We start from the raw sequence: 230,686 nt of genomic DNA, 5'->3' as shown, positions 1-230,686 counted from the left end.
CCATGTTCGGAAAAGGACCGTTTTGGGAACCAGCGATTCGCGCACAGGTTCCCCGGATGCGGGAACTCCGTTGAATTCGGATCCATTTCCGTTGGTTTCGGTGATGTCGCACGGGATTCGCCAGGTCTAATCGCGGTGATCCCGCACACACCCGGATGGAGGAGTGGTACGTGGACACGGCGGTCGCGACGTTGTCGCCGCAGGACAGCGCCCGACGGGTGCTGACGGTGTGCCTTGCCGCTCTGTCGCACGTGGACCACCCGGATGCCGAGATCGCGGCAGGTGTGCAGGAGATAGGTGCGTTGTGGGCGCGGTCAGGCGGCGCCGTGGACGACCTGCTGACCGTTCTGAACGCGATGGCGCGTGAGGTCGACGGCACCGGCACGCCGCGGTACGAAGCCTGCGGGCGGCTCGCGGTCGATCTGATGCGCGGATTCCGCCAGGACGCACCGGAGCCGGAGGAACTCGTGGGGCCCGCGGTGACGGTGGCCTTCCGGACCAAGGGGCCCGCTGACGTGGTGGCGGCTGCTTATCGGGGAGTACGGCGCTCCGGCATGACGTGCGTGGTGCAGGGCGATCGAGGCCACCTGCACCTGCCGTCGAGCAGTCAGGAAGAGGCGATGCGGGAGTGCCGGGACGTGGTCACCGGCTTGCCGGAGCACCAGATCCGGATGGCGGTCGTGCACGGCGCGGGATCGGACGACCTGGCGTGCGCGACACAGCTGCTCGGCATCGTCGGCGCGCTGGGGCTGCCGCCCGGTGTGTACCGCCGCGCCGACGTGCTGGTGGAACACGCGGTGGCCCGGTCGCCGGTGAGCTCCAGGGTGCTGCGGCGGCTGATCGCGCCCGTGATGGAGAGTCACTCGCTGCGGACGACCCTGGCCGCGCTCATCGCCGAGGGAGGGAACCGGTCCGGTGCGGCGGACCGGCTGATCATCCACCGCAGCACCATCGACTACCGGTTGACGCGCATCGAACAGCTGACCGGACAGTCTCCGCTCACGGTGAAGGGACTGCGCGTGCTCACGGCCGCGTACGCGCTGTGCGCCTGAGCGCATGCCCTCGCTCAGCACTCATCGGCGCCGTCAGACCCAGGCGCGGACCTGCTCGGGCCAGCGATCCGCAGGATCAGGGGCGTGCACGACCTCGTACATGGTGAGGGCGGCGGCCAGCGTCTGCAGTCCGTGGGCGATGTTCGGCGTGTGTCCGGTCAGCTGTTCGATGCGGCCCAGCCGGTAGTTCAGCGTGCTGCGGTGGATGTCCAGGGCGTTGGCCGCCTTGCTGCGGTTGCCGCCCGTGGCAGTGAGGGTTTCGAGCGTGGTGCGCAGCGACTGTTGGTGCACGACCGGGGCGATGAGCGAGAGCAGAGCCACCAGGGTCGACGTGTCCTGCATCAACGCGTACTCCACCACCACGTCCTCGACCCCGTACACGCCAGGTGGCTGGGCCAGGCTCGTGACGAGGTCGAGCACGACGCTCGCCTCGTGCCTGCCCTCCTCGACATCGGTGTTCGCCCGCCAGGCGACCGCGAGCCACACCGCGCCGGACAGGTGCTCGTGCAGCCGCAGTGCCAGATTCACGGCGTCCTGCTCGTCGTGGGCTGGGCCCAGCAAATAGCCGCCGCTGTCCAGGAGCAGGTGTACGAAGCCGGGCCGGCCGCACGCCCCCAGCGCGTCGTCGACACACCGGCCGAAGTCGCTGATGCCTGTGTGCCGGGAACGCGCGGCGATCACCGCGTAACCAGGTTCGGGCGGCACGTGCGCGCCCCACAGGAGGTTCGCGGCGGTCAGCTGCTGGTCTGCCGGGCGCGGCACGACGGGCGAGCAGCTGTGCCGGGCTCCGGTCAGCAGCTCCCGGATGACCGCTACGCCGGCACCGCGCAGGTTCGCGGCGAGCCGGGGTACGCCGCTGTCGTCGTCCGCACCGGTGATCACCGCCCTCACCGCTTCCCGGGTGAGGTCCTCGACCGCGAGCAGCAGCGGGGCGAGTGAACGGTGCGCTCGAGCCCAGTCCCGGCCGAGCTCGTGCGGCCCGGCGACGTCCGGAGCCGACACCGCGCCGGTCGCCCTGTACCGCTCCTGGGACGCCGACAGGACGGCGCGCAGTTCGTCCTGCCAGCCGGGCCAGGGGTGTGTCACCGCCGCCCTCGTCGTGCCTGCAGGACACCCGCGCCCACGGCGAGCGTCACGACCACCGCGAGGATGCCGCCGAGCCACGCCCACGTCTGCGGGCTCGTCGTTTTCGGGGCGGCCTGCTTCTGCGCGGCCGGTCCCGGCTTCGTCAGCGTGAACCGGAGCTGCCCGGTCAGCGGGGCCGGATCGCCGAGGCGGACCGCGTAGTCGACGACGTACTCGCCCTCGGGGCCGAGTGGCGACAGGACGGCCGTGACGACGTTGCCGTCGACGCCCAGCACACCGGAGCTCCACGGCGTGCCGTCGGGACCGGTGACGTTGACGACGTTGGCGCCACCATCACGGACCGGGCGGTCGAAGGTGAGTTTGACGGCCTCCGGTGCCCTGCTCACGCGTGCTCCCGCAGAGGGGGAGGAGGAGGTCAGCGCTCCGCCGGCCGAGGCGGGCGGAGAGAGGACGCACAGGCCGAACAGGGCGACCAGGACGATCGTGCCGAGCTTGTTCATCGCTGCTTCCTCCACCGGTTTCTGGCCAGCGCGAACGTGCCGAAACCGACCATGATCAGTACGGCGGCGCCGAGTGGCACCACCGCCAGCCAGGTCGGGGCCCGCGAGGCCGGGCCGGCCTGGCTGTGTCGGTGTCCTGCGCCCGACGGTTCGGCTAGCTCCACCACCGGCACGGGGTACCGCGGTTCGGTGTCGCCGGTCCGCTCCTCCGACCAGTCCGTCAGGCTGCCGTCGGCGTAGACCTGTTTCGTCGGGAACACGAGCTGGTCGACGTTCTCCGGCAACGGCGCGGCGGTGAAGGAGAAATCGTTGTAGTGCTCGTCACCGGGCGGGATCGCGGCACCGGCCAGCGCGGTCCAGATGATCGTGGTGACGGTGCCTCCCGCGACCCTGCCGATCTCGGCGCGCCACCCTGGGACCGGCCTGGTGCGCACCCTGGTGAGGTCGTAGTCAGGGGAGATCGTCACCTCGACGCGGACCGTGTTCTGTTCGCTCTCGTTGGGCACCCTGAGCACGATCGCGCCCTCACCGCCCTTCTCCGGCTGTTCGCCGTTGACGTGGGCGGTGACGTGCGCGGAGGCGACTCCGGTGCCGGCCAGCCCCGCCGCTGTCGCGACGAGCACCGCGAGACACCACCGCATCATCGGCCGACCGGCACCGTTGTCACCAGTCATGGGTTACTAGTTGTAGAGAGTGGTGGAGCGGAAGTTGCGGGAGTCGGGCGCAGTCCATCCGGTGCCCGCCCAATCGTTGAACCGGGTGTTGCCCTCGCACTTGCGGCCGGTGAAACTCGTGAACGACAGGTGGTGGCCGAAGCTGGCCGAGATGTTCGACCACTCGCGGGTCTGGCCGGGCTCGATGCCGGTGAGGCAGCGGTTCGTCCTGCTCTCGCGCAGGCTGCGGATCTGCTTGGTGTTGTTGGTGATCCGAATGCACGACTCGTTTGCCGGTGCGTTGCAGTTGGCCGCCTGGGCGGGTGCGCTCATGAGGGTGACTGTCGCGAGTGCCATCGTGCAGGCGGCTGCGAGTCCGAGCGTCCTCGTTCGAATCGAGTTCGACATCGATGTTTCCTTCATCTGGATTCGGTTGAAGGTCTCTATGTGATCGTGGCGGGTTTTTCTTCCCGGAAAACGGAAGTTAGAGCTTTTCGGAACAAGTTCCGCGACACCGGGACGGACCTAGAGCCGCAGCGCCGGTCTCCGCACCGCCGGCTGATCGGTCAACCTCAGCTCTTCCTCAAGTTCCTTTCGCTGAAAGGGGAAGACGCGGTATGAGAAGGGCATGCTGCTTCGAACAGGCATTGCTCTTCTGCTGAGCACGGCGTTGCTCAGCCCCGCCGCCCACGCCGATTCTCCTACCGCGCCAAGGGTTCCGGAGCAGACCGGATGGGGCGGAGCGGTGTCCAGTGTGGATCCGGACGCTTCCCAGGTGGGGATCGACGTGCTGCGGCGGGGCGGCAACGCTGTCGACGCCGCGGTGGCCACCGCGGCGGCGCTCGGCGTGACCGACCCGTTCTCCGCGGGAGTCGGCGGCGGAGGCTACTTCGTCTACTACGACGCACGAACAGGCCGGGTATCCACTCTGGACGGACGTGAGACCGCGCCGCACGCGGCGGACGAGAACCTGTTCGTGGAGAACGGCCGGCCGGTGCCGTTCGCCGAAGCCATGACCAGCGGCCTGGCGGTCGGTGTGCCCGGCACCCCCAGGACATGGCAGCAGGCGCTGCGCAAGTGGGGCACGATCGGTCTGCGCGAGGCGATGTCACCCGCGGAGACGCTGGCACGCCGCGGGTTCGTCGTCGACCAGACGTTCAACACGCAGATCGCCAACAACGCCACGCGGTTCGCCGACATCACCTCGACGCGTGACCTGTTCCTGCCCGGCGGCAAGCCTCCGGCGGTAGGCAGCGTCTTCCGCAATCCCGAGCTCGCCGACACCTACCGCGAGCTGGCGCGCACCGGGCTCGCGTCGCTGCACGGCGGCCCCATCGGACGCGATGTCGTGCGGACCGTGCAGCACCCGCCGGTCGCGCCCGGTGCGATCCGCAACGTGCGCCCCGGCCAGATGTCGCTGCTCGACCTGGCGCGCTACCGCGTCGAGGAGCCGGAACCCACCCACGTCAGCTACCGCGGCCTCGACGTGTACAGCATGGGACCGTCGTCGGGCGGAGGCACGACTGTCGGTGAGGCGCTGAACGTCCTCGAGTCGACGGATCTGGCGAAGGTGTCCGACGTCGAGCACCTGCACCGGTTCATCGAGTCCACGAAGCTGTCGTTCGCCGACCGCAACCGCTGGGTCGGTGACCCCAAGTTCTCGCAGGTTCCGACGAAGGAGCTGCTGTCGCAGCGTTTCGCGGACAGCCGCGCGTGCCTGATCAAGCCGGGCGCGGTGCTGCCCGCACCGCTGGCCGCGGGTGACCCGCGCGACCCGAAGCCGTGCGGCGCCGCGATCCAGGCCTCGCCGTCGCGCCAGGACGCGGAGAACACGACGCACCTCGTGGTCACCGACCGCTGGGGCAACGCGGTGAGCTACACCCTCACCATCGAGGCCGAGGGCGGCAGCGGCATCGTGGTGCCCGGTCGTGGCTTCCTGCTCAACAACGAGCTGACCGACTTCAACTTCGTCCCGGTCACGCCGGGCGTGCCGGACCCGAACCTGCCCGGCCCGGGCAAGCGGTCGCGCTCGTCGATGGCGCCGACCATCGTCCTCGACCGCGGTGAGCTGGCCTTCGTGGCCGGTTCCCCCGGTGGCGCGACGATCATCACCACGGTCACCCAGATCCTCACGCTGCACATCGACCGCAAGCTCTCCCTGCTCGACGCGATCAAGGCGCCGCGCGCGTCGCAGCGGAACGCGGCCGTGACACCGGCGGAGGCGGCGTTCATCGCCTCCGCGCAGGCGGCCGGGCTGAGCGGGATCGGCCACCAGTTCAGTCAGGTGGCCGACATCGGCGCGGCGACTGCGATCGAACGCCTCCCCGGCGGCGGCTGGCGCGCACTCGCCGAGCCGACCCGGCGGGGCGGCGGGGCGGCCCGCGTGGTTCGGACGGGCTGACCCGGCCGACTCATCCGTAGCACTGCGGCCCATCGGAACTCTTCCGGTGGGCCGCAGTGTCGTGAGTGGACATGGCCGCGAGATCAGCTGACGGGACGGACGCCGTCGTGAGCCGCAACCCGGTGAGCGGACGTCCGCGAGATCAGCCGGTTGAACGAAAAGGCCGAAGGGCGCTTCCCCGACCACCGCAGGTCCGGGGGCGCCCTTCGACGCGAGGGCCGCGAGGGCTCAGCCGACGGCGCAGGCACGCCCGTTGAGGCTGAAGGCACTGGGAGCGGGGTTGTTCCTGCCGTTCGTGGCGGTGAACCCGATCAGCAGCGACCCACCCGGCGGGATCGTGGGGTTGTAGCCGACGTTCCAGGCGTTCACCGAGCCACCGGACTGGTTGTACGACGCGTTCCACATTTCCTTGACGGTCTGACCCGAGCCGAACCACCAGTTCAGCCTCCAGCCGTTGACGGCGGCCGAGCCGGTGTTGGCGATGGTCACGTCGGTGCGGAAGCTGCCGTTCCACTGGTTCGTGACCCGGTAGGACACCCGGCAGCCGTAGGTGGGCGCGGGGGGAGCCGGGGGAGCAGGCGGCGGCGGTGCGGGGACGGCGGCCGGCGGCTGGGGCTTCGGTTTCGGCTTCACCGGCGTATTGGGTGCCGGCAGGGCCTCCGCCGCCGGTGGTGCAGGTGGCGGCGTCGTGGTCGGCTCGGTCGTCGTGGTCGTGGTCGCGGCGGCGCCGGGCACGGCGTGGCAGGGAGGTCCCCACAGGCCGAGGTTGCCGCTGGCCGCGTTCTGCTCGGCCTGCTTGAACGCCGGGTAGTCCGCGGAGTCCGTGCGCATCACGCCCGCGCCGACGGCGAGCAGCGCGTAGTCGGTGCCGTTCGGCAGCCACAGCGGCGACGCGTCCGGTGTGGACTTGGTGATGTGGACCTTCTTGCCGAGCAACGTCGTGCTCGCGAAGGTCGTGCCGGACTCCGCCCAGCACGCGCCCGGCTCGGCGAGTCCGGTGATGCGGAGCTGGGAGCCGTCGGTCAGCAGCACCGTCCTGCTGTCCTTCACCTCCTGCACCGTCACCTCGATCGCGCCCTCCGGCATCGGCGCGAGCGAGCTCGCCGCGGATCGCGGTACCGGCACCTGGTCAGAGCTGGTGCATCCGGCCGCGAGCGCCGAGACGGCCAGGGTGGCGATGGTGAGCTGAGGTCGCCTCATGCTCAGAAACTAGATGGCGCACCTTGTTACCAGCGCCGACTTCCGGAGTACCCGGAAAACTCTCGGAATCTTTCGGCCCGTTCACCGCACGCGCGTGGCGAGCGACGACGCCGCCAGTCCGAGCGCGATGAGTCCCGCGGCGGGGAACAGCACGGTCCACGGCGCGCGTTCGACGTACGGCATTCCCTCGGCGATCAGCAGGCCCCACTCCGGGTCCGGCGGCTGGGCGCCGAGCCCGAGGTATCCCAGCGTCGCCAACGCCAGCGCCACCGCGGGCAGCCGCACACAGGCGTTGCGCACGACCGCGGGCACGATCGCGGGGAGCACGTGTCTCGTGGTGAGGTGCCAGGGGGACGCGCCGAGCGCCCGGGACGCGGTGAGATAGGTGCTGGCGCGTTGTTCGGCCGCCAGCGACCGCGCGTGCCCGGCGAGGGGGGCCCAGCCGGTGACGACGACCGCCGCGACCGCGCCCGCCCACCCCGGCCCTGCCGCGGCCGCGACGACGAGTGCGACCACCACGGGTGGGAGTGCGTTCATGAGTGCGGAGACGGTGGACGTACGGTTCGCCGCCAGCCCGACCATCACGCCGATGACAGCGGTCGTCGCGGTCACCGCGAGCGCGAGCAGGGCGGTGTTCACGGCGCCGTGGCTCAACCTGGCCAGCATGTCGCGGCCCACCGCGTCGGTGCCCATCGGGTGCGTCAGTGACGGTGACAGCAGCCGGTGCGTCAGGTCGATCGCGAGCGGGTCGCGCAGCAGCCCGTACCCGATCACGATTCCGGCCGCCGCCGTCGCACAGATCCAGACCCACGTGCGTGCCGGCGGCCGGGGCGCGGGCGGTGCCGCTGTGAGTGCCGCGGCTGTGGCGGCACGACCGAGCAGCAGTCGGCGGGCAGGCCCGCCGATCCCGCTCGTGACCACCCCGACCGCGAGGATCGTCAGGACGCAGGCCTGCACGACGGGAACGTCCTGCGCGATGGCACCGTTGATCGCGAGCCGGCCGATGCCCGGCACCGCGAACGCCACCTCCACCGCGGCCGCACCGCCGAAGAGTCCCGCGAAGAGCAGGCCGAGCTGCTGGGCCACCACGGACGCGGCCCTGCGCAGCACCGCGAGACCGATCACGCGTCGGCGCAGGCCCGCCGCGGTCCACGCCCGCAGCCACTGCTCGCTCGCCGCGTCCCGGATGGCGTCGCGGGCCACCACGCCGAGCACGGCGCCCGCGGGAATGCCGAGCGCGACCGCGGGGAGCACCGCGTTGCCGAGGTCGTTCCACCCCGACGTGGGCAGCCACCCCAGCCGCACGGCGAACACCACGACGAACAGTGCGCCGAGGACGAACTCGGGCATGCCGGCGAGCACCGCGGCGACACCGTTGCCGCTGTCGTCGCGGCGGCCGTTCACCGTCCGCACGAGGGTGCGTGCCATGAGCAGCGCCATGACGGCGGCGGCGACCAGCACGGCGAACGCGGTGAGCGTGGCGGACACGCCGAGCGAGTCCGCCACCCGTGCGCCGACCGGTTCGCCGGAGACCCAGGACCGTCCGAAGTCGCCGTGCACCAAGCCTTCTAGCCACCGGCGCAGCAGGCCGGCGGGGCCCGCGTCGAGCCCGAGTTCCCGGCGGACGGAGGCCAGCGCCTCCACGTCGGCCTCGCGTTCGGCCGACCTGGCACGCAGCACGGTCAGCGCCGGGTCCCTGCCCGAGATCAGCGGCAACAGACCGATCACCGCGGCGACGGCGGTGACTACTACGGCGACGACGGACGAACGGCCGACTGCGGAAGTGAGGCGCCCGATCATCCTCGAGTCGTCGACCGGGTCACGAGGCGGCGTTCGTACGGGTCGTCGCTGATCTCGCGGACGGTACTGGCGTGCCCGATGAAGGCGCGCTCGTGCACCAGAGGCACCGCCGCGAAGGTCGCGAGCACCTCCCCCTGCGCGTCGAGCGTCGCCTGTTCACGGGTGGGGACGTCGGTCGCGGCGACCGCCTTGGCGATGGCCGCGTCGACGTCGGCCGAACACAGCTTCGACAGGTTGTTGTCGCCCGCGCAGCTGAAGTCGGACTCGAGGTACCCGGCGAGGTCACCGCTGTCGAGCGCGTAGGAGCGGGACATGATCACGGCGTCGAACCGTCCGGCGAGCACGTCGGCTTCCAGCTGGCTGTACTGCTTGACGACCTGCTCGACCTGAAACCCCTTGCTCCGCCAGGCTTCCGCGATGACGGACGCGACCTCGGGCAGTTCTGGCCGGTCGCTGATGGTCGCCAGCACGACCCATTCGCCGTTCCCCGCGCGGTCGGTGACCGGCAGTGCCGCAGGAGCCTTGGCCCACGGCGTCGCCGGGCCGAAAAGACCGCGGGCGGCGTCCGCGTGGGACTCGTAGACGCCGGTGGCGAGTGCGTTCTGGTCGACCGCGCTGCGGGCGATGTCGCGCAGCGCGGGGTCGGTGAACGTGCCCTTCGTGGTGTTCAGCGACAGCGACACGACCCTGGGCAGCGGTACTTCGATGTGCTGCAGGTTCTCGGCTGTGGACACCGGCAGCGTCGTCGCCACGTCGACCTCGCCCGCGCGCAGCGCCGCGGTGCGGGTCTGTCCGTCCGGGATGAACCGTACGTCCACTCCGGACAACAGGGGCGCGCCTGCCCAGTGCTCGGGGTAGGCGCCGAGCGTCGCGCTCTCCTCACCCTTGAGTTCCTGCAGTACGAACGGGCCGGTGCCGGCGTTGCGCGGGTTCGCGCCCGTGGCGGTGTAGGCCTCCGGAGCGAGCACGACGAGGTTCGGTGAGGACAGCCGCTGCGGCACGATCGGGTCCGGCTTGGCGGTCGTCACGGTGAGGTCCAGCTCGCCGCCGGCTTTCGCGACGATGTTCAGGCCCTTGATCGCTCGAGGTACCGGGCTGGCCTGTGCCGAGCGGTTCAGCGCGTCTGCCGCGGCCTGCGCGGTGAACGGGGTGCCGTTGTGGAAGCGGACCCCGGTGCGGAGGTGGAAGTTCCACTCCGTGTCCGACTGCCGCGTCCAGCTCTCCGCGAGCTGCGGTTCCGGCCGGCCGGAGCGGTCGAGCCCGACCAGCGACTCGGCGATGCCCAGCTTGGTGAGCAGCAGACCGTCGTTGCTCCACGGCGACATCGCCTGGGCGGGCGGGAACGGCAACGCCACGTGCAACCGTTGCGGCCCTTGGCTGGCCGCACCCGTGAAGCACCCTGCGGTCAGTCCGCACACCGCGAGCAGCGTGGTGGCGAGAAGCCCCCGTCGTGTTCTCATTACCGGCCTTTCGGTGTTTCGCTGATCGCGCCGGAGCGCGTGAGGACGGTGAGCACGCAGGCCCCCGCCAGGGGAAGAAGTGCGAGCACGATCCAGGCGATGCGCCCGTGTTCGAGCAGGGCGCCGCTGACGGTGCTGCCGACCAGCACGGCCACGCCACCAGCGGAAGCCAGCACACCGAAGTAGGTGCCGAGCCTGCGTTCGCCCGCGAGCGTCGGCACGAGCGCCTTCGCCTGTGGCACAGCGAGCATCTCGCCGAGGACGAGCAGCACGACGAAGGCGACGGCTCCGGTCGTGCCGGGCGGGCGCAGCGCGACCACGGCGAAGGCGAGTCCCATGAGGACGAACCCGCTGACGAGCGCACCGGACCTGCCGAGCAGCCTGCGGCCCAGGGCGGCCACGGGCAGCTGGCCGACGATCATGAGCGTGGAGGCGAGCGCGAACAGCAGCCCGAGCGTCCTCTCGTCCGCACCGACGCGGTTCAGCTCGGCCGGCAGCGCGAGGTAGAGCTGGTTGTAGGACACCAGGAACGCGGAGTAGCCGCCGGCGAAGACCAGGAAGACCTTGTTGCGCAGCACCTCGCGCCAGCCCTCCAGCACTGGTTCACCGCGGTGCTCGGCGGGCAGGCGGGGCAGCAGACACGCGTGCATGATGCCGATCGCGGTGAACAGCGCCGCGCCCACGAGGCAGGCGATGCGGAACTGACCGGCCAGCACCACGCCGAGCAACGGGCCGGTGACCGCGCCGATCTCGCCGGACACCGTGAGCAATGCGAACGTGTCGGCACGCCGGTCCGGCTCGGCCTCGCGGGCCAGGGACGCCTCCACGGCAGGGGAGAACAACGCCCCCGCCAAGCCGATGAGCACCACGCCGCCCAGTACTCCCGGCAGTGACGACGCGAACGCGAGCACGGCGAACCCGGCCACTCGCACCGCACAGCCGGCGAGGATGAGGGGCTTCGGCCCGAACCGGTCGGCGAGCGTGCCGCCGACGACGAACAGGCCCTGCTGACTGAACGTCCGCAGCCCCAGCACCAGCCCGACCACCCAGCCGGTGAGCCCCAGGTCACCGGCCAGGTGCCCGGCCAGGTAGGGCACGACGAGGTAGAAGCCGATGTTGAACAACAACTGACTGACGACGAGCAGGCGTGCCACCGGACTGAGCGAGCCCAGCCGCCTCAGCGCCTGCCCGCGCTCACGTACCGCCCCCACAACGCACTCCGCTCAGTTCTTCGACCGCCGAGCGGCAACGTTAGGTGGAAATGAACCTTAGCCGACCCTTGCCGGAAGAACGCGACTCGTTTTCCTCGTTCTTCGGATATTGCGCGGAGAGATGGAGCACATATTGCGAAATCGCTATTGTTGAATACGTGGATCGCTGTCGAACGCGGCGCCATGTTCGACAGGTGGTGTCGAACATGGCGAAACACCGCCGCCGCGGGCTGCTTCGCTTGACTGTGCGGAAGGGTGCGTGCGAGCTTTCACGTCAACACGGTCTGTGCTGCAGAGCACTCCGCAAAAGCTTGTGTCGAAGCGCTTCGATTTGCGCTCACCGTCTCTGTGGGAGAAAAGATGACAGGCGACGACACCGCGTTGTGGTTTCGCGCGCCCGCCTCGGTGTGGGAGGAGGCGCTGCCGCTCGGCACCGGCCGGCTGGGAGCGATGGCGTTCGGCGGCGTGCGGAGCGAGCTGCTGCAGCTCAACGACGACCGGTTGTGGTCGGGGTCGCCCGTGCCGCCCGCACCGGGAGATCCAGCCGTCATCGAGCAGGCCCGGCGGCTCACGCTGGCAGGTGACGCCGTGGGTGCCGAGGAACTGCTGAAGACCGTGCAGGGGCCTGACACCGCCCGCTACCTCCCGCTCGCAGATCTGCGCCTCGACCTGCGGGTCGGGGAGGACGCCGCGGCCGTGGAGGCCTACCGGCGCCGGCTCGACCTGCGCACCGGCGTGTACGCGGTCACCTACCGTGTTGGGGAAGTCGGCGTGCTGCGGGAGGCCGTGTGCCATCCCGGTCTGCACGTGCTGGCGTGGCGAGTGCAGACCGACCGCCCCGCTGAGATCGGTCTGGCGATGGCGCTCGACAACGCCCTGGGGGCCAGCGGGTTCGCCGACGGCCACGTGGTCGGGCTCTCGGGCACGGTGGAAATGGCCTACGCGGCCGCGGTTGCCGTGGAGCGGGACGGCCAGGACGCGGTGACCGTCTACGTGGCGACCGAGGCCGGCCACCGCGGCGCGGAAGTCGAACCGGAGCGCGATCCGGCCGAGTGCGTCCGGCTCGCCACCAGCCGCGTCGAACAGGCGCGGGAGCTCGGCTGGCACCGGCTGCGGGAGGAATCCGTCGCCGCGCACCGGAAACTGTTCGACCGCGTCCGTCTCGACCTCGGCTCCGCACCCGGCCTCCCGACCGACGAACGGATCGCGGCCCCTGATCCGGCCCTGGCCGCGCTGCTGTTCCAGTTCGGCCGCTACCTGCTGATCACCAGCTCGCGGCCCGGCACGTTGCCCGCGAACCTGCAGGGCGTGTGGAACCCGCACGTCGACCCGCCGTGGCGCGGCAACTACACCCTCAACATCAACCTGCAGATGAACTACTGGCCCGCCGAGGTGGCCGGGCTGCCGGAGTGCTCCGAACCGCTGCTGGACTTCGTCGAACAGCTTGCCGCGCAAGGCGAACACGTCGCACGGAACCTGTACGGGGCGCCGGGCTGGGTGGCTCACCACAACAGCGACCCGTGGTGCCTCGCCACCCCGGTCGGCGCCGGGACGGGCGACCCGGCGTGGTCGAACTGGCCGATGGCGGCGGCGTGGCTGAGCCTGCACCTCTGGGAGCACTTCGAGTTCGGCGGGGATCTCGACCGGTTGCGCGAGCGGACGTGGCCGGTGCTGCGGGGCGCCGCCGAGTTCTGCGCGGCCTGGCTCGTCGAGCACGACGGGGTGCTGACCACGGCGCCGTCGACGTCACCGGAGAACCACTACCTCGACAGCGCCGGGCGGCCCGTCGCGGTGGGCATCGGGTCCACAATGGACATCGCGCTCATGGTGGAGCTCTTCGGTTGTGTCGTGACGGCCGCCGAAGCGCTCGGACTCGGCGATGACGACGACGTGGTGGCGCGGGCGCGAGACCTGCTGCGCCGGTTGCCCGCGCCGCCGATCGGCAGCCGTGGCCAGCTGCTGGAGTGGGCGGCCGAGCTGCCGGACGCCGAGCCGGCGCACCGGCACGTGTCCCACCTCGTCGGCCTGTACCCAGGACGGCAGATCGACCCGCAACGCACGCCGCCACTCGCGGCGGCGGCCAGGCAGGCGCTGATCGACCGGGGTGACGCGGGCACGGGCTGGTCGCTGGCATGGAAAACGGCACTGTGGGCGCGGCTGGGTGACGGCGGCCGCGCCGAGGAGCTGCTGGCGATGTTCCTCGCCGACGTCACGGCGGACGGCGCGCACGGCGGCGGTGTGTACCGCAACCTCTTCTGCGCCCATCCGCCGTTCCAGATCGACGGCAACTTCGGCATCACGGCGGCGATCGCCGAGATGCTGTTGCAGAGCCACGCGGGCGAGCTGCGACTGCTCCCCGCGTTGCCTTCCTCGTGGCGGCGCGGCTCGGTGCTGGGCCTGCGTGCCCGTGGTGGTCTCACCGTCGACCTGACCTGGGACGACGGTGAGCTGACCGCGGCGGCGGTGCACGGCGAAGGCTCGCCGCGGACGGTCGCGGTGCGGTACCGCGACCGCCGGGTGCGACTCGAGATGCGGCCGGGAGTGCGGCACGTGTTCGACGGTGGACTGGCGGAGGTGTCCACCTGATCAGACGCGGGTGCAGCCGAACCCGTTGAGGCTGAACGCACGGGGGTCGGAGTTGGTGTTGTCGCTGGAAGCGGTGAACCCCATCAGCACCGAACCGCCCTGGGCGATCGTCTGGTTGTACGACACGGCGGTCGCGGAGACGTCCGCACCCGACTGCTGCATCGTCGCGTTCCACATCTCCGACACCTTCTGCCCGTTGGCGAACTTCCACCGCAACGTCCAGCCGCCGGTGATATCGGTGGTGCCGGTGTTGCGGATGGTCACGTCGGTGCGGAACCCGCCGGGCCACGTGTGCGTGACGCGGTACTCGACGGAACAACCGGTGACCGCCTTGGGGGCGGGCGGGACCGCGGTGCCGGTGCTGGCCGGCGGTGGCGGTGCGGCCGCCGGTGGCGGTGCGGCGGTGTTCGACTGCACGCAGGGCGGCCCCCACCGGCCGAGTTGCTTGGCCGCCGCGGACTGTTCCGCCTCCGTCAGCGCCCGGTCGTCGGCCGCGTCGCCGCGCACCATGCCGAGTTCGACGGCGAGCATCGCGTAGTCCGTGCCGTCCGCCAGCCGCAGGGATCCCTCCGGTGTCGGTTCCACCGGCTTTTCCAGCAGCATGGTCTTCGCGAAGGCGGTGGACGCCTCGGTCCAGCACGTGTCGGGCGCGGCGAGCCCTGCGACCTTGATCTCCGTGCCGTCCCAGAGCCTGACCGTCCGCACGTCGACGACGCTCTGGACGGTCGTGGCCCGGGTTGCCTTGGTGGGGGGCTCGATGATCGAGGGGACCCACGCCGGCGTGCTCGAAGGCGCGGGTGAGGCCTGCTCGCCCTCACCTCCACACGCGGTCGCCGCGCTGGTCAGGAGCACGGCGGCAACCAGAAACCATCTGACAGAGCTCGTCCTCAAGGGGACCGGTAGTCGTCTCATCGTTCCTCTGCAGCAAAGCGACGTCGGCGATCGAGCCAAGGGGAGTTCGGCCGAACGGCTGATCGGATTTCAGAGGCTACGATGCTTACGCCGAATGCGGAAGAAGTTCCGCGCAATCGGCATAGTGCGCTGGGCGGCGGTCGAATCGAATTCTGTCGAATGTCGGAGCTTGGTCAGCGGGTGGCGGTGCTGCCGTGGTCGATGAGCCGCAGCTGGAGCAGGCGCACCTCCGGCCCGAGCTCTCGCACCAGACGCGTCGTCGCCATCTCGACCGCGACCGCGCCCAGCCGCCTTGGTCAGCAGCAGCGTGACGATCTTCATGCATGGCCGTCGCCTGCCTGGTTCGGCTGCGGAATGAACCGCACGATGGCAGAAAGGCACGTTCGAGCCGGCTGGTGGCTCCAACGTGCCTTTCGGTCCAAGCGGGGCAGAGTGCGCCGTCAGTTGCTGTAGCACGTCCAGAACTGGTGCCAATTCGTGCCCCCGTTCGCTTGGAGCCCGTAAAACGCGCCAGGCTTGATCTCGCGCGCCCGGTACCCGTACTTCTTGAAGCACGCCGCGTCGGCGGCCGGTCGGGTCTCGTCCTGTGCGGCGCTCTGCGAGGGGAACCTGTCGCCGTGGTACCTGAGCGTGGTCTTGATCGAGAAGCTGGCGGCGCTCGCGGGCGACACCCCGAGAACGAGCCCGGCGCTCAGGGCGAGGGTGAGCGCGATTCCTGTCGTTCGCACGGTCCTGTGGAATTTTGCGCGCATGGCTGCCTCCGGTGGGTACGTCGTTGAATGTTTGACGACCATCGCCGGTGAGCCCTCCTTCCCGCAAGGAGTGCGCAACATCTTCGGGGTTTTTCGGAGGTGTTCCCAGGCGCCGGAAGACTTTCCTGATTGCTCGCAATGTGTCGTGGCCTGATCGGGTTCTTCCTATTCTGCGAACTGGGAATGTTCGGCTGCGAAAGGTGTGGAAAATGGATCGCAAAATCGCGTGGCTCGCGGGTGCGGTGACAGCGGTCGCGGTGTCGGCGGGCACGCTGGCGCTGACCGCGGGTCCGGCTGCCGCCGCGGGTTGCTCGGCGCCGGCAGGAAAGTCGTGCGTGGCCGTTCGTTACGAGGTGGCGCACGTCAAGAGCGTCCGAGTCAACGGGCGGTGCCTGATCGGCGGCTCGGGCCAGCATCCCGGTGTGATCATCGACCAGCTGGGCTGGCCTGATGTGCAGACCTACGGCGGCACCAGGTGTGAGGGTCACACCCACAACTCCGCCATCGTGCACCCGGGCAAGGAAGACCGCCACGGCTACCGCTGGATCACGATCTCCGATTACGAGAACTGAGTTCTGAGAAAGCCTGTCCGGTGTCGCGGTGAAGGACTCCTTCACCGCGACACGCTGTCACGGCGTGGGCCGAGGTCATGCTTCCCTCTGTGCTTCGCGGTCAGTCGGTGGTCCGATGTGGACGGTCTGATGCCGCGGTCAGGTCGGGATGCCGCCGCGGTTGATCGCGGGCACCTCGATGCCGAGCGACCGCAGCTGGTTGAACGGGTTCATGAACTCGCGCTGGCGGACGATGCGTCCGTTGTCGAAGTCGAACGAGTGCAGGAAGTGGTTGCGGTAGAAGCCTGGCGCGTAACCGGGGTAGTTGATCTCCCCCTCGCCGTCGCACTCGGCCCAGAACCGGTCGGGGTACTGCGTCTCGAAGATCTCGATGTTGAACCACTTCCAGTCGGGGAACATCCGCAACGACCACTCGCCGTGCGCCTTCAGCTTCTCGTGGCCCTGCGACACGATCGGCTCGGTGGTGTCGGCCGTGTAGAGCCCGGCGCTGCCGTCCTCGGTGAACAGCAGGTACCTGGAGAGCCTGTTCTCACCGAAGCGGCTGAGGTAGTCCTCGACCACCGCGCGATTGTGCTGCCTCTGCTCGACTCCGTCTGCGAACGTCATGCCCGGAACCGTCGCCGCACGAGGGCTTTCGCGTCAAGCAGGTGTCCAAGTGGGACGCTCGGCAGTTGGACACGCGCTTCCGGCGCGACAGGTGCGGTCTCTACGCTGGGGAGCATGCACGAGTACGTGGTGGTCGACGTCTTCACCGAAACCCCGCTGCGGGGCAACCCGGTCGCGGTCTTCCTGGACGCGGCCGACCTGCCCGCCGAGCGGATGCAGGAGATCGCGCGCGAGCTCAACCTCTCGGAGACGACGTTCGTCTCGCCTCCGCGCCACGACGGTGATGTGCGGGTCCGCATCTTCACGCCCGTCAACGAACTGCCGTTCGCCGGCCACCCCACCCTGGGCACCGCGATCGCACTGGGCGAGTCGGTGCCGGGCGACCTGCTGCGGATGGAAACGGACATGGGCACGATCCCGTTCCGGCTCTGCCGCGTCGGCGGCCGCGTCGTCTCGGCGCGGATGCGGCAGCCGAACCCGACGTGGGAACCGTACGAGCAGACGGACCACCTGCTTGCGGCACTGGGACTTGCTGAGTCGGCGCTGCCGGTCGAGGTCTACCGCAACGGGCCCAGGCACGTCTTCGTCGGGCTACCGGACATTCCCGCGCTGTCGCGGGTCGTGCCGGACCAGCGCGCACTGGCCGAGCACCTCGACGTCGCGGTCAACTGCTTCGCGGGCTCCGGTACGCAGTGGCGCACCAGGATGTTCTCGCCGGCCTACGGGGTGACCGAGGACGCGGCGACGGGGTCGGCCGCCGGCCCACTGGCCGTGCACCTCATCCGGCACGGTCTGCTGCAGTCCGGTGACGAGATCGAGATCCGGCAAGGTGTCGAGATGGGGCGGCCCTCCACGATGCACGCCGTCGCGCGCGGCTCGCGTGACGTGATCGACGTCGTCGAGGTCGCCGGATCGGCGGTCGTGGTGGCCAAGGGCGTCTTCTACGTGTGAGGCGGCCGCTTCGTGACGGAGCCCGCCAGGAGAGTAGCCCCTGGGCCTCCTGTCACGGCTGGAGCCGCTCGGCGGTCCAGCCCTGCTCGTTCCGGCGGTAGTACAGCCGCCGGTACAGCGCGTCCGGGCTGCTCTGCCAGAACTCCACTTCGGACACCACGAGCTCGTAAGCGACCCAGGTCGCCGGCCGGACCAGCGGAGTGTCGATCGCGGTGAGCAGCAGGGCCTCCTGGAGCAGTTCGTGCTCGTGTGTGAGAGGGCTGCTCTGCCTGGTCGCGATCGACATGGCGTTGGACGACATCGGGCGCGACGACCACAGTTCGTCGGCGACGGCGGCGTCCGCGAGTTCGGCGACGCCGCCGAGCGTCACCTGCTGGTTGGTCTCCCGCCAGTACAGCACGCCCGACCACCGGCCGGTCTCGTCGATCTCCCTGCCCTTGCGGCTGATGGAGTGGGTGGCGAAGAGCAGGCCGCGGTCGGTGATCCGGCTGACCTGCATCATGCGGCTGGACGGGATGCCGTCCGCCGCGACCGTGGCCAGTGCGGTCGCGCCGGGTTCGCGGACGCCGTGCGCGACAGCCTGGGCGAACCAGCTCCGCAGCAGCGCCACGGGATCGGCCGGCGGAAGGGTGAACTCGGCGCCGATGTCCGTGTACCGCGCGTTCACTGCCATGGTGCCGCTCCTCCGGGCCCGCTGACGAAGGCCTCCACGTCGAAGGTGAGCCGCGTCGACGCGGGACCACCGATGAGCTCCGCCGCCCGGTTGGGCGGCAGGGCCTGCCGTGCGGCGTCCTCGGACTCGAAGACCATCACCGCGCCCCACCGGGATCCGTTGGAGATCCAGAACTTCGCGACGAGGCCGGGCATCTCGGCCCAGGCCTGTACGCCTTCCCGCCGCAGGCAGTCTCGCAGCGACGCGACGTCGATCGTGCCGCTGTCCAGGTCCCACCACGCGATCACGGTCTTCACGACGCCTTCACCTTCGGTACCGGCAGCACGGACGTGAGCAGCCTGCCCAGGATGGCGGGGCCGTCGGAGGTCAGCACGGACTCGGGGTGGAACTGCACCGACGCGAACCCGTTGCCGCGCAACGCGTGCACCTCGCCGGTTGCCGGGTCGCGGCTGACCTCGACCGGGCCGGTGGCGTGGTGTGCCAGGTCGCGGCTGCTCTGCGCGGAGAAGGTGTTGTAGAAGCCGACCACCTCCGCGCGCCCGAACAACGAGATCGACCGCTGCACGCCCTGGTTCGGGACGTCGCGCTGGGTCAGCTCCAGCCCGAGCACCCGGCACAGCACCTGGTGGCTCAGGCAGACCGCGAGGAAGGGCTTCCCCTGCCGCAGCAACGACTGCGCGGCATCACGCAGGTGGGCGATCTTCGGGTCGGCGGTTTCGCGCGGGTCACCCGGTCCCGGCCCGAGCACGACGACGTCGTGCTCGGCGAGCGAGTACTCCTCGTCGAACCGGCGGACCGTGACCTTCAGTCCCAGCGAACGCAGCTGCTGCGCGATCATGGATGTGAAGGTGTCCTCGGCGTCGATCACCAGCGCACGCCTGCCCGTCAGCGCGTCGTCGACACCTGGGCCGTGCCCGGCGAACCAGTAGGCGCCGAGCCGGGTGTTGCGCCGCTGCAAAGCCGCCTGCACCTCGGGGTGTTCCTGCCAGCGCACCGGGCGTTCGGTCAGGGCACCGAGGAGTGCGGCGAGCTTGGCGCGGGTCTCCGCCACCTCCGACACCGGGTCGGAATGGCGCACCAGCGTCGCGCCGACACCGATCTCGACCTCGCCCGCCGGGGTGATCGTGGCCGTGCGGATCAGGATGGCGGAGTCCATCATCTGCCTGCCGGCGGTGTCGCGGCCGACCAGCGCCACGACACCACCGTAGTAACCGCGACCGGTCTGTTCGTGCCTGGCGATGACGCGGCAGGCGTTCTCCACGGGGCTGCCGGTCACGGTGGGGGCGAACAGGGTCTCGCGCAGCACGTCCCGCACGTCACCGCGGGTGCGCCCCTCGATGAAGTACTCGGTGTGTGCGAGCCTGGCCATCTCCTTGAGCCGGGGACCGACCACCCGCACGCCGTCGCAGAAGCGCGACATCATCTTCAGTTCCTCGTCGAGCACCATGTAGAGCTCGTCGGTCTCCTTGGCGTCGGAGAGGAAGTCGAGCACGCCGGACAGCGTCGGTCCGGCCGGCGGGTACCGGTACGTGCCGCTGATCGGGTTCATCGTCGCGAGGCCGTCGTCCAGGCTGACGTGGCGTTCCGGTGTGGCGCCCACGAACGTGCGGTCGCCGGTGTGCACCAGGAAGGTCCAGTAGGCACCGGACTCCTGCTCGCACAGCCGGCGGAAGAACGTGAAGGCCTGCTGCTGGTCGTAGTCCTCGATCTCGGTCAGGAACGATCGCCTGATCACGAAGTTCGCCCCCTGGCCGCTGCCGATCTCCTCGGCCACTACCTGCCGGACCACGTCGGCGTAAGTGCTGTCGTCGATGTCGAACCGGTTGCCGGTCAGCGTGATCGGCACGTCCGGCAGCCGTTCGAGCGCGTCGGACTTGCGCAGCAGCGTGTGGTCGCGGATCCGCATCACGAGCAGCGGGGCGCCGTCGTCCACGCACTCCAGACCGCGTTCGGAGACCTGGCGGTGGGGAACCAGTGCAAGTGTCCGCGGACCGGCCGGCCATGGGTCGCCGACCTCGATCTCGGCCAGCGTCGCGACCTCGGACACCTCGCCGGTGAGGACCTCCAGCAGCGCCGGGCCTGTCGTGTGCGGCCGGTGCAGGAGTGCGAACGGCTGCCCGGGGTCCGCGAGCACCCGGTCCAGGCTGTCGGTCATCGCAGCACCTCCTGTGTTGTCAGTACGACGGCGCAGCACGACGCCGCGTACCGCAGTGCCATCCGGTGCCGCTCGGCCGAGAAGTCGGCGACGGCGTCGGCGACCAGGAACGTCTCGATGTCGTTGGTGAACGCCTCGACGGCAGTCATCAGCACGCCGATGTGGGCGTAGATCCCGCAGATCACGAGCTGGTCCCGGCCGGCCGCGCGCATGCGTTCTTGCAGATCGGTGCGAAAGAACGCGCTGTAGCGCCACTTCGTGAGCAGCCAGTCGTCCGTCCGCGGCGTCAGCGGTTCGACCACCTCGCGGTCGGCCGGGTCGACGCGCATGCCGGGACCCCAGAAGTCCTTCAGCAGGCCGCGGTCGGCGACGGACATGGAGCCGGGCTGGGCGGTGTAGGCGATGGGGACACCCTCGTCGCGACACCGGCCGAGAACCGTCGTGACGTTGTCCGTGAGCTGCCGCGCCGTGTCCGCGGGGAAGGGACGCACGAAGTAGCGCTGCATGTCGTGGATCAGCAGCACCGCGCGGTCCGGGTCGATCTTCCACGACGCCACGGACGCGGGCAACTCGTCCTGGCGGGGAAGCGCGTACGAGGCGATGGCGGGAATTCCTGTCATGCGGCACCTTCCGAGTCGAGTTCGGGGTCGAGCCGATCCGCGAGAACCTGCCACGCGGCGGCGCTCTGCCGGGCGAGCTCGGCGAGGCCGGGACGGCAGTGGGCGGGTACGTCACGCGTGATCCCGGTCCAGGTGGTCTGCGCGCGCAGGTGGATGGACAGCAGCCGCAGCAGCGTTCTGCCGTTGTGGTTCAGCCGCATCGACGGGTCGTCGCGCAGCCACCCCAGCAGGTCGGCGAGACCTCCCTTCCGCCGTGGCAGCGCCGTCGCCACCGGGCGTGTGCCGCCGCGCAGTTCGGTGCGCACCGAGCGGGCCGTCTCCGGGGAGATGCCGACCGCCTTGGCGACCTGACGCAGTGACAGGTGCGGGTGCTCGGCCATCAGGGCACGTGCGTGCGTCCGCCGTTGGGCGCTGTTGGTCGGCCGGACCCGGCCGTCGCGTCCCACTCTGGCACCGGCGTCCCCGCCGACCCTGCCGCGTACGCCGGCGACGGTCCTGGCCGACAGCCCGGTGAGCGAGCCGATCATCCGGTCCGACCAATGTGGACACTGCAGCACCATGCGTTCGGCTGCTGAGGTTCGGTCCGTCTCGTTCGGGTTCTCCACGGTTGTGCCTCCGGCGCGATCGAACGTAGTTGAATGCTTGAAAATCGGCGCTCCGCGCGCAATCCGCGCGGTGAGGAGGATTTCCCGCGAGCGGATGAATCGGGGAGTGGCAGTCCGAATCGTTCGGGATTAGTTCAGCGCACGAGTGTCCAGGGTGGACATTGGGTCAAACTCGGAGCACATGCAGGGAAGGGGAATGGACATGAGGACCGACTTGAAGGCCGCTCAGGAAGTGGTCGAGCTGATCACCGGCGGGTGGCGCGCCCAATGTCTGTACACAGCGGTCAAACTGGACATTCCGACGCTGGTCGAGGCCGGTCACCGCACCGACGAGGAACTGGCCGAGGTGACCGGTTCCGAAATCGATGGTGTTCATCGGCTGATGCGTCTGCTGGTCGCGTTGCGCGTGTTCGAAGGTGACGGCGAAACGGGCTATCGCAACACAGCCGTGAGCGAGCTTCTCAAAGTCGCTCCGAATTCCCTGCGGGACATGTGCTTGCTGTACGGCGAGGAGTTCTACACGGCGTGGGCCTTCGCCAAGGAATCGATCACCACCGTCACCGCGGGTTTCGAGTTCGCCTTCGGCGAACCGCTGTACCAGCACCTGGGCAACAACCCCGGGCTGTCGGAGCGTTTCCAGCTCGCGATGAAGGCGGGCAACCTCTTCTTCGACCACGTGCCGGACGCCATCGACGTGGCCGGCAAGACCTTCGTCGACGTCGGTGCCGGACCCGGCCAGCTGACCGCCGCGATCCTCGGCGCCGTGCCGGACGCCCGCGCCAAGGTGATGGATCGTCCGCACGTCATCGAGGTCGCCAGGGAGAACCTCGCCGCGAGCGTCGGGCTCGACCGGGTCGAGCTGGTCGGCGGCGACATGGTCGACGAGGTCCCTTCGGGTGGTGACGTCTACTTCCTGTGCCGGGTGCTCGCGGGCTGGAGCGACGAGGCTGTGGTGCGCGTGTTCGAGAACTGCGGCAAGGCGATGGCGGGGCCGGACTCCCGGCTGGTGATCCTGGACCGCGTCGTGGACGACGAGAACCCGACGATGCTGCCCTCGTTGTGGGACCTGCACCTGCTCATGACCAACGGCGGCCGGCACCGCAGTCTCGCCGACTACGTGACGTTGCTGGACCGGGCCGGGTTCACGGTGGAACGCGTCGCCGAGCTCCCGGCCGAGACCACCGCGATCGTCGCGGCCCGCTAGGCGGCCCGGGATGTGCGGAATCGCCGGCTGGGTGGCGTTCGACGCCGACCTGCGCGGCAGAGACGACGTCGTGGGCGCGATGACCGCGTCCATGGACCGGCGGGGACCTGACGCTTCGGGTACGTGGGTGCGCACGCACGTGGCGCTGGGCCACCGGAGGTTGGCGATCATCGACCTCGAGGGCGGCGCCCAGCCGATGACGGTGACCACGCCCGCCGGTGAGGTCACCATCGTCTACAGCGGTGAGGCGTACAACTTCCAGGAGCTGCGTGAGGAGCTGCGGCGGCGCGGGCACCGCTTCCAGACCTCCAGCGACACCGAGGTCGTCCTGAACGGCTACCTGGAGTGGGGGGACGCGGTCGCCGAGCGGCTGAACGGCATGTTCGCGTTCGCCGTCTGGGACTCCCGCTCGGACCGGCTGGTGCTGATCCGCGACCGGCTCGGCGTCAAGCCGCTGTACTGCTACCCGACCCCCGACGGGATCGTGTTCGGTTCCGAGCCCAAGGCGATCCTCGCCAACCCCGCCGTGCGCGCGGTCGTCGACCTCGACGGCCTGCGTGAGCTCGTCGCGTTCACGATGACGCCGAAATGGGCGCTGTGGAAGGGAATGCGCGAGGTCGAACCGGGCACGGTGCTGAGCGTCGACCGGAAGGGCCTGCGTGAGCGCGTCTACTGGCGGCTCACCACCGCCGCGCACGAGGACGAGCTGGACACCACGGTGGGCACCATCCGGTCTCTGCTGACCGACACCGTCGCACGCCAGCTCGTCTCGGACGTGCCGCTCTGCGTCCTGCTGTCCGGTGGCCTGGACTCCAGCGCGGTCACCGGACTCGCGGCGGCACATCTGGCCGAGGCGGGGGAGAAGATCAGGACCTTCTCCGTGGACTTCGCCGGCCGCGAAGAGACCTTCCGCGCCGACGAGGCACGCACCACTCCGGACACGCCGTACATCCGCGACGTCGTGGCCGCCGTCGGCGCGCAGCACGAGTACGTCACGCTCGACGCCGCACCGTTGAGCGACCCGCTGCTGCGTCGTGAGGTGATCAGGGCGCGGGACATGCCGATCGGCTTCGGCGAGATGGACGCCTCGCTCCTGCTGCTGTTCCGGGCGATCCGGCGCGACTCGACGGTGGCGTTGTCCGGCGAGGCGGCCGACGAGGTCTTCGGTGGATACCGCTGGTTCCACGACCAGGAGGTCGTGGGCACCGCGAACTTCCCCTGGCTGGCGTACTCCAGTGCGATGAGCGGCGACCGGGCCGCGGTGATGGCCCCCGACGTGCGCGCACGGCTCGACATCGCCACCTACACGGCCGACCAGTACGCGACCGCGGTCGCCCAGGTCGAGCACCTGCCCGGCGACAGCGAGACCGAACGCCGGATGCGCACGATCTCGCACCTGCACCTGACCCGGTTCGTGCGGATGATGCTCGACCGCAAGGACCGGATCTCCATGGCGGCGGGACTCGAGGTCCGCGTGCCGTTCTGTGACCACCGCCTCGTCGAGTACGTCTACCGCACGCCGTGGGTGCAGAAGTCCTTCGACGGCAGGGAGAAGAGCCTGCTCCGGAGTGCGGTGCCGCACGTGCTGCCCCGGTCGGTCCGGCACCGGCTCAAGGCGTCCTATCCGTCCACTCAGGACCCCGCGTACAACGCCGAGCTGCACCGGCAGGCCCACGAGGTGCTGGCCGACCGGCAACACCCGGTCGCCGCGCTGATCGACCGCGACTGGTTGCGCACGGCGATCTCCCTGGACCCGGCGGCGACGCCTGCGTCCGTGCGCAGGGGCATCGACCGGGTGCTGGACCTCTACCACTGGTTCGAGCTCTACCGGCCGTCGGTCGAGCTGGACTGAGATGGGCCCGGTCTCCTGACCGCCGAACGCCGAGACCCCGCACCGAACCGGTGCGGGGTCTCGGATCATTCTGACGGCGTGGTGCGCACAGCGTCCGCCGCTCCTCGCACCGTGGGATGCCGGTAGAGCTCGCGCAACCGCAGCGCGGGCAGGCCCTCCGCCCGCATCGCCGCGCCGATCCGGACGGCGAGCAGGGAGTTGCCGCCCAGCTCGAAGAAGTCGTCGTCCATCCCGACCGGGACACCGATCACGGTGCTCCAGATGATCCTGAGCCGGTCGGCGAAGTGGTCGCCAGTCGGAATCGAGTCCACATCGGACGGTATGACCGCGGTGGGGCGGGGCAGTCGCTCCTGATCGATCTTCCCGTTCACGGTCAGCGGCAACTCGCTGAGCTCGGTGATCGTCGAAGGCACCATGTGCTCCGGCAGGACCCGCGCCGCTCGCTCCCGGACGTCCCTGGTGCCCGCGGGGCCGGTGAGCACCACGTAGCCGTCGATGCGGGCGCCGGCGGCGTCGCCGGGGTTCTCCCGGCGCACCACCACCGTCGCCGCGCTCACGCGCGGATCCTCCAGCAGCACCGATCGGATCTCGTCCAGCTCGATGCGGAAGCCGCGGATCTTGACCTGGTTGTCGATCCGGCCGAGGTGCTCCAGGTCGCCGTCCGGACGCAGCCGCCCGAGATCCCCGCTGCGGTACATGGTCGCGGGCGTGCAGGGATCCGGCACGAACCGCTCGGCGGTGAGGTCGGCGCGGTGGAAGTATCCCGCCGCGACACCGGCGCCGCCCACGCAGATCTCGCCGGCGACACCGGGCGGGACCAGCCGCCCCGCGCGATCGAGGACGTAGAGGTGCCACCCCGGCAGCGCGCGGCCGACCGACCGCGACCCGGCGAGCGCGTCCGCGCGGGTGACCGTCCGCGCCGTGACGTGGACGGTGGTCTCGGTGATGCCGAACATGTTCACCATCCGGCACCGCGACTCGGGATGCCGGTCGAACCAGCGCGGCAGCATCCTGGTGTCGAGCGGCTCACCGCCGAACACCACGAGCCGCACCGCGAGGCCGGTGTGGTCGACGCCGAGCAGCTGGGCGAACGCCGACGGCGTCTGGCTGAGCACCGTCACGCGTTCCGCCCGCAGCAGGTCGCGGAACCTGTCGGGTTCACGGGACACGGCGTACGGCACGACGACGAGCCGGCCGCCGGTCAGCAGACAGCCCCAGATCTCCCACACCGAGAAGTCGAACGCGCCGGAGTGGAACCACGTCCACACGTCGCCCCTGCCCAGCCCGTACTCGTCACGGGTGGCGTCGACCAGCGCGATGACGTTGCCGTGCGGCACGACGACGCCCTTGGGGCGGCCGGTCGAGCCGGAGGTGTAGATCAGGTAGGCGACCGTGCCCGCACTGACGACCGGTGAACCTCCCTGCGTCACAAGCGCCTCCGGTGCGACGACAGTGGCGTGGCCGAACGACGGCCGGTCGGTGACGACCAGGGCCAGGTCGCCGTCCTGCGCCGTGTATGCCAGCCGTTCCGCCGGATGAGCCGGGTCCATCGGCACGTAGGCCGCACCCGCCTTGAGGATGCCGAGCGCCGTCACCACGAACGACGTCGAACGGTCGAGGCACACTCCGACGCGGTCGCCGTCGCGCACGCCGTGGGTGCGAAGTCCCTGTGCGACAAGGGAGGAGCGCTCGTCCAGCTCACGATAGGTCAGCTCGGCCGACCCGTCGGTGATGGCGACGGCGTCCGGCACGCCTGCCGCGATCCGGCCGAACGCCTCGTGGATGGTGCTCGCGGTCGGTGCCGGCAGCGGCACCGACCGGCCGAGCCCGGCTACGTGCAGCAGTTCGACGTGGTCCATCAGCTCGACGTCGGCTACCTCGATGTCCGGGGTGCGCCGGACCTGGCGGTGCACGAGTCGCAGGTGCCGTGCGAACTGTTCGGCGATCTCGGGGGCGAAGTCGCCGGTCGAGTGGTCGAGCCGTAGCCGTGGCCCCCGTTCGTCGTGGAAGACCGACACGGTGAGCGGGAACGGTGGCGTGAGACAGGGCACGTACTCGCCGTCGAACCGCTCGCCGGTGAACAGCAGGCCCACCGCCGCGGGCTGATCCGTGGGTGCGGGCCTGACTTCGGCCAGCGTGCCTTCGAGGCTTGCGGTGAACGAACCGCGCACGGTGCCCACGACCGGCGCCGACTCGGGGTCGTACCGCCCCAGGGTCACCGCCAGCGCCACGAGCCAGCTGGTCTCGTCACCGGTCTCGTCGATCACGGCCAGGTGGGTCCCCAGGCCGCCGGAGCCGCTGCCGAGTCCCCACGCGGGTGGTGGTGCCGTGACGGGCGGCTCGCCGATGTCGTCGCGGGTGACGACGACGAGATCGGTCTGGCCGTCGTCGTAGCGCAGCAGCACTCGGCGTGATTCCGTTGCCGGGCGGGCGAGTTCGGCCGCCCGGCGCCGAGCGGCGACGGGGCCGGCCGAGGAGCCGGACACGTCCTCCATCCATGCACCTTCGAGCTCGGCGATCTTCGGTGATCGCCGGAGCAGGCCGTGGTGGAGCGTGCCGGACCGTGGTGTGCGGGACACGTTCGTTCCTCTCGCTTCTCAGCGGGCGCTGAAGCCGCCGTCGACGGTCAGCACCGATCCGGTGACCTGCCTCGCGTCGTCCGAGGCGAGGTAGACGACGGCGGCGGCCACGTCATCGGGCTCTATCAGCGCGTTCATCGGTTGCGCCTCGACGAAGGTCTTCTCGTGCTCGTGCACGGGGACCTCGAGTGCGCGGGCGATCTCGGCGAGCATCGCGCCCTCGAACTCCGGCACGTCGCGCACCGAGCCGGGGCACACGGCGTTGACCCGCACCTTCATCGGCGCGTAGTCCAACGCGGCGGCCTTGGTCAGCCCGACGATCCCGTGCTTCGCGGCGACGTAGCCCGCGAAGTGGCGGTAGCCGACCAGACCCGCGGTGGACGCGACGTTCACGATGCTGCCGTGGCGCCGCTCGCACATGCCCTCGGCGACCTCGCGCATCACCCGCCACGCCCCGGTGAGGTCCACGTCGATCATCAGCGACCACTCGTCCTCGCTGATGGCGTGGACGGGTTTGCCGGACGGCGCGGCGATGCCGGCGTTGTTCACCACCACGTCGATCTGCCCGAACCGGTCGACCGCCGCCGTGACGGCCCGCCGCACCGACTCCCCAGAGCGCACGTCGGCCTCCGCGACCAGCACGGCGGCCCCCTCGTGGCGGCACAACTTCGCGGTGTGGTCGAGCTGGCTGCGCGAGCCGAGCGCGTACGGCACGCCGTCGACGTCGGCGCACACGTCGGCCAGCACCAGGTCCGCGCCTTCCCTGGCGCACCGGGTCGCGATGGCCCTGCCCAGACCCCTGGCAGCGCCGGTGACGAGCACGACCTTTCCTGTCAACCTCATCGGACCCTCCTCACAGGACCGTGCTGGTGATCAACCGGAGCAGCGCCGGTGCCGCCTCGGTCAGGTACATGTGGCCGCCGGGCACCTCGACGTGCTCGAAGTCGGCCGAGGTGGCCTTGCTCCACCTGGCGGCGTCCTCATAGGACACCAGTTCGTCGTCCTCGCCGCGGATCACCGTGATCGGTGCGGGCAGCGGCAGATCGGTGCTGGGCACGTAGTTCTCGTGCATCTCCACGTCCGTGCGCAGCGTCGGCAGGATCATCTCCCGCATCTCCGGGTCGTCCAGCGCCTCGTGGGTGTAGCCGGCGAACTCGGAGACCCTGGCCAGGAAGTCCTCGTCGGACAGCCCGGTGGCGTGCTGCGCGCGCCCGGAGGCGGGTTCCGGCGAGCCGCTCGCGAACAGCCGCACCAGCGTGACGTCGGGGTCCGCGGCCAGCCGATGGGCGAGCTCGTAGGCCAGTACCGCGCCCAGGCTGTGCCCGAAGAGCGCGATCCGGCGCTCCTCGCCGAGCGCCTCGGGCAACCGCGCGTGCAGGTCGTCGACGGCGAGGTCGACGTCGCGGTGCGGGTCGAGGTCGATGAGGCGTTCCCGGCCGGGCAGCTGCAACGGCACGACGTGCAGGGCGTCGCCGGCGATCGCCTGCCAGGGCTGGAAGAACGAGGCGCCCGCGCCCGCATAGGGCAGGCACACCAGAGTGGTCATCGGTTGGTCCTCCTGCGGTAGCGCCACACGGAAAGCGCGGCGAACAGAATGATGAGAAGTGCACAGGCGCACACGGTGTAGGTGATCGGGTGCTGGGCCGCCCAGCCATGGGGCACCTGGTAGCCCGGCGGCGGAGGGTTGCCGAACAGAGCGCGCATCGAGTTCCCCAGGCCGCTGACGGGGCTCCAGTCGGCGACGGCCTGCAGCGGGCCGGGCAGCGTGGTGGTGACCACGAAGCCAGACGACACGAAGCTGGCCGGGAACAGCCAGAACAGCCCGAGGCTCGTCGCCACCTGGACGTTCGGCGTGACCAGCGCGACGAAGGCACCGATCCAGGACATGGCGAACGCGAACAGCAGGCACAGCGCGAACGCGCCGGCGATCTCCAGGGGCCCGGTGTGCGGCCGCCAGCCGACCGCGAGCCCGCACAACGCGGTCATGGCGAGGCTGGCCGACCTGTTGACGAGGTCCGAGGTCGTGCGGCCGGCGAGCACGGCGAGCCGGGGGATCGGCAGCGTCCTGAACCTGTCGACCATGCCGTCCTCCAGGTCCAGCGAGAGGCCGACGGCGGTGTAGGAGGCGGTGAAGATCGCGGCCTGGGTGAACAGGCCCGCCACCATGTACTCGCGGTAGGCCTGACCGCCGAGGCTGCCGCCGAACACGAACCCGATCAGGACCGTGAACACGATCGGATCGGTCAGGATCGCGACGACCATCGCCGGCCGGCGGCGCAGGTGCAACTGGTTGCGCCAGAAGATGCCGGCGCTGGCCGACAGCATGCCCGGCGGCGTGATGACGGTCATGCCGGCACCTCCCTGCGTGCGGTGAGGCGGAGGAAGACGTCGTCGAGCGTCGGCCGCTGCACGCCGACCTCCGCGATCGCCCGTCCATCCACACTGGACAGAAGAACGGCGAGCGCGGCAGGTCCGTCCACAGTGGTCGCGGAGATCCGGCGCAGACGTGCCTCGACCGTGGGCGTCGTGCCGGTGGTGGCGGCGACGACGGCGGCGGCCGTGTCGAGGCTGTAGCCGTCGGCGAGCCGGAGCACCAGCCGGGTGAGGCCGGAGGCCGACTTCAGCTCGTCGGTGGTGCCCTCCGCGACGACCCGCCCGTGGTCGACCACGGTGACCTGGTCGGCGAGGCGGTCGGCCTCCTCCAGGTACTGGGTGGTGAGCAGGACGGTGGTGCCCGCCGCGGTGAGGTCGGCGATGGACTCCCACACGTCGAGCCTGCTCTCCGGATCGAGCCCGGTGGTGGGTTCGTCCAGGATGACCACCGGCGGGCCGCCGATGAGCGCGGCCGCGAGGTCGAGCCTCCTGCGCGTGCCACCGGAGTAGGTGGACACCTGCTGGTTCGCCTTGGCCTCCAGCCGGAACCTGGCGAGCATCTCCTGCGCGGCCCGCCGGGCGGCCTTCCAGCGCATCCCGCGCAGCTTCGCGATGAGGTGCAGGTTCTCCAGTCCGGTCAGCAGGCCGTCGAGGGCGGCGTACTGGCCCGCGACGCCGACGCTGGCGCGGACCTCGTCGCCCTCGGTCGCGACGTCCCAGCCGTTCACGGTGGCGATGCCGGACGTGGGCGGGAGGAGCGTGGTGAGGATGCGCACGAGCGTCGTCTTGCCCGCGCCGTTGGGTCCGAGCAAGGCGCGCACCTCACCCGCACTGATGTCGAGATCGACACCGGCGAGTGCGTCCACTCCTCGTGGATATCTCTTTCTGAGTTCACGGGTGTGAACCACCGGTCCGTCCGATTTGCGCACGGTCCACCAATTTCTTTGCAGCGTTGAATAGCTCGCTCTCCGAAGATATCGGAAGCCGTTGTCGGACTATTCCGAAATCTGCGGAACGCGGGTGCCTCAGCTGGTCTTTTAGTGATCTGGGGCGACGCTAGCACTGCTTCCTGGGAAACCGCTGAGTGGCTTATGTGATGCGGATCTCGTGGCCGAAGTGGCTGAATTGAGGTCTATCGTTGAGGTGCGGGGAAAGAAGGTTGAGCAATGGTAAATGGAACTTTGCCATCTGTTTTGAATGGCTGTGTCGAACGTGATTCGACGAGTGCCGCCCTGATCTATATGTCCGATTTGGGGGACTATCGGATAAAAACTTATTCGGAGCTCGACTCGTCGGTGCGTGCCGTGGCGGCCTGGCTGCGGGAGCACTGTTCGCAGGGCGACCGGGTGTTGCTGCTGCACCCCGCCGGCCTCGAGTTCGGTGCAGCGTTCTTCGGCTCCTGCTACGCCGGCACGATCGCCGTGCCGGCGCCGGTGCCCGGCCGCTACCAGCACGAGCGCCGACGGCTCGCGGGCATCGCGAGGAGCGCGGGTGTCCGGGTGGTGCTGACGGACCTGGCGAGCCTGCCCCAGGTCGAGAAGTGGGTCGCAGAGGCCGGTCTGCCCGACGTCGTGTGCCGGGCCACCGACGGCGAGATGGGCGACCCGCGGGCGTGGCGCCTGCCGGAGATCTCGCCGGACGACACGGCGCTGCTGCAGTACACGTCCGGTTCGACCAGCGAGCCCAAGGGCGTGATGGTCAGCCACCGCAACCTGCTGTCCAATGTGGACGCCATCATGGCCACGACCGGCGCCGACGCCGGCTTCCGCTCCGGCGCCTGGATTCCACACCACCACGACATGGGACTGATCGGCCTGTTCCTGACCGGAGTGCTGCGCGGCAGGGGATTCGCGCACATGGCTCCGATGGCGTTCCTGCGCAGGCCTCACCACTGGCTGCGGATGATGCAGGAGCTCGACGTCAACATGACCGCCGCACCGGACTTCGGCTACGACCTGTGCACGCGCCGGGTCACCGACGAGCAGCTCGCCGGGTTGGACCTGTCCTGCCTGCGCGCCGCGGTCAACGGCTCCGAGCCGATTCGCTCGGCCGGTGTCGCGCGCTTCTGCGAACGGTTCGCGGCGGCCGGGTTCCGTGCGGAGTCGATGCTGCCGATGTACGGCCTGGCCGAGGCCACCCTGATGGTCTCCGGCACGTCCGGTCGCCCTCCGCTGCACCGGTCGTTCGACGTGGCGGCACTGGAGCGCGGCGAACTGGTCAGCGCGGACGCTGGGCGCGCGCTCGTCGGATGCGGAGGCCCGAACGAGGTCGACGTCGCGATCGTCGACCCGCTGACGCACGAAACCCTGCCGGAAGCCCGGATCGGCGAGATCTGGCTGCGTGGCGTCTCCGTGGCCGCCGGCTACTGGGGCGACGAGAAGGCCACCGCCGCGGCCTTCCGCGCCAGGACGTCCGACGGCGACGGCCCGTACCTGCGCACCGGAGACCTGGGCGGGATGCACGACGGCGACCTCTACGTGACCGGCCGCCTCAAGGACACGCTCGTGCTGCACGGCCGCAACCTCCACCCGCACGACATCGAGGACCTGGTGCGCGAACAGCATGAGGAACTGAACGGCCTGCACGGCGCGGTGTTCACGGTGCCCGGCGCGCATGACGAAGAGCAGGTCGTGGTGGTGCACGAGATCCGAACCACCTGGGGTGAGGAACGGCTCGCCGAGGTCGCCGCCGCGATGAAGCAGACGGTCAGCCGCGAGTTCGGGGTCGCGGTCGGCTCGGTCGTGCTCGTGCGGCCCTCGGCCGTGCGCCGCACCACCAGCGGCAAGGTCCAGCGCTCCGCGATGCGCGCGCTCTACCTGGCCGGCGAGCTGGAACCGGTGCTGCGCAGCGAGGACGTGCTGCTGACGGCCGCTCGTCAGGCGGTGACCCGATGATCGCCGCCGAGCTGGAGACGTTGCTCGCCAGGCACGAGCATGACGCGTGGTCGCCGGAGATCCTGGCGGCACACGACGACCACGACCGGTTCCCCACCGAGGCCGTCGCCGTGCTGGACGAGGCCGGCTTCGCGGAGAACTATCTGCTGGGCCCGGACAGCTCGTTCCCGGACATGACGACGTTGATCCGGACGGTGGCGCGCCGGGACCTGACGGTGGCGATCGCGCACGGCAAGACGTTCCTCGGCTCGGCGTCGGTGTGGGTGGCGGGTGCCCCAGCGCAGGTGGCCGCACACGCCGGCCGGGTGCGGGCGGGCGAGGTCGTCTGCTGGGGCCTGACCGAACGCGACCACGGCGCCGACCTGCTGGCGGGGGAGTTCGCCGCGACGCGCGTCGACGGTGGCTGGCGGCTCGACGGCGAGAAGTGGCTGATCAACAACGCGACCAGGGGCGGAACCGCGTGCGTGCTGGCGCGGACCAATCCGCACGGCGGGGGACGCGGGTTCAGCGTCTTCCTGGTCGACCGGCGACAGCTGTCCGACGAGGTGTGGCAGCCGTTGCCGAAGGTCCTGACCCACGGCATCCGCGGTGCGGACATCAGCGGGTTCGCTGCCCGCGGCGCCACCGTCGGAGATGACGCGGTCGTCGGAGAGGTGGGCGAGGGCGTCACGGTGGTGCTGAAAGCGTTGCAGCTCACCAGGATCGCGTGCAGTGGCCTGTCGCTCGGTGCCGCCGACCACGTGCTGCGCATCGCCCGTGACTTCGTCGCGGACCGGCGGCTCTACGGCAGGGCGCTCGCCGACGTGCCGCACGTGCGCCGCAATCTCGGCCGCGCCGCCGCCACCGCGCTCACCGCCGAGGCCGTCGCCCTGGTCGCGACCCGTTCGGTGCACGCGCTGCCCGGCGAGCTGAGCGTCGTCTCCGCCATCACCAAGGCCTTCGTGCCCACGCAGGTGCAGCACGTGCTGGGGTCGGTGGCGGAACTGCTCGGCGTGCGCGGGTTCCTCACCTCCCCGCCGGGCACGGGTTTCGCGAAGCTCGAACGGGACCACCGCATCTGCGCGATCTTCGACGGCAGCACCGCCGTCAACCGGGCCGCGTTGCTCACCCAGATGCCGAGGCTCGGCCGCCTGCTGCGCGCGGAACGCACCGACGCCGACGGCGTGCGCGCCGCGACCCGCCTGGACGCCGCACTGCCCGCGTTCGACCGTGACCGGCTCGTCCTCACCTCGCCGACCGGCTGCTCGCTCGTCCAGTCGCTGCACGGGGTCACGACGTGGGCCCCCGAGGTGGAGGCCGTACTGGACGGCCTGGCCGCCGACGCGGCAGCGTTCGTGCCCGCGATCGGTGGCCTGCCCAGCGAGGCGTTCGACCTCGCCGCGCGGTACGAGCGGGCCTACGCGATCGCCTGCTGCCTGCGGCTGTGGTCGGAGAACCAGCGAAACAGTCCGTTGTGGACGGACGGACTGTGGCTGCGGGCCTGCCTCGCGGTGCTGCTCGACCGGCCGGACGGCGAGGCGTTCGACGCCCTGGCCGAGGTGCTGCTGGACTGGAAGGCACCTGCCTTCTCGATCACGGAGGAGGCAGCGTGATCACGGACCGGCTGGCGCAGCTCGAAAAGCTCCTCGGCGACCTCCACGACCCCGCGAACCCGACCGGCGCCGCCGCCGTGCTGGCCGCCGACGAACGCGGGGAGATGCTCGCCGCCGGCGAGACCGCCCTGCACGACTACGGCCTCAACGCCGAGTTCGTCCCGACGGCTCTCGGCGGCCGGCTCGACGACCTGGAGCACCTCGTCGAGGTGATGCGCTCGGTCTACCGGCGCGATCCGGTGCTCGGCCTGGGATACGGCGTCAGCTCGCTGATCTCCGGCGTCCTGCTGTGGACCGCGGCATCGCCCGCTCAGGCCGAGGCGGCCGCGACCAGGCTGCTCGACGGCGAGCGGATCGCCGTCGCGGTGCACGAACTGGCCCACGGCAACGACATGACCGGCATGGAGCTGGCCGCGACGCTCGCCGCCGACGGCTGGCTGATCAACGGCCGCAAGGAGGTCGTCACCAACATCCAGCGCGCGCAGGCGGTCGTGGTGTTCGCGCGGACCGACGAGAAGCCGGGGCCGCGCAGCCACACGCTCCTGCTGGTCGAACGCGCGCCCGGTGATCAGACGACGGACCTGCCGCGGTACGCGACCTCCGGCATGCGCGGCCTGCAACTGGGCGGACTGCAGTTCGACGACACGCCCGCCGTCGCGCTCGGACCGGTCGGATCCGGGCTGGAACAGGCGTTGCGGGCGTTGCAGGTGACCCGCACGGTCCTGCCCGCGATGGCCACCGGTGTGCTCGACACCGGGCTGCGCCTCGCGATCACGCACCTCTCGCAACGGCGGCTCTACGGCGGCACGGCCATCGAGCTGCCGCATGTGCGGGCGGTGCTCGGCGGGGTGTTCGCCGACCTGCTCAGGGCCGAGGCGATCTCCGCCGTCGGCACCCGTGCGCTGCACGTCGTCCCCGGCTCCGCCGCCGTCTACTCGTCGGCGGTCAAGTTCGCCGTGTCCAAGCTGGTGCTGGACGCGATGGACCGGCTCTCCGAACTGCTCGGCGCGCACTTCTATCTGCGCGAGGGGCCGATGGCGTTGTTCCAGAAGCTGGTGCGGGACCTCGCACCCGTCGGTTTCGGGCACATCGCGCGGGCCGCGTGCCAGATGAGCCTGCTGCCGCAGCTGCCGTTGCTGGCCCGCCGGTCGTGGCGGACGCAGGCCGATCCCACCGCCCTGTTCCACGGTGATCTGCCCGAGCTGCGGTTCGACCGGCTCGCGCTGCACGCCGGCGGACAGGACCCGGTCGCCGCGTCGCTGGCGTCCGCTCTGCAGGACAACGGGCTGCCGCACGCTGTGCGGGCCGCGGCGCAGGCCGACCTGGCCGAGCTGACCGACCTGGCCGAGATCTGCGCGCGGCTGCCGATCGCCGAGCTCGGGGTGGACGCCCCCGCGCATCACTACGACCTCGTGCCGAGGTACGTCCGGCTGCTCGTGCGGATCAGCTGCCTGCAGCTGTGGCGGCACAGCGACGGCGGGTTCCTCGCCGACCCCGCGTGGCTGCACGAGCCCGTCGAGGACGTGTTGCTCGCCGAGCTGTTCTCCCGCCACCGCGACCACTGCTACTTCGGCCTGTCAGGCCGCTCACTCGTCTGAACTTCACCGAAGAGGAAAACCGTCATGCCGCAAGACGTCCGTACCTGGCTGACCGAGCGCGTCGCCACCTACCTCCGCCGCGACGCCGCCGGGATCGACACCGCCCAGCCGCTCACCGAGTACGGGCTCGACTCGCTCACCGCCCTCGCCGTGTCGACCGACATCGAGGACGAGTTCGGGCTCGAGCTGGACCCGGCGCTCACCTGGGACCACCCCAGCATCGACGCGCTGACCACCGCGCTGACCACGATGATCGAGGAGAAGGCGTCGTGACCACGCTGCCAGGGACATTGCCGCTCAGCGCGGCGCAGCTCGCCGTCTGGACCGCCCAGCAGCTCAACCCCGCCGACCCGCTGTTCACCTGCGGCGTCAGCTTCGACCTCGCCGGACCGGTGGACGCCGACCTGCTCGACGCCGCCGTCCGGCAGGCCGTGGCCGAGACCGACGCGGTGCGCGTGCGGTTCGTCGGTGACCAGGTTGACCAGGGTGATCCGGTGCGGCAGGTCGTCGACGACACGATTACGGGCGGATTGCTCGTCGTCGGCACGGCCGCGGCGGACGCGTGGATCGAGGCGCGCCAGGCCGAGGTGCTCCCGCTCGACGGAGAACTGTTCCAGCACGTGCTGCTGCGAATCTCGCCCGACCGGCACCGGTTCTACCTGCGCTACCACCACATCCTGCTCGACGCCTACGGCCAGGTGCTGCACTGCCGGCGCATCGCGGAGGTCTACACCGCGCTCGTGGCCGGGCAACGGCCGGCCGACTGCGAGTTCGGGTCACTCGCCGCCGCTCTGTCCGAAGAGGACACTTATCGCGCATCGGCCCGCCGCGAGCGGGATCGCGAGTACTGGACCGGCGAGTTCGCCGAGCTGCCGGAACCGGTCGTGTTCGGCGCCACCGGCACCGCGCTGGGGCTGAGCCTGCCGGCGTGGACCGCCGACGTGCACGACCTGACCGGACCGCGCTGGCCTTTGACCGTGATCGCGGCGATGGCCGCCTACACCCACCGCGTCACCGGAGCACAGGACTTCGTACTACGAGTCCTCATGGCCGGACGGCTCGGTCCGGTCGCCCTGGCGACGCCGTCGATGCTCGTCAACGAGGTGCCGCTGCGGCTGACCGTCACGCCCGCCACCACGTTCGCCGATCTCGTCACCCAGGTCGCCGCGCGCCTCGGCAGGGCAGCGCGGCACCAGCGCTTCCCCGCCGCCGATCTCCGCCGCGAACTGGGCGGCGAGGCGCTCGGCCCCGCGGTCAACGTGCTGTCCTTCGCCGCGGCCGGTCTACGGTTCGGCACGGTCGAGGCGACCGTGCACCAGCTGTCGTCCGGTCCGGTGCGCGACCTCTCGCTCAACGTGTTCGGTGATCCGCTGGCCGGCGACGGCCTCCAGGTGCTGCTGCGGGCCAACGCCGACCGGTTCACGCAGGAAAGCGTTGCGGCGCACGGTGAGCAGTACCTGAAGATGCTCGCCGCTGCCTCGCGATCCGAGACGCGGGTCGGCGCGGTCCACCTCGTCGACCCAGAGGACTTCGCTCACTGGAACGAGAACGCGCACGCGATCGAACCGCGCGGCCTGGTCGAGCTGCTGCGGGCGCAGGACCCGGACGCGGAGGCGGTGGCGTTCGGGGGAGAGCGGATCACCTACCGTGAGCTGGAGGCCCGCTCCAGCCGGATGGCGCATGCCCTGCGGCGCAGGGGGATCGGCGTCGAGTCACGGGTAGCGGTGCTGCTGCCCCGCTCGATCGACCTGATCGTCGCGCTGTGGGCGGTGCTCAAGGCCGGAGCGGCGTACGTGCCGGTCGACACCGGTTACCCGGCCGACCGGATCTCGTTCGTGCTCGCCGATTCCGGTGCCGCCTTCGTGATCAGCTCGGACAACGTCGTGGAGCTGGGCGAGGGCGAGCCCGACAGCGCCCCGGACGTCGTGGTGCGCGGCGGCAACGCCGCCTACCTGATCTACACCTCCGGCTCGACCGGCCGTCCCAAGGGGACGGTCATCACCCACCAGGGCATCGCGAACACGCTGTCGTGGATGCAGGACGAGTACGTCCTCACGCCCGCCGACCGGGTGGCGCACAAGACGCCCATCGGGTTCGACGTGTCGGTGTGGGAGGTCTTCTGGACCCTCACGCGCGGCGCCACGCTGGTGGTGGCCCGTCCCGATGGTCACCGCGACCCGGCCTACCTGGCGCGGCTGGTCCGCGAGGAGCAGGTCACGGTCATCTACTTCGTGCCGTCCATGCTCGGGCCGTTCCTCGACGAGTACACGCACACGCCGTCGTTGCGGATAGTCAGGTGCGGTGGCGAGGTGTTGCCTGCCGGTCTGGTGGCGAGGTTCGCCCGTGAGTGCGCCGCCCAGCTGCACAACTCCTACGGCCCCACCGAGTGCTCGGTCACCGCGGCGTCGTGGGCGTGCGAGCAGCAGGACGTCATCCCGATCGGTACGCCGACGCACAACACGCGGGCGTACGTGCTGGACTCGGCGTTGCGCCCGGCGCTGACCGGTGAGCTCTACCTCGCGGGACCGCAGCTGGCCCGCGGTTACCTGGACCGGCAGGCGCTGACCTCGCAACGGTTCGTCGCCGATCCGTACGGCCCGCCGGGAACCCGGATGTACCGCACCGGCGACATCGTCCGGCGCCGGCCGGACGGGCTGCTGGAGTTCGTCGGCCGCACCGACCACCAGGTGAAGGTCAACGGCCAGCGCGTCGAACTGGGCGAGATCGAGACCGTGCTGACCAACGCGCCCGGCGTCGAGCAGGCGGTGGTCGAGCTGCGTGGCCGGCGGCTCGTCGGCTACGTCACCGGTGCGCCGCGAACCGATCCACGGAAGTGGCTTTCCGAACGACTGCCCGCGTTCATGGTGCCGCAGGTCGTGTTGACCCTGGCGGCGATCCCGGTGACCCCGAACGGCAAGGTCGACCGCGCCGCGCTGCCCGAGCCCGTCGCGACCGGCCGCGTCCCCAAGTCGGACACGGTGACCGGCACCGAGGAAGTGCTGCGCGCGCTTGCCGCGGACCTGCTGCAACGGCACGACCTCGGCGTCGACGACGACCTGTTCGCGTTGGGCGCCGACAGCATCACCGCCATCCAGCTCGCCAGCCGCGCTCGCGGCCGGGGTCTCCAGGTGGGGGCGAACGACGTGTTCGACCAGCGGTCGGTGGCCAAGCTGGCCGCGATCGCCGAGGTCGTGACCGAGTCCGCGCCCACTGACGAGCCGGTCGGGGAGTTCCCAGCCACGCCGCTGATGCGGCGGCTGACCGCGCTGGGCGGCCCGGTCGACGGATACGCCCAGGCCGTGCCGCTGCGCACGCGTCCGGGCACGCGGTTCGAGGATTTCGTGGCCGCGCTGCAGGCCGTGCTCGACCACCACGACGCGCTTCGGTTGCGCGGCAACGAGATCCAGCCCACCGGGGCGGTACGCGCGCAGGACTGCGTCGTCCGTGCGGACAGCACCGACCTGAAGGCCCAGCTCGACCAGGCACAACGCGCGCTCTCGGTCGAGGGTGGCGTCGTCGTGCGGGCGGTTTTCGACGACGAGCAGAGCCGCCTTCTGCTGGTGCTGCACCACTTCGTGGTCGACGGCGTCTCGTGGCGGATCCTGCTGCCAGACCTGGCGGAGGCGCTCGCCGCCGCCCAGGAGAACCGTATCGCCGTGCTGTCCACGCGCACGACGTCGATGCGGCACTGGGCCCGGCACCTCGACACCCGGCCTGCTGACGGGAAGGTCGAGTTCTGGCAGGACATCCTCGCCGGAGATCGCCCGCTCGCCACCCGTGAGCTGGACCCGGCCGTCGACCTGCGTGGCACGGCCCGCACCGTCACGGCCAGCGTCTCCCGCGAGCTGACCGAGACCGTGCTGACGACGCTGCCCGCCGCCTACCGCGCCACGCCGGACGACGTGCTGCTCGCCGCGCTGGCCCAGGCCGTGCGCCGGCACCGGGGCGACGGACCCGTTGTGGTGCAACGGGAGTCGCACGGCCGTGACGGCTTCGACTTCGACCTGTCCTCGACCGTCGGCTGGTTCACCCGCACTCACCCGGTCCGGTTGGAGCAGGGCGGGCACCCGCTCAAGACCGCCAAGGAGGACCTGCGCCGGGTCGCCGTGGCCGGACGCCGATTCGACCTGGTCCGGCACCGGGTCACCGGGTCGGCGCGGATCGCGTTCAACTACCTCGGCCGGCTGGAACCGGCGGCGCTGGGCGGCTGGGAGTTCGACGGCGACGTGCGGTTGCTGACCGACCCCGAGCTGCCGTGCGCCTACAGCCTGGAGATCAACGCCCACGTCCGCGACGGTGTGCTGGTGGCGGAGTGGACGTTCCCCGGCGGCCTGCTCACCGAGGACTCCGTGCGTCACCTCGCCAACGAGTGGTGCGCGGCACTGGCCGAGCTCGCGCAGGACACCTCCGGTGGGCTCACACCGTCCGACGTCCCGCTGGTCCACATCGGACAGCAGGAGCTGGACCGGCTGCGCGGGATCGAGGACGTGCTGCCGCTCTCGCCGTTGCAGGAAGGCCTGCTGTTCCTGGCCCTGTACGAGGCGGAGGACCCGTACGTCGGCCAGCTCGTGCTGCGCTTCGACGGCGGCTTCGACCGCGCCCGGATGCGCGCCGCCGCGGGTGAGCTGCTGCGCAGGCACCCCAACCTGCGGGCCGGGTTCCGCAGCCGGTCCACCGGCGCGCCGGTGCAGGCGATTCCCGCCGCGGTCACCGTGCCGTGGGACGAGCGCGACGACCTCGACGCGTTCCTGCCGGCCGACCGGGCGCGGGGCTTCAGCGTCGTGCGGCCGCCGCTGCTGCGCTTCACCGCGATCGGCGACTACCTCGTGCTGACGCACCACCATCTTCTGCTCGACGGGTGGTCGTTGCCGTTGGTGGTGCGTGAACTCGTCACGCTCTACCACGGCGAGGAGCCGGCTCCCGTCGCGCCGTACCGGGACTACCTGGCCTGGCTCGCCGAGCAGGACAGGAACTCGTCGCTCGCCGCGTGGCGGTCCGCACTCGCCGGGCTCGCCGGTCCGACGAGGGTCGCGCCGCAGGACCGTGCGGTGACAGGACACGACCACGTCGAGGTCGTGCTGCCGCGGGACGTGACCGAGGCGCTGGTGCGGACCGGTGTCGAGCACGGCGTCACGCTGGGCACCATCGTGCAGAGCCTGTGGGCCGTGGCGTTGCGCGTGTGCACCGGCCGTGACGACGTCGTCTTCGGTTCGACGACGTCCGGCAGGCCGGGCGAGCTGCCCGGTGTCGAGTCGATGATCGGTCTGTTCGTCAACACGCTGCCGGTCAGGGTCCGCCTCGCCGCGGGCGACTCGTTCGCCGACGTGATGGCGCGGCTGCGGCACACCGAGGACGAGCTGCGGGCGCACCAGCACCTCGGGCTCGCCGACATCACCCGCGCGACCGGGCTGGACGCCCTGTTCGACACGGTCCTCGCGGTCGAGAACTACCCGATGGGCGACGAGTTCGGTGCCGGCGAGCTGGTACTGGCCGACGCCGAGCTGACCGAACGTTCCCACTACCCGGTCACGGTGTCGGTCTTCCCCGAGGCGGCACTGCGGGTCCGGCTCGCCTACCAGACCGGTGTGCTCGACAGGGACCGGGCCGAGTCGGTGGCGGAGCTGTTCGCCGAGCTGCTCACCACCGCGTCGACCGGGTTCGGTCATCCGCTCCCCGCACCGGAGGTGTTCACCGAGGAAACAGCCGAGATCGCGCCACGGACCTCTGCCGGACGGGCACCGCGCACGGAGGCCGAGGAGAAGCTCGGCCAGATCGCGGCCGACGTGCTGGGTGTGGACGAGATCTCGATCGACGACGAGTTCTTCGCGCTCGGCGGCACGTCGATCATGATGATCCGGCTGGTGCACCGGGTGCGCGACGAGTTCGGTCTCGAGTTGTCGCTGCGCGAGGTGTTCGCGGCACCTACCGTGGCCGGTCTCGCGGGCCTGCTCGGTGACGCCCGCCCCCGGCGTGCCGAGATCACCGGTGGCGACCGGCCGGAGCGGGTGCCGTTGTCCTTCGCTCAGGAGAGCATGTGGTTCCTGCAACAGCTGCAGGGAGCCTCCGGCACCTACAACATCCCAGGCGCGATCAGGCTCTCCGGCCCGCTCGACGTGGCCGCACTGGAGGCCGCGCTGGCTGACCTGATCGGTCGGCACGAGGCGCTGCGCACCGTCTACCCGCAGGACGAGCACGGTCCACACCAGGTCGTGCTGCCCGCTGACACCGAGTTGACGATGTCGGTGGTGTGCGATCCGGAGCCGGACCTCGCCGCCGCGGCGGCGTACACCTTCGACCTGGCCACCGAGCTGCCGGTGCGGGTCACCCTGTACGTGCTCGGCCCCGACGAGCACGTGCTGCTGGTCGTGATCCAGCACATCGCGGCCGATGGCGTGTCGTTGCGGCCGATCGCGGAGGACCTTTCCGCGGCTTACCGGGCGCGGGCGCGAGGCGAGAAACCGACGTGGGCGCCACTGGCGGTCCAGAACGCCGACTTCGCTGTGTGGCAGCGCGACGTCGTGGCGGCGGACCTGCCGCGTCAGGTCGAGTACTGGGCCCGGACGCTGGCCGGGCTGCCTCAGGAGGTCACCTTCCCCGCCGACCGGCCACGGCCACCGGCGGCCACCCACCGGGGCGCGCACCTCGACTTCCCCGTGCCGCCGGAGCTGTACCGGCGGTTGCTCGACCTCGCGGGCCGCACCCGCACGACGCCGTTCATGGTGCTGCAGGCCGCGCTGGCCACCCTGCTGACCAAGCTCGGCGCGGGGGAGGACATCCCGCTCGGCGGCGTGATCGCCGACCGGCCGGACTCGGCGCTGGACGACGTCGTCGGCGTGTTCATCAACACGCTGGTCTACCGGATCGACACCTCGGGCGACCCGTCCTTCGAGGACCTGCTCGGCCGGGTCCGCGAGACCGGGCTGGGTGCCTTCGCCCACCGTGAGGTCTCGTTCGAGCGGCTGGTGGAGGAGCTGCGTCCGGAGCGGTCCCGCGCGCGGCACCCGTTCTTCCAGGTGATGCTCGCCTGGCTGGACCTGACCGAGGTGCGGGTCGACCTGCCAGGGGTCGCCGTCACGGTGGACCCGGTGCACAAAGGCACGGCCAAGTTCGACGTGCACTTCGACTGCCAGCTCACGGAGGAGGGCGGTCTGCTGTGCACGCTGGAGTACGCCACCGACCTCTACGACCGCGCCACGGCGGAGAGCTTCGCGAGGCGGTTCACGAAGGTGCTGACCGCGGTCGCGGCCGACGCCACCCAGCCTCTGTCCGAAGTGGACGTTCTGGACGAGGCGGAGCGCGAGCTGGTGCTGCACCGGTGGAACGACACCCGGGCGCCGGCCGACCCACGCTGGATCGTCGAGCGGCTGGAGGCCCAGGACCCGGCGGCGCTCGCCGTCGTCTTCGAGGGTGAGCGGGTCACCTACGGCGAGTTCAACACGCGGGTGAACAGGCTCGCCAGGGCCCTGCGCGGGCGGGGTGTCGGACCGGAGTCGCGGGTGGCGGTCATGCTGCCGCGCTCGGTCGACCTGATCGTGGCGCTGTGGGCCGTGCTCAAGGCCGGTGCCGCCTACGTGCCCATCGACGCCGGGTACCCCGCCGACCGCATCGCCTATCTGCTGGCCGACTCCGGCGCGGCAGTGCTGGTGTCCGATGTGGACGCCGAGGGGTTCGAACGGGTCGGTGTGCACGCCGAGGACGAGTCGCCGGACAACCTGGACGTGGCGTTCAGCGGTGACAACGCCGCCTACGTCATCTACACCTCCGGATCGACCGGCAGGCCCAAAGGCACGGTCAACACCTGCGCGGGCCTGTCCAACCGGCTGTGGTGGATGTACCAGGCCTTCCCCCTCGCGCCGGGCGAGGCCGTGCTGCACAAGACACCTATCAGCTTCGACGTGTCGGTCTGGGAGGTCTTCTGGACGCTGGCCTTCGGCGGCACGCTGGTCGTCGCCCGCCCCGACGGCCACCGCGACCCCGGCTACCTCGCCGGCCTGATCGACGCCGCGGACATCACGACGGTGCACTTCGTGCCGTCCATGCTGGCCGCGTTCCTCACCGCGCCCGACCTGACGCGGGCGGGGCGGCTGCGGCGCATCGTGTGCAGCGGCGAGGAACTGCCCGCCACCGTGGTGCGCGAGTGTGCGCGGCTGCTCCCCGGCGTGCCGGTGTTCAACCTGTACGGGCCGACCGAAGCCGCGGTGGACGTCACGAGCTGGGCCGCGGAGCCGGACGCCGACGTGGTCCTGATCGGTGGCCCGGTCGCGAACACGTCCGTGCACGTGCTGGATCGCCGGCTGCGGCCCGTCGCGCCCGGTGTGCCCGGCGAGCTGTACCTCGGCGGGGTACAGCTCGCGCGCGGCTACCTCGAACGTCCAGCGCTGACCGCGCAACGGTTCGTCGCCAGCCCGTTCACGGCGGGGCAGCGGCTGTACCGGACCGGTGACGTGGTGCGCTGGACGGCTTCCGGCGAACTGGAGTACCTCGGCCGGGCGGACGACCAGGTGAAGCTGCGCGGGTTCCGGGTGGAACTGGGCGAGGTCGAGGCCGCCATGACCGCGCACCCGGCGGTCGCCCGTGCCGCCGCGGCGGTGCACGATCAGCGCCTCGTCGGCTATCTGCTCACCTCCGGGTCGGTCGACCACGACGACCTGCGCGAGCGGCTGGCCGTGCGGCTGCCCGAGTACATGGTCCCGGCGTGGTTCGTCGAGCTGGACGCCTGGCCGCTCACGCCGAACGGCAAGCTGGACCGCAAGGCGTTGCCGATGCCGGAGTTCACGGCCACCGAAGGCCGGGCACCGCGCACGCCGGACGAGGAGATCCTTTGTGGACTCTTCGCCGACGTCCTCGGCGTTGCCGGGGTGTCCATCGACGACGACTTCTTCGCGCTCGGCGGCCACTCGCTGCTCGTGGCGAGGCTGGCCGGTCGCATCAGGTCCGTCTTCGGCCGGGAGATCGAGCTGGCCGTCCTGTTCGAGGCCACCACGGTGGCGGCGCTCGCCCCGAAGCTCGCCTCCGCCTCCGTCCGGCGGGCCGGGGTCGTGCCGGTGGCACGCGGCGAGCGGGTGCCGGTGTCGCACTCGCAGGAACGCCTGTGGTTCCTGCACCGGATGGAAGGACCGTCCGCGACCTACAACCTGCCGGTCGCGGTGCGGTTGCGCGGAGAGCTTGACGTGGCGGCGCTGTCGGCCGCGCTGGCGGACGTCGGACAGCGGCACGAGGTGCTGCGCACCGTGTTCGCCGAGGACGCTCTCGGCCCGCACCAGGTGCTGCTGCCCGAGATGCCGGCGCTGCGGGTGGTGGCCGTGGACTCGGCCGTCGACGACCTGGTAACCGAGGTCGTGGCCGCGCCGTTCGACCTGGCCGCCGAGGCGCCGGTGCGTGCCGTGCTCTTCGTGGCCGGCGCCGGCGAACACGTGCTGCTGATCGTCCTGCACCACATCGCCGGTGACGGCGCGTCGATGGCCCCGCTCGCGGCGGACCTGACGGCCGCGTACACCGCGCGGACCCGTGGCGAGCGACCAGATTGGCGGCCGTTGCCGGTGCAGTACGCGGATTTCGCGGTGTGGCAACGGGAAACGCCCGACGTGTCGTTCTGGAGGGAGGCGCTCGCCGGGCTGCCGGAGGAGATGCCGCTGCCGTACGACCGGCCGCGCCCGGCCACCGCCTCGTACCGCGGCGACACCGTGCGGTTCGACATCGCCGCCGAAGTCCACAGTGGACTGATCGATCTCGCGCGCTCGCACCACGTCACCCCGTTCATGGCGGCGCACGCGGCGATCGCGGCGTTGCTGCACCGGCTCGGTGCCGGTGAGGACGTGGTCGTCGGCTCCCCGGTCACGGGCAGGCAGGACGAGGCGCTGCACGACCTCGTCGGGTTCTTCGTCAACAACGTCGTGCTGCGCACCGACCTGTCCGGCGACCCGGCGTTCACCGACGTGCTGGCACGGGTGCGGGCCGCGGACCTGGCGGCCTACGCGCACCAGGACGTGCCGTTCGAGCTCGTGGTCGAGACGGTGAACCCACGCCGCTCGACCGCGCGGCACCCGTTGTTCCAGGTCGACCTGAACTGGAACAACGCCGACCAGACCGTGACACTCGACCTGCCGGGCACGGCCGCGGAGCCGTTGCCGCTCAGGCTGCCCGCGGCGAAGTTCGACCTCTCGTTCTTCCTGTCCGAGCAGCCGTCCGGCGGTGTGCGCGGAGCGCTCGAGTTCGCGACCGACCTGTTCGACCGCGCGACCGCCGAGCGGATCGTCGCGGCGTTCCAGGAGGTGCTGGCCGCCGTCGTCGCCGCTCCGCAGCAGCCGATCAGCTCGCTGCGCGCCGGGGAACACCGGCTGCTTGCCGAATGGAACGACACCGCCCACGAACTGCCGTCCGGCACGCTGGTGTCGTTGTTCGAGGCGCAGGTCGCCCGCACGCCGCACGCGCCCGCCGTCGCCTTCGGCGCCACCACCCTGACCTACGCCGAGCTGGACGCCGCGGCCAACCGCCTGGCCCACCACCTCGCCGGTCTCGGTGCCGGACCCGAACGGTTCGTCGGCGTGCTGCTGCCGGTGTCCGAACAGGTCGTGGTCACGGTGCTGGCGGTGCTCAAGACCGGTGCCGCCTACCTCCCGCTCGACCCGGCGCAGCCGGCCGAGCGGCTCGCGTTCATGCTGCGCGACATCGCCCCGGTCGCCGTGGTGACGACGCGCGAGCTGGCCCAGCCGGGCTGTCCCGCCGTGCTGCCGGAAGACGCCGCGGGTGAGCCGAGCTCGCCGGTCGCCGAGGGGCCACGGGAGGACAACGCCGCGTACGCGATCTTCACGTCCGGCTCGACCGGCACGCCGAAGGCCGTGGTGGTGCAGCACCGTTCGGTGATCGCCTATCTGGCCTGGGTGCTCGACGAGTACGCCGGCCTGCGCGAGCACGCGTTGGTGCACTCGCCGATCTCGTTCGACCTCACCGTCACCGGCATCTACGGCCCGCTGCTCTCCGGCGGCCTGGTGGAGCTGGTGGGGTGGACGGCGAGCGGACCGCAGGGCACCGCCCGCAAACCCGCCTACGTCAAGGCGACGCCGAGCCATCTCGCGTTGCTGGCCGCCGTGCCACCGGAGTTCTCGCCGTCCCGCGAGCTGGTGCTCGGCGGTGAGTCGCTGCTCGGCGATGCGCTCGACGCGTGGCGCGCCCGCAACCCGGAGGCGACCGTGCTCAACGAGTACGGGCCGACCGAGACCACGGTCGGCTGCACCGTTTTCCGCATCGCACCGGGCGATCCGGTGCCGTCCGGCGTCATCACGATCGGCCGGCCCGCGTGGAACACCCAGGTGCACGTGCTGGACGCCCGGTTGCGGCCGGTGCCGATCGGCGTCGTGGGGGAGTTGTACGTCAGCGGCGCGCTGGTGGCGCGCGGCTACCAGGGGCGGCCGGGGCTCACCGCCGGGCGGTTCGTCGCCGACCCGTTCGGACCGGCGGGCTCGCGCATGTACCGCACGGGTGACCTGGCGAGGTGGACGCGGGACGGCCTGCTGGAGTTCGCGGGCCGCGTCGACGACCAGGTCAAGATCCGCGGCTTCCGGATCGAGCTGGGCGAGGTCGAGGCGGCGCTGTCCGCCGACACCCACGAGGCCGCCGCGGTGGTACGTGACGGCAGCCTGGTCGGCTACGTCGTGCTGCGGCCGGGGCAGACCGTGGACGAGGTGCGTGCGGCCGCCGAGCTGACGCTGCCGGAGTACTTGGTGCCCACCGCTTTCGTCGCGCTCGACGTGCTGCCGCGCACGCCGAACGGGAAGATCGACAGGACCGCGTTGCCGGCACCGGCCCACGTCGCCGCCGGTCCGGTGGCGGACGGACAGGTCGCCGCCGCGTTCGCCGACGTGCTGGGCGTGGCCGAGGTCGGGCCGCATGACGACTTCTTCGCGCTGGGCGGGCATTCGCTGCTCGCGGCACGGCTCGTGAACCGGCTGCGCGACGAGCTCGGGGTCGACGTGTCGATCAAGGACGTGTTCGAGCAGCCCACGGTGGCCGCGCTCAGCGAACTGGTGGGGGAGCCGGTGACGGTGGAAGTCGTGGTGTCGCAACGGGTGCGGCGCGCACCGTTGTCCGCCGCCCAACGCCGGATGTGGTTCCTGTACGAGCTGGAAGGCCCGTCGGCGACCTACACCATCCCGATCGCCCTGCGGCTGCGCGGTGAGCTGGACGTCGCCGCTCTGCGCGCCGCGTTCGGCGACGTCCTCGCCCGCCACGACGTCCTGCGCACGATCATCGATCCCGAAGGACCGGAGCAGGTCGTGCTCGACGACGTCGAGGTCCCGTTCGAGGTGGCCGACCGCCTCGACGGGCACGCCGAACGGCCGTTCGCGCTCGACGCGGAGATCCCGATCCGCGCGGTGCTGGCCGGCGGTGGTGACGAGCACATCCTGCTCGTCACCCTGCACCACATCGCGGGCGACGGCGGCTCGATGCTGCCATTGGCCCGCGACCTGCGGACCGCCTACGTGGCAAGGCGTTCGGGTCCGGCTCCACAGTGGACTGAGCTGCCCGCGCAGTACGCCGACTACGCCCTGCGCCACCAGGACGGGCAGGACGAGGCGCTGGCGCACTGGACCTCGGTGCTCGCCGGGGCACCGGAGGAGATCGAGCTGCCCACCGACCGGCCACGGCCACCCGCGCAGTCCTTCCGCGGCGACGCGGTGCCGTTCGAGCTGCCGGCGAGTACGCGTGCGGCGCTGCCCACGTTGTGCCGCTACGGCATCAGCGAGTTCATGGTGTTGCAGGCGGCGCTCGCGGTGCTGCTCGGCCGGCTCGGCGCGGGTGAGGACGTCGTGCTCGGTGCGCCGGTCGACGCCCGTCGCGAGACGGTGTTCGAGGACCTGGTGGGCCTGTTCACCAACACCGTGCCGCTGCGCACGGACCTGTCGGGCAACCCGTCGTTCGCCGAACTGCTGGTGCGGGTGCGGGGCGCGAACGTCGCCGCCTACACCTACGCGGACGTGCCGTTCGACCGGCTGGTGCAGGCGGTCAATCCGGTGCGTTCGGCGGCGCGGCACCCGCTGTTCCAGGTGATGCTGTCGATGGACCACGACAGCGGCGCGCCGGAACTGCCCGGCCTCACCACCGAGCTGCTGGAAGCCGGTGGCGGACAGGCGAAGTTCGACCTGCTCGTGGCGATGCGGCCAGGCGGAACCGGTTCGGTGCAGTTCGCGACCGACCTGTTCGACCGCGCCACCGTCGAGGCGCTCACCGCGCGGTTCCTGTTGCTGCTCGACGCGGCCGTCACCGATCCGCGCACGCGCATCGCGGACCTGCCGCTGCTCACCGCGGCCGAGCACGAGGACCTGGTGGTGACGCGCAACGCCACCGTGCGGGAACTCCCCGAAGCGCTGCTGCCCGAACTGTTCGAGGCGCAGGCCGACCGCACGCCCGACGCGATCGCGGTGCTCGACGACACGGTCGCGCTGACCTACGCCGAGCTGGACGCGCGAGCGAACCGGTTGGCGCGCAAGCTCGGCCGCGGCGACCTGGTCGCAGTGGTGCTGCCGCGGTCGGTGGACCTGATGGTGGCACTGCTTGCGGTGTTGAAGTCGGGAGCCGCGTACTTGCCGGTCGACGACTCGTACCCGTTGGCGCGCATCGACAAGATGACCGCCGGTGCGCACACGGTGATCACGCCCGCCACGTTCGAAGGCCTGGACGCGTACTCGCCGGAACGGCTTGGCGTGCGGGTGCACCCGAGGTCGGCGGCGTACGTGATCCACACGTCCGGTTCGACCGGGCAGCCGAAGGGGGTCGTGGTCGAGCACGGGTCGCTCGCCGCGTACCTGCACGAGGCGGTCCGGCTCTACCCGGCCGCGTCCGGCGAGGCGGTGATCCACTCCTCGGTCGCGTTCGACATGCCGGTGACCACGCTGTTCACGCCGCTCGTCACCGGTGGGCGGGTGCGGTTCGGCGCGCTCGACCGCGACACCGACCTGCTCAAGGTCACGCCCAGCCACCTGCGGCTCATGGACCTGCCGCGTGCTCGCAACCTGGTCATCGGCGGCGAGGCGCTCGACGGTGACGTGGTGCGGCGCTGGCGGGAACGCAACCCGGACGCGCTCGTGATCAACGAGTACGGCCCCACCGAGGCGACCGTGGGATGCGTCGTCTTCGAGGTCGGGGAGATCGACGGCCCGGTCCCGATCGGCACGCCCATCGGCAACGCGCGGGTCTACGTCCTCGATGCCTGGCTGCGGCCCGTGCCGGAAGGCGTGTGGGGCGAGCTCTACCTGGCCGGCGCCGGTATCGCGCGCGGTTACCGCGACCAGCCGGGGCTCACAGCGGAACGGTTCGTCGCGGACCCCTTCACGGAGTTGGATCATTTGGCAGGCACGCGGATGTACCGCGTCGGCGACCGGGCGCGCTGGGCGCACGGCCGGCTCGAGTACGCGGGCCGCGTCGACGACCAGGTGAAGATCCTCGGGTTCCGGGTGGAGCCGGGCGAGGCCGAAGCCGCACTGTCCGAAGTGGATGGTGTGAGGCAGGCGGCCGTGGTGGTGCGCGACGGACGGCTGGTCGCCTACGTCGTGCCCACCAGGTCACTGCGTCCCGGTGAGCTGCGCGCCGCGCTGGCGGCGGAACTGCCCGCGCACCTGGTGCCGTCGGCGTTCGTCGAGCTCGACGAGATTCCGTTGAACGCCAACGGGAAGCTCGACCGGTCCCACCTGCCGGAGCCGCGCCAGGCCTCGGGTCGCACCGAGGTCAGCGAGGCCGAACGGATCGTGTGCGAGATCTTCGCCGAGGTGCTCGACGTGGGGCACGTGGGCGTGGACGACGACTTCTTCGCGCTCGGCGGGCATTCGCTGCTGGCCGCGCAGGTCGTCAACCGAGTCCGCGCCCGCCTCGGCGGCGACATCGGCGTCACGAAGCTGTTCATCGCGCCGACCCCCGCCCTGCTGGCCGCGGCGACGGACGGCGAGGTGCGCGCGAAGCGGCCCGAACTGGGGTCGCTGCCCCGGCCGGACCGCATCCCGCTCGCCCCGGCCCAGCGCGGCCTGTGGCTGCTCAACCGGCTGGATCCGCACTCCGACAGGTACTCGATGCCTGTGGTGCTGCGGCTCTCCGGCGAGGTCGACCTCGGCGCGCTGAAGTGGGCGCTCGTCGACGTCGTGACGCGGCACGAGGTGCTGCGCACGCTGTTCCCCGAGGCCGACGGCGAGCCGTACCAGCTGGTCCGCCCGGTGGCGTTGGACGTCGAGACCGTGCGGATCGACGACATCACCGAGGCGGTCCGCGCCGAGGTCGCCCGCGGTTTCGACCTGACGCGGGAAACACCGTTGCGTGCGACGGTGTTCCGCAACGGTGACGAGCGCGTGCTCGTGCTGATGCTGCACCACATCGCTGGTGACGACTGGTCGTTCGGGCCACTCGCACGTGACCTCCGCACGGCCTACCAGGCGCGCACGGACGTGACGGCGCCCGCGCTGGCCCCGCTGCCCGTGCAGTACGCGGACTTCGCGCTGTGGCAGCGACAACTGCCCGGTGCCGAGGAGGGACTCGAGTTCTTCCGCCACACGCTCAACGACCTGCCCGCGCAGCACCTGCCGGCGGATCGTCCGTTGCGCAACGGCGTGGCTGCCCGCGTCCCGGTGACGCTGCCGCCGGTCACGGAGTTCGCGCGGGAGCACGGCTGCACGGAGTTCACCGTGCTGCACGCGGCGCTCGCGGTGCTGCTGCAGCGGCTCGGCGCCGGTGACGACGTCGTGATCGGCACTCCGGTGTCCGGCCGGCCGGACCAGCGGCTGGAGGAACTGGTCGGCTACTTCGTGAACACGGTCGCGCTGCGCACGGAACTCGCGGGCGACCCGTCGTTCCGCGACGTGCTGAACCGGGTGCGTACGGCCGACCTGGCCGCGTTCGCCCACGCCGACGTGCCGTTCGACGCGGTCGTCGCGGATCTCGCGCCCGGTGGCGAGCCCCTGTTCCGCGTCCTGCTGTCGGTGCTGCCGCCCGCTGTACCGCTCGACGAGCTCGGGATGGCCGTGCTGAGCACGGGCGGCACGGGGGCCGCGAAGTTCGACCTGACGGTGGACCTGGTCCCCGGTCCGGACGGCGTGACCGGCGCCGTCGAGTTCGACACAGGATTGTTCGACCAGGAGACGGCAGAAGGGCTCGCGGCGAGCTTCGCCGTGGTGCTGACCGCGGTGCTGGCCGCGCCGCAACGGCCAGTACGACTCGCCGACCTGGTGCCGCGGCCGGCCGCGGTGATCCCGGCTCCGGTGACCAGGACGCTGCCGGACCTGCTGCGGGCACAGGCGATCCGAACGCCGGACGAGATCGCGGTCGTGGCCGGCGAGACCCTCACCTTCGCCCAGCTGCACGAGCGCGCCACCCGGCTGGCCCGGGTGCTCGCCGGGCGGGGGATCGGCCGCGGCGACGTGGTCGCGGTGCCACTGCCCCGATCGGCGGCGGCCGTCGTGGCGATGTTCGGTGTGATGGCGGCGGGAGCCGCCTACCTGCCGGTCGACGCGACCGCGCCCGAGGCACGGGTGCGGCTGTTGCTGGACGACGCGACGTTCGTGCTGGACTCGCTGCTGGACGGTCCGCAGGCTGAGCCCGTGGCGCCGGGACCGGGCGATCTGGCCTACGTCCTGCACACCTCCGGCTCCACCGGCACTCCCAAGGGGGTCGCCGTCGAGCACCGGTCGATCGTGAACCTCTTCGAGGTGCACAACGCGGACCTGCTCCCGCGGGAGCGGTGCCGGGTCGCGCTGGTGGCGCCGCTGACGTTCGACGCGTTCTGGGACCCGATCCTGTGGATGCTCACCGGGCACGAACTCCACGTGGTCGGCGACGACGTGCGGCGCGACCCCGAGGCGTTGCTCTCCTACTTCGCCCGGCACGGCATCGACGCCGTCGACACCACTCCGTCGTACGCCCGGTTGCTGCTGGCGACCGGGCCCTTCACCCCCAGCCTGCTCGTGCTCGGTGGTGAGGCCGTCGATCCGGACCTGTGGCGCTTGTTGCGCGAACGGCAGATCAGTGCGATCAACACGTACGGGCCGACAGAGTCCACTGTGGAAGCTGTGACGGCCTGGCTGGCCGAGCACCCGAAGCCGGTGATCGGGCGGCCGATCGGCAACGTCGCCGCGTACGTGCTGGACCAGAACCTGAGGCCAATGCCGGACGGCGTCACCGGTGAGCTGTACCTCGCCGGCGCGGGACTTGCCCGTGGCTATCACCGGCGGCCACAGGAGACCTCGGCGCGGTTCGTGGCGGACCCGTTCGGTTCCGGCACCCGGATGTACCGCACCGGTGACCTGGCCCGCTGGCGCAACGGCGTCCTGGAGTACGTCGGCCGCACCGACGACCAGATCAAGGTCCGCGGCATGCGGGTCGAGCTCGGTGAGGTCGAGGCCGTGCTCACGGCCTGCGCGGGTGTGTCGGCGGCCGCCGTGGCGGTGCGAGACGAACTGCTGATCGGGTACGTGGTCGCGATCGACGCGGACGGCGTGCGCGACGAGGTCGCCACGATGCTGCCAGAACACATGGTGCCGCAACGGATCGTGGTTCTCGACGCACTGCCGTTGACGGCGAGCGGCAAGATCGACCGGTCGGCGCTGCCCGCTCCCGGTGCCGAGATCCGGCGTGGCGCGGAACCCCGCAACAACGCGGAAGCCGTGCTGTGCGCGGTGTTCGCCGAGGTGCTGCACCTGGGCTCGGCCGGCCGGGACGACGATTTCTTCGCACTCGGCGGGCATTCGATGCTGGTGCCCAAGCTCGTCAACGGCGTCCGGAGCAGGCTGGGCGTGGACCTGACAGTGCGGGACGTGTTCGAGGCGCGCACGCCCGCACGGCTCGCACCCCGGCTCACCGGGATCACCCGCCCCGCGCTGGTGGCGGGGGAACGACCCGCACGGCTGCCGATGTCGTACACCCAGGAGCGGTTCTGGTTCCTGCACCGGCTGGAAGGCCCGTCCGCGGCGTACAACATGCCGGTGGCACTGAGGTTGCGAGACCTGGACGTCCCGGCGATGCGCACGGCGCTGACCGATGTGGCCGACCGGCACGAGGTGCTCCGCACCGTGTTCCGCGACGACGAACAGATCGTGCTCGCCGCGGGCACCGCGCCCCGGCTGGACGAGGCGCCGTGGAACGACAGGGCACTCGCCTCCGCCGCGGCGTACACGTTCGACCTCGCCGCCGAGCCTCCCTTCCGCGCCTGGGTGTTCCACGACGGTGACGAGGTGGTGCTGCTTCTGCTGCTCCACCACATCGCCGGTGATGGCGAGTCGATGGTGCCGCTGGCCCGCGACCTCATGAGCGCATATCGCGCCCGGCTGGCGGGCGAGCGGCCCCGATGGGCGCCGCTTCCGGTGCAGTACGCGGACTTCGCGCTGTGGCAACGGCAGCTGCCGCACGACGAGCAGCACTGGGCGCGGGTGCTGGCCGACCTGCCGGAAGAGCTGAACCTGCCTGCCGACCGGCCGCGGTCCGCACTCGTCGCGGGCGCTGGGGTCGTGCCGCTGGAGATCAGCCAGGAGCTGCACACGCGGCTGGCCGCGATCAACGGTGACGTCACCACGTTCATGGTCGTGCTCGCGGGTCTCGCCGCGCTGCTGACCAGGATGGGAGCCGGCAGCGACCTGCCGATCGGCGTGCCGGTCCACGGGCGGTCCGACGCCGCGCTCGACGACCTGGTCGGATGCTTCCTCAACACGCTGGTGCTGCGGACGCGCACGGACGGCGACCCGACGTTCACCGAGCTGCTCGGCCGGGTGCGGAACACCGCGCTGGACGCCTACGAGCACCAGGACACGCCGTTCGAACGGCTCGTCGAGGTCCTCAACCCGCCACGTTCGGCCGGCAGGCACCCGCTGTTCCAGGTGATGCTGTCCTACCGGGTCGGTACCGGCGAGGCAGTCGGCGGTGAAGCCGTCGAGGTGAGCCTGCCGTCCGCCCGGTTCGACCTGTCCTTCGGTCTCACCGAGCGTCCGGGAGGCGGGCTGGCCGGTGAGATCCAGTATCCGGCAGGGCTCTTCGACCGCGAGACGGTCGCGCTGCTCGCCGAGCGCCTCGTCCGGCTGCTCGACCAGGCGGCCACCCGCCCGAACGCCGCGATCAGCGACCTCGACGTGCTGCTCCCAGGCGAGCTCGTGCGGAACGACACCGCGGCCGAACTGCCGGAAGCGACGTTGGCCGACCTGTTCGCCCGGGCCGTGGCGGAGACCCCGGACGCGCTCGCGGTGGTCACCGACTCCGATGAGCTGACCTATGCGGAGCTGAACCGCCGCGCGAACCGGTTGGCGCACCTGCTCATCGCGGAAGGCGCCGGACCGGAGCAGGTCGTCGCACTGGCCGTGCCGCGGTCGGCGGACCTGATCGTCGCGGCCCACGCGGTGATCAAGACCGGCGCCGCCTACACGCCGGTCGACCTCGACGCCCCTGCTGAACGCACCGAGGCGATGCTCGCCGACGCCGGAGCGTCCATTGTGATCACCCCGGACACCGTCGTGGCAGGCGAGGCTTTCCCGGACAACGATCCCGGCGTTCGGGTCCGCCCGGACAACGCGGCGTACGTGCTGTTCACCTCCGGCTCCACCGGCAGACCGAAGGGCGTGGTGGTGTCGCACGCGTCCGTGGTCAACCACCTGACGTGGCTGCAACGCACGTACCGGCTCGAACCGGGTGACCGGGTGCTGCACAAGTCGCCCGCGGTGTTCACGGTTTCGGTGTGGGAGCTGTTCTGGCCGCTGCAGGCAGGGGCGACCACCGTCGTCGCGGCACCGGGCGGGCACCGCGATCCGGCGTACCTCGTCGATCTGATGAAGCGACACGGCGTGAACACCGTCCACTTCGTCCCGTCGATGCTGGAAACCGTGCTGGCACTGGGCGAGCTTCCCGAGCTGAAGCGGATCTTCGTCGGTGGTGAGCCGCTCACCCGCGACCTGCACGACCGGATCGGCCTGCCGCACCACAACAAGTACGGCGCCACCGAGGTCACCTGCGACGTGACCGTCTGGGACAGCGGGCCTGGGGACCGGCCACTCGTGCCGATCGGTACCCCGATCGACAACACCGGCGTGCACGTGCTCGATGAGCGCTTGTGCCCGGTACCGCCCGGCGTGACGGGCGAGCTGTACGTGACCGGTGTACCGCTTGCGCGCGGGTATGCGGGTGACTCGGCGCTCACGGCGGAACGGTTCGTCGCCGACCCGTTCGGTTCGGGTACCCGGATGTACCGCACGGGCGACCTCGCCCGCTGGGACCGAGCAGGCCGGCTGCACTTCGTGGGCCGTACCGACCACCAGCTCAACCTGCGCGGCGTGCGGGTGGAGCCCGGGGAGATCGAGGCCGCGCTGGTCGCGGCACCCGATGTCGAGCAGGCGCTGGTCGTCCTGTGGGACGACCAGCTCGTCGGTTACGTCACCGGCACCGCCGATCCCGTGCGGCTACGGCACGATCTCGCCACCAGGCTGCCTGCCCATCTCGTGCCGTCCGCCGTCGTGGTGCTCACCGAGTTCCCGCGCACGACGAGTGGCAAGATCGACCGCACGGCCCTGACCGTTCCACAGTGGACTGCCGAAGGCCGCGCGCCGGCGAACGACACCGAACGGGCGTTGTGCGCGTTGGTGGCCCGGCTGCTGGGCCTGCCGGAGATCGGTCCGGAGGACGACTTCTTCGCACTGGGCGGGCATTCGCTCACCGCCGCTCGCCTGGTGGCCCGCATCCGGGACGAGCTCGGAGGCGCGCTCACCCTGCGCACGGTGTTCGAGTCGCCGACCGTGGCAGGCCTCGCGACCAGGCTGCACGACGCGCCGGACCCGTTGGCACCGCTGGTGAAACTGCGCGAAGGCGACCCGACGCTGTTCTGCGTGCACCCACTCGGCGGCCTGAGCTGGCCCTACACCCGCCTCGGCAGGCCCGGCGCGTTCGGCCTGCACGGGCTGCAGGCGGACGGGCTCGACGGCACCGGCCGGCTGCCCGGCAGCATCGCGGAGATGGCCGCCCGCTATGTCGAGCGGATTCGCACCGTGCAGCCCGACGGTCCGTACCGGCTCGTCGGCTGGTCGTTCGGTGGGCACGTGGCGCAGGAGATGGCGGTGCAGCTGAAGGAGTCCGGTGCGGAGGTCGTCCTGCTGGCCCTGCTCGACTGCTATCCCCGCGACCCGGCCGCGGCACCGAGCTCCGAGGCCGAGCTGCTCGACGGTGTGCGGGTGCCCGGCGAACTGGCCGATCCGCGCACGCTTCGAGCGGCCAAGGCGGTGTTCGTCAACAACGACGCCATCGCGGCCCGGCACGTGCCGCGGGTCTACGCGGGCGACGTCGTGTTCTGCCGGGCCACCCGCCTCGCCGACGGCGAAACGCCGCGCTCACCCGAGCTGTGGCGCCCCCACGTGACCGGGCACATCGACGTGCACCCGGTCGACGCCACCCATGACGGGCTGCTCGACGAGCAGGCCGCTACCGAGATCGGCGGGCTGCTCGCCCGCCTCACCGAGAGGACGAACCCGTGACCAACCCCTTCGACAACCCCGACGGCGTGTTCCTCGTGCTGGTGAACGACGAGGGCCAGCACTCGCTGTGGCCCGAGTTCGCCGGCGTGCCGGACGGCTGGCAGGTCGCGTTCGGCCCGGACAGCCGCACCGCGTGCCTGGAGCACGTCGAGCGCGAGTGGACCGACCTGCGCCCCAAGAGCCTGATCGAGGCGATGGGCGAATGATCACCGAGGAACAGCTGCTCGGTGCGGGCGACCTCGCTGTGCTCGACGGGGTCGCCCGCACCCTCGCAGCCCGCGGCGACCGGGTCGACGACCCGGCCTGGGTGGCGCGGGCACGCCGGGGGTGGCAGGACACCCCGGCCGCACTGCGCCGCGTGGTCAGCGACTTCCGCCGGCACTCCGGACCCGAGGGCAGACTCGTCCTCACCGGGCTGCCGGTCGGTGACGTGCCCGCGACCCCGATGGTGAAGGGATCCGTGCAGCACACGCCCACCGTCGGCGCCGCCGTGCTGGCCCTGGTCGCGCACGGCCTCGGTGACCCGGCCGCGTTCGCCGCCGAGAAGTCCGGTGCCCTGGTGCAGAACGTCGTTCCGGTGCCCGGTGAGGAACAGGTGCAGGGCAACACCGGATCGGTCGAGCTGACCTTCCACACGGAAAACGCTTTCCATCTGCATCGGCCGGACTACGTGCTGCTGTTGTGCCTGCGCGCGGACCACGACGGAGTGGCCGAACTGCGCACGTTCTGCGTCCGCGCCGCACTGGACGAGCTGAGTGCCGCCTCTCGTGCGGCGCTGGCGAAGCCGGACTTCGTCACCGTCGCCCCGCCGTCGTTCGGCGGCGACGGGGAAGGCGCGCTGCACGCCGTGCTGACCGGTGACCCCGCCGATCCGGACCTGTGCCTCGACGAGGCGGCCACCCGGCCGCTGAGCGACGAGGCCGCCGCGGCGCTGGCCGACCTGCGCACGGCGATCCGGCAGCGCTACACCGGCGTCCGGCTGCGTCCCGGCGACCTCGCCGTCGTCGACAACCGCGTGACGCTGCACGGGCGTTCGGAGTTCGTGCCCCGCTACGACGGCGCGGACCGCTGGCTGCAGCGGACCTTCGCCTTCGCGGACCTGCGCCGGTCGCGCGACCACCGGCCGGGTGACACCACCGTTCTGGAGAAGTGAAGAAGAGTGACCACGCGGCTGCTGCCGCGGCTTTCCGGTCGTGTTCGAACGGGCGAGCGGCCACCATTACCTGTGGGGCACGTCCGGCCGCCGGTACGTCGACCTGCTGTGCGGTGTCGGCGCGCTGCACTGCTGCCACAACCATCCCGAGACGGTCGCCGTGATCGACTACCTCACCACCGGTGCCGACCTGCGGCCCGACCAGTGGGCGCCCGGCGACCGCATCGGCGCGGTCGTGACCGACATCGTGGGAGGTCGGCCGAGAACCGTTCCGTGGCTTTCGACGCGATAAACGTGGCTCGCTACTGGAAAACCGTGGTCCGGCACAATTCGCGCGGTGATGAGGTTTGTCCGCAAGATACCAACGGCAAAACCGGGTCGTCCGAATAGTGCTGATTTCCTTCCGTGCGCGAGTGGCCTGTGTTGACTGTAGGTCAGAATCGGATTCGTGCGCGACGCACGCCTTCGTGTGCAGGTGCGCTGATCGGGTGCTGGACCTTTACCACTGGTTCGAGCTCTACCGGCCGTCGGTCGAGCTGGATTGGCCGCGTATCAGGGAAGGCTGGAAATGAATCGTAGGAACGTGTTGCCGGTTGGTGTGGCCGCGGCCGTTGTGGCGTCGGCGGGCATCGCTCTGCTGACCGCGAGTCCGGCTGCCGCCGCGACCTGCAACGCTCCGGCAGGGTCGTACTGCGTGGCTGTCGAGTACCGGACGTCGACGGTCAAGAGCATCCGCGTGAACGGGCGGTGTCTCATCGGTCCTTCCAACACGCACTCGACTGTCCACATCGGCCAGCACGACGCCGTGAGGATTCAGACCTATGGCGGAACCAAGTGTGAGGGCGGCACGCAAACCGTCGCGAACACCGCCGTCCACACCCGCGACGACTCGCGCTGGCGCCTGATTCGTGTCTACCAAGCGTAGGAACGTGTTGCCGGTTGGTGTGGCGGCGGCTGTCATGGCGTCGGCGGACATTGCTCTGTTGAGCGCGAGTTCGGCTGCCGCCGCGACCTGCAAGGCCCCGCAGGGGCCGGCCTGTGTGGCTGTCGACTACTGGACGTCGACGGTCAAGAGCATCCGCTGGGTGTTGGTCTTCTGACAGCCGGGCATTTTGCCGGCGTCGGTTTCCGCAGTTTCGAGGAGGGTCTGGGAATGAAGCGTAAGCATGTGTTGCCGTTTGGTGTGGCTGCGGCCGTTGTGGCGTCGGCGGGCATCGCTCTGCTGACCGCGAGTCCGGCTGCCGCCGCGACCTGCAAAGCTCCGGCAGGGTCGTCCTGTGTGGCCGTCAGCTACGGGACGTCGCTCAAGAGCATCCGCGTGAACGGGCGGTGTCTCATCGGTTCCGGCAAGCACTCGACCGTCTACATCCACCAGTTCGACCGCCCGAGGATCGAGACCTACGGCGGTGCCAGGTGTGAGGGCGGCACGCGGAACAACGCGTGGGTCAACGTGAGCCAGTACGACTCCGAGAACTACCGCTGGATCGTGGCCTACTGACGGCCGGGCACTTTGCCGGGCTTTGATTTCCGCAGGTTCGAGGAAAGGTTGAGAATGAATCTTAGGAACGTGTTGCCGGTTGGTGTGGCTGCGGCCGTTGTGGCGTCGGCGGGCATCGCTCTGCTGACCGCGAGTCCGGCTGCCGCCGCGACCTGCAAAGCTCCGGCAGGGTCGTACTGCGTGGGCGTCAACTACCAGACGTCGCACGTCAAGAGCATCCGTCTGGAGGGGCGGTGTCTCCTCGGTCCTTCCAACACGCACTCGACCGTCCACATCGTCGGGTTCGGCCGCCCGGACGTCCAGACCTATGGCGGCACCAAGTGTGAGAGCAACACGCACAACTCCGCGAGGGTCATCTGGCGCAGCGCCCCCGACTCCGGGGGCTACCGCTGGGTGAGCATCTACTGACGGCCGGGCACTTTGCCGGGCGTCGGTTTCCGCATGTTCGAGGGGAAGGGTTGAGATGAATCGTGTGAAGCTTTCGCTGGCGGCGGTCGCCGCGGTGATCGGGGTATCAGCCGGCACGCTCGTGCTGGCCGCGCTGCCGGCCGTGGCCGCGGGCTGCAAGGCTCAGCCGTTCTCGTCCTGTGTGGCCGTCAACTACCAGACGGCGAGCGTCAAGAGCATCCGCGTCAACGGGCGGTGTCTCATCGGTTCGTCCGGCAAGTACTCGGGCGTCACCATCGACAGCCAGGAGGTGCCGTTCGTGCAAACGTACGGCGGCACCAAGTGTGAGGGCAACACCGAGAAGAGGGTGCGGGTCAACATCGGCGGCGATGACGCCCAGCGCTACCGCTGGATCACGATCTCCTGACGAACCAGGTCGGCCGGATGGCCGCGGGGGTCTTTCGGAGCTGTTCCTTCATGGCGGCAGCCGTTCCTGGTGGTACGCGATGTGCGGCGATCGGATCGGCTCCTTCCTGTTGTGTTGCTGGGAAATTGCTGGGGAAAGTATCGATGTGAAAGGTGTGGGGGAATGGATAGCAAGATGGCGTGGCTGGCGAGTGCGGTCACGGCAGTCGTGGTGTCGGCGGGCGCTGTGCTGGTGACGGCGGGCCCGGCCGCCGCCGCCCCGCCGGCCTGCAAGGCGAATTCCTGGTACAAGGCCTGTGTGGCGGTCTGGTATGAGACGTCGCACGTCAAGAGCATCCGTGTGGATGGGCGGTGTCTGTACGGAGCCGGTTACCATCCGACGGTCATCGTCGACAACGTATCGGGCGTGTACCCGAAACTTCTGACCTACGGCGGCAGCAAGTGTGAAAGCAACACTCACAACTCTGCAGGGGTCCGCTGGGCCCAGAACGCGGACAAGGACCAATACCGCTGGGTGAACATCTCCTAGTAGTGCCCCTCATGGTGTGCGGCCCGGTAGAACCGGCTCAGACGCCGATCAGTTCCCGTCCACCGGGCATGGCGAGTTGGATGACGGAGTCCACACCGGACTTCAGCACCACGCGGGCGTCCTCCGCCGCGTTCAGCGTGCCGAGCAGGACGCGTGCCTTGCCGTGCAGCTTGCGGAGATCCCGCGCGTAGGCCTCGACGACCCGTGGCGCGCGCAGGAGGTCACGCAGCACGTCGCTCCTGCCCGTGTCGCTGGACGACTTCTCACGCAGCAGTCGCGCGAGCTCGAGACGTACGCCGGGCTTGGCCAGCTGGAAGGCGTGGGCGGCCAGCAGTGGCGGGACCACGAGCACGGGATCGCCATCGGAGTCCACAGTGGACTTCTGGTGGTCGGCGTGGAGCTGCCGCATCAGTCCGTAGACGGCGCCGAACCTGCGCCACTCCTCGACCGGGTGCTCGTCGACGAGGTGGGCCGCCATCGCCGCGTCTCGGGCGTATGCCGCTCCCGTTTCGCCGAGACAGCTGGCCAGCACGTTCTTGCGGCTGATCTCGGTGTAGTGGCGGGCGCGTTCGGCCAGCCTGGTCTCCAGCACCGAGGTCGTCGAGCGGCTGACCTCGTCGAACCACTCGAGCTTGCAGCTCGCGGATGCGCGGACCGGCTTCAGGTGGCGGATCGCGAGCATCGCACCGCACTGAGCGCCCAACGTGTCCGAGTCAGTCGACATCCACCACAGCGCGGACGCGGTGCAGAGCGCCAACGCTTTTTTCGTGCTCACCCCCAGCGCCGCGGCCACGATCGCCGGAAACACGCGCTCGGCCGCATCCGCCCTGACCTGAGGTGACTGGCGCTGCGTGGTGACCTTGGCCGCGATGTGGGGAAGATCCGTGATAATCGACCGGATGGCTGCTGTCAACGCTTCGTGCAGCGCGTGAGTCTGCTCGTCGACCAGCTGCGTTGCTGGAGTGACCACATGGCCACCCTGACACGCCCAGGTGAACGGCAGCCCTCAACTGCGCGAAATCCGGAAATGGTTCCCGCCCGCGCGCATTGTCCACCAGATGGAAGCCTGGTCGACTGGTCTGGGTACAGACCATCGCGAACTTCCCGTTCGCTCAAACGCGTGGTGGTGATGGACGAATGTCAGATCTGGCCCTGATGACCGACGTGTACGGCCGCAACATCGCGTTCCTCGACAGCGTCTTCCGATTGCGCGAGATGAGCAAGGGGTTCGCGAAGCAGTTCGACTGCGAGCCCGCGGAGCTGATGGGTGCTGACTTCACGCACCTGTTCGGGCCGAGTCACGAAATTGTGCTGCTCGGCCAGTGCTTTGCCTTGCAGGGCAAAGGCAAAGGGATGTTCTGCGAGCTCGTCGTCGTGCGTCGGCAGCGGACGCGCCAGGTGCTGAGGGTGGTCGTGCGCGCCGCTCGTGGCGGGCTCGTCGCGTCCGTGCATCCGTCCGCCCAGCCGTACGCGGGGTTCTTACTGACCGCGTCGAAGGCCCGCCTCCTCGAACAGGTCGCCGAGGGCCGGTCCGTCGACCAGATCGCCGCCGAGTTCGACGTGGGTCCGCGGTCCGTCGAGAATCGGATCGCCGCGATGCTGGAGCAGTTCGGCGTCACCACCCGGGTGTCGGCGGTGTCGAAGGCCTACTCGTGGGGTCTGCTCGACCCCAGCCTGTGGCCTCCACGCGTCGTGGCAGGGCAAGGCAGCCACTCGCTCTTGCTGTCCGCATAGGGCAGGCGAGCCGGTTCCGCGGTGAAATGTCGACAACCCCGTAGAACACGGAAAGCTGTGCGGCAGATTCGCATTGATCCCGCCACCCGGTGGTGTCTAGCCTTGGGTCGAGCCGCGTTGACAGAGTGGCGGAAATCGTTTCCTGAAGAAGGAAGGCGATTTCCGCGAGCATCGCGGCCACGTCCTGTACAGGACGTCCGGTGGCACGGTTCGTCACCATTCCCCGATGCTGAGGCGGACCGTGCCACTCTCTCCCGCTGAACGCCCGTCGCCCGGACTCGAACATCCGGACGGCGGGCGTTCGCCTTTCACCGTGGGATTTGCCGCCGAGTGAGGGATATCCCCGGCAATCGGGGCGGGGACCACCGCGCCGTCCCGAGGCGGTGCGTTCCTTGGTATCGATGTGCCACATCGGGGAAGTATGAACAGGAGGTCGCATCGTGTCAGCACCCGCGACCAGCGCACGGTCATCACAGTCGCCCTCGGCCGCAGGAGGGGCTCTGCTCACCGAGCAGTGCGGCCCGCACGTCCTGTTCCGCCGCCGCGACGAGACAACACGCGACGCCGCCATGCTTTCGACCATTCCGGCGGTGCCCGGCAGCGTGCTCTTCCTCGCTTCAGCCGGCGCCCACCGCCACCCTGCACTCTTCGACGCGATCAGGGACCGGATGACGACGCTGTGCTCGTCCGCCGAGGGCGCCACGCTGGAAGCCGCGTGGATCGGGGTGTCCGATCTGGGGCACGCGCAGGGCACCTGCGCCCCGTGGCTGAAAGGCGTCGCTGAGGACTGCGGCGTCGAGATCTTCGCTCCCGACGGCCAGCTGGTCGCCGGTCGAGGCATCGGTCTGTACGTCAACCGGCTCACCGGTGGCACCGGCTGGCGGCGCTTCGGCTCCGGTTTCAGCGGCGCCGTGGTGATGAGCTCCAGGTTCCCCATGCCGACGTGGGAGTACGAACTGCCGCACGTGCCCGTCGTGGCGCACGGCGCGGTGGCCGAATGCATTCCGGCGGGCCTGGCGGTCCGGCCGGAGGGAGACAGCCCGGTCGGCATCGGCGACCCGGCGTTCGGCGTGCCGCTGAACCCGCGCATCCCGAAGCTCGTCGTCGGCGCCGTGCCACCGGCCGCCGTGGTGGAGATCATCAAGCGACTCTCAGCGGAGGCACAGGCCGATCTCCTCGTGGTCCCCGCGGCGCTGCCGGTGACGGCACCGGAGTGGTCGCGCACCCTGTCCCGCATGCTCGGCCGCGCGGTCACCATCGCCACGGGCCTGCAGGTGCTGGGCAAGGACGGCTTCATCCGCGCCGTCGTGCCGGACGCCTCGGTGCCCGAACCGCTCACCCCGTTCGCAACCCTGCTGCGACAGACTCCCGGCGGCGAACCACCGCAGGTGATCGACGTCGCGCCCGCACCCGCCGGTTGGGAGCGTGACGGCGCGCACCGCTACCGACTGCTCTCCTCACCGGACGTGGTCGCGGAAGTCGTGCCCGGCGGCGTTCACGTGCTGGTGGAGGGCGAACAATCGGCCGTCGGCACCCGGTTCGACCCGAAGTGGTGGACGCTCGCGATCGGCGCCCACGGCCGCGAGATCACCGAACGGGAACTCGTCGCCGCCCAGCTGCTGATCGACCAGTTCGGCCCCGCGCAACGACATGCCTCACGCATCCGTCCACTGGGGAAGTTCGATCCCGCCGCGATCGCCCGGCTGGAGTCGCACGCGTGGTCGCTGCGCGGCGCGGAAACCGCCGCGCCGCCACCGCCTCTCACCCGAGGCACCGACTCCACATCGGAACGGGAGGCCGAGGCCGCGGCGGAAAGTGCTGTGAGGCCGGTGCCCGAGTTCCCTGTTGCAGAGCCGCCGTCGACGCAGGCGGAGACCGTGGCCTCGCCGACGCCGAGCCGTCTGTGGCTCTCGGTCGCTGAACCTGTCCGAGAGCCTGCTTCCGTGACCCGGCCCGAGACGGTCGTGGCTCTGCCGGCGGGCGAATCAGCGGTCGGCGAACCGGTCGCCGCCGTGGCCGCTCAGATCGTTCCCACTTCGATCGCCCCGGTGGCTCAGCCCGCTGCCGCTCCGGTTGACACGTTCCGGTCTCCCTCGGTGGGCGTCCCGATCGTCACCGTGTCGGGTCCCGCCGCGCCTCAGGCGTCGTCGGAACCAGACCGTCCACAAGAGACCGTTGTCGCTCCCGCCGAACTCCCGCAGGTTGCGTTCGCCGAACCCGAAGCGCCGGCCGCCGCTCGTCCGGTCCGTCGCGTCACCACCACGGAGTTCGCCGACCGCTCCAGCACGCCGGCGGAACAGGCGCGGTTGGCGGTGAGCGCCGGCGCTCACTACACCGAGGCACTGGCAGCGGTGAACGTCGGACTGTCGGCCTGGCCGATGCTGCGCCCGGAGGCCAAAGCCGACTACGTCGCGGTCTGCCTGTTGCTCGGCCGCGGCGCGGCGGGTGCGGTGGCGTTGAACGAGGCGCTGGCCGACGGGGCATCGGAGCCGTTCGACGGCTACCTGGCCTGCCTGACCTCCGGCCTGCGCCGCCTGCCGACACACCGGAAAGTCGTTCTGCGCCAAGAGAAACTCCACGGCGCACGGCCACACCCGGTGGGTGCCGTGCTGGTCGAGCCCGGCTTCCTCAGCGCGAGCGCCCAGCTCGACGTCACGACCCCCGAGGCCGACCTCGACGTGCTGATTTGGCCCGTCACCGCGCGCCGCACGTCCGAACTGTTCATGGGGCGGACGTTCGAGGAGACGGTGTTCCGCGGCGGCTGCCGGGTCAAGGTGCTGGGTCTGCGGGTCGACGAGTCCGAACAGGACGGTGACGTGCGGCGTCCGGAGCAGGCACTGCTGGTGCGCGAGCTGTTGCTCGGTGAGGACCCCGGCTCGGCGGAAGCGCTGGCGCGTGACGAGATGGCGTTGAACAAGCTCGAACTCGCCTGGCGGACTCGCCGGGCGACGGCGCCGCGCCTGGTGGACGACGAGGACCACAACGCGCGGCTGACCACGCCGATGCCGGAGGTGGCCTCATGAAGCGCGAGGCCTTGGTGGTGCTGGGCGCCGCGATCGTGCTCGCCGCCACACCACTGCCGGGCAACGCCCAGCCGGGGGTGCGGCGGCCGGGCCAGGAATGCCTCGGACCGCCACCCAGCAAGATCACCGACGTGCCGTGGGCGCAGCGGCAGATGGCGCCGCAACGGGTCTGGCCGCTCACCCGAGGCGCGGGAGTGGTCGTGGGCGTCGTGGACACCGGCGTCGACGCGGCCAGCCCACAGCTGGCCGGCCGCGTGCAAAAAGGGCTGGACGTGCGCAATCCCGGCGGGAACCCCGCCAACAACGACTGCTTCGGCCACGGCACGTTCGTCGCGGGCATCATCGCCGCGGCAGTCGCCACCGACACGTTGTTCGCCGGCATGGCGCCGGATGCGACGATCCTGCCCGTCCGCGTTGCCAACGAGGCGAAGGACGCGTCGGCCGCCTCGCTCGCGCAGGGCATCCGGGTGGCCGTGGACGGTGGTGTGCGGGTGCTCAACGTGTCGGCCAGCACGGGCGCCGCCACCCCCGAACTCACCGCAGCCGTCGCCTACGCGACCGAACGCGATGTGCTGATCGTGGCGGCGTCCGGGAACAACGAAAACGACGCCAGTCCCACGCCGTATCCCGCCACCGACAAGTCGGTGCTCGCGGTCGGGGCGGTGGACCAGCAAGGCAAACACGCGTCGTTCTCACTGACCGGCCCGCACCTCGGGCTGGCGGCTCCCGGTACGAACGTGTGCAGCATCGGTCCCGGCGGCCCCGGCCAGTGGGAGGCCAGCGGCACCAGCTACGCCGCGCCGTTCGTGACCGGTGCGGCCGCGCTCGTCCGCGCCTACCGCCCGAAGCTCACGGCCGCACAGGTGGCGCATCGCCTCCGCGCCACCGCCGACCGACCTCCGGCGAACCTGCCGTCCGCGGAGTACGGGTGGGGCACGGTGAACCCGCTGGCCGCGGTGACCGCGGTCCTGCCGGAGGAGGGCCCCGCCGGCGCCGTGGTGGCGCCTGTGCCCGCACCCGCGAGCTTCCCCGTGCCCGAGTGGCAGGACCGGGCGAGCACGCTGCTGGTCACGCTCGGACTCATCGGCGCCGCGGTGATCGTGGTGGCTGTGGGTTTCGCCGTGATGGTGCTACCGGCTGGGCGGCGCCGCCGTTGGGCACCCGCCCGTCGCCTGGAGACGAAGACCGACAGCTGAGTTCACCACAAAGGGCGCTTTTCTCCAGCTCGTGGAGGAAAGCGCCCTTTGCCGTGCACACCAGACCTCTGTCCCACGCCGCTCCGAACCGCACGCGGGGCGCTTTCGTACTGCATGACGGTACGAAAGCGCCCCGCGTGCGGTCGACTCACTGGTCGGCGACCGGCGTTTGGACGAGGTTGATCACCCGGCGCCGGTTGACGTACTGGGCCCGGCCCGGGATCAGCGTCTTCGGCTTGATGTTGCCGACGAACGTGCCTTCCTCCTTGGGACAGGAGAACATCACCACCGGTGTGCCCAGCTCCCACAACCGCCGCATCATCGGGTTCATCATCGTGCGGTTCGCGTTGGCCGTGCTCCTGGAAATGATCAGGTGCAGGCCGATGTCCGCGCCCTGTTGTAGCAACGGCATCAGCGGCGCCATCGGATCGTTGAACCCGCCGGACTCCAACAGCTCGAAGTCGTCCATCAGGATGAACAGCCGGCCACCGGTCCACCAGTCGCGCTGACGGAGCCTGCCCGGTGCGATGTCCGGTCCCGGCACCCTGCTCTGCATCAGCTCGGCGACCTCCCTGATCGAGGACTCCATGCCTTCCGTGCTGACGGTGTAGTTGACCTGGTTGTCCTGCGAGACCGCGTCGTGCAGTTCGCGGCGGAAGTCGACGAACATCACCCGTCCGTCGGCAGGGCCGTAGTGCTGTGCGATCGAACGCGCGATGTGCCGCAACAGGTTCGTCTTGCCCGTCTCGGCGTCACCGAAGATCATCAGGTGCGGGGTGGTGTCGAAGTCGTGCCACTGCGGCCCGAGCATGCCGTCCTCGATGCCGAGCGCCATCGTCAGGTCGAGCTGCGGCGCCTCCGCCGTGGGCGGCGGGAGTTCCGCGGCCGTCAGGTGGTTGGGCAGCAACCGCACCTTCGGTGCCCGCGGAGCCGACGGCAGGTCGAGGGCCTCCGCCAGTTCGGCGGTGGCCTCCGCGATGTCGTCGGTGGTGCTGGTGCCGTCGATGCGGGGCAGCGCGGTGAGGAAGTGCATCTTGCCGGTAGTGATGCCACGCCCGGCGATGGCCGGAACGGTCGCGGCCAGCCTGCTGTTGACCTCCGACTCGAGCGGGTCGCCCAGACGCAGCTCGAACCGGGTGCCCATCACGTCGCGCAGCCAGGTGCGCATGTCGGACCACCGGTTCGCGGCGACCACCAGGTGGATGCCGAACCCGAGACCCCGGGCCGCGAGCTCGGTGAAGCGAGGCTCCAGATCCTCGTAGTCCTGGCGGATGGTGAACCAGCCGTCGATGACCAGGAACACGTCACCGTAGGGATCGACGTCGACGAACTGGCCGCGCGCGCGGGCCCGGCGGTAGCTGGTCATCGAGTCGATGTTGTTCTGCGCGAACAGTTGTTCGCGCTGGGCCATCAGGTTGCACATCTCCATCACGGTCCGGGTGACCCGGTCGCGGTCGAGCCTGCCCGCGATGCTGCCGACGTGCGGAAGCCGGGTGAGCGGGCTGAGCGTGCCGCCGAAGTCCAGGCAGTAGAACTGGATCTCGGCCGCCGTGTGGCTGAGGGCGAGAGCGCTGATGATCGTGCGCAGCAACGTGCTCTTGCCGCTCTGCGGACCACCCGCGATGCCGATGTTGCCCTTGGCGCCCGCCAGTTGCGCGGTGAGCAGATCGCGCTTCTGCTGCGCGGGCAGGTCGACCAGGCCGACCGGTACGGACAGCGTCGAGGCGTCGTACTCGCCGACCGGACGGGGGCCGAGCTCCGGGTGGTCGACCAGCGGCGGCAGCAGCTGGTCGAGCGTCGGCGCCTGCTTGAGCGGCGGCAGCCACACCTGGTGCGCCACCGGGCCGATGCCGCGCAACCGCGAGATCAGCACCTCCAGCATCGTCTTGTTGTTCTGCTCGGTGTGTTCGGGTTCCTGCTCCGCCTCGGCGGGTGTCGTCTTCGGCGCGACGTACTCGGTGCCGAACGCGACGAGCTGCTGCTCCACCTCGGAGCGCCGCAGCCGCTTGCTGACCGGCGGACGGTACGGGCCGGAGCAGTACGCGCCCTTGAACCTGATCAGCGACGTCGTGTCCGGGCGCAGGTAACCGTTGCCGGGGTTGTTGGGCAGCTCGTAGGCGTCCGGCACACCGAGCACGCTGCGGCTCTCCATGGCCGAGAACGTCCGCAGACTGATCCGGTACGACAGGTGGCCCTCGATCTTGTGGATCCGGCCCTCGTCCAGCCGCTGGCTCGCGAGCAGCAGGTGCACGCCGAGGCTGCGACCCAGCCGGCCGATCATCGCGAACACGTCGACGAACTCGGGCTTGCTCGCCAGCATCTCGCTGAACTCGTCGACCACGATGAACAAGGCGGGCAATGGTTCCAGCGGCACGCCCTGGGTGCGGGCCGCCTCGTAGTCGCGTCGCGAGGAGTAGTTTCCGGCCGCCCGCAGCAGTTCCTGACGCCGGTTGAGCTCACCGGTCAGCGCGTCCTGCATGCGGTCGACCAGTTCCAGCTCGTCCGCCAGGTTCGTGATGACCGCGGAGGTGTGCGGCAGCTCGTCGAACCCGAGGAACGCCGCGCCGCCCTTGAAGTCGACCAGGACCAGGTTCAGCTCCTCCGACGAGTGCGTGGCCGCCAGGGACAGCACCAGCGTGCGCAGCAGTTCGCTCTTGCCGGAACCGGTGGCGCCGATGAGCAGACCGTGCGGTCCCATGCCGTCCTCGGCCGCCTCCTTGATGTCCAGCTCGATCGGTGTTCCCGACGACGTCATGCCGATCGGCACCCGCAACCGCTTGCGTGCGCCCGCACGGGTTTGCCGGTACGGCACCGGGTCGAACGACCGCAGGTCGCCGAGGCCCAGCAGGGAGGGCAGCTCGTAGTCGCTGGCCAGCGGCTCCTCGTTGTCCTGCACCTCGCCGATGCGGTGGCGCGCGATCAGCCTGGCGAGCGCGGCCGTCGCCTGCGGGCTCATCGAGTCCGGCCGGCACAGCGGGCTGGTCACCGGCTTGCCGAGCCGGTCGAACGACACCGTGCCGAGACTGGTGGCGCTGACCTCGACGTGCAGTGTGTGCGGCCGGGCCTGCCAGGCGAGCGTGCCGGCGACGTCGATCACGACGACGTTGCGGTACCCCTCCTCGGCGATGCGGTGGTCGGCCGGCAGGGAGGCGCCGTCGAGGACGATCACCACGAACGGCTCGCTCGCGGTGATCGGGCTGTCCGGCTCGAACGACGGCCGGCTGGTGAACTCACTGCCGCCGAGGAGCTGTTCGAGCTCGCTGATGCTGTCGGTGACCAGGCGACGGGTACCGGTGGCGTCCCGTGACGCGGCGTCCTGGTTGTGCGGCAACCACTTCACCCAGTCCCAGTGGTCCCGCGCCTCGTCGCTCACGCACATCGCGACCAGGGCGTCGCCCGGACCGTGCGCGGTGGCCAGCTGGCTGAGCATGGCGCGCACCAGTCCGCGCACCTCCTCGGGGCCGCCCTGGAACTGCAGCCGGGCGAACCCGCGCAGATACACGGCGGTCGGCGCGTTGTCCAAAGTGGAGTAGGCGCGAATGAACCGGCGAAGTGCGTGGGCGGACAGCGGTTCGAGGTCCTCCAGCGGCTTGCTCTCCGGCGGCAGCAGCTTCGTGCTGCTGCGCTGCTTGCCCAGTCCGATCCGGACCTCGCCGAAGTCCTCGTGCGAGGGACGGCGTTCCCACAGCCGGTAGCCCATCACCATGGACCACAGCGAGCCGGGATGCGGGTGGACCCACAGGGCGGCTTTGCGCTGCTGGACCAGTGCCCCGCGCATCTTCAGCCGCACCTGCCCGAGGTAGCGCACGTAGTCGCGCCGGTCACCGTGCAGCTTCTGCTTGTGCTCGACGCCGGACCGCATCATCTGCGCCAGCAGCATGCCGACCGCGGCGACGAGCATCAGTCCCGCGCCGACCCAGGCCAGCGGGCCGGAGCCGGGCCGGACGAACATCAGGACCATGGCCAGCGAGCTCAGTGCCATGGGCGCGTAGAGCAGGACCGAGCTGATCGCCCCACCTGTGTTCTCCGGCACAGCCGGTGGTGGTTGCAGCTCGATCTCGTCACTGGACGCCGTCGGCCCAGGCCGACGCGTCTTTCGGGTGAATGCCTCGGTGCCCACCGTGGACTCTCCTTGGTGAATGGTTTCCCTCGACGTGGCGTGGCGCGGGCCTGGTCCCGGCTGACCGGGAGGGGTGGGAACTAGGTTCCGCGCCAGGGTTTCGCTACTCGAGAGTTGTCGTTCGCCAGGAAGAATCCGGGGCACGATATGGAAGAACGCACGCAGTCTCGCACAAATGCACCGACCCGGCTACGGTTCGTTCTCGGCGATCACGCGGTGGACGTGGCCCTTCCGGGCGACGTGCAGCTGGTCGACCTGCTGCCGTCCGTGCTGGCCCAGTTCGGGAAGGAATGGGTCGAGCAGAGCGTCGATCACGAGGGCTGGGTCGCGCAACGGCTGGGCGAGTCTCCTCTGGACGAGGACTGTTCCGCCGAGGAGCTGAACCTCGTGGACGGTGAGACCGTCTACTTGAGACCGCGCGAGGACGCGCTGCCGCCGCTCGACTACGACGACCTCGTGGACGGGGTCGCCGAACGGGTGCGGGCCGATGCCGGTCAGTGGACACCGAACCGCACCAAGTGGATGCTGCGGGTCGCCGCGCTCGCCGGCCTGCTCGGCGGGCTCCTGGCGTTGCTGGCAGGCGCGAAGTCGCAGACGCTGTGGCTGCTGCCCGTGGTGACCGGGGTCGTGCTGATCGCCGTCGCCGGGGTGCTGGCCCGCGCCAAGAGCAAGATCGTCGACGGGACCGCGCTGGCCTGCGTCGGAGTGGTCTGGGCGGTCGCCGGCGGCTGGCTCGCCGCCGTGCAGATCGCCCCGGCGGGAGGCATCCCGGTCCGGCTCGTGACCGCGGCCGCCGTCGGGGTCGTCGCGGTCGTGCTCGCTCTCGTGGCGGTCGCAGACGCGGTGCTGGTCTTCACCACCGCCCTGACCGGTCTGATCACGCTGCTCGTGCCGCTCGTGATCTGGGTGGCGAGCGACCTGACGGCCGCGCAGTCGGCCGGTATCGGCATCACCGTGAACCTGATCGCAATCCTCTTCGCGCCCGGCGCCGCGTTCCGGCTCGGCGGCCTGAAACTGCCGATGCTGCCGACCGACGCACCGGAGGTGAAGGAGGACATCGATCCGGTGCCGCACAAGGTCGTGGTGGAACGCAGCACCGTCGTCCTGGGCTACCTCAAGGCGTTCTACCTCGGTTACGGGGCCACCCAGACCGCGCTGCTGCTCGTGCTCGTCCGGCCCGGTGAGATGTGGGCGATGATCACGGCGTCGGTGTGCGCGTTGCTGTTGCTGCTGCGCTCGCGGCACCTCACCGGTACGGTGCCCCGCTGGTCGGTGCTCGTGCCCGCCGGGCTGACGGCGGTGGCCCTGGCGGTGCGCCTCGGCATGCCTGAGGAACCGTTCATCCGCGCGGTGGCCGTGCTCGCACCGCTCGTGGCCGTCGGCCTCGGGCTGGGTGTGCTGAGCCACTACCTGCCGGGTAAGCGACTGCGCCCGTACTGGGGCCGCGCGGTCGACATCTTCGAGTACGCGACGGCGATCGCCGTCATCCCGCTGCTGTTGGCGGTGCTGGACGTGTACTCCTGGGTCCGGGGGCTGAGCGGCTGATGCAGTCACGCAGAGATCAGGTCCAGGCCTACTTCTTCGTGGTGGGCCGATTGGTCGCGGGCCTCGCGCAGGGCAAGCCCGACGTGCTGGAGCACCCGAACCGCAGGTTCAACAACGGCACCGTCTTCGGAGTGCTGCTCGCCTGCGTGATCATGGCGGTCTTCGGCATCATCGGGTTGTTCTCCCCGCGTGGCAACAACTCGTGGCGCACCGACGGCGCGATCGTGCTGACGAAGGAAACCGGTGCGCGGTACGTGTACCTGGGCGGCGAGCTCCGCCCGGTGCTGAACATGGCGTCGGCGATGCTGGCGGCCGGTCAGTCCGGGGCGATGACCACCGTCAGCCAGAACTCGCTGGCCGGTGTCGCGGTCGGCGCGCCGATCGGGATTCCCGGTGCGCCGGACGGCATTCCCACCGCGGACCGCGTCAACAAGGAGCAGTGGACGGTGTGCGCGCGGCCGCCGGACCGGCAGGCGGTGTCGAGCACGCCGACCGTGACGTTGCGGCTCGACCAGGAACCGGGACAGGTCCTGCCCGACGATCAGTCGTTCCTCGTGTCCACACCGGACGGTGTCGTGCAGGTGGTGTGGCGGGGCGTGCGGCACCGCGTGGCGGACGCGACCACGCTGGAGGCGCTGGGCTACAGCCAGGAACGCGTGTTGCCGGTGTCACCCGCTTGGTTGAACGTGATTCCCGCCGGCGTGGACCTGAAGGCGCCCGTGATCGACCGCGTGGGCACACCGGGACAGGCCGTCGGAGGCCGCCCGAGCCTGGTCGGTCAGGTGTTCGAGGTGCGCAACCCGGCGATCTCCTCCGATGAGTACTACGTCCTGCGCGCCGACGGGCTGATGCCGATCAGCCGGACGATCGCGGCGATGCTGCTGGCTTCCGCGGAGACGCGCAACGCCTACCCGAACACGCGGGTGGTGCCGATCATCACGGGCCCGGACGCGCTCGTGGGACTGAAACTGCTTTCCCCGGCGCAGAACGACCTCCCGCCGAGCCCTCCGGCAGCGGCCGACGTCGGCGTGGGAATGTCGGCGTGCGCAAGGTTCGATCCCGCCGTGGACGAGGGACGTGTGCCGCGGTTGGTGCTGGTGCCGATCGCGACGGACAAGGGAGCCGTCGCCCCTGCCGGAAAACACGTCGTGGGGTCCACCGCGGACCGTGTCGTGTTCCCGGCGGGAACCGGAGCGCTGGTGCGTTCGTTGTCGGCGCCCGGCGCGGTGCCGGGAACCGAGTTCCTCGTGACCGATCTCGGAGTGCGCTATCCGCTATCCGATGAATCTGTTTCCGCATCACTGAATCTTGGCGGAGTGCGGGCCGTCGCCGTGCCGTCGGCATTGCTGGCGTTGTTGCCGACGGGACCTGCTCTCGACCCGCAGCGTGCGGTCCTGAGCCAGGTCACTGAGCTCGCCAAAACCGGCTCATGAGGGATTTTCCCCCGGTTGACACCGGGCGGATCAATTCCGAAGAAGTCGGATGCGCTACGGGCATCTAATCGAGATCGAGCGTCACCGCGAACACAGGTGGCCATTCTCCAATCGGACAACAAGGAGACGTACAGATGAGCCAGACGCTTCTTACTCCCGAACAGGTACGCCAGGTCGCGAACCAGCACAAGCAGCAGGCCGAGCAGATCACCAGCGAGCAGACCAGGCTCCGCGGCAACATCTCGACGCTGACCTCCGTCAACACCGGCGCGATGATCAACAAGCTGATCACCGTCCACGAGGAGTGGGACTCCAAGACCAGGCAGATCGTCCAGAACCTCACCGAGATGGCCACCACGCTGGACAACGCCGCCAACAAGCTGCAGGCCCAGGACGAGGCCGGCTCGTTCTGACGCTTCGCGTCAGCTGACATTCCTCTTGCCACATAACGATTCTTCAGGAGTGAACCGTGACCGGAGCGATCACCTACGTCTACTCGGCACTTGCCGACGGCGTTCGCCAGATGCAGACCGTCAACCAGAACATCGAGCAGAACGTCTCCACGCTCGTCAAGCAGGTGCAGGGCCTGCGGGAGGCGTTCGACGGTCAGACGGCCAAGTCGTACGACGAGTCCGCCAACCGCATCTTCAAGACGCTGACTGAGAGCAACCAGGTGCTCAACGAGATGTCGGTCAGCCTGAACCGGAACTCGAACAACATGCAGTCCACCGACCAGGCGACGGCGGGCACGTTCAACAGCTGACGAGGTTCGCTGGTGGTGCCGGTCCGCGCCAGGGCCGGCACCACCAACCCCCGTACCGGGGGATCCCCACCGTTCAGAGGAAAGGGGCCACGACATGGCCAACGACGGCGGCACGCAGACCTTCATCGAACCGGAAGCCGCGCGGGCGATCATCGCTCGCATGGGCAAGCTGATGGATGATGTCAGCACTTTCCAGGAACTTCGCTCGCTGGAGGCGCTGGCGGGCAACTTCACCACGGCGGCTTGGCTGAAGGAACTGCTGCGGGAGCGCCAGGACTTGGTGGTGGCGCACGGAGACGAGCTGAAGTCGTTCATGCACGAACTTGAGCAGCTCCTGGTGCAGGCCACCGCGGCCCTGGAGCAGGCTGACAAGGACAACGCCGACAGCACGACGGGTTACTAGTGCCTGGCCGGAAGTCTTGTTCGAAACTCAGCGGCTCGTTGGGTCGAGTGCGGCTGCAAGTACCACCAAGCTCTGTTCGTAGCAGGGAAAGTGCCCGCTGATGTCGGGTTGGTGGTACTTGCAGACGCCATCAGGACGAGATGCCGTTCGCGAGGCGGTATCGGACGAACCTTTACCGACCTGTTCAGTGCCTCACGGCACATGACCGTCAGCGCCCTGACGCTGGCGGTCGCTCCTGTGTAGACGGTCGGTTGCTGGAACTCGACGTGGTGAGGGCGGTTCGGCGTGACAAATCCTGGAGGCACGAGCCCGACAGCCGACGGTATCCAGGGGCTCGGCGATTTCGCCGGCCGCGGCCTCGACGTCGCCAGCATCCAGTCGCTCGCCCAGTTCAGGACGGTGGCGGGAGACGCGCTGGGCGCCGGAGCCCCCAACTCGTTCCACGAACTGGCCAGGTACTTCCTGTTCTCGCAACAGCACCTGACCTATTTCCAGGACAACCTCGCCAACGAGTCGAAGCAGCTCGCAGAGGCGCTCAAGGGGTACACGGGCGACCAGTTCGCCAGCCTCTCCGACCTCGTCATCCAACAGAGTCGGGCCGTCACGACCGCGCTGTCCACGTACCAGCCCGCGATGGAGTCGGTGTCGAAGTCCCTCACCTTCTTCCAGACGAAGGTGGCCGAGATCGAGGCCCAGTTCGCCAACCGCGTCAAGGAGTACGGCACCCTGGTCCAGAAGCTGGCCGAGGCGCTGATCGTGCTTGACGTGACCTTCGACCGCGGTGAATATCTCAGCAAAGTGATCAAGCGCGACGAGCAGAACAACCTGTTGCCGGAGCTGCGCAGGGCACTGCTCGACCTGTCGGCGTCCTATCAGGGCAGTGGTGCGAGCCTCGCCCCGTTCCAGAGCAAGATGGTCTCGCTCGGTGCCGGCGCCGGCGCCGGCATCGGCGACCCAGGTTTCGGCGGTGGCCCTGGGACTGGCACGGGTACCGGCCCTGGGACTGGCACGGGTACTGGCCCTGGGACTGGCACGGGTACTGGCCCTGGGACTGGCACGGGTACTGGCCCTGGGACTGGCACGGGTACTGGCCCTGGGACTGGCACGGGTACTGGTACTGGGACAGGCACGGGGACTGGCACGGGTACTGGTACTGGGACAGGCACGGGGACTGGCACGGGTACTGGGACTGGCACGGGGACTGGTACTGGGACAGGCACGGGGACTGGCACGGGTACTGGGACTGGCACGGGTACTGGGACTGGGACTGGCACTGGCACGAATCCGGCGACGGAGCAGGCGAAGCAGCAGGCCAGACAGGTCGCGCGCGACGCGATCCAGAAGCTGATCGACATGGCTTCGGGCAACTCGCCGGAGGCAGAGGCTCGCCGTGAAGCGTTGCGGGAAGCCCAGCAGGCGATCGACAGTTCGATGGCCGGTGGGGTCGGCAGCACCTCCAGTTCGGGGCCGTCCGCTTCGGATCCGGTGCGGCAGCAGGCGTTGGAGGACGCGAGGCAGGCCGCCGCCAAGGCGATCAACGACATCACGAACCAGCCTGGAGCCAATGGCGCCCCCGACCCGGCGCGCGAACAGGCTTTGGCGGATGCGAGCCGGATCGCGAACGACGCGATCAACCAGCTGCAGAACCCTTCGGTCGGTGGCGGCACGGGTGACGGCACCGGAGCGGGCGGTGGAGCAGGCGCTGGTGCTGGAGCAGGCGCTGGTGCTGGAGCAGGTGGTGGTGCCGGTGCTGGTGCCGGTGCTGGTGCCGGCGGTGGCGCGGGCTCCGGTGGCCGCTCCGGCGATGGTGCGGCCGATCCGGCCAAGCAGAAGGCCATGGACGACGCCAGAAAGGCCGCGAGCGACGCCATTCAGAAGCTGTCCGACATGACGCCGGGCGACTCACCGGAGGCGCAGACCCGTCGTGACGCGCTCAAGGAAGCGCAGCAGGCGATCAATGACTCGCTCGGCGGTACCGGAGCCGGCGGTACCGGAGCCGGAGGTACTGGCGCCGGTACCGGAGCCGGAGGTGGCGGGAAGACGACGTCACCGACGGATCCCACGCGGCAGCGAGCGCTGGACGACGCACGGAAGGCTGCCGGCGAAGCGATCAACGCGCTCGCCAACCAGTCAGGTGCGGGAGGATCCTCCGACCCCTCGCGGCGGCAGGCTTTGGCGGATGCGAGCCGGACCGCGAACGACGCGATCAGCAAGTTGCAGAACCCCTCGGTCGGCGGAGGTGGTGGCGGGTCGTCTCCGACGACCTTGTCGGACGGACCCACCATGAGCGCCAGCGACGGTGGTGCCGGGACCAGCCTGATGTCGGACGGACCCGCGGGTGGTGGTTCGGGCGGTAACGATGCGGCGCGGCAGCAGGCGACGAATGCCGCGAAGGCGGCGGTCAGTGCACTGGACAATTTGGCCCGTGGTGGCTCCGGTGGCGGTGCCGGCGGTGGCGCCGGTGCTGGCAGCGGTGGTGGTCCGGGCGGTAATGATGCGGCGCGGCAGCAGGCGGTCAAGACCGCGAACGATGCGATCAACGCACTCGACGGTTTGGCCGGTGGTGGCTCCGGTGCCGGTGGTGGAGCTGGTTCCGGCAGCGGTGGTGGTCCCGGTGGTTCGGGCGGTAATGATGCGGCGCGGCAGCAGGCGGTGAATGCCGCGAAGGCGGCGGTCAGTGCACTGGACGGTTTGGCCGGCGGTGGCTCCGGCGGTGACTCCGGGGGAGGTGCCGGTGGTGGAGCTGGTTCCGGCAGCGGTGGTGGTCCCGGTGGTGGTTCGGGCGGTAATGATGCGGCGCGGCAGCAGGCGGTCAAGACCGCGAACGATGCGATCAACGCGCTCGACGGTTTGGCCGGCGGCGGCTCCGGTGGCGGAGCTGGTTCGGGTGGCGGTGCTGGAGCCGGTGCTGGAGCCGGTGGCGGTCCCGGTTCGGGTGGCGGGGCCGGTGGTGGTGGAGCTGGTTCCGGCAGTGGTGGTGGTGCCGGTGGTGGTTCGGGCGGTAATGATGCGGCGCGGCAGGCGGCTCTGAGGGCTGCGTCTGAGGCTGCCAATGCGCTGAATGGCATGTCCGGTGGTGGAGCTGGCTCCGGTGGTGGTGCTGGTTCTGGAGGCGGGGCCGGTGGTGGTAGTGGGGCTGGCGGCGCCGGTGGCGGTAGTGGAGCCGGTGGTGGTGCTGGATCTGGCAGTGGTGGTGGTGCCGGTGGTGGTTCGGGCGGTAATGATGCGGCGCGACAGGCGGCTCTGAGGGCTGCGTCCGAGGCTGCCAATGCGCTGAATGGCATGTCCGGTGGTGGAGCTGGCTCCGGTGGTGGTGCTGGTTCTGGAGGCGGTGCTGGTTCGGGCAGCGGGGCCGGTGGCGGTAGTGGGGCTGGCGGCGGCGCCGGTGGCGGTAGTGGAGCCGGTGGTGGCGCTGGCGGTGGAGCCGGTGGCGGCGCTGGCGGTGGAGCTGGCTCCGGTGGCGGCGCTGGATCTGGCAGTGGTGGTGCCGGTGGTGGTTCGGGCGGTAATGATGCGGCGCGGCAGGCGGCTCTGAGGGCTGCGTCCGAGGCCGCCAACGCGCTGAACGGCATGTCCGGTGGCGGAGCCGGCGGCACGGGCAGTGGCGGCACGGGTAGCGGCGGCACAGGCGCTGGCACCGGCGGCAGCCATGGCAGTGGAACCGGCGGCACGGGCAGCGGCGCAGGAGACGGCGGAGCAGCGGATCAGGCGCGGCAGCAGGCCGAGCAGACCGCTCTTGACGCGGTCGAGAAGATCCGCGGGATCGGCAGTTCCGATTCTCTCGGGACGTCGCTCGGCGGCACGTCGTCGTTGTCGAGCTTCCTGTCCGGAGACCCCACCGGTGGTGGTGGCGGCGGGTACGGCACCGGGGTCGGTGGCGGCGGTACGCCGAGGATCGGCGTCGACGGTGTCAGCAAGATCTCGGCCGCGGAAGCCCTCGCCAACGCACAGCAGAAGGGCTACCAGGTTCCCGGCCGCAGTGGCGTGGTCGGCGTTCCGACCACCATCTCCCGCGGTCCGGCGGGCATGGACATGGGCGCCGGAATGATGCCGCCTCCGATGGGCGGTGCCGGTGCAGGTGCCGGCGGTGGCGGGCAGGAGAACAAGGACCGGGAACGTGCGGTGTGGCTCACCAGTGATGGCAAGGACTGGGAAGAGGACGAGGACTGCGCGGGGCCATCGACACTGGGACGGAGCTGAGCAATGGCGATGCGGAACCTCGATCCCAAGATCGCGGACGAGATCAGAAACCTGAACTTCGACCAGGTGCAGGCACGGGTGGCGGCGGCGGATCCGCAGACCTTCTATCGCAAGGCAGCCGCGTTCGAGCAGGCGACGGAACGGCTCGAACTGTTCGGCGACGAGCTGCGCCGGCACCGGGCGGAACTCGAGTCGGCGTGGCAGAGCGGCGACCCCCGGCAGTACGACTGGGTGGATCGGATGCTGCGGTACATCGGCGAGTTGACCGCCAGTCTTCGCGAGCCCGGCTACCCGGTGGTGCTGCGTCGCATCGGTGACGCCGTCGCCCAGAGCCAGCAACGTCTGCGAGGGCTCGAGAACAACAGCGGCAGCGCCGCTCCGGACGGGAGCGCGAGCCTGGCCCGCGACGAGCACGCCCGGCAGATCCTCACTGATCTGTCCACTTCATACGTCCAATCCGGACACCTGCTCGGGGAGCTGCCCGAGCGCGGCGTGACCGGGCGCTACATCCACGTCCCGGTCACGCCGATGGAAGCGGTGGCCGGCCATCACGCGACGACATCGGCCTTGATGGTGCCGCTCGGCCGTGACCACGGCAGGGGCGCGGGCCCTAACGCGGTCATCGCGGCGTCGGGGTCGGCGTCGCCTGTCGACGGTGGCGTGCCGCAGTCCGGCGCCGCGGTGCCGTTCGGCAGGCTGTCGCACTTCGCCACGTCGCAGCCCGCGTCGGTCAGCGCCGACAAGCCTGCGAAGTTCAGCGGGTTCGCCGACATGGCGCTGCCGGCGGCGGACAACGCGGTGTGGGCTTTGGCGCCCGCCGCGCCGATGGCGGGCGACACCACGAAGAAGAAGACCGACGCAGGCCGGAGCGAGAAGACCACCCAGCGAAGCGAAGCCTCGCCGTCTGTCACGTCGTCCTCCAAGCTCCAGGTGACGACGCTCGTGACCGCGGCCGCAGCGCCCCCGGCGACAGTGTCCGCCGAGCCCGCGACGGCGGCCGCTCGGGCGGCAGCCGGCGCACCCCCGGTGACGGTCGCGGGACAACCCTCGACCGGAGTCGCCGCGTCCGCGCCGGCGACCGCGGCGTCGGCGACCGCGGCCGTCGCCGCCCATGCCGGGACGGCCGCGCCACCCGTGGCGGCGCCCAGCATCCCGGCGGCGCTTCAGTCCGCGGGGGTTTCCCCTGTCATCTCGGCCGTAGCGGCACCGACGCCCCCTGCCGCGCCTGCGGCGCAACTTACATTGGCGCCCAGGCCACCGATGCCCGGCGAGTTCCCCGCGATGTCCACCTCACTGGGCGGACCCGCGGCCCCGCTGGGCGACGTTCACAACGCAACCGGCCCGGCCGGCACGGCTGCCTCGACGGGCGCGGTTCCACCACCCGCGGCCATGGGGGCAGGCGCCACGGCCGGCGGGCCCGTGTCGCGTGTGGACAGCACGTGGCTGCGGGCCGAGCCGGGCACGTGGTCCGGGAACACCCAAGGCGCGGCCGCCCGGCCGGGTCTCGGGACAGGCGGCGGTGGCTGCGTGCCACCGGGCGTCATCGGTCATTCGGAGAACGGAAAGGGCGAAGCGCGATGACGGACTCGACACCGTTGACGGGCTGGGCTGCCGACTACCAGCAGCTCCACCAGAACTACATGGACCTGGCGCCTGGGTGGGCTCAGGTGCGAAGCGAACTCGACGAGCTCCTCCAGGAGATCGAGAGGGAAGCCGCGGCGCACTCCCGTCAGGCCCACGACGGAGAGGTCGAGACGCCATGACTGACTGGATCTCCCAGTACCGGACCCTCGAAGAAGCCAACGACGCCGCCATGGCCACGGTGGAGCGCGAGCGGCAGAAGATCTCCGAGCTGACCCGCCAGATGAACGAGAACACCACGACGGTGCGCTCCAAGGACCGTTCGTTCACCGTCGACTTCGACGGCCGCGGCGAGGTCATCGGAATCAACTTCCAGGGCAGCAAGTACCGCACCATGGCGCCGGCGGAGTTCAGCCACCTGCTCGTCCAGACGATCAAGAGTGGCCGGGCCCTGTGCACGCAGAAGCTGGCGGAGGCCATGGGGGACGAGCTCCTGCCGGGCGTGACCTTCACCGACCTCGCGAGCGGCAACCTGAGCGTCGAGGAGGTCTTCGAAAAGGTCGTCTCACCGTTCCTCGGCGAGGACTACAACGACGGCGTCCTCGGTCGCCCGGCCGCGAACGAGAAGGAAGGACAGCGCCATGGCTGACAAGACCTCCATCGACGTCGAGGGCACGCGCGAGGTGGTTCGGCGGATCCAGCAGCTCGGCATGAGCTTCGAACAGGCGGCGGCGACCATGAGGGACGCGGCGTGCAGGTACGACGGCTGCTGGGGCAGCGACGAGTTCGGCGAGGCGTTCGCCAAGGGTTACGGGCCGAACTCCAAGCAGACACTCGAAAACCTCGCCTCGTTCGCCAACAACATCGGCCTGGCGGGGGACGCCGTCGTGAAGGCCGTGGACGTCCTGGTCCAGACCGACCAATCCAACGCCGACCGGCTCTGACCAGCTCCGACGCGAGCTTCCTGAGGACGAACCTCCTTGACCACCGAACTGCCCGGCGCGCTGCAGACCTTGCTGAAGGTCACTGTCGGCATGCCCTGGCCAGAGGGGGACGAGGGCGACCTCAGGGAGCTCGCGTGGGAGTGGGAGGCGATGGCGAACGAGCTGGACTCGCTCTCGGCCGAGCTGACCGCCCGCGCGGGTGACCTCTCCGAGGTGATGGAGGGCGCCACGAGTGACGCCATCCAGCAGATGCTCTCCGTGACGTTCCGTGAGGGTGCCGTAGGGCTGGGGGAGCAGGCCAGGGCCTACACCGAGATGCTGGAGAACGCGGCCGCGGACATCCAGAAGACCAAGATCATGATCATCGGGATGCTGGGTGTACTGGCAGCGACGTCGGCGGTTCTGTTTTCGTCGTTGTTCGGTTCGGCCCTCGTCCCAGGATTGATCGCGGCCGCCCGCGTCGGCATCGGTGTCCTGCTGCGCACGCTCGTCGCCCAGCTGATGCGGTACGGCCTCGTGAACATCGCCCGCACCCTCGCCACGAGGATGGTGGGAGGAGCGGCGTTCGGCGTCGGGTTCATGGTGGGCCTCGACTCGGCCATCCAGGGCAGCCAGATCGCCGCGGGCAAACGTAACGGCTTCGACACGGAGTCGCTGAAGGGCGGCGCGATCGGTGGTGCGATCGGTGGCGCTCTCGGCGGCCTGGGCGAAGGCGCCGTGGGCATTTTCGCCAAGGTGGGCCGCGACCTCGGCCGCATGTTGCCCCGCTTCCTCCGCGGCGTGACCCCCCTCGCCAACACCATCATCCAGATCCCGCTCGCGGCGCTGAGCAACCCGCTCACCAACATCGCCACCGGCCAGAAGGCCGGCAGTCTGTCGGACGGAATCTTCGGCTCCCTCGAGGGAAACGGCGGCGGCCGCTCCGCCCGCATCCCCACCGTCAACCCGGCGGCGGTCAAGCCGCTCGGCGCCTTCGACTTCACCGTCCCCACCATCGACGCCGGCGGTATCACCACATCTCCGGTCGCCAACGACGGCACGCCGGTCGGCGCCGGCTTCACCTCGCCGAGCACCGCCACGTCCCCCGGCACCTCGATCCCGGTCGTCACCCAGAGCAACCCGGCCACCTCGGGTGGTACGACGACTGGCACGGCTGCTGGTACGACGACCGGTCCGGCTGCTGGTACGACCACCGGCACGGCCGCTGGTACGACGACCGGCACGGCGATTCCGGTCGCCACCCAGAGCAACCCGGTTACCTCGGGTGGCGCCACCACCGGCCCGGCCGCTGGCACGAACCGGACCGAGACCGCAGTCGGCCGCGATGTAGCCACCAGCACCCCCGGCACGGCGCGTGGCTCCGGCATGTCCACGAGCGGCCCCGGCGCACCCACGGGCGTCGACGCAAGCGGCCGACCGGTGACGACGGGTGGAGACCGCACCGGCACCACGACGGGCTCTGGGCCGACGACCACCGCTGGCAGTACGCCGCCGATCGCTGGTACGACTCCCAGTTCGGGTGCGACGCCTGCCGCTGGTACGACTCCGTCGACTGCTGGTACGGGGCCTGCCGCTGGTGCGACTCCGTCGACTGCTGGCACGACTCCTGCTTCGGGTGCGACTCCGTCGACCACTGGTACGACTCCGTCGACTGCTGGTACGGGGGCTGCTTCGGGTGCGACGCCGTCGACTGCTGGTACGGGGGCTGCCGCTGGTGCGACGCCGTCGACTGCTGGCACGACTCCTGCTTCGGGTGCGACGCCGTCGACTGCTGGTACGACTCCTGCTTCGGGTGCGACGCCGTCGACCGCTGGCACGACTCCTGCCGCTGGTACGACTCCTGCTTCGGGTGCGACGCCGTCGACTGCTGGTACGGGGGCTGCCGCTGGTGCGACTCCGTCGACTGCTGGCACGACTCCTGCTTCGGGTGCGACTCCGTCGACTGCTGGCACGACTCCTGCTTCGGGTGCGACTCCGTCGACTGCTGGCACGACTCCTGCTTCGGGTGCGACTCCGTCGACTGCTGGCACGACTCCTGCTTCGGGTGCGACTCCGTCGACTGCTGGCACGACTCCTGCTTCGGGTGCGACTCCGTCGACTGCTGGCACGACTCCTGCTTCGGGTGCGACGCCGTCGACTGCTGGCACGACTCCTGCTTCGGGTGCGACTCCGTCGACTGCTGGCACGACTCCTGCTTCGGGTGCGACGCCGTCGACCGCTGGCACGACTCCTGCCGCTGGTACGACTCCTGCCGCTGGTACGACTCCTGCTTCGGGTGCGACGCCGTCGACCGCTGGCACGACTCCTGCCGCTGGCACGACTCCTGCTTCGGGTGCGACGCCGTCGACTGCTGGTACGGGGGCTGCCGCTGGTGCGACTCCGTCGACTGCTGGTACGGGGGCTGCTTCGGGTGCGACGCCGTCGACCGCTGGCACGACTCCTGCCGCTGGTACGACTCCTGCCGCTGGTACGACTCCTGCTTCGGGTGCGACGCCGTCGACCGCTGGCACGACTCCTGCCGCTGGCACGACTCCTGCTTCGGGTGCGACGCCGTCGACTGCTGGTACGACTCCTGCCGCTGGTGCGACTCCTGCTTCGGGTGCGACTCCGTCGACTGCTGGTGCGACTCCTGCTTCGGGTGCGACTCCGTCGACTGCTGGTGCGACTCCTGCTTCGGGTGCGACTCCGTCGACTGCTGGTGCGACTCCTGCCGCTGGTGCGACTCCGTCGACTGCTGGCACGACTCCTGTCGCGAGCGCGACTCCCGGCTCGGGTGCGACGCCCGCCAGCAGTACGCCGTCCACGCCAGGTTCGACTCCTTCCACGTCCGGCACTACGTCCACTCCAGGCGCGACCACCCCGACCGGCTCCGTGACGGGAGACCGGACGGGTTCGGGCGCGGGAGACAGGCCGGGGACCGTCTCGCCGGGGTCCGTCGAGGCTCCGGTTGGCAGGCAGGCCGACGGCGAGGCACCGGCCGGCTCGGATGCGTCGCGGACCGTTCCGGAGGCGGAGCGTGGTGCGTCGACTTCGGCCGACGGGCCTGTGTCGCGTGGCTCGGACGATCCGCCGGTTCCGTCTGGTGGGGGCGACCGCCAACCGCTCAGCCCGCAGGAGGGTGTCGACCGGACGACAGCGGACGGTTCGGTGCGGGAAGATCGCCTCGGCACGCCCGATGCGGGGGATCGGACCGGCGCGCAGGCTCCGGAGCGTACGGCCGAGCAGTCACCCGCAGCACAGGATCGGCGGAGTGCCGGCACGGACGACGTCACGCCGATCGGTGGTGCGGTGGCCGGGGGCAAGCCGGACGCGCAGTTCGGTGGCGGCCGTCCGGACCCGCAGGACGCCAGTGCCCGGCCGGATCAGCGCGTGGGCGGTGCTCGTCCGGACGCGGCAGCAGCGGCTACGCGATCGGATGTGCCGGGAGCGGGCGCCCGGCAGGACACGCAGTCTGGTGGGCGACCGGAGCCACAGTCCGGTTCGGTACGGCCAGAAGCGACAGCAGCGACTACGCGATCCGATCTGCCGGGAGCGGGTAGTCGGCCGGAGACGCAGTCCGGTGGGGCGCGGCCGGAGACGCAGCCCGGCTCAGTGCGTCCGGATGCGGCAGCAGTCACCAAGGGACCGGATTCGCCGGGAGCGGGTAGTCGGCCGGAGACGCAGTCTGGTGGGGCGCGGCCGGAGGCGCAGCCTGGTTCAGTGCGTCCAGACGCGCCTGGGGCCCCCACACGGCCGGAGACGCCGGTGGCCGGTGTTCGTGCGGACGGTCCGGCAGCCGGCGCACGGCCCGAGACGCAGGCGGGCCCAGGCCAGCCCGCCAGTGGTACCCGCCGTACCGACGACGTGCGGACCGACAACACCACGAACTCGGGGCGTTCGCGCACCGAGCAGCAGCCGAACACGGGGTCGTCCGGACCGAGGGCCGATCGCACTGGTGCGACGCAACTGGACCAGCTGGTCACGGCATCCGCGGGCAAGCCCACCAAGCGATCCGGGCAGGACGCGGAACCCGCCGACCCCGCCGAACCACGCCGGCGGACCGAGCCGGACGAGGAAGCCACGCAGACGGCGAGCGGTGACCCCGTCGGCGAGGTGGTCACGCGTGCGGAGGAGCAGAGCACCGCGCCCAGGCAGGAGCCTGAGGATGAGATCACCGTGGTGCGCGACAGTGATCCCGCGGGCACGCCGGATCCGGAAGAGCTCGCCAGGCGGGCGCGTTCGGAACGTCCCGTCGTCGACGGCGACATCGACGGTGCGGCGGTGCGCAAGGCGATCATCGACCAGCTCGGGTTGAAGGACACCCGCGCCGACCGGTTGCTGCGCGAGGCGGTCGAGGCGCACTTCTCCAACGAGAACCTCAAGAGCCAGTTCCACCGCACTGTCGACGGTGGCCTGATCGTCGATCTCGGGGCGCGGACCCGGCAGGCGCCCCAGGTCAGGCTCGAGGTCGTCGGTGTCGGTACCGGGCGCGACGTCCAGTCGAAGGCGACGGACTTCTCGAGTACCCGCACGCGCACGCCGTCCGAGCAGTCGGTGGCCACCGAGCGGTCACCGATCGGCGCCGACCCGCGCAACGTGCGGGTGCCGACGCCGTTCGTCGCCGTGACGGTCAGGATCGCGGGCCTGTTCAACCAGCCGTCGTCATCCATGGCGGCGAAGCTCTCGCGCGGCCTGAAGACCGCGGTCACCGAGACGGCCGTGCCCGCCGAGCGGTCCGTGCACGACGTGACCTACAAGGTCACCGTGCGCAAGCCGCGGGAACTGCTGTGGCACAAGGGCAGGACCTCGACCGACGCGGTGTCGGTGGACGTGCCGCTGGTGTGGCCGCGGCGTGATGTGGCCGCGGCGCCCGTGGAACCGGTCCGGCCGGACCTGCGGCCGAAGGACATCGCACACGTCGAGATCACCGGTGTGCACAAGATCTACAACGAGGTCGAGCAGGCGCTCACCAAGGGCGGCAAGGGTTTCCCGATCGGCCACCCGGAGGCGCGCAGGTTCCGCGACTGGCTCGCCACCCTGCCGGACCGGGGTCCTGGGCTGCTCACCGGTGAACCGGTGCACGAGGCGTTCCGCCTGCCCGGCAAGCGCGAGCGGGTCGAGGTGTCGGTCGCTGTCGTGGACGCTCAGGCCGTCCGTCCGAAGGAGACGGTCGAGGGCAAGATCGTGCGGACGAACGACTCCAGCTACGAGGCGGCGGCCGGGCAGTCGGTCACGCACAAGTGGGGTGGCGGTGTCTTCGTCCAGGCCGGTGACATCACGGGTGCGCTCGGCGGCGGCGCCGGCCCGGTCGTGTACAGCTACAGCACCACAGGGGCGCAGAGCAAGACCACCGCCAAGGGAAAGCAGGAGGTCACCAGCACCTACACCGGACCGGTCGAGACCCAGCAGGTGCGGTTCTCGTACGTCGTCCAGGTCGGATCGGGCAAGGACGCGCGCCGCCTCAAGATCGACGCCGACGGGACGGTGTGGAGCAAGCCGGAGGGGGCGCAGGAGTCGGTTCGGACGGCCGGCACCGAACCTGAGACGTTCACTCGTGCCGCCACGCCGGACACCGTTGCGCTGGACCGCGCACTGCACCAGCTGGACGTGATCCACCTCCTCTCCGAGGAAACGGTCGCGGGCATCGTCGGCCCGGCACTGCACAAGCTGTGGGTCGACGGTGTGGTGCCGTCGAAGGACGTGGGCGCGTTCGAGCGGCGGCTGCGGCAGTTCGTGCAGGACCACGCCAGGGAACTGAGCCGCGGCGAGGACGTTCGTCTGCCCATCAGCTCGTGGGCGGCCGGCGCGCCCGAGATGTTCGTCAAGGCCCGGCCCGTCACCGGCGAAGCCCACTACGTCGGTCTGGTGCCCGGTGAGACGGCGAAGGCGATCACCTCGGCCTCACGCCAGGAAAGCGTCGACATCACCACCGGGTCGGACACGACCGGTGGCATCAACGGCTACTTCTACGACGGCCAGGGCAAGAACTACGTGGCCGGTGGCGGCTACATCTACGGCAAGGCCAGCACCAAGAACGTCGACGGCGTCACGCACGAGGTCGGCGTGGAGCAGAGGTTCGACGCCCAACGGCCGCTGCATCGCACTCGCTACCCCCTCGAGATCGAGGTCGCGTTCGGTGAGCGCTGGTCGGAGACCGGCGACAAGGTGCACACGTTCCGCGGCGAGGCCGACGTTCTCGTTCCCGAGCGCACGGTGTCCGTGACCGAGGCGGCGGCCGGGAACCGCCGCCAGGACGGTGAAGCCGATGTGGTCGTGGAGAAGGCGACGCCGCGCTGGGAGGACATCGACTCCACGGGCGGGTGGCGGGCGATGTCGATGGCGAACACGAACCGCCCGGCCTACCTGCCCGCGGGGTTCCAGCTCGACTCCCTCAAACCGGTGCCGGACCTCGTGCCCACGATCGCGCGAATGGTGGACGATGCCCCTGGAAACCCGGCGGCGGGCTGGGGCAGGCGGGTGCTGTTCGGCAACCGCCCCGCGAACGTCGACCAGCACAAGTCGAACAACCTGGCCGGGCCCAGCCTGACCGTGCCGGACGAACGCACCGCCGCCCGGGAGGCGCTCGAGGGCTTCGCCGGGCTTCCGGCGCGGGCCGGTCGGTTCGCGCGGACCGCGCTGTTCAAGGACAGCGTGGAGCTGCGGACCTACAACCGGCCCGGCCTGCTGGGCGACCGGGAACGCGTGGCGCGGGTCGACCTGTCCGCCGCCCTGACGAACCCCCGCATCATCTCCGTCGACGCCTCGCACCAGATCTCCACCGCCGAGGTGGTGCAGCACGGTCGCAGCGCCGACACCACGAAGACCCGCGGTGTCGACACCAGCCTCAACCTGATCGACGTGCCTCCGTCGGACCGCCCGGTCCCCAAGGGCGTGGTGAGCCTTTACGGTGCGCTGAGCCGGCTCAACAAGGAGGGCTCTGCCGAAGGGGCCGGGGCCAAGGAGACCTTGGTACACACGCGGACCGAGCGCGCCTACCTGGTCGCCTACGACGCGACGTACGACGTGCGCACCAGCGCGCGGCAGCGCTGGCACGACTTCCTCGGCGGTCAGCACGACGGTCGCAGCAACTCGGCGGCCAAGCGCGTGCACGTGCCCGAAGCGGCCACGGTGTGGGTGCCCGCCAGCGAGATCCACCAGATCGGCGCGCTGCGGGAGGGGGACCTCGCTCACCTGCTCCCCGAGGAGCTGGAGGCCTACCAGCGCACGACGAGCGAGCACGCGTCGGATGTCGACTTGGACGACACCTCCGACGCTCGTGCGGACGCCGGCACGGATCCTCACTCCGGAGACCGTGTGGACGAGACGGGCGTCCCCACCGAGGAGACCTCGGGTCGGGAGCCTGCCGACGCCGAACCCGCCGACTCCGCGCCTGCGGACTCCGAGATCACGGACTCCGGGGTCGCCGCGCCCGTCAACGTGGGTCGCGGCAGCGGCCGGGTGGAGCTGCACCGCCTGGAGGTGGGCAAGGAACTGCTCTTCCAGATCACGAGCAGGTTCGACGAGTGGTCCGTCGAACAGGGTGCCCACGCGGGTCCGCTCTCCGCGTTCGGGATCGCCCACGAGATGCTGACCTCCCGCCGGGGTGAGCTGGTTCTCCGCGGGGCGGGAGACTTCGGCCCCCTCAACGACCGGCTCATCAACGACGTGCTCGGGCCGACCCTGACCGGCGCGGAGTTCGGGCCCGCGCTGCGCAGCATGCTCAACGGTGGCCTGCCGGTCTTCCTGCCCGGCATCAACGTCTTCGGCCGCGTCGAGCAGCTCGTGGTGCTGCGCGCGGAACTGGGCCACGGTGAGTACCAGCGGCACACCTCCGCGGAGACCATCGAGGGCGAGACGGCGGCGTCCCGCACTTCCACCAAGTCCGCGGGCACCTCGTGGTACGCGGAATGGGGCGTCGGTGGTATGGCGTCCGCGGGCGTCAAGGGCTACCCCGCCGGCTCCTTGGGCGTCGCCGTCGGTGGCTTCGTGGACTTCTCGAACACGCGCACGGCGACGCACGAGCACAGCGAGACCGTGACCGCCAAGAGGTCCACCGACGCCGTCGAGTTCCTGCACGACCTGCGGGTCACGATGGACGTCTACAACTACTCGCGGGCAACCAAGTTCCGCCGCCTGTTCCCCGGCAGCACCTGGTACGAGTCGCCGTGGTCCACCGACTTCACGCTGCCCGCCGCGGTGCGCTCGGTCGTGCCGAAGGAGGAGACCGTCGCGGTCACCGGGCGCGAGGTGCCCGCGCAGCAGGAGGTCACCGGGTCGCTGCGGGAATGGCAGCAGGCACGAGAGCTGCCCGCGGGCGTGAAGGACCAGACCCCGCTGAACGTTCGTACGTTCGACGCACCCGCGTTGCACGGCGCGCTGGACTCCTTGGCGCGTGGTGACGGCCCGCGTCCGACCCTGCACCCCAGGGCGATCCACCAGCTGCACTCGGCCACCGGGTCACTGCCGCTGCAGGCGAACCTGCGCGACCTGCTGGCCGGCAAGCCGTACACCGTCGCGGTCACGGCGGACGCGGTGAAGCGTGTCGACATCACGGCTGACGTGGTGAAGCGGGAGCTGGTCGGCACGCTGAAAACCGAGCTCACCACCAAGGTCGAGGACACGGAGTCCACCAAGGCCAGCGCGTCCACCGCCGCCCAGACCGGCGTGCTGCCCTCAGCCGGTTTCAACGCGGTGCACGTCGAGAACGCCCAGCAGCGCCCCGGCCTCAACCTGGTCGAGAACTTCATGAAGGTCCTGGACTACAAGAGCTCGGACGAGCTCTCCGCCAAGACCACCAAGGAGGTCGGCTCGCCCGACGAAACCGGTGCCGGGCAGGCGGCACGGGGTGACGAGCGATATCTGGTGCGGCTGACTCCGGAGTGGACGGTCACCCCCGTCTTCCGCGGCTCGAAGGTGCCGGCGGCCTGGAGCGAGCCGGTCCGCACCGCACCGGATGGCCCGATCCTCATCGAGACCGACCGCAGTGGCCTCGAGCAGCTCGGCCTGGCCGACCCGGTCGACGCGGGTGCGCGGACTGACGCCGATGCCACGGCGGAGGCCACTCGGCGGTCGAAGTCGCTGGCCGAATTGCTGGGTGAGTCGTCCGAGCCCGGTTTGCCGGTGGGTGAGCGGGTTGACACCGGTGCGGAGTCTCAGGAGGGTGCCGGGCCGGTCGGGGAGCGGGAGACCGCCACCGATGGTGTGCGGGAGTCGTCCAGGCCGGGGTCGCCGGTCGCAGAGCGGGCTGACGCTGCTGCGGAGCATTTGGTGGGTGCCGAGCCGGTTCGGCCGCAGGAGACTGTCGCTGGTTTCCTGGGCGGGTCGTCCAGGCCGGGTTCGCCGGTTGTGGAGCGGGTTGATGCCGCGCCGGAGTCCCAGGAGAGCGTTGCGCCGGTTGGGGAGCGCGAGCCGGTCGCCGATGGTGTGAGGGAGTCGTCCAGGCCGGGTTCGCCGGTTGTCGAGCGGGCTGACGCCGCGCCGGAGCAGCAGGGGAACACCGAGCCGGTCAGGGAGCGGAAGTCGCTCGCCGACTTCCTGACCGAACCTCATCCGCTGAGCCCCAAGCGGCCGTACGAGACCGATGACGCCACGTCCTCCGTTTCCTCGGAGACGAAGTCCGCGCTGGAGACCATCGACGAGGGTGACGAGAGCGGCCTGACCCGTGCGGAACAGCAGGCGGCGCCGGTTCGTGGGACGGTGGCCGAGCTCGACCGCATGACGTGGACGGACCAGCGGCCGTTCGGCGTGGATCGAACCGGCGAGATTCGCCGGTTCGAGCCGGGCGAGGTACGGGTTCGCCCGTTGGTGCGGGACGGTCAGGAGATCGGCCTGACGTTCCTGTCCGGCCGGGAGGGCACGCGTTCGCTGCAGTGGGGCAGGGCGTCCGAGGCGTCACACCTGCGCGGTTACGTGCATCCGGAGACGTCTTCGGCGTTCCCGAGCCGTCGCGGTGCGGAACGGATCGACTCGCCGTGGCGGGCCGACTCCATGTACGTCGCCGTGCGCGGCGGGGAGCAGAACTTCGAGCTTCGGCTCAGGGACGGCACGCCGCTGAGGGTGGACGGGTCGACGTTCGCGCAGGTGCTGTCCGGACTGGACTCGTTCCACCGGATGTCGGGGGACAGGCGGGCCGCTTCCCTGGTCCTGCTGTCCGGCCGGACCGGTGCGGTGGACGCACCCGGTGGTGCCGCACGGGACTTCGAACGCGCGTTGCGTGCCGCCGAGATGGACCACCTGGTGGTGGCGCCGACGACGGACGTGCACCTGCGCAGCCCGTTGTTCAGCCGTGGCGGCGAGGTCGTGCTGGACCGTGGCGGCGAATGGCGCGCGTTCCCGACGCCGGACGTCATCGAGAACGCCGTGTTGCCCGCGATGACCGGTGCCGAGCGGGTGCCGACCACCTTCCGCACGGGCGACGTGCGGGCCACCGGGCTCCACCGCGCGGACGGCACTCAGGTCGGCGTGGCCTTCACCGTGGGCAGCGAGCTGCGCCATGACGTGGGCGCCGCGACGTCCATTCCCACCGGCACGACGCGCCGCTACGAGGCCGGATATCCGACGGAGGAAGGGATCCGCGAAGCCGAGAGGCAAGGCCAGGGCCGTTCCGAAACCGCGCCGTGGCCGGACAACTCCTCCTACGTCTTCGCGCACGGTGAGAGCGGCGCCGTGTACCTGGACCTCGTCGACGGCCGCACCGTCCAGGTCGACGGCGAGACCTTCGGCCGGGTGCTGCACGACCTGCGGGCGTTCCGGGACGGGACGGCGAACACCGAGTCCGTCACGCTGATCGCCTGCGACACCGGTGTCATCGCCGGGCCGGGTGGTGTGGCGCACGACCTGCAGCGCGCGCTCGACCAGTTCGGTCACCGCCAGCCCGTTGTCGCGCCGACACGCAAGGTGGGCGTGTGGCGCCACGGCGACGGCACCTCGGAGCCGTGGATCGCCGACGCCGGCACCTGGGAGAGGTTCGCCTCTGGCGGTGCGCGACAGCTCGCCGCACGCAACACGGACGGTGTCTGGACGACGTTCGCGCCGGCCGACGTGCGGTCGGTGCCGGTGCTGCGCGACGGCCAGGTGGCAGGAGTGTCGTTCCGGCCGGAGGTCGAGACCGAGGCGGCGGAGCGGGCGTTCGTCGTGGACGTCGAGTCGTCCCCGGACGGCTGGCTCACCGTGCGCACCACCGACGGCGCCGAACTGGCCCTCGACGGGCCGACCTTCGCGCGGGTGGTCGGTGAGTCCCAGGCGTTCCGCGCCGCGATGGGCGGCGCGGAGCAGGCACCGCTCGCACTGGTGACGTCGACGGCGGCGGAGGGGCCGAGCCAGGGCCGGGCCTTCCAGGACACCCTGGCCGGGGAGTTCGGCTTCCGCGAGACGGTGTACGAGATGCCGGTCGGGCGCTCCGAGGGCGATGGCGTTCCCGGCACGTCGGCGGAGGTCGGCAGCGGTCAGTCGGCTCATCGCGGCGACGTGGCGGGTGACACCGAAGTCGTGCGGGACGTGGCGTCGGTGGATGCCGGCCCGCGGCGTGACGGCGCTGTGGCCGATGACGCGGAGATCCAGCTGGACGGGGTGCGAACGGGCACCGACGCGGTGGACGGTGCCGTGTCCGGCCCCGGCACCTCGGCGCGGGTGGACGAGCGACCGTCCGGTGTGGATCCGAGCGGGCAGGTTCGCCAGTTCGAGCCCGGCGAGGTGCAGGCGCGTCCATTGCTGCGGGACGGCAAGGAGATCGGCCTGACCTTCCTGTCCGGCGAGGAAGGCGCGCGTTCCCTGAAGTGGGGACAGGCGCCCGAGCAAGCGCATCTGCGGAGCTACCTGCAACCGGAGGACTCGTGGTCGTTCCCCAGCCGCCGGGGCGCCGAACGCGTCGACTCGCCATGGGGGGCGAACTCGGCGTACGTCGCGGTGCGGGGCGGTGAGCAGTCCTTCGAGGTGCGGCTGGCGGACGGCACACAGTTGCGGGTGGACGGATCGGCGTTCGCACGGGTGCTGTCCGGGATGGACGCGTTCCAGCGGATGTCCCAGCAAAACGAGGCCGCTGTGCTGGTGCTGCTGTCCGGCCGGACCGGTGCCCTCGACGCGCCGGGCGGCGCGGCGGTGGATCTCGAACGCGGGCTGCGGGCCGCCGCGATGGACCACCTGGTGGTGGCGCCGACGACGGACGTACACCTGCGCACCCAGCGGTTCGGGCGTGGTGGCGAGCTGGTGCTGGACCGGGGTGGTTCGTGGCGTGCCTTCCCGTTGCCCGACGTGATCGAGAACCTGGAGCTGTCCGGGGTCCGCACCGACGGCACGCCGATCACGTTCCGCACAGCCGATGTGCGCACGCGCGCAGTCACCCGGACGGACGGCGTCACGATGGGGACCGCCTTCGTGGTCGGCCCCGAGCTGAACCCGATCCGCGGCGTCGAGCGGGAGCCCCACCTGGGCAGGACGTTCCTCTACGACGAAGGCTTCCCCGCGAGCGGGAACAGCAGGCCGGACGGGACAGCACCCGGTCGGTACGAAAGGGCGCCCTGGCCGGCGGACTCGGCTCATCTCTTCACACACGGCACCACTCGCTCCATGTACCTGGAGCTGACCGGTGGGCGCGTGGCCGAGGTGACCGGCGAGACCTTCGCCCGCGTGGTCAACGACCTGCGCCCGTTCCGTGAGATGTTGGCCGAGCGTGATCCGGGCGCCATTCTGCTGGTGGCCTGCGACACCGGTGCTGTGCTCGGAACGGGCGGGGCCGCGCACGACTTCCAGCAGGCGCTGGCCGGCTTCGGGCACCACCAGCCGGTGGTCGCTCCTACCCGCGCGGCGGTCGTCGAAGGCTCGAGCGGCGGCGGCTGGGAAACGAGAGTCCATGACGGCGGCGCGTGGGAGTGGTTCTCGGCGGTGCCCGCGCACTTGCTGGGCGAGTTCACCGGGCCTGATGGAAATGCCAGGTGGGACTCGTTCGCGCCCACCGCGGTGCGTTCGGCTCCGTTGTTGCGCGATGGCCAGGTGGTCGGCGTGTCGTTCCGGGCGGACGGTGCCGCGGCGGAGGGCTCGGCCTGGGTCGCCACAGGCGGCAGAGTCGCCGACGGAGGAGTGCCGGAGCGCGCGTTCGCCGTGGATGTCGAGTCGTCCCAGGACGGCTGGTACGTGGTGCACACCGCCCGCGGCGATGCCGTGGTCGTCGACGGTCCCGCGTTCGCGCGGGTGGTCGGCGAGTCCGAGGCGTTCCGCGGCGCGGACGAGGTTCCCCTCGCGCTGGTGACGTCGACGCCGCTGGACATGCCGGGCCAGGGTGGCGGATTCCACGAGGTGCTGGCCCGCGACTTCGGCTTCCGCGAAACGGTGTACGAACCGCGCGGCGCGGTCGAGATCGTCGAAGGCGTGGACGGCCGGCCGGTCCTGCAGACCGAGGACGGCTGGACCGGGCATCGCGCCGACTCCGGCCAGAGGGACGACTCTTCGCTGGGAATCCTGAGCGGCCTGACTACGCCAGAAGTGCTGCGGGCCGATCAACGGCCGCAAGGTGTCGACCTCGCCGGTGAGATCCGCCGGTTCGAGTTCGGCGAGGTGCAGGTTCGGCCGATGAGGCACGGCGGCCAGACGGTCGGTCTGACGTTCCTTGGTGGGGGCGAGCGGTCGGCTTCGCTGAGGTGGGGCGGTGCGCGTCCGAGTGAGCATCTGCGGACGTTCATGCATCCGGAGGGTTCGTCGTCGTTCCCGAGCCGTCAGGGTGCTGTGGAGATGGCGGGTCCGTGGCACAAGGACGCGATGTACGTCGCGGTCCGCGGCGAGGCCGACGCCTTCGAACTGCGGTTGACCGACGGCACGCCGCTGCGGGTGCACGGGTCGACGTTCGGGTGGCTGATGTCCGAGTTGGCGCCGTTCCGCCAGATGACCAACGACAACGCGAGTGGTTCGCTGGTGCTGCTCGCGGGCCGGTCGGGTGCGGGTGCGGCGGCGCGGGACTTCCAGCGGGTGCTGGCGGCCGAGGGCTGGGACCACCTGGTGGTGGCGCCGACGGCCGACGTGCACCTGCGGACGCCGTTGCTGAGCCGCGGTGGTCAGCTCGTCGTGGACCAGGGCGGGTCCTGGCGGGCGTTCCCGCTACCGGACGTGGTCGAGAATCGCGTCCTGCCCGCGCTCACGCTATGGGAGCAGCCGACCGAGTTCCGCACGAGTGAGGTGCGGGTCGCCCAGGTCACCGATCCGCAGGGCAGGCCGACTGCGGTGACGTTCTCGATCGGGAGGGAACTGCGCGACGACCAGGTGATGCTGAGCCTCCCTCAAGGCCCCACGCTGCTTCTGCCGGAGGGAGACCGAGGCGAGAAGGTCAAGCAGGACCTGAGCGAGGGCGGGGTCCCGCAGACGGCGCCGTGGCCGGAGCAGTCGGCGTACGTGACGCTGCACGGCGAGCCCAGCTCCACGTCCCTGAAGCTGACTGATGGCCGCGAGGTCCTGGTGAGTGGGGACGTGCTGGCCGAGGTGCTGCACGACCTCTGGGTGTTCCGGGACCTGATGTCCGCGCGCGAGCAGGAAGCATTGACGCTGCTGTCCTGTTTGACCGGTGCGGTGCGTGGCGCCGGTGGCGTCGCGGACGACTTCCAGCGGGCGCTGGCCGGGCTCGGCTATCACCAGCCGGTGGTGGCACCCACGAAGACGCTTAACCTGAACAGGTTCCGCCCAGGGGAGTGGAACACCTACATCGTCGACGGGGGCCGGTGGGAGCAGTTCTCGTCGGGCCCGGCGTCGGCACTGGGCAGGCTGTCCGACGACGTTCGGTGGGTGCCGTTCGCGCCGGCGGATGTGCGTTCGGCTGCGGTGTTGCGTGACGGCCGGGTGGTCGGTGTGTCGTTCCGGGACGACGGTGCGGCGGCGTCCGGTTCGGCTTGGGCCGCTACCGGCGGCCGGGTCGAAGACGGTGTGGTGCCGGAGCGGTCGTTCGTCGTGGACGTCGAGCCGGGCGCGGCGGGCGAGTTCGTGGTGCGCACGACTCGTGGTGACGCCGTGGTCGTCGACGGTCCGGTGCTCGCGCGGGTGGTGGGCGAGTCTGGGGCGTTCCGTGGTGCGGATCAGGCTCCGGTCGTGTTGGCGTTGTCGGCGCCGGTGGATGTGTCGGGGCAGGTCCGCGGGTTCCACGACACGCTGGTTCGTGACTTCGGTTTCAGTGAGCGGGTGTTCGAGCCGCGGGGTGCGGTGGAGGTCGTGGCGGGTGCGGACGGCACGCCGGTTCTGCGGGCCGTGGATGGCTGGACCGAGCACCGTGCGACCACCGACGCACCGGTTGACGGTGGGGTGCCGCAGGAGCCTGGTATGAGGGCTGGCGCCGAGGACACGGTTGCGTTGTCCCCGGATCGCACCGACGCGGACGCCGAGATCACGCTGGCGGACATCGAGGCCGGTCAGCGGCACCCGGACGAACCCGAGCAGGCTCCCTCTCCGCAGCGGGCACCGTGGGTGGACCGGCGGCCGATGGGCATCGATCCCGCCGGTGAGGTGCGCCGGTTCGAGCCCGGCGAGGTCCGGGTTCGGCGGATGTGGCGGCGGACCGACCCGTTGAAACTGGGGAACTATCCGGTCGGGTTGACGTTCCTCAGTGGCGGTGACCGCACCAATTCCATGAAGTGGGGTGCGGAGCCGAGGGACACGCACCTGCAGACGTTGGTGCACCCGGAGGGGGAGGGGGCGTCGTCGTTCCCCCGCAGTGAGGGTGCCGCTGAGAGGTTCGCGCCGTGGCGCAGGGACGCGATGTACGTCGCGGTGCGTGCTGAGGGCGGCACTTTCGAGCTTCGGCTGAAGGACGGCTCGCGGCTGGGGGTGGACGGCTCGACGTTCGGCCGGGTGATGTCCCAGCTGGAGCGGTTCCAGCACACGATGTTCCACAACGAGAGCGGCACTGTGGTGCTGCTGGCGGACCGGTCGGGCGCCGGCGCCGGGGCCCGGGACTTCCAGGTGGCGCTGGCGGGCCAGGGCTGGCACCAGCTCGTGGTGGCGCCGACGGCCGACGTGCATCTGCGGACGGACCGGCCGGGACGCGGTCAGATCGTCGTGGACCGCGGCGGTTCCTGGCAGGCGTTCCCGGAGGCCGAAGTGGTCACGAACCGGCAGATCGAGGCGGAGACGTCACGAGGGCGCTCGACCACGTTCCGCACGAGCGAGGTGCGGATCACCTCGATCAGCGGTCCGGACGGCAAGCCGCAGGTGGTGTCCTTCCAGATCGGGAATGATCAGCGCTACAACATGGAAGGGCTGTCGCGCCCGCACCTGGGCACGACGTGGTTGCTGCCGGAGGGCGTACGCGGCGGCGCCGTGGTCAAGCGCGGCTTGCGGGAGGGGCAGGAGGGGGCACCGCTCGCGCCGTGGCCGGAGCGGTCCGCGTACGTGAACATGCACGGCAGTCCCGAGACCGTGGCGGTGGAGCTGACCGATGGGCGCACGGTCTCGGTACGGGGTAAGGCATTCGCGGAGCTGTTGCTGGACATGCGGGCGTTCCAGGGCCTGATGGCCGCCCGTGAACAGGAAGCGTTGACCCTGCTGTCCTGTGCGGTCGCCGCGGAGCAGCGCAGCGGCGGATTCGCGCACGACTTCCAGCGGGCGCTTGCCCAGGCCGGGTATCGCCAGCCGGTGGTGGCGCCGACGAAGACGATCGCGACGCACACGTTCGTGCCAGGCACGTGGGGCACCTACGTGGTCGACGGCGGCCGGTGGGACCACCTCTCGTCGGGCGGGGCCGCCGTGCTGGGCAGGCTGGACGACGAGGCCCGCTGGGCGCCGTTCGAGCCGGGTGAGGTGCGGTCGGCGCCGATCATGCACGGCGACCGCCCGATCGGCGTGTCGTTCCGGCGGGACGGCGCCGGGGAGTCCGGGCCCGTTCCCGGTGGCATGCAGGCCAAGCGGTTCTCGGAGCGGACCTTCCACGTGTCGGCCGAGTCCGATGTGGACGGTCAGATCGTGGTGTACACGGCCGAGGGCAGGCCCGTGCGCATCGAGGGTGCGGCGTTCGCGCGGGTGGTGGTCGAGAGCGAGACGTTCCGCGACATGGGTCGCCTCCCGAGGGACGAGCCGCTGGCGCTGATCGTGTCGACCCCGCTGGACGGCCCGACCCACGGACGCGACTTCCACAACGCTCTTCGCCGCGAGTTCCGCGTCGACAACCCGGTCCACGAGCCGAGGGGCGCGGCCGGCCTGCGCGGCGGCGGCGGCGGCACGCCGGCCGTGTGGACCCAGGACGGCTGGACCGTCTACGACCACGGACACGATGTTCCCGTCCGCGTCGTGCTCCCGGCCTCCGTCGGCGCCGGGAGGACGGCGTTGCACGGTGTGGACCTGTCCGGTGAGGTGCGCCGGTTCGCGGCGGGCGACGTCGAGGTGCGGCGGATGTGGCGGCAGACCGGTCCGCTGGGGCTGGGACGCGATCCGGTCGGGTTGACGTTCCTCACCGGCGAGAGTCGTGACGCCTCCCTGAAATGGGGTGCCGAGCCCAGGAGCACGCACCTGCAGACGTTGGTGCACCCGATGCCGTCACCGTTCGCCCCCCACCGCGAGGGGCCCACGGAGACGGCCGCGCCGTGGCGCGAGAACGCGATGTACATCGCGGCGCGCGGCGAGAACAACTTCTTCGAGCTGTTGCTCAGGGACGGCTCGACAGTGCGGGTGGACGGCTCGACGTTCGGGCGGGCGGTGTCCCAGCTGGACAAGTTCCAGCAGGTCGCGAACCGCAACGAGGGCGGCACGGTGGTGCTGCTGTCGAACTGGTCCGGTGCCGGCGAGACGGCGCGGGACTTCCAGGAGGCGCTGGCCGCCGCCGGTCGGCGTGAGTCGGTGATGGCGCCGACGTCCTCGGTGCGGCTGCGAACGGACCCTGAAGGCCCCGGCCAGATCGTCGTGAGCAACGGTGGGTCGTGGCGGTCGTTCCCGGAGTCCCGGCAGCTGCAGGGTGTCGACGTCGCAGGTGAGGTGCGCCGGTTCGAGCCTGGCGAGGTCCGGGTTCGGCCGATGCGACATGGCGGCGGGACGGTCGGTCTGACGTTCCTTGGTGGGGGCGAGCGGTCGGCTTCGCTGGGTTGGGGCGGTGCGCGTCCGAGTGAGCATTTGCGGACGTTCATGCATCCGGAGGGTTCGTCGTCGTTCCCGAGCCGTCAGGGTGCTGTGGAGATGGCGGGTCCGTGGCGCAGGGACGCGATGTACGTCGCGGTCCGCGGCGAGGCCGACGCCTTCGAACTGCGGCTGGGCGACGGTTCGCAGGTGCGGGTGGACGGGTCGACGTTCGGCCGGGTCATGTCCGAGTTGGCGCCGTTCCGCGACATGACCAAGGACAACGGGAGCGGTTCGCTGGTGCTGCTCGCGGGCCGGTCCGGTGCGGGCGCGGGTGCGCGGGACTTCCAACAGGCGCTGGCGGCCGAGGGCTGGGACCACCTGGTGGTGGCGCCGACGGCCGACGTGCACCTCCGGACGCCGTTGCTGAGCCGCGGTGGTCAGCTCGTCGTGGACCAGGGCGGGTCCTGGCGGGCGTTCCCGCTACCGGACGTGGTCGAGGACCGCGTTCTGCCCGCGCTCACGACCAGGCGAGAGCCGACCGAGTTCCGCATTGGTGAGGTGCGGGTCGTCGAGGTCACCGATCGGCAGGGCAGGCCGGTGGGGTTGACCTTCTCGACCGGGGCGGAACAGCGCGCCGACATGTCGTACCTGCGTCGCCCGCAAGGCGCCACGTGGCTTCTGCCAGAAGGCGACCACGGCCAGCGGGCCGAGCAGGACATCGCCGCGGGCCGGGACGTGCCGCAGCCGGCGCCGTGGCCGCAGCGGTCGGCGTACGTGGTGCTGCACGGTTTCCCCGGCCACACGTTCCTGGAGCTGACCGATGGCCGCAAGGTCGCGGTGACTGGTGACGTGCTGGCCGAGGTGCTGCACAACGTCCACGCGTTCCGGGACCTGATGTCCGCGCGCGAGCAGGAAGCGTTGACCCTGCTGTCCTGCTCGACCGGTGCGGTGCGTGGCGCCGGTGGCGTCGCGGACGACTTCCAGCGGGCGTTGGCCGGGCTCGGCTATCACCAGCCGGTGGTGGCACCCACGAAGACGCTCAACCTGCACACGTTGAACATGACGATGTGGGAGACCTACATCGTCGACGGGGGCCGGTGGGAGCAGTTCTCGTCGGGTCCGGCGTCGGCACTGGGCAGGCTGTCCGACGACGTTCGGTGGGTGCCGTTTGCGCCGGCGGATGTGCGTTCGGCTGCGGTGTTGCGTGACGGCCGGGTGGTCGGTGTGTCGTTCCGGGATGACGGTGCGGCGGCGTCCGGTTCGGCCTGGGCCGCTACCAGCGGCCGGGTCGAAAACGGTGCGGTGCCGGAGCGGTCGTTCGTCGTGGACGTCGAGCCGGGCGCGGCGGGCGAGTTCGTGGTGCGCACCACCCGTGGTGACGCCGTGGTCGTCGACGGTCCGGTCCTCGCGCGGGTGGTCGGCGAGTCCGAGGCGTTCCGCGGTGCGGATCAGGCTCCGGTCGTGCTGGCGCTGTCGACGCCGGTGGACGTGTCGGGGCAGGTCCGCGGATTCCATGACACGTTGGTTCGTGACTTTGGCTTCCGCGAAACGGTGTTCGAGCCGCGGGGCGCGGTGGAGGTCGTGGCGGGTGCGGACGGCTCGCCGGTTCTGCGGGCCGCAGACGGCTGGACCGAGCACCGTGCGACCACCGACGCACCGGCCGACGGTGGGGTGCCGCAGGAGCCTGGTACGAGGACTGTCGACGCGGACGCCGTCGCGCCTTCGTTGTCACCGGATCGCACCGACGCCGACGCGGAGATCACGCTGGCTGACGCCGGCGCCGATGGGCGCAATGCGGCGGAGGATGGTGGCGGCGGGCGGCCGGTCGAGCGCACCGACGCCGACGCCGAGATCACGCAGTCGGACATCGAGGCCGGTCAGCGGCACCCGGACGAGCCCGAGCAGGCTCTCTCGCCGCAGCGGGCGCCGTGGGTGGACCGGCGGCCGATGGGTGTCGATCCCGCCGGTGAGGTGCGCCGGTTCGAGCCCGGTGAGGTCCGGGTCCAGCGGATGTGGCGCAGGACCGGTCCGCTGGGGCTGTCCACCGAGCCGGTCGGTCTGACGTTCCTCAGCGGTGGCGAGCGTTCCGCCTCGTTGAGGTGGGGTGCCGAGCGCCGGGGTGAGCACCTGCGGACCTTCGTGCAGCCGGAGGAAACCTCGGCCTTCCCGAGCAGCAAGGGCGCCCAGGAAGTGCCCGCGCGGTGGCGCAAGGACGCGATGTACGTCGCGGTGCGCGGGGGCGAGGACTCCTTCGAGGTGCGGCTGCGGGACGGCTCGCGGGTGAGCGTCGACGGCTCGACGTTCGGGCAGGTCGTGTCCGAGCTGACGCCGTTCCGCACGATGGCGGAGTCCAACGCGGGCGGCTCGGTGGTGCTCCTCGCGGGCCGGTCGGGTGCCGGTGGGGCGGCCGGGGACTTCCAGCGGGCGTTGACGGCGAACGGCTGGCACCAGCTGGTGGTGGCGCCGACGACGGACGTGCACCTGCGGACGGACTGGCCGGGACGCGGTGGCCAGCTCGTCGTCGACCGCGGTGGCTCCTGGCGGGCGTTCCCGCTGGCGGACGTGGTCGTGGGTCAGGAACTCGAGGCGCGCACGCACGGGCGGGGCTGGCCGACCAGGTTCCACACGAGCGAGGTGCGGGTCACCTCGATCAACGGTCCGGACGGCAGGCCACAGGTGGTGTCGTTCGTCGTCGGAAAGGAGCTGCGCCACGACGTGACGCAGCTGTCGCTCCCGCACCGGGGCACGACATCACTTCTCGCGGACAAGGCGGAGTACGGCGGGCAGGACCGTTCGCAGCCCGCGCCGTGGCCGGAGCGGTCCGCCTACGTGACCCTGCACGGAAACCCCGACAACGCGAGGATCGAGCTGACCGATGGCCGCACGGTCGAGGTGCGTGGTGACGCGCTGGCCGAGCTGCTGCAGGACCTGCGGGTGTTCCGCGACCTGATGTCCACGCGCGAGCAGGAAGCGCTGACGCTGCTGTCCTGTTCGACCGGTGCGGACCGGCACGGTGGCGGCGTCGCGTACGACCTGCAGCAGACCCTGGCCGGGTTCGGGTACCGGCAGCCGGTGGTGGCGCCGACGACGGACGTCCACGTCGGAACGCACCACACGGACGCGTGGGACACCGTTGTGGTCCAGGGCGGCCGATGGGAGCAGTTCTCGTCGGGACGGGCCTGGACGCTGGGCGAACTGCGCGCCGAGGCCCGGTGGATTCCGGTCGAGCCCGCCGAGGTGCGGTCGACGCCGATCATGCGGGGTGGCCGGCCGATCGGTGTGTCGTTCTGGCGGGACAGCGAGGGCGAGATCGGGCCTGTTCCCGATGGCGCACGGACCATGCCGTTGCCGGCCCGGACGTTCCTCGTGGCCGCGGAGTCCGATGTGGACGGCCGGGTCGTCCTGCACACCACCGGCGGTGCGACGGTGCACCTCGACGGTGCGGCGTTCGCGCGGGTCGTGGGCAACAGCGAGACGTTCCGCGGCTTGGGCATGGCGGGCTTCCGCGGGGCGGGACCGATCGCGTTGGCCGTTTCCAGCCCGCTGGACGGCCCGCGCTGGGGCAACGCCTTCCACCACGTCCTCAACCGCGAGTTCGGGGTGGAGAACCCGATTCACCAGCCCATGGGCCCGGCCGGCCTGCGCCGCGCCGAGAACGGCTCCCCGGCCGTGTGGACCCAGGACGGCTGGACCGTGCACGACCGCACCGCCGACGTCACCGAACTCGTCGTCCGTCCCACCGCCGGACTGGACACGGTCCCAGGTCGGATGCCCCGGTCCGGTGCGGAGCACGGGGAGTCGTCCGCGCCCTCGTCCTCGACGGGGCGGCTGCACGGTGTGGACGCGACCGGTGAGGTGCGCCGGTTCGAACCCGGTGACGTCCGGGTCGAGCCGATGCGGGCGCGGACCGGTCCGCGCGGCACGTCGGCGGAGCTGATCGGGTTCACGTTCCTCGGCGGTGGCGAGCGTTCCGCCTCGCTGCGGTGGGGTGCCGAGCTCAGCGGCGAGCACCTGCGGACCTTCGTGCAGCCGGAGGGTTCGTCGTCGTTCCCGAGCAGCAAGGGCGCCACCGAGGTCCCCGCGAACTGGCGCAGGGACGCGATGTACGTCGCGGTGCGCGGTGACGCGGACGCGTTCGAGCTGCGGCTGAGCGACGGCTCGCGGGTGCGGGTGGACGGGTCGACGTTCGCGGGGCTGATGTCCGAGATGCGGACCTTCCAGTGGGCGGCGGAGCGCAACGCCGGCGGGTCGCTGGTGCTGCTCGCCGGACGGTCGGGTGCCGGCCGTGCCGCCCCGGACTTCCAGCGGGCGCTGGCGGCGCAGAGCTGGCCGCACCTGGTCGTGGCGCCGGCCACCGACGTGCACCTGCGGACGGCCTGGTTCAAGCGTGCTGGTCAGATCGTCGTGGACCAGGGCGGTTCCTGGCGGACGTTCCCGGCCACCGACGTGATCGAGAACCGGACGCTGACGGCACGCACGTCCAGGGGGCAGCGCACCAACTTCGACACCGGCGAGGTGCGGGTCACCTCGATCGACGGCCCGGACGGCAGGCCGCAGGCGGTGTCCTTCGTGGCCGGCGACCAGCTGCGGCACGACCTGGCGATCTTCGCGCTTCCGCATCGGGGCACGACGACGTTGCTGCCGGAGGGAGAGGCCGGTCGGCGGCTCGAGCGCGAGATCCTTCAGGGGGCGGACTTCTCGCAGCCCGCCCCGTGGCCGGAGCGGTCCGCGTACGTGACCATGCACGGAAGCCGCGACAGGGTGAGGGTCGAGCTGACCGATGGCCGCACGGTCGAGGTGCGCGGGGCCGTGCTGGCGGAGCTGCTGCAGGACCTGCGGGTGTTCCGCGACCTGATGGCCGCGCGCGAGCACGAGGCGTTGACCCTGCTGTCCTGCTGGACCGGTGCGGACCGGCACGACGGCGGTGTGGCGTTCGACTTCCAGCAGGCGCTCGCCTACCTCGGGTATCGCCAGCCGGTGGTGGCACCGACGGCACCGGTCCGTTTCGGTTTCGACGCCTCCGAGACCGCGTGGGAATCCATCGTGTCCAGGGGTGGCCGCTGGGAGTCGTTCTCCTCCGGCTGGGAGTGGGCACCGAACCGCCTGGACGACGAGGCCGGGCGGATCCCGGCCGAGCCGGGTGGGTCGCGGTCGACGCCGGTCCTGAGCGGCGACCGCTCGATCGGTGTGTCGTACGCGGACCCGGTCGACCCGCCTGGGGACGCGGCCCGCCCGCACCGAGGCGGCGACCGTGACCTGACGCTGTCCTCCGCACGGGCGATCCGGGACGACACCGACCTGATGGAACCCGGACCGAGCCGGGCCCCGTCCCCCACTCCCAGGGAACCGGGGGAGTGGGTGGGCTCGTTGCCGGAGGGCATCGACCCGGACGGGCAGGTGCGCCAGTTCCAGCCCGATGACGTGCAGTTCAAGGAGATGACTCGCAGGGGCACGCCGGTCGGCCTGACGTTCCTGACCGGCGACGCACAGTCCGCCTCGTTGTCGTGGGCAGGCGCGCCCAGTGGCGAGCACCTGCGCACGTTCGTGCACCCGGAAGGTGACGGTCCGTCGGGGTTCCCGGGCGGCGACGGCGCCCGGCCGGCCACGGCCCGGTGGCGCGAGGACTCGATGTACATCGCGGTCGAGGGCAGCGCCGACGGCTTCGAACTGCGGCTGACCGACGGCTCGCCGGTGCGCGTGGACGGGTCGAACTTCGGGGTGCTGCTGGCCGGCCTGGAGAAGTTCCAGGACATGACGGTCTTCAACGAGAGCGGTTCGCTGGTGCTGCTCGCGGGCCGGACGGGGCTCGGCACCGCGGCAAGGGACCTCCAGTCGGCACTGGCGTACGAAGGCTGGGAACACCTGGTGGTGGCGCCGACCACCGACGTGCACCTGCGGACGGGGTCGTGGGCGCGCCACGGTGGCCAGCTCGTCCTGGACCGCGGCGGTGAGTGGCGGAAGTTCCCGGAGTCGCCCGTCGTCGACGGCGTGAGCCTGCCCGCGGTGACGGAGAACGGAAAGCAGACCCGGTTCCACACGAGCGAGCTGCGTTCGAGCGTGGTCCTCGGCCCGGACGGCGATCCGGTCGGGATGGCCTTCCTCGTCGGCGGCGACCTGCACGAGTACATGGACAAGCTGGCCCATCCCCACCGCGGGACGACGGTGAACCTGGCACGGGGCGAGAGCGCCCAGGTGCGAGTGGAACGGGAACTGCGTGACGGCACGGACAGCTCGCGGCCCGCGCCGTGGCCGGAGCGCTCCGCCTACGTCGTGGTCCACGGCGACGCCGAAAGGGTGACTCTCGAGCTCACCGACGGGCGCGTCGTCGCGGCGACCGGTGACGTGCTGGCGATGGCGCTGCAGGACCTGCACCCGTTCCGGGAGCTGATGGCCGGGCGTGACCCGGAGTCGCTGACCCTGCTGGCCTGTGAGACGGGCGCGGTCAGCGGACCGGGTGGGGTGGCCCGCGACTTCCAGCGGATGCTGGCCGACCTCGGATATCGCCAGCCGGTGGTCGCCCCGGCCATCAGCGTCGGCGCGCACCTGCATCGCGGGGACGGGACGTGGGAGAGCTACCAGTCAGGCCGCGGGCGGTGGGAGCAGTTCTCCTCGGGCTCGTCGCGAGTGCTGGGCAGGCTGCCGGAGGAGACCAGGTGGGTCTCGTTCGATCCGGCCGCCGTGCGGTCGGTGCCGCTGGTGACGGCGGGCCGCACCGTCGGCGTGTCGTTCTGGGAGGGCTCCGAGCCCGCCCCGAAGCCCGGCGAGCCCGGTCACGGCGCGGTGCCGGCGGCAGGGATGTCGCCAGGGACGTTCCACGTGTCCGCGCAGTCCGCTGTGGACGGTTCGCTGGTGGTGCGCACCGGCGACGGCACGACGTTGCACGTCGACGGCAGGACGTTCGCGCGGGTGGTGGGCAACACCGAGGTCTTCCGCGGTGAGACGAGCACTGGACCGGGGATGCCGATCGCACTGGTCGCGTCCACCCCGCTGACCGCGACGGGCCAGAGCCGTGGTTTCCACGAGACCCTGCTCCGGGAGTTCGGTGCCCAGGAATCGGTCTACGTGCCGAAGGGCACGGCCCGCCTGCTGTCCACAGAGGACGGCGCCCCGCTGGTGTGGGCCGAGAACGGGTGGAAGGTGTACGACCACGCTGCCGGCACGTCCGGCCGTGTGACCCGTGCGTCCGAGGTCGCGGCCTTGCCCGGGAGCGAGCAGGCCGGAGCAGGGCCTTCCCGTCCGGCCGACCGTGAGCTGGGGACGCTCTCGTCCGCCGTGGAGCGGGGCGAGTCGTCCTCGCCGAGGCTGTTCGAGCCCGGCGACGGCCGGATCGTCCACGACGAACTCGACCTGATGGACCCCGGCCCCGGCGGATCCCGCACGGGTGAGGTGCCGCGCGTCTCCCCGTCGGAACCGGTGGCGCGGACCGCGCAGGGCATCGACGTCGGCGGGCAGCCGCGCCGGTTCATGCCCGGCGACGTGCAGGTGCAGGAGCTGACGCTCGCCGGCCAGCCGATCGGCCTGACCTTCCTGTCCGGCGCTGAACGGTCGGACTCGCTGTCGTGGGCCGAAGGGCCCGCCAACCAGCACCTGCGGACGCTGGTGCATCCGGAGGGCACCGGACCCTCGACTTTCCCCGGCACCGAGGGCACCTGGCAGGCCACGTCGCCGTGGCGTGAGGACGCGATGTACCTCGCGGTGCGCGGCGGGCCGGACTCGTTCGAGCTGCGGCTGCGGGACAACGCGCCGGTGCACGTGGACGGATCGGTCTTCGGGCGTGTGGTCGCCGACCTGATCGCCTTCCGGACGATGGCCCTGAACAACATGAGCGGGACGCTGGTCCTGCTCGCGGGCCGGTCCGGGCTCGGCGGGGCGGCCGAGGGCTTCCAGCGGGCACTGGCGGACGTGGGCCTGCTGCACCTGGTGGTGGCGCCGACGGCGGACGTGCACCTGCGGACCGGGGCGGCCGGAACCGTCGGCGGTCAGGTCGTCCTGGATCGCGGCGGTGCCTGGCAGGCGTTCCCGAGGCCTGAGGTGGTCGCCGGTCTGAGGCTGACCGCGCGGACCCCCGGCGGAATGCAGGTGCCGTTCGGCACCAGGGACGTGCGCGTGAACATGATCAACGGCCATGACGGCACTCCGGTCGGCATGACCTTCCTGATCGGCAGGGAGCTGTTCACCAACCTGGTGCAGCTGTCGGGCAGTCACCGCGGCACGACCGTGACCTTGGCGCCGGGGGAGGACCTCCGGGCTCGGGTGGCCAGGGAGGAGCGCGATGGCGTGGCCGGAGCGCCGGCGCCCTGGCCGGAGCGCTCCACCTACGTCGTGGCGCACGGCGCGCCGACGTTCGCGACGATCAACCTCACCAACGGACGCACCGTCCTGGTGAGCGGTGACGTCCTGGCCGCGGTGCTGCACGACCTGCGGGCGTTCCACGGGCTGATGACAGGCCGTGGAGCGGAAGTGCTGGCCCTGTTCTCCTGTGAGACCGGGGCGGCGCGGGGGCCGGGCGCCTTCGCCGACGACTTCCAGCGGACGCTGGCCGGCTTCGGGCACCGGCAGCCGGTGGTCGCCCCGACCACCGCCAGCGGTGTCCACCGGATGCGGCCGAGTCAGGCCTGGGAAAGCTACCTGCGCAACGACGGCAGGTGGGAGCAGTTCTCCTCGGGCCGGGCGCTGGCGCTGGGCAGGGTGCCGGACGACCCCAGGCGGGTCTCCTTCGACCCGGCCGCCGTGCGGTCGGCGCCGCTGGTGCTGGCGGGCCGCGTGAGCGGCGTGTCGTTCTGGGAGAACGGTGTCCAGCCCGCGGTACGGCCGGGCGAACCCGGCTCCGGTCCGGTGCGCGGCACGGTGCTGCCACCGGGCACCTTCCACGTGGTCGCCCAGTCCGATGTGGATGGTCAGATCGTGGTGCGCGCCAACGACGGCAGGACGGTGCACCTCGACGGCCGGACCTTCGCGCGGGTGGTCGGCAACAGCCAGGTCTTCCGCACCGAATCGGGCACCGGGCCGCGCCTGCGGATCGCCCTGGTCACCTCGGCCCCGCTGGACGCGCCGTCCCAGGGCGGCGGCTTCCGCGAGACCCTGATCCGGGAGTTCCGCGTTCCCGTACCGGTCCACGAGTCCAGGGGCGCGGCCCGCCTGCTGACCGGCGCCGACGGCACCCCGGTCGTGTGGACCCAGGGCGGCTGGACCTCGTACTCCCAGACCCCCGATGCGCACGGACGCGTCGTGCTTCCGGTCGAGGGTGCCGGCGCTCGCCGGTCCGACGGAGACCTGACGCTGTCGTCCTCCGGGACGGTCCGCGACGACGTCGACGTGAGCTCGTCGTCCGCCGGGACGGTCCGCGACGACGTCGACCTCATGGACCCCGGAGCCGGTCGTTCCGGCACAGGTGCGGCCCTGCCCGCACCGCAACGGGCGCCGTGGACGAACCAGCAGCCGCACGGCGTGGGCCCGGACGGGCAGGTGCGCCGCTTCCGTTCCGATGACGTACAGGTCGCGCAGATGTGGCGCCGGCTCACGCCGATCGGCCTGACGTTCCTGACCGGCGGCGAGCGATCCGCTTCGCTGTCGTGGGGAAGTGCGCCCCGCGGCGAGCACCTGAGCACGTTCGTGCACCCGGAGGGCGACGGTCCGTCAGGGTTCCCGGGCAGCGACGGCGCCCAGCCGTCCGTGGCTGCGTGGCGCGAGGACTCCATGTACGTCGCGGTGCGCGGCGGGGACGACTCCTTCGAGCTGCGGTTGACCGACGGCTCGCCGGTGCGCGTGGACGGGACGAACTTCGGCCGGATGCTGGCCGGCCTGACCAGGTTCCAGGAGCTGGCTTTCGGCAACGAGGGCGGTTCGCTGGTGTTGCTCGCCGGCCGGTCGGGGACGGACGGCGCGGCCGGGGACTTCCAGCGGGCGCTGGCGGCCGAGGGCTGGCACCACCTGGTGGTGGCGCCGACAGCGGACGTGCACTTGCAGACGGGGTCGTTCTGGCGCAGCGGCGGCCAGATCGTCCTGGATCGCGGTGGTGAGTGGCGGACGTTCCCGACACCCGACGTGATCGACGGCGTGACCGTGGCCGCCTGGACCTTCGACGGAGCGCCGGCGCACTTCCACACGAGCCAGGTGCGTGCGAGCGTGATCACCGGCCCGGGCGACGCCCCGATCGGGATGTCCCTCGTCATCGGCACCGACCTGCACCATCACCTGGAGAACATGTCCCATCCCCACCGCGGTACGACGCTGCCGGTGGCGGAGGGGCAGAGCACCCGGTCACTGGTGCAACAGGAGCTGCGCGGCGGCACGGACAGCTCGCGGCCCGCGCCCTGGCCGGAGCGCTCCGCCTACGTCGTGGCTCACGGCAACTCCGACGTGGTGTCTCTCGAGCTCACCGACGGGCGCACCATCGCGGCGACCGGTGCGCACCTGGCCACGGTGCTGCACGACCTGCGGCCGTTCCGGGAGCTGATGGCGGGGCGTGACCCCGAGGCGCTGACCCTCCTGGCCTGCGCGACAGGTGAGGTCAGGCAAGCAGGTGGGGTGGCCCACGACTTCCAGCGGGCACTGGCCGGGTTCGGGCATCGCCAGCCGGTGGTCGCCCCGACCAACAACATCGGCGTCCACGCGCACCGCGGTGACGGGACGTGGGAGAGCTACCTGCGTGGCGGCGGGCAGTGGGAGTACTTCTCGTCTGGTGCGGCACGCGCGTTGGGCAGGCTGCCCGCGGACACCCGGTGGGTCTCGTTCGATCCGGCCGCCGTGCGGTCGGTGCCGCTGGTGCGGGCGGGCCGCACGGTCGGCGTGTCGTTCTGGGAGGGCGGCGACCAGCCCGCGGCGAAGTGGGGCGAGCCGGGACACGGCTCGGTGCAGAGCATGCGCTTGCCGCAGCGGACGTTCTACGTGACGGCGCCGTCCGATGTGGACGGTCTGCTGGTGGTGCGTACCGGCGACGGCAGGCAGCTGCACGTCGACGGCAGGATGTTCGCGCGGGTGGTCGGCAGCACCGAGCTGTTCCGCGGTGAGACGGGCGCCGGGCCGCGGATGCCGATCGCGCTGGTCACCTCCACCCCGCTGGACGGGCCGAGCCAGGGCCGTGGTTTCCACGAGACCCTGCGCGGGGAGTTCGGCGTCCACGAGATCGTGCACGAGTCCAGGGGCCTGGCCCGGCTGCTGACCGCCCAGGACGGTGCCCCGCTGGTCTGGACCCAGGACGGGTGGACGGTTCACGACCACGCGGCCGGTGTGCGCGACCGCGTCATCAATCCCCTCGAGGACGCGGCCAGGGCCAGAGCCGCACAGGCCACGGCCGCGCAGGGCGGGGCTGGACCGGCTCGTTCGGCCGACCGCGACCTGACGCTGTCCTCCGTCGCGCCGGAGCGGGTGACGTGGTCCTCGGCCAGGCCGGTCCGGGGCGTGACCGATCTGATGGACCCCGGAACCGGCGGCTCGCGCACGGACGGGGCCCCGTCGGCCCTCTCGCCGGAGCAGGCGCCGTGGACGAACCAGCGGCTGCACGGTGTGGGCCCGGACGGGCAGGTGCGCCGCTTCCAGCTCGATGACGTCGAGGTCCGGTCGATGCGGCACGCCGGTGAGCCGGTCGGCCTGACGTTCCTGTCCGGTGCCGAGCGGTCCGCTTCGCTGTCGTGGGGCAGCACGGTCACGTCCGAGCACCTGCACACGCTGGTGCACCCGGAGGGTGACGGTCCGTCGGCGTTCCCCGGCGGCGAGGGCGCCCGGCCGAGCAGCGCACCGTGGCGCGAGGACTCGATGTACGTCGCGGTGCGTGGCGGGGAGAGCTCCTTCGAACTGCGGTTGACCGACGGCTCGCCGGTGGATGTGGACGGGGCGACCTTCGGCCGGATGGTGGCCGAGCTCGACCGGTTCCACGAGATGACCTTCTTCAACGAGAGCGGTTCGGTCGTGCTGCTCGCGGGCCGGTCCGGAGCCGGTGAGGCGGCGCGGGACTTCCAGCGGGCGCTGGCGGACGCGGGCTTGGACCACCTGGTGGTGGCGCCCACGTCGGACGTGCACCTGCCGCCGGTGTGGTCGCCGATCGGTGGCCGGATCGTGCTGGACCGGGGCGGTTCCTGGCGGGCGTTCCCGATGCCGGACGTGATCGGCGACATCGAACTGACGGGGCGTGCGGACATCGGGCTACCGGTGTCGTTCCGCACGAGCGAGGTGCGTTCGACCGTCGTCCTCGGCTCGGAGGGCACTCCGATCGGGACGACCTTCCTGGTCGGCGCCGCCCTGCACGACTACCTGGTGACGATGTCGTACCCGGACGGTGGAAGGACGTCCTCCGTGCCCCATGGCGCTGACGTGCGCGCGTGGGCGCGGCAGGAGGTGAGCGAGGGCCGGGACAGCACGCGGCCGACGCCGTGGCCCGAGCGTGCCGGGTACGTCATCACCCACGGCAGCCACCGCAACGTCGGCGTGGAGCTCGTCGACGGGCGCAGCATCACTGTTACGGGTGACGTACTGGCCAGGGTGCTGCAGGACCTGCGGCCGTTCCGGGACATGATGACCGCGTACGACCCGGAGGCGCTGACCCTGCTGGCGTGCAAGACGGGAACGTATCGGCGAGCGGGCGGTGTCGCCCACGACTTCCAGCAGGCGCTGAGCGAGTTCGGCTACCGCCAGCCGGTGGTCGCGCCGACCGACAAGGCCGGTGCGCACGCCTACCGCGGCAACGAGACGTGGGAGAGCTACGTTCGCGGCGACGGGCGCTGGGAGCACTTCTCGTCGGGACCGGCCAGGGCGCTGGGCAGGCCGGCCGGGGACGCCCGGTGGGTCTCGTTCGATCCGGCAGCTGTGCGGTCGGCGCCGCTGGTGACGGCAGGCCGCACGATCGGTGTGTCGTTCGGCGAGGGCACGGCACGACTGGACGGTCCGGATCCCGGCTCCGTGCCGGGTGCGCGACTGCCGGAGCGGACGTTCTACGTGACGGCGCCGTCCGATGTGGATGGTCTGCTGGTGGTGCGCACCGGCGACGGCAGGCAGCTGCACGTCGACGGCACGACGTTCGCGCGGGTGGTCGGCAGCACCGAGCTGTTCCGCGGTGAGACGGGCGCCGGGCCGCGGATGCCGGTCGCGCTGGTCGCGTCGACCCCGCTGGAGGGGACGACCCCCGGTCGTGGTTTCCGCGAGACCCTGGCCCGCGAGTTCGGCTTCGCCGAGCCGGTCTGGGAGACCAGCGGCGCGGCCCGGCTGGAGTTCGCCGCCGACGGCACCCCGGTCGTGCGAGCCCAGGACGGCTGGAACGTCCACGACCACTCGGCTCCCGGAGCCGAGCGCGCCGGGCACTCCGGCGAGGACACCGGCCACGCCGGGCGGGGCGACGGTGCGGCGACGTCCGGACCCGACCTGGTGCTCCCGTCCGCGGTGGAGTCCGGGTCCGGGCGGCTGCACGGGGCGAACCCGGACGGTGGGGTGCGGCGGTTCGAGGCCGGCGACGTGCGGGCGTATCACCTGTGGCGCAACAACAAGCCCGTCGGCCTGACGTTCCTGAGCGGCGACGAGTGGGCCAGCTCCGTGCGGTGGGCCAACGAGCCGCGTGCCCAGCACCTGCGGACTTTCGTGAACCCGGAGGCGTTCCCGAGCAGCAAGGGTGCTGAGCGGACCGTGTCGCCGTGGCGCAAGGACGCGATGTACGTCGCGGTGCGCGGTGCCGAGGACTCCTTCGAGCTCAGGCTGAAGGACGGCTCGCGCGTCAACGTGGACGGCTCGACCTTCGGGCGGGTGCTGTCCGGCCTGGACAAATTCCGGTGGATGACGAACGTCAACGAGAGCGGTTCGCTGGTGCTGCTCGCGGACCGGTCGGGTGCCGGCGCGGCCGCCCGTGACCTCCAGCAGGCGCTGGCCGCGGCCGGGCGCGACCACCTGGTGGTGGCGCCGACGGCGGACGTGCACCTGCGCACGGCCTGGTTCCAGCGCGGTGGCCAGATCGTCATGGACCGCGGCGGCGCGTGGCGGACGTTCCCCGAGCCGGCCGTGGTCGAGAACCTGGAGCTGCGGGCGGACACGGTGACCGGCTGGGAGACCAGTTTCCGCACGGGTCAGGTGCGCGCGACCGTCCTCACCGGACCCGGCGGTGCCCCGCTGGGCGTGACCTTCCTGGTCGGGCCCGAGCTGCACAGCTACACGGAATGGATGGCGACGCCGCACCGGGGGACGACGCTTCCCTTCGCACGCGACGAGCAGATGGCCACGGACGGCGTGCGGCAGCTGGCTGACGGACGGGACGGTGCGGTGCCCGCGCCGTGGCCCGATCGCTCGCTCTACGTCGTCGGCCACGGCAGTCCCTCCGACGTGACCCTGGAGCTCACCGACGGGCGGACCGTGCGGGTGCGCGGCGACGTCCTGGGCAAGGTGCTGGACGACCTGCGGCCGTTCCGGGACGCGATGGCCGCGAACGACCCGGAGACGCTGGCGCTGTTCGCCTGCGAGGTGGGCGCCATGCGCGGTGGCGGCGGTGCCGCCTACGACCTGCAGCGCGCGCTGGCCGAGGCCGGGTACCGCCAGCCGGTGGTCGCGCCGACCACCGAGGCCGGCGTCCACGTGCGTCCCGGGGACGAGACCTGGGAGAGTCACGTCAACGACGGCGGCCGGTGGGAGCAGTTCTCGTCGGGCCCGGCGCGGGTGCTCGGCCGCGTGCCCGGCGAGTCCACGTGGACCGCGTTCGACCCGGCCGCCGTGCGGTCGGCGCCGATCATGCACGGTGACCGCACGGTCGGCGCGTCGTTCTGGCCGGACGGCACCGGGCGCATCGACGCCGGGCGCATCGACGCCGGGCAGCCCGTGGTGGCGGGCCTGCGGTTGCCGGAGCGCACGTTCTTCGTGTCGGTCCAGTCCGATGTGGACGGCTCACTCGTCGTGCACACCAACGACGGCCGGACGCTGCACGTGGACGGCCCGGCGTTCGCACGGGTGGTCGGCAACGTCGAGGCCTTCGCCGGCCTCGCGCGCATGGGTCGTGCGGCACCGATCGTGCTCGCCGCGTCGACCCCGCTTGCCGGGCCGACCCAGGGCGCGAGCTTCCAGCACGCCCTCAGCCGCGAGTTCGGTGACGCCGAGGCGGTTTTCGAGCCCAGGGGCGCGGTGCGCGTGGCCGGTGGCGACGGTGTCTCGATCGTGTCGGCCCAGGACGGCTGGACGGTGCACGACCGCTCGGCCGACGTCACCGAACGCGTCGTCCGCCCGGCCGCCGGGACGGATCGTGGTGGCGACCGGTTCGTGACGCTGTCAGGGCGCCCGCACGGTGTGGACCCGGCCGGTGAGGTGCGCCGGTTCGAACCGCCCGCCGGCGCGTCCGACATGTCCGCGCGGCTGGCCGCCTGGTTGGACGCGGCGGACCGCAAGGCGGAGACCCGGAACGCTGCCGAGCAGACCGAGGCACCCGTGCCGGTACCCGATGAGCAAGCGCCCGTCGGCCAAGCCCCCGTTGATCGGGTGCCGATGGCCGATCGCGGTGCCGCGCTGAAGTCCGGCCGTTCCTGGGTGCAGCGCGTCTTCGACCGCGAGACGGTCCTGGCGGGCCTGGACGCGGCATCCGGCGAGGCTCGCACGTTCCGCCGCCGCGACGTCATGGCGCACGCACTGACGTCCGAGGGCCGCACCGTCGGCGTGACGTTCCGCGGCGGAACGGATCCGGTCGCGGTGCCGGTCACGGCGGCGCAGGGCGGTGTGTTCCACGTCGACGTCGACGCGGGTGCGCACCGGTTCGGGCTGACGTTGAAGGACGGCTCTCAGGTCACCGTCGACGGCGGGGTGCTGGCCGAGGTGGTCGCGAAGGCCAAGCCGTTCCGGTCGGCGAGCACGCCGGCCGCAGTGGCGCTGGCGGGGTCGAGTGCGGGCGTGCTCGGTCATGCCGGTGGTGCGGCGCACGACTTCCAGCGCGGGCTGGCGACGTTCGGCCGCGACACGGCCGTGGTGGCGGAGGAAGGCCTGGGCCGCTGGCGCGGGTTCGGCGGTGCGGTGGCGGGAACCGACGGCACCGGCCGGGTTCGCCTGTTCAACGCGACCGACGTGCCGGTCGAGCCGGTGCGCGACGGCGACACCGTGGTGGGTGTGTCGTTCCGCGGCCCGGCGGACGAGTCGATGCGGGCGCCCGGTGCGGACTCGGCCGTGGTGGCGGTGGACAACCAGTTCGACCGGTTCCAGCTCACCCTGGCCGACGGCACTCGGGTCGCGCTGGGCGGTTCGGCGTTCGCGGACGTGCTCACCTCGACCCCGCTGTTCGGCCAGGCACGGGAAGGACGCGCGGGCGAGATCGCGCTGCTGGCGTCGCGGGCGGGTTCCACCGGTTGGCGCGGTGGGGCGGCGCACGACTTCCAGGCGGCGCTGAGCGACCGGCTCGGTGCGGAGACCAAGGTGGTGGCACCCGCCAACGACCTGACGCCGCAGGCGGACGGTGACGGTCTGGCCACCATCGCCGAGGACGCCGACGAGATCACGGCCTTCGCGCAGGACCCCGGCTGGCGGATGTTCCCGGCGGTCCCGCTGGACCGCCCGATCCAGGCGTTCCACTTCGAGCGCAGTGAGTACATCGACGTGGGCGCCTCGGACGTGCACGCCGTACCGCTGGTCAAGGACGGACGGGTCATCGGGGTCACGTTCAGCGTGGACGGTGACGGCCTGGACACCGCGCTGTCGTGGGCGGCGGCCGACGGCAAGGACACGACCTCCGTGCTGCCGGAAGGTGTCGGCGCCGACACGATGGCGCGCGCGCTCGACGGGCAGTCAGGTCCCGCGCCGTGGCCGGAGAACACGTTCTTCGTCATCGGGCACAGTTTCGCGTCGGGTGACTCGTCCGGATTCCGCCTCCATGACCGAGAAGGTGCCGCGCTGTCGCTGTACGGGCAGTCGTTCGCCGATCTCGTGCGGCGGCTGGAGCCGTTCCAGCAACGGATGAGCGGCCCGGACCGCCCGGAGGCGATCGCGCTCATCGTCTGCACCGTCGGTGACGACTGGCCCGGCGGTGCGGCCCACGACTTCCAACAGGCGCTGTCGACCACGTTCGCGGTCGACATGCCGGTGCTCGCGCCGACCGCGCCCGTCTACATCGGACTGCGCGACGGGCGCGCGGCCACCGCGGTGGACCACAGGGGCACCTGGCTCACCTTCTCCGCCGGCTACGGGCAGGTGCTCGGCGCCGATGGCACGGGCAGCCTGACGGCGTTCGCCCCCGAGGACGTCCGTTCGCAGGTCGTGCGCGACGGGGACCGCCCGATCGGACTGTCCTTCGCGGACGGTCGTGGTCCGGTCGACGCGGCGCGCTGGCCGGCCGGTGCGATCGGCCTGGACGTGGCGGCGTCGGGTGACCGCTTCTCGGTCACCCTGACCGACGGCAGGACGGTCACGGTCGACGGGCGCGCGCTGGCCAAGATGGTCATGGTCTCCCCGGCGTTCCGCGAGATCGCCGCTGTCCGGCGACCGGCGGCCTTCGTGGTGTCCTCGGGTTCCGAGCACGCCCTCGGCGCGTTCCAGCGTGCCGTGGCCCGCACCTTCGGCCTCGACGTGCCCGCGGTGGTCCAGCGCGACGGTGAATGGACCGCGCACGCCCAACCGGCACAGTTCGCCGGAACCGACGCGGACGGCAGGGTGGAGCTCTTCACCTGGCCCGACGTGGTGCACCGCCGCGGCACGGCCGGGGTGTCGTTCACCGGCGACCCGGTGCCCGGCGGTGCGCCGGACGAGTTCAGCGTCGCGGTCTCCGGCACCCGCGAACGGTTCGACGTGCGGCTGAAGGACGGACGGCAGGTCGCCGTGTCCGGCCGCGTGCTGGCCGAGATCGTGTCCGGCACGGGCCCGTTGACCGGCGAGCGCATCACCCTGCTCGGCTCGGCCGCCGGAGAGATCGACGCGCCCGGCGGCGCCGCGCACGACTTCCAGCGCGCCCTGGCGAAGCGGTTCGAGGTGTGGCAGCCGGTGTCGGCCGTCGCCGAGGACGGCACGCTGCGCACGTTCCAGACGCTCGACACGCTGTCCAGGCCGCTGTCGGGCGTCGAACTCAGGCACGGGGACGGTGGCCGCCGTCCCATCACGTTCCAGCCGGGCACGATCTCGACGGCCCCGCTGCGGCACGGTGACCAGGTCGTCGGCGTCACGTTCCGCACCGGCGACGAACGCCTCGACACCCAGGCGTGGGCCACCGCGGGCGGTGGCGCCGGCACCACCCATCTGCTCGGCGCGGACGAGTTCGACCTCGCCGAGGCGACCGAGTCCCGGACCGCACAGACGCCGTGGCCCGCCCGCACCTTCCACGTCGACGCCGTGGAGTTCAGCGGCGCCGACCTGCTGGTCGAGACCGGGAACGGCCGCAAGGTCGTGGTCGACGCTGCCACGCTGGCCGAGATCGTCGCCCGCTCGGAGCCGTTCCAGCAGGCCTACGGCGGCGCACCTGAGGCGATCACGCTGCTCGTGCCCAACGCCGGCGCGCCCGGCGGTGCCGCGGAAGCCTTCCACCGCGTGCTGCACGAACAGTTCGGCCGCACCGAGCCTGTCTACGCGCCGACCAACGACCTGGAGCTGCTGGCGGCGTCGGGACAGACATCGGCGGGCACCGTCCTGCACGACGCGGGGGAGTGGCGTCGCGTCGTGGCCGAGCCGGAGCACGCGGAAGCTCCCGCGCCCGAGGCCACGACGGCCGACCGCGGTGCCGAGCTGAAGTCCGGCCGTTCCCTGGTGAAACGGCTCTTCGGTCTCGGGACGGTGCTGACGGGTGTGGACGCGGTGTCCGGTGAGACCCGGTCGTTCCGTCGCGGTGACGTCGCCGGGCACGCGCTGACGTCCGAGGGGCGCACTGTCGGCGTGACGTTCCGCGGCGGCACGGATCGGGTCGCGGTGCCGGTCACGGCGGCGCAGGGCGGTGTGTTCCACGTCGATGCGGACGCGAGCGCACACCGGTTCGGGCTGACGTTGAAGGACGGGTCGCACATCACCGTCGACGGCGGGGTGCTGGCCGAGCTGGTCGCGAAGTCCAGGCCGTTCCTGTCGGCGGAGGCACTGGCCGGTGTCGCGCTGGCGGGAACGAGCGCGGGCGTGCTCGGTCACGCCGGTGGTGCGGCGCACGACTTCCAGCGCGGACTGGCCACGTTCGGCCGCGACACGGCCGTGGTGGCCGAGGACGGCCTGGGACACTGGCGCGGGTTCGGCGACGCGGTCGCGGGCATCGACGACACCGGCAGGGTCCGGCTGTTCACGGCGGCAGAGGTCGCGGCCGAGCCGATGCGTGACGGTGACACCGTTGTGGGCGTGTCGTACCAGGGCGCGGTGGACGTGCCCGAGGCGAGGCCGTTCCAGGTGGCGGTGGACGGTGACGCCGAGCGGTTCCACGTGACGCTGGCGGACGGGACGCGGGTCACGCTCGTCGGTGCGGCGTTCGCGGACCTGCTGGCGACGACGCCGTTGTTCGGTCAGGCGCGCGAGGTGACGCTGCTGGCGTCGCAGGCGGGTGCGCTGGCCTGGCCCGGCGGTGCGGCACACGACTTCCAGGCGGCGCTGACCGGCCGGCTCGGCGCGGAGGCGCGGGTGACGGCGTCCGCGACCGAGGCTGCCGGGCCCGACGCGATCTGGCGGGAGTTCCCCGAGCAGCCGCTGGACCGGCCGGCCCAGGCGTACCGCATCGACCTGTCCGACTACGTCGACGTGCCTCCCGCGAACGTGCGGGTCGAGCCGCTCGTCCACGACGGCCGGGCCATCGGTGTCGTGTTCGGCTTGAACGACAACGACGTGGCGGCCGCTCACGCGTGGGCGGAGGTGGGTCGCAGGGACACGATGTCCGAGCTGCCGGAAGGGGTCGACGACGTCAACGCGGTCGAAGGCCGGCTCGATGTCCGGTCCGGCCCGGCACCGTGGCCCGAGAACACGTTCTTCATCGTCGGCCACAGCTTCGACGCCGCAGGTACGTGCTCCGGTTTCCGCATCCACGACCGCGACGGCGCGATGCTGTCGTTGCACGGGCAGCCGTTCGCCGACCTCCTGCGGCGGCTGGAACCGTTCCAGCAACGGATGAGCGGCTCGGACCGCCCGGAGGCGATCGCGCTCATCGTCTGCAGCGTGGGCGACGACCGCGCCGGTGAGGGGGCGCACGACTTCCAGAACGCCCTCTCGGCCTCGTTCGGCAACGACCTCCCCGTGCTCGCGTCGACGGCGTCGGTCCACATCGGCGTGCGTGAAGGCCACGCGATGACCGCGCTGCACCACGACGGCCGCTGGAACACGTTCTCCGGTGGGTCCGCGCTGGTGCTCGGCACGGACGCCACCGGCCGGGTCTCCCCCTTCCGCGCCGAGGACGTCCGTTCGCGCCTCGTGCACCACGAGGACCGTCCGGCAGGACTGTCCTTCACCGACAGTCGCGAGTGGACTGCGACGGAGCAGTGGCCGAGCGGCTCGGCCGGCGTGGACGTCCGCGCCGCGGCGGACCGGTTCGGCATCACGCTCGCCGACGGCCGGCAGCTCACGGTCGACGGCCGTGCCTTCGCCAAGGTGCTCGTGGCGTCCTCGGCGTTCCGCGAACTCAACGCGACCGGCGCACCGACGGCACTGGTGGTGACCGACGGCGCACCGAGCGCGGTGCGCGAGTTCCAGGCGAAGCTCGCCTCGGCCTTCCACGTGCGCACGCCGGTCATCACCCCCGGCGGCGACTGGACCGTCTACTCCGGACTGCCGTCGCTGGTCGGCCACTCCGCCGACGGCCGGGCACACATCGTGAGCGTGCCGCAGGTCGACGTCGACGAGTTCGTCGTCGACGGCCGGACCGCGGCCGTGTCGTTCACCGGTGCGCCGGTGCCGGCCGGTCCGCGCGGCGAGTTCCGCATCGCGGTGCCCGGCGACGCCGACGGCTTCCGGATCAACCTCCTCGACGGTCGCGAGCTGACCGTCACCGGACGGGGGCTCGCGGGCCTGGTCGGCGCGTCGACGTGGCTGCCGGACGACGCGAACCGCATCGTCCTGCTCGGCTCTCCCGCCGGTGCCGCCGTGCAGGAGTTCCAGCGCGCCCTCGCCGAGCGGTTCGACGTGTGGCAGCCGGTCATCGCCGTGACCGAGGACGGCGGGACGCGGACGTTCGAGTCGGTCGCGCGCCAGGTGCGCGGCGTCGACCACGACGCCTCCCGCACGACCCGGGGCCAGGTCGGCTTCCCGGTGGACCAGGTGCACGTCGCGCCGCTGCGGCACGGCGACGAGGTCGTGGGCATCACCTTCCGCACGGATGCCGCTGCCTCCGCAGACGCTTCTCTCACCGACGCGGTGGCGGCCGGCTCCGCGTCGTGGCCCGCCGGGACCTTCCGGATCGACGTCGCCGACGTGTCGGTCAGCCGGGTCCGGATCGATCTGCTGGACGGCCGCGCCATCGAGATCGGCGGTGACGCGCTGGCCGAGCTGGTGGTGGCCTCCGAGCCGTTCCGCCGCGCCGCCGGGCAGGGCGCACTCCCGGCCATCGCGCTGATGACCGCTTACGCCGGTACCGAAGACGGCGTCGCGGCTCGCTTCCACCGTGCGCTGCGGGAGCTCGGCCACGAGCTGCCGGTGTACGCGCCCACCACCGAGATCGACGTGCCCGCGGCCGTCGCGTGGCGGGTGTTCGACTCCCTGCCCGCGGCCAACTCGTCGCGCTGGGACGATGACGACGACGCACTGTCCCAGCCGGACTCCGACGGCGCCTGGTCGATGGCGGGCGTGGACAGCGTCCCCCAGTCGCCCGGCTGGGACGAGCGTTCGGTGGGCGATGTGGAAGTGCCGGGCTCGGCGGGCGACGTGGAGGCACCAAGCCCGGTGACCGACGTGGCACCACCGCGCTCGATCTCCCTCGCCGACTTCCTCGGCGGCACGCCGCCGCGTGAGGAGAACCAATGAGCGCCGAAGACTACAGTCGGTGCTCAGCACACCGGGCGCGACCGGTATTTCCGTGAGTGATTCCCCGGAGGTTGCGGCCCAGGGCGCCAGGACGCGCCACCTGCTGCCGACGGGTTCTTGAATGAGCGCGTACCAGAAGCGACACGACGAACATACCGGCCGGGAGGCTGTGATGGCGGAGACCGCCACGACGACCGAACAGACCGAAGCCCGGTTCGAGGGTGACCAGTGGGTCTTCCTGATCGACCCCGCCTGGCAGGCGGAGCAACCGGAGCCGGCTGAGGGCGAGGAGCGTCCGCGGCCGCCCATCGAGGTGGTCGTCGGCGGGTGGTTCGTCGAGCAGGACGGCAGCACCAGCCGCTTCCACGCCAACCCCGACTACCTGCCGACCCGGCCCGACTCGCCGACCGACCCGGTGGACGCGACGCTGCAGATGGTCACGCGGGGCGAGGCCGAGCCCGGCGAGCTGCTGTCGATCATGACCGAGGGCAACGTCTACGGGGTCGCCGTGACCGAGGACAACAACCCGGTCGTGGTGCTGTCACCGGACGAGGTGCCGTGTGTCGTGGTCGCCACGGCGCCGGCGCACAGCCGTCGCATCGCGGAGATCGAGGCGCTCGACAACATCGCGGCCTGGGCCGAGGTCAGCCTGGAACAGCTCGTCGGGCTGCTGCCGGAGGAAGGCGTCGACGTACTGCTCAACGCGGGCGCGCCCGCGTCGATGCGGCTGATCGCGGCCGCGCTCCGCCAGGCGCTGAGCGAGGCACCCGCGGCCGGCGAGACGGGCGAGGCCCGTCCGGCCACCGAGGCGGAGCCGCCGAAGGCCCGTGCCAAGAAGAGCAAGCCCGAGCCCGCCACCGCCGAGTGACGTCGGCAAGTACCACCGACTCTTGATCGAATTGCCGCCAACCGCGCCCAGCCTGTTCGGCGTTCACCGAACAGGCTGGGTACGGACCCGGCACGCCTTGCCCTCGGACGTTGATGGGGAGCTGTACTCAACCCTGCAAGGTCCGAGTACAGCTCAAGTTCGCGCGGTAGGAGAACGCGGCGCTTGATCAGGTCCGCGTCCTCGAGACCGTCATCGTGCAGCCAGTGCCGCCGCATGGTGATCAAGCCGGACGCGATCCAGGGCACGAGCCTCCGGTTCGCCGCACGCTGACTCCGCACGGGAGCAGGTCAGCCACCGAGTTTCCGCACCAGACGAGATTTTTTCTGAAAAGCTCCGCGTTTCATTACATGAAGCCGAGAATTCGTCACCCTTACATCGAGTTCATCACCGACTCAGGCGAAGGAATGTAGATGGCGAATTCTGTTCGGACCAAAACGCTCGGGCTGGCAGGTGCCCTCACGGCGGCACTGGCGACGGTTACTCTCGCGAACGCACCCGCCCAGGCAGCCACCTGCAATGCGCCGTCAGGCGAGTCGTGTGTGCGGATCATCAACCGCACCAGCCACATTCACAGCGCGCGCGAGAACAGGACGAACCGCTGCCTGACCGGCACCGCCCCCGGACGGACAAGCCAGTACAGCAACGTCTCGTTCAACTACTGGCGACACCACCTGCAGCTCACGGGCTACACGGGTCACAACTGCGAGGGCAACACCCGGACCAGCTCTTTCTACAGCACCGGATGGAACGGACCCGACTCCGGCAACTTCTACACCACCACTCTCTACAACGCGTGACCTTGAATCAGTCCCAGGCGCAGGAAACATCGATGACGACTTCGACTCGAACGCGAGTGCTCGGGCTGGCAGGCGCCCTCGTCACCGCGCTGGCGACGCTCACCATCGCGAACGCACCTGCCCAGGCGGCCGGCTGCACCGCAACGGGAGGCGAGTCGTGCCTGCGGATCATCAACAACACCAATCAGATCCACAGCGTGCGCGAATCCAAGACGAACCGCTGCCTGCTCGGCATTCACCCCGGCCGGACCCGCGTTTACGACAACATCCACTTCAACGTCAACGACCAGCCGCAGTTCAGGGGCTTCACCGGCTCCAACTGCGAGGGCAACACCGTGTTCAACGCGTGGCGGGGCAACGGATGGGGACCCGACTCCGGCAACTACTTCACCCTCGCTATCCGCAACGCGTGACTTTGAATCAGCCACAAGCGAAGGAAACATCGATGACGAACTCGACTCGAACGCGAGTGTTCGGGCTGGCAGGCGCCCTCGTCACCGCGCTGGCGACGCTCACCATCGCCAACGCATCCGCCCAGGCAGCCGGCTGCACCGCAAAGTCAGGCCAGTCGTGCCTGCGGATCACCAACAACACCAGTCACATCCACAGCGTGCGCGAGGACAAGACGAACCGCTGCCTGCTCGGCATCCACCCCGGACGGACCAACAGTTACAACAACATCCACTTCAACCGCAGCGACAACCTGCGGTTCTGGGGCTACACCGGCTCCAACTGCGAGGGCAACACCGTGAACACAGCGTGGTGGGGCAATGGATGGGCGGGACCCAACTCCGGCAACTACCTCTCCACCACTCTCCAGAACGCGGGATCTTAAGTCAGCCGCGAGCGAAGGAAACATCGAGGACGACTTCGACTCGAACGAGAGCGCTCGGGCTGGCGGGCGTTCTCGTCACCGCGCTGGCGACGCTCACCATCGCGAACGCACCCGCTCAGACGGCCGGCTGTACCGCACCGTCAGGCGAGTCGTGCCTGCGGATCATCAACAACACCAATCAGATCCGCAGCCTGAGTGAAGGCAAGACGAACCGCTGCCTGCTCGGCATCCACCCCGGACGGACCCGCGCGTACAACGCCATCAAGTTCGACCGCCGCGACCACCTGGGGTTCTGGGGCTTCACCGGCTCCAACTGCGAGGGCAACACCGTGAACACAGTGTGGTGGGGCGACGGATGGGCGGGACCCGACTCCGGCAACTACCTCTCCACCACTCTCTACAACGGGTGACCGATGACGGGTGCCATTAGTCTCGATCTTCATGGGGGCTGTGGGCTCTGGTGGTCGATCCGCAGCGTCTGCTGATGTCGCCGGGCGTCAACACGCTGACCATCCGGCGCGGCAGCGACGGCGATCACCGATTCGTTTTGCACGAACGAGACGGCGGCAAGGTCGCAGACGGCGGCGGGCTCTGCCACGTCATGCCGGTCGGTGAGCTCCAGCCGTCATCAGTTGACCCGACCGACGTCTACAACGACTTCTCCGTGTGGCGCGACATCATGCGCGAGTTCTCCGAAGAGCTCCTTGGAAACCCAGAGCACGACGGGAACAGTCCGCAGCTGATCGACCACGCCAACGAACAGCCTTTCAAGTCCTTCGAGCAAGCACGCGCCGGTGGACATCTCCGCTTGTGGCACCACAGGCCAGTGTCCCGCGCCGGAGATCCGCCATCAAAGTCCCGCCGCGTGCGGTTGGGTGGCGGCGTGTCGGGGCGCGACACGCCGTGGCGGGGACTGCGAATCAGACACAGGATTTCCGACGCAGCTAGCGATCGATCCGCTGGAACTTGGCGCCGTTCAGCTCACCGTCGCGGTAGTCGACGACGGCGCATTCGACGGATTGTTCGCGGACCTTGTGCGTACCAACGATGAGGCAAGATCGTTGGCGGAAACGGGCGAACCGACATGCCGTTCCGGATGGGGCCATCGACCGTGTGAACCCACGGCTGTCAGCCAGCGCCCTGACTCTACTGCGGTTGGCTTGGAGGGACAGGGCACGACTGCTTCAGGAAGATCGCGGCGTCCAGACTTGCAGCCCGATCTCCATGCGGATTTGGTCGGCCAAACCTGTCCCTCCGTCAACGTGGCGACGGGGTGAAGGCGCGCGTCACGCGGTGAAGCGGCCGGTCAGCATGGCGGCGGCGAGTTCGACCCGCGAGCGGTATCCGGTGCGGGAGAACAGCCGCGACAGCCGGCCCTCGACGCTCTTCTCGCTGGTGTCGAGCAACGTCGCGATCTGCTTGTTGCCGAGACCGTCGGTCACCAGCACCGCCAGCAACCGCTCGTTCTCGGCCACCGTCGCCTGCCGGCCCGGCACCGGGATGCCGTGGGTGCGCATCAGGTTGCGCAATACCGATCGGTGCAGCAGCGCGTCCACGGTGCCCGCTGCCTCGTAGGCCTCCGACAGCAGTTCCGGTGCGCCGACACCGAACCGGACCAGGCGTTCGAGCCCTTCGGCCCGCTCCAGCGGTGGCCGGGTGCGGAGCAGTGCGGCCGCTTCGGTGGCCGTGCCGCGGTCGGCGTGCACGGTCGAGTGCAGGACGAGTCTGCTGATCTCGGCCTGTTCGGTGTTCATCTGCTTCGCCACCGCGGTGACGCGGTGGAGGTAGCACGGCAACAACGTCAGGTCGCCTTGTCCGACGGCGATGTCCGCCAACGACATCCACAGCAGGTCGGTCAACGCCACCACCTCCGTCGCCTCCGCGTGGTCCAGTGCCCGCACGAGTACGGAGACGGCGTCCGAGTCGCGGCCGAACAGGACGTGGTGCGCGGCCTCGGCCGCGGCGAGCAGGTGGGGGAGTGCGGGCGTCCGCGCGCGAGCGGTGTTGGTCATCTCCACCGCCCGGACGAGCTTTCCCTTGCGCAGCAGCAGAATCGCCGCGAGGTGGAACATGACGCTCTGGCCGGGACCACAGCCTGTGCCCGGTTCCGTGGCGACACTCTTGCGCACCAGCTCCAGCGCCTCGTCCGCCCGCCCGCCGCCCGCGGCCAGCGTGGCCAGGCACGCGGTGGTGAGGCGGACCGGTGCCCGCCCGGTCAGTGCGAGCAGCGGTTCGGCGCGGCGCAGCTCGCCCAGCGCCACCAGCACCTCGGCGTCCCGCCGGAGCAGGTCGGTCACCTGTTCGCCGACCGTCACGCGCGCGGGCAGAGCCGTGACCTCGGAGTCGAAGGCGGCCGAGTCACCGAGCCACAACCGGGTGATCGTCCCGAGGTCGCGCAGGTGTCGTTCGACCAGGTGGGCGTCCGGGTCGCGGTGCAGCTCGGCCAGCACCTGCCAGGCCGTCCGCCAGTCGCCCAGCAGCGACAGCGCGGCGGCACGGCCGATGGTGCGCTGCGCGACGCTGCCCGGCCACGGCCACCACACGCCCTCCGCGACCCTGCTCAGCGTCTCGCGCTCACCTGCCGCGTGCAGGGCGGCGAGGTGGCTGAGGCAGACGTCGACGAACTGGTCGTCCGGCAGGTCGTCGAGGTGCTCGTGCAGCACGGTGTCCGTCGAGTCCAGTGCCCGGTGGGCGGCGCCGTGGGCCAGGCAGCCGCGGGCGTGGGCGAGGAGGATCCCGGCCCGCTCGGTCCGCTGCGCCGCCAGGTCGGCCGCGGCCCGCAGCCATCGCAACGGCCGGTCGTCGCCGTCCGGCGTCGCGCGCTGGGCGTGGTCCAGCAGCTCGGTGCGGGCCCGGCCGGCGTGAACCAGGTTGCCGGCGTCGGTGAGCTGGTCGGGCAGGAAGGCCGGGTCGGCGCACTCGGCCGTGCCGTGCCACAGCGCGGTCACCGCGATCTGGGCGATCCGGCGCCGTTCGTAGGGGCCGAGCGCGGCCCGGAGCGCGCATTGCAGGAGCGGCAGCCGGAACCGCCACACCTGCCGCCCCCGGACAGGCAGCAGCACGCCCGCGTCGGCGAGCGTCTGAAGCAGAGCGGCGGCCTCGGACTCCGGCTCGCCCAGCACCTGGCCGGTCAGGCGGGACACCGCGGGGCCGAGCGGGGCGAGCACGGCGACCGCCTTGGCCGCGCTCCACAGCGGGAGCCCGAGTCCGCGGACACCGGCCAGCAGGTCGTCGTACCCGGCAGACTGGACCTGGGCGGGCCAGGCCGAGAGGTAGGAGTGGCGGTCGACCGCGGTGATCGCGCCGCTGTCCGCGCCGATCCGGAGCACGGTGCCGACGGCGCTCGGCCATCCCAGCGTCCTCGACCAGAGCCGATCGCACAGTGCGGTTTCCGGCAGCGCGCCGGTCATCGACACCACCAGCTCCGGCAGCTCCCGGCGGGACACCGGCCGCAACGTCACCGGGCGCACCAGACCGTCGCGGTGCAGCCGGGCGAACACCGCGGCGAAAGCGGACCTGGTCTGTGGCGGCAACGGCAACGTGACGGTGAGAAGGCACCGAGCACCCGCGGCGGCGACCTGCCGCGCCAGCGCCTCCAGCGCGCCCACCGCCGGGGCCGGCAGGCGGTGCACGTTCGCCAGGACCGTCACCGCGTCCTGGCACCCCCGCAGCAGCCCACCGGCGGTCAGCAGGTCAGCGCCCGCGGTCGACTCGCTGAACGACAGGTCGACGACCTTGAACCGCTGATCGTGCCGCCGGCGGATCTCGTCGACCACGGTCGCGAGGTCGGCTTCCGACCGGCCGCACACCACCGTCAGCGGGGCACCGGTGGCTGAGCCGAGCCCATCGGTGAGGACTGCCGCCAGGCGTTCGGCGGGGACCAGGAGTGGATCTTGCTGCACGGGGCGCTCTACCGGTTCGGATCGCGGGACGGTGGTGACTGGACCGGGGTCCGTGAGGGAACTCCCTGGAGTGCCTCGGGGTTCGCCGCCGGCCGCACCGGACCTGGCACTGTGGCGCCACACTATGGCAACCGGCGGACAGCCGCCATGCGAGCGTGCGCAGGTGTCCTCCGTGGATTGCGGAACTTCTTGCGCGTGTTCAGGCATGCGCGGCTGATCGCGGTCGGCGGCAGGCAGGATCGGACGCGACGCAGACGGGAGGAAACGAGTTGGGCCACGACGTGATCACGGTCAACGCCTCTGCGGCTCGCGGGCACCGGTCCATTTCGGACGCCGTGGCGTCCGCTGTGGACGGTTCCGTGATCCTGGTGAGTGCCGGCAAGTACCAGGAGTCCCTAGTACTGACCAAGGCTGTCACCATCACCGCCGAGGACGGTCCGGGCACCGTCGAACTGCTCGCCGCGGACGGGCCCGCGGTGCTGCTCCACGCCGGGTCCGCCGCGCTGACCGGATTGACCATCTCCTGCGCCGACACCGACTCGCCCGCCGTGCTCGTGGGCGGGGGCCAGCTGAGCTTCACCGAGTGCCGGATCGGGGCTTCCGCGTGGGCCGCGGTCTACGCCACAGGCAAGGGCGCGGTGCTGATGCGCGGCTGCGAGGTCCGCAACCCGGCCGGCGCCGGCGTCGTGATCACCTCCGGCGGCAACCTGATGGACTCCTGCCAGCTGCTCGACCTCGGCACGTCGGGCGTGGTGATCGCCGAGCACGGCGAGCTGATGATGCGCGCGTGCGGCGTGCGGGACGCGGGCGGCAACGGCATCTGCCTCAACGGGCACGGCCGGATCACGGTGACCGACTCGACCGTCACCGCCACCGCCAAGCCGGCCGTGGCGGTCGAACAGCACGCGAGCGCGATGGCCACCCGCCTCGCGGTGAGCGACGTCGACGGCATCGGCTTCTACCTGGCGTCCTCCGGCGAGATCCTGCTCGAGGACAGCTCCGTGACCGGCTCCGGCGCCGAAGGTGTGTTCGCCGCCGAGTCCTGCGCCCCGGTGCTGCGCCGGTTCAAGGTCCGCAAGGCCAGGGAGCACGGCTACCTGTTCACCGGTCAGGCCGGCGGCACCGCCGAGGACTGCGAGGCCCGTGACGTCGTCGGTGCCGGCATCGGGGTGACCGACCGCGGCACCACCGAGATCATCCGTGCCTCCGTGTCGTCCTGCACGGGCGCCGGCGTGCGGCTGAGCACCTCGGCGGACCCGTTCTTCCGCAGGCTGCACGTGGCCGGCTGCGACGGCACGGCGATCGAGGCCGCCGAGGGCGCGCTGGGCAAGTTCGAGAACGTCGAGCTGGAGCGGTGCGGCCGCAACGGCGTCGCGGTGCTCACCGGGGCCCGCACCTCCATCACGGGGGCGAGCGTCCGCGCCACCGCGGGCGCCGGCGTGCTCGTGCGCGGGGCCGCGCTGAGCCTGACCGACTGCGAGATCGCCGAGTCCGGTGGCGACGGCGTGTTCGTGGACGGCGCCGGTGAGATCGCCGCGGTCCGCTGCCGGGTCCGAGACGGCAAGGGCAGTGGTTTCCTGTTCGGTGTCGGTTCCTCCGGCACGCTGGAGGAGTCCGAGTTCTCCGCGAACAACGCCGACGGCATCGGCGTGCAGAGCGAGCTGAGCATCCGGATAGCCGACTGCCTGGTGCGCGACAACCGCGGCTCCGGCCTGCGGCAGACCAGGGCCAGCACCGCGCTGCAGGTGCTGGACCTGCGCAGCACGGGCAACGCCACGCGGGACGCGTACGGATCGGTGTCGGCGAGCGGCACCACCACGACGAAGGCCGCGGCACCGAGCGCTGGAGGTACTGCGCTGCCGCAGCAGCAGGAGGAACGCGCTGCCGGCAACGACCCGATCAGCGAGCTCAACGCGCTGGTCGGCCTGGAGGGGGTCAAGCGCGAGGTCAACTCGCTGGTCAACCTCAACCTGATGGCCAAGCGCCGGGTGGAGGCAGGGCTCTCGGCGCCTCCGATGGCCCGGCACCTCGTGTTCGCCGGGGCTCCCGGCACCGGCAAGACCACGGTCGCCCGGCTCTACGGCACGGTTCTCGCCGACCTGGGCGTGCTGCGCTCCGGCCACCTCGTGGAGGTCGCGCGCGCGGACCTCGTCGCCCAGGTCATCGGCGGCACGGCGATCAAGACCACCGAGGTGTTCACCTCCGCGCTCGGCGGCGTCCTGTTCGTCGACGAGGCCTACACGCTCGCCGCCGGGCAGGGTGGCAACGGCCCCGACTTCGGTCGCGAGGCGATCGACACGCTGCTCAAGCTGATGGAGGACCACCGCGAGGACGTGGTCGTGATCGCCGCCGGCTACTCGCGCGAAATGGTCGAGTTCCTGCGCTCCAACCCCGGTATGGAGTCGCGGTTCAGCCGCACCATCGAGTTCGCGAACTACAGCGCCGACGAGCTGGTCACGATCGTGCGGTCGCAGTGCAAGCGGCACGACTACCGGCTCGACGAGAGCGCGGCCGAGGCGCTCGCCGACTACTTCGAGCGGATCCCCAAGGACGGCACGTTCGGCAACGGCCGCACCGCGCGCAAGGTGTTCGAGGTGATGGCCGACCGGCAGGCGTCCCGGCTCGCGATGTCCGCCGAGGTGACCGCTGTGGACATGACCGTCCTCCTGGCGGATGACTTCGACGCCTCGATGGTGTGATCTCCGCTCGCCACGCATTTCGCGGAAAGTATTCAGCGATACGCTGAAACCGCTGGACGGCGGCGTTGTCTGCAATGCTGCGAACTTTGCGGAAAGTCTTTCGCGATACGGCTTGTTTTTTGGTTTTCTGCTTAGCCTTGCGTTCATCGTCACTACCCGCTCGTGATCCCGCCGGCGCCCGGACTGCCGGGCGAATTCAGGCGAGGAGAGGTGATCGTGGTCAACGAACGCAAAGCTGTGGTTGGGCGCGCGGCCGAGCTGGCGGCCCTGGGCGAATGCGCGAACGCGGATGCGGACGCACTGGTCCTCCTGCGCGGGCTCGACGGGATCGGCAGGACCGCTCTTCTGGACGAATTCGCGCGGACGGTCCGTGAGCGTGGAATTCGCGTTGTCGCGCTTCCGTGTACGGCCGAGGAAGAGCGCTGGGACCTGTTCCGGGTGAAGGCGGTCACCGAGTTCTTCCGGCACTCGTTCGCCGAGTTCGGTAGCCCGAAGGTGCTCGAGTCCCTCGCGGCGGTCAACAGGGCGTGCCACCCGGCTGCCTACGAGTCGACGCGGTCTCGGATCGCGCTGTTCGCCGACCTGGTGCGGCTTTTCGAGCACGTTCGCGCTGTTGGACCCGTGGTGGTGCTCGTCGACGACGTGCACACCGCGGCACGGCCGGCGCATGCGCTGGCCGCCGCGCGGAGGGCCGGGTGCACCGTCGTCGCGACCTGCCGGGCGGACGGCGTGGTCAGCGGGCCGGCCGCGCTGGGCGGGCTCGCGGACCGGGTGCTCGATCTCGGCCCGATGTCCGGCGACGACATCGGCGCCCTGCTCAACCGTGCCGCCGGCGGCCGGCTGGACCTGGCCGTCCTGCCCGCGGTGCGCACCGCGCTGGGGCCGCTCGCCGGCCACCCCGCCGCCGCGCTGGCCCTGCTCGACGAGGTGCGCCGCGACGGTGGCCTGACCGACGTGCTCGGCAGGCTGTGCCTGCGCGAGCGGGGTCCGGATCTCGCGCTGTCCGCCTCTCATCACCTTGTCCGCCGCACGACCGAGCTGGGCGACGTGGCGGCCCCGCTGGTCGCGCTCGCCGCCGGGTGCGCGCGGTTCGGTCTCGACGAGCTACCGCTGTTCGCCGAGGCGTTCGGGCAGGATCTGGCCCGCTGCGGTGAGGTGGTCGACCGGCTGGTCGCGGCGGGTGTGCTGCGATGCGACGGTGACGGCGTGCTGAGCGCGCCCGGCCCGGCCCTGGCAAACGCGATCGTCCGCACGCTCGGTGTCGGCGGACGGGCTGCCGTGCACCGCACGTTCGTCCGTCACCTGCTCGACAATGGATCGGCCCGGCCGCCGGTCACCATGGACAGCGTCGCGCTCGCGGGCACCGCCCTGCCGCGGGACCCGTCGCTCGTGCCCGCGCTGGAGGGTGGGGCGGCACGACTGCCGCGGACCGGCCTGGAGCAGACAGCCCGCTGGTGCCGCGCCGCGCTGTGGCACTGCCCGCCGGGGTCCGCCGACCACGACCGTCTCCTGCGGACCGCCCTGCACCTGCTCGTGCGGGCCGGGGACTACGAGCTGCTGGCCGAGGTCACCGAGGAGGCCGTCACCGCGGGTGCGGGACACGGCTACCGCTACGAACTCGCGGCCGCCGCCGCCCTCGCCGCTGTCCACATCGGACGCCCACTGCCCGCGACGGTGCACGGCGCGCTGGCGGGCCATGCCGAGACCGCCGCCCCGCTGACGTTCGCGGCTGGCTGGTTCGCCGGGACGCCGCTGCGGGTGAGTGACATGGCAGCCGCCTTCAGCGCGTTCCGGGCCAAGCCCTGCGCCGTCGTCGACCTGGCCGAGATCGAGACGATCAGGGCCGCGGACGACGACCACGATGTGGTGGCGATGTTCCGCCTCGCGCTGGGCGAGGAGTACGGCGAGCCAGCACACGGCCCGCTCGCGATCTACAGCAGGCTCGTGCGGGACTACCTCGGCGGCCGGTGGCAGCGCGTCGTGTCGGACGCCAGGCGGCTGGAGCTGCTCGGGTCGCCGCACGTCGCGATCCACGACGTCGCCCGCCTGCTCGCCGCGGAGGTCCTGTCCTCCACAGGCGACGGCAAGGGCGCTTCGCGGTGGCTGGAACTGCTCGACGAGCACTGCCCGTTCCCCGCGTTGCGCGCGTGGACGCAGATGGGGCTCGCCTACCGGGCAGCCGGGTGGCACCAGGCGATCGCGTGCGGCTGGGCGGCGATGGAGCGGATCCGGGACGAGGCGGACCTGGACAACGTCTTGGGACTGCAGTGGTACCTCGTCCGCCTCGGCTTCCTGCACCGGTCGGTCGGCGACGAACCGTCGCTGACGCGGGTGCACACGGAGGCCGGGCGATGGCACACGCGGTTCGGTGGATCCGGCCTGCGCACGGCTGAGCTGATCCTGCGCGGGCTGGTCGAGCGGGACGCCACCGCGGCCGCCGAGGCGGTGGAGCTGACACGGTCGCGGGGTAGCCAGGCCGAGCTGATGCGCGCGTGCATCACGACGGCCTACGTCTGCAGCGAGCCGGCCAAGTGGTACCAGGAGGCGCTGGGCATCGCGAAGGCCCTCGGCGAGGGCTGGATGGACGCCCACATCCGGCGGGAGATGAGCGAGGCAGGGGTGGCGCCGCCCCGCGAGCGCGCCGCGCGTGAGGACTTCTCCGAGGTCGAGCTGCGGATCATCAGCCTGGTGAAGCAGGGCAGGACCAACCGGCAGATCGCCACGTCGGTCCGGATGAGCGAGAAGACCGTGGAGAACTACCTGACGCGGTTGTTCTCCAGGACGGGCTGTCGCACGCGGCTCGACCTGGCGGCCGCGAGCCTGGAAGGGCGGCTCGTCCGGCTGACCGACCGCGACACCGCCGAGGCGGGGCGGCTGGCAGGGGCACGCTGATCTCATTCGTGGCGTGCCCTTGGCACCGGGTGGCTTTCTGCCTGGCGCGCCAGGCGTGAATACCCCGCCGACGTTCCACGGCGCGACAGTTCCATTCGGTCGTTTGTCGATCGAGAAAGTCTCGCGGTATCCGAACGACCTGACGGTGGGTATCCAGGAGTCCGCGCTGCCCGCGTGGTGACCACCTGAACGGCTGAGTGAAGGTCTGGCGAGCGAACTTGTCACCCTTGCGGGTGGACTCGCGTAATGAGATGTGCGGTGGTGCTTCTCGCCCGGAAGCGCGTCATGGGGGCCACGCTGAGCGTCTCATCAGGTGAACCGCCGAAAACATGACCGCCTGCGTCGATTCGGCCCGAACCTCAAGGGGTGCTCAAGTTGTCGAAACAGTGCGACGAATGTGAGTAACCTGTTGCAAGAGTGCAAGTTGTACCAAATGCTGAATGCCTGAATTTCATTCGGCCTGGTGTGACGCCACTGCGGGCAAGAGGAGTCGAGGATGACGCTGTCCGAAGATGATGGTGCTCGACTCACGATCCGGCGGCCGGTCGGCCGCGGTCGCGAGCTGCGTCAGCTGGTGGCGGGGGTCAGGGACGCCGGCTCCGGCCGGATCGGTCTTCTGCACCTGCGCGGACCGCGTGCCATCGGGAAGTCCTCGCTCGTCGAGCTGCTGCGCGCCGAGGTGTGCGGCGAGGCGGACGTGCTCGTGACCACCTGCAAGAGCCAGGAGGACTTCGCGGCCGCGAAGGGCCTGTTCGGCGCGGCGCAGGTCGGCACGCTGCTGTCCGGTCGTGACGAGTACGCGCGGCTCTACGCGATGAACGACCTGGTGGTCCAGCGCACGACGGACGACCGGCCGTTGGTGCTCGTGCTCGACGACGCCCACCGCTGCGACCGTGCGACCGCGCGCTGGCTCGGAGTTCTCAGCCGCCGCATCCCGGAGCCGCGGGTCTACGTCGTGCTGGTCTACCCGTGCGCCGAGCGCCTCGTGGCAGAGGCGATGTTCGCCGACCTCAGCGGTGCGCTCGACACGACCACCATCGACCTGGGGCCGTTCAGCGAAGCCGATCTGACCGACCTGGTCGAGCGGGAGTGCGGGTTCACCCCTGGTCGCGAGCTCGTCCTCGCCGGTCTGGCGTCGGGTGCCGGCCTGCCCCAGGTCGCACTGGCGTGGGCAGGCAAGCTCGCGGCACAGGGCGGCACGCCCGACGTCGAGGCGGAGGCCACCGCGTGGCACCTCGCCTGGCTCGAGGACCAGCCGGAGGAGATGCGCCGGTACGTCACCGCACTGGCGGTGGTCGGCAGCGCCGAACCCGCGAGCGCGGCGGCACTCGCCGAGATCCCGTCGGCGGCGGCCGAGGCGAACCGCACGGAACTCACCACTGTCGACGCCCTGACGGCCGACGGGCGGTTCCGGTCGGCCGCGTTGCGCGAACGCCTGCTCGACGCACTCGACCAGGACGAGCTGTGTTCGCTCAGGACACGAGCGGCACGTCTGCTGACGGACGAGGGCCGCCCGCAGGAAGAGGTCTCCGAGCTGGTCATGCTGCTGCCCGCGCTGACGGAAGTGTGGATGTTCTGCACGCTGCGCGGCGCGGCGCGGCACGGCACGTTGAGCCCGGAACTGGCGGTCCGCTACCTGCGGCGCGTGCTGGACACGGTCCCCGGTCACATCGAGACCCGGCTGGAGCTGGCGACCCACCTGGTCGAGTTCGACCTCTCGGCGGCGACGGACGTCTACGCCGAGCTGCTCGCCGACGTCACCGATCCCGTGGTCCGCGCCTCGGTCGCGGCCCAGCTCGGCGGGGTGGCGCAGCGGGCGGGCCGGGGCCCGGAGGCGTTCCGGCCGCTCGCCGGCTACCTCGCCGAGGAGCGCGCGAACGGCGGCCTCGCGGCGATCGATCCCGAGCTGCGTGCCCAGATCGAGGCCGTGGCGCTGGTAAACGGGTTCGGCAGCTCCACCACCGTCGCCGAGGCCATGAGCCTGGCTCGCACCATCATCGCGCCGGAAGGCAGGGCGGAGGGCGGCCGCCTGCTGGCCCAGCAGCTCGCCAGGGCCGAGATGCTGCGCGGCGACTCACTGCCCACGGCGCTGGCCTACCTCCGGTCCGCGTTGCCCGCGGCAGGTGGTTCGCGCGCGTCGTGGGACGTCTTCCCGGCCGTGGCGCTGCACTTCTGCGGTGCGCGGGCCGAGGCGATGACGCTCGCGAACGAGGTCGTCGTCGCCATGGAGCGCAGTGGCGACATCCCCGCGCGCAAGCTCGCGCTCGCGATGCGCGCAGGGCTCGCGTACGAGGCCGGCGAACTGGTCGACGCGGAGCGCGACGCCCGTGCGGTGCTGGCGATCGACCCTCACGACGAGGACTTCGCCGCGCTGACCGTGCTGGCGTCGGTACTGGTGCGGCGCGGCGACACCGACCAGACCGGGCAGTTGATGGACCGCATGCGCTCGCCGCGCGACCCGGTCGAGCACGGCTGGGCGATGAACGCCAAGGCCCACTGGTTGTGGAACCGCGGTGACGCCGACGGGGCGCTCGAGATGCTGCGGAAGTGCGGCCGGGAGTTCGACGCGATGGGCGTGCGGAACCCGGTGCTCGTCCCGTGGTGGCTCGACGGCGCCTCGGTGGCGATGCGCCTGGGCCGCTCCGGTGAAGCGGCCGAGTTCGCCGCGCGCGGTGCCGACGCCGCGCTCAGGTGGGACACCGCGGCCGCGCGGGGCTACGCGCTGCTCGCCCGAGGACTGAGCACGGGTCACGTCGAGACGCTGGAGCAGTCGGTGGCCGAGCTCGCCGAGGCGGGCGCGCGGCTGCACGAGGCGACGGCGTTGCGTGCGCTGGGCACCGCGTTGATGCACGGGCAGCACGAGAAGGAAGCCCGCAAACACCTGCGGGCGGCGATGGACATGGCGGTGCGCTGCGGCGCCACCAGGGCCGCGGACCGGGCGCACGAGCTGCTGACCGCCGCGGGCGGGCGGCTGAGCGCGGCGCACACCTCTCCCAAGGACGCGCTGACCAGCGGTGAGCTCAGGGTGGCGGAACTCGCCGCGAAAGGGCTGACCAACCGGGAGATCGCGGAGAGGCTGTACGTCACCGTGCGCACGGTGGAAAGCCACCTCTCGAACGCCTATCGAAAGCTGGGCGCTCAGACCCGCGCCGAGCTCGCGGTGCAGCTGTGACGGGCCCGGCGGGTGCGACGGAACTGGTCGAGCGTGGCGCCGCGCTGGCCGTGCTGGACCGCGCGGTGCGCCTGCTGGCCTCCGGCCGGTCGTCGTCGCTGGAGATCTCCGGGCATCGCGGCACGGGCCGGACCGCCGTGCTGAACCACGCGGTCGACGTCGGCCTGCGTTCCGGGCTCACCGTGCTGACCGCCGCGGGCGGATCCGAGGCACTGGCGGGATCCGGTGCGGTGGTCGCGGAGCTCATGTCCCAGCTGGACTGCGCGGACCGCGACGCGGCCATCGGCCACCTGGTGGAGCTGGCCCGCACCACGCCCGTGCTGATCGCCGTGGACGACGCGGACCTGCTCGACGCCGAGTCGGTCGCCTGGCTGGCGAGCCTCGCCTGCCGGGCCGTCCAGGTCCCGATGGTGATCGTGGTCGCCACGGACACCTGCCGGCCGGTGCTGCACGAGGCGACGACGGTGCCGTTGCGCCCGCTGGGGGACGAAGGCATCTCGGAACTGGTGACCAGGAGGTTCGGCAGGCAGGGCGACGAGAAGTTCGTCAGAGCTATGCGCGACCGCACCGGCGGCCGCGTCTCGGCGCTGCGGCCACTGCTCGACCGGTGTGCCGAGGAACGCCTGAGTCCGGACAGGGCCCATCTCGAGGCGATGGCCGGCATCGCGGCCGATGTGCTCGCCGACGCCACGGCGCAGACCCTGCGTTCGCTGCCGGCCGAGGTCGTCGAGCTGCTCAGGGTCGTCGTGATCTGCGGCCCGCGGTATCCGGTGGACCTCATGGGCGGGCTCGCCCGGTTGCGGACGATCTCCACGGGGCGTGCTCTCGATCTGCTGGTCTGCGCCGGTCTGGTCACCGACGCCGGCAAACCGGAGCTGACCGCCGGTGTCCCGGCCTCGCGGGTGCTGGAGGGAATGCCGGCGGGGGAGCGCGAGGACCTCTACTCCCGGGCGGCACGACTGGGACACCAGTGCGCCCTCGTCCGCAGCGAGGTGGCGCGGCTGCTGACCGGGGCTGCGGCGTTGGGCGAGGCGTGGGTGGTGCCACTGCTCAGGGCGGTGGCCAAGGACGAGATGGACGGCGGACGCCATGGTGAGACCGTCGGGCTGCTGCGCCGCGCGCTGATCGAACAGGTCGAGCCGGTGGTGCGGGCGGAACTCGTGCTGGAGCTCGCCGTCGCGGAGTGCGCGGTCGCGCCGGCCGCCGCCGACCGCAGGCTCGCCAGGATGCTGCTCGAACCGCAGCCGCCGGAGTGCGCGGACCTCCGGCTGACGGCGGCGGACCTGCTCTGGGCACGCGGTGACGCGGCCCTGCTCCGCCGCACCCTCAGCGCGGTGCGGTCGGCGGGAGGGGACCACGACCCGGCCACGGCGCTGTACTGGATCGCCGACGACGCTCCGATCGACGTGCCCGAACTCGGCATTCTCGACATCGCCGAGCTGCCCACCTCGTCCGGAAGCCCCGACCGGGCGGGGATCGCCGCGTGGATGTGCGCGTCGAACGGCACCGACGTCGCGCAGACCAGGTCATTGGCGAACATGGCCCTGGCCGCGCCGGCCACGTTGCTCACCTCCCGGTTGTTCGCCTGCCTGGCGCTCGCCGCGGCCGACGACGTCGCCGAGGCCGTCGCCGGGCTGGACGCCGTCATCGCCGAGGCCCGCAGGAGAGGGCTGACGCCGATCGTGCCGCAGGGGCTGATGATGCGCGCCAAGGTGTTCGGGATGACAGGGGATCTGGACAAGGCCGCTGCCGACATGGAGCAGGCGGAGCTCGAGTACCCGCTGACGAACCTGCATCCGGACGCGCGGCCCATCATGGTCGCGGCGAACATTCTGGTGAGCATCGAGCGCGGGCAGGTCGACCGCGCGATCGAGCTGGCGGCGAGCCAGCCGGACGAACGACTCGGGTTCGGCTACGCGCGCACGTTCTTCAACTTCGCCCGCGCCTTGCTGGCACTGGTGACCGGTGATCCAGCCGAGGCCGTGGTGCGGGCGGACGAGTGCGGCCGCTGGATGCTGTCCCGGCAGTGGCTGAACCCTGCCGCACTGCCGTGGCGCTCGGTCGCCGTGGTGGCACTGAGCGCGACCGGTGACCGCGAGCGGGCGCTGCGGCTGTGCGCGCGGGATCTCGAGTTCGCCCAGCGCTGGGGCGTGGCCAGCACCACCGCCCGCGCCCATCTGAGCTTCGCGGCGGTGACCGGCGAGGTGGGGCACCTGCGGGAGGCCGTCCGGTTGCTCACCGATTCACCGTTCCGCCTGATGCGTGCGAACGCACTGCTCGAGCTCGCCGCGGTCGTGGGACCCGAGGCGGCCGCGCCGCTGCTGAGGGAAGCCGCGGAGATCGCCGTGCTGTGCCGGTCGACCCCGCTGATCCACCGGGCCCGCGGGCTCGGCTGGGAGCCCACCGGATGACCAAGGGGTACGCGGCAGGCGTGCTGCTCGAACGTGACGACGAGATGTCACTCGTCAGTGAGGCGCTTCTGCGTGCTCGCGACGGCACGGGCAGCGTTGTGGTGCTGGCAGGCCCACTGGGCAACGGCAAGACCGCGTTGTTGCGCGCGACAGCCCGGCACTCTGCCGCGGCGTCGTTCTCCGTGCTGCACGTTTCGGCCACGCCGATGGAGCGTGATCATGACTACGGGGTGGTCCGCCAGCTGCTCGAACCGGCGCTGGCCCGCGCACCCCAGCAGGTGTGGACAGGTCCCGCCGCGTTCGCCCGCCCGGTGTTCACCCCGGGCGGCGGCCAGGCCGGGCAACCGGACGACGCCGAACAGTCCGTCCACCTCGGCCTGCTGAGCCTCGGGCGCCACCTCGGCCGGGAACAGCCGACGTTCCTGCTGATCGACGATCTCCAGTGGGTCGACGACCGGTCGCTGGCCGTGCTCGAGGCAGTGGCCCGGCGCGTTCGGCACCTGCGCGCGGTGATGCTGGTGACAGTGCGAGAGGGAGATCCGCTCGCCGACCGCCCCGCGGTCACGTCGATCCTCGCGGCGGCGACCCACCGCGTGCGCCCGCGTCCGCTGGGCCCGGCCGCGGCCGCCCAGCTCGTGCGGGCGAAGCTCGGACGTGAGTGCGACGAGGAGTTCGGTCTGGCCTGTCATGACGCGACCGGCGGCAACCCGCTGCTGCTGACGGCACTCGCATTGGCGTGGGCGATGGGTGGGCAGGCGCCGGTCGCGGCGAACGCCTGCCTCGTGCGCGATCTGCGTCCGGCCCAGGCACGGGAGCGGTTCACGGCGTGCATGCGGGCGCTGCCGGAGCCGGTCCAGCGGCTGCTGAAGGCGGCGGCCGTGCTGGAGGACGCGGCCGAGCCGGACGTGATGAGCGCGGTCGCGCAGCTCGACGAGTCGTCGGCGGCAGAGGCCGTTCGCGGCCTGCGCAAGCTCGGCCTCTTCGCCGGTGACGGCTTCGCCCACCCCGGCGTACGGGGTGCGGTCGACGACCTGATGACCGCCGCCGAGCGGGAACAGCTGCACCTGCGGGCCGTTCGCCTGTTGCACGACTTCGGCAAGTCCGCGGAGTCGGTGGCCGACCAGCTCCTCTCGATCACCGTGCCGCAGGGCGCGTGGGCGGTCGAGGTCCTGCGGGACGCGGCGCAGATCGCGGTGCGCCGCGGTGCACCCGAAACGGCGGTCACCTACCTGCGTCGCGCTCTGCTGGACACCTCTGTCGACGGTCAGGACCGGGCCACCGTCCTGGTCGACCTGGCGAACGCGGAACGCCAGTTCGACATCCACGCGGCGATCCGGACCGTTTCCTACGCGGTCGCGCTGCTACCGGGTCCACGGGAACGCGCCGCGGCGTTGATCAGGCTCACTCCGGCGGTGATGGGCGACGCGCCGGAGGCCATCGTGTCCGTGCTGCGGAAGGTCGTCGAGGAGTTCGGTCCCGCGGAGCACCTGGACGGGGTCGATCGCGACCTCGCGCTGCGGCTCGAGGCACGGATGCGTTACGTCGGCAGGAGGGGCACGACGGGGCTCGCCTCCACATACGCTCGGCTGACCGAGCTGGAAGATGCCCAGCGCGCTGACAGCGGAGCGGAACGCGAGCTGCTGTCGGTGCTGGTCAACTCGGCGGCACTGGCGGTGCGCGCCCCGGCGGGCCGGGTGGCCGCACTCGCCGAACAACTGCTGGCGCGCGAGCCCGCGTCCTCGCCGCACTCGCCCAGCGTGGCGCCGTTGCTGGTGACCGCGCTGGCCATCGCGGACTCGCCGGGCGTGACCGAGAGCTGGCTCGACCGGGCGCTGGAGGCCGCGCGCCAGAGTGGTGACGTCGTCGAGCAGGCGATGATCCGCACCGAGCAGTCGCTGGTCCACCTCCTGTCCGGCAGGGTGGCGCACGCGACGCGAGCCGCGTCCGAAGCGCTCGACCTGGGGGCCTGGAAGTGGAGTGCCGTCGGCACCTCGGCCGGTGTCGTGGCGGGGACCGTCGCGCTCCAGCTCGGCGATCCGGTCCTGATCGACCGAATGCTCTCCTCGGTCGAGATTTATCCGGCGAACCCTTCGCTGGCCACGATCACCGGTCTGCTGCGCGGTCACGCCGCGGTCCTGCGCGGCGAGCTCGCCTCGGCCGCGCTGATCCTGACCGACTGCGGGACCCAGCTGGACCGCGCGAGCTGGCGCAACCCCGTGTTCTTCGCGTGGCGGTCGTCGCTCGCGCTCGTCAAGTTCAAGCTCGGTGACGTCTCCGCCGCGATCGGGCTCGCCGAGGAGGAACGGCTGATCGCGGAGGAGTGGGGAGCCGCGTCGGGCATCGGCAGAACGCTGCGCGTGCTAGGGCGGATCGTCGGCGGTGAGGCCGGCCGGGAGCTGACCGGGCGAGCGGTCGACGTGCTCGAGAAATCGGCACATCGGCTGGAGCTCGTGCATGCGATGCGGCAATGGGCGGAAATGTCCGAAAGCGAATCGGCCTGGCGTTCCTGCCTCAATCTCGCCGAGGAGATCGGTGCCCAGGCAGTTGTGCAACGTGCTCGTACCGCGCTAGGTGCCGGTGCGCCTGCCACAACGGGCGTAAAACTGACCCGGTCGGAACAGAAGGTCGCGATGCTCGCCGTCGGCGGCCGTTCGAACCAGGAAATCGCCGCTGTGCTGGACGTCACTTCCCGGGCCGTCGAGAAACACCTCACCAACACCTATCGCAAACTCGGTGTCCGGGGCCGTTCGGAACTCGCGGAAGCGCTGCGAAGGGCTGCGGCGGCCGCACCGGCGGAGTGACGCGTAGTCACTGAGTTGGCCCACTTGGTCGATACAGGTCGGGTACTGCGCTGCTCTGAACAGTCCATTCGGGACCGCACCATGGGATGGATCCCGACCGTACCGTCACGCTGTGTGAACCCCGAACCGAACCATGGGTAGAACGGCACCACAGTATTTGGTACCTGACGTTGACCGGGACTCACGCTCGTACCTAACCTTTTCGTAGATCGGCGGAACTTACTGCGAACTATCGGATCGTGAACCGAGATGTTCGGAGCAAGTGGGAACTCACCCCCGGTGGTGGGTTCGATGTGGTGCATGAGTTGTCCGGAATCGTGTTTCGCTGACACGACCGTGCCTTGGGGAAGGTGGATCGACAATGGCGGAAGCCGTGGCCGAGTGGGTTTCTTCGGTGGATGTCAAGACCTCGTACGCGGGACTGCGGCCGGTGAGTGACACCGCGCCCAGCTCGGCGGATTTCATGGCCAGGGTGCGGGCTGTCGGCGAGAAGTGGGCAGGCGACCGGCGCAGCGACCTGGTGGACACGTTGCTCCAGGCGGCCGCGGGCAACCCCGAGCTCGTGGACATGGTGCGCAACAGCGGTTCGCTCCTGGCGGAGTTCATGGAGGGCTTTCAGCGCAACGGCGCGGGTCCGGCCATGAGCGTGCCGCGTGATCTGGCCGCCGAACTGATCGCGGGTCGCCCGGTGCCGCAGGCCGTGCTCGACAGCCTGGCCTCCCGGTACCTGATCGTCGTCGTGCGGGGCTCCGTGATGGGGCGTGGCAAGGCTGTTCCGGCCGAGCTCGCCGGCCCTGGCGTGCTCAGCACGCGCCACGACGGCGACCTCGTGCTGCTCGTCCCGGACGTCGATGCCACCCGCACCTCCCGCGTGACCGGGCACCTGGACCAGTGGCTGAACGGTGAGGGCTGGCTGGTGATCGCGAAGCGAGGCCGGGCGCAGCTCGCGGAGGGCTTCAAGGAGGCGGGCGATGTCATGCGGCTCGTCGCCGCGGGCAGGCGTCCCAGTGGCAGCTACAGCATCTCGGACGTCCTGGTCGAGTACGCGGTGATCCGCCACGAAGGCGTCGCCCAGAACCTCGCCGCCGTGATCAAGCCGCTGCGCGCGCACGCCGTGCTGTGGGAGACGCTCACCGCCCTGATCGACGCGGACTACAACCGCAACAAGGCGGCGAAGAACCTCTTCATCCACCGCAGCACGCTCGACTACCGCCTGCAGAGGATCGCGAGCGTCACGGGATGCGACCCCACGAGCGGGCGAGGCGTTCAGCTGCTCACCACCGCGTTGATCGCCGACTCGGTGCGCTGACGAACGGCACCGGCGGGTGGCTAGATCGTGACCAGCCGATCGGTGTGCATCCTGGAGCGTCGAAAAGGCGCGCCGGTGTGGTTGAAAGGATTTTTGCCTCCCTGCTGAGTGGGGACGAGGGCGGGCGACCGGGTCGTCGACCGTAGTCGAACATCGACGCGATATCGGTCGAAATCATCGAACACCCTGATGTTCACTTGACGTGCGGTTTTCCGCATGTCTCATTTTTTGGGCCTCATCGAAGCGCTTCGATTTATAGAGGCGAAGCGCTTCGCGGTAAGCGGCGATGCTGTGCCGCTGCAGGACCGGAGGTGTCGGTGTCCACCATCGCTGACGTGGCGAGACCCGCGAGCGCGTGCAGGACGGCATCCGGCTGCTGGGCTACCGCCCGCACGCCGACGTACGGCGTCCGGCCAACAGCCGGACGAACTCGCTCGCCCTCGTCCTGCCTCTGCGGGAGGGCGTGCGACTGCCCATGGTCATGCGTTTCGTCATCTCGGTCGTCACCGCTGCCCTCAAGCACGAGATGGACGTGCACAACGAGGCGGTGCTGAGCTGGGTCGTGGACTGCCTGCGCGCGGAGGGACGGCGGTGCCCGACGACGTCGCCGTGGTCGCGATCTGTCCGGACGAGCTCGGCAAGCGGCTGGCACTGACCTCGGTCCAGCTCCCCGTCGAGGCGCTGGGACGTCGGGCCGTCGAGCTGCTGATGGCCAGGCTGGGCGGCAACGGCCGCCACCGCTGACCCTGCTGCCACCGAGCCCGACCGGTCGCACCGGTCCGGTGCGACCGGCGCTCGGGAACCCGGTTCTGCGGTTCGGCGAACCGCCCGGACGAGCAGGTTGAGCGACCGCAGGCTCCTTTCGGCATCTCATTTCGACTGTTCGAACGCTGGGGCATCCGAAATTCGCGGATAGTTCTTCGGTGAATGCATCGAAATGTGTCCAGTAGTTGCGAGCGGAGTTTTCGGTGTTATCTTGCTTTTCAAGCGAAACGCTTCCACTTTGGGTGGCGCGAATTCCGTTCAAATGATATGCGGGAAGGAAATCGATGACGAAGATCATTCGTGCACTGACTGTCGCCCTGGTGGCCGCCCTGACGGTCTCGGCCGGGGCCGGCATCGCGATGGCCGCGGCCTGGGACTCGACGAACAGGTGGGGGACCTGGTCGAACGGGGGTTACACGGTTCGCAACAACGTGTGGGGCAACGGCTCCGGACCTCAGTCGATCTGGGCCAACTCCTACAGCAACTGGGGCGTCAACTCGAATCAGCCCAACACCGGCGGGGTGAAGTCCTACCCGCACGCGGAGAAGAGGATCAACCGCAAGCTGAGCTCGATCGGCAGCCTCACGAGCAACTTCAACGTCTCCTACCCGAACTCGGGTTCCTACACCACGGCGTACGACATCTGGGCGAACAACAACGCCTACGAGATCATGCTGTGGGTCAACAAGGTCGGCAACGTCGGCCCGATCGGCTCCCGGCAGGCGACGGTGTCGGTGGGCGGTCACAGCTGGGACGTCTACCGCGGCTCGAACGGCTCGAACCAGGTGTTCTCGTTCGTCCGCAAGGGCAACACCGGGGCCGGCTCGGTCGACATCAAAGCTGTCATGAACTGGATTCGCAGCAAGGGCTGGTTCGGCGACGTGACGATCGGCGCCGTGCAGTTCGGCTACGAGATCACCTCGTCCCGCGGTGGCCTGAACTTCAGGACCAACAGCTTTTCGGTCTCCAGCCGCTGAGTCCGCGGCTCGACAATAACGAGAAGGGCGCTGCCCGCCGGATCAACCGGCGGGCAGCGCCCTGTCTGTTCCGTGCTGTGCGGGAGGGTGGACCGAGCAGACGTTTCAGGGTGGGTCGGTGAGCGTGGGTCAGAAAGCGTTGGTCAGGCAGGCCAGCCGGTCACCCGCGGTGCCCGCCTTGCCGGCTTCGGTGTGCGTGTGCGACGCGTGCACGACGACCGCGTTCGCCTCGCCCTTGCGGAACTCCCAGCCCACGGTCGCCTCGGCCGTCGCCGCGCCCTTGTCGTCGGTGGTGAAGTCGAGCCAGATCTCGTTGGCCGCGTTCGCGAACTTCGGGTCGACCGACGGCGACACCGGGTCCTTCTCGTGCTGGTAGTGCGGGCCGGAGTCGGCCGGCTTCGCTCCGCACGCCTTCGTATGCACGTGCGAGCCGTACTTGGTGCCCGGCAGCAGCCCAGTGACCGTCAGCGTCACCGTCGTCCGGCCGTTCTCGACCTTCGCGGACGTGGCGAGCCGCGCGCCGACCGGAGCCCGCTTCGCGTCGTAGGTGATGGCCTTCGGCTGGTCACCGGCAGCGGCGGGCTCGGCGACCGAGGTACCCGCCACCGGGGCGACGGCGGCCGAGGTAGGGGAAGATGCCTCCGGGGCATCGGGGGAGCAGGCGGCAAGCCCGCCCGCGAACAGGGCGGCCCCGATGACGGCCGACGCAGTCGTGCGCAACGTGTTCTCCTCACTCGAATGTCTTAAGTGGACGATAGACGCGGGCGTTGGATCAGATTGCCGCGCCGCACCCCGAACTTCGCTGAAAGAATCGAGATTTAGTCCGAAGAGGACAAATGAGGACTGCGCGCTGTCAGCCGTTCGCGGAAGAAGTTCCACCGTCGTCCGAACCCGTCCCCGCGGCGGGAAGCACGTGCGAACATGCCGTGATCAGTGCGCACAGTTTGGTGGCCGAGAGGACTGGTCGTGACGTACCCGAGTGTTTCGGTCGGCAGGCCGACGACTTCGGTCCAGCTGGACCTCGTCAGTCTCGCCGCGATGGCGTCGGCCCTGGAGCTGGAGCCCGGCGCGGTGAGATCGGTCGGCGACACCGTGCGGGCGCTGCGGGTCGTCCGGTGGCACGAGTGGCTCGTCCGCCGATGGCTGCGGGCACTGGCGCAGCACGGCGTGGTCGACCTCGACGGCGACGTTTACCGCGTGCTCGGTGAGGTGTCCGGCGCCGGCGTCGGCGAGCTGGATCTGCTGCACACGCGGCTCCGGATCACCGACGAGGTCGCGTTGCTGCACCGTCGCGCACTCCCGCAACTGCCGGCCCTGCTCAGGGACGACGTGACCGCGGCCCAGCTGCTCGCGCCGGACCGCACGGTGCTCGGCGCGCTGGCGGGGGAACGCCTGTGCCTGTTCACGGCGGAACTCGACGAAGCCTGCGCCGAACTCGTCCAGCGGGCAGCTTTGGACCGGCCGCAGCCGGTGCGGGTGGTGGAGCTCGGCTGTGGGACCGGCCGTCTGACGACGGCGGTGCTCAAGGAGTCGCCGTTCCTGCTCGAGCACTACCGGTTCACCGACATTTCCGGACAGCCCCTGCGCGCGGAGACGCTTGACGTGAACCAGGACTTCGCCGCGCAGGGCTTCCTGCCGGGCACCGCCGACGTGGTCGTCGCGGGGCACACGCTGCACCACGCGGTCAACCTCTGCCGGACGCTGGTGCGCATCCACGATCTGCTGGTGCCGGGAGGCGAGCTCGTGTTCACGACCCCGATCGGCGACGACCCGGTCGCGCTCACCTCGACCCACTTCCTGCACTCGCCGCAGCGAGGCGGGGAGGTTCCGCGCGGAGGCGAGATCTTCCCGAGCAGCCACGTGTGGCAGACCGCGTTGCGCGCCGCCGGCTTCGTGCTCAAGACGGAGGTGTCGGTGGGAGGCCGGTCATCGGCGCGCCATCACATGTTCCACGCCGTCCGTGATGTGGCGTGACGACCGGCGCCCGTGACGCGGGACCCGCTGAACGAGCGAACCCGGCCACCGTGACGGTGGCCGGGTTCGAAGTCGTGGCCCAGGGGGACAGCGTCAGCTCATCCCCTCAATTCCATGTCCTGGCAGGCGATCCAGGCTTTGAAACGCCTGCTCGGCGGGTTGTTCACGTAGTCGTGGACCCAGTAGCGGACGACCGTTCCGCCCTTTTCGCGGCAGAAGCCCTTGAGTCCAGGAAAGTCCAACTGCGCATCGGAATAGCTGTTGGTGAACGGGGCACTCCAGACCAAGTCTCCCCTTGTCGTGGCCGCAGCGGTGGCGGTGGTCATGCCGACGAGCGCCAGCGCGGCGAGGCAGCTCGCGAGCAGCTTGCCCGCCGTGCGCTTCTTCTGAGCGTCCAAGGTGATGATCTCCCTTTCCGTTCAGCAGTCACGGAACTGGCTGCGTGAATGGAAGATACGTGCCGATCGTGCCCGGACGGCGCACTCTCCGGGGCCACGGGACCGACTTCCGTGTTCTGCGGAACGGGGCTTCGTGTCAGCGGACGTCCGTCGTGTGGTCGGTGACGTCGAACTTGTTCGCGCACTGTTCGAGGAATTCGCGAAACCGCACGACTTCGGCGTCAGGCCACGGTCGTGCGGCCATTGCAGCTGTGCTGCCGAGTTCGAGCCGTGCCCGTGGCCGCGAACTCGGGAGCATCTGGTCGAAAACTGCCTCGTCGGCACGGCCATCGGCGCGCGGCTGCGATACCGTGCGCATTGTGCACTGTCCGAAAAGGACTGGCCGGGACTCTGCCCGGCCGGCTCGGCCGCAGTCGCGCAGTGGAGTCCCGGCACCGCCGAACTCGTGGCGACCCTGCCGGCCGCACCCTCCGCAGTCCTGTACCGGCTCACGACCAGAGGAGGTGCTCGCCCGTTGCGGACCGTGGTGGCCTCCCGTCCCGCGCCCGGTGGTCCGCTGGTTCTCGGTGTCCGGGTGGACGAGGCGCGGGAGCCGCGGGACTCGCTCCGGTCCGGACACCCTCTCCTTCGGCGTCGAGGAACCCGACGGCACGTTCACCCTGCTCGCCACGCTCGACGGCAAGTACCTCTCCACCGAAGTGGCCGGCGGTTTCACCGGCCGCGTCATCGGCATGTACGCGGCCACGGGCACCGTCCACTTCGACTGGTTCGACTACCAGCCGGTTATCTGAATGCGAGGGTTCATGAACGGATCACGCCGCCGAGCGCGGACAGTTCTCGGTGTCGCGCTGGCAGGGCTCACGGTCGTGGCGTCGGTCGTCGCGCCGGCGACCGCCGTCGCTGCGGAGACCGGCTGCAAGGTCACCTACTCGGTGACGGGCCAGTGGCAGGGCGGCTTCAAGGCCGACGTCGCCGTGACCAATCTCGGTGCGGCCGTCGACGGCTGGAAGCTGGGCTGGGAGTGGCCTTCCGGTCAGCAGGTGGGGAACGCCTGGAACGCGAAGATCACCGCGTCGGACGGCAAGGTCACCGCCACCAACGTCGGCTACAACGCCAAGGTCGGGTCGCAGGCGACGGTGCAGTTCGGCCTCACGGGAACTCGGGGCCACGCCAGCACGGCGCCGTTGGCGTTCTCGTTCAACGGTGTCACCTGCGTTCACGGCGGCAAGCAGCTCACCGCGATGAAGCAGGTGGCGGCGATGGAGCCGGGGTGGAACCTCGGTAACACGCTGGACTCGACCGGCGGCGACGAGACGTCGTGGGGTAACCCGCGCATCACCGAAGCGCTGCTGGACAACGTGAAGGCGCAGGGCTTCAAGAGCGTCCGCCTGCCGGTCACCTGGAGCGCGCACCTCGGTCAGGGGCCGGACTTCCAGATCGAGCCGGGGTACCTGGCTCGCGTCGAGGAGGTCATCCGCTGGGCGTTGGCACGCGATCTGTACGTGCTCGTCAACATTCACCACGACTCGTGGCAGTGGATGTCGAAGATGCCGGCGGAGCACGACTCCGTGCTCGCCAAGTTCAACAAGATCTGGACGCAACTCGCGGGCGCCTTCGCCGAGTACGGGCCCAGGCTGACGTTCGAGAGCTGGAACGAGCCGGTGTTCACCGGTAGCACGGGTGAACCGCAGGAGATGCAGCTGAACAACGAGCTGAACGCGTCCTTCCGCGACATCGTGCGCAGGTCGGGCGGCAACAACGCCACCCGCCTGCTGGTCCTGCCGACCCTGCACACCTCTGCCGAGCAGGCACGGATCGACCCGCTGGTGGAACACATCCGCGGGTTGGGCGACCCCAACATCGCCGCGACCGTGCACTACTACGGCTACTGGCCGTTCAGTGTGAACATCGCGGGCGGTACGCGCTTCGACGCGACAGCGCAAAAGGACATCACCGACTCGTTCGACCGCGTGCACAACAGCTTCATCACCCGCGGCGTCCCGGTGATCCTCGGTGAGTACGGTCTGCTCGGCTTCGACCGGCACACCGGCACCATCGAGCAGGGCGAGAAGCTGAAGTTCTTCGAGTACCTCGGCTACTACGCGCGCACCAAGAAGATCACCACCATGTTGTGGGACAACGGTCAGCACTTCGGTCGCACCACGTTCAAGTGGAGCGACCCGCAGCTCTTCGCGCAGATCAAGTCGAGCTGGACGACCCGATCCGGTACGGCCTACACCGACCAGGTGTTCAACGCGAAGTCGAGCCCCATCACCGCCAAGACGATCAAGTTGAACCTCAACGGCACGTCGTTCTCCGGACTGTACAACGGAAACATCGCCCTGACGCGCGGACGCGACTACACGATCGCCGGTGACCAGCTCACCCTGACCGCCTCGGCGCTGACGAAGCTGATCGGCTCGCGGGGCTATGGTGTGAACGCGGTGCTGACGGCCAAGTTCTCCAAGGGCGTGCCGTGGCGTTTCCACGTCATCACCCATGACACGCCGGTGCTGTCCGGCGCGACCGGGACGACGGCCAAGTTCGAGATTCCGACCGCCTTCCGCGGCGACCAGCTCGCGACGATGGAGGCCAAGTACGACGACGGCACCTTCGCCGGTCCGAACGACTGGACGTCCTTCAAGGAGTACGACAAGACGTTCACGCCCAACTACGCGGACAGCAGGACGAACCTGACGCCGGACTTCTTCGGTGCGGTCAAGGACGGGCAGCAGGTGACGCTCACGTTCCACTACTGGAGCGGCGCCAAGGTCAGCTACCACGTCACCAAGTCGGGCGGCACGGTCACCGGTACGACCGCGTGATCCGGTCCGCATGGACAGAAACCGCCGGAGGCTCAAGGCCTCCGGCGGTTTCTGTTGGTTTGCGGCGTTACTGCACCCAGAACCGCACGGTCGAGCCATCCCGGTTGTCCGAGTTGATGTGGAAATCCTGGATGTTCAGACTGTTCCTGCGGACCGCGATGCTCACCGTCTGGTCCATCTTCCACCACCAGCCACTGATGACCCGGCACCGTCGTCCCCCGATGTTGTACATCGGCGAGGTGGTTCTGTTGTTGTGCTGGTTGAATCCGGTGATCTCGAAAACACCTGACTGCGACTCCTGGTTGCACAGCTCCAGCTGCACGGACGGAGTGGACGCGTGGGCCATGCCCGGCAGTCCGAGCGCCGCGGCCATCACGAGCATGGCAGTCATCGTCTTGCGCCACCGAGGAATCATCGGCCTTCACAACCTTTCGTCGGGTTCGAATGCCGACAAAGTAGCTCCACCAGGTGCTCTTCTTGGAGAATCTCCGACCGATTCGCATGAAGTTCGTGGATCGGTCGACGTGGATGAAAGTGTTGCACTGCGGACATCGTCTGTGAATCGGGCCACATCTCCGCTACGGTCTGGCTGAGTCGGCTCAGGCCCCATTGGGTACACAGTGGACGCTTTGTGGAGGAGATCAGGGCGTGTCGGGTGACCCGCGAGTGGCAGGGCGGCTTCATCGCCTCGGTGGACGTCACGAACCTCGGTGACGCGGTCGCCGGTCGGCAGCTGACGTGGTCGATGGGCGCTGGTCAGACGGTCACGCCGCTGTGGAACGGGACAGCGTGCAGGTCGCGGTCGACACAAGGACTACAACGGTTTCCTCGGCGCCGGTGCGAGCGCCGGACTGGGTTTCGTCGCCGGCGCGAGCGGCTCGGCGACTCCGGGGTTCGCCGGCTTCGCGCTCGACGGCACGACCGCGTGAGCCGGTCCGCATGGACAGAAACCGCCGGAGGCTCGAAGCCTCCGGCGGTTTCTGTTGTCGGGTCTCGTCAGTTCAGGTCGAGCCTCACGGTCGAGCCGTTCCGTTCGTTCGAGTTGATGTCGTGCCAACTGACGTGCAGAGTGGTCGTGCGGACCGTGATGCTCAGCGTCTGGCCCGTCTTCCACCACCAGTTCTCGACGAGCCGGCACTGTACTGCTCCGATGCTGTACAGCGGCGAGGAGACTTTCGCGTCGTGCTGGTTGAGTCCGTGGATCTTGAAATTGCCTGACCGCGAACCGTTGCACACTTTCACCTGTACAGACGGCGAGGACGCGTGGGCCATGCCCGGTAGCCCAAGTACTGCGCCGGCCACGAGAGTGGCGATCATCGTCTTGCGCCACTGAGGAAGCATGGGCCTTCACGACCTTTCGTCGGGTTCGAATGCTGACAAGGCTAGCTCCACAAAGGACTCGTTCGGGGGAACTTCCGACCGATTCGCATGAAGTTCATGCGAATCGGTCGAAGCGCATGAAAGCTGTGCACCACAGACATCACCTGTGAATCGGGCCACATCTCCGCTACGGTCTGGCTGAGTCGGCTCAGGTCCGCTGGATCCACAGTGGACGCTTTGTGGAGGAGATCGGGATGTACCGGTCGACTGTCGGGTGAACGGCGAGTGGCAGGGCGGCTTCATCGCCTCGGTGGACGTCACGAACCTCGGTGACGCGGTCACCGGTCGGCAGCTGACGTGGTCGATGGGCGCCGGTCAGACGGTCGCGCAGCTGTGGAACGAGGGCGGCGCGCAGGTCGTGGTCGACAACAAGGACTACCGAGGTTTCCTCGGCGCCGGTGCGAGCGCCGGGCTGGGTTTCGTCGCCGGCGCGAGCGGCTCGGCGACTCCGGGGTACGCCGGCTTCGCGCTCAACGGCACGACCGCGTGAGCCGGTCCGCATGGACAGAAACCGCCGGAGGCTCAAGGACTCCGGCGGTTTCTGTTGTCGGGTCTCGTCAGTTCACCCCGAACGTCACGGTCGAGCCGTTCCGTTCGTTCGAGTTGATGTCGTACCACTTGACGCTCAGGCTGCTCCTGCGGACCGCGATGCTCACCGTCTGGCCCGTCTTCCACCAACAGTTCCCGATGAGCCGGCACTGGTTCGCCGCGATGTCGTACTGCGGCGTGGAGGCTCGTTGGTCGTGTTGGTTGAGTCCGGTGATCTGGAAACTGCCTGACTGCCAGTAGTTGTTGCACAGTTTCACCTGGACAGACGGCGAGGATGCGTGGGCCATGCCTGGCAGTCCGAGCGCCGCGGCCACCACGAGCGTGGCGATCATCGTCTTGCGCAATCGAGGAAGCATGGGCCTTCACGACCTTTCGTCGGGTTCGAATGCTGACAAGGGTAGCTCTACAAAGGATTTTTCCGGGGGAACTTCCGACCGATTCGCATGTAGTTCACGCGATCGGTCGAAACGCATAAAAGCGTTGCGCCACAGACATCATCTGTGAATCGGGCCACATCTCCGCTACGGTCTGGCCGAGTCGGCTCAGGTCCGCTGGATCCACAGTGGACGCTTTGTGAAGGAGATCAGGGCGTGTCGGTCGACTGTCGGGTGAACGGCGAGTGGCAGGGCGGCTTCATCGCCTCGGTGGACGTCACGAACCTCGGTGACGCGGTCACCGGTCGGCAGCTGACGTGGTCGATGGGCGCCGGTCAGACGGTCGCGCAGCTGTGGAATGGGACAGCGCGCCAGTCCGGCGCGCCGGACGCGGCCGACACAAGGACTACAACGGTTTCCTCGGCGCCGGTGCGAGCGCCGGGCTGGGTTTCGTCGCCGGCGCGAGCGGCTCGGCGACTCTCGTTCCGCAGACTTCGCTCTCAACGGCACGACGTGCGCGGGTTCGGTGCCGCCGGCGGACGCTCTGGCACGGGCTCACATCCCGGGCCGGGTCACGAAATCCGGTCAGTACTCCTGGCCCGGTGTCTACTTCGAGGGGCGCTTTCGCGGCACCGGGGTCGGAATCGTCCTCAACGACTCGGAGACGACTACGACGTGCAGATCGACGGCACGGCGGTCGCGACACTGGTGACGCCGGGCCGGACCACGCACTGGGTGAACAACCTGAGCAACACCGAGCACCTCGTGCGGCTCGTCAAGCGAACGGAAAGCCCCAACGCCGCCAGGGAGTTCGGCGGTTCGCCGCCGCGAACGGTGGTGCGATCCCGACCAAGCCCGTGCAACGGGCCCGGCAGATCGAGTTCCCCGTCACGGCCGTCTCATCCGGCCGGGACGGGGAACTGTCGCGTGCACATGGAAGGCTCAGCTGGCGGCCAGGCCGGGGTGGCCCCAGTACGGGTGGTAGTTCCGCCACGACACCCAGACGTAGGCCAGGTTGTCCTTCCGGACGTCGATGAACCCGTAACTCTGCTCACCGCTCGTGCAGTTGCTGGAGGAGTAGAAGGTCAGCTCCGGGGTGGAGTCGTTGCTGACGTGCACGTTGGACTTGAAGGACTTCCCGGACGGCAGGTTCTGGAGGCGCACGGCCGAGCCCCAACGCTCGACCTTGACACAGCGGGTCTCGTTCGGCACCTTCGAGAACGCGACCAAGTGCTGGCCGGCGGGAGAGTCTGCCTGGGCTGCGGGTGCGGCGACGAGCGCGGCAGCCACGGCGACCAGGGCGATGACGAGGGCGGGACGCCTCACAGCGAACTTCGGCATTGATGATCCTCTCGGAATACGATGGCACGACCAGCGTGACATGCGGTTTTCCGAAAAGCGTGGCCGACTTGAGGGCCTAGGCGTGGAATTCATCAATTCGCGGAACGATGTGCCGTTGTTTCGGGCATCTGCGGGGGACTTCGCCCGCGATTCCCTCATCGCACTGTGCGGGCGCGAGCGTGCGGGGGGTCGGCGCCGGCCCCCGCACGTCGATTCTCTCAGTTGCGCAGCGCCCACTGCTGGTCACGGCGCCGGGCAAGGCGAAACTCGCGAGTCTGCCCGTGGAGGCGATGGAAGCGCGGCTGCGCGGACTGACCGACCTGCCACGGCTCACGTCGCGATCCCACCGGTCGATGGACGCCACGATGCTGTCCGTCCGCGCGACCACAGACCTCTGTGAGGTGCTGGTGGCGGACCTGATCGCGCTGGCCGCCCAACTCTCGTGGTTGACGAGCCTCTGACCGCGGCGGAAGTCTCCGAGCGCTCGAACGGCCGCGCTGCGGCGTGATCTCTCCGCTTCGAAACGAGTCGACATGAACCGCGTGAATTCAGCGGAATTCACCCGATGAAGTGATCTGCGGAGCGCTTTTCTGTGATCTGATCACAGTTGGAGGCATGGTCGGTGATGAATGACATCGCAGGCAGGGTGGCCTCGTCGAACCAGGGTCCTGAGATGTCCGCCGTGAAGGCGGGCGAGAACTTCCGCCACCCGATTCGCCAAGATCTCCGGGAAGTCTTCACCGAGCTCCACGCGCGAGTGCAGCAGGTGGTGGCGATGGGGCGAGTCGACGATCCAGATCGCCGGCCACGCGTTCCTGTGCAGGCAGGGCGTGGAACACCATGCTGGCACGATGTGCGAAGCCGACCCCCCCCACCTTTGCCGCACCACATCGAATGACTCGTGTTCGTTCCTCGTTCGGCGGAATTTTTTCCGGCTGACGGGTGTTCGTCGAGACCTTCTCCGCGTTCACCTTTTCGCGCGCTTGACGTGATGCGTGATCGAATCCAGGCTGATGCATTGATCGGACTGTGGGTTGTCCGTTGTCTTTCCGGTGTTCCGGAGCACAGAGGCGGATGACGATTGCCTGACCCATTGCGGTCAGTTGCGATCAGAGAGGGGAATCATGACGGCCTGGGACAACGCCGACGGGGTAGTCGTTGCCACTGCGTTGCCTTACACGCCTAGGGTCGGTTCCCCGGCGGACCTGCGGGTGGATTTCGACCGTTACGCGCGGCATTGCGATTGGCTCGTGAGCGAAGGATGCCGGGGAGTGGTGCCGAACTCGGCCCTGGGCGAGTTCGGGTCGCTGACCCCGTTGGAGCGCCGGATGGTCACGAGGACCGCGGTGGAGGCGCTGGGTGGTCGTGGGACGGTGCTGGCCGGGGTGCACGACGTCGGGTCGCACCAGGTGGTCGAGTGGTCGTGGCAGGCGGCGGAGGATGGCGCGGACGCGTTGATCTGCATGCCGCCGGTCAGTCATCAGCCGACGATGTCGGAGGTGCTGCGGCATTTCGAGGCGGTGGCGTCGGTGGGGTTGCCAGTGGTGGTCTGCAACAACCCCGCTGTGGCGCGGATTGATCTGCGGCCGTCGGTGCTGGCCGAGATCGCGGCCATGGACAACGTTGTCGGCGTGTCGGACTCCTCCGGCGATCTGGGGCGTCTGCACCGGATCCGCCGGTTGGCTCCGACCGTGAAGGTATTTGCCGGCGGGGATCTCACGGTGGTGGAGAACCTGTTGTCGGGGGCCGAGGGGTGGGTGGCCGCGTTGCCCAACGTCTTCCCCGGCGACTGCGTGCGGTTGTTCGACCTGATCGCCTCGGGGCATTTGGTGGAGGCGCAGGAGTTGCGCGAGGTGCTGGCGGCCTCGCTGAGGTGGGAGTCGCGCTCGACCTTCGTGCAGATGATCAAGTTCGGGATGGACTACCGGGGGCGGTACGGCGGTCCGTGCAGGCCGCCGCGGCACCCGTTACCGGCGGAGTTCGTCGCGGATGCGCACCGTGATGTGCAGGTGGTGTCGCGGTACCTGGAGGCGCGTGAAGTCCGGGCGGGGCGAGGGCTGGGCCGGATGCCGGGGTTCGCGGACGGGGCGGTTCAGGACTGACATCGGCGGTATGTCCACTGTGGACATACCGATTGGGGCCGCCTCCGGAAGTTGTCCCGGAACCGGCCCCATCGTGACCCGTCAGGCCTGGTCGGACCACCACTTCTGGCCTTGTCCAGTAGGAAATTCCAAGCTCACGGTCGTATTCAACGAGCTGGTGCACCCACCGATTGCCGATGTACGGCATGTCGCTTACGCAGGAGCAAGGTAGCCCTTTGTCTACCTTGCCTCGGTCTCGGCGAATCGCTTGGCGACCAGCCGCAGCGTCTCGCCCGAGACCCCGAGCCGGGCCGCGACCACCTCTTTCGGGTCCACCTCGCCCGCCGAGGTGTCCAACGCGAGCAGTCAGCACTTCAACCGCCGCGGGAACTTTACACCGCGCGGAAGACTTTGCTTGCTGAACGGCACGACTGTCCACAACAGATCCGCACGAAACCAATTGAGCTATTACGAGAGGATCAGCCATGGCTGGAGAGACGACGATCAGGGTGGTCGGGAACCTGACTGCCGATCCCGAACTGCGCTTTACCCAGTCCGGTGCGGCGGTGGCCAGCTTCACGGTCGCCTCCACGCCCCGCACGTTCGACAAGAATTCGGGCGAGTGGAAGGACGGCGAAGCGCTGTTCCTGCGGTGCAGCCTGTGGCGGCAGGTCGCCGAGATCGGCCCCTCGCTGCGCTACGCGACCTTCCGTCGTGTGTTCAAGAACTCTGAAGGTGGTTCGGAGGAGAACCCAAGCGAGGAGCCGTCGTTCTGACAGTATCGGCCCTTGGAGTGGTCCAAAGCTCGTGGGGCGATCGCGTTCAGGGAGCGAGGAACATGGTCCTGGCGCGCCACTCTCGCACCGCCGGATCCGGTCGGCATCCGATGTGGTCACCGATGAACTGCGCTCTCAGGGCGCAGGCACGGCACCGATCTGCTGCATCACGCCGAGGAGGTCGGGCCGACCCCGCTCCTTGATGATCTTTCCGTCTGCCAGCTAGTAGAAGTTCATGGCCTGGACCGAGATCGTCTTCCCGCTGGCCAGAATTCCGAAGAACTCGCCCTGGTGCGTCCCGCGCATGGTGAACCGAGCGGCCGCCGTGTCGCCTTCGGTGACGGTCTCTTCCAGCGTCCACCGGACATCTGGGAAGCCCGCGCGCATCATCGCGATCAACTCCAAGTCGCCCTCGGCACTGGCAGCGCACCCGGCGTCGACCGTCGGGCTGATGGGGCGGGAATCTCTCCCGTGCGAGGGCTTCGGCGCGGATCTGATCGAGAGAACCTTCTCGTTTCGGCCGGTCACTCGAAAACCGCAGCGCCGGGCACTGACACTCTCTGTTGCCCCAGCGCCCTGGGTGTTGTCGAGGTCGGCCGGCATCGCGCTCCGGACGGTGTCGCCGTGCCGGGCCGCGTGACAGCTGTCCTCAGGCTGACCCGAGGACCGGAAGCGTGATGGCGGATGGCCGATCTGGTCCGAAGTGGACGGTCTGGTCGGCGGCGAGCAGCGTGGTGGCGGTGGCTCGCGACTCGCCGGTGCCGGGATTGCGGGTGAACCGCGGGAAAGAGCCGCTGGCGACCTGGACGCGAATGCGATGCCCGCGACGGAAGCGGTACGCCGTCGGCCACAGCGTCACGGAGACGCCCTGTGGTTCGGTGGCGCCGGAGAGGCTCGTCAGGCCGTCGCACACGTTCCACGACCGGCCGTCCTGGTCGACGTCGCAGAGCCGCACGAACACGTCGGCGTGCGGCAGGCTGGAGGAGAACCAGATCTCGGCGCTGACCTCACCGACGACCTCGACGTCCTGGCCGAGTACCGGCGTGGTGTAGGTGAGCACGTCCGGGCGGGCCTCGAGCTCGGTGTTGTCGACCCGTCCGGCAGCGCTCACGGCCAGCCGCACGCCGCCGGCTGTCGGGGTGGGGTCGGCCGGGTCGTAGCGGTAAGTGTCCACTGAGGCCTCAGCAGGTGGCTCCGAAGTCAGTGCACCCGCGGCACCGAGGTGGAAACGCTGTGGCGAGTATCCTGCCGGTGGCCAGGAGTCGAACGAGCGCCACGCGTCCTCGCCCATCACGTACAGCCGGACCGGCGCGCGGTGTGGCGGCTGGACGCCGCGGGCGTGGGCGAGACCGAAGTTCACCGCCTCCTCGACCGGCGTGCCGGTGAACTCCGCGTGCGTCCACGGGCCGACCGTCATCCGTGCGGGACGCCCCTTCTCCTGCAGCACCTGGAAGTCGTGCAGCTGGCCGGGCAGGAAGATGTCGTACCAGCCGCCGACCGAGCTGACCGGCACGGTCACGTCGGCGACCCGGTGGCTGTGGTCGATCCCGTCCCACCGCGGGGAGGTGGCGTCGTGGGTGAGGAGGTCCTGGAAGTACAGGGAACGCTCACCGAACGCGGCGATGTCGGCCTCGGCCAGCGGAAGCGTCCACAGAGCTCGCGCGGTCTTCTTGTCCTGCGACTTCTTGCGCACCCCCGAGAGCGGACGTTCCTGGGTGCCGACCAGCACACTCCACTCGAACGGCGTCTCCAGCGACAGGCCGTCGGGACGCAGGGACTCCAGCGTCAGCGCGGATTCCGTCACCACCGGGATCATCGCCTTGACCTGGGGCGGCAACTGGTCGGCGACCGCCCACTGGACGTATCCGAGGTAGCTCGGGCCGTACAGCACGATCGCGTCGGACCACGGCTGCGCCACCAGCCAGTCGAGGGTCACGAGCCCGTCCGCGCGTTCCCGGCGCAACGGGTCGAACGTGCCGCCGGAGCCGAACCCGCCGCGCACACTCTGGATCACCACCTGGTATCCGCGCTCGGCCAGCGGGCGAGCCAGGATCTGGCCGTACATGCCCCGGCCGTAGGGGGTGCGGAGCAACGCGGTCGGCAGCCCGTCGCCACCGGACCGCGGCAGCCACCGGTCCGCCAGCAGCTCGACGCCGTCCGGCATCGGGATGCGCAGATTCCGCTGGACGGTGATCCTCCGCGTCAGCGGCGGGTCGAGCTGGAGCTTGCGCTCGAGCTTGCGCAGGATCAGGCGGCTGATCATCGGTCCTCCTCGGCGAACCGGCCGAGCACGTTCATCAGCCGGTCGGTGAACGTTTCCGGGTCGTGCGCGCCGTCGACTACCCACGTCGTGACGAACGAGCCGGCGCCACCGGTGACGAAGGCGGCGAGGTCGCCGGCGGCCTGGGCGGTGAGCCGGTGACCGTGCATGCGCTCGATGACCCGCCGGTTGATCGGCAGGAGCAGCCTGACCAACCCGCGGTCCAGGGCGAACGCGCAGGAACCGGTCAGCAGAGCGCGGTAGAACGTCTGGTGTCCGGCGAAGTGCCGGGCCATGGCGAGGGTGCGGGCGCGCGCGTCCGCCGGCTCCGCGGTGTCACGGAGCAGCGGCAGCAGCTCACGCCTCGCGAGATCGAGCCCTGCCTCCAGCAGCACCGTGTCGAGGTCGCCGAAGTGCTGGTAGACGACCCGGCGACTGACGTCCGCAGCCTCGGCGATCTCGGAGACCGTGACCGCCGTCGTGCCGCGCTCGCTGACCAGAACGAACGCGGCCAGCAGTACGGCGACGCGGGTGCGGCGCACCCGCGGATCGCGTGCGGGCTCGGCCTCGTACAGGTCCATGCACAGATCATGCGCATCTGTTACTAAGTAGTCAAGTGTTACTTACTGTCGGACTGGGCAGGAGTGGTCGTTCAGGGAGAAGACAATGGGTCGGGGTTGTCGAACCGGTAGCTGACCGGGCAGCCGAACACGGCGGGAGTAGTGGTCGGTACCGGCGCGGGCGCCGCGACGGCGGGTGGCGGTGCGGTGGTGGTGAGCGGCGGACATCACCGCCCGGATCCCCGCCGAGGCATCGAGTCGTCCATGAAGCTGGGCCGCCACCGCTACGTCATCGAACGGACCCTGGGGTGGGTTCCCCGGTTCCGCCGGCTGACACGCCGCTGCGAACGCAAGGCCGCCCACTTCACGGCATTCGCCCAGCTGACCTGCGCGGTCATCTGCTACCGCCGAGTCATCAAGCTGGACCTACTGACCTACAACAACCCCAAATGAGATGCGGTCTTAGGTACGGTTACCGCAGCAGTGGCAGTGGCGCCATGTCGTCGTGCTCCCAGAGCTGTCGCGAGCTTTCCTCGGGGTAGGCGGCGACGGTGGGTACTGCGTCGAAAAGTTGGGTCAGCCGGTGTTCGGTGTCGAAGGTGGGCCACCCAGGATCTGCGTGGGTGGCGAATGCGATCCATGCCGAGCGCATGTGCGCGAATACCGCCACGGCCTCAGCCGATGGCTCCGGGCCGCCCAACAGCATCCGACCGAATCCGCTGTCGAAGTCGCCGAAGATCAACGGCAGGTCGAGGGCGTGACATGCGCCGAGCAGGCCCCCGGCGCCGGGGGAGGCCCAAGTCAGTTCGTAGAAGTGGGTTCGTCCGCCGCCGGTCGCGTGGGCTTCGGCCAGCCGGAGGGTGGGCATGCGGAAGAGCCAGTCGGACTGGACCCGTTCCCAGAGTCGATCCGCGGTGGCCTCCGGGAAGGCCGCACGGTAGGCCTTCTCGGCGTTCGGGCCGGGGCCGAAGACGTCGAGCACTCGGGCCGCTTCCTGATCGTCGATCGTGCCCAGTTTCCCGGACGCGACCAGGAAGAGTCGGTACTCGTTGCGGTTGTGCCCGGCGATCAGCTCGACATCGCGCCCGGCGCCCGCTGCCCATGCCCTGTAGGGGGTGGCTGGGAGCACTTCGCCGTCCACGGTCGGGACGAAGAAGGTGAGGTGTGCGGCCATCGGACCCCACCTGTCGAGGTGCTGGTGCTGGGTCGCGGCGGTCTCCTCGCCTGCCTTGGCCAGGTCGTTCGGTTCCACTGTGGACAGGTCGGCGACGGTGGGGCGCCGGCCTCGTTGGCGGGCGATGGCGGTGGTGATGTCGGTGGCAAGCTCGCGTGTGAGGAAGGGGCCGCCGAAGCTCTGTGCGATGGCACTGTGGAAGAGCCCGGCCGCGGCAGGCATGGCCATCAGGGTGCCGACGGAGCTGCCGTCGGCCGATTCGCCGAACACGGTGACGCGGTCGGGGTTGCCGCCGAACGTGGCGATGTTGTCAATGGACCCATTGCAGGGCGGCGATCTGGTCGAGGAGGCTGCGGTTGGGCGGGGCGCCTTCAATGGCGGCGAAGCCTTCGATGCCGAGCCGGTAGTTGAGGCTGACCAGCACCAGGTTGCCCTCCCGGGCGATCCGGGCGTTGGCGAGATTGTCTGCGCCGGAACCCAGTTTGTAGGCCCCGCCGTGGATCCACACCATCACCGGAAGGCGTGCGGTCCGATCCGGGGCCGGCGTCCACACATTCAGTGTCAGCCAGTCCCCGCCGGTCGACTCCGGTCGCTCGCCGCCGCCGAGGCCGAGATGCCGGAAGCCGGCGTAGTCCTGCGGCGCCGGTGAACCGAAGACGACGGTCTCGCGCACACCATCCCAGCGTGGCGCGGGCTGGGGCGCGGCGAACCGCGCTTCGCCGACGGGTGGTGCGGCGTAGGGGATGCCTCGGAAGACAGCGAGTTCGCCCTCCCAGCGCCCGCGTACGGTCCCTGCGGTGGTGCGTACCTCGGGTTGCACCTCAGTTGCCGTCCTCTGCTCCCTTGAAAGTTGCGGATGTCGGTCGGCCCTGCGGGAGCACCATCGACGCGATGTGCACCAGCCGGCTGGTGAACTCGTGTGGATCGAGTGGATCCGGATCCTCGACCACCCACGCGCGGACGAAGTCACCCCAGCCCCCGGTGAGGAACGCAGCGATGTCTTCGGTCGTGCGCTCGTCGATCTGCCTGCCGTAGGCGTCGCACACCACTTGGCGGTTGACCGGGAGGAAGAGGCTGTTCAACGCCTTGCTCAGGGCGAAGCCGCAGGCACTCGTGTACAGGGCTCGATAGAACCGCCGATGGTCGACCATGTGTTCGGCCAGTGCTAGTGCCTTGGCGGACACGGCGGCTTCGGATGACCCGTCCTCGGTGATGCGGCGCCTGGACGTCGCGGCGACCCGCTGGCGGCAGCAGACCGATTCGGACGGCCTGCACCCACAGCGGGCGGACCTCATTTCCCGTGCACTCGATGGAGTGACGCTGGCGGATCTCCTGTGGCGCGGCCAGGAGTCGGACGAAGAGCGCGACCACACCCGTGACCTGCTGCTGAAGCTCACCGAGCAGCCGGGGCCGCTCGTCTGAGAGTTTGTCCGCAGAACGTTGTCAACTGGAACAACGCTGACACCGGACAACGAAGTCTGCGTACCGTCGGAGGTGGGGGGCACTCCGGGGGGAAGCACATGCCGATCGTGATGTCCGAATCCGTGCCCAAGGGGCGCGGACTGACAATTCTGTTCGAGTTGGAAGATCTGGCGCGCACGCGGTTCGCGTCGGCTCCACTGCCGATGTACGAGCTGGTGTTCACCATGCACAGCGGCAACTGGGACCGCCTGTTGCTGCCGCAGATCCGCCCGCTCGCCGAACTGGTCAGGCCTGGCCGGTTCATTCCCGACTTCTTCAACTCCGCGCGGCCCGACTTCGACGACGCCGTGCGCCAGGTGCTCGAGGTGCCGTCGACACGGGTGCGCGACCAGATCGCGAGCATGCTCGGCACGACGTCGCCGTGGCTGCGGTCGTTCGCGGCCGGCACCCCGACCTCGCGCCAGGACCTGAGGTCCGCCTTCCACGCGGGATTCCGCGACCTGCTCGGCCCGAACTGGCCGCAGACGAGGCAGGGGTTCGACGCCGAGGTGCGTCTGCGGTCGTCGCAGGGCGTGACGCGCGGGCTGGGGGACCTGCTCGGCCACCTGCACCCGTCGATCTCGTGGACCTCGCCCGCGCTGCACGTCGAACTGGGCTGGGACACCGAGATCTCGTTGCGCGGCACGGGGATGCTCATCGTGCCGGTGCTCAACGGGCTGACCCGCCCGGCGGTGTCGATGTTCGCCGAACCGCAACCACTGCTGTTCTACCCCGTCACGGCACCTCAGCCGAGTGGCGCCAGCCTCGAACTGGCGCTGGGACGCACCCGGACGCTGGTGCTGCGGGCGCTCACCTCCGAACGCACCACCACCGAACTCGCCAAGCACGTGGGCATCAGCCTGCCCACGGCGTCGCAGCACGCCACCGCTCTGCGCACAGCGGGTTTCGTGTCCACCCACCGCAACGGACGGTCGGTGCGCCACCGCCTGACCCGGCGCGGCTGGGAACTGCTGAACTGAGATCAGGGAGGCCAGCATGACCGCGATGCCGCGGTACCGCACCGACCCGAGTCCCCACGCGCTGGCGGTCCGGCTGCGCGCCCTGCGCACCGCCCAGGTGCCCGTCGCCTGCGGCGTCTACGCCGGACTGTCCGCACCCGGCACGACCTCCGCGCTGCACGCCCGCATCACCCACGCCATGGCCCGGGCGTTCGTGACGGGAGCCTCGGCGGGCGTTCCGCGCTTCGACCAACCGCCGTCCGCCCAGCTGCGGCTGCTGACGGCCGCGAGCTGGGGCCGGCTCGACGGCGTCGGCCCGGACATGACGGAGTTCCCGGTCGACCTGGCCTCCGAACTGTGGTGGAAGGTGCACGAACGGGCGCTCGGCTCGTTGCGCACGGCCGAACGCCGCCTGGCCTGTGACCTGTTGCTGCGCCTGGGATATCCGCAGCGCGCGGCCTCGGTGATCGGCCTGAGCGTGATCGACCCGCGCAAACACGTGTTCTCGCCCGAACTCGCGCTGGAACAGCTGGCCGTGCTCCGCTGCCACCTCCCGTCCTCCGCCGTGGAGGCGATGGCGTTGCGCGGCGCCAGGTCCGGGCTTCCTCCCGAGACGCGCCGCGACCTGGCGTTGTTCGTGGCGTTCCGCAACGCGGCCCGCGGCGCCGACTCCACGTCCCTGCAGGCCGCCGCCGCGCTGGCGACGAAGGCCACGTCCGAGCTGCCGCAGAACGGCTTCACCGCCGCCCTGCACCGAGCCCGGCTGCACCGGGCGATCGCCGCGGTTCCGTTCGTGCGGCACGACATCGTCGAGACACACCGTCTCCTCGGCCGCGCACTGGAATCGCTCACTTCGGCGACGCCGGGTACGGCCGAGATGGACCGGCTGGCCTGGGCGGACGAGGCCTACGCCCTCTACTCCTTCCTCGTGCAGACCCACGTCGCCGTCGGCCTGGGACAGCGCGCCGTCGGCTACGCCGGCGAACTGGTCGAGCTCAGTCCCGGCGACCACAGGACGTGGGCGTTGCAGGGCGACGCACTGGCCGCGTGCGGTCAGCTGGAGGCTTCCTTGGAGGCCTACGGCCGCGGGATCGCGCTCGGCGGCTGGGGTGCGGCTCGTGCCGCCTACCTGCGTGGCTTCGTGCTGGAACGGCTCGGGCGGGTGGCCGAGGCCGCCGAGGACTACGTGCTGTCCCAACGCATCGACCCAACCTCGTCGGTGGTGGTGGCTCCCGTTGTGCCGGTGGGCGGCCATGACCGGAAGGTGCCCGCGGAGTCGGGTGGCCGCGGACGGGGCGTTGGTGGACGCCGTGGTGCTGAACGGGTCCGTGCCGTGCAGGTGCGCTGAGCCGGAACCGGCCACGTGGACGACGGCAGTGACCTGGTTGTGAGTGGGTTGCTGCGCTAGGTGGGATCGGCGGCTACGGGTGGGTAGGGCGGATCGGCCCGTCAGTTGGCGGCGGTCGTGACCTGGCCGTGGGTGAGTTGCTGCGCTAAGCGGGCGGATGCGAGTGGGCAGGGCGATCGGACCTGTCAGCGGGCGTTCGCCGTGCCTGGTCGCGGATGAGTTTGCTGGACCAGGTTGGACCTCCTGGGCGGATGCGGTCGTGTCCGGGCTGGGCGGCCTCGCTAGCGCGCGTCGGCCGTGACCAGTAATCGCAGGTGCGCGGCGAGCCAGGTGGCCGAGGCCGGGCCGTCGGCGAACGCTGTGACGCCGGCCGCCGCCGTGCGCAGCCCCGCGCGGTGCAGGTGCGCGCCTACCTCGCGTACGCGGGTGAGCAGGCTGTCCGTCAGGTGGTCCAGGCCTCGATGAGAGGCCTCGGCCAGCACTGTCAGCGCGCTGTCGACCGCCGCGCTCAGCGGGTCGGACGTCGTGATTCCCGGTGACAGGGGTTGTGGAGTCGTGTCCGTCGCGAGGTCCACGACGACTACTCCCGCCGGGGTGTGGACGGCCAGCGGGTCGACGACCAGGGTGCCTCGATGCCGCCGGACGCTGCCGGTGATCGTCGTCGGGGTGGCGCGCAACGCTGCTGTCAGGGCGTCCAGTGAGTGTGGTGCGACGGCTCGGTGTGTTGCTTCCAGGAGGCACGACGTGCCCGTCGGGTCGTGCAGGGTGGCGGTGAGGCGTTGCGCGGCCGGGTCGTAGGCGAGGTCGGACACCTCGGTGACCCGGATCGCGCGGACCAGTTCGGCCTCCACCCTCGCGCGGACCTGGCGCGGCGGCAGTTCGGCCAGGTGTGCGGCGGCCTTGTCGTAGTCGTCGATCACCAGGGCCTGCGGCAGGTGGTCCCAGGCCGTGCCGACCGGTGTGAGCGAGGTCTTGGCCACCCTGCTCGTCTTCAGGGTCACTGCCCGGCTCGCGCTGCGGGTCGCCGACTCGGACACCACGTTCGACGCCGCCAGCCGGACGCCGGTGCGCAGGGGAGTGTCGCGCTGCACCAGGACGACGTCGCCCGAGGCGAAGTAGACGTCGACCGCGTTCGCCGCGCGCACGCGGGCGCCCAGCGCGGTCAGCCGGACTCGCTTGAGCGGTGTTTCGGCGGGCTCGTCCGGGCCCAGGATCTCGGCACGGGGGCCCGTGGCGGTGGTTCGCGCGTGCAGTTCGGTCAGCAGCGCGGCGAACTGCTCGGCCTCGTAGTCGGCGCTGCGCTTGCGGTACGCGGCCAGTTGGGCGAGGAGGTCGGTGATCACGGCTGCGGGCCAGTGCAGGCGTTGCGCGGTGAGGTCGCGGTGCAGGCGCTGCCACGCGACGTCGAGCACCTCGCTCGCGTTGGTGGTGCCGTCGAGCAGCAACTGGTCGAGCAGGTCGGTGACGGCGGTCAGATCCGTTGCGGTGGTGGGAGATCCACCGACGTCGACCGTGTCGGTTCCCTGCGCGTCCGCCTCGCGGAACGCCCACACCGCGAGCGCTGTCGCCTCGTCCTTGTTCACCGCGTCGGTGTGGACGTAGGACAGGTCGCCGGGGACCAGGAACGTGACCGTGCAGGTGGGGAGTTCCGCCTGTGCGGTCTGGTCTTCCGCAGTCGGGCGGCGGAGCTTGGCTCGGTAGCCGGCCTGGAAGGCCCTGCGGGCGCGGCGCAGCGTGCGTTCGCCCATCAACGCCACCAGGTCGGTGTCCGTCACCGAGCCCGGTGACCACAGTTCGGCCGGTGCGGTCGCCTCCTGAGTGCGTTGGTACGCCAAGACGACGGCGATGCGGTGCCGGCAGACGCCCGCCGCGCCGCAGCTGCACCGTGCCGCGTCGAGCGCGATGCCCGGCGGCAGCGTCGTCGTGGTGCCGTCCGGGAACTTGCCCTGGACGGCACCGGCCGGATCGGTGTCGAGCGCCGGGACGACGCCCGCGTCGAGCTCCTTGACGGCGCGTTTCACCAGACCGCGGTTGGCCAGCGCCGCGAGGGCGTCCGGGGTCAGTGCCATCAGGTCGGGTCTGGTCACCTGAGCTTCTCCGCAACGAATTCCGCGAGCTGTCCTGGGGTCATCGCGCCGACGTGAGCGCCGACGTTCGCGAGGCGCTGGCCCAGCGCCCGGTCGTAGTCCGGGTTCGCCTCGTCGTCCAGCGCCGCCAGGCACAGCACGTGGGTGCCCTGCTCGCACAGGTCCTTCACCGTGCGGACCAGGTGCGCCTCGCTGCCGCCCTCGTAGAAGTCGCTGATGATCGCCACGATCGACCGGCGCGGGCTGTCCACGAGATTGGCGCCGTAAGCCACGGCCTTGGCGATGTCCGTGCCGCCGCCGAGCTGCACCTTCATCAGCAACTCGACCGGATCCGTCACGTCCGAGGTCAGGTCGACCACGTTGGTGTCGAAGGCGACCAGGTGCGTCCTGAGCCCCGGCAACCCCCACAGACAGGCCGCCGTGACGGCTGAGTGGATCACCGAGCTGGTCATCGACCCCGACTGGTCCACCAGCAGGATCACCTGCCACTGCTCCAGGTGCCGTTTGGTGCGGGAGACGAACTTCGGGTGCTCGATCGCGAGCTTGCGCTCTTCCGGTTGGTAGCGCTGGAGGTTTGCCCTGATCGTGGAGCGGAAGTCGAAGTTGCGCGAGTTCTTGTGGATGCTCGGCCGCCGCGACCTCGTGCCGCTGAACGCCGTGCGCACCTCCGTCTTGAGCTTCTCCATCAACTGCTTCACGACCGCTTCGACGATCTTGCGCGCCAGTGCGAGCACGGCGGGGTTCATCAGGTGCTTGGTCCGCAGCACCGCGCGCAGCAGCGCCGGGTTCGGTTCGATCCGTTGCAGCACTTCGGGATCGGTGACGACGTCGGTGATCTCGTACCGCTCGACCGCGTCGCGCTCCAGTCGTTCGATCGTCTCGCGCGGGAAGAGGGTGTGCACCTCGTCCAGCCAGTCGACGGTCTGCAGCACCGAGTCCTCGCTGCCGCCCTTGCGCACGCCGCGTTCGGCCAGTTCGGGATCGCGGCCGTAGAGCCACTCCAGCGCCGTGTCCCGGCGGGCCGCGTCGCCCTGCAACCCTCCGGTGCAGCGCGACGCGGGTTCGCCGAGGATCAGCCGCCAGCGTTCCAGGTCCGTCATGCCAGCCCGCCCTTCAGCAGCAACGCGTCCACGCGCTTCTCGATCGCCATCGCCTCCGCCACGACCATCGGGTCGACGGTGAGACGGGTGACGCCCTTCGCGCTGCCCTCGACACCGCGATGGTGCAGGACGGTGGCCGCGATGGTTTCCCTTTCCCTGGGCGGGAAGTAGCTGAAGGCGAGCCGCAACGCGGGCAGCGCCACCAGGAACTCGTCCTCGTTCATCGCGCTGACCAGTTCGTCGAGCACCCCGACCAGATCGGGACTCGCCAGCACCTCTTCCCGCGCGACCGCGAACAACCCGGTGAGCCAGTCGCCGAGCGCCTCGATGTTGCGCACCTTGCGCACGTCCGGCTGGGAGCCGAGCGTCCAGGCGAGCCCGAGTGCGGCGCCGCGCAGATCCGGCGGCGCCTCCACGTCGTTGCTCACTCGGGTCGCGACGCCGGTGACGTCCGCGATGTCCAGTGACAGCGCGGACTTCGCGTGCAGCACCGCGTCCCTGGTCGCCGCCATGGCCTTGAGGCGGTGCGGATCGGCCGGGGCCGGGCCGCCGTGCAGGCCCTCGACCAGCCACAGCACCCGCGCCGTGCCCGCGTCGATCACCGAGCCCAGCAGCGGATCCTTTCTCGTGCCGAACAACCTGTCGTGCCGCCACAGTCCGAGCACTCCGCTCAGCACGGACCCGAGCGCGGCGAGGTCGCCCGTCGCCCGGACGCCGTCGTTGAGGCTCTGCTGGACCTGTCCGGACAACGCCGAGATCCCGCAGAGCACCGCGTCGAACAGGATGGTGGCCAGGTGCTCCAGCTGAGCGTCCCGGGAACGGCGTTCCAGCACCGCCCCCGCCGCCTCCTCCAGCGTGGCGCCGTTCTCGGCGGCCTCGATCAGCGCCGCCAGCCGTTCGTCGGCCGGTCGCAGCGTCCACTGCTCGTCCAGCTGCGGCGCGGCGCCCTCGGACGGGCCGCTCGTGCGTTCGAAACCGGGAATCCGCAGCACCCGCAGGCGATGCAGGATCCTGCTGCGCTCCAACGCCTCCGCGTCCGTGAGGTCGAGCGCGACCTTGCCCTCCTGGTCGAGGCCGTGCGTCCGCAACAGCTCCTGCACGGCGTTGACCAGCGGCGGCGCCGGCGTGTCCGGGTGCAGCCTGCCGACCTTGTCGCCCCGCAACGCCCCGATCATCTCGATCAACGCCGGGTGCGCGCCGGGCTGCAACGTGCCGCGCCGCGTCCACGGCGGCGGCTGCGTCAGGTCCTCGGAGATCAACGCGCTGGTCAGGCCGTCGAGCACGTCCGTGCGTGCCAGGTTCTCGTGACCGCGCAACCTGGCCAGCGCCCCGGCCTGGGTGCGCGCCGCGATGAGGTCGGCCGTCGACACCGGTTGCAGCCGCCTGCGCAGCCGCGTCGCCACCGACTCGACCAGCCAGTCCGCCGCGCGCTGCGACCCCGCCTCCCAGACCTGCTGGTAGTAGCCGGGTGACGGCATGCCCGACTGGTAGCCGGTGAACGCGTCCAGCCGTGCGTGCGAATACGGCACGAGATAGCTCGCGCCTCTCTCACGTTCGGGAACCTCGGGCCACTCGGTGGTGCCGTCGAGCTTCGCCTTGAGCGCGGCCGTGTGGAAGCCGCCGGTGATCACGACGACGGGCCTGTCGCCCGCGTCCTGCACCGCCGCCCGCACCCAGCGCGCCATGTACTCCTCGCGCGCCGAGTCGCCCTCGTCCGCGGTCGCCGTGCCGCGCAGCAGATCGAAGTACTCGGCCATGCCCGTCGGCTCGGTCTCGCACTCGAAGAGGTGGTCCCAGAGCGCGTCGACGTTGTCGACGTTGAACTCCCGGCACAACCGCTCGACGACCTCGGTGTAGCGCAGTTCCGCGTCCGCGTACCTGTTGCTGACGTCGCGGAACGCCTCGTGCCACGCGGGCAGGTCGATGAACCTGACCTCGGCGCCGCACCGGCGTGCCTCGGTGATCGCCACCCACTCCGGCGAGTAGTCGCAGAACGGCGACCACGACGCGTGCTGGTCGGAGTAGCTGAACAACGCGACGGGCAGCTCGTGGCCGAGCAGCAGCTCGTCGATGCGCTCGTTGAAGTCGGCGGGACCTTCGATGAGCACGTACGCGGGCTGCTGCTCCGAGATCGTGGCGGCGACCAGCCGGGCACAGGCGGGACTGTGGTGCCGGACGCCGACGAAGACGGCCCCCATCAGCCGGGCAGCAGGTGCCGGGCGCGGTGCAGCTCCTGCCACTGCTCGCCCTTGCGGCGCGCCGCGTGCTGCTCCAGGTACCGCCGCAGCCGCGCCAGGTCCTCCGCGTTGTCCTTCGCCGCAGTACCCGCCAGGCACTCCACGACGTCCGCGGCCGACCCGACCTCGCCGCGCAGGAACCAGCCCCGCAGCCCCACCGCGTGCGCCACCGACACCGCCTCGGCCGTGCTCATGACGGTCGTGAGCCGGTCGCCGCCCTCGCGCAGATCGCGGAACGTGCGGACCAGGACCTCCAGCACGTCACGCCTCGGCGCGAGCTCCACACCGGACTTCTCCAGCAGCTTCGCCGCCTCCTGCTCGACCAGGGCGAGCTCGGTGTCGAAGTCGGCGATCGGGAACACCGTCTCGAAGTTGAACCGCCGCTTGAGCGCGGCGCTCATCTCGTTCACGCCCCTGTCCCGCGTGTTCGCCGTGGCGATCACGTTGAACCCGTCCTGCGCGAACACCATGCCGTCCGGACCGTTCAGCTCGCCGATCGCCATCACGCGGTCGGACAGCATCGACAGCATGCAGTCCTGGACCTCCAGCGGGCAGCGGGTGATCTCCTCGAACCGCACGATCTTGCCCTCGGCCATGCCCCGCAGCATCGGCGCCGGCACGAGCGAACGCGGCGACGGACCCTCCGCGACCAGCAGCGCGTAGTTCCACGAGTACTTGATCTGGTCCTCGGTCGTCGCCGCGCCGCCCTGGATCGTCAGCGTCGACTCGCCGCACACCGCCGCCGCGATCAGCTCGGACAGCAACGACTTCGCCGTGCCCGGCTCACCGACCAGCATCAGGCCGCGGCTCGTCGCCAGCGTGACCAGCGCTCTGTCCACAAGAGACGGATCGCCGACGAACTTCCTGCGGATGCCCCGGTTCTCGTCTCCCACCACGAACCGGCGCGCGGCTTCGAGGCTCAGCGCCCAGCCCGGTGGCCTGGGCGCGGTGTCGGTGTCGCGCAGCTTGGCGAGCTCGTCGGCGTAGCGGACCTCGGCGGGAGGACGCTGCATCGTCTGGGTGCTGGTCATGGCTGCAAGGACTCCAGTTCGGAGAGGAGCTCGGAGACGGTGATCGGGTCGACCTCGTAGGTGGCGGGCGCGTCCGCCGGAGCGGACCACGCGCCGTGACCGTTGCGCGAGAACCACATGTCGCTGAAACCGACCTCGGGGAAGACGTCCATGGCGCCCACCGCGATGCCGGGTTCGAGCCTGGCGACGAGCGCGCCGCCATCGGGGAACGGCCGGGTGATCCAGCACTCGACGCCCGCGTCCTGCGGGGTGCCGCGCACCCAGCCCTTCTTGGTCAGGCCGAGGATCTTGCCGATCGGGTACGGGGTGTCGCAGTACTTCTTCGCACGGGGGAGAAGGTCGCCGGCTGAGGTGAGCAGGTGGATCGGGCGGCCGAGCTGCGGGAACGGCTGGAGGATCTCGTAGTCGGCGAAGACCTCGCCCCACGCCGCCGACGCCTCCCGCAGGTCGACCGCGTGAGCCACGCGGACCGTGGCGCTCTCGGGCAGCGTGAACTCGTCGTCGTGCTCGTCGGCCAGTGTGCGGTCCTCGGCCAGGCGGAACGAGGTGCCCTCGTCGGTGATCCAGACCAGGCGGCGGACCAGGTGCCACAGCAGCGGGTGCGCGGCGAGGACCGTCAGGAACTCCTCGGCGCTCCACCTGCGCTGGTCGACCATCGCGCGTTCGAGCCGCTGGATCTGGTCGGACGCGATGGTGCGGACGTCCTTCTTCAGCGCCATGAACCGCTTGTGCTCCAGCGGTGCGAGGTCCTGGTCGTCCTTCGCGCCGGGCTTCGGCAGATCCTTGCGGCGCTTGCCGTCCGGGTCGAGCACGAACGGCTTGAGCTGTTCGTCGAAGCCCACGGTGAACTTCCGGGAGCCGTAGTCGATCACCAGGGTCGCGGCCTCGTCCAGGCCCAGGCGCGGAACCAGCCGGTCCGACAGCTGGTCGCGGGACAGGCCGAGCTCGGCCGCGATCTGGGCGACCTTCTCCTGGGCCTTGGTCTTGAGGCCCTTGAACGACACCTTCTCCGCGATGCTGTTCAGGTGCGACAACGCCACCTCGGTGCCGATGTCGGCCAGCACGTCGAGCCCGCTGACCGCCCTGGCGTGCTGGCTCTCGCCGGGCCAGTTGCGGATCAGCGGCGACAGCCTGCGCACGGTCTCGTCGTCGCCGAACCAGCCGAGCGCGTTGAGCGCCCAACTCTCCTTCGACGGCGCGCCCGCCTGCTCCCAGGCCTGGAAGACGGCCCACGCGAACTCCGCCAGTGAGTCGGGGTCGAGTGCCTCACGGGCGATCGGCAGCCCCGCGTAGAGCTCGCCCGGCTTGGACAGCGCGGCCGTCATCAGCAGATGACCGGCGACTTCGGCGGACAGGGCGTGCTTGCGGTCCGCCAGCAGCACCTGTGGCAGCAGCCTGGGGTCCGACCACTCGCCGATCGCCGGCAGCTTCGCGGGCAGCACGTCGACCGGGTCGACCGCCAGCACGACGTCGATCGCGGCCTCGGCACCGCGCTCCTTGGCGATCGCCGCCACGTCGACACCGACGTTGTTGTTCAGGTGCCGCAACGCCGCCTCGGCGTTGCGACGGGGGACGCCCGCCTTCCCGGCCGCGGCCGGGATGAGGAGACGGACGGCCTGCTCGCGGTGCCGGGCGAGCCAGTCGAGGCCCCAGCGCCGGGCCGCCTTGGTGCGGGCGAACCAGTCGGCCATCTGCGTGGCCACCTCGACGGTGGCGAACGGCAGCAGCACCATCCCGGTGCCCGCAGCCGCGGACTGGACGTGCCGGATGAGCGCCGGCGCGGCGTCGACGCCGAACCGGGCTGCGATGTTCTTGCCCCACTCCTCGACGCCGTAGCTGTAGACCGGCTTCCAGTCCGCGAGCAGGTGCCGCACCTCGTCCTCGGGGGCGAGGAGGAACAGGTCGTTGTCGTAGTAGCCGATCAGGCCGGCCTGGTACTCCTTGAGCAGGTTGCGCCAGTCGTGGTGGTCCTGGATCCACTCCGAGCCGGACGCGAGCCACTGCTCGTGCTCGCCCGGCTCCCAGATCACCGCCGCCTCCGGCACCGGAAGATCCGCCAGCACCACGGGCTTCACCGGCTTGCGGCGGCTGAGCCACGGCGGGGAGGCCAGCAGCGCCGGCAGCTGGTCCGCGGTCGCCTCCGGCATGATCGCCTCGGTGGACTCGGCGAGCAGCGTGGCGACCTCGTCGGGCACGGTCAGGTGCGGATTGCTCCGCAGGTGGATGTGCAACAGCCGGCGCGCGTGATCACTCGACGACGCGCGCTCGGCCAGCAGCCGGGCCGCCCGCACGGGGAACGCCCTCATCGCGGACACCGCCGCGGGCCGCACGTACTTCCCGTCCAGCCGGTCGAGCAGGATCGTGAACGCCTCGTCCGTCGGTAAGGCTGCCAGCACGGTCAACGCCTGCTTGCGGCCGCCCGTGCGCTGGTGGTAGCTGTCCGAGTCGAGCTCCTCCGCGAGCAGGGGCGCGACGGCCGGCCCCAGCACGTACACCGCGGTGTAGAGCAGGAACGCCGATCTCGTGACCGACTCGCCGGCCTTCCGGAAGTCCTCGAGGCTGCGGGCGCTGCTCGGCAACATCCACCACCGGCTCGGCGTGTAGCCCTGCTTGCGGACCTGAGTGAACCAGTCCGCCCGCTCGGGCATCAGGAAGGAGCGGAGTTCCTTCTCGGTCTTCGACTTGCCGAGCTTCTCCAGCGCGTCCTCGGCGGCCGCGCGTTCCTCAGGGCTCGCGACGGCGATCGCGTACCGGAGGGCGGTGAGCATCAGACCTTCCGGTTCGCCGATCGACGTCTGGAAGCCACCGCGGTCGTACTGCAGGCAGATGCCGGTCCATTTGCCGCGCTTGTCGTCCCACTCGTCGGAGAAGGTCAGGCCCGTGAGCTGGATGACCGCCGTGGTGGCGAAGGCGAGGCCGTGGTCGGCGATCCAGGCGTGCACGCCGGGTGCGCCCGGCTTGGTGATGGCCGCGATCGCCGCCGCGCCGACGGGAGTCGGCTGCCCGGCCAGGTGTTCGCGGGCCGCGCTCACCAGTTCCGCCTTCGAGCCCTTGGCGGTCAGGGCGGTCTCGATCTTCTCCGCCTGCTCGATGATCTGCTGCCGCGCCTGCTCTGCCTTGGCGGGGTCGACGGCGAAGTCCAGGGCCGGGTCGAAGTCGCGCTGCCGCACCGCGTCGCGCAGCCACGCCTTGGGGATCACCCACGTGTCTTCGTCGATGGGGGCTGCGGGAGTGGCGGCGGCGGGTGGAGGGGCCGCAGGTTGCTGGGCGGCGGGCAACTGGGCCGCGTGCTGCCCGACGGCGGGCTGCGGGGCGTCGGCCGTGGTGGTGGCGGGCTGCTGGGCGGCAGGGTCGGCGGACGCGGGCTGCTGCTGCTCGGCGGTGGCTTCCGGTCTGTAGCCCTTCTTCTCCTTCTCCGCCACCAGTTTCGCGACGTGCGCGTCGGCCGCCTCGGCGGAGGCCAGCTCCTTGAACTGAGTCTGGCCGGTGGTGCCCAGCCGTCCGAACCGGACGGTCACCGTCGCGCCGTCCTGCCCGATCTCCCAGAACTTCGCGGAGCCGTCCGCGACGAGTTCCCACCTGCGCACTGCTGTACCTCCTGGGGCCACACAAGGGAGTTGATGTGCACGGACGTTACTCAGGGGGTCTGACAATTCTTTACGGTGAGCTTAAAGAGCTGCTCAGACCCCCTGATTCACGGTGTCACGAGTGCAGTGACTCCAGTTCGGACAGGATTTCGGAGGCCGTGATGGCGTCTGCCTCCAGGGTGCTCGACCCGTTGCGCTGGGACGACCAGTAGCCGTGCCCGTCGGCGGAGAACCACAGTTCGGTGAACTTGATCTCGGGGAAGACGTCGATCGCGCCCACCGCGATGCCGGGGTCGAGCGACGCGACCACGGCACCGCCGGACGGTAGTGGCCGGGTGATCCAGCACTCCACGCCGGCGTCCTGGGGCTCGCCGCGGATCCAGCCCTTCTTGGTGAGGCTGAGGATCTTGCCGATCGGGAGGTCGACGTCGCAGTACTTCTTCAGCTGGGGCAGGAGGTTCTCGCCCGCCGGGACCAGGTGCAGGGGGCGGCCCAGCTGCGGGAACGGCTGGAGGATCTCGTAGTCGGCGAAGACCTCGCCCCACGCCTCCAGCTCGGCCTGGAGGTCCACCGGGTGCGCCACGCGGACGGTGGCGTCCTCGGGGAGCATGAACTCGTCGTCGCCGGAGTCGGCGAGGGTGCGGTCCTCGGCCAGGCGGAAGGACGCGCCGTCGGTGGTGATCCACACGAGCCGGCGGGCGATGTGCCAGAGCAGCGGGTGGCCGGCGAGGACGGTGTGGAACTCCTCGGCGGTCCAGGTGCGCTGGTCGACCATCGCCCGTTCCAGGCGGTGGATCTGGTCGGACGCCACCGCGCGAACGTCCTTCTTCAGGGCCGCGAACCGCTTGTGCTCCAGTGGGGCCTGGTCCTGGTCGTCCTTGGCGCCGGGCTTCGGGAGGTCCTTGCGGCGCTTGCCGTCCGGGTCGAGGACGTAGGGCTTGAGCTGTTCGTCGAAGCCGACCGTGAACCGGCGCGGGCCGTAGTCGATCACCAGGCTCGCGGCGTCGTCGAGACCCAGGCGCGGCACGAGGCGGTCCGCCAGCTGGTCGCGGGACAGGCCCAGTTCGTCGGCGATCTGCGCGACCTTCTCCTGGGCCTTGGTCTTGAGGCCCTTGAACTTCACCTTCTCCGCGATGCTGTTCAGGTGCGACAGGGCGACCTCGGTGCCGATGTCGGCGAGCACGTCGAGACCCGTCACCGCCCTGGTGTGCTGGCTCTCGCCCGGCCACACCCGGATCAACGGTGACAGCGCGCGGACCGTCGAGTCGTCGCCGAACCAGCCGAGCGCGGTCAGCACCCAGCCTTCCTTCGAGGGCGCGCCGACCTCCTGCCAGCGCTGGAAGACCGCCCACGCGAACTCCGCCAGCGAGTCGCGGTCGAGCGCCTCACGGGCGATCGGCAGCCCGGCGTAGACGTCGCCCGGCTTGGACAGCGCGGCCGTCATCAGCAGATGACGCGCGGCCTCCGGGGACAGGGCCTGCCCGCGGTCGCGCAGCAGGACCTGGGGCAGCAGACCGGTGTTCGCCCACTCGCCGATCACCGGCAGCTTGGCGGGCAGCACGTCGACGGGATCGACGGACAGGAACACCCGCAACCCCTCGGCCGCCTCCGGGGTCGGAGCCAGCGCCACCACGTCCACCCCGAGGCCGTGCAGGTGGCGGATCGCGGTCTCGGCGTTGCGCCGCTCGGCACCGGGTTTGCCCAGAGCCGCGGGAATCAGGAGACGCGCGGCCGCTTCGCGGTGCCGGGCGAGCCAGCCCATCGCGGTCTTGCGGACCTGCTTGAGCCGCACCAGCCAGTCCGCCATCAACGCGGCGACCTCGGGCGTGGCGAACGGCAGCACGATCACCGCCGTGGCCGTGTTCCTCTCCACGATGCGCAGCAGGGGCGGCAACGCGTCGAGGCCGAACTTCGCGGCCAGCCGCTTGCCCGCCGACTCGGCGCTCCAGCCCAGGTGGGGCTGCCAGTCCGCGAGCAGGTGCCGCACCTCGTCCTCGGGTGCCCTGACGAGGAGGTCCGCCATGTGGTAGCCGATCCGGCCCGCCTCGTACTCCGCCAGCCAGTGCTCCCAGGTCTCGTAGGCGTGGGTGTCCCAGTGGCCGTCCTTCAGCCACTCCTCCCGCTCACCCGGCTGCCACGTGAGCGACGGTCCGGGCACCGGGAGATCCGGCACCACCACCGGCTTCACCGCGGGCTTGCGGTGCAGCCACGGTGGCGACGCCAGCACCGGCGGAAGCGCCTCGGCCGGAGCCTCCGGCACTCCCGTGGACTCGACCTCGACGAAACCGGCGGGTGTTTCCAGGTGCGGATACGTCCGCAGGTGCACGCTGAGCAGCCGGCGGAACTCCTCGCTGCGAGCGGAGCGCTCGCCGAGCAGCCTGGCCGCTCGCGCCGGGTACGCCGTCATCATGGACAGCACGGTCGGGCGGACGTACTTCGCGTCGATCCGGTCGAGCAGCAGCGCGAACGCCTCGTCGGTGGGCAGCGCGGCGAGCGTTTTCAGCACCTGTTTGCGGGTGTCAGCGCGCTGGTACTGGCCGTCCAGCGACTTCGCGAGCAACGGCGCGATCGCCGGACCCAGCACGTACAGCGCCGTGTGGAGGACGGTCGAGTTGCCCGTCACCGAGTGCGGCGCGCTCTCGAACTCCTCGAAGGTCCTGGCACTGCAGTGAAGGATCCACCAGCGGATGTTCGTGTGCGGTGTCTGGCGCGCCTCCTGGAACCAGTCGGCCCGTCCTGGCATCAGGAACGCCCGCACCAGCTTGGCGTTGGGCTCGTCGCTCTCGCCCAGCCTGCTCAGCGTGGCCTCCGCGGCGTCACGCTCGGCGTCGTCCGCGATCGCGAGCGCGTAACGGACCGCCATCAGCATCTTGCAGTCGATGCTGCCGATGGTGATGTGGAAGTACCCATCGCGGGACGCCAGCCGTTCGTGGCCGTACGTGCGCTGCTGCGAAAGCCACTCGCGTGCGCACATCACCCTCATGTACTCGACGGTGGCCTCTGCGGCGAACACCAGGCCGTGGTCGGCGATCCAGGCGTGCACGGACTGCTCGCCGACGGCGACGACGGCCGCGATCGCCGCCGCCCCGGCGGGATTCGGCCGGCCGGCGAGGTGCTCGCGCGCCGCCTGGACCAGATCGGGGTCGGAGGCCGGTTCGGAGAGGATCCGCTCGATCGTGGTGTCCGTCTGCTCGGCGACGCGCTGCCTGGCCCCCTCCGCCAGTGCGGTGTCGACGGAGAACTCCGGGGCGGGGTGGAAGCCGCGCTGCCGCATCACGTCGCGCAGCCACGCCTTGGGCATCACCCAGGTGTCCTCGTCGACGACGGCAGGCTTCTCGGCGGGGGAGGTGGCCGTCGTGGGAGCGTCAACGGGCTGCGTGGCGGCGGAGGTGGACACCGGCTCGGCGCCCGGCTGGGGCGCGGCCACCTCGGTGGAACCGACCGCGCGGTAGCCCTTCTTCTCCTTCTCCGCCACCAGCTTCGCGACGTGCGCCTGCGCCGCCTCCGCGGACGCCAGCTCCTTGGTCTGGGTCTGGCCGTGCGTGTCCAGTCGTCCGAACCGGACGGTGACCGCGGCACCGTCCTGACCGATCTCCCAGAACTTCGCCGCGCCGCCCGAGACGAGCTCCCACCTGCGCACTGACTGCTCCCTGCTTTCGATCCGAAGTGTGTTGGTGACCGTGCCGAGCCGGTCTGACGTTGATCGACGACCAACCGTTCCCGCTTTCACGCGTGCAGTGATTCCAGTTCCGAGAGGAGCTCGGAGGCGGTGACCGCGTCCACGTCGAACGTGGACGGACCACCGTCGCGGGGTGCGACCCAGTCGCCCTCTCCGCTGGTGGAGAACCAGAGTTCGGCGACCCTCATCTCGGGGAACAGGTCGATCGCGCCCACCGAGATGCCGGGATCCAGATTCGCCACCAGCGCGCCGCCGGACGGCAACGGGCGGAGCAGCCACGGCTCGTGGCCGTTGTCCTGGGGCTCGGCGCGCATCCAGCCCCGCTTGGTGAGGCCGAGGAACTTGCCCACCGGCACGTCCTTGTCCAGGTACTTGTGCAGCTGGGGGACCATGTCGCCCGGCGTGAAGGCGTGGACGGGGCGGCCGAGTTGCGGGAACGGCTGCAGGATCTCGTAGTCCGCGAACACCTCGCCCCAGGCCGGCAGCGTGTCCGCGAGGTCAACCGGGTGGGCGACTCGGACTACGGCCTCCGCGGGCAGCGTCACCTCGTCGTCGGAGGCGTCAGCCAGGGTGCGGTCCTCGGCCAGGCGGAAGGTCAGGCCGCCGTCGGTGATCCACACCAGCCGCCGGACCAGGTGCCACAGCAGGGGATGGCCGGCGAGGACGGCGTGGAACTCCTCGGCGGTCCAGGTGCGCTGGTCGACCATCGAGCGTTCCAGGCGGTGGATCTGGTCGGACGCGATGGTGCGGACGTCCTTCTTCAACGTCGCGAAACGCTTGTGCTCCGCCGGTGCGAGCTCCTGGTCGTCGCGCGCTCCGGGCTTGGGAAGGTCCTTGCGGCGCTTGCCCTCCGTATCCAGGACGTACGGTTTGAGCTGCTCGTCGAAGCCCACGGTGAACTGGCGCGGACCGTAGTCGATCACCAGCGTCGCCGCGTCGTCCAGGCCCAGCCTGGGCACCAGACGGTCGGACAGCTGGTCGCGGCTCAGGCCCAGTGCGGCGGCGATGTCCGACACCTTCTCCTGGGCCTTCGCCTTGAGGCCCTTGAACTTCACTCTCTCCGCGATGCTGTTCAGGTGGGTCAGCGCCACCTCGCTGCCGATCTGGGCGAGCACGTCGAGGCCCGCCACGGCGCGGGCGTGCTGGCTCTCGCCCGGCCAGGAGCGGATCAGCGGCGCGAGACGGCGCACCGTCTCGTCGTCACCGAACCAGCCGAGGGCGGCCAGCACCCAGCCGTCCTTGGCCGGGGCGCTCACGTCCTGCCAGCGGCCGAAGACCGCCCAGGCGAACTCCGCCAGCGACGCGCGGTCGCACGCCTCGACTGCCAGCGGCAGGCCGGGGTAGACGGCGTCCTGTTTGGACAGCGCGGCCGTCATCAGCAGACTCCGCGCGGCCTCGGCGGACAACGCTCCGGTGCCGTCGGCCAGCAGAACCTGGGGCAGCAGCCGCTGGTCGGCCCAGTCACCGATCACCGGCAGCTTCACGGGAAGGACGTCGAGCGGGTCGATCTCGATCAGCGTGCGGATCGCCGCACCCGCCTCGGCGCTGTGCGAGGTGGCGAGGGCGATGACGTCCACACCGGTCTCGAGATGGAGGTGGCGCAGGGCGACCTCGGCGTTGCGGCGTGCCGATCCCGCCGGGCCGAGCCCGGCCGGCAGCAGCAGGCGGGCGGCGGCCTCGCGGTGGCGGGACAGCCAGGAGACTGCGAACGCGCGGGCGGTCTTGAGGCGCGCCAGCCAGTCCGCCATCAGCCCGGCGACCTCGGTGGTGGCGTAGGGGAGCAGCACGACGCCGGACACGTGCGGGTTGCTCGCCGCTAGGCGGAGCATCGCGGGCAGGGCGTCCATGCCGAACCGGGCCGTGATGCGCCTGCCCCAGCCCTCACTGCCCCAGGTGTCACCGGGCGTCCAGCCGGCGAGCAGCGGGAGGGCGAGCTCCTCCGGGCCGCTCTCGAACAGCCGGTGGTCGTGATAGCGGCTGCTGTGGCCGGCGCGGATCGCCGCGGCCATCGCCTCCCAGTACTCGCCGCGCCCCGTCCACCAGCCGGTGAGCTTCTCCCACTCCTCGCGCTCGCCCGGCAGCCACGTGATGTGGGCGGCAGGCACCGGGAGATCCTTCAGCACCACGGGTTTCGGTTGCGGGCGGCGGTGCGTCCACGGCGGTTCGGCCAGCACTCGTGGCAACGCGTCCACCGGTGCCTCCGGAGCGGGCTCGGGCAGGAGATCGGCGATTCCGGACGGCAGTTCCAGGCCGGGATGCGTCAGCAGATGAGCGCGCAGCAGGTTGCTGACGTCCACGTCGGCGACTGCGCGGGGTGTCATCAGCCGCAGTGCCCGAGCCGGGAACGCCGCCATCGCGGACAGCAGCGCGGGCCGCACGTACCGCTCGTGCAAGCGGTTGAGCAGCATCAGGAACGCCTCGTCGGTGGGCAGCACCGAGAGCACCTCGAGCGCGAGCTTGCGGCACTCCGCACCCCACTCGACCTTCGCCCGCAGCTCGGCGTCCAGCACCGGCGCGATGTCCGGGCCCAGCACGTGCAGCGCGGTGAACACGCTCATCGGCGACCAGATCAGGTGCCCGTGCTTCAGGCCGCCGAACTGCTCGACGGTGGTCGCCGAGCAGTGGATCATCCAGGTCGGAGCCCCTGACTCGTTCGCCTCCTCGAACCAGTCCTGCCGCGTCGGCGCCAGGAAGGCACGCGCGGCCACGCCGAACCACGTGGTGCCGACCTTCTCCAGCTCCGCCACCGTCGCGGCGTAGGTCGCGTCGTCCGCCGCGGCCAGCGCGGTGCGGACGTCGATCAGCGCAAGGCCGTCGGCGTCGAGGTTCGTGCTGTGGTGCGGCAGGTGCGTCTTCAACGTGCCGTAGCCGTCGATCACGGTCGCCATGTGCACGGCCGCCACGGCGGCGAACGGCAGCCCGAAGTCCTCGATCCACCAGTGCACCGGCGAGGTGCCGTACTCGTACCCGATCAGCGTCAGCAGCACCGCGACACCCAGCGGATCAGGCCGGCCCTCGTGGTGGTTCCGCAACGCCCGCACCAGATCCCGCTCGTGCTCCGGTGCCGTCAGCGCCTCTTCGATCTTCCCGGCGTGTGCGGCGACGTGATCGCGGAACCTCTGCGCCATCGCGGAGTCGACCGCGAACTCCGGCAACGGTCTGGCGTCGCGTCTGCGCATCGCCTGCGCCAGCCACTCCGCGGGCATCACCCACGTCTCCTCGTCGCGAGGAGGAGCCTCCACCACCAGCGCGGGCACGGTATCGACTGCGGCCCGGTAGCCCTTCTTCTCCTTCTCCGACACCAGTTTCGCGACGTGCGCTGCCGCGGCCGCCTCCGAGGTCAGCTCCTTGGTCTGGGACTGCCCGGCGGTGCCCAGCCGTCCGAACCGGACGGTCACCACGGCACCGGCCTGGCCGACCTCCCAGAACTTCGCCGAGCCGTCGGAGACGAGCTCCCACCTGCGCACCACAAGACCCCCTGAATCCGACCTGGAGCTGATGTCCACGGACCGTACTCAGGGGGTCTGACAGTTTTTGTCGATCAGGTGAAATCGCTGGTCAGAGCTTCCACCAGAGTGCGGTGTCCGGCGGCAGGAGCAGCAGCCCGTCGCGCACTCCGTAGTACGACGAAGCGAGCAGCACCGAACCGGGATCGGGCAGTTCCACGACCGCCTCGGACAGGTTCACCGCGCAGGCGACCCCGTCCCGTTCGAACTGCAGCACGCCGTCCTGGCCGTCGACCCAGGTGAGGCCGGCACCCAGCGCCGGGTTCTCCCGGCGCACGCGCAAAGCGGTGCGGTAGAAGGACAACATCGAGTCCTGGTCGCCCGTCTGCGCCTCCACCGACAGCTTCGCCCAGTCCGCCGGCTGCGGCAGCCACGAGCCGCTGGTGCCGAACCCGAGCGACGGCCCGGAAGACGCCCACGGCAACGGCACGCGACACCCGTCACGACCGCGTTCGGTGTGACCGGACCGCTCCCACATCGGGTCCTGCAGCACCTCGTCCGGCAGGTCCAGCACCTCGGGCAGACCCAGCTCCTCGCCCTGGTACAGGTACACCGATCCCGGCAACGCCAGCATCAACGCCAACGCGGCGCGCGCACGCCGCACACCGGTCTCACCGCCGCCGTACCGCGTCACGTGCCGTTGCACGTCATGGTTCGACAGCACCCAGGTAGTAGGCGCCCCAACAGGTTCGACGGCGGCCAGCGACGAGTCGATGACCGACCGCAACGCCTCGCACGTCCATTCCGCCGTCAGGTAGTGGAAGTTGAACGCCTGGTGCATCTCGTCGGCACGCAGGTACATGGCCGTCCGCTCGGCAGAAGGCGTCCACGCCTCCGCCACGAGCACACGCTCACCCTCGTACGAGTCGACGACGGCACGCCATTCACGGTGGATCTCGTGCACGCCGTCCTGGTCGAAGAACGGCAACGGGTCCGTGCCCAGCAGCTTCAGCTGGTCCGCGTGACCGATGTCGGGCAGCCCCGGCGCCTTGATCATCCCGTGCGCCACGTCCACCCGGAACCCGTCGACGCCCAGGTCCAGCCAGAACCGCAGCACGTCGCGGAACTCCGCGCGCACCTCGGGCAGCTCCCAGTTCAGGTCAGGCTGCTCCGGCGCGAACAGGTGCAGGTACCAGGACCCGTCGGCCACCCGCGTCCACGCCGGCCCGCCGAACACGGACTCCCAGTCGTTCGGCGGCTGGTCCCCGACGCCCTCGCGGAACATGTAGCGCTCACGGCCACGTCCGGCCAGCGCCTCCTGGAACCACGCGTGCTGGTCGGAGCTGTGGTTCGGCACGATGTCGACGATCACCCGGATACCGAGCGTGTGCGCGTCGTCCACCAACGCGCGCACGTCGTCGAGTCCGCCGAACTGCGGGTCGACCGCGCGGTAGTCCGCCACGTCGTAGCCGCCGTCGGCCATCGGCGAGGCGTAGAACGGCGTGATCCAGACCGCGTCGACGCCCAGGTCGCGCAGGTAGGGCAGGCGTGAGCGGATGCCGGGCAGGTCACCGACGCCGTCGCCGTCCGAGTCGGCGAAGCTGCGCACGTAGACCTGGTAGATGACGGCGTGGCGCCACCAGTCCTGGGACATGTCCATGCCTTCCGATGGGGTGTGTCAGCGGTCCAGGAAAGACGTTGCAAAAGTTTTCCGCAAGTCGGCTTGAGGATTGCTAAAGATTTTGGACATGATCTGCAAACTTTTGCAGCCTGGGATATTGCGTTGCAAGCCCGCCACGCCATCCGTCAGAGTGGATCCCAACAGACCGGAGAAAGGAGCCAGCCGTGATGCAGCAACGCATGAACCATCAGCACGACTGGTGCTCCTCGGCATGAGCTGACCCTCATGTCTCCGGGGAGCCGTCCCGTCGCCGTCGCGACGAGGCGGCTTTTTTGATGCCCGTTGGTCCAATTGGCACGGACGCCGCGCTCTGGACGCGGAGATCGAGGTTCGAGTCCTCGACGGGCAGCTGTGACCGAAGCCGAAGAAGTCGAGGCACCAGGTCGTGGTCCTGGTCGAAGCCGGTGCGAGTCCGGTCGGTCACCCCACCGCGCGGGATCCGGCGATCACCCAGGCCTCATAAGCCTGGGGTGCCTGGTTCGACACCAGGACGCGCGACCAGCAGGGCGAGGAAGGCGTCGTGCAGGGCACCGTTGGTGGCCAGCACGACGTCCTCCTCGACCACCGTCACGCGGCCGCCCGCCTCCTCCACGAGCACCGGCAGGCAGGCCAGGTCGAACTCGTCCAGTCCGGCGCCCGCCGCGATCACCGCGTCCACCCGACCGGTGATCAGGTCCAGCACCGACGTGGAACCGTCCACCGCGACACACTGCTCCAGCACCGGCTTCCTCTTGCCGTGCAGGCACACTCGCGCGCCGTCGACAGTGTCGCGTGAGGACACACGGGCGACTTCCTCGTGCTTGTCACGAAAAACTCGACAGCCGATGCCCCGCCCCGCCGCCATCGTGATGCCCAGGGACGGCATCGCGGACACCGCCAGGGCACCTTCCAACGCCAGGTCCACCGAGTACGTCGGCCGTCCGGCCACGAAGTCGGCGGTGCCGCTGATCGGGTCGACCAGCCACCGCCGCCCGGAAATTCCCTCGCGCTCAGGACGTTCCTCGCCCACGACACCGTCTTCTGGCACCGCCTCCGCGAGCAACCGGCGAATCAGATCCTCGACTTCGAGATCAGTCGAGGTGACCTCGCTGCCGTCCTCCTTGAGTCGTACGTCGAGGTCGCCCGCGGTGAACGCCTCTTCCGCCACCTCCGCTGCCTGGTAAGCGATCCGCAACGCCAGCCGCATGTCGTTCCACATGGCCGCGAAGCCTGACGCGGGTGCTGCGCTGAGGTAACTGATGTAGCGTTGTGCTACATGATTGAGTTCGTGCTCGGCGAGTCCGACCTGGTGGACGTGCGGTTCGCCGTCTCGCCCCTCAGCGAACTCACGCTCAGCCTGCGCGTGCTGAAAGATCCGGCCAAGTACCCGTCGCACGTGCCGTGGGTGCGCCGGATCCGTGACGTCGACACGGAGGTGCTGCTCGCCCTGTCCACCGGCCGGGGCTGGACGCCGGACTTCCTGAGCCCCCGCCCGCTGACGCCGTTCACCCGCATCGAGGACGAGTTCGCGGCGCTGCGCGAGATCCCCGTCCGCACCCTGCGACGCGACCTCCGCGCGGTGTTCGGGGACGTGCCTTCCGTCCTGCGCGACCGCGGCCGGATGCTCGACGCGCTGGAGAACTACTGGCACGCGGCCCTGGCCCGCCAGTGGGACCGGATGCGCGCGGTGCTCGAAGCCGACGTTGCGTACCGAGGCCGGGAGATGGCCCAGCACGGCCTGGCGGTGATGCTCGCGGGGATCTCCGACCGGATCACCTTCTCCAGCCCCGTGGTGCAGGTGCGGATCGCAGGCGCCGAACCGCGACGGGTGGAGGCCGGGGGACAGGGGCTCACTCTGATCCCCAGCGTGTTCGCGCGGCGCACGGCGGTGCCCGTCGACCCCGGTGCGCCGCCGCTGCTGATTTACGCCGCGCGTGGCGCCGGCACGGTGTGGGAGACGGGGCTGGTTCGCGGGCCTCACGCGCTGGCCGGGGTCCTCGGTCAGGTGCGGGCGGATCTGCTGGCCGAGCTTGCACAGCCGTGTTCGTCCACGGACATCGCACGAAGCACGGGCGTCACGGTCTCGGCGGTGAACCAGCACCTGCGAGCGTTGCGCGACGCCGGCCTCCTGGCCTCGCAACGGCACGGACGCAGCGTCGTCTACGCCCGCACGGAACTCGGCGACGCTCTCGTTTCCCACTCAGTGGAACAGGGAAGCGACGCCGCGAGTCCGTCGTTGCCCAGGACATGAGCTTCGCTGAGGACTGGCAGACCTGGAAGACGGAGCGCGAGACCAACCTGGCCGACCCGTACGGGTGGCTGGCGCTGGTCTCGCTCGATTGGCTGGAGACGGCCCCACGCAGCTATGACGGGCTACCGGGCGAGTGGTGGCAGGACGACGACGCGGCCTACTGGCGCAACGACGGGGAGACCAGGCGGCTCGAACTCGTCCAGAGCGGCGGCGGTGAGCGCGTCGTGGCGGGCGACGTCGAGATCGAGATCGCCCGGCGCGGCGGGTACCTGATCCGCGTGCACGACCCGAAAGCCCCGGTGCTGCACGACTTCAAGGGCGTGCCGTCGTACGAACCCCACGAGAAGTGGGTGCTGGAGGGCGAGTACGAGCCGTTCGACGCGCCCGTCCCCACGACCGTCGGCGCGGTCGTCGAGGGCCTCAGTCACGTCTACGAGGCACCGGGCCGTGTGCGGTTCAGCTTCAACGGCACTGAGCACACGCTGACGGCGTTCAACGGCCGTAACGGCGGGCTGAGCATTCTGTTCACCGATGAGACCAGTGGCGTCACGACCTATGCGGCGAACCGGCAGATCGCCGCCACACCGCACGATGGCAAGGTCGTGCTCGACTTCAACCGCGCGACGAACCTGCCGTGCGCGTTCACCGACTTCGCCACCTGCCCGCTGCCGCCCGCGGGCAACCACCTGTCGTTCGGCGTCGAGGCGGGGGAGAAGACGCCGTACGAGCGGGGCTAGAAGAACTCGTCGAGAAGCCGGTACCAGGCGAGCATCTCCGGGCGGGGGGTGAGGCCGTAGGCGCGGTCGAACGCGGCTACGGCCTCTTCGCCCAGTTCCCGGTGCGCCAGCGCGATGTCACGATGCCGGTCGGACACACCCAGCCGTGCCACGTCGATCAGCACCGTCGAACCGTCCGGGCGCAGCAACACGTTCGGCGGGCAGAAGTCCCCGTGTGCCACGACGAGATCCTCGGCAGACGGAGCTGTGGCGACCAGCCGGTGCAGCAACTCCTCCGGTGTGACGCCGAGGTTGTCGTCGTCGAAGTCGTCCGCATCCACCAGGCCCGCCTCGACGTTGTGCCGAGCCCTTTCCAGCACGACGGGAATCGTGGCGTCGTAAGGACATGAGGCCACCGGCAACGAGTGCAACGACCGCAGCACGGTACCCATGACCGTTCCGGCGAGCACGGGATCGGCCGAGGTCAGCGAGGGCGCGCCGACATCGGCCAGTACCAGCCAGTCCTCGGCGAACGCCCTGATCTCCGGAACCTCGACGTGCTCGCCCAGCCACAGCAACCGGTCGCGCTCGTCCACGCCCGCACGCTTCACGTAGCTGGATCCCACCCACCAGACGTCACCGGAGAGACCTTCGTGGTCAGCGGACCACACGGCGTCCGGGCCGACCGCGTGCAGGACGTCCTCGGGGATCCTCACTCGCAGGCCGTGCCGTCCTTGTCGTTGTCCAGGCCGTAGATGTCCGTGCCGATGACCTGGATCGGGCCTCGCACGTACGCGGGGCCGTTTCCGGTACCGCCTGCGCAGTCCACATCGGACGCGATCGGCACACAGCCACTGTAGTTCTTGTCGCACGCGGGCTGCGGTGCGGGCTGAGGCTGGGGATTAGGCTGCGGATTGGGCTGTGGCTGAGGCTGGGGTTGCGGCTTCGGCTGCGCGACGGCCGCAGGAGCGGTGGTCGTCGTAGTGGTCGTGGTGGTTGTTGTCGTGGTCGTCGTGGTGGTGCTGGTCGGCGGCGCAACTGTAGTGGTCGACGTCGTGGTGGGCGCTGCCGTCGTCGTGAGGCTGGACGCGTTGCTCTTGTTCGACGGATCGCCACCGATGGCCGCTCCCACGATGCCGATCGCGAAGAAGAACGCGAGCAGGCTGGCCGCGCTGATGGCCACCGGCGCCACCCACGACTTGCGCGCCGTCACGACCGGAACGACCGCGCCACGGGGAATCTCGCGCGGCATCCGCAGGAAGATCTGCAACAGCCCGTTGTCGCCGAGCTGGACGTACGCGGTGCATCCCGTCGCCCCGCCGCCGGACTCCACGTGCATCAGCACGGGCGCATACCGTTGCGACATCAGGAAAGTCAGCTCGCCCACGCGGTACCCGTCCAGGCGCACCTCGATCCCGCGCTGACCCCGGTGCTTGCCGGCGGCGATCATGCACCACGTCAGGTTCACGGCGACGTGCCGCGTCACACCGCCCGGAACGGCGTAACGGGAGAGCACGTCCTGGTGGTGCTGCTCGCCGGTGACGGTCACCGTCACCTCGCCGGGGACCATCACCAGACCGGCGGCCGAGTTCTCGATCACTGTCGCAACTCCCTCGGGTGGGTTCGTACGGCCAGACCATCGAAGGCCCACTCCAGGTGTTACTTACCGTGCCGCAAAGTTGTGCCGAACGGGTGAAAATCGGCTCAAATCGTCACGGACGGTCGATGATCACCGATGTAAATCCTTTCCACGACGCCCGGCTGAGACACGGAACTCCCGAGAGAGCGTTTCCACGCTACGTTGAGCCAAAGGGCGCAACACCTTCACCCACGGGAGGGCGAATGGCGCTGGACACGCCGTGGCGGGCGTAGCGCGAACTGCGCGACTGATTTCCGCGAGCACACGGCGGGACGGACTTCGTACGGTGTGCTCATGCTGCAGCCGGACCGCGAGACCAGGGCCGAGTGGACGAAGACCGTGACAGCCTTCGTCGAGGATTTCATCGAGGGACTGGAGGCCGCGCCCGCATCGTCGCCGGGCACGGCACTCCTTCCTCCTCCGCCGGCGGAGACCCCCGGCGAACTCACCGACCTGCTCACCCGATTCGGCGACGCGGCCGGCCAGGCGGTGGAGACCGCGGGCCCGCGCTACCTGGCCTACTTCCCGGCAGGCGGCCTCTACAGCTCGGTCCTCGCCGAGTTCCTGGCCCAGGCCACCAACCGCTACACCGGCGTCGCCTCCACCGCACCCGCGCTGGTCGCGCTGGAACACAGCGTGATCCGCTGGCTGTGCACCGAGTTCGGCCTCCCGGCAGGCTCTGGCGGAATCTTCACGACCGGCGCGTCACTGGCCACTCTCTCGGCCGTGCACACGGCCCGACAGGATCGCCTCGGCGCCCACGACCCCAACGGCACCATCTACGTAACGCCGCACACGCACCACTGCGTCGCGAAGGCCGCCCATATCACCGGCTTCCCGCCCGAACGGATCCGCGTCGTCCCCACCGACACCGCACTCCGAATGGACGTGGCACAAGCACAAACCATGATCGCCGAAGACCGCACGAACGGCCTGCGCCCGTTCCTGATCATCGGCACGGCGGGCGCGACCAGCACCGGCATCGTCGACCCGCTCGACGACATCGCCGCACTGGCCAAGCGGGAATCCCTGTGGTTCCACGTGGACGGCGCGTACGGCGGCGCGTTCCAGTTGACCGAACGCGGCCGCGCGATCCTCACCGGCATCGACCGCGCGGACTCGATCGCGTGGGACCCGCACAAGAGCCTCTTCCTCCCGTACGGCACGGGCGTCCTGCTCGTCCGCGACGAGGTCAGGCTCCGCGCCGCGCACGTGGCGGACGGCGACTACCTGCAGGACCTCGACCGCGGCACCGGCCTGCCCGACTACGCCGACCTCGGCCCCGAGCTCACCCGTGAGTTCCGCGGCCTGCGCGTCTGGCTGCCGCTGCACCTGCACGGCGTCGCCGCGTTCCGCGAGGCGATCGACGAGAAGCACGACCTCGCCGATCATCTCCGCACCGAGCTGAAGAAGATCGAGGGCATCGAGGTGCTCCCGTCCGACCTCACCGTCGTCGTGTTCCGCAGCGCCGACAGCGAGCAACTCCTCAAGCGCCTCAACGGGTCCGGCAGGTTCTTCCTGTCCAGCACGAGGCTCGGCGGGAAGTTCACGCTGCGGATCTGCGTGCTCAGCCACCGCACCCACCGCGAGCACGTGGACGAGGTGATCGACCTGATCGAACGGCTCCGCTGCTCTTGAGCGCCACGATTCACCTGATCGAAGCATCGCTTCGTCGTTGACACCGCCTCGGGCGTGCATCATTGTGACTCGTGATGAATCAATATGACTCAAGGCTGGCGAGCAGGGCCGGCGGTGAATGACCACGCCTCCGCCAGGCAGGTCCTCGCCCGGGAGTTGAAGCGACTTCGGCTCCGGACCGGTCTGTCCGGCAGGGAACTAGGACGCAGGGCGTCGATCAGTCAGTCGAAGGTCTCCCGGATCGAGGCGGGCACGGCCTTGCCGACCGTGCCCGAGGTCGAGAATTGGGGGAGGGTGCTTGATGTTCCGGCCGAGACGGTGCGATGGCTCGCGATCATCACCGGCAACGCGCACCTCGAAGCGCATTCCTGGTCCGCCGTGCTGCAGGACGGGAAGCACCTGCAGCACGAGATCGGTGGATGGGAGGCCGCCGCCGCGGTCGTTCGCACGTACCAGCCATCGGTTGTGCCCGGCTTGCTGCAGATCGCGGACTACGCCCGCCGGGTGTTCTCCCTGTTCTCCCCTCCTTATGACGAGGCCGCGCTGGCGGCAGCGGTCGCGGGGCGGCTGGAGCGTCAGCTCGCTCTGTACGAGTCAGGACGGAAGTTCGAATTCCTGATAACCGAGGCCGCTCTGCGCTGGCGTCCAGGGCCTCCGAACGTGCTCGTGGCTCAGCTCGACCGGATTCGGTCGATGTCCACCTTGGACAACATCGGTATCGGTCTGATTCCGCTCGACGGCGAAGCCGTGGCAACGTATTCGCATGGATTCGTGATTTATGAAGGAGGGCAGGAGAGTGTCGCGACCGTGGAGATGATCCACGGACCGCTGACTGTCGATTCGGAAGTCCAGGTCGAAATGTATCGCCACCGGTGGTCGCTTCTCGGTGAGATGGCCTTGCGTGGAGACGATGCCCGGTCGCTGCTCGATGATCTGATCGGCCGGGTCAGGCGTCACGCCGCGCTGGACGGCGACGGCACGGCGTGACGCGTCCGCGGATGATCAGCTCAGTTTGAACTCGCCCCGGAGCACGCCGCCCCGGAACGCGAGCCATTCGGCCCTGGTGAACCAGAGCACAGGGCCAGAGGGATTCTTCGAGTCCCGCACCAGAACACCGACCTGTGTCATCGCCACCTCGACGCACTCACCTCCGCCTTCGCTGAGGGTGCTCTTCTTCCAGGTGAGACCGCTCTTCTTCATCGTTTGTTTCTCCTTTTGGTGGTGAGCCGCTTTTTGCGGCGATGGGAGAAACGATGGCCGTCGTGGTTGCCACGTCGTTTGCGTTGAGATTCCATCCTGTTGTGGAAGCGTTTCCCTGCATTGGAAATGGGTGCTATGGAGTTACCTGGAAAACGTGTCGAGTTCCGTGTCTGGGGAGAGGTGGGCATCTACGTCGAGGGCCGTCGAATCGGCCCTGCGAAGAAGGCCTCCTGGCTGCTGGGGTGCCTGCTGCTCGGCGATGGGCGACCGGCACACCTGAACAAGTTGTACGAGTGGATGTGGGACGACCCTCCCTCGAGCGCGGAGACCGAACTCGCCAAGCAGGCGACCGAACTCCGCAACGTCCTTGGCCAGGCGGGTTTTCCGGACGCGCTGCGGAGCAAGGACGGTCTGCGCTGGCTTCACGTGCCGAACGAACTCGTGGACGCCCGCAGGTTCCGGGCGCTCGTCACCAAGGCGCAGGCGGCCAACAGGCGATCCGTTGTGGGACTTCATGAAGCGTCGGCGGCGTTGAAGGAGGCCCTTGATCTTGCGGTCGGGGAGCCGCTGGCCGGCGTGGCGACCTCTCACGCGGGGCAGGAACGAGCACAACTCGAGGGGGTCCGGCGCGAGGCGCAGCGTTTGGCTGCCGAAGTCGGCGTGGAACTCGGCCACCACCGCGACCAGATCGAGATCGTCACGCGGCTGCACGCCGTACATCCCGAAGACGTGGCGATCACGTCCCTCGCCGCACGGACGTTGTATCTGTGCGGTCGTGCCCCTGACGCGCTCAACGTCATCGCTCGTCACAAGGAGGCCATCGACGAATGCGGTCTTCTGGTAACCAAGGAGATCAAGGACATGGAGACTCGCCTGCTCAACCACGACCCTGGCCTCGAACCGCTCGTGCGACGTGAACCCGGTCCTTCAGAAGGCCGTCTCGTGCTGGCGCTCAAGACGGAGTCGCGCGGGTTCGAGTCCCTGAAGTCGTTGATCCCTGACGCGTTCGGGTGTGATGACATCGCCGTGCAGGTCATGCCAGGGCATCTGTTGTGCGATCTGCCTTCGGGTATCTCGCCCCGGATGGTTCTCGGCCGAGGGCTGAGCCGGCTCTCCGATCTCGTGCGGCAGCCGGTGAGCGCGGGTGTCGCGGTGGGCGACGTGGAACGGGCGCATGATCTTGCCGCGTCCAGGTCCGCGCTCGCCCGACTACGTGCCGCGTCAGGCCGCTTCCTCGTCGTCGCGATCAGCGCCGAACTGTTCGAGTACGTCGACCGGCCCGATCGTTCGGCCTACTGCCGTGCCGAGGACGTCAACGGATGGGTGCGCGTCCCGGGGTATTCCGTGCCGCCGGACAGTTCGTCCGCCACACCCGACCGCCAGGACGAAAAGCCCTCGCAGAAGTCGTACTCGGTCGTCTTCAACGGGACGACCTCGATCGGTACACAGCACAACGGTGATGCCACAAATCACTACCACTTCGGCGGTGAGCGATGAGTGACGACACGACGACCGCGACTCCGTCGCCAGACCCCTCGGCCGCGAACGCCGGCAAGTCGGGCACTGAGCCGCCTGACAGCTCCCCGTCGTCCGGTCCCGGCGGTGCGAAAGAGCCCGACCAGCGTGATCTGGGCGAGGCCTACGCACGAGGTAAGCGTCTGACAACCGACGGCACGATGAACTTCAATCGCGATGCGTCCATCGAGGACTTGCAGGTCGGCGACCGGTACATCTACTACAACTACAACTACAGGTCGTTCAGCGACTCCGGCACGTTCCGTGCCGTCCCCGTTCGGGAGGAGGTCCTCCAGTGGGTGCGCAGCCGCTACGTTCCGGTGGCGAACTACGCGGATCTCCTGGACACCTTGAACCAGATGCAGATTCTCGTTCTCAACGGCCGGCCTGGTACCGGGCGCTTCACGACCGCGTTGCGGCTGCTCGATTCCTTTGTATCCGGTGTGATCTCACACGTCGACAGTGCCGATGATCTCAACAAGTTCGACGAGTCCCACATCGAGGACGATCGCGGTTACCTGATGGAACTCTCGCGGCCCCAGGCCGAGGCGTTGACCGAACGCGTTCTCGAGGCGCTTTCGGGCAGGCTCGCCCTCAAAGGTGCCTATCTCGTGGTCATCTGTCACCGAGACGGCCAGGACCACATGCTCGGTGGGTTCGCCCGGACGTGCCCGCCCCCGAACATCGACGAACTCGTTCAGCGTCACCTCACCGAGGAACTGCGCGACGACGACTGCGATGTCGACGATGTGCTGCAACAGCTCTACACCAGCGACGACCTGCGCGTGGCGCTCGGCGCCACTCCCAAGCCCGCGGAGGCGGCGCAGATCGCGGGTTTCCTGGCGGAAATGGCTCGAGGTGAGATTGTACTGTCCGAAGTGGAGAGACGAGCCGCTCTGCTGGTGCGCAGGCAGGTCGAGGAGTGGTTCGCGGAGCTGTCAGGGCCGGTCGGCACGCTGCCGGAGGCCATCCGCATGACCGCGTTCCGGATCTCCCTCGCGGTCTTCCACGTCTCGGAGTACGACGTCGTCGTGAAGGCTGGAGCGATGCTCGCGACGACGTTGCTGAAGAAGGCGAAAGGTGACCACGCCAAGAAACCCGAGGAATCGCTGTTCGCGGAGGACCACGGAGTCAACCTGCCCGCGTCCCGCGCCACGATGGAGGACGGCACCGTCTCGTTCGGCGGACTGGAAACTCCCACGAAGCTGGTCATGTTCGCCGACGATCGCTTTCCCGTGGTGCTGCTCAGCCATCTCTGGCATCGACATCACAAGCTGCGTGAAGCCGTCCTGGAATGGCTGACGGACTTGAGCGACGACCACAGGCCCATGGTCTGGGTGCGAGCCGCACAGGCCATGGGCCTGTTCTGCTCGTTGTCGTTCTCCAGCACCTTCACGGAGAACATCGGGCCGTTGGCGGAGGCTGAGGGGGAAGAAGGCGAACGCCGCAGGTGGTACGCGGCCATCGCGCTCGACCACGCCGCGCGCGATGAGCGGATCGCGGGTCCTGTGTTCGAACGACTTCAGGAGTGGCGGCGGGACGGAAGTGAGGCCCAACAGTGGACCGCCGCGGCAGCGCTCGGCTATGACATCGGACTGGATCGCATCGATGACGCACTTCGTGAGCTACGCGTTCTGGGGACGCCGTCGGAACGCCTGTCCGCGTTGCAGAAGGCCGAGTACAGCGACCTCGTGCAGGTCGCGAGTCGCAGCATCGCGAACCTGCTGACTTTCGGCGCCGTGACCACCGTGCTGGAAAGAATCTCCGAGTGGACCCGGAGCAGGCGGCAGAGTGTCAGAGATCTGGCGCGGTGGAGCATCGCGTATCTGATCCACCGGCGTGGGTACTCCCGGCACGTCCTGGTTCATGCCGCGGGACGGAGCGACCTGTTGGGCACCGCGAACAGAATGCGCTGGCCGCTGCTGCTCGCGTTGCTGGAGAACGAGCCCGATCACACCCGAGGTGTGTCCGAACTGGTCAGGTGGGGCCTGGGCGGTCGTGACCACGGCGAGGTGTTGCACGATCAGTTCCGGCGTTGGGTCCAGGTGGCGGAGAAGGATCCGGTCTGCCTCGACGCGCTCGCCGCTTTCATGCCGCATCTCATCTTGGGGCACAGCGACTTCCGCCGCTTGCAGCACCTCATCGAGCGGATGCGCCGCGACTGGTCCGACCCCCTCAGCGAGGACACCGCGCTTGTACTGGAGAACTCCATCCTGTTGCACGACGAGAGGACTGCTTCATGACCCGCCAGTTGTCCGATGACGATGTCGCTTCGCAGGCCTACCGCCACACCGCCACCGGCGAGGACGGTGCGGCAGAGGAAGGCGAGCAGGAGGACCTCTGGCCATTGCCGGAGCGGCCCAGGGACATCGCCGGGCCGATCCTGGGGGACTGCCGACTGGGCAAGTGGGACGCGTTGCGCGGCCGCATGCCCGCGGACGCCCGCACCGCGAGGGTGTTCGTGACGACGTCCGGTAGGCGGCTGTTCTTCGCGCCAGACCAACAGCCTTCCGGCCGCAGGCTGATAGCCCAGCGGGTGTGTCACGTCTACGAGGTCGACATGGGTGTACACCTGACCCGTGTCGAGGTGAAGCTGCCTTGTGCGGGCGATCAGTGCTTCTTCGACGGGGTCGTCGAGTTGCGCTGGCGAGTGAGCGACGCCGAGGCCGCGGTGAAATCCGGCGTGTCGAACGTGGCGAACGAGTTGATGCCCGAGATCACGAAGCGCCTGCGTGAAGTCACGCGGAAGTTCGACATCGAGCAGGTGCACGACGCGGAGACGGCGGCTGCCGATGCGCTGACCGGTGAGCGGCTCGGCGTGGATTTCGGTCTTGACGTGCAGGTCTTTCTGAACTTCAGCATGGACGAGCCCACGTTGGCGCACGCCGCGCTGGTCCGGAAGGTCGACCGGTTGCGGCACATCATCGCCGAAGGCGACTACCACCAGTTCGCGTTGCAACTGTCGTTGCGGGAGGACAGCATCGCGGAGGTGATCCAGACGTTGGCGGAGGAACGCCACAGCAGCAAGCAGGTGGTGGTGGATTTCCTCACCAGGACCCTGGAGTCGGACGCGATCGAACGCTGGGAGATCGAGGATGATCTGCGTGTCCTGCTCCAGTCCATGCGGGAGTGGAGCAACAACGAACTGGCCGCGGTGAAGGAGACCAGGTCGACCTCTCTCGGCGCAGGCAGGCGCCCGATTCAGGGTGGGGAAAAGCGCTGATCAGGCGCTGGAACGCTTGATCAGTGTGGTCGGCAGCAACAACGACGGCGGCAGCCCGTCCTCGCCCGCGAGTTCCGCGAGCAGCCGCCACGTCATCGTGCGGCCCAGCTCCTCGACGTCCTGCCGGATCGTCGTCAGCGGCGGCGTGGCGGTCGCGGCGAACACCGAGTCGTCGAACCCGACCACCGCGACGTCCTCGGGAACGCGTTTGCCCTGCGCGTGCAGCACCTGCAGCGCGCCGAGGGCCATGATGTCCGCGGCGACGAACACCGCGTCGAGGTCGGGAGCCTTGCGCAGCAACACTTCCATGGCCCGTGCGCCGCTCTCCGGCGTGAAGTCGCCGTGCGCGACCAGGTCGCTGGAGAGCTTGGCCTCGCTCAGGCCGCGCTTGAATCCGCTGAGCCTGTCGGCGCCTACGGCCATGTCCTTCGGGCCGGCGACGGTGCCGATTCGCTTGCGTCCCAGCGACGCCAGGTGGCGCGCTGCTTCCAGGGCGCCGGTGAAGTTGTCGGCGTCCACGAACGGGACCGGTGTGCCGAGTGGACGGCCGCCGGAGACGACCGGCAGGCCGATCTCGGCCAGCATCGGCACCAGCGGGTCCTCGCCGTGCAGGCTGACCAGCAGCGCGCCGTCGACGTGGCCGCTGCTCAGGTACGTCACGAGGTCGCTGGTGTCGGACGGCTGGCTCATCATCAGCAGCAACTGCATGTGGCGGCCGGCGAGTTCGGCGTGCACACCGCGCAGCACACCCGCGAAGAACGGGTCGGACAGGACTCGGCCGGTCGGCTCCGAGACCACCAGGGCGATGGCGTTGGCCCGGTTGCCGGCGAGCGAGCGTGCGGCCTGGTTGGGGGAGTAGCCCAGCTCCGCGATGGCGGCGTGCACGGCCTCCCGGGCCTTGGCGCTGACGTACTGCTCGTCGTTGATCACGCGCGAGACGGTCGACTTGGACACCCCGGCGACCCGCGCGACCTCTTCGATCCGGGGGCCGGGACGTCGCTTCGCCGTCTCGGTCATGCGGTCATCCTAGGCTGCTTGGCCGGACCACGATCTGCTCAGGTCCATCTTCGTTCCCCCTCTTCACAGCGGCGTCGGCCCAGTTTCCAAGATCGCCCGCACAAATTCCGCACAGCACCCCCGAGTTCTGGCACCATGCCCCTCGAGGGAGGGGTCAGTGCGGTATCGGCTTCTTGGGCCGCTGCAGATCTGGCGTGGGGGCGTGGAACTGCGGCTGGGCGGGCCCCGGCAACGGGCACTGCTGGCAGCGTTGGCCTTGCACGCCAACGAGACGGTCAGTTTTGAACATTTGAGCGAAGCGGTGTGGGAATCTCCACCCGCGGCTCCTGAATCGAACATCCGAACCTATGTCGCCGCCTTGCGCAAGCTCGTGCTGGACGACCTCGTCACCGTTCCCGGCGGATACCGGCTCAAGGTGCCGGACGGAGAGGTCGACGTCGCCGTCTTCGAGCGGTCGTGTGCGGCCGGCGACGAGGCGTTGAAGCTGGGTGATCACCGGGCGGCGGTCTCGCGGTACGAGGAAGCGCTCGCGTTGTGGCGTGGACCGGCGCTGGACGGCCTCACCGTGGGGCCACGGCTCGAAGCCGAGCTCACGCTGCTGCAGGAACGGCGGCTCACGGTCGCCGAGCAGCACGCGCGGCTGTCGATCGAGCTGGGGCAGGGCGAGCGGCTGATCCCCGAACTGCGGCGGCTCACCAAGCAGTTCCCGCTCAGGGAACAGCTGTGGCTGCAGCTCATGCACGCGCTGCAGCGGGCCAACCGGCCCGCGGAGGCGTTGCAGGCGTTCGAGGACGTGCGGGTGCTGCTCGCCGCCGAACTGGGCGTCGATCCCGGCAACGACCTGCGGGAACTGCACGCGCGGCTGCTGCGCGGGGACGAGCCCCGGCCCGCCCTGAACACGCTGCCGCGCGACGTCGCCGACTTCACCGGCCGCGCGGTCGAGATGGAGCGGCTGACCAGGGCCGTCACCGGGAAGTCGGCCGTCGTGATCTCCGCGATCGACGGCATGCCGGGCGTCGGCAAGACGACGCTCGCCGTGCACCTGGCGCATCGCCTGGAGTATCCGGGCGGTCAGCTGTTCATCGACCTGCACGCGCACACCGCGGGCCGTGCGCCCGTGGAACCGACAGACGCGCTCGACGTGCTGTTGCGCGCGCTCGGCATGGACGAGATCCCGGTCGGCCTGGACGAACGGGCCGCGATGTGGCGCGGCGAGCTGTCGAAGCGCAGGTTGCTCGTCGTGCTCGACAACGCGGTGAGCGCTGAGCAGGTGCGCCCGCTGCTGCCGGGCGTGCCGGGCTCGTTGGTGCTGGTCACGTCACGGACGCGCCTGGTCGAGCTGGAAGGCACGTCGACGCTCACGCTGGACGTGCTGTCCGAGGCGGAGGCGCTGCAGCTGTTCGCCACGATCGTCGGCGACGAACGCGGCACGGACCCGGCGGCCCGCGAGGTCGTGGAGCTGTGCGGCAGGCTGCCGCTGGCCGTGCGGCTGGCAGCCGGACGGCTCCGCAGCCGTCCGACCTGGAACACCGCCCATCTCGCGACGCGGTTGCGCGAAGGACGATTATCCGAGCTGGACGCGGTCTTCGCGTTGTCGTTCGGCCAGCTCCCCGCCGGTCACCAGCGGCTGTTCGGCCTGCTGGGCCTGCACCACGGCACGGACTTCGACGTCGACCAGGCCGCGGCGCTGGGCGAGCTCGACCTGCTGGAGTGCGACGGGATGCTCGAGGACCTCGTCGACGTCCACCTCCTGGAGGCGACCACGCCCGGCCGGTACCGGATGCACGACCTGCTCCGGCAGTACGCGCAGTCCAAGGTGCACGCCACCCGTGAGCCGCTCACCAGGCTGCTGGACCACTTCCTGGACACGGCGAACCAGGCGACGAGGCTGATGTCGCCCGCCGCGCGCAAGTACGAGGTCGACATCACCTACCGGCCGGAGTCGCGGCTCGTGCTGCGCGACTACGACCACGCGGTCGAGTGGCTGGAGACCGAACGTCAGACGCTCGTGGCCGCCGTGGCGTTGTCGCTCGACGGTGACTGGCGCACGCACACGTGGCAGCTCGCCCGCGCGTTGACGTTCTTCTGCATGGTGCGCGGCCACACGCGTGACTGGGCCACGATCAACGAACTGGCGTTGGAGGCCGCGAAGGACGAGCCGGTCGCCCTCGCGATCACGACCAAGAACTACGCGATGGTGTTCTGGCAGACCGCGCAGTACCCGAGGGCCATCCACCACAACGAGCGCGCGATCGAGATGCTCCGCGAGCTGGGCGACCTGCAGGGCGTGGCGGGCACGCTGAACAACCAGTCGCTGGTCTACCGGTCCCTCGGCCGGCACGCCGAGGCCGCTGACCTGCTGGAACAGGCCATCACGGTGGCCCGTCAGCTCGGCGACCGGCACCTCGAGTCACAGGCGATGAGCAACGTCAGCAACATCTACAGCGCGCTCGGCCGTTACGACGAGGCGTTGCAGGCGTGCACGTCCGCGCTCGCGTTGATGCGCGAGATGGGCAGCCGCCGCGACGAGGCCGACACTCAGAGCGCGCTGGGCATGATCCTGCACGCCATGGGCCGGCACTCCGAAGCGCTGGAGGCGTTGGAGTCGGCGTTGGCGGCCGTGCGCGCGATCGGTGACGTCACAACGGAAACCGTGGTGCTCAACTACCTCGGCGAAGTGCTGACGGCGGCCGGACGTCCCGCTGAGGCCCTGGCACCGTTGCACGAGGCGCTGGAACTGGCGGAACGGATCGACGACCGGCGTGAGGCCGCGAACGCGCACAAGCACCTCGCCCGCGCGGTCGCGGATCCCGCCGAGGCGGCCCGGCACCGGAAAGAGGCGGACGAGCGCTTCGCCGCGCTAGGCGCCGACTGAACGGGGGCCCGGCCTCCCGCCGGGCAGCACCGCGCCGCGCGGCAGCCCGTCCCGCAGCAACGGCAACAGCCTGGGGTGCTTGCTCATGAGCACCGCGGCTGTGCCGTTGCGCTGCTGGATCCTGCGGCAGAAGTGGGGAGACAGCCCCACCCCCAGATAGGCCTCCGCGCGTGGCCCGTAGACGACTGCGTTGCCGAGCCCGCACCACGCGGCCGCGACCGCCTGGCCGTCCGCCCAGAGGTACCCCTCGACGTACACGCCGCCGTGGTGACGGCCCGCTTCGCTGAAGGCGTCGCTGAACGTCACCTGGGGCTGCAGGCGCGTCCGGTCGTCGGCGGACCACCAGCCGCCGACGTCGAGCACCAGCCCCTCGACGCTCGCGTGCGCCCACTGCGAGTCGTCGACGAGCGTGCGGAACGGCGCTTCCAGCTCCTGCAGCGCCGCCGTGAGCTCCTCCACCCGTTCATGGTGCGGTGCTCACGCCGATCGCGCTGTCCGAAGTGGACTCGGTTCTGGGACTAGGCGATCGTGATGGTGATGCTCACCTGAACCTGCCCCGCCACGCCGGTGATGACCCCGTCCCCGGCCTTCGGGCCAGCCTGCAGCCGCGCCCGGAACGTCAGCGTCTGGCCGGGGGCCAGCGGCTCCCCGCCCTCGCACGTCACGGTGCCCTTGCCGGCCGGGCACCCGACGAATCCCACCGACATCTTGCCCGCTCCGACCGTCTTGACCTTGTCGGGCATGGTCAACGTCAACGTTGGCAACGTCGTGGGGGACGCGCCGTTGTTGGTGATGCTGATGTTCATCTCGTTCGGCGGGCCCTCGGTGGTCATGGCGATGGTGCCGGGCGCGGACGCCGACAGGTTGGCCGACGCGGGCGAGATCGTCTTCTCGTCCTCCGGCTCCTCGGGTTCCTCGGCCTCGGTCGTCACGGTGCCCGGCGCCGATCCGGCGGCGGTGCCCTTCGTCGGCGTGCTGCCGGTGCTCTGCGTGGTACCGGGCTGTGAGGTCTGCCCGGATTCCGCCGTGGCGCTCGTGCTGGTCGCCGGGGCGGCGCCGATCGTGGTGGCGGGGCTGTCGGAGGTGACGACGCCGCTGGCGGTGACCACGACGACCGCCGCGGCCGAGGCGGCGACGCCCAGCCACGTGGAGGCGCTCAGGGTCACCACGGCGCCCTTCGTCGCCGCAGCCGCGGCGGCGAGGTACCCGGTGGTGCCCGTGCCGAGCACGATGGGGGCGACCAGGCCGCGCAACGCGCCGTTGACGTCGGACAGTTCGCGCGCGAGCTTGCGGCATTCCGCGCAGTTGTCCATGTGTTCGTCGAGGTGGACGGCGTCGCGGCCCTTGAGTCCGCCGCGTGTCCAGGCGCCGAGCTTCGTCACCGTGGCGCGGCACTTCTCCGCGGGCTCCTGGTTGACGTGCGCCTGCAGGAACGCCTTGCGCAGACCCTCGCGCGCACGGAACGCCATCGCGGACACGCCGTTCGCGGTCAAGCCGAGCAACGGCGCGATCTCGCCGGGCGACTGTCCCTCGATCGCGGTGTGCCACAGGACTGTCTGCCACCGCTCGGGCAGCGTCGCGAACGCCGTGGCCGCCATGGCCTGGTCGAGATCCTCGACCGCCTTGTCGCGGAACGGCACGCTGGTCGCCTTGGTGGCGCCGGGAACCTCTTCGATGTCACCGGCCAGCTCGACCCGCTTTTCCTTGCGGGTGCGGTCATACGCCGCGTGCCGCACGGCCGTCAGCAGGTACGGCCGGAACGAGGCACCGGGACCGCCACCGCCGCGCAGTGCGGCCAGAACCTTCGCGAACGCTTCCGCCACAAGGTCATCGGCGTCCGAGGACGACGAGGACAGCTGCATCGCAAGCATGGTCGCCGAGCGCACGTGACGTTCGTAGAGCTTGCCGTACTCCTCGACCTTGCCATCTCTGACTGCATCGATGAGATCGGCATCCGACGGCGGTCGTCCACGCTGCCCGATCAAAGAAAGCCGCCCTTAACGTGATGCCCTGTGCTGATACGCGGACCCTATCGAGATGTCTCAACCCGAACAATCCACGCATACGAAACTGATGCAATAAAAGAGGTTCCGGTCCGGGTCGGTCCAGGTGAACAGAGGCCGGAAGGCCCTAGCGGTGGCAACTTCGCTGTGGCGGCTCACCGTTTTGTTCGCGAAACTAATCGGTAGCGGATGTCCATTTCCCTGACCATTCGCAAAAGGAGCAGCTTTCGTTAGGGCAAATGCACGCACAGTCATGCGGATGATCTCGAGTTGAGTAGCCGTACTCATGACAGCGCCGGTGTCGCACAGGAATCTCGGATCATGACGTCTACCGCGCCCTCGCACACCCCGACGACCGGTGCCTTCTACGTGCAGGCGGTCCTCTCGTTCGGGCTCTCGCTGACCGCCGTCGGCATCGGAGTCGTGTTCCTGCCCGTCGACGGATGGGTCCGCGCGTTCCTGGGGATCGCGATGCTCTACACGGTCACCTCGGCGTTCACCCTGGCCAAGGTGCTCAGGGATCGGCAGGAGGACACCTACATCACCAGCCGGGTGGACAGAGCCCGGCTCGACAAGCTGCTGACCGACCACGACCCGTTCAAGCTCGACGTGCCGTGAGGAAACGAAGACCGGTTGCCGCCCCCGTCGCGGCAACCGGCCTTCTCCGAAGGTGGCCGGTCCCCCAGAACCCGTACCGGCCACCTGAACTGATCTCATTCTTTAGCCCGAACGGCGGTGGCAACAGCGACAACCCGCACAGCCCACCGATACAGTCGGTGTAGGGGAGGGCTGTGTGGACGGGTCTTTCGGCGCGTTGCTGCGCCATCACCGGCTGGCCGCGGCGCTGACGCAGGAAGCGCTGGCCGAGCAGGCCGGAATCAGTGCTCAGGCCATCGGCGCGCTCGAACGCGGAGTCCGCCGGTACCCCCACCGCGAGACCGTCACGCGGCTGGCCAGAGCGTTGCGCCTGAACTCGCAGGAGCAGTCGGGCCTGGTCACCGCCGCGTCGCGCCCGTCAGTGCCCCGTGCCGAACTCGAACCGTCCGGTCAGGTCGTGGCCGCGCAGCTGCCCGCGAGCGTGCAGGGGTTCACCGGACGCGAGGGCGTTCTGCTGACCATGGACGCGTTGCTCGCGCACGAGTCGAACGCCGTGGTCGTGTCCGCCATCGCGGGCATGGCCGGCATCGGCAAGACGACGCTGGCCGTCCACTGGGCCCATCGCGCCCGGTCGCGGTTCCCGGACGGGCAGCTGTTCCTGAACCTGCGCGGGCACGGCGGCGGCGCCCCGGTGACGCCGCTCGAAGCGCTGACCCACCTGCTGGCCGGCCTCGGGCTGGAACGCGCCAAGGTCCCCGCCGACGCCGAGACGGCCGCCGCCACCTACCGGACGTTGCTGGCGGATCGGCGCGTGCTGGTCGTGCTGGACGACGCGGTCGACGCCCGCCAGGTCCGGCCGCTGCTGCCGGGCTCGCCGGGCTGCCTCGTCCTCGTGACCAGCCGGTACCGCCTGGACGGCCTGGTCGCGCGCGACGGCGCCCGGCGGATCCAGCTCGAGCAACTGGATCCGGACGCGGCGCGGGACCTGCTCGTCCACGTGCTGGGGGAGCAGCGGATCGCGGCCGAACCCGACGCCGTCACCGACCTCGTGGGGTTGTGCGCGGGGTTACCCCTGGCGTTGCGCATCGCCGCCGCCCACCTGCTCAGCGGCCGGACGATCGGCGGGTACGTGGCCGCGTTGCGCTCCGGCGACCGGCTCGCCTCGCTGGCGGCGCCCGGCGACCCCGACACCGCGGTCGGCGCGGCGTTCGACCTGTCGTACGAGGCGCTCGAACCCGCCGCGCGCCGGGTGTTCCGGCTGATGGGGCACATGCCGGGCCGGGACCTGACCGCGGACGCCATCGCGGCGCTGACCGCGCTGGACCCGGCGGAGACCGAGCGCTGCCTGCGCCTGCTCACCGCCGCGCACCTGGTCGACGAGCACCGGCCCGGCCGGTACACCTTCCACGACCTGCTGCGCCTGCACGCCGCCCAACTCGCCGACACCGAACGAGAAGCCGCGGCCGAACGCCTGTGGGGCCACTTCGCGCTGACGTTGCTCAACGCCGGTGAACGGGTCGATCCGCGCACGTACCGGCACGTGCTGGCCGAGGACTACCGCCACACCACGTTCATCGACGACATCATCGCGAACACGTGGATCGACGTGGAGACCGAGAACCTCGTCGCCACTACGCACGCCGCCGCGAAAGCCGGCCACACCCGGCTCGCGGTGCAGTTGCTGATCGCGCTGCACTCGCAGTTCGAACGCCACCGCATGGAGGTGGTCTGGCTCGACACCGGCACGGCCGTCCTGGAGGCCGCCCGACGCAGCGGTGACCTCCTCGCCGAGGCGCACGCGCTGCGGATCATCGGCGACGCTCACTGGTGCGGGTGCGACTACGAGCAGTCGCTGACGTTCCTCGGCAAAGCCCTCACGGCCGCCGAAGAGCTGGGACACAAGGAGTTCTACCGCGTCGTGCTCTGCGCGTTGGGCCGGACGTCGATCTCGATGGGCCGGCCCCGCGACTGCGCCGACTACTACCAGCGGGCACGCGAACTCTGGCGGCAGGACGGCAGGCCGAGCGTCGGCTCGCTGGTCCTCGGTGACGCGTACTGGGAACTCGGCGAGCTGGACCAGGCCTACGCACTGCACACCGAGGCCATCGAAGTCTCGCGCGACAAGGGAATCCGCTTCGGCGTGCTGCTCGGCGAGACGCACGCCGGCCGTTCCTGCCAGGCACTCGGCCGGCTGGAACGAGCGATCGAGCACTACGAGGCAGGTCTGGCGTTGTGCCGCGAGTTCGCCGAACCGGCCGAGGAGGCCGGCAACCTCGCGAACCTCTCCGGCGCCTACCGCGACCTGGAGAAGTACGACCTCGCCCTCGACACGGCACGGGAGGCGCTGGAGATCGCGACGCGCCTGGGCATGCGACGCACCCAGATCAGCGCGTGGCACGTGCTCGGCAGCACCCACCTCCTGCTCGGCTACGACGACGCCGCCCGGACCGAACTGCGCACCGCGCTGGACCTGGCCGTCGCCACCTCCCATCAACGCGGCCGGTGCGACGCGCTGATCTCGTTGGCGGCACTGCACTTGCGGCACGAGGAGCACGACTCCGCCCGCGCGTCGGCCCAGGAGGCGCTGGAGATCAGCCGGGGCACCGGGCACCGGCTGATCGAGGGGGAGAGCCTGCGCGTGCTCGCCGAAGCAGACCTCGCCCAGGGCCGGGTGGACGACGCGCGGCGCCGGGCGGAGGAAGCAGGGGCGTTGCACACGAGGTCCGGCCATCGCCTTGGCGCGGAACGGGTCGCGGACGTCCTGCGCCGCATCACGTGAGCAGCTGGTCCCGGCGCCGGGTCAGGTAGGCGACCTCCGCGGTGTTTCCCGCCAGTTCGATGGCCTTGTCGTAGGCCGCGCGCGAATCCTGGCTGCGGCCCAAGCGGCGCAACAGGTCGGCACGGGTGACGTGGAAGGCGTGATAGCCGGCCAGTCTGTCTTCCAAGCGGTCGACCGCCGCCAGCGCCACCTCCGGGCCGTCGAGCTCGGCGACCGCGATGGCCCGGTTGAGGGCGACGACCGGCGAGGGATCGACGCGGACGAGCTGGTCGTAGAGGGCGAGGATCTGCGTCCAGTCGGTGTCGCGCATGTCGCGGGCGGACGTGTGCACGGCGTTGATCGCGGCGAGGATCTGGTAGCGACCCGGAGCCACCCCGGCGGCCAGACGTTCTCGCACCAGCCGGTGGCCTTCGGTGATCAGCGCGGTGTCCCAGGCGCCGCGGTCCTGTTCGGTGAGGGCGACCAGTTCGCCGCCGGGCGAGACTCGGGCGGACCGACGTGCCTCGGTGAGGAGCATCAACGCGAGCAGCCCGGCCACCTCGCCGTCGTCCGGCAGCAGGACGCGGATGAGGCGGGTCAGCCGGATCGCCTCGGCGGTCAGGTCGTGCCGCAGGGGATCGGTGCCGGGACCTGTGGCCAGGTAACCCTCGTTGAACACGAGGAACAGCACGGTGAGCACGCCGGACACGCGTGCTGGGAGATCCTCGGCAGACGGCACGCGGTAAGGGATGCGGGCCGCCTTGATCTTGGCCTTCGCACGGGTGATCCGTTGCGCCACGGCGCTTTCGGCCACCAGCAGGGCACGGGCGATCTCGGGCACGGTCAGACCCCCGACCATGCGCAGCGTCAACGCCACGCGTGCCTCCGCCGCCAGCGCCGGGTGGCAGCAGGTGAAGATCAGCCGGAGCCGGTCGTCGTCGATGGCGCCGAGAGGCTCGTGCGGGGTGTCGTCGTGCACCATCCGAGCCTCCTCGTGCTTGTCGTCGCGCTTGCTCTCCCGGCGGATCCGGTCGATGGCCCTGCGGTTCGCGGTGGTGGTCAGCCACGCGCCGGGGTTGGCCGGCACACCGTCGGCGCGCCACCGCTCGACGGCGATCGCGAACGCCTCGGCCGCCGCCTCCTCCGCGATGTCGAGATCACCGAAGCGCCTGGTCAGGGCGGCGACCACCCGCGCCCACTCCTCGCGGTGGGCTCGGGTGACGGCCGCTTCGGCGTCTACTGAAATGGCCGCACCTCGATCTTGCGATCGCAGACCCTCGACGCCTCGGTGGCGAGCTTGAGCGCCTCGTCCAGATCGGCCGCCTCCCACACCCAGACGCCGGCGAGGTACTCCTTCGACTCCACGAAGGGCCCGTCGCTGAACAGCGCCTCCGCGCCCCGGTTGTCGACGACCGTGGCCGTGTCGGTGTCCGCGAGCCCGCCCGCGAACACCCAGTGGCCGTCGGCGATCAGCCGCTCGTTGAACGCGCTGATGGCGGGCCCCCGGTCGGTGCTGCCGGGATTGCTCTTGTCGTCGATCACGGAAACCAGATACCGCATCGGAAGCTCCTCTCCTGTGGGTGATTCAGCTCGGCCAGTACGACGGGCGTCCGGTGGGCCGGTAGACCTGGATCGCGACGCCCTTCGAGTCCACTCGCGACTCGACCAGGTCGAGCGCGAGGTCGGGGCCGTCCTCCGGGAACAGCCGCAGGCCCTGACCGAGCACCACCGGAACCACGATCAGCGTCATCTCGTCGACCAGGTCGTTCGCCAGCAGCCACCTGATCAGCGTGCCACTGCCGTGCACCTGCAGCTCACCGCCGGGCTTGGCCTTCAGGTCGGCGACGGCGGCCGCGAGGTCACCGGACAGCACGGTGGTGCCCGACCACGCCGGGTCGGCGAGCGTCGTCGACGCCACGTACTTGGGCTGGGCGTTCAACGCCCGCATGACGGGCACCGAGCCCGGGACGTCCGCTTCCGTCATGGATCCCCACGAGCCGGCGAACAGGTCGTAGGTGCGTCGGCCGAACAGGAACGCGTCGGCGCGCTGGTACGTCTCGTTGATGAACGCCCTGGTCCCGTCGTCACCCTTGCCACGAGCCCAGCCACCGCGCTCGAACCCGTTCCCGCGGTCCTCCTCCGACGCGCCGCCGTTGCCCTGCACCACTCCGTCGAGGGTTATCTGGGACATGGTCGTCAGCTTCATGATCGCGGTTCCTTCGCTTCGGTGCCGCTCTCTTGCGGCCTCACCTCAGCTACGAACGCCCCGACCCCGATCCGACACTCTCACCAGAACTATTTTCGAGGAGTCACTTCTCGACGTACGGCGGCGCCTCGCCCCAGCCCCACTTCGGCACGGGCGCCCCGTGGAAGGGCTTGGCGTCCTGCGCGGAGTTCTGCACCGCCAGCCGCGTGCCCCACTCCAGATAGGACACGAACGCGGCACGGAACTCGGGGTCGTCCGGCAGCGCCACCTCGTCGGCAGCGTCCATGATGAGGTTCAGCCACCGTCGGCGTTGCTCCTCGGTGATGGCCCGCCCGAGGTGCTTGGCCAGCATGAACTCGTAGCCGCCCCGCTCGGCGGTGTAGGCGGCGGGCCCGCCGAACACCTCACCCAGCCACAACGCCACGTAACGGGCATGCCCGGGATCCATCCCGGCGAACACGGGCGCGAGCACCGCGTCGTCGGCGACGCGCCGGTAGAACGCCTCGGTGAGTTTCAACAACGCCGCTGAACCACCGGCCCAGGTGTAGAGAGAAGGTGTTGACTGTTCGTTGATCACGACGCCCACTCCAGCACCAGGCGAAAAGCCCGGCAAGTACGCACCTTTTGGTGAGGAGCGCCCATGTACCACTGTCCGGTCGAGCTCGCCCTCGACATCATCGGCGGCAAGTGGCGCGCGGTCGTCCTCGCCCACCTCAAGGAAGGCCCCCACCACTACGGCGAGCTGCGCCGCAAGGTGACCGGCATCAGCGAGAAGATGTTCGTGCAACGGCTCCGCGAGCTGCAGGACGCGGGCCTGGTGGCACGGGTCGAGCGGCCTCCGCACGTCGAGTACTCGCTCACCGAGGAGGGCCGGACCCTGGGACCCGCTCTTCAGGCGCTGTACGACTGGGGCGTTCAGCGTGCCGCCCGCACCGGTGTGGTCATCGGGCAGTAGCGCGCCTGACCAGCGCGCTCACGCGCTGCCAACGAACTGCCCGTGCACCGGTGGCAAGGCTGTGCCCGTCACACAGCCCTTGCCTCTTGGAGGACGGATGAGAATCGGGTTACGGAAGGCGTTGGCGCTCGCGATGACCGCGGCGGCGGCGCTGTTCCTGACGCCGGCCGCGGCGGTTGCGGAGGAGCAACAGCCGGCGGTGCAGGGCATCACTCCGGGCACGTACCAGAACCTGATCAACAACTACCATCGCAAGTGTCTCGCGGTGAACTCGGCGGACAACCGCAACGGCAAGCCATTGATCCACTACGACTGCTACTCGTCGTTCACCGACCAGTACTGGCTCTTCGAACCGATCGCGGCCGCGCCGGGATACTACCGGCTCCGCAACCAGAACACCGGCCGTTGCGTCGCGGCGGCCAACCCGAACAACGGCGCGAAGGTCGTGCAGTACGACTGCGTCGACGGCTACTACGACCAGTGGTGGTTGCCCGAGCTCATGCCGGACAACGTGCACTACCGGCTGCGCAACTACAAGAGCGGCCGTTGCCTCGCCGTTCCGTCGAACCAGGGGCAGAACGGCGGAAACGCCGTGAGCTACAACTGCATCCTCGGCTACAACGATCAGTGGTGGCAGATCTGGCCGTGACGTGACTTCCTCCCCGTTTCCCCGGTATGCATGGAACATGGTGCTGGGGGCTCGGGGAGGGCACGCCGGATGACTGTGCGGTTCCGCCTGCTCGGTGACGTCGAGGCGCGGGTTCACGATAGTCCGATCGCCATCGGCTACGCGCAACTTCGTGCTGTGCTGGCGGTACTTCTGGTTGAGGCGAACCAGGTGGTGTCGGTCGAGAAGTTGGTGGACCGGGTCTGGAGCGATCGGCCCCTTCCCCGCAGACCGCGTGCGGCCGTGCAGCACAGCATGACCATGCTGCGCGGCGCGTTGACGCCCGCAGGCGTGACGATCACCCGCAGGTCGACCGGGTACCAGCTCTCCGTGGACCCGGAAAGCGTTGACCTGCACCGGTTTCGTCGTCTCGTCGAGGACGGTCGTGCCGCCGGTGACGACGGCAGGGCCGCCGCTCTGCTCGAGGAGGCGCTGAGGTTGTGGGCAGGGGAACCGTTCGCGGGTCTGGACACCGCCTGGCTCGACTCCCTGCGCGCCACGCTGATCCAGCACCGGCACGCGGTTCGTCTCGAACTCGTCGACATCCAGCTCCGCCTCGGTCTGCACGCGGCACTGCTGCCCGACCTGTCGGCGTGGGCGGCCGGCAACCCGCTGGACGAACGCCTGGCCGGACAGCTCATGCTCGCGCTGTACAACTGCGGTCGCCCCGCTGACGCCCTTGAGCACTACCAGGAGGTGCGCAGGCGGCTGGCCGACGAGCTCGGTACCGATCCCAGCCCGCCGCTGCGGCAGTTGCACGAACGGATCCTCGCCACCGATCCCGCGCTGACGGCGTTCGTCAGGCCGCACACCGCCGTTGTGCCGCAACAGCTTCCTGCCCGGCCGCGCCTGTTCAGCGGCAGGGGCCGTGAACTGGCCGATCTCGACGCCGCGCTCGGTGAGGACGATGCCGTGGTGATCTCGGCCGTGGGCGGGCTCGGCGGCATGGGCAAGACCTGGCTGGCGGTGCAGTGGGCGCACCAGCACCTCGACCGGTTTTCCGACGGCCAGCTGTACGTCAACCTGCGCGGCTTCGACCCCGCCGGGCAGCCGATGTCCGCGGCGACCGCGATTCGCGGCTTCCTCGACGCGCTCGGTGTCGCCCCCTCTGCCGTCCCGGTCGACGTGGACGCGCAGGCGGGGCTGTACCGCAGCCTGGTCGCGGACAGGAAGATGCTGGTGTTCCTGGACAACGCGTCCGACAGCGCCCAGGTGGTACCGCTGCTGCCTGGCAGCTCTGCGTGCGTCGTGCTGGTCACCAGTCGCCGTCAGCTCAACGGTCTCGTCGCCGCGCACGGCGCGCGTGCGCTGAACCTGGACCGGCTCGGCGACGACGAAGCACGCCGGCTGCTGGCGACGCACCTCGGTGAGGACCGGCTCGTCGCCGAACCCGGTGTGACAGCGGAACTCCTGACCTGCTGCGGAGGTCTGCCACTGGCGATCAGCATCGTGGCCGCGCGGGCCGGCACGCACCCCGGCTTCCCGCTGTCCGTGCTGGCGGACGAACTGCGCGAGCAGAACGACCTGCTCGACGCACTGGACGCCGGCGAGGACCTCGTGAGTCTTCGCGCTGTGTTCTCCTGCTCCTGCAATGCTTTGCCCGCCGAGGCGGCCACCGTGTTCGCCGCTCTCGGTCTCGCTCCTGGCACGGACATTGGCCTGCCCGCCACAGCGAGCTTGACCGCGTTGCCCGTCGCCCGTGTCCGCACCGCTCTGCGTGAACTGGAGCAGGCGAACCTGGTCGGGCAGCACGCTCCTGGCCGCTATCGGATGCACGACCTCGTCCGGTTGTACGCGGGCGAACGCGCCCAGCACGACCCCGCCGCGGTGCGACGGGTGGTCGACTTCTACGTGCACACCGCGTTCGCCGCCGAGCGCGTGCTGGACCCGCTGCGCGAACCGCTCGCGATCGGGGTGCCCGCGCAGGGGTGCGTCCCGCTCGGGTTCGAGGACGAGACAGCCGCGACCGAGTGGCTGGCCACCGAGTTCGCGAACCTCCTCGCCGTGCAGGAACTCGCCGCCGGGCAAGGTCTGCACGACCAGGTGTGGCACGTGGGCTGGACCCTGAACACGTTCTTCCGAAGACGCGGCGACTACCACGACGCCGTCACCGTGTGGCGGGCCGGTGTGGCCGCCGCGGACCACACCGGCGACAGGATCGCCCAGGCCCAGACCAGACGACTCCTGGGGGACGCGTGCAGCGGACTGGGGCTCCAGTCCGAAGCCCTGCGGCACCTCGGCGACGCTCTGCGGATCAGTGAGCAGGCAGGCGACGTCCCCGGCCAGGCCCACGCCCATCACCTCACGGCCTCCATCTGGGAGGACCTGGGGGACGACCGGCGGGCGCTGGAGCACGCCACGCCCGCTCTACGCCTGTTCCAGGACCTCGGCATGGCGGTCTGGGAGGCGTGGGGATACACCCAGGTGGGCTGGCACCAGGCCCGGCTGGGGCTCTACGAGCAGGCCCGCGTCCATTGCGAGGCCGCCCTGGTCATGGCTCGCCGGCACCAGGAGCGTGAGCTGGAAGCGACCACAGTGGACAGTCTCGGCTACATCGCCCACCACACGGGCCACCACGCCGAGGCGCTCGACCTCTACGGACTGGCACTCGGCCTGCTCCGCGACCTCGGGTACGACCACCACGAGGTCGCGACCCTGGAACGCATCGGTCACACCTATCGGGCGCTCGGTCACCACGACAGGGCTGAAACGGTGTGGCGGCAGGCTCTCGAACTGTGTCAGGCGCAACATCGCGCCGAGGACGCCGGTCGAATCCGGCGACTGCTGACACCGGGCCGAGCTCACTGAGTGGAGGCGCGCTGCTTCCGCCGGCCCGCCGGAGAACTGGACGGTTCCGGCTCGTGCTCCGGGCAGTCCGTGCGCAGGCCCGCGAGCGGCAACGGGGTGCGCAGCAGGTGGCAGTGGTGGGGCACGGCCGGGTCGGGGTGTTCGTCGCGGCCGAAGAAGCGGCACGTCGTGCACATGCGCGTCACGCTCACCACGCCCGCGCGTTGCAGGTCCGCGATCACCCGCAGGAGGGTGTGCAACGTGGTCGCGCGGTCGGCCTCGGGAATCCCGGCGAGGGCGTCCGTCAGCGGATCGTCCCAAGAGGACAGACCGCGTGCCACCTCCTGGCCGGCGTCGGTCAGCGTCAACGACCGGCGGCGGCCGTCCGCGCCGGGTGAGCGCGTCACGAGTTCCTTGCGCTCCAACGCGGCCACGGCGTCGGACATGGTCGGTGTGGTGACGTCGAACTCGGCGGCGAGCGCGGCCACCTCGCGACGCGTCTGCGGGTGCCGGGCCAGTGCCAGCACCGCCTGCTGCTGCAGCGGCGACAGTCCGTGCTCCCGTGCCGTGCGCTGCGCGAGTGAACGCATGCCGTGCCCGAGTCGCTCGAGCGCGTCGGCCAGCCGCCGGTCGAGCCCGGCCGTGCCGTCGGTGTCAGTCATGCGATCCGCCTTGCCCGTAGAACTTCCACGGCGATGGTACGTGCTGTCCGGGGTGAGACCTGGATCACGAAGACGTAGATAGGAGTCCTACCTAGATTGTGGCATGGTGAGGGCATGAACCTCCTCCTGCCCACGTCGAACGGACTCGCGACTCCCGCGATGCCCTGGGAGACAAGCGAATGGTTCAACAGCGAACCGCTGAACCTGGCCCGCCTGCACGGCCGCGTGGTCGTGCTCGAGGCGTTCCAGATGCTGTGCCCCAGCTGCGTGACGCACGCCCTGCCGCAGGCCACGCGCCTGGCCAGGACGTTCGGCGACGACCTCGCCGTCATCGGTCTGCACACCGTGTTCGAACACCACGCGGCGATGACCCCGGTGAGCCTCAAGGCGTTCCTGCACGAGTACCGGATCACCTTCCCGGTCGGCGTCGACGCCCTCCGCGGCGCGCACCCTGCACCGGTCACGTTCAGCCGCTACCGCATGCAGGGCACGCCCACCACGGTGCTCATCGACCGCGACGGCATGCTGCGCGCCCAGAAACTCGGCCCGGTCGACGACATGACGCTGGCCTCGGCCGTGACACGGCTGCTCGACGGCGCCGTGCCACCGGCGGTCTGCGCGATCGACGGCACCTGCACCTGACCCACACCCATCACCAGAAGGAGAACCACCATGTCCCGCATCGACCTCACCGATCCCGACCAGGTCACCGACGAGCGCGCCGAGACCCTGGCGGAGATCAAGGGCGCCTTCGGCCTGGTGCCGAACATGTTCAAGGCCGTGGCGAACTCACCCGCCGCGCTGCGGAGCATGTGGGCGCAGTTCGGCGCGCTGGGCGGCGGCACGCTCGGAGCGAAGATCGGCGAGCAGATCGCCGTGGCCGTGGCCGACCAGAACCGTTGCGACTACTGCCTTTCCGCGCACACCATGCTCGGCAGGAAGGCAGGGGTCACCGCCGCGGAGATGAGGAACGCCCAGAGCGGCAAGTCGGACGATCCACGCACCGCCGCCATCCTCACGCTCGCCACCGCCCTCGTCGAGAACCGCGGCCAGATCGCCGACTCCGACGTCCAGGCCGCGCGTGACGCGGGCCTGAGCCAGGAGGAGATCGTCGAGACGGTCGCGCACGTCGCGCTGAACGTGTTCACCAACTACATCAACGTCGCGCTCGACGTGCCGGTCGACTTCACGCGCGTGTCCCTGACCTGAGAAACCTCGTGCGGGAGGGCGCTCGGTATCGTCCATCCGATGATCCGAGCATGGGTGCGACGCTGTGCCGTGGCCGCCTGCGTCGCTGTCCCGCCGGTGCTGCTTCTCCTCGGCTGGGGCCCTCTGAGCAGCGGACATCCTGCCCATCTCGTGTTGCTCGCCGTGGTGGAGGCGGCCGGGATCGCGATGGCCCTGTGGCGGCGCGGCCCAGCATGGCTCGCTGTCGTGCTCGCCGTGCTGCTCATCGCTCCCACGGTGTACTTGCAGCCGTTCGGCGCGACGACGGTCGTGATGGCGGAGAACACCGTCACCACGGCGGTGCTGCGCCCTGACGGTCCTGTGCGCGCCGGGCTGGTCTTCCACCCCGGCGCCAGGGTCGACCACCGCGCGTACTTCCCGCTCCTGCGGCGCGTTGCGGCAGAAGGATTTCTTGTCGTGGTGGTGAAGGAGCCGCTGGGGATCGCCCTGCTCGGCGGTGACACCGCGGAAGTGCGGCGGAGTCATCCCGACGTGCCGGTGTGGGCGGTCGGTGGCCATTCCCTCGGTGGCGTCGCGGCCGCACGAGATGTTCTCGCCGACGGATCAGTGCGCGGGCTGGTGTTGTGGGCGTCCTATCCGGTCGACGACCTCTCCACCCGTGACAGCCTCACCGCCTGGTCCATCTCGGGTGAACGCGATGGTTTCACCACACCGCAGGACGTTGCCGAGTCACGGAAGCTGTTGCCTGCGGGCACCCGCTTCGAGGTCGTCTCCGGTGCCGTCCACGCGTACTTCGGTGACTACGGCGACCAACCCGGCGACGGTGTGCCGACCCGGTCCCGTGCCGAGGCACAGGACCGGATCGTCGAGCACACCGTCGCCGCGTTGAACGACGTGATCTAGATTCGGTCGCCCACCTGGTCGACGAACCCGGATGCGTCCTGCGGCCTGTTCTTCGTGCCGAGGTACTCGTAGGTGTCCTTGTCGAACACCATCACCACCGGCTGGGCCGACGGCAGCGAACCCTCCGGCACCGGCCAGCTGATCCCGATCCCCGGCCGGCCGGACGAGACGTTCTCCACGACCGTCAGCCCCGGCACGCGGGTCGCCGCCTCGAACAACGCGGCCCGCTGCGGACCCGGCAGGTACGAGTCGAAGACGAGGGACAGCACGTCCTTGCCGTACGAGTTGACCGGCCGGTCCTTCTCGTCACCCTGCAGGACCTTCAACATCTCGTCGGCTGTGGTGGGCAGGTCGTCCCGGTACGCGCGATCCGGCGTGCACTCCTCGGTCCCGCCCGTCGGCTGGTCGTACTTGTCGAGCACCTTCCTGCGGCCGTCGACGCAGCCGGGAACGGGGATCGGCGGCGTGTTCCCGGCGAGGATCATCTGGCCGTCATGGGTGCCGTCGACAGAGAACCAGTCTTCCCGCTCACCGGTGCGCACGTAGTAGAGCTGATCGGGCCGTGGCACCACATCGGGCTTCGAACGGGCTGCCGCGGCGGCGTGGTTCAGCAGTTGCACGGCGGACTCCACCGCCGGGGACGCGGTGTCGTGGTCGGCCGGGTCCGGGGAGCCGGACGGCAGCACCAGCGCCACGCCGGCGGCCGCTGCCGCCACGGCGATCGTGGCGACGGCGATGACCCCGGCACGACCTCGCCTGGGCGGCTTCATGCCCGCCACGAACTGGGCGCGGGCGGCGGAGAGCTGGTCGGCGGACTTGAGCGGGGTCTCGTCCAGTTCCCGGACGAGCTGAAGGTCATCCATTGTTGAGCAGCTCCTCGACCTCGGTGTGGTTGTCGGTTCCCAACGCTTCCCTGACCTTGCGGCGGGCGCGGTTCAGCCGGGACCGCACCGTGCCCACCGGGATCGCCAGCGCCTCGGCGATCTCGAGATAGCTGAGCTGCTCCCACGCGACCAGCAGCAGCACGTCCCTGTCCTCGACGGACAACGCTCCGAGCGCGCCGGTCAGCATCGACCTCATGGCCTGCGCGGTGACGTCCGCGGCCACCCGGTCGGCGTGGTCGTCCACAGAGGAGGCGACCAGGTGCATCCGGTACCGGCGCACCTCCTCCCGCCGGTGCTGACCGACCAGGTTGGTGGCGATGCCGTACAACCACGGCCGGGCGTCCGGGCGGGAGGGGTCGTAGCGCCCCCGTTTCGAGAACGCCACGAGGAACGTCTCGGCGAGCAGGTCGTCGGCGACCTGCTGACCGAGGCGCCGGGCGAGGTAGCGCTGGATGTGCGGTGCGTGCCGGTCGAAGATGACCGCGAACTTCTCCGTCACGCGCAGCGACGCCTCGATGATCTCCGCGTCGGTTGCTGTCATGGTGGCCTTTCGGGCGAAGGGTCTTCGCCCTGTTATCGGCAGAACGCCCCGACCGGGTTCACGGTCGAGGCGTTCAGCAGATCAAACCACAGGTCATGGGGACTTCGGGGCGTCTCCCAGAAGCGCCAGGAACTCCGCTCGCGTGCTGTCGATGCGAGCGCCCAGGTCCAGCACGGGCCTGCTCGTGCCCGACGACAGCTCCGCGCGGGCCACGGTGCGCGCTTCCTCGAACTGCGTGCGGAGCAACACCGTCAACTGCTGGTCGAAGGCGGCTCCCTCGGCGAACCCGACGGCGGTCAGTTCGGCCGCCGTGATCATGCCGGGCATGTCGTGGCCCTCGTGCTGGTCGCTCTCCTGTCTGCCGGTCCTGGCCAGCAACTCCCGGACGTGCGCCAGTTCGGCCCGGTAGCGGTCCTCCACCTGAGCGGCCACCGGGCGCAGCGCGGAGCCGGGCCGGTTCGCCGCCAGCGCGAGTGCGGCGAGCGCGGACTCGTTCTGGGGGATCACCAGATCCACGAACGCCAGATCGGTGGCGCTGAGGTCGGCCGGCGCGGCGGGCGGTGGGGTGCCACAGCCCGCCGCCAGCAGGAGCGTCACGACGAGGAGGACCCGCACTAGGGGCGGCCGTCCGGTCCGCACTTGACGATCCGGTTGATGCAGTCGCGCACGCGCTGCGCCATCTCGGCTTCCGGCCAGACGTTGAAGAAGTCGCCGTGCATCGTGAACCCAGGACCGGACGACAGCTTGAACCGCGCCGGGTCGCCGCTCGCCGGATACCGCAGCACCTGGCGCAGCTTCGGCACGGGCACGGGGTGCGTGGCCGGGCAGTCGCCGGCGACGGGGTAGGACATGTGGCTCTTGTGGTCCGCGGAGTCGAGGTCCTTGCCGTTCCAGCACTGCGGGAAGTCCAAATAGGACTCGATCATCGTTCCGGCCGGGCAGTTCACGAAGTCCTTGGACGCACCGACGTGCCCGGCGTGCAGGCACGACCAGCGCGACATCGTGGTGTTGTCCGGCGCGGTGGCCTTCGCGTTGCCCGCGACGATGCGCAGGCCGTACGGCAACGGCTGGATGCGCGCGGTCACGTCGTCGCGCACGCCCTCGCCGAGGTAGTAGAACGTCGTGCCGGTCGGCTCGACGGGCTGGCCGTCCACCAGCAGCGTCGGCACCCAGTACGACGAGAGGTCGACCTTCGGATTGCACGTGCTGGCGGCCTTGCCCAGGCTCGTGACGTCAGAGCGGGCGTTGGTGGAGTCGTTGCCGAAGAAGCTGTGCATGTGTGACGCGCCGGGCAGGTTCGGCAGGACGATCGGGTCGTCCGGGAGCCGGTGCGTGAACGGGCACTCGGCGACGAACTCCGCGACGCGCACCGCGTTCGGCGGGATCGGTTCCTGCGGCTTCACCGGAGCGACCACGGCGGCCTTCGTCGTCTCGGCCGTCTGCGTGGGCGTGCCGGCCTGCGTCGTGGTGCCTGCGGCCTGAGGCGACGTGGTCACGGCCGCGGTCGTCGAGGTCGGACTCGCTTTCGGCGGCGCGGGCGGGGTGAAGAACATCGCGTTCGCGGTGACCGCGGACGCCGCGACGCCCGCCACGGCGAGAGCGGCGATCCACACGCGCCGCCGCAGTCGTGAGGTGAGGACGTGGGGCATTGAAAAACCTTTCAGCAGGGTTCGGGGGATCTTCTGACCAGGAGATGTCCCGCCCGCCCGCCGATAACAGAAAAAATCACAGCGATCTCAGGAGCTCGCGCGACCGCGGATCGCACGTTCGCCGGTCTCCGGATCAGGCCTGCTCCAGGCGGCGGATCCGGGTGTTGAGGTAACGCTGCTCGGGCAGGCTCGTGGTGAGCCGGGCGGCCTGCCGGTAGCTGTCGAGCGCCCCCGCCGGGTCGCCGGCCAGTTCCAGCAAATGTGCGCGCACGGCGTGGGTGCGGTGGTGCCGCCGCATCGCCGGGTCGTCGAGCAGCGGGCCGACGAGAGCCAGGCCGTCCTCGGGGCCGAACGCCATCCCGACCGCGACCGCCTGGTTGAGCGTCACGATCGGGCTGGGGGCCACCCTGGTGAGCATGCCGTAGAGCAGGCTGATCTGCCGCCAGTCGGTGCTCTCCCAGGTGGCGGCCTCCGCGTGCACGGCGGCGACCGCGGCCTGGAGCTGGAACCTGCCGACGTGCCCGCGGGGCAGCACGCGCTCCAGGATGCGCACTCCTTCCGCGATGCGCGCCTGGTCCCATCGCGAACGGTCCTGTTCGGCCAGCGGCACCAGGTCGCCGCCGGAGGTCCGGGCGGTCGCGCGGGCGTGGGTGAGCAGCATCAGGGCCAGGGCGCCCGCGACCTCGTCGTGGTCGGGGATCGCCGCGTGCAGGTGCCGGGTGAGGCGGATGGCCTCCTCCGCCAGGGTCGAGTCCACCAGCGCGTCCCCGGTGGAACGGGTGTGCCCTTCGGTGAACATGAGGTGGCAGACGTCGAGCACCGCAGCGATCCGTGCGGGCACGTCCACCTCGGCCGGCCGACCGAACACCGCACCCGCCGCCCGCAACGTGGACCGCGCCCTGGTCAGACGCTGCGTCATCGTGCGTTCCGGCACCAGGTAGGCGGCGGCGATCTGGGCGGTGCTCAGGCCGGCGACGGCGTGCAGCGTCAGGGCGACCTGCGAGGAACGGCTCAGGCCGGGGTGGCAGCACAGGAGGAACAGCTGCAACGTGTCGTCGCCGTGCTGCCCGTGGTCAGCCGACGGCGCGAGGTCGGCGTCGCCAGGCCGTGCCGCGGCCACGGCCTCCTCCCGCCCCGCCCGAGCGCTGTCAGCGCGCACCCGGTCGATCAACCGCCGGGAGGCGACCCGGATGAGCCAGCCGCGGGGGTTGTCCGGCACGCCGTCGCGTTCCCACTGCGACGCCGCCGCCTCGGCCGCCTCCTGCGCCGCGTCCTCGCAGTCACCCAGGTCGCCGTACCTGCGCAGCAGGGCGGCGAGGACGTGGGACGACTCGCGCCGCCACACGTCCTCCACCACCCGTGAGCTCATCAGTCGTCACCGCCGGGCCACATGGCCGGTCGCAGCTCGACGGTCTCGCCGGGACCGGCGAAGTGGGCGGTGATCTCCTCGGCGCGGGCCTGGCTGTCCACGTCGATCAGGAAGAACCCGGCAAGGTGCTCCTTGGCCTCCGAATAGGGGCCGTCGGTGACCAGCGGCTTCCCGTCGTCCCACCGGTAGAGCCGGGACGACTCGGGCGCTCCCAGCGCCTCACCCGAGAGCAGTTCGCCGCTCTCCTGCAGCTCGCCGAGCAGCTGCTCGAACTCGGAGTTGATCCGATCCCGCTGCTCCCGCGGCATGTCCTGGTAGTCGGGCAGGTACTCCGGGGTCGGGTGCCCCCACGGCTGCGGGTTCGAGTGAATCATGATCACGTACTTCACCGTCGGCTCCTGGTGCGATGTCGTGGACGCGTCCGGACGACCCATCCTCACCCGAGACGTCGGAGCCGCGCCCGCCAGGTCGACATGCCTTCTCCACACCTGTCGGAAGCACCACCGGAGAATCCAGGGATGGACGTTCACCACACCGTCGTCGACTCACCGATCGGCGAGCTGACGCTGGTCGGCGAGGGCACGGCGTTGCTCGGCCTCTACTTCGACGGCCACCTGCGCACTCCGCGCCTGGACAGCCTCGGCCCACGCTCCAGCACGGGCTTCGAGGAGGTGCGTCGCCAGCTCGACGAGTACTTCGACGGGAGGCGGCGCGGTTTCGAACTGGAACTGGCGCCGCGCGGTTCGGCGTTCGAGCTGAGCGTGTGGGCGTTGCTGATGGCGATTCCTCACGGCGAGACTCGCACTTACGGGCAGCTGGCCGCGGAACTCGGCGTACCCGCGGCCGCTCAGGCGGTCGGCAACGCCAACGGGTGGAACCCGATCAGCATCATCGTTCCGTGCCACCGGGTTGTGGGTTCGCAGGGGCGCCTGACCGGCTACGCGGGCGGGCTCGACCGCAAGCGGTTCCTCCTGGAGCTCGAAGGGCCGTCGCCGGAGGAGGACGGCCGCCTGTTCTGAGCTGTCGTTCGCCATCAGCACGCGGTCGGCGTCGTGGGCGGTCGCGACGGATGCGGGTGGTCTGCCTCGCCTGCGACGGTATCCCGGCCGCCGCGACCACCTCCTTGACTTGCGTGGGAGCGGACTCCGTCGCACTGCAGCCGCAGTTCCAGGTGCTGGGGCCGTTCGAGGTGCGCGTGCACGACGAGGTGCTCGACCTGGGCGGTCCGCGGATCCGGACACTGCTCGCGTTGCTGACGGCGAACGCGGGCAGGGTGACGACCGTCGGCACGATGGTGGAAGCGTTGTGGGGACCGGAATCCCCGCCCGACGCGCACCGCACCGTGCGCAGCTACGTGTCGCGGTTGCGCCGCGCGCTCGCCGTCGACCGGCTGATCGTCACGCATCCGGCGGGGTACGTGCTGCGGCTCGAACCGCACGTCGTCGACGCCCGCCGGTTCGAACGGCTCGTCGAGACGGGACGGGACGCCCTGGCAGCGGGCCGGCCCGCGGACGCCGCCGAACAGCTCTCGCTCGCGTTGAGGCTCTGGCGGGGTGAGGCGTACGGCGAGTTCACCGTGACGCCGGTGCTGCGCGCCGAGGCCGCACGGTTGGAAGGCCTGCGCCTCGGCGCCGTCGAGGACCGCGTCGACGCCGACCTCGCGACCGGCGCCGGGGTGACGCTGGTGGAGGAGCTCACGGCGCTGACCGGCCAGCACCCCGGCCGGGAACGTCTGTGGGGGCAGCTGATGACCGCGTTGTACCGGGCGGGCAGGCAGGCCGAGGCGCTCGACGCGTACCTGCGGGCCCGCACCGCGCTCATCGAGCGGTTCGGTCTGGATCCCTCACCGCGGCTGTCCGAGATCCACCAGCAGGTGCTGGACAACGACGCGCGGCTGTTCGGCGTGCCTGCCGTCGCACCGAGCGAACCGGCCAGGGACGACCTTCCCGGCGACATCGCGGACTTCGCGGGCCGCGACGCCGAACTCGCCACGCTGGCGACCGCACGCGCCGCCGGCAGGCAGGCCGTGGTGATCCAGGCGATCGACGGAATGGCCGGTGTCGGCAAGACGACGCTGGTCGTCCACGCGGCACACCGGTTCGCCGAGCACTACCGCGACCGGTTGTTCATCGACCTGCACGGCCACGCGTCCAGCCATCGGCCCGTGACCACGATGACCGCGCTGGACGCACTGCTGCGCGCGCTGGGCGTGCCACCCGACCGGATTCCGCAGGACCCGGACGCGCGGGCGGCGTTGTGGCGAGCCGAACTGGCCACCCGTTCGGTGCTCGTCGTGCTGGACAACGCCGCCGACGCCGCACAGGTGCGCCCGCTGCTGCCCGGCACGTCCCGCAGCCTGACGCTGATCACGAGCCGTCGCCGCCTGGTCGACCTCGACGCCACCCAGGTCGTGTCGCTGGACGTGCTGCCGGAACCGGACGCCGTCGCCCTGTTCGTCAGCGTCGCGGGTGGCCGCACCGAAGGTTCGGTGCACGAGGTCGTCGCGTTGTGCGGTCACCTGCCGCTGGCGATCCGCATCGCCGCCGCACGGCTGCGCGCCCGTCCCGCGTGGACGGTGGCCTATCTGGCGAACCGGTTGCGCCAGGCCCATTCCCCGCTCACCGAGTTCGAGGCGGGGGACCGCAGCGTCGCCGCCGCGTTCGCCCTGTCCTACGAGCACCTCCACGCCCCGCAGCAGCGCCTGTTCCGGCTGCTCGGCATCCACCCCGGCCCGGACTTCGACGCCTACGCCGCCGCGGCGCTCGCGGCCGTCGACCTGCCAGAAGCCGAACGGCTCCTGGAAAGCCTCGTCGACGACCACCTGCTCCAGGAACCCGCGCCCGGCCGGTACCGCTTCCACGACCTGGTCCGGCAGCACGCCCGCGCCGTCGCAGTCACGGACGAGCCGGAACCGTTGCGGGACAAGGCACTACGCCGAGTCGTCGATTACTACCTGCACACCGCGCACAACGGCAGCAGGGTGCTGGACCGGCAACACCCGCCGATCGCCGTCGAGGCGGCCGACTGCGTCCCGCACCCGATGCCCGGCAGCGCGGCCGCGATGGCGTGGTTCGACGTCAACCACCTCTGCGTCCTGGCGGCGCGGACAGCGGCCGAGGACGCGGGCTGGGACACGGTGGTGTGGCAACTCGCCTGGTCGCTGGACAACTTCCACTACCGCCGCGGGCACCTGCACGACAACATCGCCTCCTGGCAGGTGGGACTCGCCGCCGCGGAACGGCTGGGCGACCTCGCCGTGCAGGCCCGCGCCCACCGGCGACTCGGCCTGGTGTACGCGCCGCTGGGCAGGGACGAGGAGGCGTCGCTCCACTTGAGACGGTCGCTCGCGCTGTCCGGCCAGGTCGGCGACACGGTCGGCCAAGCAGGCGCGCACGTCGTGCTGGCGCTGGCACTGACGTGGAAGAAGGACGACCAGGGCGTGCTGGCCCACCTCACCGAGGCGAGGAACCTGTACCGGCGCAGCGGCAACACCCAATGGGAGATCCGCGTCCTGAGCATGATGGGCGCCGCCTACACCCGGCTGGGCCATCACGTCCGGGCGCGCGCCTTCTGCGAGTCCGCGCTGGCGTTGTGCGTGCGGCACAACGACTCGTACGGCCAGGCCGACACGTTGGACAGCCTCGGCGCGATCACGGGGAACACCGGCGACCACCGCCAGGCCCTGCACCACCACGAGCGCGCGCTGGCGCTGTGGCGAGACCTCGACAACACCTATCGGCAGGCGGGAACCCTTGCCGCGCTGGGCGACACGCACCGCGAACTCGGTGAGGGCGATCAGGCGAAGCAGTGCTGGCAGGAGGCCATCGACCTCTACCGCGGGCAGAACCTGCACCACGCGGCGGACCGCATCGCCCAGCGGTCAGGGTAGTGGCCGCGAGGACACCCTCGCGGCCACTGTCTTCAGCGACCCAGTAGCGGACTGAGTTGGGGCCGTTGCGCACGAGGTTGCCGGCGTTCTGCACGATCAGCCGGTCGGCTGCGGTGCCCCAGGTGCCGGTGCTCCACTTCGGCACGTTGTTGGCGGCGTACACGACGAAGTTGCCGTCGAGTTGCAGAGTCGCGCGGACGACGCCGAGTTGTAGGTGTTGCTGGCCCACAACGCCATGAGGCAGGCCAGTTCCGGCTTGGTCGCGAACTCGACCTCGTCGTCGATCCCGGCCTTGCGGCACCGCTCCCGGTCAGCGCACCAACTGCCCTGGGGCAGGTAGAGCTCGCGGTCGATCAGCGCACGTCCGTGCGGGGAGGCGTAGGCCAGGAACACCCCGAGCTGGCGGTTCTCGATCCGGCCGGCGGTGCCGGAGCAACCCCGGCGGACTTGACGCCCTTCTTCAGGAACCCGGTCTCGTCGGCGACCAGCACCGCCTGCTCGTGCCCAAGATGGTCTGCCACACATCCGCGCAGGTCGTCGCGAACCTTGTCCGTGTCCCACGCCGCGTGGTTGAGCAGGCGTTGCATGCCGTCCGGGGTGTCGTCGCCTGCCTGCTCGGCCAGGGTCCACCCGTTCTTGCGTTCGGTCCGCGACAGCAGGTCCAGCACACAAGCCCTCGCCCGCCTGCGGGTCTGGACCCACGAACCGGCCAGCGAACCGGGCGAACAGGTCGTCGAACCCGGTCTGCCACGCGTCCAGGTCTGAGATCGGCAACGCGGCCACCGTTTCGCTTCGAGTCCCAACACGCCTCGAAGTTGATCACGGTGGCCGTCTCACATTCCCGCCAGGTCATCGACCAGGATCACGGCCTGCGGCTGTAGTGCTAGGCCGTCATTGTATCCCGGATCCGATTGCGGACCTCGTCGCCGAGTGATGTGCGGAGCGTGGTGGAAACGTTCTCGCTATTCGTCCCGTGTGGACTATCGGGTGGCGGTCGGCGGTTCTGAGGTGCGATTTATGGGACGTGCGATGTGGAATCCGCTAAACCGCAATGCCCGTCCAGATCTCCCTCTCTGTGATCGTGCGGTTACGTGAAGTGATGAGGTGTTCATTCGTTCAAATCCTGAAGGCTTGACAGCTGGGTGATTCCTGGTGTTTCGGCCTTCTGGACGGATCGTGTCGATGTGGGGTTGCCGGAGCGTGAACTGTTGAACAGCTTACTTTATTCCTGGGTAGGTTCTGGAGCCGGCGCTGGAACCGCTTGGGAGTGTGGTGGCGATCTCTTTGTGTCTACGTGCAAAGCCTCCCGAGTGGACGGGCCGGCGTGGTAGGAGTGCTGTTCGACGAGGTGGGGGTGGGGCGGGAAAGTTCTGGACCTTGGTCAGAGTTATCGGTGAACGGTGAGTTGTGGTGCTCTTTCAGTCCTGGCTTAAATAGGGTGGAACTGCTTCGCAATGAAAAGCTTTCGAACGCTTCAATGACCTGCGGCGGTTTCCGTCTTCGGTCTGTAGTGTGTGAAGGACGCACCTGATGCGCGGTCCTGGGGGAACGCATGCCCGCGCTCGGGTGGTCGGTGCTGTGGTCGTCGCATGCGAAAGGCGGACTGGGGAGTTCGAACTGCAGATGCTCCGTTCAGTCCACATTGGAGTGGTCCTGATTCGGCCGTGCTCGCGATCGATGCTGCGGTCGGACGGGTCAACAACCGGGGGGCAAGGTTGCAGAGGATTCATTTCACCAGCGAGGATCTCGCGCGGGTGAAAGTCTCGGCGACGTTGGGCATGGGTGCTGAGACGGTGTTCGCCATGGAGTCGCTCGGACGGACGCGCGGCGGTGGGTTCTTCGGGATCTGGCGCGACCGCGTCGGTGAGCGTCTTGGTCGACGTGCCGTTCGCGTCGAACGGATGTTGCAGGTGCTGCGGCCGGTTCCTGACCTGCTGTGGCTGGTGGACGGAGGGTTCAAGGCCGACGAGAGAGCGCTGGGCAGGGTCGGGCTCAGTCGTGAGGAAGTGATGGAGGCTGCCCAGGGGTTCGGGCGGGTGGCCGTGTCGCCCTACTGGCGGCAGGTGCGCGGGTATCTGGAGACCGTGCGCGACGTCCGGGGGCGGTTGGCCATGACCGGAGGTGTTGAGCGCCTGCTGGGGACGTTGCATCCCAAGGTGCGATGGCGTTCTTCGGTGCTTGAGGTGCCGCACGAGCGGGATGTCGACGTTCATCTCGGTGGGCGCGGGTTGTTGCTGGCGCCCTCGTTGTTCCTGCACGACAACGCTGCCGCCGTGCTGATCGGTGCCGAGTGGGTCGAGTCCAGTCCAATTCTCGTGTTCGCCGCGCCGCCCGTCACCGCGGCCACGAACGCCGCCGCGGCTTTCTGGGACGTCACCGAACGCGGTGAGCAGGCGCTGGCGGCGCTGGTCGGGAAGACCCGGGCGGCGGTGCTGCAGGAGTTGGTGGAGAGTTGTACCACCGGTGAGCTGGCCGAACGGTTGAACATCTCGTCGGCCAGCATCAGCCAGCACACGTCGGTGTTGCGGGAGGCCGGCCTGATCACCAGCCGCCGCAACCGGAACACCGTGCTGCACAGCGTGACGCCGCTGGGCACCGCGCTGCTGGAGTACACGACGTACCAGTTCATGGAAGCGGCGGCCGGTGAGTGAGCATCACGCCCGTGCGGCGGCCTCACGTGGACGAAGGTCGGTCCAGTGGCCCGACACGTAGTCGAGGCACTCCTGCCTGGTGCCCGGCCCGTGGACCTCGGTCCACCCGCCGGGTACCGGGATCGCCCGCGGCCACAGCGAGTGCTGGCTCGCCGAGTTCACCAGGACGAGGAAAGTGCCGTCCGGGTCGTCGAAGGGGTTGCCGGTCATCGGAATCTCCTTTGGCTCACACGAAGGTGCGGGCGACCGCGAGGAAGGCGTCGTTGTCCGCGGGACTGCCGATGGTGACCCGGACGCCCTCGCCGGCGAACGGGCGCACCATCACGCCGTCGGACATGCTGTGGGCGGCGAACTCCGCCGCGCGGTCCGCCAGCGGTAGCCACAGGAAGTTGCCCTGCGACGGCACGAACGCGTGGCCGAGCGCGTGCAGCGCCGCTCCGACCCGGTCGCGCTCGGTGCGCACCAGACGGCAGCGCTCGGCCAGTTCGTCCGCGGAGTCGAGGCTGATCAGGGCCGCGGTCTCGGCCAGGGTGCTGACGCTGAACGGGACGCCGACCTTCGTGACCGCCTGGATCAGGTCGATCGGGCCCGCGCAGTACCCGATGCGCAGGCCCGCCAGGCCGTAGGCCTTGGAGAACGTCCGGAGGCTCACGAGGTTGCCGCGCCCGGCCGCCTCGCGCACGAGTTCCAGCCCGTCCGGGATGTCCGGGTCGGTGACGAACTCGTGGTAGGCCTCGTCCAGCACCACGACGACGTGTTCGGGCACGGCGGCGAGGAACTTCGCGAAGGCGTCGCGGTGCAGCGCGGTCCCGGTGGGGTTGTTGGGGTTGCAGACGATGATCATGCGCGTCGTCGGCCTCACCGCTGCCAGCATGGCGTCGAGGTCGTGCACCAGGTCGCCGGTCAGCGGCACGGGTCGCGGTTCCGCTCCCGCCACGCGCACGAGGATCGGGTAGGCCTCGAACGAACGCCAGGCGTACACGATGCTGCTGCTCGGGCCGTGCACCACCGCCTGCATCAGCTGCAGCAGCAAGGTGGCGGATCCGGCGCCCACGGCGACGGACCCGGCCCGAACGCGGAGGTGCTCGGCCAGATGCGTGGCCACCGCGTGCGGGCTCACCGGTGGGTACCGGTTGATGTGCGCGAGTCCTTCCGTGAGCGCGGCGGCCACCCGCGGCAACGGCGGGAAGGCGGTCTCGTTGTTCGACAGCTGGACCCGCGCGGTGGTGGGCAGCTGCTGGTAGAGGGGGAGCGCGCCGAGGTCGGGGCGGAGCAGGACGGTCATCGGTGCCTCAGCTCAGCTCGAACACGACGGCCCCGGCGAGGCTGTCGACGAGGTGCGCCTCGACGCACTTCCAGCCGGCCTCGTCGAAAACGTCCAGCCATTCGTCCAGCGTGGGCAGGTACACGTCCATCATCGCGTGGCCGAATTCGAATGCGAGGGTGAACACCGGGATTTCGTCGTCCGGCACGTCGGTGGTGCGCACGTTGTCGCCCAGCAGCAGCCTGCGGGCGGACGGGAATGCCTTGCGCAACTGCTGCAGCGAGGCGATGCAGCGTTCCCTCGGCCAGAAGTCGTGACCCATCATGAAGCAGGTCAGCAGATCGACGTCGGCGAATTCAGGTGACGGTTCGAGTTGCCGCACGTCGGCCTCGATGAACGTGAGCCGGTTACCCATGCCGGACTGGTTCGCTTCCAGTCGCGCCATGTCGATCGCGGGACTTGCGATGTCGATTCCGATACCACGTGCACCGGGGTGGCGCTTGAGCATTTGCAGAAGTCGCTCACCACTTCCCGAACCGAGGTCGGCGACCGCAGCCGGGGTGAAGTCGAGACCTTCGAAGACCGGCCAGAAGACCGGGTCGTAGAACTGCGTGTTCGCCTCCCGGCACGCGGCGCTGATGGCCTTCGCGTCACGCCGGTAGTAGGCACCCTCGCGGTTGCCGTTGCGCAGCACCGACGGGATCTCGGCGAACAGCGGCGCCGACCCCCTCATGAGCCAGTGGAACAGCGATTTCGCCTGGTAGACATCGTCGAACTGTTCGCCGGCGGTCACGGTCGACCCGTCCCGACGCACCACCCCGACGCTCGCCAGCGCGACGAACAGGCCCTGTGTGGACTGCTCGTGCAGGTCGTTCGCCGCGGCGAACTCCGGCACGTTCAGCGTGCCCGCCTCCCGTAGTTCGTCGAGTGCCCCCAGTTCCCATGCCGCGGCGATGGCGGACGCGGCCACCGCCGAATTGAAGATCTGCGCGGTCGCCCGCGTGGTCGTGCTGGTCATGGACAGCCTCCTGTCGCGCGGCGGCGCCGCGACTCCGATTTCGGAAACGGTGGAACAGGCGGGCGTCGAGAACTCGCTCGGCGTTTGCCGAATGTTCGCCCCGCGATGCCGGAACACGTGTCCGGTCGATCTAGGGCATTGCCGCGTGCAGGACTGCGAACGGCACCATTGCCCGGCTTTGCCAGCCTTGCGCAGGACGGCCCAGGATTCCACCTTCTTTAGCCACTGCCGAAACTCCCAGCTCGCGCAGACGCTCTCAGGAGTTGTTTTCAGCCTCAGCTTAAACACGTTGCCGAGGTGCCGATGCCGAACAAGACTTCGGTGTGCGGGCCCCGCAGGGGTCGTGGCGCCCGCACATTCTTCTTGGGGGATCCGACAGAACGGAGCGGCAGCGTGGATACCGTCATGCCCACGGTCGTGCACGAGTTGTTCGAGCAGTGGGCTCGGCGCACGCCCGGGGCGATCGCGGTGTCCTCGGCCGGCCAGAGCCTGACCTACGCCGAACTGGACGAGCGGGCCTCGCGGCTGGCGCGGTTCCTGGCCAGCCGCGGTGTCGGGCCTGGCGTGGTCACCGGCCTGTGCCTCGACCGCGGCACCGACCTGGTCGTCGCCGAACTGGCCGTGCTCAAGGCCGGTGGCGCCTACCTCCCGCTCGATCCGGGTTACCCGGCGGAACGGCTGGCGTTCATGCTCGCCGACACCGCCGCGCCGTTCGTGCTGAGCGAACAGCGGCTGCGCGACCGGATTCCGCACGGTGCCACCGAGATCGTCTGCCTCGACACCGACGCTGACCTGATCGCGGAGCACCCGGCCGAGGTCCTCGAGACCGACGTCGAGGGCCACGACCTCGCGTACATCATGTACACCTCCGGCTCCACCGGGCAGCCGAAGGGCGTGCTGGTCGAGCACCGCGGGATCGTGCGGCTCGTCCAGGGACAGGCCTACGCCGGACTGACCGCTGACGATGTGGTGGCGCACCTGGCGTCCGTGTCGTTCGACGCGTCGACGTTCGAGGTGTGGGGTGCGCTGACGAACGGCGCGCGGCTCGCCGTGGGACCGCCCAGGGCGGTGTCGGTGGCCGAGCTCGGCCGGTTCCTGTCCGGTTTCGAGGTCAGCGTGCTCTGGCTGACGGCGGGCCTGTTCCACGAGGTCGTGGACGCCGACGTGACCGTGTTCGGTGGCCTGCGCCTGCTGCTCGCGGGCGGCGACGTGCTCTCACCCGGCCACTGCGCGCGGGTGCTGGAACGGTTCCCGGACCTGGCGCTCGTCAACGGCTACGGGCCGACCGAGGGCACGACCTTCACCGCCTGCCACCGGATCACCGAGGTGACCGGGCCGGTACCGATCGGCACGCCGCTGGCCGGCACCACCGTGCGGGTGCTCGACGAGCAGCTGCGACCGGCGTCAGAGGGCGAGCTCTACGTCGGTGGCGACGGTGTGGCGCGCGGCTACCTCAACCGTCCCGATCTCACCGCCGCCCGGTTCGTCGCGGCACCGTCGGGCGAGCGGCTGTACCGCACCGGTGACCTGGTGCGGGTGGACGACGCCGGCGTGATCGAGTTCCTGGGCCGGACCGACGACCAGGTCAAGATCCGCGGTTTCCGCGTCGAGCCCGGCGAGACGCAGACGCGGCTGCGGCGGTGTCCAGGCGTCGCGGACGCGGTCGTCTTGGTGCGCCGCGACGACGTGGAGGGCGCCCGCCTGGTCGCCTACGTCGTCCCCGACAGCGGTGCGGTCGTCACGCCGGCGCTGCTGCGGGACCGGCTGGCCGGAGTGCTGCCGGATCCGTTCGTGCCCTCGGAGTTCGTGCTGCTGGACCGCTTCCCCCTGACCCCCAACGGAAAGGTGGACCGGGCCGCACTACCACAGCCGCGCCGCGGGGCAGAGTCGGGCCACCAGGCGCCCGACAACGAGACCGAGGCCGTGCTGGCCGAGATCTGGGCCGAGGTGCTGCCGGTCGACCGGGTGGGCACCGGGGACGCGTTCTCCGCGCTCGGTGGCGACTCACTGCTGGCCGTGCGTGTGCTGGCCCGGATCCTCGCGCGGTTCGGCGTCGAGCTCACCGTCGCCGACCTCTTCGACGCGCCGACGCTCGCGGATCTCGCGGCGAAGATCGCCGCACGTCCTGCGACTCCTGTCGCCGAGGCACCGCACCACACGCCCGGTTCGGTGTTCCCGTTGTCGTTCCCGCAGGAACGCCTGTGGGTCGCCCACGAGCTCGACCGCGACGCCGTCGACAGCAACGTGCACTTCGCCTACTGCGTCACCGGCCCGTTCGACGCCGCCGTGCTCGACCAGGCGTGGCGCGAGGTCGTCGAGGCCCACGAACCGTTGCGCACCAGGGTGGACAGCGGCCCGCGCCAGGTGATCCACCGCAACGAGGCCGCCATCACGGTGACCGATCTGCGCGGCCAGGACGCCGCCGAGCTGGACCGCCTGCTGCACCAGGAGGTCTCCACCCCGTTCGACCTCGCCGCCGGACCGGTCTGGCGGGTCCGCCTGATCAGGATCGCCGACGAGGAGCACGTTCTCGTGCTGAGCGTGCACCACATCGCGATCGACGGCTGGTCGATGGGAGTGCTCGCGGGCGAACTGGGGGAGCGGTACGCCGCCGCGATCGAGGGGCGCACGGCCCGCGTTCGGGAACTGCCGGCGCGCTACGCGGACTTCGCGCTGTGGCAGCGATCCGCGCAGACCGCGGAACAGCTGGACCACTGGCGCCGGACGCTGGAGGGCGCGGCACCGCTGCA

Annotated in this window: 145 protein-coding genes, 2 tRNA genes and 5 pseudogenes (1 of these 152 only partly in view); 84 read left to right on the top strand and 68 right to left on the bottom strand. The window is 70.2% G+C overall.

Going from position 1 to position 230,686, the window contains the following annotated elements; all coding sequences use genetic code 11:
* The first annotated feature begins 170 nt into the window (after positions 1–170).
* Positions 171–1,052, top strand: a complete 882-nt coding sequence (locus OG205_RS16885; protein WP_330277204.1) for a helix-turn-helix domain-containing protein — start codon at positions 171–173, stop codon at positions 1,050–1,052.
* Positions 1,053–1,085: 33 nt separating this feature from the next.
* On the opposite strand, the gene OG205_RS16880 is transcribed toward OG205_RS16885, so the two are convergent.
* From OG205_RS16880 to OG205_RS16865, 4 genes are read right to left on the bottom strand one after another with little or no spacing between them, the layout of a single operon-like run.
* On the bottom strand, positions 1,086–2,138 hold the full coding sequence (locus OG205_RS16880) for a PucR family transcriptional regulator (RefSeq protein ID WP_330277203.1): 1,053 nt from the start codon (positions 2,136–2,138) through the stop codon (positions 1,086–1,088).
* The gene (locus OG205_RS16875; protein ID WP_330277202.1) at positions 2,135–2,638 is read right to left on the bottom strand and encodes a copper resistance CopC family protein; all 504 of its coding nucleotides are present in this window, start codon (positions 2,636–2,638) and stop codon (positions 2,135–2,137) included. The genes OG205_RS16880 and OG205_RS16875 overlap by 4 nt, the downstream gene beginning before the upstream one ends.
* The gene (locus OG205_RS16870; RefSeq protein ID WP_330277201.1) at positions 2,635–3,312 is read right to left on the bottom strand and encodes a YcnI family copper-binding membrane protein; all 678 of its coding nucleotides are present in this window, start codon (positions 3,310–3,312) and stop codon (positions 2,635–2,637) included. The genes OG205_RS16875 and OG205_RS16870 overlap by 4 nt, the downstream gene beginning before the upstream one ends.
* Positions 3,313–3,318: 6 nt before the next feature.
* On the bottom strand, positions 3,319–3,624 hold the full coding sequence (locus OG205_RS16865; RefSeq protein ID WP_330277200.1) for a hypothetical protein: 306 nt from the start codon (positions 3,622–3,624) through the stop codon (positions 3,319–3,321).
* Between the two features lie 295 nt (positions 3,625–3,919).
* Here OG205_RS16865 and ggt point away from each other — a divergent pair, with 295 nt between their 5' ends.
* Positions 3,920–5,692: a gamma-glutamyltransferase gene (gene ggt / locus OG205_RS16860; RefSeq protein ID WP_330277199.1), complete on the top strand. Its 1,773-nt coding sequence runs from the start codon at positions 3,920–3,922 to the stop codon at positions 5,690–5,692.
* Positions 5,693–5,920: 228 nt separating this feature from the next.
* On the opposite strand, the gene OG205_RS16855 is transcribed toward ggt, so the two are convergent.
* The 4 genes from OG205_RS16855 to OG205_RS16840 form a co-directional block, all read right to left on the bottom strand.
* Entirely contained in the window at positions 5,921–6,892 is a 972-nt protein-coding gene (locus tag OG205_RS16855) for a cellulose binding domain-containing protein (protein ID WP_330277198.1), read from the bottom strand.
* Between the two features lie 81 nt (positions 6,893–6,973).
* On the bottom strand, positions 6,974–8,692 hold the full coding sequence (locus OG205_RS16850) for an ABC transporter permease subunit (protein ID WP_330277197.1): 1,719 nt from the start codon (positions 8,690–8,692) through the stop codon (positions 6,974–6,976).
* Positions 8,689–10,152, bottom strand: a complete 1,464-nt coding sequence (locus OG205_RS16845; RefSeq protein ID WP_330277196.1) for an ABC transporter substrate-binding protein — start codon at positions 10,150–10,152, stop codon at positions 8,689–8,691. The genes OG205_RS16850 and OG205_RS16845 overlap by 4 nt, the downstream gene beginning before the upstream one ends.
* Complete coding sequence (locus OG205_RS16840; RefSeq protein ID WP_330277195.1) at positions 10,152–11,363, bottom strand: MDR family MFS transporter; 1,212 nt, start codon at positions 11,361–11,363, stop codon at positions 10,152–10,154. The genes OG205_RS16845 and OG205_RS16840 overlap by 1 nt, the downstream gene beginning before the upstream one ends.
* A gap of 360 nt (positions 11,364–11,723) precedes the next feature.
* Between OG205_RS16840 and OG205_RS16835 the strand changes: the two genes are divergently transcribed.
* Entirely contained in the window at positions 11,724–13,949 is a 2,226-nt protein-coding gene (locus tag OG205_RS16835; protein WP_330277194.1) for a glycoside hydrolase family 95 protein, read from the top strand.
* Here the strand turns inward: OG205_RS16835 and OG205_RS16830 are convergent, their stop codons facing one another.
* Both OG205_RS16830 and OG205_RS16825 read right to left on the bottom strand, forming a co-directional pair.
* Positions 13,950–14,801, bottom strand: a complete 852-nt coding sequence (locus tag OG205_RS16830) for a cellulose-binding domain-containing protein (protein WP_330277193.1) — start codon at positions 14,799–14,801, stop codon at positions 13,950–13,952.
* Between the two features lie 500 nt (positions 14,802–15,301).
* A complete protein-coding gene (locus OG205_RS16825; RefSeq protein ID WP_330277192.1) occupies positions 15,302–15,589 on the bottom strand; it encodes a hypothetical protein in 288 nt (95 codons plus the stop codon).
* A gap of 233 nt (positions 15,590–15,822) precedes the next feature.
* Between OG205_RS16825 and OG205_RS16820 the strand changes: the two genes are divergently transcribed.
* Positions 15,823–16,185 (top strand): hypothetical protein, encoded by a 363-nt coding sequence (locus OG205_RS16820; RefSeq protein WP_330277191.1) that lies wholly within the window; start codon positions 15,823–15,825, stop codon positions 16,183–16,185.
* Positions 16,186–16,323: 138 nt separating this feature from the next.
* On the opposite strand, the gene OG205_RS16815 is transcribed toward OG205_RS16820, so the two are convergent.
* Positions 16,324–16,791, bottom strand: coding sequence for a PhzA/PhzB family protein (locus OG205_RS16815; protein ID WP_330277190.1), 468 nt, complete (start codon positions 16,789–16,791; stop codon positions 16,324–16,326).
* A 114-nt stretch (positions 16,792–16,905) separates the two neighbouring features.
* Between OG205_RS16815 and OG205_RS16810 the strand changes: the two genes are divergently transcribed.
* Positions 16,906–17,742: a PhzF family phenazine biosynthesis protein gene (locus OG205_RS16810; protein ID WP_330277189.1), complete on the top strand. Its 837-nt coding sequence runs from the start codon at positions 16,906–16,908 to the stop codon at positions 17,740–17,742.
* A 52-nt stretch (positions 17,743–17,794) separates the two neighbouring features.
* On the opposite strand, the gene OG205_RS16805 is transcribed toward OG205_RS16810, so the two are convergent.
* Genes OG205_RS16805 through OG205_RS16785 form a run of 5 tightly spaced genes read right to left on the bottom strand, consistent with a single transcriptional unit; the run spans position 17,795 to position 21,717 of the window.
* Entirely contained in the window at positions 17,795–18,415 is a 621-nt protein-coding gene (locus OG205_RS16805) for a pyridoxal 5'-phosphate synthase (RefSeq protein ID WP_330277188.1), read from the bottom strand.
* Entirely contained in the window at positions 18,406–18,711 is a 306-nt protein-coding gene (locus tag OG205_RS16800; RefSeq protein ID WP_330277187.1) for a hypothetical protein, read from the bottom strand. The genes OG205_RS16805 and OG205_RS16800 overlap by 10 nt, the downstream gene beginning before the upstream one ends.
* Positions 18,708–20,570: an anthranilate synthase family protein gene (locus OG205_RS16795; protein ID WP_330277186.1), complete on the bottom strand. Its 1,863-nt coding sequence runs from the start codon at positions 20,568–20,570 to the stop codon at positions 18,708–18,710. Before OG205_RS16795 ends, OG205_RS16800 begins: the two co-directional genes overlap by 4 nt.
* Complete coding sequence (locus OG205_RS16790) at positions 20,567–21,190, bottom strand: isochorismatase family protein (protein ID WP_330277185.1); 624 nt, start codon at positions 21,188–21,190, stop codon at positions 20,567–20,569. Before OG205_RS16790 ends, OG205_RS16795 begins: the two co-directional genes overlap by 4 nt.
* Positions 21,187–21,717 carry a hypothetical protein gene (locus OG205_RS16785; protein ID WP_330277184.1) on the bottom strand — a complete coding sequence of 177 codons (531 nt, stop codon included), beginning with the start codon at positions 21,715–21,717 and terminating at the stop codon, positions 21,187–21,189. The genes OG205_RS16790 and OG205_RS16785 overlap by 4 nt, the downstream gene beginning before the upstream one ends.
* A gap of 280 nt (positions 21,718–21,997) precedes the next feature.
* On the opposite strand from OG205_RS16785, the gene OG205_RS16780 reads away from it, so the two are divergent.
* Both OG205_RS16780 and asnB read left to right on the top strand, forming a co-directional pair.
* The gene (locus OG205_RS16780) at positions 21,998–22,999 is read left to right on the top strand and encodes a methyltransferase (protein ID WP_330277183.1); all 1,002 of its coding nucleotides are present in this window, start codon (positions 21,998–22,000) and stop codon (positions 22,997–22,999) included.
* A gap of 10 nt (positions 23,000–23,009) precedes the next feature.
* Positions 23,010–24,851 carry an asparagine synthase (glutamine-hydrolyzing) gene (gene asnB, locus OG205_RS16775; protein WP_330277182.1) on the top strand — a complete coding sequence of 614 codons (1,842 nt, stop codon included), beginning with the start codon at positions 23,010–23,012 and terminating at the stop codon, positions 24,849–24,851.
* A 65-nt stretch (positions 24,852–24,916) separates the two neighbouring features.
* On the opposite strand, the gene OG205_RS16770 is transcribed toward asnB, so the two are convergent.
* The 5 genes from OG205_RS16770 to OG205_RS16750 are packed head-to-tail and all read right to left on the bottom strand — an operon-like array spanning position 24,917 to position 30,732.
* The gene (locus OG205_RS16770) at positions 24,917–27,430 is read right to left on the bottom strand and encodes a non-ribosomal peptide synthetase (protein ID WP_330277181.1); all 2,514 of its coding nucleotides are present in this window, start codon (positions 27,428–27,430) and stop codon (positions 24,917–24,919) included.
* Between the two features lie 18 nt (positions 27,431–27,448).
* Positions 27,449–28,273 carry an SDR family oxidoreductase gene (locus OG205_RS16765; RefSeq protein WP_330277180.1) on the bottom strand — a complete coding sequence of 275 codons (825 nt, stop codon included), beginning with the start codon at positions 28,271–28,273 and terminating at the stop codon, positions 27,449–27,451.
* Between the two features lie 10 nt (positions 28,274–28,283).
* The gene (locus tag OG205_RS16760; RefSeq protein ID WP_330277179.1) at positions 28,284–28,976 is read right to left on the bottom strand and encodes a thioesterase II family protein; all 693 of its coding nucleotides are present in this window, start codon (positions 28,974–28,976) and stop codon (positions 28,284–28,286) included.
* Positions 28,973–29,779: an ABC transporter permease gene (locus OG205_RS16755; protein WP_330277178.1), complete on the bottom strand. Its 807-nt coding sequence runs from the start codon at positions 29,777–29,779 to the stop codon at positions 28,973–28,975. The genes OG205_RS16760 and OG205_RS16755 overlap by 4 nt, the downstream gene beginning before the upstream one ends.
* Entirely contained in the window at positions 29,776–30,732 is a 957-nt protein-coding gene (locus tag OG205_RS16750; RefSeq protein ID WP_442916784.1) for an ABC transporter ATP-binding protein, read from the bottom strand. Before OG205_RS16750 ends, OG205_RS16755 begins: the two co-directional genes overlap by 4 nt.
* A gap of 237 nt (positions 30,733–30,969) precedes the next feature.
* Here OG205_RS16750 and OG205_RS16745 point away from each other — a divergent pair, with 237 nt between their 5' ends.
* From OG205_RS16745 to OG205_RS16685, 13 genes are all read left to right on the top strand, one after another.
* A complete protein-coding gene (locus tag OG205_RS16745) occupies positions 30,970–32,697 on the top strand; it encodes a fatty acyl-AMP ligase (protein WP_330277176.1) in 1,728 nt (575 codons plus the stop codon).
* Entirely contained in the window at positions 32,694–34,289 is a 1,596-nt protein-coding gene (locus tag OG205_RS16740; RefSeq protein ID WP_330277175.1) for an acyl-CoA dehydrogenase family protein, read from the top strand. Before OG205_RS16745 ends, OG205_RS16740 begins: the two co-directional genes overlap by 4 nt.
* Positions 34,286–35,887, top strand: coding sequence for an acyl-CoA dehydrogenase (locus tag OG205_RS16735; protein WP_330277174.1), 1,602 nt, complete (start codon positions 34,286–34,288; stop codon positions 35,885–35,887). The genes OG205_RS16740 and OG205_RS16735 overlap by 4 nt, the downstream gene beginning before the upstream one ends.
* 24 nt (positions 35,888–35,911) lie before the next feature.
* On the top strand, positions 35,912–36,160 hold the full coding sequence (locus tag OG205_RS16730; protein WP_330277173.1) for an acyl carrier protein: 249 nt from the start codon (positions 35,912–35,914) through the stop codon (positions 36,158–36,160).
* Complete coding sequence (locus OG205_RS16725; RefSeq protein WP_330277172.1) at positions 36,157–57,363, top strand: non-ribosomal peptide synthase/polyketide synthase; 21,207 nt, start codon at positions 36,157–36,159, stop codon at positions 57,361–57,363. The genes OG205_RS16730 and OG205_RS16725 overlap by 4 nt, the downstream gene beginning before the upstream one ends.
* On the top strand, positions 57,360–57,569 hold the full coding sequence (locus OG205_RS16720) for an MbtH family protein (RefSeq protein WP_330277171.1): 210 nt from the start codon (positions 57,360–57,362) through the stop codon (positions 57,567–57,569). The genes OG205_RS16725 and OG205_RS16720 overlap by 4 nt, the downstream gene beginning before the upstream one ends.
* Entirely contained in the window at positions 57,566–58,516 is a 951-nt protein-coding gene (locus OG205_RS16715) for a TauD/TfdA family dioxygenase (protein WP_330277170.1), read from the top strand. The genes OG205_RS16720 and OG205_RS16715 overlap by 4 nt, the downstream gene beginning before the upstream one ends.
* 40 nt (positions 58,517–58,556) lie before the next feature.
* A complete protein-coding gene (locus OG205_RS16710; RefSeq protein ID WP_330277169.1) occupies positions 58,557–58,808 on the top strand; it encodes a hypothetical protein in 252 nt (83 codons plus the stop codon).
* Between the two features lie 276 nt (positions 58,809–59,084).
* Positions 59,085–59,441 carry a hypothetical protein gene (locus OG205_RS16705; RefSeq protein WP_330277168.1) on the top strand — a complete coding sequence of 119 codons (357 nt, stop codon included), beginning with the start codon at positions 59,085–59,087 and terminating at the stop codon, positions 59,439–59,441.
* Positions 59,442–59,669: 228 nt separating this feature from the next.
* Positions 59,670–60,014 carry a hypothetical protein gene (locus OG205_RS16700; RefSeq protein ID WP_330277167.1) on the top strand — a complete coding sequence of 115 codons (345 nt, stop codon included), beginning with the start codon at positions 59,670–59,672 and terminating at the stop codon, positions 60,012–60,014.
* A 69-nt stretch (positions 60,015–60,083) separates the two neighbouring features.
* Positions 60,084–60,422 (top strand): hypothetical protein, encoded by a 339-nt coding sequence (locus OG205_RS16695; protein ID WP_330277166.1) that lies wholly within the window; start codon positions 60,084–60,086, stop codon positions 60,420–60,422.
* Between the two features lie 64 nt (positions 60,423–60,486).
* Entirely contained in the window at positions 60,487–60,828 is a 342-nt protein-coding gene (locus OG205_RS16690; RefSeq protein ID WP_330277165.1) for a hypothetical protein, read from the top strand.
* Between the two features lie 162 nt (positions 60,829–60,990).
* Positions 60,991–61,356, top strand: a complete 366-nt coding sequence (locus OG205_RS16685; protein ID WP_330277164.1) for a hypothetical protein — start codon at positions 60,991–60,993, stop codon at positions 61,354–61,356.
* Positions 61,357–61,393: 37 nt separating this feature from the next.
* Here OG205_RS16685 and OG205_RS16680 read toward each other — a convergent pair whose 3' ends face one another.
* On the bottom strand, positions 61,394–62,326 hold the full coding sequence (locus OG205_RS16680; RefSeq protein ID WP_330277163.1) for a hypothetical protein: 933 nt from the start codon (positions 62,324–62,326) through the stop codon (positions 61,394–61,396).
* 167 nt (positions 62,327–62,493) lie between these two features.
* Between OG205_RS16680 and OG205_RS16675 the strand changes: the two genes are divergently transcribed.
* The 3 genes from OG205_RS16675 (at position 62,494) to mycP (ending at position 67,309) form a co-directional block, all read left to right on the top strand.
* A complete protein-coding gene (locus tag OG205_RS16675; RefSeq protein WP_330277162.1) occupies positions 62,494–63,090 on the top strand; it encodes a helix-turn-helix transcriptional regulator in 597 nt (198 codons plus the stop codon).
* A gap of 440 nt (positions 63,091–63,530) precedes the next feature.
* A complete protein-coding gene (locus OG205_RS16670; protein WP_330277161.1) occupies positions 63,531–66,113 on the top strand; it encodes a hypothetical protein in 2,583 nt (860 codons plus the stop codon).
* Positions 66,110–67,309, top strand: a complete 1,200-nt coding sequence (gene mycP, locus OG205_RS16665; RefSeq protein WP_330277160.1) for a type VII secretion-associated serine protease mycosin — start codon at positions 66,110–66,112, stop codon at positions 67,307–67,309. The genes OG205_RS16670 and mycP overlap by 4 nt, the downstream gene beginning before the upstream one ends.
* Positions 67,310–67,457: 148 nt before the next feature.
* On the opposite strand, the gene eccCa is transcribed toward mycP, so the two are convergent.
* Positions 67,458–71,429, bottom strand: coding sequence for a type VII secretion protein EccCa (gene eccCa, locus OG205_RS16660; protein WP_330277159.1), 3,972 nt, complete (start codon positions 71,427–71,429; stop codon positions 67,458–67,460).
* A gap of 147 nt (positions 71,430–71,576) precedes the next feature.
* On the opposite strand from eccCa, the gene eccD reads away from it, so the two are divergent.
* The 11 genes and pseudogenes from eccD to OG205_RS46800 form a co-directional block, all read left to right on the top strand.
* Positions 71,577–72,974, top strand: coding sequence for a type VII secretion integral membrane protein EccD (gene eccD, locus OG205_RS16655; RefSeq protein ID WP_330277158.1), 1,398 nt, complete (start codon positions 71,577–71,579; stop codon positions 72,972–72,974).
* Positions 72,974–74,407: a type VII secretion protein EccB gene (gene eccB / locus OG205_RS16650; protein WP_330277157.1), complete on the top strand. Its 1,434-nt coding sequence runs from the start codon at positions 72,974–72,976 to the stop codon at positions 74,405–74,407. The genes eccD and eccB overlap by 1 nt, the downstream gene beginning before the upstream one ends.
* Positions 74,408–74,541: 134 nt before the next feature.
* Positions 74,542–74,820: a WXG100 family type VII secretion target gene (locus OG205_RS16645; RefSeq protein ID WP_330277156.1), complete on the top strand. Its 279-nt coding sequence runs from the start codon at positions 74,542–74,544 to the stop codon at positions 74,818–74,820.
* Positions 74,821–74,876: 56 nt separating this feature from the next.
* Positions 74,877–75,170, top strand: coding sequence for a WXG100 family type VII secretion target (locus OG205_RS16640; RefSeq protein WP_330277155.1), 294 nt, complete (start codon positions 74,877–74,879; stop codon positions 75,168–75,170).
* Positions 75,171–75,264: 94 nt separating this feature from the next.
* Positions 75,265–75,573 carry a hypothetical protein gene (locus OG205_RS16635; protein ID WP_330277154.1) on the top strand — a complete coding sequence of 103 codons (309 nt, stop codon included), beginning with the start codon at positions 75,265–75,267 and terminating at the stop codon, positions 75,571–75,573.
* 285 nt (positions 75,574–75,858) lie between these two features.
* On the top strand, positions 75,859–79,773 hold the full coding sequence (locus tag OG205_RS16630) for a hypothetical protein (protein ID WP_330277153.1): 3,915 nt from the start codon (positions 75,859–75,861) through the stop codon (positions 79,771–79,773).
* A gap of 3 nt (positions 79,774–79,776) precedes the next feature.
* Complete coding sequence (locus OG205_RS16625; RefSeq protein ID WP_330277152.1) at positions 79,777–81,354, top strand: hypothetical protein; 1,578 nt, start codon at positions 79,777–79,779, stop codon at positions 81,352–81,354.
* Positions 81,351–81,536, top strand: a complete 186-nt coding sequence (locus tag OG205_RS16620) for a hypothetical protein (protein ID WP_330277151.1) — start codon at positions 81,351–81,353, stop codon at positions 81,534–81,536. Before OG205_RS16625 ends, OG205_RS16620 begins: the two co-directional genes overlap by 4 nt.
* Complete coding sequence (locus tag OG205_RS16615) at positions 81,533–82,003, top strand: YbaB/EbfC family nucleoid-associated protein (protein WP_330277150.1); 471 nt, start codon at positions 81,533–81,535, stop codon at positions 82,001–82,003. The genes OG205_RS16620 and OG205_RS16615 overlap by 4 nt, the downstream gene beginning before the upstream one ends.
* Positions 81,996–82,298: a hypothetical protein gene (locus OG205_RS16610; protein WP_330277149.1), complete on the top strand. Its 303-nt coding sequence runs from the start codon at positions 81,996–81,998 to the stop codon at positions 82,296–82,298. The genes OG205_RS16615 and OG205_RS16610 overlap by 8 nt, the downstream gene beginning before the upstream one ends.
* Before the next feature lie 90 nt (positions 82,299–82,388).
* Positions 82,389–82,670: pseudogene (locus OG205_RS46800) on the top strand (WXG100-like domain-containing protein); the annotation flags it as partial.
* Here OG205_RS46800 and OG205_RS16605 read toward each other — a convergent pair.
* Positions 82,604–83,899 carry a hypothetical protein gene (locus OG205_RS16605; RefSeq protein ID WP_330277148.1) on the bottom strand — a complete coding sequence of 432 codons (1,296 nt, stop codon included), beginning with the start codon at positions 83,897–83,899 and terminating at the stop codon, positions 82,604–82,606. The pseudogene OG205_RS46800 and the gene OG205_RS16605 sit on opposite strands and share 67 nt — an antisense overlap.
* A gap of 2,143 nt (positions 83,900–86,042) precedes the next feature.
* On the opposite strand from OG205_RS16605, the gene OG205_RS16600 reads away from it, so the two are divergent.
* The 6 genes from OG205_RS16600 to OG205_RS16575 all read left to right on the top strand — a co-directional run bounded on the left by OG205_RS16600 (position 86,043) and on the right by OG205_RS16575 (position 125,066).
* Complete coding sequence (locus tag OG205_RS16600; RefSeq protein WP_330277147.1) at positions 86,043–122,135, top strand: hypothetical protein; 36,093 nt, start codon at positions 86,043–86,045, stop codon at positions 122,133–122,135.
* 172 nt (positions 122,136–122,307) lie between these two features.
* Positions 122,308–123,003: a type VII secretion system-associated protein gene (locus OG205_RS16595; RefSeq protein ID WP_330277146.1), complete on the top strand. Its 696-nt coding sequence runs from the start codon at positions 122,308–122,310 to the stop codon at positions 123,001–123,003.
* Between the two features lie 431 nt (positions 123,004–123,434).
* The gene (locus OG205_RS16590; RefSeq protein ID WP_330277145.1) at positions 123,435–123,821 is read left to right on the top strand and encodes a hypothetical protein; all 387 of its coding nucleotides are present in this window, start codon (positions 123,435–123,437) and stop codon (positions 123,819–123,821) included.
* Between the two features lie 32 nt (positions 123,822–123,853).
* On the top strand, positions 123,854–124,234 hold the full coding sequence (locus OG205_RS16585) for a hypothetical protein (protein ID WP_330277144.1): 381 nt from the start codon (positions 123,854–123,856) through the stop codon (positions 124,232–124,234).
* Between the two features lie 32 nt (positions 124,235–124,266).
* On the top strand, positions 124,267–124,656 hold the full coding sequence (locus OG205_RS16580) for a hypothetical protein (protein WP_330277143.1): 390 nt from the start codon (positions 124,267–124,269) through the stop codon (positions 124,654–124,656).
* Positions 124,596–125,066 carry a hypothetical protein gene (locus OG205_RS16575; RefSeq protein ID WP_330277142.1) on the top strand — a complete coding sequence of 157 codons (471 nt, stop codon included), beginning with the start codon at positions 124,596–124,598 and terminating at the stop codon, positions 125,064–125,066. Before OG205_RS16580 ends, OG205_RS16575 begins: the two co-directional genes overlap by 61 nt.
* Positions 125,067–125,942: 876 nt before the next feature.
* On the opposite strand, the gene OG205_RS16570 is transcribed toward OG205_RS16575, so the two are convergent.
* A complete protein-coding gene (locus tag OG205_RS16570) occupies positions 125,943–128,558 on the bottom strand; it encodes a helix-turn-helix transcriptional regulator (protein WP_330277141.1) in 2,616 nt (871 codons plus the stop codon).
* A 269-nt stretch (positions 128,559–128,827) separates the two neighbouring features.
* On the opposite strand from OG205_RS16570, the gene OG205_RS16565 reads away from it, so the two are divergent.
* From OG205_RS16565 to OG205_RS16525, 9 genes are all read left to right on the top strand, one after another.
* Positions 128,828–131,257 (top strand): right-handed parallel beta-helix repeat-containing protein, encoded by a 2,430-nt coding sequence (locus OG205_RS16565; protein ID WP_330277140.1) that lies wholly within the window; start codon positions 128,828–128,830, stop codon positions 131,255–131,257.
* Positions 131,258–131,473: 216 nt separating this feature from the next.
* Entirely contained in the window at positions 131,474–134,149 is a 2,676-nt protein-coding gene (locus OG205_RS16560) for a helix-turn-helix transcriptional regulator (protein WP_330277139.1), read from the top strand.
* 496 nt (positions 134,150–134,645) lie between these two features.
* Positions 134,646–137,321: a helix-turn-helix transcriptional regulator gene (locus OG205_RS16555; RefSeq protein ID WP_330277138.1), complete on the top strand. Its 2,676-nt coding sequence runs from the start codon at positions 134,646–134,648 to the stop codon at positions 137,319–137,321.
* Entirely contained in the window at positions 137,318–139,732 is a 2,415-nt protein-coding gene (locus OG205_RS16550; RefSeq protein ID WP_330277137.1) for a hypothetical protein, read from the top strand. Before OG205_RS16555 ends, OG205_RS16550 begins: the two co-directional genes overlap by 4 nt.
* Positions 139,729–142,533, top strand: coding sequence for an ATP-binding protein (locus OG205_RS16545; protein ID WP_330277136.1), 2,805 nt, complete (start codon positions 139,729–139,731; stop codon positions 142,531–142,533). Before OG205_RS16550 ends, OG205_RS16545 begins: the two co-directional genes overlap by 4 nt.
* 361 nt (positions 142,534–142,894) lie before the next feature.
* The gene (locus OG205_RS16540) at positions 142,895–143,842 is read left to right on the top strand and encodes a PucR family transcriptional regulator (protein WP_330277135.1); all 948 of its coding nucleotides are present in this window, start codon (positions 142,895–142,897) and stop codon (positions 143,840–143,842) included.
* Positions 143,843–144,197: 355 nt separating this feature from the next.
* Entirely contained in the window at positions 144,198–144,497 is a 300-nt protein-coding gene (locus tag OG205_RS16535) for a hypothetical protein (protein WP_330277134.1), read from the top strand.
* On the top strand, positions 144,452–144,586 hold the full coding sequence (locus OG205_RS16530; protein ID WP_330277133.1) for a hypothetical protein: 135 nt from the start codon (positions 144,452–144,454) through the stop codon (positions 144,584–144,586). Before OG205_RS16535 ends, OG205_RS16530 begins: the two co-directional genes overlap by 46 nt.
* 305 nt (positions 144,587–144,891) lie before the next feature.
* Entirely contained in the window at positions 144,892–145,584 is a 693-nt protein-coding gene (locus tag OG205_RS16525; RefSeq protein ID WP_330277132.1) for a GH12 family glycosyl hydrolase domain-containing protein, read from the top strand.
* 129 nt (positions 145,585–145,713) lie between these two features.
* On the opposite strand, the gene OG205_RS16520 is transcribed toward OG205_RS16525, so the two are convergent.
* Positions 145,714–146,304 carry a superoxide dismutase family protein gene (locus OG205_RS16520; RefSeq protein WP_330277131.1) on the bottom strand — a complete coding sequence of 197 codons (591 nt, stop codon included), beginning with the start codon at positions 146,302–146,304 and terminating at the stop codon, positions 145,714–145,716.
* 246 nt (positions 146,305–146,550) lie between these two features.
* Between OG205_RS16520 and OG205_RS16515 the strand changes: the two genes are divergently transcribed.
* Entirely contained in the window at positions 146,551–147,558 is a 1,008-nt protein-coding gene (locus tag OG205_RS16515; RefSeq protein ID WP_330277130.1) for a class I SAM-dependent methyltransferase, read from the top strand.
* A 98-nt stretch (positions 147,559–147,656) separates the two neighbouring features.
* Here OG205_RS16515 and OG205_RS16510 read toward each other — a convergent pair whose 3' ends face one another.
* Positions 147,657–147,956: a hypothetical protein gene (locus OG205_RS16510; protein ID WP_330277129.1), complete on the bottom strand. Its 300-nt coding sequence runs from the start codon at positions 147,954–147,956 to the stop codon at positions 147,657–147,659.
* A gap of 136 nt (positions 147,957–148,092) precedes the next feature.
* Positions 148,093–148,314, bottom strand: coding sequence for a hypothetical protein (locus tag OG205_RS16505; protein WP_330277128.1), 222 nt, complete (start codon positions 148,312–148,314; stop codon positions 148,093–148,095).
* Positions 148,315–148,459: 145 nt separating this feature from the next.
* Between OG205_RS16505 and OG205_RS16500 the strand changes: the two genes are divergently transcribed.
* On the top strand, positions 148,460–148,747 hold the full coding sequence (locus OG205_RS16500; protein ID WP_330277127.1) for a hypothetical protein: 288 nt from the start codon (positions 148,460–148,462) through the stop codon (positions 148,745–148,747).
* Between the two features lie 12 nt (positions 148,748–148,759).
* A complete protein-coding gene (locus tag OG205_RS16495; protein ID WP_330277126.1) occupies positions 148,760–150,781 on the top strand; it encodes a cellulase family glycosylhydrolase in 2,022 nt (673 codons plus the stop codon).
* 67 nt (positions 150,782–150,848) lie between these two features.
* Here OG205_RS16495 and OG205_RS16490 read toward each other — a convergent pair whose 3' ends face one another.
* Positions 150,849–151,172 (bottom strand): hypothetical protein, encoded by a 324-nt coding sequence (locus tag OG205_RS16490; protein ID WP_330277125.1) that lies wholly within the window; start codon positions 151,170–151,172, stop codon positions 150,849–150,851.
* A 240-nt stretch (positions 151,173–151,412) separates the two neighbouring features.
* On the opposite strand from OG205_RS16490, the pseudogene OG205_RS46795 reads away from it, so the two are divergent.
* Positions 151,413–151,571 (top strand): annotated as a pseudogene (locus tag OG205_RS46795) (cellulose binding domain-containing protein); the annotation flags it as partial.
* A gap of 206 nt (positions 151,572–151,777) precedes the next feature.
* Here the strand turns inward: OG205_RS46795 and OG205_RS16485 are convergent.
* The gene (locus OG205_RS16485) at positions 151,778–152,122 is read right to left on the bottom strand and encodes a hypothetical protein (RefSeq protein WP_330277124.1); all 345 of its coding nucleotides are present in this window, start codon (positions 152,120–152,122) and stop codon (positions 151,778–151,780) included.
* A 253-nt stretch (positions 152,123–152,375) separates the two neighbouring features.
* Here OG205_RS16485 and OG205_RS16480 point away from each other — a divergent pair, with 253 nt between their 5' ends.
* A complete protein-coding gene (locus tag OG205_RS16480) occupies positions 152,376–152,651 on the top strand; it encodes a cellulose binding domain-containing protein (protein ID WP_330277123.1) in 276 nt (91 codons plus the stop codon).
* A 67-nt stretch (positions 152,652–152,718) separates the two neighbouring features.
* On the opposite strand, the gene OG205_RS16475 is transcribed toward OG205_RS16480, so the two are convergent.
* Positions 152,719–153,066, bottom strand: coding sequence for a hypothetical protein (locus tag OG205_RS16475; protein ID WP_330277122.1), 348 nt, complete (start codon positions 153,064–153,066; stop codon positions 152,719–152,721).
* Positions 153,067–153,210: 144 nt separating this feature from the next.
* Between OG205_RS16475 and OG205_RS46790 the strand changes: the two are divergent.
* Positions 153,211–153,891, top strand: a pseudogene (locus OG205_RS46790) (cellulose binding domain-containing protein); the annotation flags it as partial.
* Positions 153,892–154,026: 135 nt separating this feature from the next.
* Here the strand turns inward: OG205_RS46790 and OG205_RS16470 are convergent.
* Positions 154,027–154,425, bottom strand: a complete 399-nt coding sequence (locus OG205_RS16470) for a hypothetical protein (protein WP_330277121.1) — start codon at positions 154,423–154,425, stop codon at positions 154,027–154,029.
* 179 nt (positions 154,426–154,604) lie between these two features.
* Here OG205_RS16470 and OG205_RS16465 point away from each other — a divergent pair, with 179 nt between their 5' ends.
* The 3 genes from OG205_RS16465 (at position 154,605) to ssb (ending at position 157,282) form a co-directional block, all read left to right on the top strand.
* A complete protein-coding gene (locus tag OG205_RS16465) occupies positions 154,605–154,886 on the top strand; it encodes a hypothetical protein (RefSeq protein WP_330277120.1) in 282 nt (93 codons plus the stop codon).
* A gap of 663 nt (positions 154,887–155,549) precedes the next feature.
* Entirely contained in the window at positions 155,550–156,527 is a 978-nt protein-coding gene (locus OG205_RS16460; protein ID WP_330277119.1) for a dihydrodipicolinate synthase family protein, read from the top strand.
* 464 nt (positions 156,528–156,991) lie between these two features.
* A complete protein-coding gene (gene ssb, locus OG205_RS16455) occupies positions 156,992–157,282 on the top strand; it encodes a single-stranded DNA-binding protein (RefSeq protein WP_330277118.1) in 291 nt (96 codons plus the stop codon).
* Positions 157,283–157,504: 222 nt separating this feature from the next.
* Here the strand turns inward: ssb and OG205_RS16450 are convergent, their stop codons facing one another.
* The 3 genes from OG205_RS16450 to OG205_RS16440 form a co-directional block, all read right to left on the bottom strand.
* Positions 157,505–157,810, bottom strand: coding sequence for an ester cyclase (locus OG205_RS16450; RefSeq protein ID WP_330277117.1), 306 nt, complete (start codon positions 157,808–157,810; stop codon positions 157,505–157,507).
* Between the two features lie 121 nt (positions 157,811–157,931).
* Positions 157,932–159,545, bottom strand: a complete 1,614-nt coding sequence (locus tag OG205_RS16445; RefSeq protein WP_330277116.1) for a CocE/NonD family hydrolase — start codon at positions 159,543–159,545, stop codon at positions 157,932–157,934.
* Positions 159,542–160,123: a TetR/AcrR family transcriptional regulator gene (locus OG205_RS16440; RefSeq protein WP_330277115.1), complete on the bottom strand. Its 582-nt coding sequence runs from the start codon at positions 160,121–160,123 to the stop codon at positions 159,542–159,544. Before OG205_RS16440 ends, OG205_RS16445 begins: the two co-directional genes overlap by 4 nt.
* A 222-nt stretch (positions 160,124–160,345) precedes the next feature.
* Here OG205_RS16440 and OG205_RS46785 point away from each other — a divergent pair.
* Positions 160,346–160,555: pseudogene (locus tag OG205_RS46785) on the top strand (hypothetical protein); the annotation flags it as partial.
* Between the two features lie 19 nt (positions 160,556–160,574).
* Here the strand turns inward: OG205_RS46785 and OG205_RS16430 are convergent.
* Genes OG205_RS16430 through OG205_RS16420 form a run of 3 tightly spaced genes read right to left on the bottom strand, consistent with a single transcriptional unit; the run spans position 160,575 to position 162,460 of the window.
* Positions 160,575–161,651 (bottom strand): carboxylesterase family protein, encoded by a 1,077-nt coding sequence (locus OG205_RS16430; RefSeq protein WP_330277114.1) that lies wholly within the window; start codon positions 161,649–161,651, stop codon positions 160,575–160,577.
* Positions 161,587–162,096: a carboxylesterase family protein gene (locus OG205_RS16425; protein WP_330277113.1), complete on the bottom strand. Its 510-nt coding sequence runs from the start codon at positions 162,094–162,096 to the stop codon at positions 161,587–161,589. Before OG205_RS16425 ends, OG205_RS16430 begins: the two co-directional genes overlap by 65 nt.
* 1 nt (position 162,097) lies before the next feature.
* A complete protein-coding gene (locus tag OG205_RS16420) occupies positions 162,098–162,460 on the bottom strand; it encodes a TetR-like C-terminal domain-containing protein (protein ID WP_330277112.1) in 363 nt (120 codons plus the stop codon).
* Between the two features lie 28 nt (positions 162,461–162,488).
* Here OG205_RS16420 and OG205_RS16415 point away from each other — a divergent pair, with 28 nt between their 5' ends.
* From OG205_RS16415 to OG205_RS16405, 3 genes are all read left to right on the top strand, one after another.
* Positions 162,489–162,698: a hypothetical protein gene (locus OG205_RS16415; protein WP_330278172.1), complete on the top strand. Its 210-nt coding sequence runs from the start codon at positions 162,489–162,491 to the stop codon at positions 162,696–162,698.
* 98 nt (positions 162,699–162,796) lie between these two features.
* Positions 162,797–163,717 carry an ArsR/SmtB family transcription factor gene (locus tag OG205_RS16410; RefSeq protein WP_330277111.1) on the top strand — a complete coding sequence of 307 codons (921 nt, stop codon included), beginning with the start codon at positions 162,797–162,799 and terminating at the stop codon, positions 163,715–163,717.
* Positions 163,718–163,733: 16 nt separating this feature from the next.
* Positions 163,734–165,044, top strand: a complete 1,311-nt coding sequence (locus OG205_RS16405) for a tetratricopeptide repeat protein (protein WP_330277110.1) — start codon at positions 163,734–163,736, stop codon at positions 165,042–165,044.
* Positions 165,045–165,325: 281 nt separating this feature from the next.
* Here OG205_RS16405 and OG205_RS16400 read toward each other — a convergent pair whose 3' ends face one another.
* The 8 genes from OG205_RS16400 to OG205_RS16365 all read right to left on the bottom strand — a co-directional run bounded on the left by OG205_RS16400 (position 165,326) and on the right by OG205_RS16365 (position 183,865).
* The gene (locus tag OG205_RS16400) at positions 165,326–167,131 is read right to left on the bottom strand and encodes a hypothetical protein (protein ID WP_330277109.1); all 1,806 of its coding nucleotides are present in this window, start codon (positions 167,129–167,131) and stop codon (positions 165,326–165,328) included.
* Positions 167,128–168,231 carry a VWA domain-containing protein gene (locus OG205_RS16395; RefSeq protein WP_330277108.1) on the bottom strand — a complete coding sequence of 368 codons (1,104 nt, stop codon included), beginning with the start codon at positions 168,229–168,231 and terminating at the stop codon, positions 167,128–167,130. Before OG205_RS16395 ends, OG205_RS16400 begins: the two co-directional genes overlap by 4 nt.
* Positions 168,228–170,471: a DUF5682 family protein gene (locus OG205_RS16390; RefSeq protein WP_330277107.1), complete on the bottom strand. Its 2,244-nt coding sequence runs from the start codon at positions 170,469–170,471 to the stop codon at positions 168,228–168,230. The genes OG205_RS16395 and OG205_RS16390 overlap by 4 nt, the downstream gene beginning before the upstream one ends.
* A complete protein-coding gene (locus tag OG205_RS16385) occupies positions 170,429–171,499 on the bottom strand; it encodes an ATP-binding protein (RefSeq protein WP_330277106.1) in 1,071 nt (356 codons plus the stop codon). Before OG205_RS16385 ends, OG205_RS16390 begins: the two co-directional genes overlap by 43 nt.
* Complete coding sequence (locus OG205_RS16380; RefSeq protein ID WP_330277105.1) at positions 171,496–175,086, bottom strand: DUF4132 domain-containing protein; 3,591 nt, start codon at positions 175,084–175,086, stop codon at positions 171,496–171,498. Before OG205_RS16380 ends, OG205_RS16385 begins: the two co-directional genes overlap by 4 nt.
* A 115-nt stretch (positions 175,087–175,201) precedes the next feature.
* Complete coding sequence (locus tag OG205_RS16375) at positions 175,202–178,726, bottom strand: DUF4132 domain-containing protein (protein WP_330277104.1); 3,525 nt, start codon at positions 178,724–178,726, stop codon at positions 175,202–175,204.
* Between the two features lie 86 nt (positions 178,727–178,812).
* A complete protein-coding gene (locus tag OG205_RS16370) occupies positions 178,813–182,232 on the bottom strand; it encodes a DUF4132 domain-containing protein (protein ID WP_330277103.1) in 3,420 nt (1,139 codons plus the stop codon).
* 91 nt (positions 182,233–182,323) lie between these two features.
* Positions 182,324–183,865, bottom strand: coding sequence for a glycoside hydrolase family 13 protein (locus OG205_RS16365; protein WP_330278171.1), 1,542 nt, complete (start codon positions 183,863–183,865; stop codon positions 182,324–182,326).
* 303 nt (positions 183,866–184,168) lie between these two features.
* Between OG205_RS16365 and OG205_RS16360 the strand changes: the two genes are divergently transcribed.
* Positions 184,169–184,241: transfer RNA gene (locus OG205_RS16360), tRNA-Gln, on the top strand.
* A gap of 80 nt (positions 184,242–184,321) precedes the next feature.
* Positions 184,322–184,393 (top strand) — tRNA-Ile (locus OG205_RS16355).
* Here OG205_RS16355 and OG205_RS46780 read toward each other — a convergent pair.
* Positions 184,350–185,078, bottom strand: coding sequence for an inositol monophosphatase family protein (locus OG205_RS46780; protein ID WP_442916823.1), 729 nt, complete (start codon positions 185,076–185,078; stop codon positions 184,350–184,352). The genes OG205_RS16355 and OG205_RS46780 overlap by 44 nt on opposite strands.
* 69 nt (positions 185,079–185,147) lie before the next feature.
* Here OG205_RS46780 and OG205_RS16345 point away from each other — a divergent pair, with 69 nt between their 5' ends.
* Entirely contained in the window at positions 185,148–186,122 is a 975-nt protein-coding gene (locus tag OG205_RS16345) for an ArsR/SmtB family transcription factor (protein WP_330277101.1), read from the top strand.
* A complete protein-coding gene (locus tag OG205_RS16340; RefSeq protein ID WP_330277100.1) occupies positions 186,119–186,859 on the top strand; it encodes a DUF1684 domain-containing protein in 741 nt (246 codons plus the stop codon). Before OG205_RS16345 ends, OG205_RS16340 begins: the two co-directional genes overlap by 4 nt.
* Here OG205_RS16340 and OG205_RS16335 read toward each other — a convergent pair.
* Both OG205_RS16335 and OG205_RS16330 read right to left on the bottom strand, forming a co-directional pair.
* Positions 186,856–187,554: an aminoglycoside 3'-phosphotransferase gene (locus OG205_RS16335; protein WP_330277099.1), complete on the bottom strand. Its 699-nt coding sequence runs from the start codon at positions 187,552–187,554 to the stop codon at positions 186,856–186,858. The genes OG205_RS16340 and OG205_RS16335 overlap by 4 nt on opposite strands.
* Complete coding sequence (locus OG205_RS16330; protein ID WP_330277098.1) at positions 187,551–188,438, bottom strand: hypothetical protein; 888 nt, start codon at positions 188,436–188,438, stop codon at positions 187,551–187,553. Before OG205_RS16330 ends, OG205_RS16335 begins: the two co-directional genes overlap by 4 nt.
* Positions 188,439–188,771: 333 nt before the next feature.
* Between OG205_RS16330 and OG205_RS16325 the strand changes: the two genes are divergently transcribed.
* Both OG205_RS16325 and OG205_RS16320 read left to right on the top strand, forming a co-directional pair.
* Positions 188,772–190,115, top strand: coding sequence for a pyridoxal phosphate-dependent decarboxylase family protein (locus tag OG205_RS16325; RefSeq protein ID WP_330277097.1), 1,344 nt, complete (start codon positions 188,772–188,774; stop codon positions 190,113–190,115).
* 114 nt (positions 190,116–190,229) lie between these two features.
* A complete protein-coding gene (locus tag OG205_RS16320) occupies positions 190,230–191,102 on the top strand; it encodes a helix-turn-helix domain-containing protein (protein WP_330277096.1) in 873 nt (290 codons plus the stop codon).
* A gap of 15 nt (positions 191,103–191,117) precedes the next feature.
* Here OG205_RS16320 and OG205_RS16315 read toward each other — a convergent pair whose 3' ends face one another.
* The gene (locus OG205_RS16315) at positions 191,118–191,315 is read right to left on the bottom strand and encodes a DUF397 domain-containing protein (RefSeq protein ID WP_330277095.1); all 198 of its coding nucleotides are present in this window, start codon (positions 191,313–191,315) and stop codon (positions 191,118–191,120) included.
* 180 nt (positions 191,316–191,495) lie between these two features.
* Between OG205_RS16315 and OG205_RS16310 the strand changes: the two genes are divergently transcribed.
* Genes OG205_RS16310 through OG205_RS16300 form a run of 3 tightly spaced genes read left to right on the top strand, consistent with a single transcriptional unit; the run spans position 191,496 to position 196,053 of the window.
* Positions 191,496–192,812: an AfsR/SARP family transcriptional regulator gene (locus OG205_RS16310; protein WP_330277094.1), complete on the top strand. Its 1,317-nt coding sequence runs from the start codon at positions 191,496–191,498 to the stop codon at positions 192,810–192,812.
* Complete coding sequence (locus tag OG205_RS16305; protein ID WP_330277093.1) at positions 192,809–195,073, top strand: hypothetical protein; 2,265 nt, start codon at positions 192,809–192,811, stop codon at positions 195,071–195,073. Before OG205_RS16310 ends, OG205_RS16305 begins: the two co-directional genes overlap by 4 nt.
* The gene (locus OG205_RS16300) at positions 195,070–196,053 is read left to right on the top strand and encodes a hypothetical protein (RefSeq protein ID WP_330277092.1); all 984 of its coding nucleotides are present in this window, start codon (positions 195,070–195,072) and stop codon (positions 196,051–196,053) included. The genes OG205_RS16305 and OG205_RS16300 overlap by 4 nt, the downstream gene beginning before the upstream one ends.
* On the opposite strand, the gene OG205_RS16295 is transcribed toward OG205_RS16300, so the two are convergent.
* Positions 196,054–197,070, bottom strand: coding sequence for a LacI family DNA-binding transcriptional regulator (locus OG205_RS16295; RefSeq protein ID WP_330277091.1), 1,017 nt, complete (start codon positions 197,068–197,070; stop codon positions 196,054–196,056).
* 157 nt (positions 197,071–197,227) lie between these two features.
* Between OG205_RS16295 and OG205_RS16290 the strand changes: the two genes are divergently transcribed.
* On the top strand, positions 197,228–199,945 hold the full coding sequence (locus tag OG205_RS16290; protein WP_330277090.1) for an AfsR/SARP family transcriptional regulator: 2,718 nt from the start codon (positions 197,228–197,230) through the stop codon (positions 199,943–199,945).
* Here the strand turns inward: OG205_RS16290 and OG205_RS16285 are convergent.
* Together OG205_RS16285 and OG205_RS16280 are read right to left on the bottom strand one after the other, a co-directional pair.
* Complete coding sequence (locus tag OG205_RS16285) at positions 199,931–200,404, bottom strand: hypothetical protein (RefSeq protein ID WP_330277089.1); 474 nt, start codon at positions 200,402–200,404, stop codon at positions 199,931–199,933. The genes OG205_RS16290 and OG205_RS16285 overlap by 15 nt on opposite strands.
* A gap of 59 nt (positions 200,405–200,463) precedes the next feature.
* Positions 200,464–201,930: a sigma-70 family RNA polymerase sigma factor gene (locus tag OG205_RS16280; RefSeq protein ID WP_330277088.1), complete on the bottom strand. Its 1,467-nt coding sequence runs from the start codon at positions 201,928–201,930 to the stop codon at positions 200,464–200,466.
* Positions 201,931–202,269: 339 nt separating this feature from the next.
* On the opposite strand from OG205_RS16280, the gene OG205_RS16275 reads away from it, so the two are divergent.
* Positions 202,270–202,566 (top strand): YiaA/YiaB family inner membrane protein, encoded by a 297-nt coding sequence (locus OG205_RS16275; protein ID WP_319973018.1) that lies wholly within the window; start codon positions 202,270–202,272, stop codon positions 202,564–202,566.
* A gap of 175 nt (positions 202,567–202,741) precedes the next feature.
* Complete coding sequence (locus tag OG205_RS16270; RefSeq protein ID WP_330277087.1) at positions 202,742–205,324, top strand: ATP-binding protein; 2,583 nt, start codon at positions 202,742–202,744, stop codon at positions 205,322–205,324.
* On the opposite strand, the gene OG205_RS16265 is transcribed toward OG205_RS16270, so the two are convergent.
* From OG205_RS16265 to OG205_RS16250, 4 genes are all read right to left on the bottom strand, one after another.
* A complete protein-coding gene (locus OG205_RS16265; protein ID WP_330278170.1) occupies positions 205,317–206,549 on the bottom strand; it encodes an RNA polymerase sigma factor in 1,233 nt (410 codons plus the stop codon). The two genes, OG205_RS16270 and OG205_RS16265, sit on opposite strands and share 8 nt — an antisense overlap.
* A complete protein-coding gene (locus OG205_RS16260; protein WP_330277086.1) occupies positions 206,540–206,863 on the bottom strand; it encodes a YciI family protein in 324 nt (107 codons plus the stop codon). The genes OG205_RS16265 and OG205_RS16260 overlap by 10 nt, the downstream gene beginning before the upstream one ends.
* 25 nt (positions 206,864–206,888) lie before the next feature.
* Positions 206,889–207,509 carry a dihydrofolate reductase family protein gene (locus OG205_RS16255; protein ID WP_330277085.1) on the bottom strand — a complete coding sequence of 207 codons (621 nt, stop codon included), beginning with the start codon at positions 207,507–207,509 and terminating at the stop codon, positions 206,889–206,891.
* Between the two features lie 103 nt (positions 207,510–207,612).
* Positions 207,613–208,086: a group II truncated hemoglobin gene (locus tag OG205_RS16250; RefSeq protein ID WP_330277084.1), complete on the bottom strand. Its 474-nt coding sequence runs from the start codon at positions 208,084–208,086 to the stop codon at positions 207,613–207,615.
* Between the two features lie 63 nt (positions 208,087–208,149).
* Between OG205_RS16250 and OG205_RS16245 the strand changes: the two genes are divergently transcribed.
* The 3 genes from OG205_RS16245 (at position 208,150) to OG205_RS16235 (ending at position 211,939) form a co-directional block, all read left to right on the top strand.
* Positions 208,150–208,464, top strand: a complete 315-nt coding sequence (locus OG205_RS16245) for a winged helix-turn-helix transcriptional regulator (RefSeq protein ID WP_330277083.1) — start codon at positions 208,150–208,152, stop codon at positions 208,462–208,464.
* Positions 208,465–208,561: 97 nt separating this feature from the next.
* The gene (locus OG205_RS16240; RefSeq protein ID WP_330277082.1) at positions 208,562–209,113 is read left to right on the top strand and encodes an RICIN domain-containing protein; all 552 of its coding nucleotides are present in this window, start codon (positions 208,562–208,564) and stop codon (positions 209,111–209,113) included.
* 69 nt (positions 209,114–209,182) lie between these two features.
* Positions 209,183–211,939, top strand: a complete 2,757-nt coding sequence (locus tag OG205_RS16235) for an AfsR/SARP family transcriptional regulator (protein WP_330277081.1) — start codon at positions 209,183–209,185, stop codon at positions 211,937–211,939.
* Here OG205_RS16235 and OG205_RS16230 read toward each other — a convergent pair.
* Positions 211,933–212,580 carry a MarR family winged helix-turn-helix transcriptional regulator gene (locus OG205_RS16230; RefSeq protein WP_330277080.1) on the bottom strand — a complete coding sequence of 216 codons (648 nt, stop codon included), beginning with the start codon at positions 212,578–212,580 and terminating at the stop codon, positions 211,933–211,935. The two genes, OG205_RS16235 and OG205_RS16230, sit on opposite strands and share 7 nt — an antisense overlap.
* A 114-nt stretch (positions 212,581–212,694) precedes the next feature.
* Here OG205_RS16230 and OG205_RS16225 point away from each other — a divergent pair, with 114 nt between their 5' ends.
* The 3 genes from OG205_RS16225 to OG205_RS16215 are packed head-to-tail and all read left to right on the top strand — an operon-like array spanning position 212,695 to position 214,671.
* Positions 212,695–213,222, top strand: coding sequence for a redoxin domain-containing protein (locus OG205_RS16225; RefSeq protein WP_319973007.1), 528 nt, complete (start codon positions 212,695–212,697; stop codon positions 213,220–213,222).
* Positions 213,223–213,252: 30 nt separating this feature from the next.
* Complete coding sequence (locus OG205_RS16220; protein ID WP_330277079.1) at positions 213,253–213,789, top strand: carboxymuconolactone decarboxylase family protein; 537 nt, start codon at positions 213,253–213,255, stop codon at positions 213,787–213,789.
* A 39-nt stretch (positions 213,790–213,828) separates the two neighbouring features.
* Positions 213,829–214,671, top strand: a complete 843-nt coding sequence (locus OG205_RS16215) for an alpha/beta hydrolase (RefSeq protein WP_330277078.1) — start codon at positions 213,829–213,831, stop codon at positions 214,669–214,671.
* On the opposite strand, the gene OG205_RS16210 is transcribed toward OG205_RS16215, so the two are convergent.
* The 6 genes from OG205_RS16210 to OG205_RS16185 all read right to left on the bottom strand — a co-directional run bounded on the left by OG205_RS16210 (position 214,668) and on the right by OG205_RS16185 (position 219,503).
* The gene (locus tag OG205_RS16210; RefSeq protein WP_330277077.1) at positions 214,668–215,534 is read right to left on the bottom strand and encodes a CU044_5270 family protein; all 867 of its coding nucleotides are present in this window, start codon (positions 215,532–215,534) and stop codon (positions 214,668–214,670) included. The genes OG205_RS16215 and OG205_RS16210 overlap by 4 nt on opposite strands.
* Positions 215,527–216,096, bottom strand: coding sequence for an RNA polymerase sigma factor (locus OG205_RS16205; protein WP_330277076.1), 570 nt, complete (start codon positions 216,094–216,096; stop codon positions 215,527–215,529). The genes OG205_RS16210 and OG205_RS16205 overlap by 8 nt, the downstream gene beginning before the upstream one ends.
* 93 nt (positions 216,097–216,189) lie before the next feature.
* Complete coding sequence (locus OG205_RS16200; protein WP_330277075.1) at positions 216,190–216,693, bottom strand: DUF305 domain-containing protein; 504 nt, start codon at positions 216,691–216,693, stop codon at positions 216,190–216,192.
* A gap of 17 nt (positions 216,694–216,710) precedes the next feature.
* On the bottom strand, positions 216,711–217,745 hold the full coding sequence (locus OG205_RS16195; RefSeq protein WP_330277074.1) for a DUF1996 domain-containing protein: 1,035 nt from the start codon (positions 217,743–217,745) through the stop codon (positions 216,711–216,713).
* A gap of 133 nt (positions 217,746–217,878) precedes the next feature.
* A complete protein-coding gene (locus OG205_RS16190; protein ID WP_330277073.1) occupies positions 217,879–219,114 on the bottom strand; it encodes an RNA polymerase sigma factor in 1,236 nt (411 codons plus the stop codon).
* Positions 219,114–219,503 (bottom strand): YciI family protein, encoded by a 390-nt coding sequence (locus tag OG205_RS16185; protein ID WP_330277072.1) that lies wholly within the window; start codon positions 219,501–219,503, stop codon positions 219,114–219,116. Before OG205_RS16185 ends, OG205_RS16190 begins: the two co-directional genes overlap by 1 nt.
* A 129-nt stretch (positions 219,504–219,632) precedes the next feature.
* Here OG205_RS16185 and OG205_RS16180 point away from each other — a divergent pair, with 129 nt between their 5' ends.
* Complete coding sequence (locus OG205_RS16180; protein WP_330277071.1) at positions 219,633–220,133, top strand: methylated-DNA--[protein]-cysteine S-methyltransferase; 501 nt, start codon at positions 219,633–219,635, stop codon at positions 220,131–220,133.
* 113 nt (positions 220,134–220,246) lie between these two features.
* Entirely contained in the window at positions 220,247–223,003 is a 2,757-nt protein-coding gene (locus OG205_RS16175; RefSeq protein WP_330277070.1) for an AfsR/SARP family transcriptional regulator, read from the top strand.
* A 96-nt stretch (positions 223,004–223,099) separates the two neighbouring features.
* Here OG205_RS16175 and OG205_RS16170 read toward each other — a convergent pair.
* Positions 223,100–223,671, bottom strand: a pseudogene (locus tag OG205_RS16170) (IS701 family transposase).
* 1,047 nt (positions 223,672–224,718) lie between these two features.
* Between OG205_RS16170 and OG205_RS16165 the strand changes: the two are divergent.
* On the top strand, positions 224,719–225,654 hold the full coding sequence (locus OG205_RS16165) for an ArsR/SmtB family transcription factor (protein ID WP_330277069.1): 936 nt from the start codon (positions 224,719–224,721) through the stop codon (positions 225,652–225,654).
* A gap of 3 nt (positions 225,655–225,657) precedes the next feature.
* On the opposite strand, the gene OG205_RS16160 is transcribed toward OG205_RS16165, so the two are convergent.
* From OG205_RS16160 to OG205_RS16150, 3 genes are read right to left on the bottom strand one after another with little or no spacing between them, the layout of a single operon-like run.
* Complete coding sequence (locus tag OG205_RS16160) at positions 225,658–225,864, bottom strand: MbtH family protein (RefSeq protein ID WP_330277068.1); 207 nt, start codon at positions 225,862–225,864, stop codon at positions 225,658–225,660.
* A 16-nt stretch (positions 225,865–225,880) separates the two neighbouring features.
* Positions 225,881–226,939 (bottom strand): histidinol-phosphate transaminase, encoded by a 1,059-nt coding sequence (locus OG205_RS16155; RefSeq protein ID WP_330277067.1) that lies wholly within the window; start codon positions 226,937–226,939, stop codon positions 225,881–225,883.
* Positions 226,940–226,946: 7 nt separating this feature from the next.
* The gene (locus tag OG205_RS16150) at positions 226,947–227,936 is read right to left on the bottom strand and encodes a class I SAM-dependent methyltransferase (protein WP_330277066.1); all 990 of its coding nucleotides are present in this window, start codon (positions 227,934–227,936) and stop codon (positions 226,947–226,949) included.
* Between the two features lie 405 nt (positions 227,937–228,341).
* Between OG205_RS16150 and OG205_RS16145 the strand changes: the two genes are divergently transcribed.
* Positions 228,342–230,686, top strand: the 5' end (the start) of a protein-coding gene (locus OG205_RS16145) for an amino acid adenylation domain-containing protein (RefSeq protein ID WP_330277065.1). Its footprint extends 6,928 nt past the window's final position; 2,345 of the gene's 9,273 nt are visible here — the first part of the coding sequence; its start codon is at positions 228,342–228,344; its stop codon lies beyond the right edge, outside the window.

Origin of the sequence: Lentzea sp. NBC_00516, from assembly GCF_036346835.1 — a bacterium.
GTDB lineage: Bacteria > Actinomycetota > Actinomycetes > Mycobacteriales > Pseudonocardiaceae > Lentzea > Lentzea sokolovensis.
This window is presented reverse-complemented; position numbering and strand designations above follow the sequence as displayed.

Excerpts from the sequence above, each read along its gene's own strand:
- OG205_RS16760 (WP_330277179.1), bottom strand. The coding sequence starts at position 28,976 with ATGACCACTCTGGTGTGCCTGCCCTATGCGGGCGCGGGCGCCTCGTTC.
- OG205_RS16300 (WP_330277092.1), top strand. The coding sequence starts at position 195,070 with ATGACCCGCCAGTTGTCCGATGACGATGTCGCTTCGCAGGCCTACCGC.
- OG205_RS16395 (WP_330277108.1), bottom strand. The coding sequence starts at position 168,231 with ATGACGGACCTGGAACGCTGGCGGCTGATCCTCGGCGAACCCGCGTCG.
- ssb (WP_330277118.1), top strand. The coding sequence starts at position 156,992 with ATGGCTGGAGAGACGACGATCAGGGTGGTCGGGAACCTGACTGCCGAT.
- OG205_RS16780 (WP_330277183.1), top strand. The coding sequence starts at position 21,998 with ATGAGGACCGACTTGAAGGCCGCTCAGGAAGTGGTCGAGCTGATCACC.
- OG205_RS16315 (WP_330277095.1), bottom strand. The coding sequence starts at position 191,315 with ATGAAGAAGAGCGGTCTCACCTGGAAGAAGAGCACCCTCAGCGAAGGC.
- OG205_RS16610 (WP_330277149.1), top strand. The coding sequence starts at position 81,996 with ATGGCTGACAAGACCTCCATCGACGTCGAGGGCACGCGCGAGGTGGTT.
- OG205_RS16260 (WP_330277086.1), bottom strand. The coding sequence starts at position 206,863 with ATGCGGTATCTGGTTTCCGTGATCGACGACAAGAGCAATCCCGGCAGC.
- OG205_RS16675 (WP_330277162.1), top strand. The coding sequence starts at position 62,494 with ATGTCAGATCTGGCCCTGATGACCGACGTGTACGGCCGCAACATCGCG.
- OG205_RS16865 (WP_330277200.1), bottom strand. The coding sequence starts at position 3,624 with ATGAGCGCACCCGCCCAGGCGGCCAACTGCAACGCACCGGCAAACGAG.
- OG205_RS16445 (WP_330277116.1), bottom strand. The coding sequence starts at position 159,545 with ATGATCAGCCGCCTGATCCTGCGCAAGCTCGAGCGCAAGCTCCAGCTC.
- OG205_RS16490 (WP_330277125.1), bottom strand. The coding sequence starts at position 151,172 with ATGACTGCCATGCTCGTGATGGCCGCGGCGCTCGGACTGCCGGGCATG.
- OG205_RS16345 (WP_330277101.1), top strand. The coding sequence starts at position 185,148 with ATGATTGAGTTCGTGCTCGGCGAGTCCGACCTGGTGGACGTGCGGTTC.
- OG205_RS16410 (WP_330277111.1), top strand. The coding sequence starts at position 162,797 with ATGCCGATCGTGATGTCCGAATCCGTGCCCAAGGGGCGCGGACTGACA.
- OG205_RS46780 (WP_442916823.1), bottom strand. The coding sequence starts at position 185,078 with ATGCGGCTGGCGTTGCGGATCGCTTACCAGGCAGCGGAGGTGGCGGAA.
- OG205_RS16705 (WP_330277168.1), top strand. The coding sequence starts at position 59,085 with ATGAATCGTAGGAACGTGTTGCCGGTTGGTGTGGCCGCGGCCGTTGTG.
- OG205_RS16645 (WP_330277156.1), top strand. The coding sequence starts at position 74,542 with ATGAGCCAGACGCTTCTTACTCCCGAACAGGTACGCCAGGTCGCGAAC.
- OG205_RS16795 (WP_330277186.1), bottom strand. The coding sequence starts at position 20,570 with ATGACCGACAGCCTGGACCGGGTGCTCGCGGACCCCGGGCAGCCGTTC.
- OG205_RS16875 (WP_330277202.1), bottom strand. The coding sequence starts at position 2,638 with ATGAACAAGCTCGGCACGATCGTCCTGGTCGCCCTGTTCGGCCTGTGC.
- OG205_RS16580 (WP_330277143.1), top strand. The coding sequence starts at position 124,267 with ATGACGAACTCGACTCGAACGCGAGTGTTCGGGCTGGCAGGCGCCCTC.
- OG205_RS16700 (WP_330277167.1), top strand. The coding sequence starts at position 59,670 with ATGAAGCGTAAGCATGTGTTGCCGTTTGGTGTGGCTGCGGCCGTTGTG.
- OG205_RS16715 (WP_330277170.1), top strand. The coding sequence starts at position 57,566 with ATGATCACCGAGGAACAGCTGCTCGGTGCGGGCGACCTCGCTGTGCTC.
- OG205_RS16815 (WP_330277190.1), bottom strand. The coding sequence starts at position 16,791 with ATGACGTTCGCAGACGGAGTCGAGCAGAGGCAGCACAATCGCGCGGTG.
- OG205_RS16540 (WP_330277135.1), top strand. The coding sequence starts at position 142,895 with ATGGCGGAAGCCGTGGCCGAGTGGGTTTCTTCGGTGGATGTCAAGACC.
- OG205_RS16585 (WP_330277144.1), top strand. The coding sequence starts at position 123,854 with ATGACGACTTCGACTCGAACGCGAGTGCTCGGGCTGGCAGGCGCCCTC.
- OG205_RS16545 (WP_330277136.1), top strand. The coding sequence starts at position 139,729 with ATGACCAAGGGGTACGCGGCAGGCGTGCTGCTCGAACGTGACGACGAG.
- OG205_RS16225 (WP_319973007.1), top strand. The coding sequence starts at position 212,695 with ATGAACCTCCTCCTGCCCACGTCGAACGGACTCGCGACTCCCGCGATG.
- OG205_RS16790 (WP_330277185.1), bottom strand. The coding sequence starts at position 21,190 with ATGACAGGAATTCCCGCCATCGCCTCGTACGCGCTTCCCCGCCAGGAC.
- OG205_RS16590 (WP_330277145.1), top strand. The coding sequence starts at position 123,435 with ATGGCGAATTCTGTTCGGACCAAAACGCTCGGGCTGGCAGGTGCCCTC.
- OG205_RS16240 (WP_330277082.1), top strand. The coding sequence starts at position 208,562 with ATGAGAATCGGGTTACGGAAGGCGTTGGCGCTCGCGATGACCGCGGCG.
- OG205_RS16475 (WP_330277122.1), bottom strand. The coding sequence starts at position 153,066 with ATGCTTCCTCGATTGCGCAAGACGATGATCGCCACGCTCGTGGTGGCC.
- OG205_RS16620 (WP_330277151.1), top strand. The coding sequence starts at position 81,351 with ATGACGGACTCGACACCGTTGACGGGCTGGGCTGCCGACTACCAGCAG.
- OG205_RS16575 (WP_330277142.1), top strand. The coding sequence starts at position 124,596 with ATGGGCGGGACCCAACTCCGGCAACTACCTCTCCACCACTCTCCAGAA.
- OG205_RS16755 (WP_330277178.1), bottom strand. The coding sequence starts at position 29,779 with ATGACCGTCATCACGCCGCCGGGCATGCTGTCGGCCAGCGCCGGCATC.
- OG205_RS16210 (WP_330277077.1), bottom strand. The coding sequence starts at position 215,534 with ATGGATGACCTTCAGCTCGTCCGGGAACTGGACGAGACCCCGCTCAAG.
- OG205_RS16470 (WP_330277121.1), bottom strand. The coding sequence starts at position 154,425 with ATGCCGAAGTTCGCTGTGAGGCGTCCCGCCCTCGTCATCGCCCTGGTC.
- OG205_RS16595 (WP_330277146.1), top strand. The coding sequence starts at position 122,308 with ATGGCGGAGACCGCCACGACGACCGAACAGACCGAAGCCCGGTTCGAG.
- OG205_RS16505 (WP_330277128.1), bottom strand. The coding sequence starts at position 148,314 with ATGCGCACGGTATCGCAGCCGCGCGCCGATGGCCGTGCCGACGAGGCA.
- OG205_RS16615 (WP_330277150.1), top strand. The coding sequence starts at position 81,533 with ATGACTGACTGGATCTCCCAGTACCGGACCCTCGAAGAAGCCAACGAC.
- OG205_RS16195 (WP_330277074.1), bottom strand. The coding sequence starts at position 217,745 with ATGCCCCACGTCCTCACCTCACGACTGCGGCGGCGCGTGTGGATCGCC.
- OG205_RS16440 (WP_330277115.1), bottom strand. The coding sequence starts at position 160,123 with ATGGACCTGTACGAGGCCGAGCCCGCACGCGATCCGCGGGTGCGCCGC.
- ggt (WP_330277199.1), top strand. The coding sequence starts at position 3,920 with ATGCTGCTTCGAACAGGCATTGCTCTTCTGCTGAGCACGGCGTTGCTC.
- OG205_RS16415 (WP_330278172.1), top strand. The coding sequence starts at position 162,489 with ATGCGGCGCCTGGACGTCGCGGCGACCCGCTGGCGGCAGCAGACCGAT.
- OG205_RS16150 (WP_330277066.1), bottom strand. The coding sequence starts at position 227,936 with ATGACCAGCACGACCACGCGGGCGACCGCGCAGATCTTCAATTCGGCG.
- OG205_RS16155 (WP_330277067.1), bottom strand. The coding sequence starts at position 226,939 with ATGACCGTCCTGCTCCGCCCCGACCTCGGCGCGCTCCCCCTCTACCAG.
- OG205_RS16495 (WP_330277126.1), top strand. The coding sequence starts at position 148,760 with ATGAACGGATCACGCCGCCGAGCGCGGACAGTTCTCGGTGTCGCGCTG.
- OG205_RS16635 (WP_330277154.1), top strand. The coding sequence starts at position 75,265 with ATGGCCAACGACGGCGGCACGCAGACCTTCATCGAACCGGAAGCCGCG.
- asnB (WP_330277182.1), top strand. The coding sequence starts at position 23,010 with ATGTGCGGAATCGCCGGCTGGGTGGCGTTCGACGCCGACCTGCGCGGC.
- OG205_RS16235 (WP_330277081.1), top strand. The coding sequence starts at position 209,183 with ATGACTGTGCGGTTCCGCCTGCTCGGTGACGTCGAGGCGCGGGTTCAC.
- OG205_RS16835 (WP_330277194.1), top strand. The coding sequence starts at position 11,724 with ATGACAGGCGACGACACCGCGTTGTGGTTTCGCGCGCCCGCCTCGGTG.
- OG205_RS16855 (WP_330277198.1), bottom strand. The coding sequence starts at position 6,892 with ATGAGGCGACCTCAGCTCACCATCGCCACCCTGGCCGTCTCGGCGCTC.
- OG205_RS16205 (WP_330277076.1), bottom strand. The coding sequence starts at position 216,096 with ATGACAGCAACCGACGCGGAGATCATCGAGGCGTCGCTGCGCGTGACG.
- mycP (WP_330277160.1), top strand. The coding sequence starts at position 66,110 with ATGAAGCGCGAGGCCTTGGTGGTGCTGGGCGCCGCGATCGTGCTCGCC.
- OG205_RS16810 (WP_330277189.1), top strand. The coding sequence starts at position 16,906 with ATGCACGAGTACGTGGTGGTCGACGTCTTCACCGAAACCCCGCTGCGG.
- OG205_RS16870 (WP_330277201.1), bottom strand. The coding sequence starts at position 3,312 with ATGACTGGTGACAACGGTGCCGGTCGGCCGATGATGCGGTGGTGTCTC.
- OG205_RS16220 (WP_330277079.1), top strand. The coding sequence starts at position 213,253 with ATGTCCCGCATCGACCTCACCGATCCCGACCAGGTCACCGACGAGCGC.
- OG205_RS16275 (WP_319973018.1), top strand. The coding sequence starts at position 202,270 with ATGACGTCTACCGCGCCCTCGCACACCCCGACGACCGGTGCCTTCTAC.
- OG205_RS16805 (WP_330277188.1), bottom strand. The coding sequence starts at position 18,415 with ATGGCAGTGAACGCGCGGTACACGGACATCGGCGCCGAGTTCACCCTT.
- OG205_RS16365 (WP_330278171.1), bottom strand. The coding sequence starts at position 183,865 with ATGTCCCAGGACTGGTGGCGCCACGCCGTCATCTACCAGGTCTACGTG.
- OG205_RS16305 (WP_330277093.1), top strand. The coding sequence starts at position 192,809 with ATGAGTGACGACACGACGACCGCGACTCCGTCGCCAGACCCCTCGGCC.
- OG205_RS16215 (WP_330277078.1), top strand. The coding sequence starts at position 213,829 with ATGATCCGAGCATGGGTGCGACGCTGTGCCGTGGCCGCCTGCGTCGCT.
- OG205_RS16230 (WP_330277080.1), bottom strand. The coding sequence starts at position 212,580 with ATGACTGACACCGACGGCACGGCCGGGCTCGACCGGCGGCTGGCCGAC.
- OG205_RS16820 (WP_330277191.1), top strand. The coding sequence starts at position 15,823 with ATGGATCGCAAAATCGCGTGGCTCGCGGGTGCGGTGACAGCGGTCGCG.
- OG205_RS16850 (WP_330277197.1), bottom strand. The coding sequence starts at position 8,692 with ATGATCGGGCGCCTCACTTCCGCAGTCGGCCGTTCGTCCGTCGTCGCC.
- OG205_RS16740 (WP_330277175.1), top strand. The coding sequence starts at position 32,694 with ATGATCGCCGCCGAGCTGGAGACGTTGCTCGCCAGGCACGAGCATGAC.
- OG205_RS16460 (WP_330277119.1), top strand. The coding sequence starts at position 155,550 with ATGACGGCCTGGGACAACGCCGACGGGGTAGTCGTTGCCACTGCGTTG.
- OG205_RS16555 (WP_330277138.1), top strand. The coding sequence starts at position 134,646 with ATGACGCTGTCCGAAGATGATGGTGCTCGACTCACGATCCGGCGGCCG.
- OG205_RS16405 (WP_330277110.1), top strand. The coding sequence starts at position 163,734 with ATGACCGCGATGCCGCGGTACCGCACCGACCCGAGTCCCCACGCGCTG.
- OG205_RS16625 (WP_330277152.1), top strand. The coding sequence starts at position 79,777 with ATGGCGATGCGGAACCTCGATCCCAAGATCGCGGACGAGATCAGAAAC.
- OG205_RS16385 (WP_330277106.1), bottom strand. The coding sequence starts at position 171,499 with ATGACCAGCACCCAGACGATGCAGCGTCCTCCCGCCGAGGTCCGCTAC.
- OG205_RS16255 (WP_330277085.1), bottom strand. The coding sequence starts at position 207,509 with ATGAAGCTGACGACCATGTCCCAGATAACCCTCGACGGAGTGGTGCAG.
- OG205_RS16190 (WP_330277073.1), bottom strand. The coding sequence starts at position 219,114 with ATGAGCTCACGGGTGGTGGAGGACGTGTGGCGGCGCGAGTCGTCCCAC.
- OG205_RS16325 (WP_330277097.1), top strand. The coding sequence starts at position 188,772 with ATGCTGCAGCCGGACCGCGAGACCAGGGCCGAGTGGACGAAGACCGTG.
- OG205_RS16485 (WP_330277124.1), bottom strand. The coding sequence starts at position 152,122 with ATGCTTCCTCAGTGGCGCAAGACGATGATCGCCACTCTCGTGGCCGGC.
- OG205_RS16245 (WP_330277083.1), top strand. The coding sequence starts at position 208,150 with ATGTACCACTGTCCGGTCGAGCTCGCCCTCGACATCATCGGCGGCAAG.
- OG205_RS16525 (WP_330277132.1), top strand. The coding sequence starts at position 144,892 with ATGACGAAGATCATTCGTGCACTGACTGTCGCCCTGGTGGCCGCCCTG.
- OG205_RS16765 (WP_330277180.1), bottom strand. The coding sequence starts at position 28,273 with ATGAGGTTGACAGGAAAGGTCGTGCTCGTCACCGGCGCTGCCAGGGGT.
- OG205_RS16685 (WP_330277164.1), top strand. The coding sequence starts at position 60,991 with ATGGATAGCAAGATGGCGTGGCTGGCGAGTGCGGTCACGGCAGTCGTG.
- OG205_RS16845 (WP_330277196.1), bottom strand. The coding sequence starts at position 10,152 with ATGAGAACACGACGGGGGCTTCTCGCCACCACGCTGCTCGCGGTGTGC.
- OG205_RS16745 (WP_330277176.1), top strand. The coding sequence starts at position 30,970 with ATGGTAAATGGAACTTTGCCATCTGTTTTGAATGGCTGTGTCGAACGT.
- OG205_RS16160 (WP_330277068.1), bottom strand. The coding sequence starts at position 225,864 with ATGACCGGCAACCCCTTCGACGACCCGGACGGCACTTTCCTCGTCCTG.
- eccD (WP_330277158.1), top strand. The coding sequence starts at position 71,577 with ATGGAAGAACGCACGCAGTCTCGCACAAATGCACCGACCCGGCTACGG.
- OG205_RS16180 (WP_330277071.1), top strand. The coding sequence starts at position 219,633 with ATGGACGTTCACCACACCGTCGTCGACTCACCGATCGGCGAGCTGACG.
- OG205_RS16730 (WP_330277173.1), top strand. The coding sequence starts at position 35,912 with ATGCCGCAAGACGTCCGTACCTGGCTGACCGAGCGCGTCGCCACCTAC.
- OG205_RS16340 (WP_330277100.1), top strand. The coding sequence starts at position 186,119 with ATGAGCTTCGCTGAGGACTGGCAGACCTGGAAGACGGAGCGCGAGACC.
- eccB (WP_330277157.1), top strand. The coding sequence starts at position 72,974 with ATGCAGTCACGCAGAGATCAGGTCCAGGCCTACTTCTTCGTGGTGGGC.
- OG205_RS16785 (WP_330277184.1), bottom strand. The coding sequence starts at position 21,717 with ATGATCGGCTCGCTCACCGGGCTGTCGGCCAGGACCGTCGCCGGCGTA.
- OG205_RS16295 (WP_330277091.1), bottom strand. The coding sequence starts at position 197,070 with ATGACCGAGACGGCGAAGCGACGTCCCGGCCCCCGGATCGAAGAGGTC.